Source organism: Sphingomonas sp., from assembly GCF_041661825.1.
Classification (GTDB): Bacteria; Pseudomonadota; Alphaproteobacteria; order Sphingomonadales; family Sphingomonadaceae; genus Sphingomonas.
The window spans coordinates 112482-341552 of the sequence record NZ_JBAZTU010000004.1 but is presented as its reverse complement, the minus strand read 5'-3'; the positions used below and the strand labels follow the sequence as shown (position 1 = coordinate 341552).

Here is a 229071-nt window from a genome sequence, read left to right as displayed (position 1 = left end):
GTCAGCGACGCGTACCAGCTCTGGTCGTGCACCTCCTCCAGCCCACGCGCAGCGACCGGGTAGGATTCGGCGGCGAAGGCGGCATAGGCCGAGGTCAGTTCGAGCAGCGACATGCTCGACGTGCCGAGCGCGATCGTCGCTTCGTTCGGGATCGGCGTGGTGATGCCGAGATCGCGCGCGGCCTTGATGACGTTCGCCACGCCAACCTTCTGGATCAGCCGCGCCGCTGCGACATTGCTCGACCTGGCAAAGGCCTGGCGCAGGGTGATCTCGCCGAGATAGCGGCCGTCCGAATTCTTGGGCGACCAGTCGGCGATGGTGATCGGCGAATCGTCGACCATCGAATCCGGGGTCATGCCGCTGCGCAGCGCCGCCAGATAGACGAACAGCTTGAAGGCCGAACCGGGCTGGCGCCTTGCCTGGGTGGCGCGGTTGAACGGGCTGTCGCGATAGGATTTGCCGCCGACCATGGCGACCACGCGGCCGTCGGGGCGCATTGCGATCAGCGCGATCTGGGCCTGGCGCAGGCCCGCGCGCTTGATCGAGCGTTCCGCCGCTTGCTGCAGGCGGCGATCGAGGGTCGTTTTCACCGTCGTCTCGGTGACGATCTCGCCGGCGCGGTCGCGTGCCTCGGGCAGGACCCAGTCGGCAAAATAGGTGCCGTCGGGCAGCGGCCTGATCCGGTCGACGGCGAGGCGCGCGGGGCGGACATCCTCGGCCGTCGCCTTGTCGATGAAGCCCGCCGCGGCCATGGCGCCGACCACCAGCTTCTGCCGGTCGCGCGCGCCCTTGAGGTTGACGGTCGGGGCAAGCTTCGACGGCGCCTTGACCAGCCCGGCGAGCATCGCCGCCTGGCCGATCGACAGTTCGTTCGGATCGCGGTTGAAATAATGCTTTGCCGCGGCGCTCAGGCCGTAGACATTGTCGCCGAAATAGACATTCGAGAGATAGCGCGAGAGAATCTCGTCCTTCGACAGCCATGCCTCGAGCCAGAAGGCGATCATCACTTCGCGGACCTTGCGCGCTGCCGTCCGGTCCGAATCGAGAAAGGCGTTCTTGGCGAGCTGCTGGGTGATGGTGCTGCCGCCCTCGCGCACCCGGCCCCGGCTCATATTGTGGACGAAGGCGCGGATGATGCCCTTGGGGTCGATGCCCCAATGCGAGCGGAAGCGCCGGTCCTCGATCGCGAGAAAGGCGTTGGTGACGTTCTTGGGCAGTTTCGCCGCATCGACCGGCGGCCCGATGATCGCCCCGCGCCGCGCGATCGGCGATCCGTCGTCGGCGAGCAGGGTGATGCTCGGTGGGGTCAGCGGCTTCAGCGACTGCGACAGCGGCGCGGTGATCGCGAGCCAGCCGACCGCCAGCACGAACAACAGGATCAGCACGCCGAGCCCGCGCATGATCCAGCGCCAGTAATTGCGCCGCTGCACCACGGGCAGGTTGGTCGTGTAGGGCTGCTGGGGCGCGTCCGGATAGTCGAAGCGGCCGGAATAGGCCGGTGGGGGCAAGCCCTCGGTCAGGTCCAGAGGGGATCTTCCCTGCGACGATGCGGGCTCGAATGGATAAGGACGCATGGCTCCTGTCAGTCCGTCCCCGGTTACGCCGCCCGGAGGTGTATTAGCGTGATATGACAGTTGCCGCAAGCGTTTGACATGGACGTCATCCTAGCAGGCGCCGCCCGGCCATGCGAGCGCCGACCATGAGGCATTGAGGCCGTACCATGCAGCGGCTATCTGCATATCGTGCAGCACCGCACCAGCAAGGATGCCGAATGACCGATATCGCCCCCGCCGCTACGCCCCTCGTCGTGGGGATCGGCGGCACGATCGGCGGCATCTCCTCGACCGAGCGGGCGCTACGCATCGCGCTCGACGCGGCGTGCAAGGAGGGCTTCCGCACGCGCATGTTCGGCGGCGCCGATATGGCGCGGCTGCCGCTCTACGACCCGCGTGCGACCGAACGCACCGAGCATGAGCGCGAGTTCGTCGACACCATCCGCCAGGCCTCGGCGCTGATCATCGCCAGCCCCGGCTATCACGGGAGCATCTCGGGCGTGGTCAAGAACGCGCTCGACCTGCTCGAGGAGACGGCGAAGGACGAACGGCCCTATCTGGCGGACATGCCGGTCGGGCTGATCGCGACCGCTTATGGCTGGCAGGCGACGGGCAGCACGATCGCGGCACTGCGGTCGATCGTCCATGCGCTGCGCGGCTGGCCGACGCCGTTCGCGGCGGCGATCAACACGCAGCTGACCAAGTTCGACGATGACGGCGGGAGCAGCGACCCCGCCGTGCATGAGCAGATTTGCCTGGTTGGCCGTCAGGTCGCGCGCTTCGCGCCGATTTCCCAAAGTGGGTGAAGGGATCCGCTGGCCGAAAGGCTTCGCGCCCGACGCGGCGCCGATCCATGTCGTCAACCGCATCGAGACCGGGACCGCGCCGGAGATCGTGTGGCGGCGGCTGATTCATGCGGCCGGCTGGCCGGCGATCTATGCCAATGCGAGCGATGTGGCGATCGAGGGCGGTGGTGCGGATCTGTTCGCTGAGGCGCGGTTCAGCTGGAAGACCTTCGGTGTCGCGCTCCGCAGCGAGGTGAAGGAGTTCGAGCCGGAGACGCGCATCGCGTGGGAGGCAGTGGGGATCGGGGTCACCGCCTATCATGCCTGGCTGATCGCCCCGACCGGGACGGGCTGCACGATCCTGACCGAGGAGACTCAATACGGGCTGGTCTCCCGGGTGGGGCGGCTGTTGTTCCCGACGCGGATGGAGCGCTGGCACCAGAAATGGCTGGAGGCGCTGGCCGCCTGAGCGGCGCTACTTCTTCTTCGGCCCGTAGCCGGCCTTGATCGCTTCGGCCGCCAGATCGTCGCTCGAGTCGACGATCTGGTCGACCCAGGCGCGGAAGGTCGCGCGCGGCATGCCGTCGACCAATCCACCCGCGGAATAGGCCAGGCGCTTGTCGTCGCGCGTCCAGACTTTGATCAGGTCATAGAGCGCGTTCATCTTGGCGACCCACTCGGCCGGGAGATCGGTAAGGTCCGAGAAAGAGCCGACCAGCACGATATAATGGCAATCCTTGCCGTCAGTGCAGCCGGCAAGGACCACGCCGAGCGTCTCGTTGGGGAGATGCAGCAGGCCCTCCACCGTGGTGGTGCCGGTGCCGAAGGCATCAGGCGCATAGCCCATCTCGCGCAACTGCTGCTCGAACTGTTTGGGATCCTTGACGCTGATCGCCGACTGCGCGGTCGCGATGCCGGGCAGGAAAAACAACGACATGGCAATCAAGGTGGCAGGCAAGGCGGCAGACAGGCGCATCATATTCCCCCCGGTAGGACGAGCCCGATCCTACCGCGTCGGAACGGGCTCGTCCCCCGAATAATCGTAGAAACCCCGGCCGGTCTTGCGGCCGAACCAGCCGGCTTCGACATATTTCACCAACAGCGGGGCCGGGCGGAATTTGGGGTCGCCGGTACCCTGGAACAGCACCCGGGTGATCTCCAGGCAGGTGTCGAGCCCGATGAAGTCGGCGAGGGTCAGGGGTCCCATCGGGTGGTTGAGACCGAGCTGGCAGGCGAGATCGATGTCGGGGATGGTCGCGACGCCCTCGCCGAGCGCGAAGCAGGCTTCGTTGAGCATCGGCATCAGCACGCGGTTGACGATGAAGCCGGGCGCGTCGTTGGCGCGCACCACTTTCTTGCCCAGCGCCTTCGCATAGTCCTCGACCAGTTTCACCGTCTCGTCCGAGGTGGCGAGACCGCGGATCAGCTCGATCAGGCCCATCACCGGCACGGGGTTGAAGAAATGCACGCCGACGAAGCGCTTCGGATCGGGCGAAGCCTGGGCCAGGCGGGTGATCGGGATCGACGAGGTGTTGGACGCAAGCACTGCCTGATGGCCGAGCACCTTGCCGACCTCGGCGAAGATCGAGCGCTTGATCTCCTCGCGCTCGGTCGCGGCCTCGATCACCAGACCGCAGGAGGACATGCCGTGCACGCCGTCGATCGGCTCGATCCGGGCCAGCGCCTGGTCGCGCGCGGCGGCGTCGATCTTCTCCTTGGTCACCAGCCGGTCGAGCGCCTTGGCGATGCCCGCCTTGCCGGCTTCGGCGCGCTCCTTCGAGACGTCGGTGAGCAGGACGTGGAAGCCCGCCTGCGCCGAGACCTGCGCGATGCCCGCGCCCATCTGCCCCGCTCCGATCACGCCTACCGTCTGCATTACCTGCTCTCCGAAAATCGATACCGCGCTGCTCCTATCGACTCGGACGCAGCTGGGCTAGGATGGTGGGATGATCGGATTGCTCTTTCTGTTTGCCGCGGCCGATGCCGTGACACCGCGCCCGACCCCCGGACCCAGCAAGACCTTCGGCGACTGGGCTGTCGCTTGCGACAATGTTCAGGTGTGCGAGATGACATCGCTGATCGCCGAGGACGAGGCGGCTGACGGCAGCGATTCGGGTGCTTCCTTCTCGATCGCGCGCGCAGCGGGCCCCGGCGGCGGATTCTTCTTCGAACTATCCACCAATGGCGGCGTCGCCGGGCCGGTATCGGTGCGGATCGACGGTAAGAGGATCGTCGACGGCATTGTCGCGAACGATGGCATGACGCTGGCCGGCGATGCCGCGGACCGGATCGTCGCGGCGATGGCCAATGGCAAAAGACTGACCTTGAACAAGAAGGCGGGGAAGGAGGTGGCGCACGCCTCTCTGTCGGGCTCTGCCGCCGCATTGCGTTTCATCGATGCCGAGCAGCATCGCGCGGGAACGGTAACGGCCGCTGTCGCCAAGGGCCCGAAGCCGGCAAGCGCGGTGCCGCCCGTCGCGGCATTGCCCAAAGTGTCTTCGATCGCGGCGTCGGGCGTCGCGGCGAAGGTCACGCCAGCCTTGATCAAGACGATGCGCACCTTGTCGGGGTGCGAAACCGAGGACGTGCAGAGCAGCGGTCCGGTCACCGGCAATGCGATCGGCGGGGGCAAGACGCTGGTGCTGCTGCCGTGCGGGGCGGGCGCTTATAATTTCTCGACCGTGCCGTTCGTCGTCACTGCGGGCAAGCCAGTCATCGCCCGCTTCGATTCGCCGCCCGGATGGACGGTGGCCGAGGGCACGCCGACTCTGGTCAATGCCGATTGGGACGCGAAGCTCGGGCGGCTCGGCAGCTACGAGAAAGCGCGTGGCCTAGGCGATTGCGGATCGAGCGAAACCTATGTCTGGGACGGGTCGATGTTCCGGCTGATCGAGGCGACGCAGATGGGCGAGTGCCGCGGGTCGATCAACTGGCTGACGATCTGGCGGGCGACGCCGGTTCGCTGACCTGTTCCGCCTGTTTTATCAGGCGGATTTTTTTCTTCACCTGTTATGTTGGATTTGGCGTTCGAATTTTTTCCGCTGTTTCAACGCGATAACCTGCTCCACCTGTTATTGGCAGAACAGGTGAATAACAGGTCGATAACAGGTGCCGGAACAGGTTCTGTTACGCATGCCGACGATGAGAAAGATCCAATACCGGTCGGCTGGGGCCGGCCGGTTGGACCAGGACATTAGCGTGTTTTCGGGGCAGTTGAATCGATGCGAGAACGACTCCACATGCGAACCCCTCCCGCTTGCGGGAGGGGCTAGGGGAGGGCCTGTCCTCCCCACCAGGCTTATCGATCGGGGACACGCCCTCCCCCAACCCCTCCCACAAGTGGGAGGGGAGCAGGTTACGGCGCGAACCGGGCCGGCTGCGCTTCGGCGAGGATCACCGCGAACAGGCCATCCGGGTCGGTCCATTCGGCGATCGGCGTCCAGCCGCCCGCGCGGAGCAGGATGCGGCCGTCGCGCTGGCCGTATTTGTGGCTGTTCTCGGTGTGGATCGTCTCGCCCGCCGCCATAGAGAAGGGACGGCCTTCGATGGTGAAGGCCATGTCCCGGGTCGCTTCGAGATGCATCTCGATCCGGGCGCGATCGTCGTTCCAGATCGCGCGATGGCGGAAAGCCTTGATCGGCAAGGTGCCGCCCACCTCGCGGTTGATCCGCTCGAGCAGGTTCATGTTGAAGGCGGCGGTCACGCCCTGCGCGTCGTCATAGGCGGAGACGAGGACCTGCTCGTCCTTGATCCGGTCCATGCCGATCAGCAGCATCGATCCCGTGCCGAGCGACGCCTTCATCGCGCGAAGCAGATCGACCGAGCTGTGCGGGATCATGTTGCCAATGGTCGATCCGGGAAAGAAGCCGAGCTTGGGCAGGTCGGCGACCGAGGCGGGCAGGGCGATCGGGCGGAGGAAGTCAGCCTCGACCGGCAGCACGGGCAGGCCGGGAAAGGCGGCGGCCAGGCCGGCCGAGGATTCGCGCAGGAAATCGCCGGAGATGTCGATCGGCACATAGGCGGCGGGGTTCACGCTGCGCAGCAGGATCGGCGTCTTGGTCGAAGAGCCCGAGCCGAACTCGACCACGGCGCGGCCTTCGCCAGCGAGTGTCGCGACTTCGGAACAGGCGCGGCGCAGGATCTCGGTCTCGGTGCGGGTCGGGTAATATTCGGGAAGCTCGGTGATCGCCTCGAACAGCTCCGAGCCGCGCCGGTCGTAGAACCAGCGCGCCGGGATGGCGCGGGGCCGGGTTTCGAAGCCGCGCAGCACGTCGGCGCGAAAGGCGGGGTCGGCCAACGTGAACTCGCCGTCCTCGATTTCCTGTTTCAGCATGTCAGAGATCCTTGGCCAGGCGCACGCCGGTGAACTGCCAGCGCTGGTGGGGATAGAAGAAATTGCGGTAGCTAGGGCGCGCATGGCCGCGCGGCGTGGCGCAGGAGCTGCCGCGCAGGACGAACTGCCCGCTCATGAACTTGCCATTATATTCGCCGACGGCGCCCTCGGCGGGTTTGAAGCCGGGATAGGGGCGATAGGCGCTGCCGGTCCATTCCCACACATCGCCGAAAAAGGCCGGGCCTTCGGTGGCCGGGCGCGGCTCGACCGGGCCTGCGCTATCGAGCTGGTTGCCGCCGGCGGCATCAAACGTAGCGGCAGCGGCCTCCCATTCGAACTCGGTCGGCAAGCGGGCACCGGCCCAGCTTGCATAGGCATCCGCCTCGTAGAAGCTCACATGCGTGACGGGCGCCGCGGGGTCGATCGGGCGGCGGCCGTCGAGGCCGAAACGCGTCCAGACGCCGTCCTGCTGTTCCCAGTAGAGCGGCGCCACGATCCCTTGCGCCTTCACCCAGGCCCAGCCGTCGGACAGCCAGTGGTGCGGATCGGCATAGCCGCCATCGGCGATGAACTGGCCCCATTCGCCATTAGTGACGGTGCGGTCGGCAATGGCGTGCGGGGTGAGCAGGCTTTTATGGCGTGGCCCTTCGCAATCGAAGGAGAAGCCGTCGCCGCCATGACCGATCTCGACGATCCCGGCCTTGCCCTCGATCCAGTTGATCGGGCCGGGCATCGCGACCGGGACCTTGCGCTCGGCCGGCCAGATCGCCGGTTCGAGCGGGTTCTGCGCCATGAGGTGGAGCATGTCGGTGACCAGCAGCTCCTGATGCTGCTCCTCATGATGGCAGCCGAGCATCAGCAGCGCGAGCGCCGCCTCGGGCAGATCGGGCAGCGCGGCGCTGATCGCGGTGTCGACATGGGTGCGATAGGCCAGCACCTCGGTGAGGCTGGGCCGGGTGATCATGCCGCGGCGCGCGCGGCTGTGGCGCTGGCCTTCGGCCTCGTAATAGCTGTTGAACAGGAAGGGGAAGCGTTCGTCATGGAGCGCATAGCCGGCGACGAAATCGCGCAGGATGAAGGTTTCAAGGAACCAGGTGGTGTGCGCCAGATGCCATTTGGCGGGCGACGCATCGTCCATCGACTGGACCGAGGCATCGGCGTCTGACAGTGGGGCAACCAGGGCCTCGGTCAACGCCCGCACCTTCGCGAAGCGCGTCGCAAGCGCGTCCGTCCTGGGTCGAGGCTTAGTCTTTGTTCGCATTCTGTTCCCTTTTTCCAGAACGCGCCGGCCAAAGTCAAGCCAGGCTACGGCCCTGTCGGGTCTCGGGACGCACCGGGAATCCACAGAACGTCGCCACCGGCATCTTTGTTCACCCGCCTCGCGGCGACGAACAAATAGTCGGACAGGCGGTTGAGATAGGAAAGCGCGAGCGGATTCAAAGGGACAATCTGCCCGGCGGCGACGGCAGTGCGCTCGGCGCGCCGGGTGATGGCCCGGGCGAGGTGAAGCGCGGCGGCGCCCGCGGTGCCCGCCGGCAGGATGAAACTCGTCAGTGGGGCAAGATCGGCGTTCATCGCGTCGATCTCCTCCTCGAGCCGCGCGACCTGTGCCGCCACGATCCTCAAGCTCATGTCGGAAGGGCTGAAATCCTCGCCCGGGGTGGCGAGATCGGCGCCGAGATCGAACAAATCATTCTGGATTCGCGTCAGCGCGGTCGCGTATCGGCCCGGCCCGAGCGCCGAGATCGCTACGCCGATCGCGCTGTTCGCCTCGTCGACATCGCCGATCGCGGCCATGCGCGGGTCGTTCTTGGGCACGCGCGATCCGTCGACCAGGCCGGTGGTGCCGCCGTCCCCGGTGCGGGTGTAGATCTTGTTGAGCTTGACCAGGGGGTCAGTTCTTCTGGGCGAGGAGCAGAATGATCGCCACCAGGGCGATCGCGATCGCCTGGAAGAAGATGCGGTACTGCATTGCCTTGTTCGACTTGAGGGCCGAGCTGCTCGGCCCCTTCTCTCCCTTCGCCTCGGCGCTCGCGCTCATCAGGAAGATCACGAGGCCGCGGACAAGCATCGCAACGGTCGCGAGCATCGCCGCAATCAGCAGGATGATGAGGAAGGTATTCATGGCCCTTATCTAGGCTTCCGAGGTACGAAAGCCAATGGGCAGGCGCCCGGCGCGCAGGTCGTCGGCCAGGGCGCGCCCATCGATGCCGGCACCACGCATCGCCTGCAGGGTCGGTGCCTTGTTGCGCTTGGCGAGGCGCGCGCCGCTATCGTCCGCGAGCAGGACATGGTGGCGGTAGATTGGGGTGGGCAGGCCAAGCAGCGCCTGGAGCAGTCGGTGGACATGCGTGGCGGCAAACAGATCGCCGCCGCGCACCACGTGAGTCACACCCTGCGCTGCATCGTCGATGGTGACGGCGAGATGATAGCTGGCCGGTGCATCCTTGCGGGCGAGGATCACGTCGCCGTGCATCTCGGGCCGGGCAACCACGTCGCCGGCAAGCTCGTCATGCCATATCAGCGGGCCATCGTGCCGGGCCTGATCCGGCATCTCCTCGGCTGCGGGATCGAGCATATCGAGCGCGCGGGCCAGGTCGAGCCGCCACGCATGTTCTTCGCCCGCGGTCCTCCGGGCGCGCTCGCTGTCCGCGATATGGCGGCAGGTGCCGGGATAGAGCGGCCCGGCATCGCCATGCGGGGCGGAGAGGCTCGCGGCGATTTCGGCGCGCGTGCAGAAACAGGGATAGAGCAGCCCCATCGCCTTCAGCCGCTCGATCGCCTCGCCATAGAGATCGAGCCGTTCCGACTGGAGCAGCACCGGCCCGTCCCAGTCGAGCCCGAGCCAGGCCAGGTCGCGCTCGATCGCGTCGATATAGTCGGACCGGCTGCGGGTGCCGTCGATATCCTCGATACGCAGCAGGAAGCGCCCACCTGCCCCTTTTGCGCGGTCGTGCGAAAGGATTGCCGACCAGGCGTGGCCGATGTGCAACAGCCCTGTAGGGCTGGGCGCGAATCGGGCGACGACGGAAGTCACCTGGGCATCAAACCGGCTCTTGACCGCGAGTCGCGGGCTGTGCTGTCATCACGGCGTCATCCTGATCGGCAATGGCCGCGCCCAGGAAGCAAAGGGGGTCGTTCGCGTGTACCATCCCGATCTGATCCGCCATCCGGACAGTTGCCCTGCGCTTGTGTTGAATGCCGATTATACGCCGCTCAGCTATTATCCGCTCAGCGTATGGCCGTGGCAGACCGCAATCAAGGCAGTGTTCCTCGACCGGGTCGACATCGTCGCCGAATATGAGCGCGAGGTGCGCAGCCCCAACCACAGGATCAAGCTGCCCTCGGTCATCGCGCTGAAATCCTATGTCCGGCCGAGCGCCTTTCCGGCGTTCACCCGGTTCAACCTGTTCCTGCGCGACAAGTTCGAATGCCAATATTGCGGGGCGGGCCATGACCTGACCTTCGACCATGTCGTGCCGCGCGCCCAGGGCGGGCGGACGACCTGGGAGAATGTCGTCACGGCCTGCGCGCCGTGCAATCTGAAGAAGGGCGGGCGGACGCCGAAACAGGCGGGCATGCCGCTGCACATCGGCGCGATCCGGCCGACCAGCTGGCATCTGCAGGAACATGGCCGGCGTTTCCCGCCCAATTATCTGCACGATACCTGGCATGACTGGCTGTACTGGGATGTCGAGCTGGAGGCTTGATTATTTCCCTCTCCCGGCGGGAGAGGGAGGGGCCCGCGCGAAGCGTGGGAGGGTGAGGGCGACCGGTTGCGCTCCTTACTCACCCTCACCCTCCCGCGCCTTCGGCGCTCCTTCCCTCTCCCGCTGGGAGAGGGACTTGGGATTCGGCTCGATCGTCGGTTGACCCCAGCTCTACCGCAATGCAGCATCGCGTCATGGCCGAACTCCCTTCCATCGCGAACAATCCCGACATCCGTTTCCTGGGCAAGCTGCTCGGCGACGTGATCCGCGCCTATGGTGGCGAGACCTTGTTCAAACGCACCGAATATATCCGCGCCGCCTCGGTCGACCGGCACCGCGGCATCACTGCGAAGGATGCGATCGATCTCGGGCTCGACCGGCTGAACCTGGACGAGACGCTCGATTTCGTGCGCGGGTTCATGCTGTTCTCGATGCTCGCCAATCTCGCCGAGGACCGGCAGGGCGTCGCTGCGGAAAAGGGGGCGGATGTCGAATCCGCGCTGAAGCGGCTGGCGGACGAGGGGATCGATCACGATGCCGTGATGGCGCTGCTCGACCATGCGCTGATCGCGCCGGTGCTGACCGCGCACCCGACCGAGGTGCGGCGCAAGAGCATGATCGACCATCGCAATCGCATCTCCGAGCTGATGACGCTCAAGGATGCCGGACTGGCCGAAACGCCGGAGGGCGATGCCGTCGACGAAGCGATCCTGCGGCAGATCGCGCTGCTCTGGCAGACGCGCGTGCTGCGCAAGGAGCGGCTGTTTGTCGCCGATGAGGTGGAGACTGCGCTCAGCTATCTGCGCGACGTGTTCCTGCCGGCGCTGCCGGCGCTCTACCAGCGCTGGGACCGGGCGCTGGGCGCACGCGCGCCGAGCTTTCTGCGGCCGGGCAGCTGGATCGGCGGGGATCGCGACGGCAATCCCTTCGTCACGGCGGAGTCGCTCAAGATCGCGCTGGCCAAGGCGTGCGAGGCAGTGCTCGGCCATTATCTCGACGCCGTGAATGCGCTGGGCGCGGAGCTGTCGATCTCGACCGGCATCACCGAGGCCGATGAAGGCGTGCAGGCGCTGGCCGAGGCAAGCGGCGACGCCGCGGCGAGCCGGGCGGACGAGCCCTATCGCCGCGCTCTGTCGGGCATTTATGCGCGGCTCGCGGCGACGCATCTCGCTCTGACCGGCAAGCCGGCGCCGCGCCCCGGTCCGCTGCACGGTGAGCCCTATGCCGATCCGCAGGCATTCCGCGCCGATCTGGTCACCATCGCGCGGGCCTTGCGCGGCGGCGGTGGGGCCCTGTCCTCCGGCGGGGCGCTGGGGCGGCTGATCCGGGCGGTCGAAACCTTCGGCTTCCATCTCGCCACACTCGACCTGCGGCAGAACAGCGCGGTGCTGGAGCGCGTGGTGGCGGAATTGCTCAAGGTATCGGGGGTCGAGGCGGACTATCTCGCGCTCGACGAGTCCCGGCGCGTGTCGCTGCTGCGGCACGAACTGTCCAATGCTCGACCATTGTCGAGCCCGTTCGCGACCTATTCGGACGAGACGGCGTCGGAGCTGGCGATCGTCCGGGCGGCGGCCGACGCGCATGCCAAATATGGCCCGGCCTGCATCACCCAGCATATCGTCTCGATGGCGCAGTCGGTGTCGGACCTGCTCGAGGTCAATGTGATGCTCAAGGAGGTCGGGCTCTACCGGCCGGGCGAAACGCCGAGCGCGGCGATCATGGCGGTGCCCCTGTTCGAGACGATCGGCGATCTGGAGGCGGCGCCGGGCATCATGACCGAGTGGTTCGCCCTGCCCGAGGCAGGGACGATCACGCGCGCGCGGGGCTTCCAGGAAGTGATGATCGGCTATTCGGATTCGAACAAGGACGGGGGCTATATCACCTCGACCTGGTCGCTCTCGAAGGCGTCGACAGCGCTCAAACCCGTGTTCGACGAGGCGGGCGTGGGCATGCAGCTCTTCCACGGCCGCGGCGGCGCGGTCGGGCGTGGCGGCGGGTCGGCCTTTGCCGCGATTCGGGCACAGCCGACGGGGACGGTGCAGGGCCGCATCCGCATCACCGAGCAGGGCGAAGTGATCGCCGGCAAATATGGCACGCGCGAGAGCGCGATGACCAATCTCGAGGCGATGGCGTCGGCCACCCTGCTCGCGAGTCTGGAGCCGGATGCGCTGTCACCGGCGGAGGCGGCGCGGTTCGGCGCGGCGATGGATGCGCTGTCGGGGAGTGCCTTCAAGGCCTATCGCGATCTGGTCTATGGCACCGAAGGCTTCCGCACCTTCTTCCGCCAGATGACGCCGATCGCAGAGATCTCGGGCCTGAAGATCGGATCGCGCCCGGCGAGCCGCACCAAATCCGACCGGATCGAGGACCTGCGCGCCATTCCCTGGGTGTTCAGTTGGGCGCAGGCACGGGTGATGCTGCCGGGCTGGTACGGCGTCGGCCAGGCGATCGCCGGGTTCGCGGACAAGGGTCTGCTGGCGGAGATGGCGCAGGGCTGGCCGTTCTTCGCCGCGACGCTCGACAATATGGAGCAGGTTATCGCCAAGTCCGATATGGACATTGCGGAACGCTATGCGGCGTTGGTCGAGGACCGGACGCTGGCGGACAAGGTATTCGGGGCGATCCGGGGCGGCTGGCAGCAGACGCATGACGGGCTGCTGGAGATCACCGGCCAGTCGCGATTGCTGGAGAAGCATCCGGCGCTCGACGCATCGATCCGGTTGCGCCTGCCCTATATCGAGCCGCTCAACCTGTTGCAGATCGAGCTGATGAAACGCCACCGCGCGGGAGAGACCGACGAACGGATCGGCGAGGGGATATTGCTGTCGATCAACGCGATCGCGACGGCGCTGCGGAATTCGGGCTGATAATTCCTCCCCCGGGAACCGGGGGAGGGGGACCAGCGAAGCTGGTGGAGGGGCTTGGAGCGCGGAACGCCTGCCCCGCGCTCCAAGCCCCTCCACCACCCGCTGAAGAAGCGGGCGGTCCCCCTCCCCGAGCAAGCTCGGGGAGGAATTAAGAAAGGAACGGCGCCGCCAGCTCCGGCCTCACTCGCAGCAACCGGCCCGTCGCCCGGTCGAGCAGCGCCCAGGTCGACACTGCCTCCACCTTCACCTTGCCGTCGGCGCCGGTGAATCGCACATGGCGATCGAAGCGGGCGCCCCGGGGCGGTTCGGGCACCCAGGTTTCACCCGTCACCGTCTCGCCCGGACCGACATTGCCGCGGTAATCGATCTCGTGTCGGGTCACGACCCAGATAAGGGTATCCTGTTGCTCGGCGGTCGCGATCGCTGCCCAATGCGCGACCGCGATGTCCTGGATCCACTTCACCCACACCGCATTGTTGACGTGGCCGAGCTCGTCGATATCGGCGTCGGTCGCGGTTTTGGTGAGCTTGAAGGGCATTACCCCTCCACGCCCATCTGCCACAGCACGAAGGCATGTTCTTCGGCTGCTTCGCGCAAGCTCTCGAACCGGCCCGATTTGCCGCCATGCCCTGCGCCCATATTGGTCTTGAGCAGCAGCAGATTGTCGTCGGTCTTGGTCGCGCGGAGCTTCGCCGCCCATTTGGCGGGCTCCCAATAGGTCACGCGCGGATCGTTCAGGCCGCCCGAGATGAACATCGGCGGATAGGCGTGCGCGGCGACCTGGTCATAGGGCGAATAGGAGCGGATCAGCTCGAACGCGGCCTTGTCCTCGATCGGGTTGCCCCATTCGGGCCATTCGCCCGGCGTCAGCGGCAGCTCCGCGTCGAGCATGGTGTTGAGCACATCGACGAACGGCACGTCGGCGATCACCGCGCCCCACAGCGCGGGGTCGCTATTGACCACCGCCCCCATCAGCTCACCGCCGGCGGAGCGGCCGGCGATGGCGATCTTGCCGGCGTTGGTCCAGCCGCCGGCGATCAGGCCCTTCGCCACATCGACGAAATCGTTGAAGGTGTTTTCGCGCTTCTCCAGCTTCCCATCGAGATACCATTGCTGGCCGAGATCGTCGCCGCCGCGGATATGCGCGATGGCATAGGCAAAACCGCGATCGAGCAGGCTCAGCCGCCCGGTCGAGAAGCCTGGCGGAATGGCATAGCCATAGGCGCCGTACGCATAGAGGAAGAGCGGGGCTGAGCCGTCCCTGGGGAAATCCTTCGGGTAGACGATCGACACCGGCACCTCGGTGCCGTCGCGGGCCGTGATCTTCAGCCGTTCGGTGCGGTATTTGTCGGCGTCGTAACCCGAGGGGATTTCCTGCACCTTGAGCGTGGTCAGGGTGCCGGTCGCGACGTCGTAATCATATTCGGTGCCCGGGGTGACCATGGATTCATAGCCGACGCGCAGCACGTCCATCGCATATTCGGGGTTGTTGCCGAGCCCGGCGTCATAGCTCGCCTCGGGGAAGACGATGCGTTGCGGCGGGAGCGACGAATCGTAGCGGTGGATCTCGATCTGATCGAGCCCGTCCTCGCGCCCGTCGACGATGAAGAAGTCGCGGAAACAGTCGACGCCAGTCATGTAGAAATGCGTCGACGGGCCGATCAGCTCGGACCATTCGCCTGGATTGTCGATCGACGCGGTGCAGAGGCGGAAGTTCGGATCCACGTCGTTGGTGTGGATGAAGAGCGTGCCGTCATGCTCGTCGACATCATATTCGCGGCCGACTTTCCGCGGCGAGACGCAGATCGGCGTGGCGAGGACATTGTCCGCGGGAAGCAGATAGACCTCGCTGGTCACATGATCGCCGCTGGCGATGACGATCCATTGGCGCGAGCTGGTCTCGCTGACGCCGACGCGGAAACCCTCGTCCGCTTCCTTGAACAGCTCGATATCGTCCGAGATCGGCGTGCCCAGCCTGTGTAGCCGGGCATTGTCGGTGCGCCATTGCTCGTTGGCGAGGCCGTAAAGGAAGCCGCTGTCGTCAGCGGTCCAGACGATCTCGGAGAGCATGCCGGGGATGACGTCGGGCAGATGCTCGCCGGTCTCGAGATTCTTGACGCGGACTTCGAACCGCTCCGAGCCATTGTCGTCGATCGCATAGGCGAGCAGCTTCGCATCGTTGCTGACCGAAAAGGCGCCGAGGCGGAAATATTCCTTGCCCTCGGCCAGCGCAGGCTCGTCGAGGATCAGCTGATCCGGCCCGCCGGCAACGGGCTTGCGCCACCATTTGCGATACTGGCCGCCGGTTTCGAACGCCGTCCAGTAGAGCCAGTCGCCATCCTTCTGCGGGACGGAGGAATCGTCTTCCTTGATCCGGCCCTTCATCTCTTCATACAGTCGGTCGGTCAGCGGCTTGTGCGGCGCCATCACTGCTTCGAAATAGGCATTCTCCGCCTCGAGATAGGCGAGCACTTGCTTGTCGGTGACCTCGGGATAGCCCGGGTCCTTGATCCAGGCATAGGGGTCTTCGATCGTGATGCCGTGCGTGGTGAAGCTGTGCGGACGGGTCTCGGCGACGGGAGGCTTTGGATCGGTCATGGCCCCCCATAGCGTCGGGGCCGAGCTTGTCGAAGCCCTGTTGTTTCCCGTACGCCTGCGCCCAGGAAACGGAGTCCCTCATGTCCAGCTACCAAGACCGCCTCGCCGCCCTTCGCGACCAACTGAAGCGCGACCGCCTCGACGGGTTCGTCGTGCCGCTGACCGACGAGCATATGAGCGAATATGTCGGCGCCTATGCGCAGCGCCTGGCCTGGCTGACCGGTTTCCAGGGATCGGCCGGCAGTGCGGTGGTGTTGCCCGAGGAAGCGGCGATCTTCACTGACGGGCGCTACACCCTGCAGGTGCGCGAGCAGGTCGACGGCAGGAACTGGGAATATGTCTCGGTGCCCGCGACGAGCATTTCGATGTGGCTGGGCGCGCATGCCGCGGCCGGCGCGCGGGTGGGTTACGATCCGTGGCTGCACACGCGCGGCTGGGTCGAGGAAGCGCGCAAGGCGCTGGCCGAGCGCGGGGCGGAGCTGGTCGCGGTCGACACCAATCCGGTCGACGCGGTGTGGCCCGACCGGCCGCAGCCATCCGACGCGAAGCTGGCAGTACAGGACGACGACCGCGCCGGGAAATCCTCGGCGGCAAAGCGCGCGGCGATCGCCGACTGGCTGGCCGAGCGCAAGGCGGACGCCGTGGTGCTCTCGGCGCTCGATTCGATTGCCTGGACCCTGAACGTGCGCGGGCAGGATGTGGCACATACGCCGGTCGCGTTGGCCTATGCGATTGTCGATGCCGACGGCACCGCCGACCTGTTCGTCGCGCCTGAGAAAGTGGGCGACGAGGTGCTGCAGCATCTCGGCAATGCCGTGCGTGTGCGGGACCGGTCCGAATTCGCCTCGGCGCTCGGTGCCTATGCCGGCAAGCGCGTCGCCGCCGATCCGGAGCGCGCGGTGTCGGCGATCTTCTCGCGGCTCGAGGCGGGCGGCGCGACGGTGCTGAGCTTCCGCGACCCGGTGGTGCTGGCCAAGGCGATGAAGAATCCGGTCGAGATCGCCGGGCACCGCGCCGCTTCGGTGCGCGACGGGGCGGCGCTGGCGCGGTTCCTGAAATGGGTCGAGGAGGAAGCGCCCAAGGGCGGGCAGACCGAACTCTCCTGCGTGGCGAAGCTGCAGGCATATCGCGAGGCGACCGGCGTGCTGCGCGACACCTCGTTCGACACCATCTCGGCGACCGGCGCGCACGGGGCGAGCCCGCATTACCATTCGACCCCCGAATCGAACGCGGCGCTCGAGCCTGGCCAGCTCTATCTGGTCGATTCGGGCGGGCAATATGCCGACGGCACCACCGATGTGACGCGCGTCCTGCCGATCGGCACGCCGAGCGAGGAGATGCGCGACCGCTTCACCCGGGTGCTCAAGGGGCATATCGGCCTTGCCACCGCGATCTTCCCGCAGGGTACCAATGGCGGCCAGCTCGATTCGTTCGCGCGCCGGCCGCTGTGGGAGGCGGGCCTTGATTTCGCGCATGGTACCGGCCACGGCGTCGGCGCCTATCTGGCAGTGCATGAAGGGCCGCAGCGCATCGCCAAGCCCAATTATCCGGGCGGCGGCCCGTCCGAGCCCCTGCGTGCCGGCATGATCATCTCGAACGAGCCGGGTTACTACAAGGCGGGCGAATACGGCATCCGTATCGAGAACCTCATCCTGGTCGAGGAGCGGCTCATCCCCGGCGGCGACGAGCCGATGCTGGGGTTCGAGACGCTGACCTTCTGCCCGATCGAGCGCTCGCTGATCGTGGCGGATCTGCTGACGGCGGCCGAGCGCGACTGGCTGAACGCCTATCACGCGAAGGTGCTGGAGATCCTCGGCCCGGCGATGAAGGGCGAGGAACTGGCGTGGCTCGAGGCGAAATGCGCGCCTATCGGCTAGGCCCTATCGGCCCGGATCGTCCTCGATCGATCCGGGACCGGGCGTGGGCGGCGTGTCGCTTGCCCGCGCCCGTGCCTTGCGCTTCCGCAGATTCTCGCGCAGCGCGGCGGCGAGGCGCGCCGCTTTCTCGTCCTTATCGGCCATAGCGCCTTATCCTGCGGCGGGTTCGCCTTGACAATCCCGCCGCCCTCGTCTCTTAGGCGCGCTCCGCCGATGGCCGTAAGGGCTCCCGGACCGGTAATGCTGCCGTAGCTCAGTGGTAGAGCGCATCCTTGGTAAGGCTGAGGTCGTGAGTTCAATCCTCACCGGCAGCACCATTTTCCCCTTTGATCTGTCGACCGCCCCTCAAGGGACCCCGCATATCGCACGCTTTGTTGCGAATGAATCGCAAGTCGCATAGCGTAGCGGCTCTATGAATTGGCGGACATGTGGTGTGAGTGAGCAGGAACCATCGCGACAGACCTCCGGCGCCTTGCGCATCGGATGGCTGCTGCTGGGATTCCTGTTCGTCGCGCTCGGCATCATCGGCGCGCTGCTGCCGCTGATGCCGACCACCATCTTCCTGATCCTGGCCGCGGGCTGTTTTGCACACTCGTCGCCGCGGCTCGAGGCAAAGCTGCTCGACCATCCCCGCTTCGGCCCGGGCCTGCGTGCGTGGCGCGCCGAGCGGGCAATTCCACGGCGGGGCAAGATCGCGGCGTGCATCGGCATGGCCGTCGGGCTCGCGCTGTTCGTGATCGGCGTTCATCCCGGTCTGCTCGTGCTGAGCCTGGTCTCGGCCGCGCTTCTGCTGTGTGCTGCCTGGATCCTGTCCCGCCCGACCGCGCGACATTCTTCATGATCGAACATTGGAGGACCTGTGATGACCCTTCGTTTCTTCGCGCTCTTGCTCGCCTGGGGGCTGATCGCCGCGCCGCCGGCTGCGGCCGGCCTGGCAATCCAGCAGGACGAGACCGCGCAGGCCGGGATCAGCAAGGCGATCGGTTTCTATTTCCAGGGCCATGCGACGGGCGACCCCGCGCATTTCCGCAAGGCCTTCCTGTCGACCGCGCATATCGAAGGCATCCGGAACGGGGTCTTCACCTCCTGGACGGTCGACGCCTATTGCGCCTTGTTCAAGGGAACGCCGGCGAGCGACGAAGCGACGCGGAAACGCACCATCGACGTCATCGATGTGTCGGGGAATTCAGCGATGGCCAAGGCGACGCTCGATCACGGCGCGACGATCTTCACTGACTATTTCGTGCTGCTGAAGGTCGATGGCGCATGGCGGATCGCAAACAAGGTCTATTTCGGCCAGCCGCGAGGCGCCAGGGGCTGAGGGTCAGTTGCTGACTAGGTAATAATGCGAGGGCCGGTCGCCCTGATTGACCAGCCGGATTTCGACCCGACGCGTGAACACCGGGAGCCAGCTGCACACCCCGCGCGGCGCCGCGACGTCCTGCGCGCAGATCGCCTCGCCCGGCGCGGTGACGCGCATCGCCAGCGTGCGGCCCGCCTCGGGGACGACCGAGACCATCGCCTTCTTGCCGGCGAGGAAAATCTGCTCGGTCGCGAGCGTCGCGCGCGGGGCGAGCACGCCCTGGCGATAGGCCGGGCCGAGCGCGCGGCCACGATAGGTTTCGGTCGCGTCCGATACGCCGCCCGCCCTGGCCAGGTCGCGCCAGCGGCTGGCGGCATTCTCCTCGCCCTCGGCCGGTTTGGCGCCAAGCAGGTCGAGCGTGCGCGCTGCCTCGGCCATGGCTTTCGGGTCGCCTGACTGTTCGGCGAGCGCGCCCTGGTGAAGCGCGTCCGCCACCCGCTGGACCGGGTCCGCGGACTCCTGCGCTGAGGCGACCACCGGCAACAGGATCAAAGCGAGCCAGCGGACGATCATTGGCCGCGCCCCTGCGGTACGAGCACGAATTCGGCACCGGGATCCGCGTCGTTGCAGCGGATCGACAGTCCGTGCCGCCCGGCGATGGCGCGAACCAGCGACAGGCCGAGGCCATGGCCATTGCCATAGCCGCCGCCGCGCTGGAATCGCTCGAAGATCCTCTCGCGCATCCCCTCAGGCACCCCCGGACCATTGTCGCGGACCAGGATACGCGGACCCTGCTCGATGATCAGGTCGATCCTGCCACCGTTGCCGACATATTTGAAGGCGTTGTCGAGCAGGTTGGAGAGCAAGCGCGTTAGCTGCATCGCATCGCCCATGATCGTCACATCGGGTGCGATCGCGGTCCGCAAATCGAGGCCGAATTCCTGCGCGCTGTCGGCGTAGAGATCGGCGACATCCTCGGCGAGTGCCGACAGGTCGATCCGCTCGAAGCCGGTGCGGTCGCCGATGCGCGCCTCGCTCGCCGCGATGTCGAGCAGCGAATCGAGCAGCTCGGCAATGCCGCGCGTCTCGCGCCGCGCGTTGCCCAGGGCCTCCACCAGCACTGGATCGACGCTGTGGTCGATCAGGCGGAGCAGCCGGCCGTCGAGATGCGCGAGCGGGGTGCGGATCTCATGCGCGACCTGGTCGGTCACCTCGCGTTGCGCCTCGATCAGCGCGGCGAGCCTCGCGACGAGATGATTGGCATGCTCGGCCAGCTCGCCCAGTTCGTCCGGGCGCTCGGCATCGGGAATGCTCCGGTGCAGTTCACCCTGCTCGATCGCGCGGAACGCATCGTTCACTGCATCGACTCGGCGGCGCAGGCGTGTTGCGGCGATCCAGGCCAGGCCGATCGCGGCGAGCAGGATCATCACGCCCGCCGCGGCGAAGGCGAGGCGGATGCGCGCGATCAGCGCCGTGCGGCCGCCATAGGGGCGCGCCGCGACGATGCGGAGTGCGGGAGACAATTGCGTGGCGCGGGCGAAGACGGGGGTGCCGTCGTCGAGCTCGATGAAGCGCGCCTCGCTATTCTCGGCGGAGAGCGTCGGCCAGTGCGCGATGTCGCCGGCGATCCGGTTGCCGCTCGCATCGGCGACGAGATAGCGGGCGCGGTCGCCGCCTTCGGTCCGCAGCGCCAGGCGGTCGCCGATGCGCGCAACCAGCTCGCGCTGCCCGCCGGTCGCATGGATATCGGCAAGCGCGGCGATCTCGACATCGACGCTGCGGCGGAGCGCGGCATCGCTCTCGCTCTCCACCACCCAGATCGTCACCAGGTACAGCAGCAGGATCGCCGCCAGCGCAAGCGCCGCGACGGCGAGCGCCCAGCGCGTGACGAGCGAGGTGCGGGCGCTCTGGACCTCGCCGATCAAGCCGCCACCAGTCGATAGCCGGTGCCCCAGATCGTCTCGAGCGCGGGCGTTTCGAACCCTTCCTCCAGCTTGCGTCGCAACCGCCCGACGCTGACGTCGATCACATTGGTCTGCGGATCGAAGGACAGGTTCCAGACATTGCGCAGCAGCATCTCGCGGGTCACGACTTCGCCGGCATTTTCCATGAAATAGCGGAAGAGCTTGAATTCCTTGGGGCTGAGCGGGATGTGCCGGCCTTGGCGGTGCGCGGTGCGCGCCTTCACATGGCACTCGAAATCCCCGAACAGGATCACCGCGCTATGCGCCATGCCGGCCGCGCGGCGATGCAGCGCACGGACGCGGGCGATCAGCTCGGGCGGATCGAACGGCTTGGCCATATAATCGTCGACTCCGGCATCGAGCCCCTCGATCCGGTTCTCGGCGCGGCCGAGCGCGGAGAGCATCAGCACCGGCGCTGCGACCCCGCTGTCACGGAGCCGTGCGACGATCTCGATTCCGCTCAGATCGGGCAGCATGCGATCGAGGATGACCACGTCGAACGGTTCGGCGGCAGCGCGCTTCAGCCCCTCCTCGCCACTGGCGGTCCAGGACAGGCGATTCCCTTCGGCCGCCATCATCCGGCTCACCTCCTCGGCGAGACGCACATCGTCTTCGACATACAGGATATTGAGACCTGTCATCACACTCGTTCCGCGCAACCCATCCCCCCTTCTAGCCCGGCGTGCCTTTCCTGCGCAGTGACAATGGCTGTTAGGAGTCGTTGTGCGCCCGCCGACCGGGGAATTGCAATCGCCCGCTCCGGACCTAAACTCGCTGTTGCGGAGGCGGCGGCCTTCCCGGGGGTCGCATCCTGTCAGCCGCCGACGACGGAGGGGGATGATGATTCGTTTCGGATCGGGGCGCGGGGCCGCGCTCGCTCTCGTCATGCTCGCCACGCCGCTCGCCGCGCAGACGGTGGCGCCCGACAAGGTCGCCAGGCTGGAGACGATGAAGAAGGCGGCCGACGCGCTCGACGAAGGGGCCGATCCGGCCGCCTATCGCAAGGCATGGGATGCGGTGGTCGCCTATGCCGCCTCGATCTATCCCGCCGGCCATCCCGAAATCGCGGCGGCTGAGGGCGAACTCGTCACTGCCGACTATCTCCAGGGCGATATCAAGGGCGCGCTCACACGCTCGCGGGACCTGATCGCACGGCTGAAGCTGGGCGGCCCCGCCTATGCGACGCGCGTGACCGATCTCATGAACGGCGAGTTCGTCATCCTGATGACGCTCGGCCGGCATGACGAGGCGCGTATCGTCGGCGCCGAGGTGCTGGAACGGCGCACAGCCCAATATGCGGGCAGGGCGCATGTCGAAGTGGGCGCCGCTTATTCGAACTATGCCAATGCCGAGTTCGAGTTCGGCAACTACGACCGCGCGATCGAGCTGTCGCGCCGCGCCGTCGCGGAGGCGAAAAGGCTTCAGCCGATCCCGCCCAACGCCGCTTTGTGGATGTCGAACCTGCCGATCTATCTCGGCGCGGCCGGGCGCATCGAGGAAGCGATCGAGGCGGCGCGGACCACCGCGACCGACATGGAGGCGATCCTGCCGCCGGGCCACCCGTTCCTGTCGGCCGATCTCAACACCCTGGCGCGGCTTCAGCTCCAGCTCGGTCGGGCATCGGAGGCCGAGACGACGGCGCGCCGCGCGGTCGACATGGCGGTCGCCCGTTTCGGCGAGAAGCAGCAGACCGCCAATTACATGAGCACGCTCGCCACGGCCCTGCTCAACCAGGGCAAGGTCGAGGAGGGACGTACCGTCGCGGAAGCAGCGGTGCGTATCCTGGCAAAGGATCTTGGTGCCGAGGCGGACCGGACCCTGATCGCGCGCGAGACGGTCGCCGCAGCGCAGGCCGCATCGGGCGACCGGGCCGGCGCGCTCGCCACCCAGCGCGAAGTCGCCGAGATCCGCGCGCGGAAATTCCCGCCGCATCACCGCGACCGGATCGGCGGCGGGGACCGGATGGCGGTGCAGGCACTGAAGCTGGGCGCGATCGCGGATGCGCGCACGGCCCAGGCCGAGGCGCAGCGACTGCGCCACCTGATCCTGCCGCCCGAGGATATCTCGACCCTGGTCGGCGAGGCGCGGCTGGGCGCGATCGAGGTGCGCGGCGGCGACGCGGCGGGCGGTCTTGCCCGGGCGCGGGCGGCGGCCCTTGCGGTGGACGGGCGCCTGCGCCAGCTGCTCGCCACCGGCAGCTATCGCACCGGGCAGGACCTCGACGCGCGGTCGGCCTATGGCTGGGCGCTCGATGCGGCGCTTGGCGCGAACGATCCGGACCTCGCCTTTCGCCTTGCCCAGCGCGTCACGATGAACTCGGCCGGGCGCGCGGCGAGCGAGGCGGCAGCGCGGTCCGGCGCGACTGATCCCGCATTCGCCACGCTGTTGCGCGACCGCCAGGACAGCGCGATCGAGCTGGAACGGCTGCTCGACCGGCAGGTCCGCCTCGCCGGACGCGGTGCCGACGCCGCCGCGGTCGAGCAGATGGCGGTGGAGCGGCGCACGCTGGCGGCGCGGCTCGAGCAGCGCACCGCTGCGCTTCGGGCGCGGGCGCCCGATTTCGTCGCGAGCGAACTGGCCGATCCCTTGTCGCTTGCGGCGGTGCAGGCCGGGCTCGGCAAGGACGAGGCGCTGTTCGTCGCGGCGGTAGGTGAGCAGCGTACCGGCCTGTTTCTCGTGACGCGGGACCGGGTAACCATGGCCTCGGGCGAACAGGGTGGGGAAGCGATCAACCGCGAGGTCGCCCGGTTGCGCGCCAGCCTTGCCCCCGATGCGACCGCCCCGTTCGATTTCGCCTCGTCGGGCAGACTGCATGCGATCCTGTTCCCCAAGGCGATCGGGGCAGCGATGGCTGGCAAGCGCCGCGTGCTGATCGCGGCCAATGCCGGGCTCGGGGCGTTGCCCTTCGCCGCGCTCGCCCCGGCGCGCGCCGGTCAATCGCTGCGCACGACGCGCTGGCTGGTCCGCGACCATGCGCTGGTCACGCTGCCGTCGATCGCGGCGGTGACGGCAAAGCGCGAGACGGCACCGCAGGGCCGGCCGGCGCAGTTCGTCGCGATCGGCGCACCCCTGCTTGCGGCCCCCGCGACGGGCGGTGCCCCGGCCTTCCGGTCGGCCGGTATGGCCCGGGAGGTTCAGGAACTGCCTGCCCTGCCGGCGACCGAGCCGGAGTTACGCGCGCTCGGTATCGCGCTCGATGCGCGGGAGCAACGCGTCCTGACCGGCGCCGGCGCGACCGAGGCGGCGATCCGGGCGCTTGATTTCGGCCATGCCGGCGTGGTGGCCTTCGCGACGCACGGGCTGGTAGCGGGCGAGCTGGACGGGCTGGAGGAACCGGCGCTGGTGGTGACGCCGGGCGGTGACGATGACGGACTGCTGACCGCCAGCGAGATCATGAAGCTGCGTATCGACGCCGCCTGGGTGGTGCTCTCCGCCTGCAATACCGCGGCCGGCGGCAGCGCGGACGATGGCGGGCTGACCGGCCTGGCCCGTGCCTTCCTGCATGCCGGCGGGCGCAATTTGCTGGTGTCGCATTGGGCCGTCCGCGACGATGCGGCGGCCTATCTCTCGGTCGAGACGGTCAAGCGTTACGGTGCCGGGGCGGACCCGGCCGAGGCGTTGCGCCGGGCGATGCTCGGCATGATCGACGGGAAGCCGGTCGCCGGGTCGGACCAGCCGGTCAACTGGGCGCCGTTCGTCTTCGTGGGGCGCTGACGCCAAAAGTGGAGCGCCGCCCGATGTTCTGGGCGGCGCTCCCGAACGGGGTCTGCATGGGGTCGCGTCACGCAGATCCCGGCCGAACCGGTGGCGCGACCGGGTTTCCCCTTGCGCCGATGCAAAGGGTTATGCCGGGAAGGGGCGGTTCAGCCCAATGACATGACCTGTCGGGTGCGTGACAAAGCCCGACAGGAATGGCGTAAATTTCCTATTCGGCCTTTGCAGGCAATCGCTCGACCCGGAACCAGTCGGCATCGATCCAGCCGCGCGCGCTTCCCGGCGCAGCGCGGCTGAAGCTGAACAGGGCCGGGCGCGATCCCTTCCACCAGGAGAAGCGCGCGAGCTGAATGGCACTGCCCATCGGGGTAAAGGTCTTGCCGTCGAGGCTGTAGCTGTAGCGGACCGTCTGCTCGATCCCGACCTCGGCGCGCAACTCGATCGCCTTTGCTGCAATGGCTGGACCCGGCGTCTCATCGCCTTCGGTGGCGAGCGTGACGTGCGCCGCACCCTTGTCGCGCACCACCCCGATCCAGCTCGGGCGGACGCCGAACAGGGCGAGACCGGCGCGCTGGCCGTCCTTCATCCCCGTAATGTCGATCCTGGTGGTCATGCGGCTAGGGCCCTGCAGGATCTGGGTCAGCGTGTTGCGCGCCGTGACGAGATGCTCGGCAGGGCCGGCGCTCAGGCGGAGATAGCCCGGGCGTTTGGTCAGGCTCCAGGCGCTGTCGTCGGGATTGTGGTTCCACTCCCATTGCACACCGAGCTTCGCGTCCGAGAACTCGTCCGAATCCTGCAGCCGGTCGCGGGTCGGCGGGCTCCCCGTGTCGGGCATGGCATGAGAGGCGACCGGCTGGCCGCTGGTCTTGCCGGGGATCGGATCGCCCATCACCGGCCAGTCATCGACCCATTTGACCGGTTCGAGATGCACGATGCGCCCGAACGCACCGGTCGAGTTGAAATGCGCGAACCAGCCCTGGCCCGAGGGGGTCTCGACCCAACCGCCCTGGTGCGGCCCTTCGAGTTTGGTCGAGCCCTGTTCGAGCACGACGCGCTGTTCATAGGGTCCCCGGATATTGCGTGATCGCAGTGCGACCTGAGCGCCTTTCTCCACGCCCCCGAAGGGTGCGAAGATATAATAATAGCCGTTGCGCTTGTAGAATTTGGGCCCTTCGAGGATCGGCAGATTGACCTTGTCCTCAACGATCACTTCGCCCGCATCGAGCACGCGCGTCCCGTCCGCGCTCATCCGGTGAAGGATCAGCGGCCCGGCGCCATGGCGCGAATGGACCAGCCACGCCTGGCCGTCATCGTCCCAGAAAGGGCAGGGATCCTCCAGCATCTTCTGGTCGATCACCTTGACCGGCGCGCTCCACGGCCCTTCCGCGCGCGTCGCGGTCGCCATGAACACGCCTTCGTCGATCGTCGCCCAATAGACGTAGAATTTGCCCGCATGATGCCGGATCGACGGCGCCCAGACGCCGCCGGCATAACGCGTGCCGCCGACCGGCTTGGAGATCTTGTCGGTCAGCATGTGCGGGCCGGGCATGTCATATTCGGGCGCGAAGGGCAGTTTCGGCAGGACATGGCCGATGATCGTCCAGTGGACGAGATCGCGCGACTTCAGGATCGGAATGCCCGGCGAGAAATGGAAGCTCGAGGCAATCAGATAATAGTCGCGGCCGACCCGGATCATGTCCGGATCCGAATAATCCGCGAACAGGATCGGGTTGGTATAGCTCGCCTGCGGGGCCGCAGCGCCGGCCAGCGACGCGATCAGCCCGGCGGCCGCGAAGGAAAGAACAAGCCTCATAACGCGAGGCTGTTGCCGTACCCGATGACGATCGTGGCGAGCACCAGCAGCCCGACGCCACCCCATACCGTCGCCCGGACGCGCGGTGCGGCATCCTTCCACTCGCGAAAGGCAAAGCCCCAGAGCGTGCCGAAGATGATGATCGACGCCATGTGCAAGGTCCAGGACGAGAAGCCGAAGCGCCCCATCTGGCTCTCGCCCATGGTGTAGAAGAAGAACTGGAAATACCATGCCGTGCCCGCGACCGCGCAGAGCAGGAAATTGACCAGCAACGGTGCGCCGACCGCTTCGCCGCCACCGACCCATTGGCTGGCGCTGCGGTTCTTCACGATCAGATACGTACACCAGATTGCGTTGGTGATGAGTCCACCGAACATGACGAGGCACAGGATCGGCAGGCCGGTCCAGAGCGGTCCGGTGCCGGCCGCGGCCGACAGCGCCTTGATCGGCTCGCCCGCGGCGAGGCCGAAGGCGAAGCAGGAGGACATGATGCCGGAAAAGACCGCGACCGCGATGCCCTTGCGGAAATCGAACTCGGCGACCGCGGCCGCCTTCTGCTCGGGCGAGAGCGCGGCGTCCTTGCGCGCGCCGGCCATGGCGACGACGATGATGCCGGCCATGGTGATGAGGAGGCCGAGCAGGACGATGTTGCCGCTCGGCGTGTCGAGCAGCTTGGCGGCGAAATCGCCCTGGAACAGCGGCGGGATCAACGTGCCGAACACGGTGCAAAGCCCCAGCACCACCGCCATGCCGAGCGACAGGCCGAGATAGCGCATGGTGAGGCCGTAGGTCAGGCCGCCAAAGCCCCAGAGCATGCCGAAGACGATCGGCCAGACGATCACCGGGGTCGGCGCGGCGCCGAGCACGCCGAGCAGGTCGTTGGTCTGGATGCTCGCGAAGAACCACGGCGCGAGCAGCCAGGAGAAGATGCCGCCGGTCAGCCAGTAAATCTCCCACGACCAGCGCTTCACCGCGCGATAGGGGACATAGAAGCTGGCCGAGGACAGCCCGCCCAGCCAGTGGAACAGGACGCCGAGCAGCGGATTCGCGTTCATGTGGTTCTCCCGGTGGCCTGGCTGGCCGATCCATAAATCATCGTTGTGCCAACCTCCGTGCTTCCCCGGCGAAGGCCGGGGTCCAGTCGGGAGACAGAAGGGAACGGGCGGCGCACGTCGCCGCCAACGTCCCTCAACTGGGCCCCGGCCTTCGCCGGGGAAAGAAGGGTGGGGGTGCTAAACATCCAGCCCAAGCCGATAAATCCGGTTGGCATTGCGCGCGAACAGCGCGCGCTGTTCGTCCTCGCTGAAATCCGCGATCGCGTCCGCCAGCGCGTCCAGGGTCGTGTCGAAATCGGCGAACAACCGGTCGGTCGGAAAATTGCTCGCGATCATCGCCCGGTCGGTGCCGAAAATGTCGATCGCCTCGCGCACCCGGTCGCGCACCGCGCCCGCGGCGAAAGGCCGATAGACGAAGCCGAGGCCGGAGATCTTGATCGACACATGCGGCAGCGCCGCGATCGTCTTCATCGCCGCGCGCCAGCTCTTATCGCCATCGACGCCCATGCCGGTGTGGTTGACGATCACCGGCGTCCCGGGATGCCGCTCGATCAGCCGGGCAAGGCCGGCGAACTGGTCGGGATAGGCCTGGAGGTCGAACGACAGGCCATATTTCGCCAGCAGCCCGAACCCGCGCGCCCAGGCTTCGTCGCCGGTCACGTCCCGCGCGGTGTAGGTGCGGTTCGGGTCGCTGTGCCAGTTCACGATATGCCGGATGCCGCGCACGTTGCGCCGGCGCGCATGGTCCGCCAGCAGCGCCTCGACGCTCGGATCGTCCAGCGCGGCATTGGCGACGATGCCGTTCGGCATGCCGCGTTCGTCCGCCAGGTCCTGCAGCCAGTCGGTCTCGCCGAGCGGATTTGCGGCGCCGGCATCGAGATGCACCATCCCGACGACATTCCAGCTAGCGGCCTCGGCCAGATAATCGTCGAGCAGCTGGTTGCGCGCGATCCCTTGCGTATTCCCGTTGGGCCCGCTGTCCGCGAAGGGCGGCGACAGCCACGCATAACGATCCCGGGACAGGTCCCAGAGATGCACATGCGGGTCGATGAACGGCAGGTCGCGCACTATATTCCTCTCCCGTGGCCGCGCGGGCTCTTGCCGGTCGCGGGGCTGGCCGAAAACGATCAGAAAGTGGTCCGCCCCCCGGAGGTGTCGAAGGTCGACGCGGTGGTGAAGCTGCATTCCTCGGAGGCCATGAAGCAGACCATTGCCGCGGTCTCCCGCACTTCGCCGAGCCGGCCCATCGGGATCTTCGACAGCATATACTCGACCTGACTCTTGGGGAGCTGTTCGAGGATCGGGCTTTCGAAGGTCGCCGGGGTCACCGCATTGGCGATCACGCCGCGCGTCGCGAGTTCCTTGCCGAGCGACTTGGTCAGCCCGATCACCGCGGCCTTGGACGCCGAATAGGCCGAGGCATTGGGATTGCCTTCCTTGCCCGCGACCGAGGAGACGTTGACGATCCGGCCATAGCCGTTCGCCACCATGTGCGGCACCACGGCACGGCAGCAATAGAACAGGCCGTTGAGATTGACGTCGATCACGCTCAGCCAGCTGTCGATCGGATAGGTATCGACCGGTGCGGTCGCGCCGGTGATGCCGGCCGAGTTCACCAGGATGTCGATATGGCCGAGCAGGCTCATGGTCTCTTCGGTCGCGCGCTCCACGGCGGCATTGTCGGCGACGTTGAAGGGGATGGCGGCGACCGCGCCGACATCCTCCTTCGCTTCGGCCGCCCAGTCGGCGTGGAGATCCCACAATATCACGCGACCGCCCTCGGCGACGATGCGGCGCGCGACCTCGCGGCCGAGCCCCGATGCGCCGCCGGTGACGACCGCAGTCCTTCCGTCGAATCGTCCGGAATAAAAGGTCACGCAGCGGCTCCGTTCGGGTTCCATGCCACCACGTCCTGGCGCTGCCGGCCGAGCTTCTCGATGCCGAGCTCGATCACGTCGCCCGCCTTGAGGTACCAGGGAGCCGGCTTCTGCCCCATGCCGACGCCCTTGGGCGTGCCGGTGGTGATGATGTCGCCGGGCTCCAAGGTCAGGAACTCGCTGACATAGGAAACCAGCTTCGCCACGCCGAAGATCATCGTGCTGCTGCTGCCGTCCTGGACGCGCTTGCCGTTGACCTCCAGCCACATGCCGAGCGACTGCACGTCGCCGACCTCGTCCTTCGTTACCAGCCAGGGGCCGACCGGACCGAAGGTGTCGCAACCCTTGCCCTTGTCCCAGGTGCCGCCGCGTTCGAGCTGATAGGCGCGCTCCGACACGTCGTTGATCGTGCAATATCCCGCGACATGGTCGAGCGCCTTGTCCTCGGTGACATAGGAAGCGCGCGTGCCGATCACGACGCCCAGCTCGACTTCCCAGTCGGTCTTTTCGGAGCCGCGCGGGATCATCACCGGATCGTTCGGGCCCTGCAGGCAGGAGATCGCCTTGGTGAAGAAGATCGGCTCGGGCGGCTCGGGCAGGTTGGATTCCGCGGCATGCTCGGCGAAATTCAGGCCGATCGCGATGAATTTTCGCGTGCCGGCAACGGGCACGCCATAACGCGGCGATCCATCGACCAGCGGCAGCGAGGCCGGGTCGATCGCAGCGAGCCTGGCGAGGCCGGCGGACGAAATTTCGGCGGCGCCGATGTCGGTCACATGGGCGGAAAGGTCGCGGATATTCCCGTCGCTATCGATCAGACCGGGCTTTTCCTGGCCGACGGGGCCGTAACGCAGCAATTTCATGGGGAGGATTCCTCAGTGAGTATAAGGGCGGTGGAGCGGGATATCGCGGTTGAGCTCCACACCAAAGCCCGGTTTGTCGAGCGCGGACGCGCGGATTCGGCCCTTTTCGGGGATGGGTTCGCCGAGCAGTTGCGGCGCGAACATCGGCACCAGCTCGGTCGGCCCCGGATGCATCATCAGGAACTCGGCGAACGGGCTGTTATGCCGGGTGATGACGAAGTGATAGGAATAGACCGAAGATCCGTGCGGCACGACCATCTTGCCCGCCGCATCGGCCAGCGCGGAGATCTTGAGCAGCTCGGTCACCCCACCGCACCAGCCGACATCGGGCTGGATGATGTCGCAGCAATCCATTTCGAGCAGCATGCGGAAGCCCCAGCGCGTCGCCTCATGCTCGCCGGTGGTGACCAGCATGCCCTTGGGCACGTTGCGCTTCAGTTCGGCATAGCCCCAATAATCGTCGGGGCTGATCGCTTCCTCGATCCATTTCAGGCCGTGTTCGTGTGCACGAATGGCGAGCCGGGTGGCGTAGTTGACGTCGAGCGCCATCCAGCAATCGAGCATCAGCCAGAAATCGGGCCCGCATTTCGCGCGCATGTCGGCGAGCGCGGCGATGTTCTTGTCGAGCCCTTCCTCCCCCTCGGCCGGGCCGTGGTGGAGGGGCAGCTTGCCGCCGATGAATCCCATCTCCTTTGCCAGATCGGGCCGCGCACCGGTAGCGTAGAATTGCAGCTCGTCGCGCACCGCGCCGCCGAGCAGATGATAGACCGGCTCCTGACGCAGCCGCCCGAGCAGGTCCCACAAGGCGAGATCGACGCCGGAGATGGCGTTCACCACCAGCCCCTTGCGGCCATAATATTGAGTCGAGAAGTACATCTGGTCCCAGATCTTCTCGTACTCGGTGGGCGAGCGGCCTTCGAGGAAGCGGGCGAGATGCTTCTCCACGATGAAGGCCGCGGGCTCGCCGCCGGTCGTGACCGCGAAACCGATCGTGCCGTCGTCCGCTTCGATCTCGACCACCAGGGTGCCGAGCACGTTGATGCCGAAACTGCGCCGCGACTGGCGATATTCGGGATAGCGGCTCATCGGCGTGGCGATGTGATCGTCGATCCAGTGGCCGTCGCCCTGGTCGTGATAATCGGCGCCGCCGCCGCGCAGCACGAAGGCGCGGACATGCTTGATGCGGGGCAGGGTCATGCGGGCTCCACCGACAAACAAGCGCGCACCGTGTCGAGGATAGCTATAGGCACGGCGTACCAGCATTTGGTACGCAGCAATGCCGCCGAAAGCGGATCAGATAACACGCCCCTCGCCTTCCTCTCTCGCGTTTTACCGCTTGATAAATTCCAGAATATGGGAAAGAATATTATTAGATGAGAAACGCCCCGTCAAATGCTGATTTGGCCGAAAAATCGGCTGACGCGACCGGCGATGCCAAATCCCAGCCCGGCAGCCAGACGCTGTTGCGCGGCCTGGACGTGATCGACGCGGTCATCGATGGCCCGATCACGCTGGCCGATCTCGCCGCCAGGCTCGGCCTCACCCGCTCGACCACGCACCGGCTGGCGACTGCGCTGATCGACCGGCGCTACCTCACCTTCGTGCCGCGGCTCGGCTATCATTTCGGGCCCAAGCTGCTCGAACTCGGTTTCCATGCGCAGCAGCAAACCGATCTCGTCCAGGTCGCCCGGCCGCATCTCGAGGATCTCGCCGCCGCGACCGAGGATACCGTCCATCTCGGCGTGCTCGACAGCGAACGCGCGCTCTATCTCGACAAAATCCCCGGCCGTCGCCGCGTCGAGATCAGCAGCCGTGTGGGCGATCGCCAGCCGCTTACGTCGACCGGCCTCGGCAAGGCGCTGCTGCTCGACGACAATGACCGGCACTGGCGCAAGCTGTTCGAGGAGGATCAGGCCGCGGGCTCCCCGCCCGCTGATTATGCGGTCTGGGAGGAACGGATGCGCGATTATGTCACCGTCGGCCGCGCCTTCGATCTGGAAGAGAATGAGGATCTGATCCGCTGTGTCGCGGCGCCGATCCGCGGCGTCAGCGGGCAGATCGTCGCAGCGATCAGCGTGTCGAGCGCCGCGCAATATATGGCGGACGATCGCATGCAGGCGCTGTCGGACGATGTCCGCGCTACGGCGATGGCGGTCAGCCGGGATCTCGGCTGGTCCGAAGGCGCCATCCGCCGCCCCCCGCCGCGGTCGCGTCGATAGAGCGATAGGAGAGGTTCGTGCTGCTTCAGGGCAAGACAATGCTCGTCACCGGCGGGTCGGCGGGGATCGGGCGCGCCGCCGCGGTCGGCGCCGCGCGGCACGGCGCCGATGTGGCGATCAACTATCTGCACGACGATGAAGGCGCGGCGAGCTGCGTCGCCGAGATCGAGGCGCTGGGCCGCCGGGCCTTCGCGCTGCACGGCGACGTGGCCGATCCGGAGACGGCGAACTCTTTTGTCGACAGCGCGGTGGCCGCGCTCGGCAAGGTCGATATCTTCGTCAACAATGCCGGCATCTGCCCGTTCCACGCCTTTCTCGACATGCCGGTCGAGACGTTCGAGCGGACGATGAGGGTCAATCTCCACGGCGCCTATTTCATGGTGCAGGCAGCGGCGAACCGCATGGTCGCGCAAGGCCATGGCGGGTCGATCGTCGCGGTCTCGTCGATCTCGGCGCTGGTCGGCGGCGAGTATCAGACGCACTACACGCCGACCAAGGCGGGGGTGCATTCGCTGATGCAGTCCGCCGCGATCGCGCTCGGCCGCCACGGCATCCGCTGCAATTCGGTGCTGCCCGGCACGATCCTCACTGACATCAACAAGGACGATCTCGCCGATCCGGCCAAGCGCGCCTATATGGAAGGGCGCATCCCGCTGGGCCGGCTCGGCCAGCCCGACGATCTTGCCGGGCCGATCGTCTTCCTCGCTTCCGATCTCGCGCACTATGTGACCGGGGCGGCTTTGCTGGTCGACGGCGGCGCGTTCGTGAACCTGCAATAAGGCGTGATTGAATGACCCTGTCGCTGTTCCGTATCGATCCCCGGGACGGGGTTGCCACCGCGCTCCACGATCTGGACGCCGGCACCGTTGCGACGGTCGGCGATGTCGAGGTGACCTTGCCGCAGGCGATCGGGCGCGGCCACAAGGTCGCGCTGCAGGCGCTTCATGCCGGCGATCCGGTGTTGAAGTTCGGTTTCCCGATCGGCGTCGCCACGGCCGAGATCGCGCCGGGCGAACATGTCCATGTCCATAATGTCTCGACCGCGCTCGCGACGAGCGACGACTATGTCTGGCGCCCGCATGTGCGTCAGGCGGAGATCGTGGTGCCCGCGACGGGTTTCGCCGGCTATCGCCGCGCCGATGGTCGGGTCGGCACGCGCAACGAGATCTGGATCATCCCGACGGTCGGCTGTGTCGGCCGCACCGCGCAGAAGATCGCCGAGATCGCCGGGCGCCGCCATGCCGATCGCATCGACGGCGTGCTCGCGCTGGCGCACCCGTTCGGCTGCTCGCAGCTCGGCGACGATCTGGACGGCACCCGCTCGATCCTCGCCGCGCTCGCCGCGCATCCCAATGCCGGCGGCGTGCTGCTGGTCGGGCTCGGCTGCGAATCCAACCAGCTCGACCGGTTGCTGAAGGAGATCGATCCGGCGCTGCACGGCAAGATCCGCAGCGTCGCCGCGCAGTTCGCCGGCGACGAGATCGAGGAAGGCCTGACGCTGGTCGACGAACTGGTCGAGGAAGCGGCCAAGATCCAACGGACGCAGGTGCCCTTGTCGGATCTCGTGCTCGGCGTGAAATGCGGCGGCTCGGACGGCTTTTCGGGCCTCACCGCCAACCCGCTGGTCGGCCGGATGAGCGACGCGGTGACGCGCGCGGGCGGCACCGCGATCCTGACCGAGATCCCCGAGATCTTCGGTGCCGAGCAATTGCTGATGGACCGCGCCGCGGACGAGCAGGTGTTCGACGGCATCGGGGCGCTGGTCAACGATTTCAAACGCTATTTCACCGAGCATGGCGAGCCCGTCTCGGAGAACCCGTCGCCCGGCAACATCGCCGGCGGCATCACCACGCTCGAAGAGAAGTCGCTCGGCGCGGTCCAGAAGGCCGGGCACGCGACCGTCACCGACGTCCGCCATTATGGCGAGCAGGTGCGCCGTACAGGGCTGACCCTGCTCGAAGCGCCCGGCAATGACGCGGTGTCCTCGACCGCGTTGACCGCGGCGGGCGCGACGATCATCCTGTTCACCACCGGGCGCGGCACCCCGCTCGGTTTCCCCGCGCCGACGATCAAGATCGCCTCCAACACGCCGCTCGCCGAGCGCAAACCCAACTGGATCGATTTCGACGCCGGGCAAGTGCTCGAAAAGGGCATGGACCAGGCCGCCGACGCGCTACTCGACACGGTCCGCGCCATCGCTTCGGGCAGGCAGACCGCGTCCGAACGAAACGGCGAGCGCGAGATCGCGATCTGGAAGCGGGGTGTCACCCTTTGAAGGGTTTCTGGCTGGCCGCGTTGGCGCTGCTCGCGGGCGCGCCGGCCACCGCGCAACCGATCGACCGGCTGGCGCTGGTCAAGCGTCACGACGTGACGCTGACCAAGGTCGATCCGCATGCCCCGCTGATGCTCGGCAATGGCAGCATCGGCTTCACCGCCGACATCACCGGGCTGCAGACCTTCCCCGACCAATATGCGAAGACCGCGCCGCTGCTGACCATGGCGCAATGGGCGTGGCACAGCTTCCCCAACCCGCATGGCTATACCGAGGCGAACGGGCTGGTGCAGGTGCCCGTGCCCGGCGGCGGCACCCAGCCCTATTCGTACATGCGGGATTTCGACCTGCTGAAGACCAATCCGTCTCTGGTCTGGCTGCGCGAGAATCCGCATCGCTTCTCGCTCGGCCGCATCGCGCTGGCGCTGAAGGGCAGGGACGGCAAGCCCGCCCGGTTCGAGGCGCTGTCCGCCACCCGCCAGCATCTCGACCTTTGGACCGGGGCGCTCTCGAGCAGCTTCCGTTTCGAAGGCCAGCCGGTGGCGGTGACGACGCGTGTCCATCCCGATCGCGATATGGTGGTGGTCGAGATCCGCTCGCCGCTGGTCGCGAGCGGCCGGATCGGCGTGGACGTCCGCTATCCCGGCGTGTCGCGGAACCTCAATCCCGATCCGTCGGATTATGGCGACGCGGCGGACCGCAAGACATTGGTCCTCGCCCGCGGTCCCGGCTCGCTCATGCTGAGCAACCGGATCGACGACACTGTCTATTATTCAACCATCGCCGCGACCGGCGCGACGGTCTCCCAGGCCGGGCAGCAAGAAGTCCATGTCGCCGCCCGGCGCGGCGACCGGCTGGTGGTGTTCGTCAGCTTCGACCGGACCCGCAAACCCGCGCCCCGCACCGATTATGCCGCCGCCACCGCCGCCGTCTCGAAGCATTGGCGCGACTACTGGTCGACAGGCGGCATGATCGACTTCAGCGGCAGCACCGATCCGCGCGCGCCGGAACTCGAACGCCGCATCTTGCTCTCGCAATATCTCGCGGCGATCAACCAGGCGGGCGATGTGCCGCCGCAGGAGGAGGGGCTGTTCTCCAACAGCTGGAACGGCAAGTTCCACCTCGAGGTGCATCCCTGGCACGCCGGGCATTTCGCGCTCTGGGGACGGCCGGCGCTGCTCGAACGCTCCATGGCCTGGTATCTCGATCGCCTGCCCCAGGCGAAAGCGGAGGCAGCGCGCCACGGCGTGCTGGGCGCGTGGTGGACCAAGATGTCGGGGCCGGAAGGGCGCAACAGCCCCAGCCCGATCAACCCCTTCATCATGTGGCAGCAGCCGCACCCGATCTACATGGCGGAACTGCTTTATCGCGCGCATCCCGATGCCACGACGCTCGCCCGCTATGGCGAACTGGTCGACCAGACCGCGCGGCTGCTCGCCACCTGGCCGCGCTGGGATGCGGCGGGCAAGCGCTTCGTGCTCGGCCCGCCGATCATCCCGGTGCAGGAAAATCACGATCCGATGACGACGATGAACCCGGCGTACGAAGTCGAATATTTCCGCTGGGGGCTGAAGACCGCCCAGGCCTGGCGCGAGCGGCGTGGCCTGAAGCGCGTCGCCGACTGGGACAAAGTGATCGACCTGCTCGGCCCGGTGCCGCAGCGCGACGGCCTCTATCTCCCGGTCGAGAGCGAACCCGATTTCTGGAAGAAAGTGTCCTCGCCCGAATGCCGGCGCAACGCGATCGGGCATGATTGCCTCAACCGCGACCACCCCTCCTTCCTGATGGCCTATGGCGCGATCGGCGGCGACCATGTCGATCCCGAGACGATGCGCCGCACGCTCCGCGCGGTCGAGTCCGATTGGGATCTGCGCCAGACCTGGGGCTGGGACTTTCCGATGATCGCGATGACCGCGGCGCGGCTCGGCGAGCCGGAAAAGGCGATCGACTGGCTGTTCCGCGATACCGCGAACAACCAATGGGGCGTCAGCGGCATGACTCCGCGCGCCGGCTTCGATCCGGCCGTGAAGAGCGGCCCCGACGGCCCCGGCTATGCCCGCGTCGCCGACACCTATTTCCCCTCCAATGGCGGCTTGTTGCTGGTCACCGGCATGATGGCGGCCGGCTGGGACGGTTCGACCGGCCCGGCGCCGGGCTTCCCGAAGCAGGGATGGCGCGTGCGTGTCGAGGGCATCCGTCCGCTTCCCTGATCCCCGGCACCCGATCCGCGCACCTGTGTCCCGCGGGACACGCAATTCCATCTTTTGAACACGCGTCCCAAAGCGTCGCGAATCGCGATTGACGCCTTACTTCTCATTCTGTAATATGCAGTCCCACAATATGAGAAATACTGACGTTCCAAAATGGTAGCGCTACCTCGGAACTGACTTCGAGGGTCGAAATACACAGGAACGGCATCGCGGATCGAACGGACGAACAAGACCGGTAATCGGCGAACGACAGGGCCGCGCAAGCGGCCGGGATAAACGGAGCGCCTCCTGCGGGGAGGCCGCAAGAGGGGATGGAACCTATGAAAGACACCCAGATCATCAGCCGCCGCGCGCGTTTTCTGTGCGGATCGGCGCTCGTCGCCGCCGGCCTGAGCTTCGCCTCGGTCGCTTCGGCCCAGACGGTTGCACCCGTCATCGACCAGAGTGCGATACCGGCTGTCCCGTCGGACGAAGCGACGGTTGGGCAGGAGCAGGAAATCACCGTCACCGGCTCGCGCATCAAGCGCGCCGAGTTCGACGCCTCGACCCCGGTCAGCGTGCTCAGCCAGGAGGATGTGAAGCTCGCCGGCACGGTGAATATCGAGAAGCTGCTGAGCGATTCGCCGCAGTTCGTCGCCTCGCAAAATGGTGGCGCTACCTCGAACACCGTTCCCGGTGGTACGGCCGACATCAACCTTCGCGGCTTCGGCGCCACGCGCAACCTGGTGCTGGTCAATGGCCGCCGCTTCGCGATCTATGGTCCGGATCAGGTCACCGATCTCAACACCATCCCGACCGCGCTGATCGCCCGGACCGAGATCGTCACCGGCGGCTCGTCGGCGGTGTACGGCTCGGACGCCATCACCGGCGTCGTCAATTTCATCATGCGCGACGATTTCGAGGGCGTGGAGGCCAAGGCCCAGCTCAACTACGCTACGCCCACCGGCACCCCGACCTACACCTTCGACGTCACGCTCGGCGGCAATTTCTCGGAAGGCCGCGGCAATTTGGTCGTGTCGGGCAACTACCTGAAGCGCGGCGCGATCACCCGCGGCGAGCGCGGCGACTTCGCCTATGATTCGCTGTCGGACGGCTGCATCGTGCCCGGCAGCGGCAACGCCAACCATGCCGGCACGCCCTTCGCCATCCCGGGCGGCCAGACCTGCACTTCGGCCGGCGGCCAGCTCGGCTTCATCGCCGGCGGCAGCGGCGACATTCCCAATGGCCGTTTCTCGGGCCTCCCGACCTTCGGCTCCGCCAGCCCGGCGCTTCAGGCGGCCTACACCGCCGCCGGTCTCGGCAGCCTCGGCTCGCGCGGCTTCACCTTCAACAATGAAGGGACGACCGCGCGACCGGCGCTCACCCCGCAGGACGATTTCAACCTCGGCCCCGACAACTACCTGATCGTCCCGCAGGAGCGCTGGATGATCAACAGCTTCGGTCACTACGACTTCAGCGACAACATCACCGGGTACATGGAGCTGCACTACTCCAACAATCTGGTGAGCGCGCAGCTGGCGCCGAGCAATGTCGGCGTGCCGACCCTGTTCAACACCAACAATCCCTATCTCACGCCGCAGCTGCGCGAAGTGTTCCGCCAGCTCGATCTGGCCGAGGTCGGTACCACGACGGTGACCAGCGGGTCTGCCTCGCGCACCACGGTCGCGGGTGATGGACTCGCAGTGGTCACCGCCGGTCGTCGTTACCTCGAGGTCGGACGCCGCCAGGCCGATGCCCGCCGCAACACCTTCCGCGGCGCCTGGGGCTTCCGCGGCGATCTGGGCAGCGTATCGGACAGCTTCCTGACCGACCTGTCGTATGACGTCTATTACACCTATGCCCGCACTGAAGAGACGACGCTGCTGCGCAACGCCATCTCGCGCAGCCGTCTTCAGGCGTCCCTGCTCTCGGCGGGCGGCGCGGCCCCGGTCTGCAACATCTTCGGCCAGAACATCACCGCTGCCTGCGCCTCGGCGATCTCGATCAGCGCGACCAACTCGACCACGGCCGAGCTGCAGGTCGCGTCGGGCAACGTCACCGGCAACTTGTTCTCGCTCCCGGCCGGCCCGGTCGGCTTCTCGACCGGCGTCGAATGGCGCAAGTCGAGCGCGAAGTTCAATCCGGACTCGTTCCTGTCCTCGGGCGACGTCGCCGGCTTCAACCCGGGCCTGCCAACCAGCGGCGAGGTCTCGGCCAAGGAAGTGTTCGGCGAAATCCGCGTGCCGCTGATCCACAACACGCCGTTCATCGAAAGCCTGACCGCCAACGCCGCCTTCCGCTATTCGGATTACAGCCTGAACGGCATCGGCGGGGTGTGGACCTATCTCGGCGGGCTCGATTGGCGCGTCAGCAAGGATATCGCCTTCCGCGGCCAATATCAGCGCGCGATCCGCGCACCGAACGTCAACGAGCTGTTCGGCGGCACCAGCCGTTCGGTCGGCGCCGCGACGGATCCGTGCTCGGCTTCGACGCCCGTCGCGCAGCAGACGCCCACCCTCAAGGCATTGTGCGCCGCGACCGGCGTGCCGACCAACGCCTTGTTTGGTGGCCCCAACATCGGCGGCGTTCAGCCGAACAACATCATCCCGGCGGATTTCGGCGGCAACACCAATCTCGGTGCGGAGAAGTCGGATACCTTCACCGCGGGCGTGGTGCTGACCCCGACCTTCGCCAAGGGCCTCTATATCAGCGTCGACTATTTCAACATCACGCTGGACGGCGCGGTCTCGGCGCTGGGCGGCGGCCTGCAGAACACGTTGAATCTGTGCTATAACGTGATCCAGGACGCCAACAGCGAATATTGCCGGGCGATCAAGCGCGATCCGAACTCGGGCGCGATCAACGATCCCTATGTCGCGCAGATCCGCAACGCCAATACCGGGTCGCTCAAGACCTCGGGCATCGACTTCGCGGCGCGCTATCATCTCGAAACCGGCTTCGGCTTCCCGGGCCTGGGCGACACGAGCTCGTTCGACTTCAGCACCAACTTCACCTGGCTCGACGAGTTCACCTCGACTCCGGTCGCGGCGTTCCCGAACATCAAGAACTACTGCGCCGGTGCATTCGGCACGACCTGCGGCCAGCCGCTGCCGAAATGGCGGGGCAATTCGCGCATCACCTGGAACCTTGGCGATCTGAGCCTCAGCGTCCGGCATCGTTATATCGGTTCGGTCACTACCGACCGCTATCTGCTGCCGCTGCGTGCCGGTGCGACCAACGCGCCGCCGATCACCAACTTCGCTTATCCGAAGCTGGGCGCGCAGAATTATTTCGACCTCTCCTTCACCCTGGACGTGATGAAGAGCCTGCAATTCTACGGCGGCGCGAACAATGTGTTCGGCAAGCAGCCTCCGGTCTCGACCCAGGGTCCCGGCGCGAATACCTTCGCCGCGACCTATGACGTGATCGGCACCGAGCTCTTCATCGGCGCCCGCGTGAAGTTCTAAAAACGGATCGGGGAAGCGGCGGGACCGCCGCTTCCCCTTTCGATTGCAGGGAGGCTCAATGACGCTCGATCGCCGTTCGATGATCCTGGGCGGATCGGCCGCCCTGACCGCGGCAGCGGGCGCCAGCCCCGCGCTGGCCGCCGAGCGCCAGGGGCCGCTGCCTATCGCCGGCGCAAGCGGCTGGGTCGATGTCCGCCAGTTCGGTGCGAAGGGCGACGGTACGACGATCGACTCGATCGCGATCAACAAGGCGATCGATTTTGCCGCGGCGCGCGGCGGCGGCACGGTGTTTTTCCCGGCCGGTACCTATGCCAGTTACACCATCCGCCTGAAGAGCCGGATCACGCTGCATCTCGATCAGGGCGCGACGATCCTCGCGGCGCCCGCGCCGACCACCGGCAGCGGCGGCTATGACCATGCCGAGCCGATCGGCGATCACGGCGCCTATCAGGATTTCGGCCATGGCCATTGGCGCAACAGCCTGATCTGGGGCGAAGGCCTGCACGATATCGCGATCGTCGGATCGGGCCTGATCTGGGGCAAGGGCCTCGGTCGCGGCGACGGCAAGGACAATTATCTCAGCGACCCGAACGGCCCGGGCACCGGCAACAAGGCGATCGCGCTGAAGCTGTGCCGCAACGTGCTGCTGCGCGATTTCCAGGTGCTCGAAGGCGGCTGGTTCGCCCTGCTCGCGACCGGTGTCGACAATCTGACGATCGACAATCTGCTGGTCGACACCAACCGCGACGGCTTCGATATCGATTGTTGCCGCGGCGTGCGCATCACCAATTGCACGATCAACTCGCCCTGGGACGATGCGATCTGCCCCAAGAGCAGCTTCGCGCTCGGCTATCCGCGCGACACCGAGGATCTGATGATCGCCAATTGCCTGGTCACCGGCAATTACGTGATCGGATCGGTGATCGACGGCACCTGGAAGAAGATGCCGGCCTCCTTCGCCAATACCGTCCACGGCCGGATCAAGTTCGGCACGGAATCGAATGGCGGCTTCAAGAAGATCACCATCAGCAATTGCGTGTTCGACGACAGCCAGGGCCTCGCGCTGGAAACGGTCGACGGCGCGAATTTCGAGGATGTGACGGTCACCAACGTCACGATGCGCGGCAGCTTCAGCTCGCCGATCTTCATGCGGCTAGGGCGGCGCATGCGCGGGCCGAAGGACACGCCGATCGGCACATTGAAGCGGGTGCTGATCACCAATATCGTCAGCTCGGGCGCCGGCTGGCTGCCCTCGATCCTGGCCGGCATTCCCGGCCATCCGATCGAGGATGTGAAGATCAGCGACGTCTTCCTCCACCAGATCGGCGGCGCCCCCCAGGCGATGGCGGCACTCCGCCCGCCGCTCAACGAGCTGGCCTATCCCGAGCCCAACATGTTCGGCGACGTGCCCGCCACGGGATTCTTCATCCGCGACGTGCGCAATATCGAGATGAGCAATGTCGAGATCGCGGTGGAGAAGGCCGATCCGCGCGCGGCCTTCTATCTCAACGATGTGACGGAAGCGGATTTCTTCCGCCTGCGCGTGCCAAGGGGCGAAAGCTTCGTGCTCGACCGGGTCACCAATTTCCGCAGCTTCGGCAGCCGCTGGCTGAAGGACCGGACCGTCGACGGGCTGGTATCGGATCGATTCTAACCTTCTAAGCCCCTCCCCTTCAGGGGAGGGGAAGGGGGTGGGGCAGCGTCGAACGGGGCTCGATGCCCCGTTCGACGTTTCGAGCTAGGCGAAACGAGTCTTTTTGAGCGCGCAGACGCGCGCACCCACTCCCCAACCCCTCCCTTGAGAGGGAGGGGTGAAGAGAGAGGTCAGGCGGCAACCGCTTCCTTGATCGCCTCACGATAACGCGGCGCAACCTCGCGGTTGGAAAGCTTGCCGTCCATCGCCAGGCGCGCGGCCTCATAGGCATCCCACTGGCCCTCATCGGCAAGCGGCGGAATGGTGATCGTCTCGCCGCGATCGAAGCCGAGCAGCGAGGCGTCGACCAGATGGTCCGCTTCCATCACCCAATCGACCGGGAAAGAATCGACATCCTTGCCCGACCGCGCCCAGATCTCGGTGCGGGTCGCGCCGGGCAGTACCGCCTGGACGCGCACGCCCTGCGGTTCGAGCTGCTTGGCCAGCGACTTGCTGAGATTGAGCAGATAGGCCTTGGAGCCGCTATAGACGCCGTCGAACATCTCCGGCAGCAGCGCCAGCACCGAAGCGATGTTGATGATCCCACCGCTCTTGCGCGCGGCGAACGCCTTGCCTGCAGCAGCGGCCAGCAGGGTCGGCGCGGTGATGTTGAGCGCGATCAGCTTCTCGACCTGGCTCACCTCGCTGTCGAGCAGGCCGCCGTTGAGTGACATGCCGGCATTGTTGACCAGCAAGGTGATCGCGGCATCGGAGGCGAGGCGATCCTCGACCTTCGCCACATCGGCGCGGTCGGTCAGATCGGCGGGCAGCACCTCGATCGAACGGCCGGTCTCGGCGCTCAGCGTCGCGGACAGCGCTTCCATCCGTCCGGCGTCTCGGGCGACGAGGATCAAATCATAGCCGCGGCGGGCGAGGCGGTCGGCATAAACGGCACCGAGTCCAGTCGATGCGCCGGTGATGAGGGCAGTGCCCAGAGTCGAAGTCGTCATGGTGTGTCTCCTTGCTCAACCCGGCGCCTACAGGAAGGAGCGGTGCCGGTGACTTGCATAATGATAGGAACATGACTATCATTGTGCAATGGACACCGAAAAATATTCGAACGGGCCTTGCCCCGTCGCCCGCGGCCTCTGCCATGTCGGCGATGCGTGGAGCATGCTGATCCTGCGCGATGCGGGCGGCGGTGCGACGCGTTTCGACCAGTTCCAGAAGAATCTGGGCATCGCGCCGAACATCCTGACGCGCCGCCTGACCGCGCTGGTCGAGGGCGGCCTGCTCGAACGCCACCGCTACAGCGAGCATCCGCCGCGCGACGAATATCTGCTGACTGATAGCGGCCGCGATTTCCTGCCCGTGCTGTTCGCCTTCGGTGCCTGGGGCGCCCGGCATTTCGGCGATGCCCCGGTCTCGTATCTGGTCGACAATGGCAGCGGGGCGTCGGTCGACGCGGTCGTGGTCGATCGGGCGACTGGCACGCCATTGTCCGATCTCGACCTTCGCGTGGCGCAGCCCGAGGCCTGACGGCGGGCTGGTCAGGCTCGACACGATCCGCCATCAATCGGCCGGATGACGATCAACTCCCTCATCGCCGACTATGGCCTGGCCGCGATCTTCCTCGGCGCGGGGATCGAGGGTGAGACTTGCGTGGTCGCCGGCGGCGTGCTCGCGCACCGGCATTTGCTGCCGTTATGGGCGGTATGGCTCGCCGCGGCGTCGGGCTCGTTCGTCGCCGACCAGCTGTTTTTCGCCTCGGGCCGCTATTTCCGCGATCATCCCCGCGTCAAACGCATCGCCGCGAAGCCCGGTTTCGCCAAGGCGCTGGTCACCTTGGAGCGGCATCCCGTGCTGTTCGTGATGGGTTTCCGCTTCCTCTACGGCCTGCGCACCGTCAGCCCGATCGCGATCGGCACCTCGCATATCCGCACACGCACCTTCATGCCCCTCAACGCGCTCGCCGCGGCGATCTGGGCGGCGCTGTTCACCGGCATCGGTTACGGCTTTGGCGACGGGATCGAGCGGCTGTTCGGGGGCGTGCTGTCGGCTGATCGCCTCGTTCCGATCGCGGCGGTCGGGCTCGTCGCGCTGATCGCCATCGCGCAAGCCGTGCGCTGGTCGCATCACCGTTATGCCGACCGGTGCGAACGCACTGCCAGCGCGGTCCGGCAGGTCAGCTGATCAGCATCCCCGCGAGCGCCGCGCTCATCAGGTTCGCCAGGCTGCCCGCGATCAGCGCGCGGATGCCCAGCTTGGCGATCATCGGGCGCTGGTTGGGTGCGAGGCTGCCGGTCACCGCCATCTGGATCGCGATCGACGAGAAATTGGCGAAGCCGCACAGTGCGAAAGTGATCACCGCGATGGTCCGCGGGCTCAGGCCCTGCTGAGCCCCGAGCGAGATATAGGCGACGAATTCGTTGAGCACGATCTTCTGCCCGAACAGCCCGCCGGCGATCTGCGCCTCGTCCCATGGCACGTTGAGCAGGAACATGACGGGCGCGAAGACATAGCCGAGCAGCCCCTGGAAGCTGAGCGTCGGATAGCCGAACCAGGCGCCGACCCCACCAAGGATGCCGTTGGCCAGCGCGACCAGCGCGACGAACGCCAGCACCATCGCGCCGACGGCGACGGCCAGCTTCACGCCGGTCTGGGCGCCCTGCGCCGCCGCCATGATGATGTTGGCGGGCTTTTCCTCATCATGGCTCGCCTCGGCGATATGGATCACCTCTGCCTCGGGATCGTCGCCCAGCGGAAGCTGGTCGAACGGCGCTTCCTTCACGTCGGGCATCATGATCTTGGCCATCAGGATGCCGCCGGGCGCGGCCATGAAGCTCGCCGCGAGCAGATATTCAATGCGGATGCCCATCGAGGCATAAGCGGCGAGGATCGTGCCCGCCACGCCGGCCATGCCGCTGGTCATCACGGTGAACAGCTGGGCCGGGGTCAGGCTTGCGAGATAGGGGCGGATGACGAGCGGGGATTCGCTCTGCCCGACAAAGATGTTCGCTGCCGCGCAGAGCGATTCGACCTTGGACACGCCGATCACCCATTCGATCGCGCCGCCGAGCCAGCGCACGACCAGCTGCATGATGCCGAGATAATAGAGGATCGAGACGAGCGCTGCGAAGAAGATGATCACCGGCAGCGCCTGGATCGCGAAATTCTTGCCGAGCGGGTCGGCGGCAAGGCTGCCGAACAGGAAGCTGGTGCCGGCATTGGCATAGCCGAGCAGATTGGCGACGCCGGTCGACATGAACTCCAGTGTCCGCACGCCGGCCGGCACCTTGAGCACCAGGATCGCGATGCCGGCCTGGAGCAGGAACGCCGCGCCGACGACGCGCAGGCGGATCGCGCGGCGGTTGCTCGACAGCACAAAGGCGATGCCGAGGATGACCGCGATGCCCGCGATGCCGATGAGGAAATGGTTCATAAGTGGCGCCCCGCCCTGCCAAAACTAACGACGCTACCCAATGGGCACGCGGGGACCCACCATACAGACAGGGCGCGATTGGGCTAGTGGCGGTTTGACGTGCGCGTAAAAGGCGGTAGCGTCACCGCGATGAACCAGACCGCCCCCGCGATCCCGCGCTCGCTCTTCGTCTATTCGATCTTCTATGGCGGCATGGTCTGCATCGCGGGCGTGCTCGGGGTGAAACAGGTCCAGCTCGGCCCGCTTGCGGTCGAGGCCGGGATCTTCGGCTTCCTGCTGCTCGTCGTGATGGGCAGCGCGGTGACCGAGCTGCACGGCCGCAAGGCGGGCGACATGCTGGTTCGGTACGGGTTCGTGCCGCTGATCGTCGCTGCCTTGCTGATTCAGCTGGTGCTCGCCCTGCCGACCGATCCCGACATGTACCCGCCCGCCATCGACGCTTTTCCGATCGTGGTCGGGCAGAGCGCGCGGATGATGATCGCCGGACTGATCTCCTACGGCACGTCGCAGACGCTCAACATCTTCATCTTCTCGAAGCTGCGGCGGGACACCGGTAAAATGCTCTGGCTGCGTGGCATGATCGCCAGCATCGTCAGCCAGGTGGTCGACACCGTGCTGTTCATCTCGATCTCCTTCCTTGGCGAACGCCCCATCCTGACGCTGATGGGCGGCCAGATGCTCGCCAAGGTCGTGCTGTCGATCGTGCTGGTGCCGTTCCTGATCACCTTCTTCGTCTGGCTCGGCCGCCGCCTGGACGCGCGCTGAGAATCGCGCGCCGCAGGGGAAGCATCTAGGGCGCAGCGACACCAAGTCGTTGCGCCGCGCCGTGGAGACGCTTGTCACGAGTCCAGAAGGTGCTGGCACTTAGCAGCGTCGACGCCAGCAAATGAGCATCGACATAGCCGATGCCGAGTCCCGACAAGGCATGTCGATCGATGAAGTCCAGTACCTCCTTGTCTTCAGCGACGACTGCTTGGGGCAGACCCTGCAGCGCGCCCAGCACTGTGTGGCGCTGACGGAGGTTTCCGAGGGCGATCTCGCCGATCACGAAAGGATGGACGAGAACCTGCCCCGCTGTGAGGAGATCGGTGAGGAGCGGATCACCGCTGCGCAGGTGATCGACCCACACCGAACTGTCGACCAGGATCATGCAGGCTCGGCTCGGCGACGTGGCGTTACCGAGAGATCGGGTTCGCTGCCGCCGAGCCGGGCGAGACGTAGGGCGCTTTCGCGTTCGATGAGAGCTTTCAACGCCTCTCGGACCAGCAAGGACTTCTCCTTCAGGCCGGTAAAGGCCTGAGCCTTGGCCACGAGATCGTCGTCGAGGGCGAGGGTAGTGCGCATGGGAGTCTCCAGTGTCAGGCACGGATAATAGCATCATTTGATGTCGAACTCCATGTCTGCATCGATGGGGCGGGGTATAGCTTTCGCTCCGGGCCCTGAATCAGTAAGGGGCCCGCATGACCGATCACTTCCCCGAACCGGCCCTGCTCGCCAAGGCCGAGACGCTTGTCGAGGCGCTGCCCTATATGCAGCGTTATGCCGGCGCGACCTTTGTCGTGAAATATGGCGGCCACGCCATGGGCGATCCCGAGGCGGCGCGCGATTTCGCCGAGGATGTGGTGCTGATGAAGGCAGTCGGCATCAACCCGGTCGTCGTCCATGGCGGCGGGCCGCAGATCGGCGCGATGCTCAAGCGGCTCGGAGTCGAATCGCGCTTCGTCGATGGCCTGCGCGTCACCGATGCGGAGACCGCCCAGATCGCCGAGATGGTCCTGGCCGGATCGATCAACAAGGAGATCGTCGGCTGGATCGGCCAGGCCGGCGGCCGTGCCGTCGGCATCTCGGGCAAGGATGGCGGTTTCGTCACCGCTGAGAAGGTCGGCCGCAACACGCCCGATCGGCTCCAGGGCATCGAACGCCATGTCGATCTCGGTTTCGTCGGCGAACCGGTCGGGGTCGACCGGCGGATCATCGATACGCTGTCGTCCGCCGGGATCATCCCGGTCGTCGCGCCTATCGCACAAGGGGTCGATGGCCAGACCTACAACATCAACGCCGATACGATGGCCGGCGCGATCGCTGCCGCGCTCGGCGCGCAACGCCTGTTCATGCTGACGGACGTGGTCGGCGTGCTCGACAAGCAGGGCGAGCTGCTGACGGATCTCGATCCGGCGGCGATCGCCGAATTGCGCGCCGACGGCACGATCAGCGGGGGCATGATCCCCAAGCTCGAGACCTGCGTCGCGGCGGTCGAGGGCGGAGTCGACGCCGCCGTCATCCTCGACGGGCGGGTGCCGCATGCGATGCTGCTGGAAATCTTCACCCGGCGCGGCGCGGGAACGCTCGTTCGGCGCTGAACGGGTCTGTTCGAAACGGACGCGTTTCGCTACGCTTGCCTTCCACTCGACCCGGAGATCCCCCTTGACCTTTTTGCTGGTCCTTCTTCAGATCGTACAGGTGCTGCTCAACGTCGTCTGGTGGATCATCGTGATCCAGGCGATCCTGTCGTGGCTGATCGCCTTCAACGTGATCAACACCTATAATGATACGGTGCGCCTGATCTGGGAGGCGCTCAAGAAGATGACGGAGCCGCTCTACCGCCCGATCCGCCGCGTCATGCCGGATTTCGGCGCGCTCGACCTGTCGCCGCTGGTGGTGCTGCTGATCCTCTTCATCCTGTCGAACATCATCCTGCCGGCCATCTACAACCAGATCGTCGCCGCGCCCGTCGTCTGATCTTGCCCGCCTGGGCGCTCCGGCCGGACGGGATCGCGATAGCGGTTCGTGTCACGCCCAGATCCTCCCGCGACATTCTCGCGGCGGGCACGGACGATCATTTCGCGGCGCGACTGGCCGCACCGCCGGTCGAGGGTGCGGCCAATGCGGCGCTGATCGCCGTTGTCGCGAAGGCATTCGGTGTGCCGAAACGCGCTGTGACGCTGATCGCCGGCGAGACCGCGCGATTGAAGCGGCTCCAGATATCGGGCGATGCCGCGCTGCTGGCGAAAATCGCCGCCAGTCTTTATGAGGCGGCGCCATGAGCGCTGATATCATCGACGGAAAAGCCTTTGCCCTGGCCCTGCGCGGCCGCATCGCCGAGCAGGTGACGGCGTTTGTCGCCGCCGCCGGCCGCCCGCCCGGGCTGGCCGTGGTGCTGGTCGGCGACGACACCGCCTCCGCCGTCTATGTCCGCTCCAAGGGCAAGGCCGTGAAGGCCGCCGGCATGGAGGGGTTCGAGTTCCGCTTCCCGGCCGAGGTATCGCAGGAAGAGCTGCTAGCGCTGGTCGACCGGCTGAACGCGGACGTGAATGTCGACGGCATTCTCGTCCAGCTTCCCCTGCCGGCGCATATCGACGAGCGGGTCGTCACCACCCGGATCGACCCGGACAAGGATGTCGACGGTTTCCACCCGGTCAATGCGGGCCGGCTCGCGACCGGGCTCAACGGCTTCGTGCCCTGCACCCCGCTCGGCTGCATCATGCTGCTCAAGGACCGGCTGGGCGACCTGGCCGGGCTCGACGCCGTGGTGATTGGCCGCTCGAACATCGTCGGCAAGCCGATGGCGCAGCTCCTGATCAAGGAAAGCTGCACCGTCACCGTCGCGCATTCGAAGACGAAGGATCTGTCGAGCGTCGTCCGCCGTGCCGATATCGTCGTGGCGGCGGTCGGCCGGCCCGAGATGATCCGCGGCGAATGGATCAAGCCCGGCGCGACCGTCATCGATGTCGGCATCAACCGCACCGAGGACGGGCTGGTCGGCGACGTCGATTTCGCCGGCGCGGCCAGCGTCGCGGGCGCGATCACCCCGGTCCCGGGCGGGGTCGGGCCGATGACCATCGCGGTGCTGCTGCGTAACACTCTCGTCTCGGCGCATCGTCGCATGAAGGTCCCGTACGACAAGGAAGCGCTGTGATCCTCCTGCTCCTCGCCGCCGCCGTGCCGCAGACCGCTGCCCAGGCCGAGAAGGCCTTTGCCGGCGCTGCGCAGGCCGAAGGGCAATGGACGTCGTTCCGCCGCTTCGCGACCGAGGATTCGGTGATGTTCGCGCCCCAGCCGGTGAAGACGCAGGACTTCCTCAAGGACCGCAAGGACCCGCCGGCTGCGTTGATGTGGTGGGCGGCGGACAGCTATGTCTCGTGCGACGGCGCGCTGGCGGTCAATACCGGCCCATGGATCAGGCCGAAGGGCGATGCCTTCGGTTATTTCTCGACCATATGGCAGCGCCAGGGCGACGGCAGCTGGAAATGGACGATGGACGGCGGCGACGGCCTCGCCACACCGCGCCCGGCCGGCGACGCGCCGACAATCCGCCGCGGCTCGTGCAAGGGCAGCCCCTCCACCGTCGCCGCGGTGCGCTACCGCGACGGCGAGACCGCCGAGGGCCAGTCGGAGGACCGCACGCTCGCCTGGCGCTGGCACGTCGCGCCGGACGGCGCGCGCAGCTTCGACGTCTGGCTGTGGGACGGGCGGGTGATGAAACCGGTCATGGCCGACCGGATCGCCGCGCAATGAATGCGTCGGGCCTGATCGCGCTCTACGTCTCCTCGCTGATCACCTTCTTCGTGGTGATCGATCCGCCGGGCTGCGCGCCGATCTATGCCGGCCTGACCAAGGGCGCCTCGCCGACGCACCGCCGCGCGATGGCGATCCGCTCGGTACTGGTCGCCTCGGCGATCCTGTTCGTCTTTGCCTTGTTCGGCGAGGATTTGCTCCGCGCGCTCGGCATCAGCCTGGCGAGCTTCCGCATCGCCGGCGGCATCATGCTGTTCCTGATCGCGCTCGAAATGGTGTTCGAGAAACGCACCCAGCGGCGCGAGGACCGCGCGGCCAAGGTCGCCGAGACGCCCGAGGTCGAGGACGTCTCCATCTTCCCCATGGCGATGCCGATGATCGCAGGCCCCGGCTCGATCGCTTCGGTCATGCTGCTGATGAGCCGCAACGACGGCCTCGAACGCTCGCTCGTCGTGCTCGCCGCGCTGGCGACGATCCTTGCGCTGACCTTGCTCGCGCTGCTCGCGGCAGGGCCGATCATGCGCGTGCTCGGCGTCAAGATCGAAGCGGTGATCACCCGCCTGCTCGGCGTGCTCCTCGCGGCGCTCGCCGTTCAGTTCGTGATCGACGGGGTGCGGATCAGTCTGCTGTAGCTGCCGGCTCGTAGCGAATCTTCCACAGCCGCAGCGGCGATTTCTTCGGCAACGGGACTGGCTCGAGCCAGGCCGGTACCTTGTTGTGCGCCAGCTCGTCGTAAAAGCCCCCCGGCGCCCGCGCGCGATAGATCGTCGATTCCGCCATGTTCGGGCAGATCAGCAGCAAGGTCGCGCCGTGGCGCTTCGCGATCGCGCGGAAATTCTCCGGCGTGCCCTTGAAGGCGTGCTGCACGTCGAGGATCGCATCGCCATTGCGGTGATAGGGGCCGGCAACGGCATTGTGATGCGTCACGGTGATCAGCCGTGGGCCGAGATCGACAAAGGTGAAGATGGTCTGTGCGGGCAGCTTGTCGAGCGGGGCGAGCGCCGGGATGGTCGGGCAGCGGCCGCTGGCATTGTTGACGATCTGCACCCGGTTGCTCGGCGGATCGATCCTGAAATATTTGATCGCGATGCCGGAAAACAGCCCGGACACCGCCATGAAGGCCGTCACCGTGCCGAGCACCCGCACGAAGATCGAGCGGTGGCCCAGGCACCAGGGCAGGACGATGCAGGCGAGCGCGGTCGCGCCGGGCACTGCCAGCAATTGCGCTGCCGGCGCGGCGCGCGCCTGCCACAACAGCATCGCGGCGGCGAAGCTGCAGAACAGCAGCACCGGCATCCAGCCGTTGAATTTGTCGGAGCCGCGCGCGCGCCACGTCGCGATGCACGCGCCGATGATGCCGATCACCGGCAAGGTCACGATCGGGAAGGCCGTGCGGAAGGGGTGCTTGTAGATCGGCCGCGCCTCGCGGACATTGTCAAGCCAGTTGCGCGCCAGCTCGGGCGAGACCTGCTCGGGCCGCCCCAGGCATTGCGGGAACACCAGCGCAAAGCCGATCGCGATGACCAGGCCCGCCACCACGGCCAGCGCCAGGCGAACCGCACGCCGTTCCGGGTTGAGCCGCCCGAGGATGAACAGGAACGCCCCCGCCGCGACCATCGCGCTCAGCCACACGGGCGTCAGTGCGTCGCAGCGCAGCACCTGGTTGGCGTTCGAGGCGAACAGCGCATAGCCGAGCGCCGATCCGCCCCCGAGCGTCAGCGCATAGACGCTCATGCGCTGCACGTCGCCACGGTCCCAGATCCAGCGCAGCGCGATGATCGCCCCGGCCATTGCCGCATAGGGCAGCAGCTCGAGCCCGATCGTCAGCGATACCGCGCTGGCGACGCCCACGATCGCGCCGCCGCGCGCGCCCTTCGGGTCGGCAAGACCGGCGACCGTCAGGCTCAGCATGGCGAGCTGCCAGCCATGGTGATCGATCCGGTCGGGCATGAACATCAGGATGGTCGAGGTGCAGCCCGCGACCAGGAAGATCAGCGCGAGCGGCCAGGCCAGCCCCCCGACCAGCCGGCGCACGGTGGCGGCGATGCCGATCATCGCGATGGAGAGCGGCAGGATCGGCGCGATGCCGCACGCCAGCCGTTCGGCCTGGGCCGTGCCGACGAACGGCTGGAGCAGCAGGATCAGGCCCGCGATCGGCAGGTCGACGATTCGGCTCCAATGGATATCGAACCCGCCCGGTGGATTGAGCTTGTACTGGCGCAGATCGTACCAGCCCTGCCCGTTCAGCAGCGCGCGCACCTGGGCAAGCCGCATATTGTCGTCGGTATCGCCCAGCGACAGCCACTGGATCGCGTTCCACCGGTCGAACAGGAACCAGATGCCGACCGCCAGCCAGGCAAGCAGGGTCAGCCGCAGCCAGTATCTGTCCAGCTCGCGGACAAGGGAGCGATCGGTCGTGTTTTGCAAAGGGCTTCCCTCGGTCACGTTCGCGCTCTAGTGCGGCGCGCGTAAAGGGCAAGGCACGCGTGACGGCGATTATCAGACAGATCGAGACCTGGCGGTCGAGCGGCATGCTCGCGCAGCTGATCCGCTTCGGCATTGCCGGAGCGATTTCGAGCGTGATCTACTTCGCGGTCTATATGCCGCTCACGCTCTACGTGTTCGGCGCGCGGCTTGCCGTGCTCGCCGTGCCGCCGGCATTTCTGGTGGCGGTGGTGGCGGGCTTCTTCTTGCACAGCGCATGGAGCTTCAAGGGCCATGGCACGCGCGACCAGAGCGGACGCCAGCACGCGAAGTTCTTCATCGTGCAGAGCTTTGGCCTGTTGCTCAACGCTGCTTTCACCTGGATCATCACCGGGCCGCTGTTCCACGGCTCGCCCTGGTTGCCGATGATCCCGGTGCTGACGATAACCCCGGTCGCGACCTTCGCGCTCAACCGTCAATGGGTGTTCGGCGAGGGCCATGATTGATGGATAGAATCGTTTACGATCGCATGGCGGCGCATGATTCCACCCATTGGTGGTATCGCGCGCGGCGCGACATCCTCGCCGATTATCTCGTGCGCGAGGGCAATCTGCCCGCCAATGCCCGCATCCTGGAGATTGGCTGCGGCACCGGCCACAACCTGCCGATGCTCGCCGCCTTCGGCACCATCGAGGCGATCGAGATCGACCCCGCCGCGCGCGAGATCGCAAGCGCGCGGCTCGGCCGCGAGGTCGGCGCGGCACCTTTGCCGGCGCTGACCGGCGTCGAGCGCGGCGCCTATGACCTGATCGCGGTGCTCGACGTGGTCGAGCATATCGAGGACGATGTGGCGGCGCTGAAGGCGATGGCCGAATGCCTGAAGCCGGGCGGCAAGATCCTGATCACCGTGCCCGCGCATCAATGGATGTGGAGCGCGCACGACGTGGTGAATCACCATCATCGCCGCTATTCCAAGGCGGGGCTGATCAAGGTCATCCGCGCCGCGGGGCTCGAGCCGAACAAGCTCGGCTATTTCAATTCGCTGCTCTTCCCGCTCGCCGCCGCCTCGCGCCTGGTCGGCCGGCTGACCGGCAAGGACGACAGCGACGATTCGCCGCCGCCGAAGATCGTCAACACCCTGTTCGAGAAGATCTTCCGCTTCGAACGCCATCTGGTCGGCCGCGTGCCGCTGTCGCCCGGCGTCTCGATCATCACCCTGGCATCGCCGGTGCGATAGGCCGGGGCGACCGCCCCTCCACCGTCACCCCGGACTTGTTCCGGGGCCCATGGTGCCGCACACCGCCGGTCGCGGCTCTTGCGGGGTGCGTTTCGAACCCGGGCTCACTCGCCCTTCGGCGCACCCTCGGCGGGAATGGGCGTGATCGACATCCCCTCGACGAAATCCGCCCGCGAGGCTGGCGCAGCCATCTCCGCCCGATACCCCAGCATCGCCTTGCCCTGAACCGGGCCCGCGATATCCGCGACCAGATACAGCGGCCGCCGCTTCGATTCGACATAGAGCCGGCCGAGATACTCCCCGATCATGCCGAGCACGAACATCTGCACCGCGCCGAGCAGCACCACGACCAGCATGGTCGACGTCCAGCCCTGCACCGCGCTCCCGGTGAGGAAGCCGACCGCGATATAGACGAACAGCAGCAGCGAGGCGCCGGTCAGCGCCAGCCCGACATGGCTGGCGAAACGCAAGGGCGCCGTCGAGAAACCCGTCACCGCGTCGAGCGCGAAACGCACCATCTTGCCCAGCGGATATTTGGTCTCGCCGGCCAGCCGCTCGGCCCGGTCATAGACGAACGGTACCTGGCGAAAGCCGATCCAGGCGACCATGCCGCGGATGAAGCGCGCCTGTTCGGGCAGCGACAGGAAGGCATCGAGCGCACGCCGGCTCATCAGCCGGAAATCGCCGGTGTCGAGCGGGATCGGCGTATCGGTGATCCGGTCGAGCATGCGGTAGAAGATCGCGGCGGTCGCCTTTTTGAAGATGCTCTCGCCCTCGCGCTTGCGGCGCACGGCATAGACGACGTCGGCCTGCTGCTCGGCCATCGCCGTGCGCATGTCGGTCAGCAGTTCGGGCGGATCCTGCAGGTCGGCATCGATGATCAGGATCTGCTCGCCCGCGCAAAGATCGAGCCCGGCGGTCAGCGCGAGCTGATGGCCATGGTTGCGCGACAGGTTGATCGCGACGAGATGCGGATCGGTCGCGGCAATCCGCTGCATTGCCGGCCAGCTCTCGTCGCGCGATCCGTCATTGACGAACAATATCTCGAAATCCTCGCCCACCGCCGCGCGCGCCGCCGCGGAGACGCGGGCATGCAGGATGTCGAGACAGGCTGCCTCATTATAGCAGGGGACGACGATGGAGAGGGCGGGACGGTGCATGGGCGCGCTGTTTAGCGGCAAGTCATGCCCCCGTCATCGGAAGATTGCGCTGGATCAACCGGTGCCCCGCGACCGCACGAAGAGCGTCGCGAGAGGTAGAGTTGAATTCGGTCGAGCTTGCACGCGCAATTAAGCCCCTCCCCTTCAGGGGAGGGGGGAAGGGGTGGGGCAGCGTTGAGCGGGGCTCGAGGCCCCGATCAACGCTTCGGTGCTTGGTGAGACGAGCCTTTTTAAGCGCGCAGATGCGCCAGCCTCCACCCTCTTTTCCCATCCCTAGCGGGGAAAAGCCTCAGGGGCTGCTCGAAACCGGCCACACCCGCCCACCCAGCAGCGCGGACACATAATTGATCGGCGCATGGTCGGCGAGGGCGCGCCAGGGAACATTGCCGGTCCGCCACATCAGCGCCGCATAGGCCAGGTGCGCGGCCCGCTGGTCCTTCGCCACGGAGATCGCCGGCGTATCGCCGACATGGATCGCCCCGTCCCGGTCGATATAATGCAGCCCGCGCGCATGGCTGTAGATCAACGGCGGCGGCAGCAATGCGACGGTATCGGTGCAGTTCACATACCGCCGGATCACCACCGGCGCGAGCGAGGCAACCAGCGCCTCGTCCCCGACCCGCGGCGACCCGAAGGTGACGAGCTCGATCGGCCGCCCGCCATCCGAGAGCCGCGCGGCAAGCAGGGTCGCCAGCGCGGCGCCAAGGCTATGCCCGGTCAGCAGCAGGCGCGTTGGGTTGGTGTCGTGCAGCCAGCCCAGGATCGGCTCCAGGACGGAGGAGAGCGACGCCGAGAAACCGCTATGCACCCGCCCCGGCCTGTCCCAATTCTCCAGGATGAAGCTCGCATCGGTCATCACATCGCGAAGCGAATCCGCCTGCGTGCCGCGAAAGGCGATGATCGCCCGGCCATCGTCATGGACCGCGGCAAATCCCGTCGCGCTGAATTTCGCCGTGCCGGTCGCTTCCCGGAACCAGCCGGGCCGGCGATAGCCGACCGCCCCGATCGCCTCGGCGATCAGCCCCTTGTCGGCGTCATCCTGCTCGAACCGGCGATAGGCGAGGCGGGAGAATTCGGCGGCGACGGCGTCGATGCTCCAGTCGTCCCCCATCGCCAGCGGCGGCTGCGCTTCGGGGCGGTAGAGCGCCTGGTTGGATGGGTCATAGGGGATCGGCGTGGGCATGACGGGTTTACCCGCTTAGCCGGGTGCGGCGATGCTTGCGAATCCGATCGGCTGCCGCTCCACGAGGACGACGGTGAGCCCGGGGATCCCGAGCTGGGCTCCGAGGCGTTTGATTCACTCGACCATGCTGCCTGCGTCCGATGCAGGTGGCACCGCGATGGGCGCGTCGCGCTGGCATAGGATAAGGGCAGCTTCGCGCCCCAATTGTCGTCGTTCCACGTGCGCGTTGGGTGTCCCGGAAGCTGCCATCCGGTAATCGAGCTTCGCCACCGAATATAACTTGCCACCGAGTCTCATCCTCCATCGCGGACTGCACTTCGATCGAAGAAGGAAGCGGTGCAGGGGCGGGTCAAAGCTCAACCAAAACAGCATTCTTTGAGCGATGCGCTAGGCATAGAAGTAGCATCCCATGCCACACACTGCCCTATCGAGTGCCACAGTTGAGCTGTCCGGCCCCAAGCCCGCGCTAGCGATATCGTCACCTGTATGGGCGGAGCCATGGGCTCCGGCCGCGCAGCGGCTGGAGCGCGGGCCAAAGCGAGTTTCCCCACACCGGCGGCACTGCTTCAGGCGGGGATTCCAACCAACAGCGACGCGTTCAGGGTGCCGACGCAGTGAATCAAAACAAACGTATTGTAAGGTGTTTTGAAGCCTTCACCCACGAACTCGTGTCGCTCCCCATTGCGATCAATCAGTTCAAAGCTTTGTGGACTAGACATCTTGCGATACCCAATCGGAACGCATGCCATCAGATCGTGTCCCGGGACTATCGCTTCGGGTAAGACGAGCGATCCAAAGCGGGTACGGTAATCCTGTGAAAACTCCATCCGGCGCACCGGAGCCTTCATGCCGTGAACGTCGCAGGTTTCGGTCGGATCGAATACCACGACAACGCACGCCTTGGTGCTGCGCCGAACATACTCGCGGATTCCGGCGTAAACCGATGCCCCAAATTTCCGCGCATGGGTCATGGGCACCTTGATCCCGAACTCGAAATCGGCGGTCATTTTCGCAAAGCCGTCATTCTGAAAGAGGACGACGGAAGCAAATGTGTTGGCTTCCCGCTCGAACAAATCCGCCACCTCTGGCCGCAGATGCTTGGTGCAATCCTGGATGAATTTATAAAGTCCGCTCTGATGCGGAATGACTTTGTGCCCGGCTTCATGAAACTTGAGAAAGGTTTGCTGTTCCTTGCCAAGAGCGGGGTCGATGTGAACGATATCGGCGTGGACATCAAAAATGCCGCGAACCTTGTCCAGCGCCGCCCGAACGAATTGGCCCGCCTTGTCGCCGGCCTGTTTGATAAAATGCTGGAGGGCATCGAGATCGAAGGCACTGATGGGCGCGACCTTGAGTTGCGCCGCATCCATCAGGTCAGACACAGGTGTTGGATACCGCCCGAGAGCGTCAGCCTTGTTTAGCAGCGCAACTGCTGATTCATGCACTGTCCGATATTGATTCGGATCCAACGAACTGTCGTCAGCTTTCACCCGCTTATCCCTTTAGCCCGCGCCGAAATTTCAGATATTCCAGAAGCTCTCGCTCCTCATCTTCACTCAAATTCAGCTCCGCGAAGGTCGCCGCGCGCCCGTGGGACACATCGCCCTTCTCACGGTTTCCAACAATGAACCCCGCCATTTCCATCAACTGCTCGTAGCTTATTCGATACACGTTCGCGAGCGCATGCAAAATATTCGGGGACGGTTGCTGTATCTTCCCACTCTCAATTTGGCTCAAATACGCGTTTGAGATGATGTTATTGGTCAAGCCTTCGACTTGGCGCAGCGAATAGCCGCGATCATTTCTTATTGCCGCTAGGTGACTTCCTAACGACGACCCCGGTTTGGGGGGGGGCGGATTTTCGTCTGTCATGATTGGCTCCAGTCTCCCAGCCTGTCGGCCCGAATCTTACATGGTTTGCTAGATTCATCAAGCGCGCCGTCTTGCCGCTATGTCTTGCAAGCATGCATACTTGCCGCTTGACATTCTTAGCGCGCTAGGCGATCCAACAGGCCACGGAGCCGACAAGGCGCGACTCCACAACGGAAAGGTAAGTGAAGATGAAACCCACGGACGCGCCGGAACAGGCCGGCATCCACGATCGCGATACGTTCAAGCTCGTCGCGATCGACGAGAACTTCGCAGAACGGCACATCACCCTGCCCGATGCGAAACCGACGGGCCGCCAGATCGCGGAGGCCGCGGGCTTCCGCCCGGCGGACGATGCGATCGTGCTCCAGCAGCTCGCCGATGGCGCGCTCGAAGAGCTCCGTCTTGAGGAACTGGTCGATCTCCGCGAAAGCGGCGTTGAGCGGTTCTTCGTGATAGCCGGGGACCGGACCTATCGCCTGATGATCGACGGGCTCCGCATGGAATGGCCGCGGGTCGATGTGTCGGGCGACACGATCCGCAACTTGGTGCGCAAGAGCGAGGAGTTCGAGGTCTTCCAGGATTTCGACGACGCGCCCAACGCCTTGATCGAAGATGATCAGGTGGTCAGCCTGGGTGGCGACGGCTTGGAGCGCTTCATCACGAAGCGCGGCGAGAAGCTGGTCTCGGTCACCTACAACGGCGAGACGTTCAAGCTGGAGCGCCGGACCTACACAACCGAGGAACTGCGGCAGGTCTTCGGTGTCGAAGAAGGCTATATCCTCCAGCTTGTCACCAAGGCCGGCGAGTTCGTCGAGTTGAAGCCCGGTCGCACGCTGCCGATCAAGAAGGACATGACGTTCGTGTCGCACGCTCCGTGCGGGCATTCGTCCTAGTGTCTGCCGCGTCGGAGTTCGAGAAGCTTCGGGTTCTGTTCCCGGACGCGCAACTGTTGCAGGAAGGCGGGGTCGATCTCGCCTTCCTGCCCCGGTTGGTGATCGACAATCAGGGCAACGCGGTGACGATGCCTGCACTGCTGTGGCCCAAGGCGCGCGACAGCTATCCCACCCGCCTCTTCCTTGAACGGCAGCTTACCGCGCCGCAGGCAAAGAACTGGAACAGCTTCGGTATCTGCACGCGCACGTGGTGGGCCTGTTCATGGCACGGCGTCCCGGAGAGCCTGTCTTGGCCGGAAATGATCGCCAATCACCTGAGGGCCTTCAAATGAAAGCGCAGATGAAAATCCCGCGTAAGCTGCTTGCCGGAATTCGTCAGGATCTTCGGCGGCCACATAGCTTCGCATATGAGCGGATCGGGTTCCTCACCGCTGGCGCGGTGCGAATGGACAATGGCGACGTTGTCCTTTTGGCACGCGAGTACCAGCCGGTGGCGGACGAAGACTATGTTCCGAACCCGCGCGTGGGCGCGATGATCGGGCCAGATGCGATGCGCAAGGGTTTGCAGCTCGCCTATAAGAGCCGGAGCGCGTTAGTCCATCTGCACACGCATGGCGGAACCGGGCGGCCTGAGTTCAGCGGCGTCGATCTGGACGACGGCAAGAAATTCGTCCCGAGCTTTTTCAACGTCGTTTCGCATATGCCGCACGCCCTTCTGGTGCTGAGCGACGATTCCGCGCGCGGCCTGCTTTGGATGGGGAAGACACAGCCGCCCGTCTACTTCGAGGGCTTTACCCAAATCGGCGCACCGCTTCTCAAGTTCGGAGGCCCGCAATGAACGATTACAGTCGACAGAGTTTCTTGGGGCCGGATAGCGACCAAGTGCTCGCAGCCGCGAGTATCGGTTTTTGCGGGCTAGGCGGAGGCGGCTCGCATGCCGTCCAGCAAGCCGCTCATCTCGGCATCGGCAATTTCGTACTGGTCGATCCCGACGAGATCGAAGATTCTAATTTAAACCGGCTCGTCGGCGGCACCGCGCTCGACGTCACAAAGGCATCGCCAAAAGTCGAAATTGCAAAGCGACTGATCCTCGCCATCAACCCCCGCGCCAATATCGTTCTTCGTCGCTCGAACTGGCAGGAGGCAATCGAGCCGCTGAAACGGTGTGACCTTTTGATCGGCGGGATTGATACCGTTCGCGGCAAGGATGAGCTTGAGCGCTTTTGCCGTGGCATGCTCATTCCCTACATCGATATGGGCATGGATGTGCATGAGATGGGCGCTCGCTACCTAGTCTCCGGGCAGGTCGTGTTATCGGCACCGGGCGAACCGTGCTTGCGCTGCTTCGGCCTAATCACTGAGGAGGCGCTGGAGGCCGAGGGCGCCCGTTATGGTGCTGCTGGCGGTCGGCCGCAGGTGGTGTGGCCGAATGGCGTCCTAGCCTCCACGGCCATAGGCCTGATGGTGCAGACGTTGACGCCTTGGCATAGCAAGCCGCTGGAGAGCGCGTGCTTGGAATATGACGGCAACAAGCACACCGTCACTATGAGCGCAAAAATGAGTGTGCTTCAGGGGCGCGCTTGTCCGCATTACCCAGCCAATCAGGCAGGCGATCCGCTTTTCGATGTGCGCACGCCGTGGTCTCCGCCGACGCCAGAACGGTCCCCATCGATCTGGGGAAAGATCGTGCGACTTATCCAACGGCTCACCAACAGTTCGGTCCGGCGGGGCAGGTTTCGGACATAGTTCGCCCAAAACCTGCCAGTCCGCAAACGGCCCAATAGAAGGCACGGCCCCCTGGCTGGGCGATAATCTCTTTAGTCAGCTGCTCCAATTCCCTGCGACGTTCGTCGCCGAAGATCGCCGATCCGTTGAGGTTGAATTTAATCAAGATATTGATTTGTAAAGATAAACTATCTAATCCCTACTCCGAAAAATGTCAGCAAACTCCCTGACATTTTGCCCGCGCCTCCCTTGATTCAAACCTCATCCCACCGCCGCTATCCCGGCACCATGATCTACAAACCAGAATTCGCCGATCAGGCCCGCGCGATGTGCCGCCTCGGCGCCACCGACGAGGAACTCGCCGAGCATTTCGGCGCCTGCGTCCGCACCATCTATCGCTGGCGCAACACGCACGAAGAATTCGCCGAGGCCGTCGTCGCTGGCAAGGACCATGCCGACGCCCGCGTCGAGCGAGCGCTCTATTCCCGCGCTATCGGCTGCACTGTCGAGCGCACCAGGGTGTTCAAGCACGCCGGCGATCCCGATCCGGTCTATGCGACCTACAAGCACCAGCTCCCGCCCGATGCCACCGCCGCGCTGCACTGGCTCCGCGTCCGCCAGCCGCAGAAATGGCGCATCCGCGATGAGGAAGAGGACGGTAGCGATTTGGCGAGGGACATCGAAGAAGCATGGGCCCGTGTCGAAGCCGGCCAAATGCGCGCTGAGGAGGACGCCCAGCTAGCCGGGCGGACGTCGCCACACCCGGAGCAATCGCCGCCGCCACCACCGGAAGCCGCAGGTCCGAACGCCGATCCGGTGCCGGACCCCGACCTCGACCCGCGCACGGATGACGGTCCGGCGCCGGAGCCTCGCTTATACCCGCCGGACGAGCCAAATCCCGCCCCGGATTCAGGCCTGGCACCACCGCAGGCTCTGGTCTCCCCCGACCCGAAGCCAAAGCCGCAGCGGAAGCCAAAGCCGAAGCCGCTACAGCCCCCGCCCCCGCCACCCCCGTTCCTCCCGGCACCGTCACCGCCCGCGGCCCCGAAACCGGTCTTCATGCCGGTACCCCGCTTCGAGCGCGGAGGCTATCGTTGAGCCCGCCGTCCGCCAGCGGCTGATCGGCCGCCCGATGAAGAGCCCGCAGCGCCCCCGCGCGTCAGATCCGCTCCACCATGTTCACCGCATCGGCCGCGCGCAGCGCCGCGATCAGGCGAGTCAAATGAAGCAGGTCGTGCACTTCCACATCGATCGTGTTGGTGTGGAAACCCGTGTCGCGGTTGTCGAGCCGCATGTTGACGATATTGGCCTTTTGCGCGCCGATGATCGTCGCGATCACGCCCAGCGCACCGGGCTCGTTCTTGACCTCGACCGAGATGCGCGCGGTCGCGCCCTCGGTCTTGTCGCCCCAGGCGAGATCGACCCAGTCGGCATCGTCGCTCTCGGCCAGCCGCGGGCAGTTGATCGTATGGACCTCGATCCCTTCGTTCGGTCGGCGCAGGCCGACGATGCGGTCACCCGGCACCGGATGGCAGCATTCGGCCAGGTCGAACGCCACGCCCGGGGTCAGCCCCTTGATCGAGATCGCGCTGGTCTGGATCGGCGCCGCGCGCGTCGTGGCGGTGCCGCCCGATCCCGGCATCAAGGCCTCCATCACCTCGGAATCGGTGATGCGGCGCCGCGCGATCGCTTCCATCAGCGCGGCCTCGTCGGTCAGCTTCAGCCGCTTGAGCGCCGCGCCGATCGCGCCCGCGGCCAGCGGGGCGGGCAAATGCGACAGGATCTCGTCATAGATCTTGCGCCCCAGCGCCTGGGTTTCCTCGCGCTCCTTGTGGCGCAGATGCCGGCGGATCGCCGCGCGCGCCTTGCCCGTGATCGCGAAGCTCAGCCAGTTCGCCTGCGGCTCCTGCGCCTTGGAGCGCAATATCTGCACCTGGTCGCCATTCTCGATGCTGGTCTTCAGCGGCACGACGCGCCCGTTGATCTTCGCACCCACTGCCTGGTCGCCCAGGTCGGTATGCACGGCATAGGCGAAATCGATCGGCGTCGCGCCCTTGGGCAGCTGGTGCAGCTCGCCCTTGGGGGTGAAGGCGAAGATCCGGTCCTGGTACATCGCCATGCGCGTATGCTCGAGCAGCTCTTCCGGGCTCTCGGCATTGTCGAGGATCTCGACCAGGTCGCGGATCCAGCTCACCTGGGTCTCGGGGCGCACCTTGTCCTGCTTGTACGCCCAGTGCGCGGCCAGGCCGAGCTCGGCCTCCTCATGCATCTCCTCGGTGCGGATCTGCACTTCGACGCGCGTATTGTCGGCATGGATGACCGAGCTGTGCAACGAGCGGTACCCGTTGCGCTTGGGCGTCGAGATATAGTCCTTGAACCGCCCCGGTACCATCGGCCAGCGCCGGTGGATCACGCCCAGCGCTTGGTAACAGGCTTCCTCGCTCGGCACGATCGCGCGGAATGCCATGATGTCGGAGAGCTGCTCGAAGCTGATGTGCCGCTCGGCCATCTTCTTCCAGATCGAATAGGGGTGTTTCTCGCGGCCCGAGATATCGGCGTCGATGCCGTGGCGCGAGAGCAGCAGCTTCAGCCCGGAGCCGATCTTGGCGATCCGGTCCCCGCCGCCTTCCTTCAGCTGCGTCAGGCGCTTGTCGATCGAGGCATAGGCCTCGGGCTCGAGCTCCTTGAAGGCGAGCGTCTGCATCTCCTTCATGAACTCGTACATGCCGATCCGCTCGGCGAGCGGGGCATAGATGTCCATCGTCTCGCGCGCGATGCGGCGGCGCTTGTCGGGGTTGGGGATGTAGTGGAGCGTCCGCATATTGTGCAGCCGGTCGGCCAGCTTGACCAGCAGCACGCGGATATCGTCCGACATGGCGAGCAGGAATTTGCGCAGATTCTCCGCGGCGCGCTCATTCTCGGTCTGCGCTTCGATCTTGGAGAGCTTGGTGACGCCGTCGACCAGCCGCGCGACCGCGGGGCCGAACAGGCGCTCGATCTCCTCGATCGTCGCGACGGTGTCCTCCACCGTATCGTGCAGGATCGCGGTGGCGATCGTCTCGTCGTCGAGATGCAGCTCGGTCAGGATGCCCGCCACCTCGATCGGATGGCTGAAATAGGGGTCGCCCGAGGCGCGTTTCTGCGTGCCGTGCGCGTTGACCGAGAAGACATAGGCGCGGTTGAGCAGCGCCTCATCGGCTTGCGGATCGTAATCGAGGACCCGGTCTACAAGTTCATATTGGCGCAGCACGCCTTAAGATGGGGCCGCGATGTGTTGCTTTGCAACAAAAAGCTGGCCGCGGTCCTGAAACCGCGGCCAGTCAGGGGATCTTATTTCGCGCGGGCGTTGCACTTGGCGAGCGCGTCGGCGTCGAAGGCGGTGCCGCCGGCGGTGAACTCGCTCAGCGCACCGGCGCGCTGCACGATCATCTGGCACACGATGCCGTCGCGCGAGTTGGTCTTGTTGGCGGTGAACGCCGTGTCGCGCCACTTCCACATCAGGTTGCTGGTGATGAAGCTGGTCTTGGTCGGCTGCGCGACCGGGGTCGCGGTGTAATAGCCGCCCGGGCCCTGTGCGTGGCTGCCGACCGGCGACAGCAGCATGATGGAACCGGCGAGCGCGGCAGCGATTGAAAGAATGCGGGTCATTGTTAGTCCTCCTTGAAACCAGTTGCGAATCACTACCTAGTGGATTAAGTAGTAAGTTGCAACTAAAAACTTATATGTCATTTCCATGACGAGCGATTTGGGATAGGCTCCATGGGTCGAGAGGAATGAGATGAGCGGTAAAATCCGTGAAATACTGAGCGAGTGCAGCCTGCCTGCGGCGCTCGAGGCCATGGGCGAACGCTGGAGCTTCATGATCCTGCGGGCTGCTTTCAACGGCCTCCATCATTTCGAGGAGTTCCAGTCGGAACTCGGCATTGCGCGCAACATCCTGGCCAACCGGCTCGCCCGCCTGGTCGAGCACGGCATCCTGACGCGCGAGGCGATGCCCGAGGATCGCCGCAAGATCGAATATCGCCTGACCGAAAAGGGCGCGGCCCTGCTGCCGACGATGATCGCGCTGCGGCAATGGGGCGAACGCTGGGAAACCGGCATGCCCGCCACCCCGGTGCTGGTCGATGCGCGCGACATGCGCCCGATCGGCCCGATCGAAGTGCGCGCCTGGGACGGCCGCGTGCTGACCAAGCACGACCTGCTCTGGGCGCTCGCCGAGGACGTGGTGCACGAGCCCGAGATGCGCGCGGCCGAATAGGCCTAGGTCGGCAGCGTCTCGAGAAACGCGCGGATCGGCGCTTCGATCGGGATCGGCTTGCCGGTCGGCAAGTGCACGTTGACGATGACCATGTCGATCACGGTGTGCAGATCGCCCGTCACCGCATGGCAAAGCTCGAAGCGCTGAGTCATGCTCGAATTGCCGATCCGCTCGATCCGCACAAAGGCGTCGAGCGCATCGCCGAACACGAACGGCTTCAGGTAATCGATCTCGGTGCGGCGAACATGGAACTCGGTCTCGGTCCAGACCGCGCCCAGCGCCTCGCCGATCCCGGTCCACTCCCAGAATTCGGTCGCCGCGACATCGGCATATTCCAGGTAGCGCGAGTTGAAGACCACCTTCTGCCCGTCGATCTCGGCATAGCGGACCTTGAGGCTGGTGGAGAAGGCGAAGCCGGGGCGGATCATGCCGCGGCGATGGCCTGCGCCGCCCGCCCCGTCAATGCGGCGTCGATCCGGCGCTCAGGCGGCGAGCTCGATCCGGTTCCGCCCGCCCGCCTTGGCGGCATAGAGCGCGGTGTCGGCGGCGCGGAAAATGTCGTCGATGCCGGTCCCCGGGGTCAGCGCCTCCAGCCCCATGCTCGCGGTGATGCACAGCTGGGGCTCGACGCCCGGCACCGGCCGTTCGGCGAGCGTCCGGCGGAGGCGCTCGCAGACCGTGCGCGCTTCGACGATCGCCAATCCGGTGAGCAGGATGGCGAACTCCTCGCCGCCGATCCGCCCGATCGCGTCGCCGGGGCGGAGATTCTCGCGCAGCAGGTCGGCCAGCATCAGCAATGCCGCGTCGCCCGCGGCATGGCCGTGATTGTCGTTGACCGCCTTGAAATGGTCGAGGTCGAGCAGCGCCAGCGTCGATGGGCGCTCCGGCCGCAAATGGTTCATCGCGTCCTTCACCTGCCGGCGGAACGCGCCGCGGTTGAGCAGGCCGGTCAGCGGATCGGTGTTGGCGGCACGCAGCAGCTCGTCTTCGCGCATCTTGCGGCCGTCGAGGTCGCGGATCACGCTGAACACCGCGGTGATCCGGCCCGAATTGTCGCGGACGGACCGCATGTTGGATTCGAACCAGGCGACTTCGCCATTGGCCTTGGTCGCCCGGTACTCGACCGTGAACACCCGCTCGGGCGCGCCGAGCGCCTCGACATGCACCGCGCTGACCTTCTCGCGATCCTCCGGGTGGACCAGGATCGCCGCGTTCAGCCCGATGATCTCCTCCGGCTCGAAATAGCCCAGCTCGCGCACCGCGGGCGAGATGAAGCGGATCGTGCCGTCGGGCTCGAGCGTCATCATGATGTCGGTCGCATTCTCCGCCATCAGCCGATAGCGCGCCTCGTTCTCGCTGAGCGCGGCGAGCAGCTTGTCGCGCTGCACCAGGGTGGCGGCGACGGGCAGCGCAGTGACGAACAGCACGACCATGTAGAATTGGAAGAATTGCAGCCGTCCGGCCTGGTCGGCATGCATCAGCGCCATCGGACCATGGCCATTGGTGGTCAGGATGCCGCCGATCACCGCGACGATCAGGATGCCGACAGCCGCCCCGAACCGCTGAAAGGCGAAGGTGCCGATCAACAGCGGGACGATCGGCAGGAACAGCAGCGGCAGGCCGTTCTGGTAGAAGACCAGGAAGGTGACCGTGCTGAGCAGGCCGATCGCGCCGATGGCCTTGATCGTGCCGCGCCGCGCATGGAACAGCGGCCAGTCGATGTCCCGGCGAGTCATCTGCATCGCCAGCGGTGCGGCGATCATGCTGCCGATGCCGTGCCCGACGATCCAGTCGAACAGCGCCGGCAGGAACCCGATCGGCAGCAACCCGCTCGCCATCCACGCGCCGAGCAGGCCGCCGGCCGTCGGTGCCAGTACCGCCACGGCGAGCACGAACAGGCCGATCGATCGGGAATCGTCCAGCTGGCTCCGGTCGACGCCCCAGCGCTTGAGCAGCAATGCCGCCAGTGCGCCCTCGCCGACATTGACGAGCGCGAAGGGCAGGGCGACGACCGGGATCGGCGAGAAGCACAGCGACGCGCTCCACGTGCCGATGATCGCGGCGATGAGGACCGGCACCCAGCGCCGCAGCGGCGCCGCGCTCAGCACGGCGATCAGCGGCGCGTTGGCGAGCCACAGCAAGGCGATCCCGCCGCTCAGGCGCGTGAGCAGGATCGCGCCCGACGCGAGCGCGAAATAGCTCAGCCCTACGCCGATGATCATGACCGGTGAAAGGGCGGTGGAGGAAGCGCGGCCCATCCTCCTGCAATAGGATCAAAGCCTTAAGCGCAGGTTTAACAGATGTTGGGTCGGTCCCGGGCCGCGTCGCCGCCGGCCCGGGAAAGGGGGATCAGCCAGTGCGCGCCGGCGTGTTCACGCCCATGCTCTGGAGATAGCGCTTCACGTTGCGCGCCGCCTGGCGCAGCCGCTGCTCGTTCTCGACCATCGCAATGCGCACATAGCCTTCGCCATTCTCGCCGTATCCGACGCCCGGCGCGACCGCGACCTTGGCATGGGTGAGCAGCTGCTTGGAGAATTCGAGGCTGCCGAGATGCGCGAGCGCCGGGGGCAGCGGCGCCCAGGCGAACATCGACGCACGGGGCGGCGGAATATCCCAGCCGGCCCGGCCGAAGCTCTCGATCAGCACGTCGCGGCGGCGCTGATAGAGCTGGCGGTTCTGCTCGACGATGTCCTGCGGCCCATTGATCGCGGCGACCGCGGCCGCCTGGATCGGGGTGAAGGCGCCGTAATCGAGATAGGACTTCACCCGGGTCAGCGCCGAAATGAGCTGCGGATTGCCCACCGCGAAACCGATCCGCCAGCCCGCCATCGAATAGGTCTTGGACAGCGAGGTGAACTCGACCGCGACGTCCTTCGCGCCGGGCACCTGCAGGATCGAAGGCGTCGGGCAGCCGTCATAATACAGCTCGGAATAGGCCAGGTCGGACAGCACCCAGAGCTTGTGCTCCTTCGCGAACGCCACGACCCGCTCGTAGAAAGCGAGATCGACCACCTCGGCGGTCGGGTTGGACGGATAGCCCATCACCAGCACGCTCGGGCGCGGCACGGTGAAGGCCATGGCCCGCTCCAGCGCTTCCCAATAACGCTCGTCGGGCGTGGTCGGCACGCTGCGGATCGTCGCGCCGGCAATGATGAAGCCGAAAGTGTGGATCGGGTAGCTCGGGTTCGGCGCGAGCACCACGTCGCCCGGCGCAGTGATCGCCTGGGCAAGGTTGGCCAGGCCTTCCTTCGATCCAAGCGTTACGACCACTTCGGTATCGGGGTTGAGATCGACGCCGAAGCGGCGCTGATAATAATTGGCCTGGGCCTTGCGCAGTCCGGGAATCCCCTTCGACGCCGAATAGCCGTGCGCGCCGGGGTTGCGCGCGACTTCGCACAGCTTGTCGATGACGTGCTGCGGCGGCGGCAGGTCCGGATTGCCCATGCCGAGATCGATGATGTCCTCGCCCGTCGCGCGCGCTTCCGCCCGCATCGCATTGACTTCAGCGATGACATAAGGGGGCAGGCGCTTGATGCGATAGAAATCGTCGGACATGGCTTCTTCCGGTTTGAGGAGTTTCAACCTTTAGTTGATTCTTCCCCGCTCTGGAATGACGGACATGCGCTCGTGCGTTAGGGTGACATGAAAATCCGTTATCGAGGTTGCCATGGCCGAGTCCGATGCCCCCGAACTGCCCAGCCTCGAAGAGCTCCAGCACTGGACCTGGGTGATGGGTCGTGCGCAGCAGATGATGCTGGAGAGCGGTCTCTCCACCACGGCGGCAGAGCAGCGCGATCTCGGTGTGCCGGAGATCCCCGGCCTCAACGATCCCGCGACGATCGAGCGCGCCGAGGCCTTCTGGACCGACAGCCTGAACCTCTGGCAGCGTTTCCTCGACCCGAAGGCCGCGCCCGCGGATGACGGCAAGCACGCCCGCGACAAGCGCTTTGCGGCGCCGCAATGGCGCGACAATCCGTTGTTCGACTGGATCCGCCAGAGCTATTTCCTGATCTCCGACCATATGCTCGCGAACATCGACGCGCTGGCCGGCGTCGACGATCGGCAGAAGGAGCAGCTCCGCTTCGCCGCCAAGGGATTCCTCGAAGCGATGAGCCCGAGCAACTTCCCGGCCACCAATCCGGTGGTGCTCGAAAAGACGATCGAGACGGGTGGCGAGAATCTGCTGAAAGGCCTGCAGAACATGCTGGCCGATATCGCCAAGGGCCAGCTCACCCATACCGATCCCAACGCGTTCGAGCTTGGCCGCAACCTCGCGACCACCCCGGGCAAGGTGGTCAAGCGCACCCCGCTGTACGAGCTGATTCAATATTCCCCGACGACCGACAAGGTGCTGGCCGTGCCGCTGGTCATCTTCCCGCCCTGGATCAACCGATTCTACATCCTCGATCTGACGCCCGAGAAAAGCTTCATCCGCTGGGCGGTGGAGCAGGGCATCACCGTCTTCATGGTCTCGTGGAAATCCGCCGACGCCAGCATGAGCGAGGTGGTGTGGGACGATTATGTCGAGGCGCAGATCGACGCGATCGATACGGTGCGCGAAGGGCTGAAGGCGGATGCGGTCCACACCATCGGCTATTGCGTGGCGGGTACCACGCTCGCTGCGACCTTGGCGGTGCTGGCGGCGCGGGGCGAAGCGGACAAGGTGAAGAGCGCGACCTTCTTCACCGCGCAGGTCGATTTCTCGCGCGCCGGCGAATTGCTCAATTTCGTCGATGACGAACAATTGAAGACGATCGCCACGCTCTCGCCCGAGGGTTTTCTCGACGGCCGCTATCTCGCGCTGACCTTCAACCTGCTGCGGGGCCGCGACCTGATCTGGAACTACGTCACCAACAATTATCTGCTCGGTCAGGATTATACGCCGTTCGATCTGCTCCACTGGAACGGCGACACCACCAACCTGCCCGCCAAATGGCATATGAGCTATCTGACCGATCTCTACCGCGACAATCTGCTGGTGAAGCCGGGGACCTTGTCGGTGGGCGGTACGCCGGTCGACCTGACACGGGTAAAGACGCCCTCCTATATCCAGGCCGGGCGCGAGGACCATATCGCCCCGGCCGAGAGCGTGTGGAACATCACGCATATCTTCACTGGGCCCGTGAAGTTCGTGCTGGCGGGCTCCGGCCATATCGCCGGCGTGGTGAACCCGCCGTCGCTCGGCAAATACCAATATTGGCTCAATCCGAAGCCGGCCGGGACGCTCGCCGAATTCGTCGCCGGCGCAGCCGAGACCAAGGGCAGCTGGTGGCCCGACTGGATCGGCTGGCTGCGTGATCAGGACGACTCGGCGGTGCCCGCCAAGGGCGCGCGCAAGCCGGGCAAAGGGCCGCTCGAGGTACTTGAAGATGCCCCCGGGAGCTATGTCAGGACGCGCTAAGCCTCTGTAATGACGGTTCTATGTCCGCCCCGTGACGTTTATGTTGCGGTGCAACAAAAACTCTTGCGAAACGTGCAGCATTCGCTATATTGCAGTGCAGCAAGTAACGTGAGGAGGCCTTATGGCCAGCAAGGGTCCCAAGCCCGGAACGCCGGTCAAGGCAGCGGCAACGCCGAAGCCCAAGGCCGCAGCTCCCAAGGCTGTAACCACCGCGCCCGCCAAGACTGAAGCGGCCGCAAAGACCGTGGCGAAGCCCGCCACCAAGCCAGTCGCCGCTCCGGTTGCCCCCAAGGCAGTCGTGGCGCCGGCCCCTGTCGCGGCAAAGCCGGTTCCACCGGTCGCCGCGAAGGTCGAGCTGCCCGCGCCTGTCGCCCCCGTGCCCGCCGCTATCGTCGAGACCGTGGTCGAGCAGGTGATCGAAAAGGCAGCCGACACCGCAGTGAAGACCACCGAACCAGTCGTTGAAGCAATCGAAGCAATCAAGCCGGCCATCGTCGAAACGCCGGTCGCCCTCATCCAGAAGGAAGTGAAGACCATGGAAGCCAATCTGAAGAATGCCGCCGAGAAGGCGCAGACCCTGTTCGCTGAAGCCAATGAGCGCGCCAAGGCCGCCGTCGAGAAGGGCACCAAGCTGTTCGAGGAGGCCAATGAGTTCTCGAAGGGCAACATCGAAGCGATCGTCGAGTCCGGCAAGATTGCCGCCAAGGGCTTCGAGAGCTTCGGCCAGGATGCAGCCGATTACAGCCGCAAGCAGTTCGAAGGCGCGACCGCAGCGCTGAAGAGCCTGTCGACGATCAAGTCGCCGACCGACTTCTTCAAGCTGCAGAGCGACTATGTCCGCTCGTCGTTCGACTCGATCGTCGCGCAGACCTCGAAGAACACCGAAGCGATGCTGAAGCTCGCCGGCGAGGTCGCTCAGCCGATCTCGAACCGCGTCGCGCTCGCCGCCGAGAAGGCGAAGATCGCCGCGTAATTCTCGCGCACGATCAAGCAATAGGGAAAGGGCGGTCCTTAGGGGCCGCCCTTTTTCGTTTGATCCACAATCGAGGTTGATCGTTCGCTACCTCTTGCCCTTGGGGCGCGGCATGCCATATTTTCGCTTCTCATGATCAACCAGCTTTCCATCACGGCCATGGCCGAGCGCCGCGACGGCGAAGGTGGCGATGAAGACGGCACCGGCCTCGGCATCGCGACCCGCACCCGCACGCGGACCAAGCAGCCGACGCCGTACCGGGTGCTGCTGCTCAACGACGATTACACGCCGATGGAATTCGTCGTGCTGGTGCTCCAGCGCTTCTTCCGCATGGACATGGAAGCCGCGACGCGCGTGATGCTCCACGTCCACCAGAAGGGCGTCGGCGTGTGCGGCGTGTTCAGCTACGAAGTCGCGGAAACCAAGGTCGCCCAGGTGATCGAATTCGCCCGGCAGAACCAGCACCCCCTGCAGTGCACGCTGGAAAAAGCGTGATTTCTTCCTAATTCCTCCCCGGAACGGGGAGGAATTAGGAGCAAAGCTCACCGCGCCGCCGGCAGCCACCCCAGATCCAGCCCCGCATAGCGATCCACGAAATTCGCGGCCCGTTGCAAGGCCCGCTCGTCGGTCAAGGTCACGCGCCCGGCCTCGCGGGCGATGATGCCCTCCTCCTCCAGCTGTCGCAGCATCCGGTTGACATGCACCGCGGTCAGCCCGGTCGCGTCGCCGATCTCCTCCTGGGTCAGGCCGAGGGTGAAGGTGGCATTGGTCGCCTTGTCCAGCATCCGCATCCGGTTGCGCATCTCGAGCAATATCCCCGCTACCCGCGCCTTGGCCGAGGTGCGGCCCAGCGCCGCCAGCCGGTCGGTCAGCGCCGCGCGCTCGATCTGGTTATAGACCATGATCAACGCGGCCAGCCGGGGATGGTCGGTGATCAGCTTGCTCATCGCGGTCCGCTCGAACGGGCAGACCACGGCGTCGGTCAGCGCCGTGATCGTTTCCGGCGCCTCGCTATAGACCAGCGACGAGACCCCCATCATGTCGCCGGGGAACAGGAAGCGCAGGATCTGGCGGCTGCCGTCGTCGAGCAGCACCGAACTCATCATCGTGCCCTTGCGCAGGATGAACAGCTCGCTGCAGCGATCATTCTCGCGTTGCAACGTCGCGCCGCGGCGCAGGCTGCGCTCGCGCTCCTCCAACTGCTCCAGCGCACGATGTTCGCCGGGAGTCAGGGCGACCATGTCGCTTAATCTTTCAGCGAAACAACTGCCCGGCACGCCAACATTCCCCCCAACCCGGACCAGCCAGAGCATTGCAGGAGAATCAGTGCATTAAAGTCGATCAAGCGCTGTCACCGGGACGCAACATCTTCCGCTTACGCAAAGGGGCTACTTGCGTGGGCACGCGCACACGATAGAAGCCGCCAATGGACCGTATCCTCATCCGCGGCGGCAACCGACTTTCGGGCCGCCTCCCCATCTCCGGTGCGAAGAACGCAGCGCTCACCCTCATGCCATGCGCGCTCCTTACCGAGGAGCCGGTGACGCTGCGGAATCTGCCGCGTCTGGCCGATGTGGACAGCTTCGGGCATCTCCTCAACCAGCTCGGCTGCTCCACCCAGATCGAGGGCGCACGGCCCGAGGATTTCGGCCGGGTGATGACGATTCGCGCCGGCAAGCTGACCGCGACCGAGGCACCCTATGACATCGTGCGCAAGATGCGCGCCTCGATCCTGGTGCTCGGTCCGCTGATCGGCCGCGCCGGCGAGGCGACCGTGTCGCTGCCCGGCGGCTGCGCCATCGGCAACCGGCCGATCGATCTTCACCTGAAGGCAATGGAAGCGCTGGGCGCCGAGATCGAGCTGGCCGCCGGCTATGTGAAGGCGACCGCGCCGGGCGGCCGGCTCCCCGGCGGCCGGGTGACCTTCCCGATCGTGTCGGTCGGCGCGACCGAGAATGCGGTGATGGCGGCGGTGACGGCGAAAGGCGGCTCGATCATCGAGAATGCCGCGCGCGAGCCGGAGATCGTCGATCTGTGCAACCTGCTCGTCGCAATGGGCGCGTCGATCTCGGGCATCGGCACCGAGACGCTGGAGATCGAGGGGCGCGACCGGCTGCACGGCGCCACCTATCGCGTCATGCCGGACCGGATCGAGGCCGGCAGCTATGCCTGTGCCGCCGCGATCACCGGCGGCGCGCTGGAACTGGTCGGCGTCGCGATGGACGACATGCGCGCTACCGTCGCCGCCCTGATTGAGGCAGGCGTCACGGTCGAGGAACGCGCCGACAGCCTGTTCGTCGAGGCGACCGGGCGGCTCGGGCCGCTGACCCTGTCGACCGCGCCTTTCCCGGGCTTCGCGACCGACATGCAGGCGCAATTCATGGCGATGCTGACCCTGGCCGACGGCGCCAGCGTGCTGACCGAGACGATCTTCGAGAATCGCTACATGCACGTGCCCGAACTGGCGCGCATGGGCGCCGACATCCAGGTACGCGGCCGGACCGCGGTGGTGCGCGGCGTGGAGAAGCTGGTCGGCGCGCCGGTGATGGCGACCGACCTGCGCGCCTCGATGAGCCTGATCCTCGCCGGCCTCGCCGCCGAGGGCGAGACCCAGGTCCAGCGCGTCTATCACCTCGATCGCGGCTATGAGCGGCTCGAAGAGAAACTGAGCGCCGTGGGTGCCGATATCGAGCGCGTCAGCGACGGCTGACTCAGTCCTGACCGCCAAAGTCGAACCGGCCCGTATGCGGGTCGAGCGTACCGGATTGCGTGGAGTTGTACGACAGGAACACCGTGGCACTTTCCCCGGCCTGGCATGCGCTCGAACCTGGCTGCGGCGATGACCCAAGGCGCGAGATGGTCGGCCTGAAGAACCGATAGGGCTTAAGATGCGCCCGTTTGAACGGGTCTGCCCGCCACAGGCGCCGGCCCGATCCATTCGTCGCCGATACGGTCCTGCCGTCGGCGTCGACATGGATCACGATGTCGGAGCACGGAACCGGAAAGTCGAACGCCTTGTAATCCCGCATCGAGGGACCGTCGGACAGAAACTCGGTGTTCAGCGCGTCGATGAACCGCAGCTTGGCTTTTCTCAGGTCCAGCTTGCAGGCGAGATTGCGGCGCGCACTGGCCAGTCCGTTGCCGCCGCACCGGGTCGGCCTGATGGCGCCGTCGCCGCGAACGTCCACCACCAGCAGATCGCCGGTACTGTAGGTGAAAACATAAAAGTGATCAGCCTCGCGATGCGGAAAATCCGCCATTTCCGATGGGGTGGCGAGGCGTATCGCGACGATCTTGCCCGCACGGCCCCGGTCGGCGTTGAACAGGGGATCGAAGACGCCGGCATAGACGCCAGTGCCTCTGGTCGCGACGAGAGTCCTGCGGTCGTCCCGAGTCTGGATCGCGATGTTCAGGTCAGCGTCAGCGAAAAAGGGGCGAGGAGCCTCGACTTTGTCCGCCCCAGTGGCTGATGCCTGCCCGGACACGATGATCAGAATGGATAGAGCCAGAAGGCCGCGAAGTCGCATGACTGCTTGTCTCATCGAAGGTGTCGCGCCGCAACAGGCGCTGACGGTCAGGCCCACCAGCCCTCGGCGCGCGGCGTCCACCACGGCGCGGCGGCGACGATGCGATCGCCATAATCGGGCCAGTCGGGGCAGACCAGCGGCACACCAGTGCCCTCGATCAGCCGCGCGATCTCGCCCCGATCCAGCCCGTCCGGCACACCGCCCGATTCCCGACAGGCCAGCCGCCACAGCTCCATCTCCTGCCCCCAGAAATAGAAGCTTGCCGCGCCGATATTGTCCTGCATGCGGCGGACATCGTCCCATTTCTGCGGCTCGACGAACTTCGCCCAGATATCCGCCTGCACGCTGTCGACCGGCGCATCGGGGCGCCATTCGAGCGCATCGGCCTGCACGATGCTGATCTTCGCCCGGGCCTCTTCGGGCAACTGGCCGACAATGCCCAGCGCCTCGATCAGCGCGATCACCTGCGGGTCGCGCTCCACCACGGTCACCCGGTCGACCGCCGGATTGAGCGCGACATTGGCCGCGCACCAGCCCATGCCCAGCCCCAGCACCACGGTATGCCCCCGCGCCGCAGCGATGCCGATCTCCTGGCTCTCGACCTCCATCGGCACGATCGACATCCAGCTCGCCTCGCCATGCTCGACCGGCCCGGACAGGATCACGGTGCCCGCCATGCGATAGACCTGGCCCCAATAGCCCCGCGCCGAGGGCATCGCGATGATCCGCACTGACCAGGGACCCCAGACACCCTGGGCATAATGCGGGAACCACAGGTCGCTGGCGAACTCGCCAAGCAACGGACGCGGGTCGATGCCCGGCTGATCGGCTGGTGTCATTCTGCTCCCCCGGCGTCGTTGCCGAACGCTGGCTGGCTTTCCGGCGAAGTTCAAGGGCGGGTTTCCCGAGCCAAATCTTCCTCGCCAGCCGCGGACCGGATGCTATCGTACGGCTTCGGCCAGACATCCGGGGGACAGGAATGACCGAGCGCAAGATCCAGATCGTGATTGTCGGGGGCGGCGCCGGCGGGCTTGAGCTCGCGCGGCGGCTCGGCGCGAAATATGGCCGCAAGCGTCACGACATCATCCTGGTCGAGCGCAACCGCACCCATATCTGGAAGCCGCTGCTGCACGAGGTCGCGGCCGGGTCGCTCGACGCGAATCTCGACGAGGTTGGGTATCGCAGCCATTGCTATCGCTGGGGCTATCGCTTCTTCCTCGGCACGCTGGAGAGCATCGACCGGGACAAGCGCGAGCTATGGATCGCGCCGCTGCTCGACGAGGACGGCAGCGAGCTGATCGCGCGCCATCCGATCCGCTATGATTGCCTCGTGCTGGCGGTGGGGTCGGTCACCAATGATTTCGGCACGCCGGGCGTGCGCGAGAATTGCATGGTGCTCGACGATCGCGCCCAGGCCGACCGCTTCCGCAACCGCCTGCTCAACCATTGCCTGCGCGTGTCGCGCGCGATGAGCGTCGATCCGGCATCCGACGAACATGTCCGCGTCGCGGTGGTCGGCGGCGGTGCAACCGGCGTCGAACTGACCGCCGAATTGTTCAACTCCGCGGCGGCACTGCGCTTCTACGGGTTGGAGACGTTCGACGAGAAAAGGCTCGAAGTGACGCTGATCGAGGCCGGCCCGCGCATCCTGCCCGCGCTCCCCGAAAAGCTCGCCGCCGCGGCGCAGTCCGAACTGGAGACGCTTGGCGTGCGCGTGCTGACCAATACGCGCGTGACCGAGGTGACCGACGAAGCGATCGTCACCGCGAGCGGCGAGCGGGTGGTCAGCGAGCTGCGCGTCTGGGCGGCCGGCGTGAAGGGCGCAGCGACGCTCGATCATATCGGCGGGCTGGAGACCAACCCCAACAACCAGCTGCTGGTGAAGCCGACGCTGCAGACCACACTCGACGACCGCATCTTCGCGCTGGGCGATTGCTGCTCCTGCATCGATCCCGCAACGGGCCGGCCGGTGCCGCCGCGCGCCCAGGCGGCGCACCAGATGGCGACCAGCGTCTTCCACAATCTCGTGCGGCTGATGAACAGCCGACCGCTCAAGCCCTTCGTCTATCACGACCATGGCTCGCTGGTGTCGATCAGCCGCTTCTCGACCGTCGGCAGCCTGATGGGCAATCTCGTCGGCGGGCGCATGGCGATCGAGGGGCGGCTGGCGCGTTTCGTCTATGTCTCGCTCTACCGCATGCACCTGATCGCGATCCATGGCTGGCTGCGCGGGATCGGGCTGATCGTGATCGGGCGGGTGAACACGATCATCCGGCCGAGGCTGAAGCTGCACTGAGCCGGGACCTCGGCCCCAACCATCACCGTCACCCCGGACTTGTTCCGGGGTCCACCGCTCCGCAAATCCAACGAGCGTAATGTGTGCGGAGCAGTGGATGCCGGAACAAGTCCGGCATGACGAAATAGGAGCGGGCGGCCCTAGATCGAATCCAGCGCCTGCCGGAAATCGGCAATCAAATCGTCCGCATCTTCGACCCCGATCGAAATGCGCACCAGATTGTCCGTAATCCCCAGCGCCTGCTTCCGCGCATCGGGCACCGACAAATGCGTCATCGCCGCAGGATGGCTCGCCAGCGTCTCGGTGCCGCCAAGGCTCACCGCCAGCTTGGCGATCTTCAACGCGTCGAGGAACGCGAAGGCCTCCTTTTCGCCGCCCTTCACGATCAGCGAGAAGGTCGATCCGGCGCCGGTGCAGTGGCGGCGATAGATATCGGCCTGGCGCTCCATGCCCGGCGTGCTGTCGAGGAAGCCGAGATAGCCGACCCGCTCGACCTTGGCGTGGCTGCGCAGGAATTCGCAGACCTTCACCGCATTCTCGCCGGCGCGGCTCATGCGCAGTTCCAGCGTCTCGAGGCTACGCATCAGCATCCAGGCGGTATGCGGATCGCAGATCGTGCCGATCGTGTTGCGCATCAGCCGGATGGTGTTGATGTGCTCCTTCGAGCCGAGCACGCCGCCCGCGACCAGATCGCTGTGCCCGCCGGCATATTTGGTCAAGGAATAGACGACGATGTCGGCGCCGTGTTCCAGCGGCTTGAGCCAGAGCGGGCCGAGAAAGGTGTTGTCGATCGCGATCGGCGGCTTTTCCGCGGCGTTCTTGAAGATCGCGTCGCGGCTGGCGGCGACAGCCTGGATATCGACCAGCGCGTTGGTCGGGTTGGCCGGGCTTTCGAGATAGATCAGCGCGACTCGGCCGGTTGCTGCCTTGGACAGGACCGCATCGATCTCCTCGCGGGTCGCGCCTGCCGGGAAATCGAGCCAATGCACCCCGAAACGGCCGAGGATGCGCGCGATCAAGGTCTCGGTCGCGGCGTAGAGCGGGCCCGAATGGACGATCGTGTCGCCGGGCTTGACCATCGACAGGAACAGCGTGGCGATTGCCGACATGCCCGAGGAGAAGGCAAGCGCGTCCTCGGCATCTTCCCAGATGCCGAGCCGGTCCTCGAGGATTTCCTGGTTCGGCCCGTTGAAGCGCGAATAGACCAGGCCCTCGGCGCCGCCCGGGCGCTTGCCGGTCACGCCCTCGAAATGGCGCTTGCCCGCGGCGGCATTGGGGAAGACGAAGGTCGAGGTGAGGAAGATCGGCGGCTTCAGCGATCCTTCCGACAGCATCGGGTCATAGCCATGGCCCATCATCAGGGTCGACGGCTTGAGCTTGCGGTCGCCGATCTTTTCGACGGAGGGTTTGGGCTTGGTGCGGGGTGCGACGCCGGTCAGGTCGGCTTCGTCTTCGTTCTTGATCGCCATGAATGCGTCCTGGGTAAGAGAGGATGCGCTGTCCTAGCGCGAGATAGTCGCATTTGATACCGGTTTGCGCGTGCGCAGCAGGCCGTCGTTCCGGTAACGGATCGATCCCGCGCGCGTTCCGTCGCCGCCAGGGAGAATTTCGCCGATTCAAGATTCGCGGCGATCACGGCATCAGGCGGCTGGAGGGTGTCTGCAGCGCCGTCCCGCTCTTTCCCATTGTGATTAAAATGTTGGACGGTTTTCGCCGTCGATCAGGGGAAAATCGTGGCCAGAACAGCGGAAAGGCGCGCCTTTTTTCCGCTGTTATGCGTAACAGGGAAAACGGTCCGCAACGCACTGAACTACCGGGAGAAAATGACCCCGAAAATCCAACATAACAGCGGAAGAAAAAACATTGTCGAAAAATGGCGTCCATGTTGGACAAAATGCGCCGGTCAGCCGGCGATCCCGATGATCGAGATCTGCCGGCCATAGCCCGGCTCGCCGCGATGAGTCGCGCGGCGGAAGCTGAAGAAGCGGGCCTCATCGGCATAGGTGTCGAGGCCGAGCATCTCGATCCGGGCGAGCCCGGCTTTGGCGAGGCGCTGGGCGACATAGGCTTCGAGGTCGAACTGGTGATGGCCGGGCTTGCCGGGTGCGAAGAAGCGTTCGTTGGCGGGATCGTCGGCCTCGAAGCGCCGCGCGAAACCGTCATCGACCTCATAGCTCGACCGGGCGATGCACGGGCCGACCGCGGCGGCGATGCGGTCGCGTCGCGCGCCGAGCTTTTCCATCGCGGCGATCGCCGCATCGGTGACGCCGCCGATCGCGCCCTTCCACCCGGCATGCGCCGCGCCGACCACCCCGGCCTCGCGGTCGGCGAGCAGCACCGGGGTACAATCGGCGGTGAGGATGCCGAGCGCGAGGCCCGGCCGGTCGGTGACCAGGGCGTCGCCCGGCGGGCGGTCGTCGAACGCAGTCAGCGCGCGCACGACATCCGCGGAATGCGTCTGATAGAGCGTCAGGAGCCGCGCGCCCGGCAGCACTGCCTCGGTCGCGAGCCGGCGGTTCTCCGCGACGGCGTCGGTATCGTCATCCGATCCTATGCCGACATTGAGCCCGGCGTACAGCCCGGTCGAGACGCCGCCGCGCCGGCCGAGAAAACCATGGGCGACACCGTCGAGCGCCCTGGCCCGGACGACCTCGACACTCACAGCGTGCGCCGCCAGATGCGGTCGTCATGGACTTGCGGTCCGGTGACGAAATCGCAGCGCCCGACCTCCGCGAAACCGTGCCGGGCATAGAATCGCTTGGCGCGCTGGTTGTGGTCGAACACGGCAAGGTAGAGTTCCGGGGCGCCGCGCTCGAGGGCGGTATCGATCAGCCACTCGGTCAGCGCATCGGCCACGCCCTGGCCCTTGCAGGCTTCGACGACATAGAGCTGGCGCAGCTCCATCGCTTGCGGATGTGCCGCCTCGAAGGGCAGGGTCATCGCCGAAAGCTTGATGTACCCGGCCGGCACCCCGTCGAGATACGCGGCGCGCCAGTCGATCGCCGGGTCGCCGAGATCGCGCTGCATCTGGCCGGCGGGACCATAGGCCTGTTCGAGATAGACGGCGAGCGGCTCGGGATCGATCACCCCGGTGAAGCTGTCGACGAACGCCTGCCGCGCCATCGCCGACAGCGCGGGGCCGTCCGCTTCGCCGGGGGTGCGATAGGTGACGGTCACAGCACCAGCCGCATGATTCGGTCGTCGTCGATCGTCTCGCCGACCCGGAAGGCGTAGCGACCGATCTCCTGGAAGCCGTAGCGTTCGTAGAAGCGCCGGGCGCGGTGATTGTCGACATAGACGCTGAGGATGATCTCCTTCGCGCCGTGATCGCGCGAATGCTGGAGCGCCCAGTCCATCAGCGCCGGCGCGACGCCCTGGCCCTGCCACGGCCCGAGCACATAGAATTGGTAGAGCTCGATCGCGTCGGGCCGCCATTCGCCCGGGAACGTCACCGGGCCCATCTTGGCGAAGCCGATGATCTCCCCGTCGTCCAGCGCCAGGCGCACGGTGAAATCGGGATCGGACAGCTGCGAGGGCAGGCCGTTCGCGCCGAACGCCTCATCGAGGAATGCGGCGAGATCGGACTGGCGATAGAGATTGCCGAACGTCTCGGTGAAGGAGCGCCGCGCCATGGCCGAGAGCGCGGGGCCGTCGATCGTGCGGGCGTCGCGATAGGTGATCATGAGAAACCCGCCGGTACCGGCCAGCCCGGCGCGGTGACCGCCAGCGCCTTGAACAAATTGCCCATCGCGCCGGTCAGCCGCTCGCGATCCGCGGCGATCGAGTCGGCGCGGTCGGGCGCTGCATTGGCGAGCGCGGCGGCGCGGGCGTCCACGCCGAGCGCGGTCAGCAGCGCGCCCTGGCCGATGGGGCCATAGGCGTGCGCGCCCTCCATCCGGGCGGCGGCGGCGAGCGTCGCGAAGTCGACATGGGCGGTCAGGTCCTGCTCTCCCGGCTGGTCGAAGGGGTTGGCGAAGCGGTGACCGCGCACCGCCTGGAGCGTGTCGCCGATCGCCGGCCCCTCATAGCCATAGTCGATCGCGAGTACAGCGCCGCCCTGCCGCGCGACGGCACCGGCCAGCGCGCGCATCACCGCGACGCTGGCGGGTGAGGTCTCGATCACTGACCCGGGCGGCGCGTCGCGCAAGGCTTCGGGGATGATCTCGGCCGGCACCTGCTTGCCCGCGATCGGGAGGAACAGCACGTCCTGGCAGGCGACGAAGCGCTCGTGCCAGAGGTCGAGCGCGCGGACGAGCTGGCGGATCGGCAGCGCGTCGAAAAACTCGTTGGCGACGACGATCAGCGGGCGATCGTCCGGCAGGGTCGAGACGTCGTTATGCCAGGTTGCGCCGGGTGCGCGCTCGGCCTGGGCGGCACGGAGCGTCGGGCTGGTCTCAACGAAATGAACCGGCGGGGTAAGCCCGGCCGTCGCCATCGCGCGCAACGCATCGGCCGCGAGCGTGCCGCGGCCCGGGCCGAGTTCGACCCAGGCACTGTCGGGGCGCCCGGCACGATCCCACAGGTCGGCGCACCACAGGCCGATCAGCTCGCCGAACATCTGGCTGATCTCGGGCGCCGTGGTGAAGTCGCCCGCGGCGCCGAGCGGATCGCGCGTCGCATAATAATGCGCGTTGGCGGCCGACATGAACTGGGCGATCGAAATCGGCCCCGCCAGCGTTATCGCGCGGGCGAGCCGATCGGCGAGCGGCGCATCTATCCCCCTCCCGCTTGCGGGAGGGGTTAGGGGAGGGCTTGTGGGTTCCATCGGTTCGGTGGCGACATGCCCTCCCCCGGCTCCTCCCGCAAGCGGGAGGAGAGGAAGATCAGGCGACGCTCTCGCTCCCGGCGATGGGCTCCACGCGCTCGCGGCGCTTCTTCGAGGTCGCGATCAGGTAGATGCCCCCGGCGATCATCGGCACGGTCAGCCACTGGCCCATATGCAGGCCGGTCGCCTGGGCGAACGCCACGAGCTGCGAATCGGGCTCGCGGAAGAATTCCACCGTGAAGCGGGCGAGGCCGTAGAACAGCAGGAACAGGCCGACCAGCTTGCCCGGATCGTAGCGTGCCTTGGTGCGCCAGAAGGCGAACCACAGGATCGCGAACAGCACCAGCCCCTCGAGCCCCGCCTCGTAGAGCTGGCTCGGATGGCGCGCCGGATCGAGGCCGCCGACGACGGTGCGCGGAAAGACGATCGCCCAGGCGACGTCGGTCGGCTTGCCCCAGAGCTCGCCGTTCACGAAGTTGGCGAGGCGGCCGAAGAACAGGCCGAAGGGCACGCAGCAGGCGAGATAATCATGGATGCGCAGCCAGTCGAGCTGATGCCGCCGCGCGAACAGGATGAGCCCGAGCGAGGTGCCGATCATCCCGCCATGGAAGGACATGCCGCCGTCCCACAGCTTCAGGATCTGCAGCGGATTGAGGAACATGCCGGGGGCGTAGAAGATCGCATACCCGATCCGCCCGCCCAGGATGATGCCGAGCGTCGCGTAGAACACCAGGTCGTCGGCATGGCGCCGCGCCATCGGGCTGCCGGGCTGGGAGATCAGCTTCAGCAGATACCACCAGCCGAGCAGGATGCCCGAGATATAGGCGAGCGAATACCATTTGATGTCGAAGAATCCGAGCCTCAGCGCCACCGGATGCAGGCCGAGGCTCTCGAAATGGATATGGTTCTGGGCGCTGGCGAGCGTGGTCAGGATCAAGGCTTTTCCCCAAGGGTTCGCGCCTCCATAAAGGCCGACAACGACAAACCCAAGGGGAGAGAGCATGCGCACCGAGCTTGACCGCCGAATGGACGAAGGGCTGGCCGCGCTCACGGGGGAAGGTGCGCCGCTGGCGCTTGGCTCGATCGCGCTGAACGGGGCCGATCTGCCGCTGATCGCAACCGTCCCGCCCGCGCTGCCGCAGTATTTCGCGCACTATGCCGCCGAGCATAAGGACAAGGTCTTCCTCGTCGCCGGCGAGGAACGCCTGACCTTCGCCGAAGTCTATACCGAGGCCGAAAAGGTCGCGCGGACCCTGGTCGACGAGGGGCTGCAGCCGGGCGAGCGAGTCGGGATCGCGATGCGCAACTCGCCGTCCTGGATTGCGCTCTATATGGGCATCACCATGGCGGGTGGGGTCGCGACCCTGCTCAACGGCTGGTGGCAATCGGCCGAGCTGGCCGAGGCGATCGCCGATGTGGACTGCACCCTGGTGTTTGCCGATCCGCCGCGGGCGAAGCGGCTCGCAGCGATCGAGGGGCCGGCCGTGCCGGTGGTCGAGATCGACGACTCGCTGCCGCTGGCCAGGGCAATGCACGTCATCACGCATAGCTGGCCCAGGGTCCCGCTGCCCGCGCTGACTGGGGACGACAATGCGACGATCCTGTTCACCTCGGGATCGACCGGCCAGTCCAAGGGTGCGCTCAGCGATCACCGCGCGGTGTTGCAGGCCGTGTTCAACTATCTGGCGCAGGCGCTGGTGATGCTGGGCATCGCGACCAGGGACGGCAATCCGCCCGAGGGGCAGCCGGCGACGTTGCTCAACGTGCCGCTGTTCCATGTGACCGCGGAAGTGCCGGTGTTCCTGCAGAGCTTCGCCATGGGCCGCAAGCTGGTGTTGATGCCGAAATGGGATGCCGAGGAAGCGATGCGGCTGATCGAGGCCGAAGCGATCACCTATTTCGTCGGCGTGCCGCTGATGAGCTTCGAGATCCTGACTCACCCGAACCGGCCGAACTATAATCTCTCCACCGTCACCGATTTCGCCGCGGGCGGCGCGCCGCGCCCGGTCGAGCATGTCCGGCGGATCAAGGAGGAGATGGGCGGCGGCGCGCCGTTGCTCGGCTATGGCCTGACCGAGACCAACGGCATCGGCTGCGGCAACTGGCGTGACAATTATCTCGCCAAGCCCAATTCGACCGGCCGCGCCTCGGCGCCGCTGGTCGATCTCGCCATCCTCGACGCGATGGGCCGGCCGGTTGCGCCGGGTGCGCGGGGCGAAGTCGCGATCCGCTCGGTCGCCAACTTCAAGGAATATTGGAACCGGCCCGAAGCGACCGCGGCCGCCTTCACCGCCGACCGTTATTTCCTGAGCGGCGACATCGGCTATCTCGACGAGGACGGGTATCTGTTCATCGTCGACCGCAAGAAGGACATCATCATCCGCGGCGGCGAGAACATCTCCTGCCAGGAAGTCGAAGCCGCGATCTACGAACACCCCGCCGTCGCCGAGGTCGCCGTGTTCGGCCTGCCCGACGAGCGGCTGGGCGAAGTGCCGGGGGCGGTGGTGAAATATCGCGACGGCGAGGACCTGACCCCGGAGCAGCTCTGCGCCTATCTCTATGCGCATATCGCGGCGTTCAAGGTGCCCCAGCGCATCTGGACCTCGGCGGACCCACTGCCGCGGCTCGGCACGGAGAAGATCGACAAGGTCGGGCTTCGCGCGAAATACCAGGCGATCGCGGCGGCCGAGGCGGAAGAGAAGTAGGTCAAACTGGCGCGCCACCGCTCGCCACGATAGAGCAGCATGATGGCGGTCCGCGACGCACTCCCGAATATCGACCGGCGCAAGCTGCTGATCGGCGGTGGCGTCGGGATCGGCCTCTTCGTCGCCTGGGGTGTCTGGCCGCGCAGCTATGCGCCCAACCTCACCGCGGCGAAGGGCGAGACGATTTTCGGCGCCTGGCTGAAGATCGGCACCGACGGACATGTCACCGTGGCGGTGTCGCAGGCCGAACATGGCCAGGGTGTCTATACCACCCTGCCGCAGATCCTGGCCGACGAGCTCGGCGCCGACTGGCGCGCCATCGCGGTCGAGCCCGCGCCGCTCAACCCACTCTATGCCAATCCGATGGCGGCGGACGTGCTGTTCGAGGGCGTGTTCGACACGCTGCCGGCGCCGCTCCGCTCGGGCCATGCCTCGCGCACCGCGCTGGTGCTGACCGGTGGATCGACTTCAGTGCGCGCGTTCGAGGCGGACCTGCGCAGCGCGGGCGCGGCGGCTCGGGTATTGTTGTGCAAGGCGGCCGCGAAGCGCTGGAAGGTCGACTGGCAGGCATGCGGCACGGCCGGCGGCTTCGTCATTCACGGCACTGACCGGCTGCGCTTCGGCGAGCTGGCGGCGGAGGCGGTCGGCGGGTCGCTGCCCAACCCTTTGCCGCTGCGCACCGGCGACGCCAATCGCCTGCTCGGCCAGTCGCTGCCCCGGCTCGACGTGCCGTCCAAGGTCGACGGCTCGGCCAATTTCGCGGGCGATGTCCGCCTGCCCGACATGGTCTTCGCCGCGATCCGCCAGGGGCCGGTGGGCGAGTCGAAGCTGATCAGCGTCGATCGCGCGGCCGCGGACCGGATTCGCGGCGTGCTGTCGGTCGCGACCAACGACAATTGGGTCGCGGCGATCGGCAACAATTGGTGGGCGGCGAACCAGGCGCTCGCGGCGATGCGCCCGCGCTTCGAGACGCGGGGCGCGATCATCAGCTCGAGCAGCATCGACGACGCGCTGACCGCGGCGCTCGACGGCCCGGGCGAGCGCATGGCGGCGGAAGGCGATCTGTCCGCCGCCTTCAAGGGCGCCCGGCTGGTTACCGCCGAATATCGCGCGGGCCTTGCCGTCCATGCCGCGGTCGAGACGATGACCGCCACCGCGCATTATGTCGACGGCCGGCTCCAGCTGTGGCTGCCGACTCAGGCGCCGGGGCTTGCGCGGGCGGCCGCCGCGGCAGTGCTCGGCATCTCGGAGAGCAATGTCGTCGTCCATCCGATGCTGATCGGGGGGTCCTTCGGCGCCAATCTCGAGCATCTCGCCGCTGAGCAGGCAGCGATCCTCGCCGAGAAGCTCAAGCGCCCGGTCCAGCTCGTCTGGTCGCGCAGCGAGGACATGATGCACGACCGTTACCGCCCGCCCGCCGCGGCGCGCATGTCGGCGCGGCTCGGGCCCAATGGGCAGATCCTCGGCTGGCTCGCCAAGATCGCCGCGCCGACTACCGGTCGCGAGCTGGCCGGGCGGTTGATGGGCACCGACAAGGCAGCGCAGGCCGCGCTGGCGCTGCCGCATGTGGGCGATGCCTATGCGGTCGCCGGGGCCAAGCCCTTCTACCGTATCCCGTCCTATGCGATCGATCATCACCCGGCGGAGATCGGCGTGCCGACCGGCCATTGGCGGTCGGGCGCGCACAGCTACACCAGCTTCTTCACGGAATGCTTCCTCGACGAGCTGGCGCATGTCGCCGGGACCGAGCCCCTGTCGTTCCGCATCGGCATGCTCGGCGGCGATGCGCGGCTGGCGCGGTGCCTGTCGACGGCGGCGTCGCTTGGGGGCTGGGAAGGCGGCATCCAGGGCAGCGGCCAGGGCATTGCCTGTCACAGCTTTCGCGGCAGCCATATCGCGGTGCTGGCCGAGGCGCATATGGACGAAGGCCAGCGGCCGGTGGTCGACCGGATCGTCGCAGCGGTCGATTGCGGGCGCCAGGTCAATCCGGATGTGGTCCGCCAGCAGATCGAGGGCGGGCTGATCTTCGGTATGGCCGCGGCGCTCGGCGGCGCCACGACCTTTACCGAAAATGTCGCCGATGCGCGCACCTTCGGCGATATCGGCCTGCCGCGGCTCGCCGACACGCCCGACATCACGATCGAGATGATCCGCAGCGAGGCCGATCCGGGCGGCGTCGGCGAGCTGGGCGTGCCGCCGATCGCGCCCGCCATTGCCAATGCGCTTCAGGCCTCTACGGGCTTCCGCATGCGCACCCTTCCCCTGACGCCCGGCGAGGCATGACTCTTCCGGCGGGCCATCCGGCCATTCCCCGGCGCAGGATCGGCGTGCTGCTGATCAATCTCGGTACGCCCGATGCGCCCGACGCGGGGGCAGTGAAGCGCTATCTGGCCGAGTTCCTGTCCGATCGCCGCGTGGTCGAGATAGCGCCGATCCTGTGGCAACCGATATTGCGCGGTATCATCCTCAATACGCGGCCGAAAAAGTCGGCCCATGCCTATGGGCTGGTGTGGCGCGAGGACGGATCGCCGCTTGCCGCGATCACGCGGGCCCAGGCGATCGCGCTTCAGGGCGCCTTCGGGCCGAATGTGATGGTCGACTGGGCGATGCGCTACGGCAATCCGGCGATCGGGGCCAAGCTGGCCGCGATGAAACAGGCGGGGTGCGAGCGGATCCTGCTGGCACCGCTCTATCCGCAATATTGCGCAGCAACGACCGCGACGGCGAACGACAAGGCGTTCGCCGCGCTGGCCGGCATGCGCTGGCAGCCGGCAGTACGCACCTTGCCACCCTATCATGACGATCCGGCGTATATCGCCGCCTTGAAAGCCGCGGTGGAGGCGTCGCTCGCCACGCTCGAGTTCGAGCCGCAGGCGATCGTCGCGAGCTTCCACGGCATGCCGCAGCGCACGCTGGAACTGGGCGATCCCTATCATTGCCATTGCCGGAAGACGGCGCGGTTGCTCGGTGACGCGCTCGGGCGCGAGCTGATCGTTGCGTTCCAGTCGCGTTTCGGCCGGGCGAAATGGCTCGAACCCGCCACCGACAGGACGCTCGAGGCATTGCCCGGCAAGGGCGTGACCAGGGTCGCGATCGTCGCGCCGGGCTTCTCCGCCGATTGCCTGGAGACGCTGGAAGAGCTGAACATCCGCGGGCGGGAGAGTTTCCTCGCCGCTGGCGGAACCGATTTCGCCTATCTGCCCTGCCTCAACGACCGTCCGGTCGGCATGGAAATGTTGCGCACATTGCTGCAACGGGAGCTTGAAGGCTGGAACCTCCCCGCCTAGCGTCTGGTTGAACGCTCAGAGGAGAGACACATGGCACGCGTCGCGATCGTCACCGGCGGTACCCGCGGAATCGGCGAGGCGATCAGCCTTGCGCTCAAGGACATGGGGATGACCGTCGCGGCGAACTATGCCGGCAACGACGAGCGCGCCCGTGAGTTCTCCGATCGAACCGGCATCGCGGCGTATAAATGGGACGTGGGCGATTACGATGCCTGCCAGGCCGGCTGCGGGAAGGTCGCCGAGGAACTCGGCGCGGTGGACGTGGTGGTCAACAATGCCGGCATCACCCGCGACGGCACGATCCTGAAGATGACCTACCAGATGTGGAAGGAGGTCATGGACACCAATCTCGGCGGTTGCTTCAACATGGCCAAGGCCGTGTTCCCCGGCATGCGCGAGCGCAAATGGGGGCGGATCGTCAATATCGGGTCGATCAACGGCCAGGCCGGCCAGTACGGCCAGGTCAATTACGCCGCCGCCAAATCGGGCATCCACGGCTTCACCAAGGCGCTGGCGCAGGAAGGCGCACGCGCCGGGGTGACGGTCAACGCGATCGCGCCGGGTTATATCGACACCGACATGGTCGCGGCGGTGCCGGCCGATGTGCTGGAGAAGATCGTGGCGAAGATACCGGTCGGGCGGCTCGGCCAGGCGCATGAGATTGCGCGGGGCGTTGCGTTCCTGTGTTCGGAGGAGGGCGGGTTCGTGACAGGCTCGACGCTGTCGATCAATGGCGGGCAGCATATGTACTGACGGTTGCAGGCGGCACTGTGTGCCGCCGGTGCGCACAGCGCAGCAACCGGCACGGCCGGCGGGTGGGCTTGCCCAATCCGGCCGACGGCGGCTTTGCCGCCGGCGCGCCGATTGGGTGACTTGGGAGAACCCCACAACGGTTGAGGGCCGGCGCCTTGCGGCACCGGCCCTCGCCCTCGTTACACCACGCGAGGGTTTTCGTTAGCGGCGGCAGCGGCGCGGATCGTCCGAACGATCGATCGCGCGACCGGCCAGCGCGCCGGCGCCAGCGCCGAGCACAGTGCCCAGCAGGCGGTCGCCACGGCCAGCAACGGTGTTGCCGAGCAGGCCGCCGGCAATCGCGCCGACCACCGTGCCGGTGTCGTTGTTGCAGCGCGCGCGGTAGCTGCGGTTATAGCCGCGATAGTTCCGGCGGTTGTCGTATCCGCGATCGTCGCGATAGCCGCGGTCGTAATCGCGATAGCCCCCGTCGTACCGGTTGTCGTAGCGGTCGCCACGATAATGGCGGTCGTAATTCTGGGCGGCGGCGGGCGTCGCGGGGATCAGGGCGGTGGCACTCATCGCGAGGGCCGCACCGGCCAGGGAAAGTTTCTTGAACATGGCTCGTCTCCTCTGAATGCCGTGTCGTTGGAGACCTTATGGGTGAGTCGGCTTGAGCCCGTCCTGAATGGAGTCGTTAGCCAGGGTTCATGAAGCGGATGACGGTTGCGCCCGCGCGCCGGGTCGATCAGGGCGGTGACGATGCGCATCCTGTATTCCGTCCTGCTGCTGCTGTTCTTCACGCCGCCATGGATGGGGGAGAAGAGGCTGGCGCTGCTTGGCCCGGACCCAGCGTTCGAGGCGAAGCGGAACCAGCTCGACGACGCGAATCCCGCGCTGACGCGGGTGGGACAGCTCACCTGGCTCGGCGGTGTGGAATTGACGAGCCCGGATCCGGCCTTTGGCGGCTTTTCCGCGATGGCCGTCCTGGGCGACCGCTTCACCCTGCTCAGCGATGGCGGCAATGTGGTGCGCTTTCGCATGGATTCGCGGGGGCGCCTGAGCGAACGTTCCTTCAGCGATCTGCCCGCCGGGCCCGGCACTGGCTGGCTGAAACAGGACCGCGACAGCGAATCACTGACCGCCGACCCGAAGACCGGGCAGATATGGGTCGGGTTCGAGCGGGCCAACGAAATCTGGCGCTTCTCACCCGCCCTGAAGCGCAGCGAGGCGCATGCCGCCCCGCCCGCCATGGCCGACTGGCCCGTGAATTCGGGGGCGGAGGCGATGGCGCGCCTGCCCGATGGCGGATTCGTCGTGATGGGGGAGCGGGAGCCCTGGCCGGGCCGCAAGGGCAGGGCGGCGATTCGTTTTTCCGGCGATCCGGCCGAACATCCCAACAAGGGCTTCCGCTTCAGCTATATCCCGCCGGCACATTATGATCCGAGCGATCTCGCGGTGCTGCCCGACGGCAGGCTGCTGGTGCTCAATCGTCGATTCGCGCTGCCGTTTGACTTCTCGACCAAGCTGATCCTGATCGATCCGCGCACCCTTCGTCCGGGCGCGGTGGTGCGCGGGCGCGAGATCGCGACGCTGGCCAAGCCGCTGATCCACGACAATTTCGAAGGACTGGCGGTGACCCGGGAAGGCAAGGCGATCATCGTCTGGATCGTGTCCGACGACAATCAGCTGTTCCTGCAGCGCAGCCTGTTGCTGAAGTTCAGGCTCGAGCCCGATTCGCCGGCCCCGGTTTCACCAGCAAAGCGGCGCTGACACGCAAAATGGCCCGCTTCCCAGGGGAAGCAGGCCATTTGCTCTTTCGAACCCGTCGAAAAGGTTAGGCGGCCACCGCGACGGTGCCGAGCTTCTTGCGGACGTCGCGCTTCAGGCGGCGTGCACGAAGCGACAGCTTGTCGTCCGCCGTCTTCACCAGCCAGTTGTCGAGGCCGCCGACATGCTCGACCGAACGCAGGCCGTGCGTCGAGACGCGCAGCTTGACGCTGGTGCCCAGTGCTTCGGACATCAACGTGACGTTCTGCAGATTCGGCAGAAAGGTACGCTTGGTCTTGTTGTTGGCGTGGGAGACGTTGTTTCCCACCAGCCGGCCCTTGCCGGTCAGCTCGCAAATGCGCGACATGTGTCGTATCCTGAGTTTCGGCCAGACCGTGCTGGCTGGTCCCGTAAAGGCGGCGCGGATAGCCGGAACGGGACAATGCGTCAACCGATTCAGGCTTTACCCATGCAACCTAGTGCGCCGATGTAGGTTAATTACGGTAACGATTCGATTACCTCGATTGGAGAATGCCCATGCGCGCCCTGCTAGCCCTGGTTGGAATCGCCGCCGTCGTTGTCGCCATATTGGTGTCGCTCGGCCTGTTGACGCTCAAGACCACGCCGGGCTCGCTGCCCAGCATCAGCGTCAATGGCGGTGCCGCCCCATCGGTCGACGCCAATCTCGCCACGGTGAGCGTCGGCACGACGAACAAGACGATCGAAGTGCCGACCGTCACCACCACCGAAAAGACCATCACCGTGCCGACGGTGACGATGAACAAGCCCGCCGAAGCCGCGAGCAACACCGCTCAGTAAGCATGTGCCGTCGCCGCCCGGACTGGTCCGGGCGGCGATGCTGGGGCAAAGGGGCACGTATGTTCCCCATTCCCGCCCCGATGCGCGCAGCGCTCGATGCTGCCTCCCAGGCCGCAGCCGCGGGGGAAGTGCCCGTCGGCGCGGCAATCGTCCTCGACGGGAAGATCCTGGCGGTTGCTGCCAACGCGCCGCGCGCGCTTCATGATCCGACCGCTCATGCCGAGATGCTGGCGATTCGCGCCGCCGCCGAGGCGATCGGCGACGACCGGCTGTCCGATTGCGACCTGTGGGTGACCCTGGAGCCGTGCGCGATGTGCGCGGGCGCGATTGCCCATGCCCGGATCGCGCGGCTCTATTACGGTGCGAGCGACCCCAAGGGCGGCGCGGTGGAGCATGGCCCGCGGTTGTTCGCCCAACCGACCGTGCACCACCGGCCCGAGGTCTATGCCGGGATCGGCGAAGGCGAGGCGGCGGCGCTGCTCAAAGATTTCTTCGCGGCGAGGCGGTAATTCCCTCTCCCCGAAGGGAGAGGCCTTTGTATCACCGCACATCGCTCTCCGGGATCGGCACGATCTTGATCTCCACGCGCCGATTCACCGCACGGCCCTGTTCGGTGTCGTTCGAGGCGATCGGCTGCAGCTCGCCGAAACCGCGCGTCCCGATTCGCGCCCCGCGCACGCCGCGCGTCTCGAGATAGTCGGCGACCGATCCGGCGCGCCGTTCCGACAGGTCCTGGTTGTACGCTTCGCTGCCGGTCGAATCGGTATGGCCGTAGATGTCGATATAGGTGCGGTCATACTGGCCGAGCACCTGCCCGACCTGGTCGAGCGTGTGCCGGAACTGCGGCTCCACCGCCGCGCTGTTATAGGCGAAGTTGATGCCTGACGGGATGTTGAGGATCAAATCGTCGCCCTGGCGGATCACCTGCACGTCAGTGCCCGCGGTGCGGGTGCGCAGGTCGCGTTCCTGCTTGTCCATATAGGCGCCGATGCCGGCACCCGCGATGCCGCCAATGCCCGCGCCGACGATCTTCGCGGTACGGTCGTTGCGGCCGCCGACGATATCGCCGAGCAGATAGCCGCCCAGCGCGCCGCCGATTCCGCCGATCGCGGCCTTCGATACACGACGTTCGCCGGTGACGGGGTCAGTGGTGCAGGCGCTCGTTATGACCAGCGCGGCAAGGGCCGCGGCGGCGAGCAGCCGATTCGACAGCGTCATCTCTCTCTCCCCTTTGCGGCGCGTGGAAGCGCCGCCCAACCCTGGTTCAACCCGTCTTGGCGCCTGCTTGTTCCGCATCCGATTCGAACTTTGCGCGTCTCAGGCGGTTGTGCAGGCGCGAGAAACCGGTCAAAGACTTGCCGAGCGCCATGGCACCGCTTCCCCCCTTCCCCTGGATCGACGTTGCGATCATCTTTGCGCTGATCCTGCTCAACGGCGTTTTCGCGATGTCGGAGCTGGCGATCGTCTCGTCGCGCAAGGCGCGGCTTGAGGCGATGGCGCGCGCGAAGAAACGCGGCGCGCGCACGGCGCTGGCGCTCGCGGCGGACCCCGGCAAGATCCTGTCGACCACCCAGATCGGCATCACGCTGATCGGCATCCTCGCCGGCGCCTATTCGGGCGCGAGCCTGGGCGGGCCGGTCGCGGCGCGGCTGATGTTCCTCGGCCTGTCGCCGGAGGCGACCCAGACGATCGGCTTCGGCATCGTCATCGCCCTCACCACCTATGCCTCGCTCGTCGTCGGCGAGCTGGTGCCCAAGCAGATCGCACTGCGGGCGCCCGAGCCGATCGCCGCGATGATGGCGGGCCCGGTCAGCATTCTCGCCTGGTGCACCGCCCCGGTGGTCTGGCTGCTCGATTCGTCGAGCGGCGCGCTGTTCCGCCTGATGGGACTGAAGCGCGAGACTGAGGATCATGTGACGGCGGAGGAGCTTCACCTGATCGTCGCCGAGGCAAGCAAGTCGGGCGTGATCGAGGAGCATGAGCGCTCCATCATCTCCGGCGTGGTCCGCCTGGCCGACCGGCCGGTGCGCGAAGTGATGACGCCGCGCACCGATGTCGAATGGATCGACGTGACGCTCGACGATGCCGGCATCCGTTCCGCGCTGATGGCGGCGTCGCATAGCCGCATGCCGGTCGCCGACGGCTCGGTCGATTCAGTGATCGGCGTGGTCCAGGCGCGCGACATCGCGGTGGCCTTGTTCAAGGGCGAGCCGCTCGACCTGCGCGTGCTGATGCGCCAGGCGCCAGTGGTGATCGACCAGATCGACGCGATGGACGCGCTCGACGCGCTGCGCCAGGCCGAGGTGCCGATGGCGCTGATCCATGACGAGTACGGCCATTTCGAAGGCATCGTGACGCCGGCCGACCTGCTTGCGGCGATCGCGGGTGAGTTCGCGTCGGATACTGATCCGGATGAAGCGCCCTCGGTGGTCGAGCGCGACGACGGATCGCTGCTCGTCGCGGGGCAGATGGCGGTCGACGCGCTGGCCGAGCGGCTCGGCATCGATCTACCCGAGGACCGCGACTATGCGACGGTCGCTGGCCTTGCGCTCGCGGTGTTCCGCCATTTGCCCGGCGAGGGCGAAAGCTTCGTCGAGCAGGGCTGGAAATTCGAAGTGGTCGATCTCGATGGCCGGCGCATCGACAAGTTACTGGTCAGCGAGGCGAAGAAGAAGCGCTAGGATGGAGCCCGCCTTCACCGCTTATGTCTCCCGTTGGCGGATCGGCCTGGTGGTGGTCGGTGCGCTGGGTTTCGTGGCAGCCGGGATCTTCATGCTTCGCGCGAAGGACCTGTTTACCGTGACGATCGGCTGGGCGGCGATCCTGTTTTTCGGCCTTTGCGCGATCGTCGGTATACGCCAGCTCTTCCGCTTCGGGCCGGTCATGGAGGTCGATGCGCGCGGCGTGCGCTGGCGCCGTTGGTCGAATGACCTGATCCCGTGGAGCGCGATGTCGCGGATCGAGGTCCAGGGGGCGGGGCTGGGCAGCTTCGTGTGCCTGTGGCTGCACGAACCCGAGCTTTATCGTTCCCGCCATCTGATGGGCTGGCTGGCCGGGGCCAACAAGGGGATGGGGTTCGGCGACATCCCGCTCAACATGATGGGCACCGATCGCCGCTTCGACGATCTGGTCGAAGCGTTCGACCGGTTCGCGCCCCGGCGACGGGGGCGCGGCAGAGGCCGCCCGGCGCGGCCCGCCTGAACTCCTCAGTTTAGCCCAGCTTCCCGAATTCCGCCTCATAGGCGGCACGGTCGCCCGCGGCGAGCAAGCGGGCCTGCTCGATCCAGCGGTCTCGCGCCAGCCGGCCGCGGAAACTGCCCAATCGCGCATCGAGATCCTGCGCCTGGTCGGGGGTCAACGCGGCGATCTGGTCGATCCGCGTGATGCCGAGTTCTGCCAGGGTGGCGACCAGCTTGGGGCCGAGGCCCTTGAGCTGAGTCAGGTCCGCGGAGGCAGGCGCGGGCGTGGGAACCGGCGCTGGAGCCGGGGCAGGCTCGGCTACGGGCTCGGGTTCCGGTTCGGCCATTTCCACGGCGATCGAGGCGGGCGTCGCGTCGAACGCGGCGGCGGCCGCGATCGGTTCGTCGGCGAGCGGCGGCGGGCTCGGCGCGACGGGAGGTGCCATGGTCGATCCGGGCGCGCCCTGCTCGGCTGCGGTGCGGTTCGCGGTGACGATATGGTCGGCAGCGCTGCGGTCTCGCCTGAGCTTGATGCCCCAGAGGATGCCGGCGATCACGACGACCGCGAGCAGCGCGATCAGGATCAGGGGGGCGGTCGTTTCCATGTTCTGGCTCCGTGGGTTGCCGGCCATCCCTATCGCAGGACGGGCCGGCAGCGCCACCGGGTCGTCAGTCGCCCGTGCATCTTTTGTCGGCGAGGCGGGTCAGCCTGACGAATTCCTCTCGCCAGATGCCCTGCTGGTTGCCCGCCAGCGCGCGGGCATCGGCAAGGCTGAAGCTGCCGAGAAATGTGTCGCCGCGCAGTCTCTGGCCGAACGCGGCGACCGCCGCGACAAAGGCCATGTCGCCGCTCGGTGCCGCTGCGCTCGTCATGAGGCTGGCGGGCACCGGTCGCGTGATCAGCCGCGATTGCTGCCCGTCTGGCAGCTTGTAGCGAAGCTTGACGAAGCCAAGCTCGGTGCCGCCCCCACGGGGTGAGGTCAGCTTGGGGGCATAGCGCCGCTCGTCGGCCCAGCCCTTCGCATCGGCCGGCATCACCTCATAGAGCGCAGTGACCTGATGCCCGGCGCCGATATCGCCGGCATCGACCGAATCATTGTTGAAATCCTCTTCGGCCAGGGCGCGGTTCTCATAGCCGATCAGACGATATTGCTTCACCTCGGCCGGATTGAACTCGACCTGGACCTTCACGTCCTTCGCGACGGTGACGAGGGTCGCGGACAATTGCTCGTCGAGCACTTTCCCCGCCTCCATCGCGCTGTCGATATAGGCATAATTGCCGTTCCCGAGATCGGCGATGTGCTCCATCATCGCTTCGTTGTAATTGCCTTCGCCGAAGCCGAGCGTGGTGAGCGTGATGCCGTCGTCGCGATTGGACTTGACCAGTGCCTCGAGCGCCTTGGTGTCGCTGATCCCGACATTGAAATCGCCATCGGTCGCCAGGAAGATGCGGTTGACGCCCCCCTTCATGAAAGTCGACCGGGCCGTGTCGTAAGCGAGCTGGATGCCCTCGCCCCCGGCGGTCGATCCACCGGCGGAGAGGCGACCGAGCGCTGCCTTGACCGCATCCTTGTCCGCGGTCGGTTTCAGCACCATGCCCGCATTGCCGGCATAGACGACGATCGAGACGCGGTCGTCGGGGCGGAGCCGGTCGGCCAGGCGGGACAGCGCCGTCTTGACCAAAGGCAGCTTGTCGGGGTCGTCCATCGATCCCGAGACATCGACCAGGAAAACGAGGTTCGCGCGGGGCCGTGCGGCAGTCGTCACGTCATAGGCGCGCAGGCCGATGCGGAGCAGCCGCGATTCCGGATTCCACGGTGTCGTCGATATACTGGTCGTCACGCTGAACGGCTGGGAGCGATCGGTCGGGCGCGGATAGTCATAGCGGAAATAATTGATCATCTCTTCGGTGCGCACGGCCTCGGGCGGCGGCGTCTCGCCATGGTTCAGGAAGCGCCGGACATTGGCATAGGAACCGGTGTCGACATCGACCGAGAAGGTGGAGGCGGGATTGGTCGCGACCCACTGGATCGGGGCGACCGGCCGCCCGTCATAACGTTCGGTGTTTTCGGGCGCGCCATAGGGAGCGATCGAGTATTCCGCGAGGGCGGGCGATGACGGTGCCATGGCAGGCGACGGGGGCTCCATCACATCCATCAGACGCAGAGACTCGGATACTGGCGCATATGACGGTCGCGGCGCCGAGCTGACCAGCAAGGCGATCAGCCCCGACGTGAGCAACAGGCTGATCGATCCGGAAGCGACTGCAGGACGGAACCTCATCGACTCTCTCCCTATATTCTCTCCATTGATGTAATGGTATAACATAATATCAATATTGCCAAGTCAGACGAGAGGGCCAAGTCAGACGAGAGGGCCAAGTCAGACGAGAGGATTGTGCGGCGCGTCGATTCAACGTCGCTGCGGATCATGGCAGGGTGGAATCGGACGACGCCTTTGTCAGGCACGCCCCGCTCTTTCTCAGCTTGAAGATTACAGGAGAGTCGCTCGAACCAATTGCCGGCCACGCCACCTGTTATCGACCTGTTATTCACCTGTTCCTGACCTGTTATCCGATAACAGGTGGCTGGGCGGTAACAGTCTGAGACATCGCTATTAAAGCGGGATCGGAATCCAACATAACAGGTGAGAAAAAAATTTCGCTCAAATAACAGGTGGAACAGGTGGTGCTTCTCATCGCTTGCGCTCTGCGCCACCGAATCAACGGGTTCGGGCGACCTCGCGCCAGCCGATGTCCCGGCGACTGAAGCCGGTGGGAAAGTCGATCGCGTCGACCGCGCGATAGGCGTCGGCCTGGGCCGAAGCGATATCGGGGCCGGTCGCGGTGACCGCCAGAACACGTCCGCCGGAGGCGACCAGCTTGCCGTCATCCAGGCGCGTGCCCGCCTGGAAGACGCGCGCGCCGAGCGCTTCGGCGGCATCGATCCCGGCGATGGCGCCGCCGGTCTCGGGCGTGCCGGGATAGCCCTTCGCGGCCATCACCACGGTCAGCGCGGTATCGGGCGAGAAGCGTAAAGGTGCCCGGTCGGCCAGCCGCCCTTCGGCGGTATCCAGCATGACCTCGAGCAGGTCGTCCTCCAGCCGCGTCATCAGCACCTGGCATTCGGGGTCGCCGAAACGGGCATTATATTCGATCAGCTTGGGGCCGTCGGCGGTGAGCATCAGGCCCGCGAACAGGACGCCCGAAAAGGGCGTGCCCGCCGCCTTCATCGCCGCCACGGTAGGCAGGACGATCTCATCGATCGCCTGCTGCTCGAGGTCGGGCGTCAGCACGCGCGCCGGGCTGTATGCGCCCATGCCGCCGGTATTGGGGCCGGTATCGCCGTCGCCGACGCGCTTATGGTCCTGAGCCGAGCCGAAAAGCAGGATCGCCTCGCCGTCAGTGAGCACGAACAGGCTGGCTTCCTCCCCGTCGAGGAATTCCTCGATCACTGCCTCGGCGCCGCGCACCGCGAACAGATCGTCCAGCGCCGCTTCGGCTTCGTCGCGCGTCATCGCGACCGTCACGCCCTTGCCCGCGGCGAGCCCGTCCGCCTTCACCACCACGGGCAGGCCGAAGTCCCCGAGCGCGGCCTGGGCGCCATCGCGCGAGGTGACGCGGGCATAGCCCGCGGTCGGGATATCGGCGCGCGCGCACAGATCCTTGGTGAAGCCCTTCGACCCTTCGAGCTGGGCCGCTGCCTTGTTCGGTCCGAACACCGGAATGCCCATCATCCGGATATTGTCGCCCAGCCCGTCGACCAGCGGCGCCTCGGGCCCGATCACGACCAGGCCGATCGAATGGCGATGGCAGAAATCGATCACTGCGCGGTGATCCGCAGGGTCCAGCGGGGCCAGTTCGGCATGCTCGGCGATCCCCGGATTGCCGGGCGCCGCAAAGAGCTTGCCGAGGCGCGGCGATTGCGCAAGGCGCCACGCGAGCGCATGTTCGCGGCCACCGGAGCCGATCAGCAGGACATTCATGACCGACCCCTTTAACGACGATATCGACGACAAGACCGGGCGGCTCGTAGCCGAGCAGATGCCGGGGGACAACGCCGCGCCGCTCGGCGTGGGCGAACTGGCGCTGAAGCTCAAGCGCCTCGTCGAGGGCGAGTTCGGCCATGTCCGGCTGCGCGGCGAGATTTCCGGCTACAAGCGCGTCGCGTCGGGCCATGCCTATCTCAGCCTGAAGGACGATAGCGCGGTGATCGACGGCGTGATCTGGAAGGGCCAGGTCGCGCTGATCCCGTTCCAGCCGCAGGACGGGATCGAAGTGATCGTGACCGGCAAGGTCACCACCTATCCCGGCCGCTCCAAATACCAGATCGTGATCGAGCGCATGGAACTGGCGGGCGAGGGCGCGCTGATGGCGCTGCTCGAGAAGCTCAAGGCCGGGCTCGCCGCCGAGGGGCTGTTCGACAATGGCCGCAAGAAGGTCCTGCCTTATCTGCCCCAAGTGATTGGCGTGATCACCTCGCCGACCGGCGCCGTGATCCGCGACATCCTGCACCGGCTGGAGGATCGCTGCCCGACTCATGTCCTGGTCTGGCCGGTCAAGGTGCAGGGCGACGGCGCCGCGGCCGAGGTCGCCGCCGCATTGCGCGGGTTCGACGCGATCCAGCCGGGCGGCCCGGTGCCGCGGCCCGACCTGATCATCGTCGCGCGCGGCGGCGGCTCGATCGAGGATCTCTGGGCGTTCAACGAGGAAGTGGTGGTCCGCGCCATCGCCGCCTGCTCGATCCCGATCATCTCCGCCGTCGGGCACGAGACCGACACGACGCTTGCCGATTTCGCTGCCGACCTGCGCGCGCCGACGCCGACCGCCGCGGCGGAGATGGCGGTGCCGGTGCTCGCCGATCTGCGCCTGACGCTGGAGGCGATGGGCCAGCGGACCGAGCGGTGCGCGCGGCGCTATCACGAGCGCGGCCGCGAACGGCTCGAGGCACTGGTCCGGGTGATCCCGAAGCGCGATGCGCTGCTCGGCCCGCAGCGCCAGCGTGCCGACGATCTGGGCGCGAGGCTCGATCGCGGGCTGGAGCGGCGCGTGACCCTGGCGCGCGGCGTGCTCGATCGATCCGCAGGGGCGCTCCGCCTGTCGGTGCTGGAACGGCGGCTGGAGGATGCGCGGACCCGGCTCGACCGGACCTGGCGGCTTGCCGAATCGCTCAATCCCGACAAATTGCTCGAGCGCGGCTATGTCCGCGTCTCGGCGCGGCCCTCGGGTGCCGTCGTCACCACCAGCGCCGCCGCGCGCACCGCCGGCGCCATCACGCTCCACTTCCGGGACGGTCCCGTCGACGCGCGGGTTGAGCGCGCGGGCGGCAAGGCATATGACAAGACCAGCCCGGAACAGCCGAGCCTCTTGTGAGCAGAAATACGATGTTGATGTCGAACAGCGATCGCCCGGCGCGGCTTCATTATATGGCCAATGGTTTCCGCGTGCTCGCGACGGGCGACCATGTCGTCTGCGCGATCTCCGGCGAGCGGATCGCGCTTGAGGATCTGCGCTACTGGAGCGTCGCGCGGCAGGAGCCCTATGCCACGCCGCAATTCGCGATGCAGGCGATGGCGCCGCAATGAAGCGACTTCGGCGCTGGGCGGTGGGGGTCACCGCGCTGATGATCGCCGGAAGCTGCACCACCCCGTCGGTCTCGCGGCAGACGGTCCAGCGGGTCCCGCCCAGCCAGCATGTGGCGCCGCCGACCGCCCAGCCGCAGCGCGCGCCGGTACGGGTGAGCTTCAGCTATTCGGGCAGCATGATCCAGGGCGGCCTGGTGATCGGCATCGCGCCGGCGGGCACCAGCATGCTCTCCTTCGACGGCGCGGCGATCCCGGTCGCGCCCGACGGCCGTTTCCTGATCGCGTTCGACCGCGATGCGAAGCCGACCGCGACGCTGATCGCGACCCTGGGCGACGGACGCGAGGTGCGCGACACGCTCACCGTCGCGCCGCGCGCCTGGGACATCTCGAAGCTCGATACCGTCCCCAAATATCCGGTGCCCCAGCCTGAATTCGAGAAGCTGCGTCCGGCGGAGCTGGCCCAGATCAATGCCGCACGCCGCATCGTGACGGACGCGAGCGGCTGGCGGGAGCCGTTCATGTGGCCGGTGCTCGGCCGCATCTCGACCCTGTTCGGCTCGCAGCGCATCTACAAGAATGGCGAGGCGGGCAGCTATCATTCCGGCCTCGACATCGCCCGCCCGACCGGCACGACCGTGCTTGCACCGGCCGACGGCGTGGTCATCCTCGCGGCCGATCATCCCTTCACGCTGGAGGGCAATCTGCTGATGATCGACCACGGCATGGGCCTGAACACGGCCTTCCTCCATCTGTCGAAGATCACCGTGCGGGTCGGCGAGCGGGTGCGGCGCGGACAGCCCGTCGGGCTGGTCGGGATGACGGGCCGCGCATCCGGGCCGCATCTCCATTGGGGCATGAAGTGGCGCGATTCCCGTATCGACCCGCTGCTCGTCGCTGGCCCGATGCCGGTTACTCAATAGCAATCAAGGCCTTCGCAGGCGCAGCACGGTATCGCGCGATACCGGCTATTTGCTGCCGAAACGCGTCGTTTCTGTGTCTTTTTGGATACAGATAAGGCGAAAGCGGTGCAGCGAAGATGAATGGCACCTTTACAGAAACTGACGGCTTGCCCCATCACACCGTCATGTCTCTGGGGGCCGTATTGCGTGCGGTCGATGGGGGCTTGGCAATCACCTTGCCGGACCGCGCAAAGCGGCCGGAGGGGTCAAGCGAGGGAAAAATTCGTGATCAATCCAGACAATTTCGCGCGTAAGGCGCGTCTGCTCGCCACCGCCGCGCCATTCGCGCTGGTGCTGGCAGCCAGCCCTGCGTTCGCGCAGGAAGCCACAACCCCGGCACCGGCTGCGACTATCCAGGACGACCAGAGCGCTGCCGCCGATGAGGGCAACGACGTCGTCGTGACCGGAACGCTGTTCCGCCGTACCGACACCGAGACCCCGTCGCCGGTGACCGTGCTGTCGTCGGAAGCGCTGCAGCAGCGCGGCATCAACACCGTCGCAGAGGCCGTTCAGCGCCTTTCGGCCAACGGTGCTGGCGCGATCACCCAGGGCTGGAACAACGGCAACAACTTCGCGACCGGCGCGAACGCGGTCTCGCTGCGCGGCCTGACCGTGCAGTCGACGCTGACGATCTTCGACGGCATGCGCATGGCGCCGTATCCGCTGGCCGATGACGGTCACCGCAACTTCGTCGATCTGAACACCATCCCGAACGCGATCATCGAGCGCATCGAAGTCCTGAAGGACGGCGCATCGTCGACCTATGGCGCAGACGCCATCGCGGGCGTGGTCAACGTCATCACCAAGAAGCAGGTCACCGGCCTCCACCTCAACGGCTCGGCCGGCATCTCGGATCGCGGCGACGCGGGCGAGCAGCGCATCGACGCCACCTGGGGCTATGGCGATCTCGCCGAGCAGGGCTTCAACTTCTACGTCAACGGCGAATATCAGCGTTCCGACGCACTGTACGCGCGTGACCGCGATTTCCCGTTCAATACTGCCGACCTCAGCAGCATGTGCGCCCCGAGCGTCGGTCGTGGCGTCGTCGGCGCCGCGAACTACATTGCGCCAGGCCAGACGGTCTGCCGCCTGAACGGCATCCAGAACTCGATCATGGCGCCTTCGCCCGGTTTCCCGAACGGTGCGTTCAACGGCCTGTTCGCGAACCAGGTCGCAACCGTGCGCCCGGTCACTGACGCCGGTGGCGCCCTCGGTCTGTTCAACATCCTGAACACTGCCGCCGGCTGCCGCGAGCTCACCCCGGTTTCGGTGAACAACCCGCTGCTGTCGGGCACTGCGGGCAATGTCTGCGCACGCGACAATCGCAATATGTATGCGACCGTACTGCCGGAGCAGGAGCGTCTGGGTGGCGCGTTCCGCCTGACCGCGAACGTCGGCGATAATGCGCAGTTCTACGCTGCGGCGAACTACTACCAAGTCTCGACCAGCACGCAGACCGCGCCGGTCAACTTTGCCGGCACCACGCCGCCGCCGACCCAGTTCGCCTATACCTCGGTGTTCCTGCCGGTCTATGTCTGCGCCGGTGGCGTTGGCTCGAACACCATGCTCAACACGGGCTGCACCGCGGCCAACGGCACGCTCAACCCGAACAACCCGTTCGCGGCAGCTGGCCAGCGCGCGCAGATCCTGGTGAGCTATGATCGTCCGCGTGAACTCGAGTCGAAGTCGCGCAGCCTGCGCGGTGCGATGGGCATCTCGGGTTCGTTCGGTGACGACTGGAACTATGCGGCCGATGCGACCGTGTCGAACGTCCAGCTCGACATCACCAACCGCAACGTGCTGATCCCGGGCCGCATCCAGGACGTGATCGCGAAGGGCACCTGGAATTTCCGGGATCCCGCGTCGAACTCGCAGGCAATGCGCGACTATATCGCCCCGACGCAGACGATCCGTTCGACCTCGGATCTCTGGCAGGTGTCGGCGAACCTCTCCAAGGCTCTGTTCGAGCTGCCGGGCGGCCCGCTGCAGACGGCGGTCGGCGTCGCTTACCGTCATGAGTCGATCAACAACCCGAGCGGCAACCCTGCCAACGAGACCAACCCGGCGTCGCGCTATTATGTGCTCAACGCCGTGGGCGCGATCGGCAGCCGCAACGTGAAGTCGGCTTTCTTCGAAATCAACGCGCCGATCATCGAGCAGCTCGAGATCAACGGCTCGGGCCGCTATGACGATTATTCGTCGGGCCAGAGCAACTTCTCGCCGAAGATCGGCGCCAAGTTCACGCCGATCAAGCAGTTCGCGATCCGCGGTACCTATTCGAAGGGCTTCCGCATCCCGAGCTTCAATGAAGCCTTTGGTCTGCCGACCACCGGTTACGTAACTCGCCAGCTCTCCACGGCGGCCCCGTATTATGCAGGGTTCGTTGCGGCTCACGGCGGCAACCTCTACGCGACCCAGCAGTTCGCGCTTGGCCAGACGACGATCGGCAACGCCTCGCTCGATTCGGAGAAGTCGACCAACTGGACCGTCGGCGGCATCTTCGAGCCGATCCGGAACGTCAGCTTCACGATCGATTACTTCAACATCACGATCAAGGACCTGATCGCCAACGCGACCTATGACGTCGATGACGTATTCAATCAGTATTACTCCAACAACGGCGTCGTGAACGTTCCGGGCATCGTGGTCCGTCCGGGCCAGCCCGATCTCGCCTTCCCGAACGCGCTGCCGCACATCGGCTTCATCGAGGCATCGTTCGAGAACACCGACTCCGAGAAGGTCTCGGGCATCGATTTCGCTGCCAATGTGAAGCTGCCGATCACCAACGATCTCAAGCTGACCAGCAACTTCGAAGCGACTCTCCTGCTCAACTTCGATCGTGTGTTCCCGGGCCGTGTGGAAAGCTATGAGGGCACGCTCTCGCCGTGCGACGTCACGTCCTGCTCGGGTGCTCCGAAGTGGCGCGGCAGCTGGCAGAACACGCTGCAGTATCACGACACGACCCTGTCGGTCACCGCTTACTACACCAGCGGCTATGACCTGGCGTCGATCGATTACGGCGGCGTCGAGGGTGACTGCGCCGGCAGCATCGGTGGCTCGGTCGTCACGTACCGCGACAACGTGACGCCCGTGCTCTGCAAGGCCGGCGCCCAGTGGAACGCCGACCTGTATGTCAGCCAGAAGATCAGCGACAAGTTCACGATCTATGCGAACATCCTGAACTTCCTCGACATCAAGCCCACGTTCGATCCGAGCGGTGGCTACAGCGTTGGCCAGTACAACCCGGCATGGGCCGGCGGCAACATTCTGGGCCGCTACTTCCGCGTCGGTGCGAAGGTCGACTTCTAAACCTGACCTTCAAGACCAAAAGAATTGGGGCGGTCTCGCAAGAGACCGCCCCTTTTCTTTGTCTTGCGAAGTGGGAACCGCCCGGCAGGGCTGGGCCGGTCAGGAGACGGCGAGCTCCAGCTTCCCGTCGCCGTCAGTGACCTTCACCGTCGATCCGTCCTTCACGTCCCCGCGCAGGATCAGGTCGGCCAGCGGGTCCTGCAGATAGCGCTGCACCGCACGCTTGAGCGGTCGCGCACCATAGACCGGATCATAGCCGACCCGCCCCAGCCAAGCCCGCGCGCCGTCGGTCAGCTCCAGCACCACCTTGCGATCGGCCAGCAGCTTCTGCACCCGCGAGACCTGGATATCGACGATCGGCGCCATCTCGCTTTGCCCGAGCCGGTGGAACAGGATGATCTCGTCGAGCCGGTTGAGGAATTCGGGGCGGAAATGCCCGCGCACGATCTCCATCACCTGCGGCTCGACTGAGGACACGTCCTCGCCGTCGCCCAGGCTCGACAGATACTGGCTGCCCAGGTTCGAGGTCAGGATGATCAGCGTGTTGGAGAAGTCGACCGTGCGGCCCTGCCCGTCGGTCAGCCGCCCGTCGTCGAGCACCTGGAGCAGTATGTTGAACACGTCGCCATGCGCTTTCTCGACTTCGTCGAACAGCACGACCTGATAAGGCCGCCGCCGCACTGCCTCGGTCAGCACGCCGCCTTCCTCATAGCCGACATAGCCGGGAGGCGCGCCGATCAGCCGGGCGACCGCGTGCTTCTCCATGAACTCGCTCATGTCGATGCGGACCATTGCCGATGGATCGTCGAACAGGAATTCGGCAAGCGCCTTGGTCAGCTCGGTCTTGCCGACGCCGGTCGGGCCGAGAAACAGGAAGGAGCCGAGCGGGCGATTGGGTTCCTGCAGTCCGGCACGGGCGCGGCGCACCGCGGTCGAGACGGCACGGACTGCCTGGGCCTGGCCGATCACGCGCTTGCCCAGCGCCTCTTCCATGCCGAGCAGCTTGGCGCGCTCGCCCTCCAGCATCCGGTCGACCGGGATGCCGGTCCAGCGGCTGACCACCGCGGCGATATCGTCGGCAGTCACTTCCTCGCGCAGCATCGCGCCCTTGGTCGTCGCCTGCGCTTCGTCGAGCTGCCGGGTCAGTTGCGGGATCGTGCCGTAGGATAGCTCGCCGGCTTTCGCGAGGTCGCCCGCACGCTGCGCCTGCTCGAGTTCGAGCCGCGCCGCATCGAGCTGTTCCTTCAGCTTCGCCTCGGCGTTGATCTTGTCCTTCTCGCCCTGCCAGCGCGTGGTAAGCTCGGCCGATTGCTGCTCGAGATTGGCGAGTTCGCCCTCCAGATTGGCCAACCGGTCGCGTGAGGCCGCGTCGGTCTCCTTCTTCAGCGCTTCACGCTCGATCTTGAGCTGGATGATCCGCCGGTCGAGCGTCTCGATCTCCTCAGGCTTCGATTCAACCTCCATGCGGATTCGGCTAGCCGCTTCGTCCATCAGGTCGATCGCTTTGTCGGGCAGGAAACGGTCAGTGATGTATCGGTTTGAAAGGGTAGAGGCAGCGACGATCGCGGCGTCAGTGATGCGCACGCCGTGATGCAGCTCGTATTTCTCCTTCAGCCCGCGCAGAATCGAGATAGTGTCCTCGACCGTCGGCTCGCCGACGAACACGGGCTGGAAGCGCCGCTGCAGCGCTGCGTCCTTCTCGACATATTTGCGATACTCGTCGAGCGTGGTCGCGCCGACGCAGTGCAGCTCGCCACGTGCGAGCGCAGGCTTGATCATGTTGGACGCGTCCATCGCGCCATCGGTCTTGCCGGCCCCGATCAGCGTGTGCATCTCGTCGATGAACAGGATGATGTCGCCCTCGCCGGCGCGCACTTCGTCGAGCACGCCCTTGAGGCGCTCCTCGAATTCGCCGCGATACTTCGCGCCCGCGATCATGCTGCCGATGTCGAGCGACATCAGCTTCCGGTCTTTCAAGGTATCGGGCACGTCGCCATTGGCGATGCGCAAGGCGAGGCCCTCGGCGATCGCCGTCTTGCCGACGCCGGGCTCGCCGATCAGCACCGGGTTGTTCTTGGTGCGCCGGGCGAGGATCTGGATGGTGCGGCGGATCTCCTCGTCGCGGCCGATGACGGGATCGAGCTTGCCGTCGCGCGCTGCCTGGGTCAGGTCGCGGGCGAATTTGTTGAGCGCGTCGAACCGGTCCTCGGCACCCGCGCTGTCGGCGGTGCGGCCGGCGCGGACCTTGTTGATCGCGGCGTTGAGCCCGTCCGCCGTCACCCCGGCCGTAGCGAGTGCCTTGCCGGCGGTCGTGGTGGTCGAAAGCGCGAGCGCGAGCAGCAGCCGCTCGACCGTGACGAAGCTGTCGCCGGCCTTGGTCGCGATCTGCTCGGCCTGGTCGAGCACGCGCACCGCATCATTGTCGAGGCCGGGCGTCTGCTGCGCGCCGCCGCCGGAAACGGCGGGAACCTTCGCCAGTGCAGCGTCGGTTTCCGTCACCGCGCGCTTCGCGTCGCCGCCCGCTGCGGTGATCAGGCCCGCGGCCATGCCCTGCTCGTCCTCGAGCAGCGCCTTCAAAATGTGCTCGGGCGAAATGCGTTGATGGCTCATCCGGATCGCGACAGTCTGCGCCGATTGCAGAAAGCCCTTTGCGCGGTCGGTGAATTTTTCCAGGTTCATTGATGTCCCTCCAGGTCCAGTCGCGATATGGTGTTGTATATATGCAACACAAGCCTTGCTGGCCGGACTTTTTCACCCTCGCTGTCGACAGATAGATAGGCGTCACGAACCTGTCCCACCAGTCACACGCAAACGACTTGTTCTTCCCATAATTGTGCAACGCACAACGCCTAGGCGGCTCGGGGGCGCCGGGAGTGGGTCGCCCAGAAACGAACACCCATTCACGCCCAAGGGGACAATCGACATGCGCCATCTTCACGCCTGGCTGCTGGCTGGCACCGCCCTGTGCTCGCCCTTCGCCGCGAACGCTGCGGTCATCGAAGACAAGCCCGCCGCCGCGACCGACGCGACGACGGCCGATCCCGCGGACGCTCCGGCGGCCGACGAAGCCCCCACCGCTGACATCATCGTGGTCGGGCGCGGCGAGACGCGCCAGGTCCAGCGCATCAGCCAGGTCGATATCGAGCGGCTGCCGGCCGGCACCAGCCCCTTGAAGGCGATCGAGAAGCTGCCCAGCGTCAACTTCCAGGCAGCCGATGCCTTCGGCGCCTATGAATGGTCGGAACGCGTCTCGATCCGCAGCTTCAACCAGAACCAGATCGGCTTCACCCTCGACGGCATCCCGCTCGGCGACGGCAGCTATGGCAACACCAACGGCCTGCACATCAGCCGCGCGATCTCGTCGGAGAATATCGCGCAGACCACCGTGTCTCAGGGTGCCGGTTCGATCGGGACTCAGGCGACCAACAATCTCGGCGGCACGATCGAGTTCGTATCGAGCGATCCGAAATCCGTTTTCGGCATGACCTTGAACGGCACCTTCGGCAGCGAGAACACGGTGCGCGCGTTCGGCCGGCTCGACACCGGCGTGCTCGGCGATAACGGGCCGAGCGCCTATGTCTCCTACGGCTTCCTCGACACCGACAAATGGAAGGGCTTCGGCTCGCAGCGCCAGCATCAGATCAACGCGAAGTTCGTCGCGCCGATCGCGGATTTCCGCCTGGTCGGCACGTTCGATTTCTCGGACCGACGTGAGAACGACTATCAGGATCTGTCGCTCGACATGATCCGCCGCCTCGGCCTGCGCAACGACAATATCTCGAACAACTATCCGCTCGCCGTCGTGATCGCCGACACCCTGGCCTATAACGGCGCTCATCCGCTCGCGCCGATCCCTTATCCTGCGCCGTACACTACCGCCGACGACGTCTATTTCGATGCCGCGGGCTTGCGTGTCGATTATCTCGCTTCGTTCGGTGTCGAGACGGCGAAGGACGCACCGGTTCATGGCATGCTCAAGGCCTATTATCATTCCAACCACGGCCAGGGCATCTGGTACACGCCGTACCAAGCCACGCCGGGCGGCGCGCCGCTCTCGGTGCGCACGACGGAATATGACATCCGTCGCAAGGGCGTGTTCGGTTCGATCGGCGGCAAGCTCGCCTTCAACGACATCACCATCGGCGGCTGGTACGAAAAGAATGATTTCCGTCAGGCGCGGCGCTTCTACGGGCTTGGCAGCCGCACTGTCTCGACGCGCAATTCGCTCGAATTCATGATCAACCCGTTCGCAACGCAATGGGATCTCAATTACGATACCGAGACGCTGCAATATTATGTGCAGGACAAGATCGCGCTCGGTGCCCTGACCCTGGATTTCGGCTGGAAGGGCTTCGACGTCCGCAACGGCGCGACCCCGATCGTGGGTGGCGGCCTTGCCGCCGGCAAGATCAAGACGACCGACTGGTTCCAGCCGCATGCCGGCCTCAACTACAAGCTTAGCGAAACGGCCGAGCTGTTCGGGGATTTCACCCAGGCGAAGCGCGCTTTCGTATCGTCCGCCACCAGCGGGCCGTTCGCGACCACCCAGGCCGGGTTCAACGCGCTGTTGACGACGAACAAGCTCAAGCCCGAGGAATCGAACACCTTCGAGATTGGCGGCCGCTATCGCAACGGCGGCTTCAATGCGCTGCTCGCTGCCTATTATGTCGATTTCAGCAACCGCATCATCGCGACCACGGTCGGCGCAGGTATCATCGGCAACCTCGCGACCCTGTCGAACGTCGGCTCGGTCCGTTCCTACGGCATCGAGGCCGCGGTCGAGGCGCGCATCGGTCATGGTTTCGGGGTGTTCGCTTCGTACAGCTATAACGACTCGACCTATCGCGACGACGTGCCCCAGGCACCTGACATCAGCACCACGCCGCCGATACCGCGTCCCGCCATCGCAACGGCCGGCAAGACCACTGTCGACAGCCCAAAGCATCTCGCCAAGGGCGAGATCACCTATGACAAGGGCATGTTCTTCGGCCGCATCGGCGCGAACTACATGAGCAAACGCTACTTTACCTATACCAACGACCAGTCGGTGCCGGGGCAATTGCTGTTCGATGCAAGCCTCGGCGTCCGCTTCTCGCTGCCCGACGAGCGCAAGGTCGAGGTGCAGCTCAACGCGACCAATTTGTTCGACAAGAAGTACGTCTCGACCATCGGGTCGAACGGCTTCGGCAACAGCGGCGACAACCAGACGCTGCTCGCGGGCGCACCGCAGCAGTTCTTCGTCACGGTGAAGACCGCTTTCTGATCGTCGCGCGGTCGCCGCTCCTGCGTTCGTGCGGGGGCGGCGGCAATCGTGCTCGCCCCTGCCGCCGCACGCCGCTACACCACCCGCAAAATAGAGTGGATGAGGGTGGATGCGGCGGATATTCTTACGGGCAGCGGCTGGACTTGCTGTTCTTCTGATCGTTGTCGCCATTGGCCTGGCGGTGTGGGAGCCGCTGACCGCCGTTGCGCCCGCCGCTCCGCCGGCGCGCGTGTATGACGTGAAGATCGCGCGCGACACGTTCGGCGTGCCGCATATCTTCGGCAAGACCGATCCCGACGTCGCGTACGGCATCGCCTATGCCCATGCCGAGGACGATTTCTCGACCCTGCAGGAAGTGCTTGCGATGACGCGCGGGCGGCTCGGCGCGATGACTGGCGGGGACGGCGCGAAGACCGACTATGTGCTGCACCTGCTCGGCGCGCGCGAGACGGTGGCGCGCGATTACATGAAGCAGCCCGCCGATGTGCGCGCGTTGCTCGACGGCTATGCCTCCGGGCTGAACCGTTATGCCGAGAAGCACCCGGGCGAAGTGCGGCTGTCGAAGCTCTTCCCGGTCGACGGCCGGGATGTCGCGACTGGCTTCGTGCTGCGTTCGCCTTTCTTTTTCGGGCTGGATTCAGTGCTCGGCGCGCTCGCTGGCGATACGCCGCTGCCGAAGGAGAATGCGGGCTCGGTGCCGGACGCGCCCGACATCACGCCGCTCGGCCCGAACGGCAATGAGAATGGCTCCAACGCCTTTGTCGTCGCGCCGAAGCGGTCGGCGGATGGCTTTACGAGGCTCGTCTCCAACTCGCACCAGCCCTGGCGCGGCGGCGTCGCCTGGTATGAGCTGGTGGTCCATTCGCAGACCGGCTGGAACTTCGCCGGCGCGACCTTCCCCGGCGCACCCTATCCGCTGCTCGGTCATAATCGCACGCTGGGTTGGACCAACACAGTCAACCGGCCCGATCTGATCGACGTGTACAAACTCGTGCTCAACCCGGCGGGCGACGCCTATCGCTTCGACGGCAAATGGCGCCCGCTCGAAAAGACACGGGTATGGCTGCACGTGAAGCTCTGGGGGCCGTTCGTGCTGCCGGTGCCCAAGACGGTGCTGCGCGCAGTGCAGGGGCCGGTGGTCGAGAATGCCAAGGGCGCCTTCGCGCTGCGTTATGGCGGGGCCGACCAGTTGAAGATGGTCGAGGAATATTACCGGCTCAATCGGGCCCGCGACTTCGCCGAATGGCAAAAGGCGCTGGCGATCCAGGGCGTGCCGGCGACCAATTTCCTCTATGGCGATGCGGCAGGGAACATCGCCTATTTCTACAATGCGAGCTTCCTCAACCGGAAGCCGGGCTATGATTATGCCGTGGTGCTGCCAGGCGACACCTCGCGCGATCTGGCGGCGGGCACGGTGCCCTGGGCGCGGGTGCCGCGTAACGTGAACCCGGCTTCGGGCTTCCTGATCAACGCCAACAACACGCCCTTCCAGGCGGCCGGGACGGGCTCGGAAATGAACCCGGCGGACTATTCCCCGCTGCTCGGCATCGAGACCGACACGACCAACCGCGCGACCCGGGCGCTCGAACTGATGGGCGCCGATCCGTCGATCAGTGACGAGGACCTTCATCGCATCAAGTTCGACACCGGCGTCAGCCGGGTGAGCTGGGCAGCGAAATGGTTCGCCGATATCGTCGCGGTCGATCCGAAGGGGGACAAGTCGCTGATCGACGCCAAGGCGCTGCTCGCGAAATGGGACTGGAATTATGACGGCAAGGGCCCGGCCGACGCGATCGCCGCGCTGCTCCTCCGCGCCGGCAACAAATGGCATTATCAGCGCCGGCCCGAGGCCGATCCACGCGAGGAACTCGCCACTGCCGCCGCTTATCTGACGAAGCATTTCGGCCGGCTCGATCCGCCGCTCGGCACAGTGCTGCGCGTGCGGCAGGGCAAGGTCGACCTGCCGATGGATGGCGGCCCCGACGTGCTCCGCGCGGCGGCGCTGTGGGACGAGGCGCCCGATGGCCGGCTCGCGGTGCGGCACGGTGACAGCTTCATCATGTTCATCGCCTGGGACCGGCAGGGCCGGGTCAGCTCGCAATCGATCCAGCCCTTCGGCGCCGCGACGACTCGGCCCGAGTCGCCGCATTATGCCGATCAGGCACCCCTGTTCGTGCGGCATCAGATGAAGCCTGTGTGGTTCGATCCCGCCCAGCTCAAGGGCCATGTCGAACGTGTCTATCACCCTTGATCGACCGATTTGCGCGGCGCAAACGCTGCGCTATACCTGCGCAATATAGTTTCATATTCGAGGACATATCTTCCATGACCATCAAGATGTTCGCGCTTGCGGGCGTGGCGCTCGGCGCGCTCGCGACTCCAGTCGTGGCGGCGCCGCCCCAGGCGGCGACCAGGCCGGCTGCTGCCAAGCCGGCTCCGGTCTCCGTCCTCGCGAAGAGCGTCGACATTCCCTATCAGGAATTCACCCTCGCCAATGGTCTGCGCGTGCTGGTCCATACCGACCGCAAGGCGCCGATCGTCGCAGTCTCCGTCTGGTACAATGTCGGCTCCAAGTTCGAACCCGCGGGCAAAACCGGTTTCGCGCATCTGTTCGAGCATCTGATGTTCAACGGCAGCGAGAATGCGCCAGGCGACTATTTCGGGCCGATGAAGGAAGTCGGGGCGACCGACCTGAACGGCACCACCTGGTTCGACCGCACCAATTATTACGAGACGGTGCCGACGCCCGCGCTCGACCGCGCACTGTTCCTCGAGAGCGATCGCATGGGCTATCTCACCGGCGCAGTGACTCAGGGCGTGCTCGACGAGCAGCGCGGCGTCGTCCAGAACGAGAAGCGCCAGGGCGACAACCAGCCCTTCGGCCTGGTCGAATACAGCCAGCTCGATGCGCTCTTCCCCGAAGGCCATCCTTATCGCCACTCGACGATCGGCTCGATGGCCGATCTCGACGCCGCCAGCCTCGCCACGGTGAAGGACTGGTTCCACGATCATTATGCGCCCAACAACGCGATCCTGTCGCTCGCCGGCGACATCGACCTCGCCACGGCGAAGCCGCTGGTCGAGAAATATTTCGGCGCGATCAAGCGCGGCCCGGTGAGCGTGGTGCCGGAGGCCAATGTCCCGGACCTTGCCGCCGCGAAAGCGGAGGTGATGAAGGATCGGGTCTCGACCACCCGTATCTATCGTATGTGGGCGGTGCCCGGCGTCAACGACAAGGATTCGGTCCTGCTCGATGTGACCGCCGGTGTGCTCGGCGGCCTGTCCAGCTCGCGGCTCGACAATGCGCTGGTGCGCAAGGAGAAGATCGCGGTCCGCGTTTCGGCAAGCAACCAGACCTTCGCGCAGATCGGCCTGTTCGAGGTCTATGCCGATGTGAAGCAGGGCGTCGATCCGGCGCTGGTCGCCAAGCGCCTCGACGAGGTGATGGCCGATCTGCTCGCCAAGGGCCCGACCGCCGACGAAGTGCAACGAGTCGCTACCGGCAGCGTGACCAGCACGATCCAGGGCCTGGAATCGGTCGGCGGGGGCAACGGCAAGGCCGCGACCCTGGCCGAGGGCGCGCTCTATTCGAACGATCCGGCCTTCTACAAGAAGCGGCTGGCGACCATGGCGGGCGCGACGCCCGCGACCGTCAAGGCGGCGACCAGCAAATGGCTGACCCGTCCGGTCTATGCGCTCACCGTCGAGCCCGGCGCGCGCGCGGCCTATACCGAAGCGGCGGCGGTCGAGCCCAAGCCGGCGACCGATACGCCGGTCAAGGGCACGCGCGGCGAGATGCCGGGGGTGGCCAACATCTCCGACATCGATTTCCCGCCGGCGGTGCACACCAGCCTGAAGAACGGCATCGAGCTGATCTATGCGCAGCGCGGCGCGGTGCCGATCACCCAGGCAGTGATCAGCTTCGACGCCGGCGTGGCGGCGGATCCGGCGACCAGGCTCGGCACCCAGCAGCTCACGCTCGGCATGATGGACGAAGGCACGACCACGCTCGATTCGATCCAGATCGCCGAAGCGAAGGAGCGGCTCGGCGCGGCGATCGGATCGGGCGCAAGCTCCGACCGCACCAGTCTGACCCTGTCGGCGCCCAGCCCGAACCTGGTGCCGGCGCTCGACCTGTTCGCCGATATCGTCCGCAACCCGGCCTTCGCGCCGGCCGAGGTCGACCGGGTCAAGAACCAGCAGCTCGCCCAGATCCAGGCCGAGCTGACCAGCCCGGGCGGCCTCGCCTCGCGCGTGATGCCGCGGCTCGTCTATGGCGCGGCCTCGCCCTATGCCAAGTCGTTCGGCAGCGGCGATCCCAAGGCCGTGGCGGCGCTGACCCGCGACGATCTGATCGCATTCCAGCACGCCTGGATCCGGCCCGACAAGGCGCGGATCTTCGTGGTCAGCGATCGGCCGCTCGCTGAAGTGAAGGCAGCGCTCGACGCCGAGTTCGGCGACTGGACCCCGACGGGTGCGGCAGGCGTGAAGGACTTTTCGGCGCCCTCGACCCCGTCGGCACCGAAGATCGTGCTGATCGACCGGCCCGATTCGCCCCAGTCGCTGATCTATGCCGCGACCCCGACCAACCTGAAGGGCACCGACGATTTCGTGCCTTTGCTCGCCGCCAACGACACGCTCGGCGGCGGCTTCCTCTCGCGGATCAACATGGATCTGCGCGAGGACAAGCATTGGTCCTATGGCGCCGGCGGCGGCTTCCAGCGCGCCGAGTTCGCCGCGCCCTATGTCATCCAGGCACCCGTCCAGGCCGACAGGACCGGCGCGTCGATCGCGGCGGTGCGTACCGACGTCCAGGACTTCCTGACGACCAAGGGCATCACCCCGCTCGAATTCGACCGGACGATCACCGGCACGATTCGCTCGCTGCCCGGAAACTTCGAAACGGCGGGCGCCGTGCTGTCCGGCATGCAGTCGAACAGCCTCTACAAACGGCCCGACGATTATTATGCGAAACTTCCCCAGGTCTATCGCGGGCTGAAGGTCGCCCAGCTTGACGCTGCGGCACGCGCGGTAATCGATCCGTCGAAGCTGATCTGGGTCGTGGTGGGCGATGCGAAGACGGTTCGACCTCAGCTTGACAGCCTCGGACTGCCGGTTGAGGTGGTGCCCGCGGCGTCCGTCGCGGACGTGCGCTAGGAATTCAGATCAGGAGAGACGATATGGCTGGAATCGACGGCACCTGGGATACGACGGTCAAGTCGCCGCTCGGCGATCAGAAGATGACGCTGACGGTCAAGGCCGATGGCGGCACCTTCACCGGCACGAACACCGGCGCGATGGGCTCGACCGACATCAACGGCACCGTGGACGGCGACACCATCCACTGGAGCATGAACATCACCGTGCCGATGCCGATGACGCTCGATTGCACCGCGACCGCGGACGGCGACACGCTGACCGGATCGGTCGGCGCCGGCGCGTTCGGCAGCTTCCCGCTGACGGGCACGCGCACCGGCTGATCTGCCGGCTCTGATGACATGAAGAGGCCCGCTTTCCGCAAGGAAGGCGGGCTTTTCTGTCAGCGCGCCAGCCGGGTCACATGGCCCATCTTGCGGCCCGGCCGCACCGTCTTGCCGTAGAGGTGCAGATGCGCGCCCGGCTCGGCGAGGATCTCCGCCCAGCGATTGGCGTCCTCGCCGATCAGATTCTCCATCTCGACGCGCGGGGCCATCAGGCCGGTGTCGCCGAGCGGCAGGCCGCAGATCGCCCGGATATGGTTCTCGAACTGCGAAGTGACCGCGCCCTCGATCGTCCAGTGGCCCGAATTGTGGACGCGGGGCGCCATCTCGTTGAACACCGGGCCCTGCTCGGTCGCAAAGAACTCAAGCGTCAGCACGCCGACATAGCCGAGCGTGTCAGCGACGCGCCCGGCAAGCGCCGCCGCCTCGGTCCAGTGCCGCGCGATCTCGGCAGGGGCGGGCAGCGAGGAGCGGTCGAGAATGCCGTCGACATGCTGGTTCCAGGGCGGCGGATAGCTGACTATCGCGCCGTCCGCGCCGCGCGCCAGGATGATCGAGAATTCGTGGCTGAAGGTGACGAAGCCTTCGAGGATCGCGGGGCGCTGGCCGATCTCGGCCCAGGCGCTTTCCGCGTCGTCCACGATGTGGAGGCGGACCTGGCCCTTGCCGTCATAGCCGAGCCGCAAGGTCTTCAGGATCGCCGGCGCCCCGATCTCGGCCAGTGCCTGTTTCAGCTCGGCGAGCGTCGTGACCTTGCGCCACGGGGCGGTGCGGCCGCCCAACCCGTCGACGAAGCTCTTCTCGGTCGCGCGGTCCTGCGCGACTTCGAGTGCGGCAGGGGCAGGGTGCACCGGCAGCTTCGTCGCGAGGTACTGGATCGGCTCGATCGCGATATTCTCGAACTCGTAAGTGACGACATCGGCCGAAGCGGCGAGCTCGTCGAGGATGATGCGGCTGTGATAATCGGCGCGGGTGAAGCTGGAGGCGGTCTGTGCCGCGACGCTCTCGGCGTCAGGGGCGAGGATCTGGGTACGATAGCCGAGCTGCGCCGCTGCGACCGCGAGCATCCGTCCGAGCTGGCCGCCGCCGAGGATACCGATCGTCGAGCCGGGAGGGAGCGCACTCATTCGGGGTCGGTAACCACGCTGTCCGTCTGTGCGGCGCGCCACTTCTTCAGCCGCTCGGCGAGCAGCGCATCGCTGGTGGCGAGGATCGCGGCGGCGAGCAGGCCGGCATTCTTCGCGCCGGGCTTGCCGATCGCGAGCGTGCCGACGGGCACGCCGCCGGGCATCTGGACGATCGAGAGCAGGCTATCCATGCCCTTCATCGCCTTGGATTCGACCGGCACGCCGAGCACGGGAAGATGCGTCATCGCGGCTGCCATACCGGGCAGATGCGCCGCGCCGCCCGCGCCGGCGATGATCACCTTCAGCCCGCGATGCTCGGCCTGGGCGGCATAATCGTAGAGCCGCTGCGGGGTGCGGTGCGCGGACACGACCTTGGTCTCGTGCGGCACGCCGAGTGCCGCGAGCGCATCCGCGGCATGGCGCATCGTGTCCCAATCGGACGCGCTGCCCATGATGATGCCGACAAGGGGATGATCCGTCATGAGCTACCCCGGTGAAAGGAGCGGTTTCCTAACCGTGGGACGCGGTCAGGGCAACTTACTTACGTTTCGAGTCAGCGCTCGCTCAGATAATAGCGATCGGTCGCGTTCAGCGCGTCGTCCAGCTCGTAGACGATCGGCTGGCCGGTCGGGATCTCCAGGCTGGTGATCTCGTCGTCCGGAATGTTCGACAGATGCTTGACCAGCGCGCGCAGCGAATTGCCGTGCGCCGAGATCAGTACGCGCTGCCCGGCCTTGAGCGCGGGGGCGATGCGGCCGTCCCAATAAGGCAGCACGCGCGCAATCGTGTCCTTCAGGCTCTCGGTGTCGGGAATGGCGATCCCTGCGTAGCGGCGGTCCTGCGACAGGTCGAACGGTCCGCCCGCTTCCATCGGCGGGGGCGGGATGTCGAAGCTGCGGCGCCAGATATGGACCTGCGCGTCGCCATGCTTGGCGGCGGTCTCCGCCTTGTCGAGCCCGGTCAGGCCGCCATAATGCCGCTCGTTGAGGTGCCAGTCCTTCTCGACCGGCAGCCACAGCCGCCCCATTTCCTCGAGCGCGAGGTTGAGCGTCTTGATCGCGCGGGTCTGAAGCGAGGTGAAGGTCTGGTCGAAGTCCAGGCCCTTCTCCTTCATCAGCCGGCCTGCCGCACGCGCTTCCTCGGCGCCCTTCTCGGTCACATCGACGTCCCACCAGCCGGTGAAGCGGTTCTCCAGGTTCCAGGCGGACTGGCCGTGGCGGATCAGGACGAGGGTGGGCATGGTTTCTCCCGAGGCGAGGATGACGCGCCCGTCTCTAGCGATTGATGCGTGCGAGGCAACTTGCGGCGCACCTTCGCGGCATGGCATCTGGCCGCCAAAGGAGAATCTCCATGGCGATCGTACGGCAGACACTCGTGTATAACGGGCCGGGCGGGCCGTTCGAGGGCGTGATCGCCTATGAGGACGAGATCACCACGATGCGGCCGGGCGTGCTCGTCGTGCCCAATATCCGCGGACAGAAGGAAGCCGACAATCTCAAGGCTGAGGCGCTGGCGAAGCTCGGCTATGTCGGGTTCGCCTGCGACGTGTTCGGGCAGGGCAAGCGCACCACGCATGAGTCGCCCGACATGGCGGTTTATATGAACGAAATGAACGCTGATCGTCCGCTGCTGCGTGACCGGTTGCAGGCCTCGCTCGATGCGCTGAAGGGGTTCGACCGGGTCGACCCGGCAAAGACCGCCGCGATCGGTTTCTGCTTCGGCGGCAAATGCGTGCTCGACATCGCGCGCGCAGGGCTCGACACGCTTGGCTGTGTCAGCTTCCACGGTGTCTACGACCGGCCCGACTATGCCAGCACGACCCCGATCAAGCCGAAGCTGCTGGTCTGCCATGGCTGGGACGATCCGCTGGCGCCGCCCGACGCCGTGGTGGCGCTTGGCCGCGAGCTGACCGAGGGTGGGGCCGACTGGCAGATCCATGCCTATGGCAATGCTGGCCATGCCTTTACCGATCACTCGGCAAAGGGCTCCACCCGGCCCGGCGTCGCTTATGAGGAACGCGCGGACCGGCGGAGCTGGGAAGCGATGAAGGACTTCCTGGCGGAGCTCTTCTGACGCCTCAGATCGAGTCGATCACCTCGGCCAGCACTTCGAGGCAGCTATGCCCGAGCTGCTTGCTCCGTTCCGGCGACCAGCCGAACTCGGGGTCCGCGTTCGGATCATGGTCCTTGAACGGCATTTCCAGCGTCATCGCCACCGCGCCGAAGCGTTCGGCGAGCTGGTTGGTCGACATGGTGAGGTTGGCCTTGCCCGGGCTCGATTTCTCATAGCCCTTCTCGATCTGGAAATCGGGGGTGTGGGCGGCGAGGCGGCGGGCATAGTCGTAGTATTTCTCGCCAAGGGCGTCGGTCCAGCCCGGAATGCCCTCGAAGCCGGCGAGGAAATTGGCGGGGATCGCCTCGTCGCCATGCACGTCCATCGCAAAGGCCACGCCGGTCTCGTCCATCGCATTGCGCACGCACAACACTTCCGGACTCTTCTCCGCGGTCGGCTCGTGCCATTCGCGGTTGAGATTCACGCCGGCGGCATTGGTGCGCAGATGGCCGCGGAACGACCCGTCCGGGTTCATGTTCGGCACGACATGGAAGGTCGCCTTGGCGAGCAGTGCCGCGGTGACCGCGTCCTCACTATCGGTCAGCCGCTCGAGCGCGCCCTCCATCCACCATTCGGCCATGGATTCGCCGGGATGCTGGCGCGCGTAGAGCCAGACCTGCTTCGGCCCCTCGCCGATGCGGAAATAGTCGATCGCGCGGCCGTCGAGCGACTGGCCGAGCTGGCGGTGGGTGACGCCCGGCTGGAGCGCGGTCGCGGCGACCAGCGCGTCGTGGCGCTCCATCGTATAGGGCGCGAAATAGGCGAACCAGACGAGTTCGCCGTCACCTTCCCAGTCGAATTCCAGCACGCCATCGGCATAGCGCGTCTCGGCCATGCGCCAGTCGATCCGATCGGTCGAGACGCGTGCCTTGTAGCCCGGCCAGCCGAACGGATAGGCCGACGACCCCGCATTGACGATGCGATAGGTCAGCTTGCGACCTTTCGCGCCGGCAACGCGGAAATAGAACCATTGGAAAAAGTCCGACTGGTGATCGTGGACGATCTCCAGGTCGATTCGGTCTCCGGCGATGGCGACCAGGCGGATATTGCCGCCATCGAAGGCGGCGTTGATCTGAATGCTCATTTGACCGTGATAGAACGACCCGATTCGCCGGGGAACCCCAGGAACAGGGCATGGGCCAATTTGCCCGCCGCCACATTCGCCTGGGCCTCGGGCGCCTTGTCGTCGGCCTGGGTCTGGGCGCGGCCCTCCCAGATGACGGTGCCGTCGCTGCGCCGGCGGATCTGCACCGAAAGCTCGGTCGCGACGACATAGCGGGACTTGCTCTTGCCGATCGGGATGGAGACGCCGCCGCCGATCCCGACACCGCCGCCGCGGCCGCCGCTATAGGTGCCGCCGCCCAGGCCGATGCTGAACGGCGGGGGCTTGGGCGGTCCCTCCAGCGTGGTGCGAGTGAAGCCGACTACCGCGAGATACTGGCCGCGCACATCGGCAGGCGCCGCGGTATAGCCCGACTGGATCAGCTCAGCTTCGACCGCCGAGGCATAAGTCGAGAATTCGAGGCTCGCCGGCCCGCCGCCAGGCAGCGGTTCGACCGTAACGGTGCCCCGCTCGAGCGGGGCACCGAGATGGAAACGCGTCACCTGCACCGGGCCACTGACGGTGGTGGCGCATCCTGCGAGACTCCCTGCCAGACCGGTTGCTGCGAGTGCGATGAGCAATGTCCGTGCCGCCGTCATCCTGCCATATCCTTCGAACCGATCGTTGCGTCACTGTAACGCTGTAAGCCGATAACGCACGATAGACACATCCGGGTTCCGTGTCGCGCGGGTTGACTTGGGACCCTCTCGTCCATATGCGGGCGCCTCTTTCCAAAACCCGAGAATCAAAGAAGCGAATCGATCATGAAGATCCGCAATTCCCTGAAGTCGCTCAAGGGCCGTCACCGCGACAACCGCGTGATCCGCCGTCGTGGCCGCACCTATGTCATCAACAAGACGAACCGCCGCTTCAAGGCCCGCCAGGGTTAAGTGAGCCGGCCGGCTGCCGTCGTCTTCGACGTCGGCAACGTCCTGTATGACTGGAACCCGAGGTTCCTTTACGAGCGCCTGATCGAGGACGATCGGGCGCTCGATGCGTTCCTGCGCGACGTCGCGACGAAGGAATGGCATTTCCAGCACGACGAAGGTCGCCCCTTCGCCGAGACCTCGGCTGAGCTGAGCGCAGAACATCCCGAGCATGCCGAGATGATCGCGCTCTGGGGTCCGCGCTTCAGCGAGACGATCCCGGGCATGATCCCGGGCATGGCCGATCTGGTCGCGGAGATCGATTCGGCCGGCGTGCCGCTCTACGCCATCACCAATTTCTCGGGCGAGTTCTGGAAGCCGTTCCGCGACCGCGAGGCCGCGATCTTCGACCGGTTCCGCGACGTGGTCGTCTCGGGCGACGAGCGGCTGGTGAAGCCCGACCCCGCCATCTACCACCTCGCGCTCGACCGCTTCGGCCTCCAGCCGGGCGAGGCGGTGTTTATCGACGACCGTGAGGACAATGTCGCGGCGGCGAACGGCGTCGGCATGAACGGCCTGGTCTTCACCGATGCCGAAGCGCTGCGCGCCGATCTGGTCCGGCTGGGCGTGCTGTCGCGCTAACGCGCCGTCTGTGTCACCGCGAAATCGAACGCCTCGCGTAGCGCGGCGCGCGACCAGTCGGTGTCGTCGAGCAGGTCGAAGGCATGGACCGCGTCGGGCAGGTTGATCAGCCGCAGATCGTAATTCGCCGCCAATGCCGCGCCGACGAAATCGCCCAGCCGCCGGTTCAGCCCCTCGCTGTCCTTGCCGGCCCGCACCAACAGCATCGGCATGCGGCGCGTCGCGGCGTGCGCGCGAAAGGCGTCGAGCGGCTGATAGGTGCGCGCCCATGCCTCCGCCGGCGTCCCGTCCGGGCCGCCGAAATAGGGATAGAAGCCGATCGTGCAGGCAAGCTGCTGCGCCGCCGGATCGAAGACCGCCGCCAGTTGCACGCCGCCGCCCGAAAAGAGCCACGCGCAGGTCCGGTCGGCGCCGATGCCGATCTCGCCGCCCGTGCCCAGCGCCTTCAACAACGCAATCGTATCGGCATGCGAGGTCTCGAACGCCGCGCTACCGCCACCGCGCGGCCAGCGCTTGTCGGGGATGATGCCGATCAGCCCATGCTCGGCGGCGAGCTTCGCCAGGTCGATATAATTGCCCCAGGCGCGGGCATTGTCGGTGCCGCTGATAAAGACAATCGCGCCGCGCGGCGTGCCCGCGGGGGCATAGACATCGGCCTGGAAGCTCGTGCCCTTCTCACCCGGGATGGTGACCGTGCGCTTGCCGATGGCAATATTGGGAGAGGGCGCCAGGACAGTGTGCCACTGCTCGGGCGGCGTCTGCTGCGCGGCTGCCGGCGCGGCCAGCGATGCGACGAGCCCGGCCAGCCAGAATATCCTCATCCCGCTATCCTCCCGATAGTACGAAACATACTATAGCCGGGCGGCACGCGCTGCAAATTCTAGTGCGAATAGCCCTTCAACTCGTCGCCGATCACTCGAACCACATGCAGTACATTGGTCGAACCCGGCGTGCGGAACGGCACGCCGGCGATGAGGATCACCCGGTCGCCGGCCTTGGCGATATTGTGTCGCAGCGCCATGCGCTTGGCCTTGGCGACCATGTCCTCGAAGGATTCGACGTCGCGGGTATGCACCGCGTGCGTGCCCCATAGCAGGCCGAGCCGGCGTGCGGTCTCGATCTTCGGGGTGAGTACCAGCAGCGGTACGGAGGGCCGTTCGCGTGCGACGCGGCGGGCGGTCGAGCCCGAGGAGGTGAAGCAGATGATCGCCGCCGCGGTGACGGTCGCGGCGATGTTCTTCGCGGCCTCGGCCAGGGCATCGGCGGTGGTGGGGTCGGGGCGGGTGACGGTGAAATGGATGCGGTCGCCGTGCATCGGGTCGCGCTCGACCGCTTCGCCGATCGAATTCATCATCGCGACCGATTCGATCGGCCAGGCACCCGCGGCGCTCTCCGCCGAGAGCATGATCGCGTCCGCCCCGTCATAGACCGCGGTGGCGACGTCGGAGACTTCGGCCCGGGTCGGAGTCGGTGCGGTGATCATCGATTCGAGCATCTGGGTCGCCACGATCACCGGCCGGCCGAGGCGGCGCGCGGTCTCGACGATGCGTTTCTGCAGCGGCGGCACCGATTCGGGCGGCAGCTCGACGCCGAGATCGCCGCGCGCGACCATCACCCCGTCGCACTGCTCGACGATCTCCTCGAGCCGGTCGATCGCCGAGGGCTTCTCGATCTTGGCCATCAGCGCGGCCTTGCCTTGGATCAGCTTGCGCGCCTCCGCCAGATCTTCGGGGCGCTGGACGAAGCTGAGCGCGATCCAGTCGACGCCCTGGTCGATCGCGAAGGCCAGGTCGCTGCGGTCCTTCTCGGTCAGCGCCGCCATCGGCACCACCACATCGGGCACGTTCAGCCCCTTGTTGTTGGACAGCGCGCCGCCGACCACCACGGTGGTGACGATCTTCTTCTCCTCGTGGCTCTCGACGCGCAGCACCAGCTTGCCGTCGTCGAGCAGCAGCCGCGCACCGACCTCGATCGCCTCGAAGATCTCGCGGTGGGGCAGCTCGACCCGGGTCGCGTCGCCCGGCGTCTTGTCGCGGTCGAGGATGAAGGTCGATCCGGTGACCAGTTCGGTCCGCCCGCCCTCGAATTTGCCGACGCGCAGCTTCGGGCCCTGCAGATCGGCGAGGATCGTGGTGGGGCGGCCATATTTCTTTTCGAGGCTGCGGATCGCCTGGATCACCGCCACCTTCGACGCCTGGTCGCCATGGCTCATATTGACGCGGAAAGCGTCGGCGCCTGCCTCGAACAGCTTGCCGATCATCTCGGCGGTGCTGCTTGCGGGGCCCAGCGTCGCGAGGATGCGCACCTTTCGCGATCGGGGGCTGATGGCCTTGGTCATGTCACGGCGTTCCTCGGCTTGTGCGCGCTTGGCTCTAACCCCTATCTCGGGGGGATCAACCGTGGAGCGTGTAAAATGGCCGAATTGGAGACGATCGACGATGCCGTGGCGGCGACCGCCTTCCGCCGGCTCGTCCTGCACCTGCGCCATCGCGGCGATGCGCAGAATGTCGATCTGATGGGACTCGCCGGATTCTGCCGCAACTGCCTGTCGGACTGGGTGCAGGAGGCATCCGACGGCGCCCTCGACAAGGAGGGCGCGCGGGAAGCGATCTACGGCATGCCCTATGCGCAGTGGAAGGCGCAGCATCAGGGCGAAGCGACGCCCGAGCAACTCGCACGCATGGCGGAGAGCGTCGCGAAGAATGCGTGACGGGGCCGCCGCGCTGTCCTAAAGCCGCCCACCTTTCCAACGAATCAACTCCGGGGACTATTTCATGAGCGACGTGATCGCCGCCGACCAGCTTCGCCTTTTTATCGAGCGCATCGAGCGGCTCGAGGAAGAGAAAAAGGGCATCGCGGACGACATCAAGGACGTCTACGCCGAATGCAAATCGAACGGCTTCGACACCAAGACGATCCGCACGATCGTCAAGCTGCGCAAGATGGAGAAGCATCACCGCGACGAAGCCGAGATGCTGCTCGATACCTACAAGGCGGCGCTCGGACTCGACTAAGCCACCCTTTTCCGTTCGTCCTGAGCTTGTCGAAGGACTGTTCTTTCTTCTACCTCAGGTGCAGCAAGGGCAGGGCTTCGACAAGCTCAGCTCGAACGGTTAGTTTTCAGGACGTCCCATGGCAGGCCATTCCAAATACAAGAACATCATGTACCGCAAGGGCGCGCAGGACAAGAAACGGTCCGCCGCCTTCTCCAAGCTCAGCCGCGAAATCACCGTGGCGGCGAAGATGGGCACGCCCGATCCGGACATGAACCCGCGGCTGCGCGCGGCGGTCAACGCCGCCAAGGCGCAGTCGATGCCCAAGGACAATATCCAGCGCGCGATCGACAAGGCCGAGCGGGGCGACGGGGAGAATTACGAGGAGATCCGCTATGAGGGCTTTGGCCCTGGCGGCGTCTCGCTGATCATCGAGGCGCTGACCGACAACCGCAACCGCACCGCGACCAACGTACGTGTCGCCGTTTCCAAGAATGGCGGCAATCTGGGCGCGAGCGGATCGGTGAGCCATGGCTTCGACCGGATGGGTCTGATCTCCTATCCGGCGAGCGCGGGCGACGCCGACACAGTGTTCGAGGCCGCACTCGAAGCGGGTGCCGAGGATGTCGAATCGGGCGATGACGGCCATGAGATCTGGACCTCGAACGAAGCGCTGCACGAAGTCGTGAAGGCGCTGACCCCGGTGCTCGGCGAGCCCGAGGGCGCGAAGCTCGCCTGGAAGCCGCAGACCATGGTCGAAGTCGGCGAGGACGATGCCGGGCTGCTGTTCAAGCTGATCGACGTCCTCGACGAGGATGACGACGTGCAGCAGGTGTGGGGCAATTACGACGTGTCCGACGCCGTGCTGGAGAAGCTGGGTTGATCTCAATCCTCCCCGCGCCGGGGAGGATATGATCATCCTCGGCCTCGACCCTGGCCTTGGCACGACCGGCTGGGGGCTGATCCGTGCCGAGGGCAACCGGTTGTCGCACCTCGCCAATGGCCGGCTGAAGACCGACAGCGCCGCGACCCTGCCGCGCCGGCTCGCGCATCTCGATGCGATGCTGGGGGCGCTGATCGTCGATCATGCGCCCGACGCGGCGGCGGTCGAGGAAGTGTTCGTCAACGCCAACCCGCAATCGACGCTGAAGCTCGGTCAGGCGCGCGGCGTCGTCCTGTGCGCCGTGGCGCGCACGGGGATCGAGGTCGGCGAATATGCCGCGCGGCTGGTCAAGAAGGCCGTCGTCGGTACCGGTGCTGCCGAGAAGGCGCAGGTCCATGCGATGGTCGCGCGCCTGCTGCCGGGCGTGAAGATCGACGGCCCCGACGCGGCTGACGCGCTGGCGGTGGCGATCTGCCACGCGCATCATCTGGCGTCGGCGCGGCGCATCCCCTAGTCCGTCATCATGATCGCCCATCTCAAAGGCCGCCTCGACTCCCTCGGCATCGACCATGCGGTGATCGATGTCGGGGGCGTCGGTTATCTCGTCGGGGCTTCGTCGCGGACCCTGGCCGCGATCGGCCCGGTGGGCGAAGCGGCGATGCTGCACACCGAGATGCTGGTGGCGGAGGATTTCATCCGCCTGGTCGGCTTCGCCACCGCCAGCGAGCGTGACTGGTTTCGGCTGCTGACGGGCGTGCAGGGGGTGGGCGCCCGCGTCGCGCTGGCCATCCTGTCGGCGCTCGATCCTGCCGATCTCAGCCGCGCCATCGCCGCGCAGGACAAGGCGATGGTCGCGCGGGCCAACGGCGTCGGGCCGAAACTCGCCGAACGCATCGTGCGCGAACTGAAGGACAAGATCGGCGCGGTCGCGATCGGCGGCGCGACTCCGATCGCGGCGAGCGGTGCGGGGGCGGATGCGATCTCGGCAATGCTCAACCTCGGCTTTCGCCCCGCGGAGGCGAGCGCGGCGGTTGCCGCTGCGGAGGAGGAGCTCGGCTCGGGCGCCACGCTCGATGCGCTGGTTCGGCTGGCATTGCGCAAGGCGTCCAGGGCCTGAGGATCGCTTGCGCGGTCCGGGAAAAGCGATAGCCTGACGTGATAATCGACAGGGGATGGACGATGGGCAACGTTGCAGTCGTGCAAGGCATCTATGACGCGTTCAGGACCGGCGACCTGCCCGGCATCTTCGGCGCGATGCATCCGGACATCGAGTGGAACGAGGCGGAGAATTATCCCTACGCCGTCACCAATCCCCATATCGGGCCGGAGGCGATCCTGGCCGGGGTGTTCGGGCAGATCGCCGGCGACTGGGACGGATTCGCGGCAAAGCCCGACCAGATCCTCGATGCCGGCGATCATGTCGTGGCGCTCGGCCGCTACAGCGGCGTGGCAAAGGCCACCGGCACGGCGATGGACGCACAGTTCGCACATGTCTGGCGCCTGGTCGACGGCAAGGTGGCCAGCTTCCAGCAATATGCCGATACGCTGCAGACGGCGCGCGCGCTGGGTAGATGACGGCGCCGCTGCGGCGGGCCGATGGGAAAAGAGAAGGTCCGCCTGCTCAGACGATCGGCGTGAGCAGCGGCTTTCCGGCGAAATGAGCATCGAGATTGGCCACGACCAGCGCCGCCATTTCCGTGCGGCTTTCGACCGTGGCGCTGCCCTGGTGCGGGATCAGCACGACCTGATCCATTTCCCTCAGCGCCTCCGGGACATGCGGCTCGTCGGCGAACACGTCGAGGCCTGCGCCGGCGATGGTGCCATCGGCCAGCGCTGCGATCAGCGCCGGCTCGTCGACCAGGCTGCCGCGCGCGACGTTGATCAGCACGCCGTTCCTGCCCAGCTTCGCCAGCACCTCGGCATTGACGATGTTGCGCGTCGCGTCGCCGCCGGGCGCGATCAGGATCAGCGTGTCGCAGGCTTCGGCCAGCGCACCGATCTCCGGCACGAAGCGATAGCCCGAATCTGCCCGCTCGTGCCGGGCGGTGTAGAGCACTTCGCTGGCGAACACCGCGGCGCGTCTGGCGATCGCCTGGCCGATCGTGCCGAAACCGAAAATGCCGATGCGTCGCCCGCTGGAGCGCCGGCCGAGCGGCACGTTCCAGCCGCCGGCCCGCACCGTGCGGTCGTTGAAGGCGAGCCGCCGGTCGACCGCCAGCATCAGCCCGATGGCGAGATCGGCGACATCGTCGGTCAATATATCGAGCGTGGTCGTCACCCGCACGCCACGGGCACGCACTGCGTCGAGATCGATCCGTTCGTACCCGACGCCGTTGATCGAGACGATCTCCAGCGCGGGGAGCCGGTCGAGCAGCGCCTGGTCGACCATAACCGATCCGCCGCCGACGATGGCGCGGGTGCTGGGTGGCGGATTGTCGCGGTGTACGACGAAGCGCTTTTCCAGCGCGTCCATCAGGGGGCCGGCCATCGCGGCAGGGAGATACAGGTCGGGAAGCTCGCTCATCGCGCCCTCATAGTGCGCGCGCCTTGCCCCCGCCAGCATCCGCGCGCTATCGCCGCTCAGTGACTGAAAGCGACCGCATCCTGACGCCCGCGCGCAAGCCCGAGGATATCGACGCGGCGTTGCGCCCGAAGACGCTCGACGAATTCGTCGGGCAGAAGGCGGCGCGGGAGAATCTGCGTGTGTTCATCGCGGCGGCGAAGTCGCGCGGCGATGCGCTCGACCATGTGCTGTTCTTCGGCCCGCCCGGCCTGGGCAAGACCACGCTGGCGCAGATCATCGCACGCGAAATGGGCGTCGGCTTTCGCGCCACCTCCGGACCGGTCATCGCCAAGTCGGGCGATCTGGCGGCGCTGCTGACCAATCTCGAGGATGGCGACGTGCTGTTCATCGACGAGATCCACCGGCTCGCGCCGGCGGTCGAGGAAGTGCTCTATCCGGCGATGGAGGACCGGGCGCTCGACCTGATGATCGGCGAAGGGCCATCGGCGCGCTCGGTCAGGATCGACCTGCCGCGCTTTACCCTGGTCGGGGCGACGACGCGGCAGGGGCTGCTGACGACGCCGTTGCGCGACCGGTTCGGCATTCCGGTGCGGCTTCATTTCTACACCGTCGACGAACTGGAGAAGGTCGTCACCCGAGCAGCGTCGCTGCTCGATCTGCATGTCTCGCCCGATGGCGCGCACGAGATCGCGCGCCGGTCGCGGGGCACGCCGCGCATCGCCGGGCGGCTGCTCCGGCGCGTACGCGATTTCGCCAATGTCGCGGGCCGCGAGACGGTCGACGCAGTGGCAGCGGATGCGGCGCTCAACCGGCTCGAAGTCGACAAGCTCGGCCTTGATGCGATGGACCGGCGCTATCTGATGATGATCGCCGACGTCTATCGCGGCGGCCCGGTCGGGGTGGAGACGCTGGCGGCCGGGCTGAGCGAACCGCGCGACACGGTCGAGGAAGTGATCGAGCCCTATCTCATCCAGCTCGGCCTGATCGCGCGCACCGCCCGGGGGCGGATGCTCAATGCGGGCGGCTGGAAGCATCTCGGGCTCAACCCGCCAGCCAGTTCGCAGGACGGGCTGTTCGACTAGTTTCAACTTCTTGCTGCACGAGCCTTTCTTGTTGCGCAGCATTATGGCCCAGCCCCTCACAATCTGATAGCGCCAGACCATGCCCAGCGCCGCCGCCTCTGCCCGTGAGATCCTCGTCCGCCTCCACGACCTGATGGCGTCGCGCACCACGGCGCAGGCGAAGCTCAATTCAGTGGTGCAGATCGTCGGAGAAGCGATGTCGAGCGAGGTCTGCTCGATCTACCTGCTGCGCGACGGCGTGCTCGAGCTCTACGCCACGCGCGGGCTGGCGCAGGAGGCAGTCCACGTCACCAAGCTCGCCATGGGCGAGGGGCTGGTCGGCACGATCGCGCAGGAAGTCGAGACGTTGAACCTCGACGAGGCGGCGTCGCATCCCGATTTCGCCTACAAGCCCGAAACCGGCGAGGAGAAATTCCACAGCTTTGCCGGCGTTCCGATCATCCGACGCGAACGTGCGGTGGGCGTGCTGTGCGTTCAGCACGCCGATCCCCATAAATATGACGATGTCGAGATCGAAGCCCTGCAGACCGTCGCCATGGTGCTGAGCGAACTGATCGCCAATGCCGACCTGGCCGATGCGAGCGGGGCTGCCTCGGCGCGCCCGCAATCGACCGCCGCGATGCGCGTGCCGGGGCTGAAGCTCGTCGACGGCATGGGCAGCGGCTATGCCGTTTATCACCAGCCGCGCATCACCATCGAGCATACCGTCGCCGAAGATACCGAGGCGGAGCGCCACCGCGTCTATGCCGCGTTCGACAAGATGCGCGAGCAGATCGAGCGCATGGCGGCGCAGGCCGAGTTCGGCGTCGGCGGTGAGCATGACGAGGTGCTGCAGACCTACAAGATGTTCGCGTACGATGAAGGCTGGAGCCGCCGGATCAACGAGGCGATCGATTCAGGCCTGACCGCCGAGGCCGCCATCGAGCGCGTCCAGCAGCGCACCCGCATGCGCATGCGCCAGATCGACGATCCGCTGCTCGCTGACCGGATGCACGATCTCGAGGACCTGTCCAACCGGCTGCTCCGCATCGTTTCCGGCCAGATGGGCACCGCGGCGCAAATGGGCTTGCGTCAGGACACGATCCTGATCGCGCGCAACCTCGGGCCAGCCGAGCTGCTCGAATATGATCGCCGCCGGCTGAAGGGCGTGGTGCTGGAGGAAGGCTCGCTCACCGCGCACGTCACCATCGTCGCGCGGGCGATGGGCGTGCCCGTGCTGGGCCGGGTGAAGAGCGTGCGCCGGCTGATCGGCGAGGGCGACCTGCTGCTGCTCGACGTGACCGAGGGCAATGTCTTCGCGCGGCCCTCCGCCGCGATGGAGGAAGCGTTCGAGACCAAGCTGCAGCTGCGCCAGAAGCGCCGCGCCGCCTTTGCCGCGCTGAAAACCGAGGCGCCGATCACCCTGGACGATCACCGGGTGACGGTGATGGTCAATGCGGGTCTCCGCGACGATGTCGCCGCGCTCGACGTGACCGGGGCCGACGGCATCGGGCTGTTCCGCACCGAGTTCCAGTTCCTGATCTCGGCGACGCTCCCGGCGCGCGAACGTCAGCAGCGGCTGTACCGCGACGTGCTCGAGGCGGCAGGCGACCGGCCGGTGATCTTCCGCACCGTCGATATCGGCGGCGACAAGGCCTTGCCCTATCTCAACAAGGAAGACGCCGACGAGGAGAATCCGGCGATGGGCTGGCGCGCGCTTCGGCTCGCGCTCGATCGCGGGGGCCTGATGAAGGTGCAGGCGCGCGCGCTGCTCGAGGCGGCGGCGGGGCGGACGCTCAACGTGATGTTCCCGATGGTGTCCGAGCCCTGGGAGTTCGACGAGGCCCGCGCCCTGTTCGAAACGCAGCGCGAGTGGATGAACGCGCGCGGCCGCAAGCTGCCCGCCGAGATCCGCTACGGTGCGATGCTCGAAGTGCCGGCGCTGGCCGAGCAGCTCGACCTGTTGCTGCCCAATGTGGATTTCCTGTCGGTCGGCACCAACGATCTCACCCAGTTCCTGTTCGCCGCCGATCGGGCCAATCCGCGGCTTGCCGAGCGCTACGACTGGCTGAGTCCGGCGATCCTGCGATTCCTGCGCCGCCTCGTCGCGCCGACGCGGGCCTCGAACGTGCAGCTTGCCGTATGCGGCGAGATGGGCGGGCGGCCGCTCGAGGCGATGGCGTTGATCGGGCTCGGCATCGACCGGCTGTCGATCACGCCGGCCGCGGTCGGGCCGATCAAGGCGATGGTGCGCTCGCTCGATCGGGCCGCGCTGATTGCGTTCATGGACGAACTGCTCGCGAAGCCGCCGCGCGACATGCGCGGGGCGCTGACGGCCTGGGCGGCCAAAAGCGGCGTCGAACTGGCATGATAGTGTGACGGGCGGAACTGCAGGCCGTTGACTCAGCGCGGTCCCTTTGTGAGACACGCGGCGGCGCGGGAAAATCATATAGGCCGCAACCTGCCTCGCCGGAGACAAGCATGACCGACACCGATCCCGGCGAAGAAGCGACCTTGTTCCCCAAAACCGCGGGCGAACGCCTGCGTGAGGCGCGCGAGGCGCAGGGTCTGTCGCTGGCCGAGATCGCGGCGCGCACCCGGATTCCGATCCGTCAGCTCGAGGCGATCGAGACCAGCAATTTCGCGGCGCTGCCGTCGATCACGTATTCGGTCGGCTTCGCCAAGGCCTATGCCCGGGCGGTCGGTGCCGACGAAGTCGCGATCGCACGCGACGTGCGCGCCCAGAACGACCAGGGCGTGCGCCGTACGGAATATGAAGCCTATGAGGTGACTGAGGCATCGAAGGTGCCGACGGGCGGAATCGCGCTGATCACGGCGATCGTTGCGGTGCTGCTGCTGATCGGCGCGGGCCTGTGGTACGGCACCACCCTGTTTCGTACCGAAGAGGTGATCCCGGCGCCGATCGAGAATGTCGAGGAACCCGCGCCCGTTGCGACGCCGACCCCGGCCGCGAGCGGACAGGTGACGCTGACCGCGACCGACGATGTCTGGATGCGGGTCTATGACGCGACCGGCACGACGCTGTACGAAAACACGCTGAAGCCTGGCGACCGCTACGACGTGCCCGCCAATGCCAATAACCCGATGATCAATATCGGCCGACCGGACAAGCTGCAGGTGATGCTCAACGGATCGCTGGTCGCGCCGCTGGGCGACGGCAAGGTCGCGATCAAGGACGTGCCGATCGGCGCTGCGGCGCTGCAGGCCCGGGCGAACGGCATCCCGCTCCCGACCGCTTCGGCAACGCCGGCGACTGCCACCGGCACGCCCGCGACGACGACCCGTACGCCCGTGACGCGGTCGACGCCGCGTGCGCAACGCACGCCGGCGGCCACCGCGCCGAGCCCGACGCCGACCGCGCCGCCGGTGCCGCCGGCTTTCGCGCCGGCGCCTGCCCCAACCACGGCACCTTAAGGGTGGCGACAGGATGATGGTGTCAGCTATACCCGGACGTTCACCGCACCGGGGGGTGTATATGCGTAAGTTTGTGATGACGACGATGACGGCGATGATGGTGGCGGGCTTCGGCCTGGTGCCGGTCGCCGCCCAGGCGCAAAGCGCGATCGAGGGCCGCGTCGGCCGGCTCGAAAGCGAGATGCGCGCGGTGCAGCGCAAGGTGTTCCCGGGCGGGCGCGACCAATATGTCCAGCCGGACATCACCGCGCCTCAGCAGAACCCGGATATTCCCGGCAGCCCCTCGGGCAGCCCGGTCGCGGATCTCGACGCCCGCGTGAGCTCGCTCGAATCGCAGATCACCAGCCTGACCGGCCAGATCGAGACCAACCAGCACAAGATTCGGCAGATCGAGGATGCCTTCAACACCTACAAGCGCACGATCGATGCGCGGTTGCGGGTGCTCGAAGAGAATGCGTCGTCGACCGGTGGTAGCCTGACACCCGGTGCCGGCCCGATCGCGGCGCCGGTCGGCGGCACGACCGCGCCGGTAACGGCGACACCCAGGCCACCCGTCACGACACCGGCCAAGCCGACGACGCCGCCACCCGCAACCGGCGCCAAGGATCCGGCGCGCGCGCAGAAGCTGGCCGCAGTCGAGAAGCCGGTCAGCGACGATCCGGCCGAGGACGCCTATCTCTATGGTTATCGGCTGTGGCAGGGCCAGTTCTACCCCGAGGCCGAGGTGCAGCTGAAAAAGGTCGTCACCACCTATCCCAAGCACAAGCGCGCCAGCTATGCGCAGAACCTGCTCGGCCGTTCCTATCTCGACGAGGGCAAGCCCTCGCTCGCCTCGATCGCCTTCTACGACAATTACAAGAAGATGCCTGATGGCGAGCGGGCGCCGGACAGCCTTTATTACCTCGCTCAAGCGCTGATGAAGCTCGGCAAACCGGCCGATGCCTGCAAGGTCTATGGCGAGCTGAGCGACGTCTATGAGGCGAAGATCAGCGCGACGATGAAGGCGGACATAGCCCGCGGCCGTACCGAGGCGAAGTGCAAGTGAGGTGAGCGGCCCCGATCCGGCACTCGTCGCGCGATTCCAGCGCGATTTCGAGCAGCTGGGGGAAGGAGCGCCTGGGCCGGGCCGCAAGCTTGGTGTGGCCGTGTCGGGCGGCGCTGACAGCCTCGCGTTGCTGCTGCTCGCCGCAGCGGCCTACCCGGGATTGGTCGAAGCGGCGACGGTCGATCACGGCCTAAGGCCCGAGGCGGCCGATGAGGCAGCGTTCGTCGCCGGTATCTGCGACGGGCTCGGCGTGCCGCACGCCGTGCTGACGGCGCCGGCCCATCTGATCGTCAGCGGCAATCTGCAGGATCAGGCACGCGGTGCGCGCTACGGCCTGCTCGGGCTCTGGGCCGGGTCCGGCACGGTGCGCGGGGATCGCCCCTGGCGCGTCGAGTTCTTCGCCACCGCGCACCACCGCGACGATGTGGCCGAGGGGTTCCTGATGCGCGCGCGCCGGGGCGCCGGCGTGGGTGGGCTGGCGGCGATGGCGGCGGCTCAGGCTTTCCCGGGCGGCTTTCCCGGCCCGCGCCTGCTCCGGCCGCTGCTCGGCTGGTCGCATGGCGAACTCGCCGGGATCGTCACGGCGGCGGGCATCGTCCCGGTCGCCGATCCGTCCAACGTGCATCCGCGCTTCGACCGCAGCCGAATCCGTCAGCTGATCGCTGCGTCGCGCGATCTGCCGTCGGAACGGCTGGCGATGGCCGCGCAGAATCTGCGCCATGCCGAGGACGCGCTCGAATGGGTCGCGGCACGCGAATGGCGCGCCCGCGCCGATATCGACCATCACGAGACGGTGTGGCTCGACGTTGACGGCGTCCCCTATGAACTGCGCCGCCGTCTTGTCCTCAGGGCGATCGACTATCTCCGATTCGAATTCGACCTGCAGGGCGACTGGAGCGGTACGGGGCTCGACCGGCTGGTGGCGGGGCTCGATGCCGGCGAGCATGGCACCCTGGCCGGGGTGGCGGCGCGTGCAGGCCCACGCTGGCGCTTCGAACTGGCCCCGCCGCGCCGATCACACTGATCAACGAAAGCGTTGCGTTGTTCCATTGCCATTAACCTCGCACGGCTTATCTTGTAGCGTGAAAGGTACTGGATACCCATGAACGACAATGACAAGCAGCAGACCCCGGACAACGGGGGCGGCAACCCCTGGATGAAGAGCCTGCTGATCTGGGTCGGCATCCTCGTCGCGCTTGCGCTGTTCGTGACGCTGATCGACGGTCGCACTCAGCCGGCGGCGAACAGCACGATCTCCTATTCGTCCTTCCTCGACCGCGTCCAGGCAGGCAGCGTCCAGGAGGTCAATATCGCAGGCGAGGTGATCACCGGTACGCTGAAGGATTCCAGCAAGTTCCGCACCTATGCGCCGTCCGATCCGCGCCTGACCGATCGCCTGCGCGAGAACAAGGTGGCCATCACGGCCAAGCCCGAGGAAGGTCCGCCGATCTGGCAGTATCTGCTGGTCCAGTCGCTCCCGTTCCTGCTGTTCCTCGGCATCGCCTTTTTCGTGCTGCGCCAGATGCAGAAGAATTCGGGCTCCGGCGCGATGGGCTTCGGCAAGAGCCGCGCGAAGATGCTGACTCAACGCGAGGGCAAGGTGACCTTCGACGACGTCGCCGGCATCGACGAGGCGCGCGAGGAATTGCAGGAGATCGTCGAGTTCCTGAAGGACCCGACCAAGTTCGCGCGTCTCGGCGGGAAGATCCCCAAGGGCGCGCTGCTGGTCGGCTCGCCCGGTACCGGCAAGACGCTGCTGGCCCGCGCCATCGCGGGTGAGGCGGGCGTGCCTTTCTTCACCATCTCGGGCTCGGATTTCGTCGAGATGTTCGTCGGCGTCGGCGCGTCCCGGGTGAGGGACATGTTCGAACAGGCCAAGAAGTCCGCGCCGTGCATCGTCTTCATCGACGAAATCGACGCAGTCGGCCGTCATCGCGGTGCCGGGCTGGGCAATGGAAACGACGAGCGCGAGCAGACGCTGAACCAGCTGCTGGTCGAGATGGACGGCTTCGAGGCGAACGAAGGTATCATCATCATCGCCGCGACCAACCGTCCCGACGTGCTCGATCCCGCACTGTTGCGTCCGGGCCGCTTCGATCGCCAGGTCGTGGTGCCGCGCCCGGACATCGAAGGCCGGGTGAAGATCCTGCAGGTCCATATGAAGAAGGTGCCGCTGGCGCCCGACGTCGATCCGCGCGTCATCGCGCGCGGCACGCCGGGCTTTTCGGGCGCCGATCTTGCCAACCTCGTCAACGAGGCGGCGCTGACCGCGGCACGCAAGGGCAAGCGGCTGGTCGCCATGGCCGAGTTCGAGGAAGCCAAGGACAAGGTCATGATGGGCGCCGAGCGGCGTTCCATGGTGATGACCGAGGACGAGAAACGCATGACTGCCTATCATGAGGCCGGTCACGCTATCGTTGCGCTGCACGAGCCGGCCTCGGACCCGATCCACAAGGCGACGATCATCCCGCGCGGCCGTGCCCTCGGCATGGTCATGCGGCTGCCGGAACGCGATTCGTACAGCTATCACCGCGACAAGATGTACGCGAACCTGGCCGTCTCGATGGGCGGGCGCGTCGCCGAGGAAGTGATCTTCGGCTACGACAAGGTCTCGTCGGGCGCGTCGAGCGACATCCAGTACGCCACGGGCCTGGCCCGCGACATGGTCACGCGCTGGGGCATGTCCGACAAGCTCGGCCCGCTCGAATATGCCGAGCCGGAGGGCGAGAGCTTCCTGGGTTATTCGTCGAGCCGTCCGATGCGCATGTCGAACCAGACTGCGCAGCTGATCGACGACGAGATCAAGACGATCGTCGAAGGCGGCCTCAATCGCGCCAAGGAACTGCTCGCCAAGCATATCGACCAGCTCCATCTGCTGGCCGGCGCGCTGCTTGAGTACGAGACGCTGTCGGGCGACGAGATCAAGAAGCTGATCGCCGGCGAGGAAATCGGCCGGATCGACAGCGGCCCGAAGGGGCCTCCGGTCCCGGCCGGCGGCACCTCGATCCCGCGCACGCGGCGCCCCAAGGGTCCGTTCGGAACCCCGGCACCGCAAGGCGCCTGAACCGCCGGGCACCTCGCCCGGACAACCAGTATCAAGCCGGCGGCTGCACCTTGCGGCCGCCGGTTTTTTCTTGGGGCCGCACCGGCTTCGCGTCCCGCGCACGGCGGAATTCCGCGCGCAAGGTTGCCGCGATATCATCCGTCCGTTCGCTGTCGAGCAGCGCCTGGGTCAGCGCGATCTTCGCGTCGCAGGTGCGGGCGTCGCCACGCTTTCCGTCCAGCCGGTCGATCAACGCCTGCTGGTCGATGCGCAGCGCGGTCGAGGCCCTGCGGACGAGCACGCCGCCGCCGATCACCCGACCCTCGGCCAATTCCTCCGCTGTCGCGGACGGGCTGGAGATGATGTCATAGGTCTGCGCGCTGGCGCGTCGACGGATCCGCTCGGGCACTGCGGCATCGTCCATCGCGGTCCTGTCGGACGCGCACAGGGCTGGGTTGGTCTTTCGCAGCGCCTCAAGCCGATCCATCCGGATGCGCAGCCATTCGACAAGCGGACCGGTCTGCGCCTCGGGCAGCCTCTTGTGGAGCTCCGCCGTAACGAGCGCCGCGATCTGCACATTGGCCTGACCCCGTGTGATCGCGTTGTTGCGATATCGGATCATCACGGCGCGGATGGCGGCGTAGAGTTCGGGATTGCCCCGCCGGACCTGGGAGAAGCCGGTGACGTTGGCCTCCATCCCCATCATGTCCGAATCAGCGGTTCCCAACCCGCCATTCACGACGAGGGGCACGCCGTTCGAGCGGTTGGCGTGTTTGGACGGCGGCACCGAAACGGCAAACGCCCAGAAAAAGGCGAGGATCAGCAGGACGCGCGCGATCCAGCGCGGTGGCCCGCCGAAACCGCGATCCGGCGCGCCGACCAGTGGCACCAGGGCGATCGCGGCCAGCGCCACCGGATAGAACGGCACGACCGGCTGCCACAGGCTGCGCAGCCACCAGATACCGGCCGCCGCGCCGACGCCGGCAGCGACACTGCCGAGGATGATCCATTCGCGATGCCGCCAGAGCATGTCCTCGAGCAGGATCCGCACCGCAGGCCAGGCCGCGATCCGGAGATAGACCAGCAACGCCGCCATCGTGCCGATCGCGAAAGCCTCGGCCGGTGCGAGCTGGTCGAACATCACCAGGCTGAAGAAAGCCGCCACGGCAAAGGTCGCCGCACCGCCGCCGATCCGCAAGGGGCCCGGTTCGGTGCGCTGGGCCGCGACATAGGTCCAGCCCGCGACGATCATCGCGGGAAGCAGGGTCAGCGCCGGCCACCAGGGACGCGGCAGTGCCGCCGCGACGAAACCAAGCACGGCATAGGCAGCGAGCCAGCCCTCGCGTTGCCAGCGCGGGTGCTCGTCCGCCGCCCGCCAGCGTTTGCGCCACGGCGCCAGGATGAACAGGATGGAGGCCGGGGTCGCGAAGCCGATCGCCGCGACGCCGCCGATCAGCCAGGCCTGGCTCACCGCGCCGGTTCCAGCCACGACATAGCTGAGCCACAAGGTCGCAAGGAACGCGATCGGCATCATCGCGAGGATGCCCAGGGTCAGGCGCGGTTTGGCGAGGAAGGTCCGCCAGCGATCGACCGACTCGCCCTTGAACGAATAATGGAGACCCGGCGAAACTTCGCCATGCTCGCCCAGCAGCGTCTCCACGCCGTCGATCATGCCGGGGCGGAACGCGTCGAGCCGCCACGACCACCAGGCGCCGGGCGGCCGGGTCAGCGATCGCCAGGCGGCGTGATAGGCATGGCTGTGATGGTTGAGTCCCTCGATGATCCGCCATTCGTCGAGCCGGCCGAGCACTGTCGAGATCGACCAGCTCGTGCCGCGCAGATGATGGTCGTCGCTGCCCCAGCCGAATGCCTGGATCGATTGCATCAGCACCGCGTCGCTGAGCGGGATGGTCGAGGCGAGCAGGTCGGCGAGCCAGGGCTCGACATCGTCGCGGATGCGGATTTCGCCCATGGCGGGCGATGCGAGGATCGCTTTCAGCCGCTCCTCGAGCACTGCGTCGCCAGGGCGCCAGGGGCCGCGCAGACCGGCCTCGAGATCGGCCATCGCGGCGCGCAGGGCAGCCAGTTCTGCCTCACGCTCGGCGAGCATCGTGTCGAGCTCGGGTGTCGCGGCGACAGGGATCGGATCAAGGGGTTCTGCCGGCCGGGCCGGGGCGCTCCAGTCGAGGGGCGCTGGCTCGACGGGGTCGCTGTCGACCTCTTCGTCCGAATCCTCGTCATAATCGGCCCAGCGCACGGCATAGTCATGCTGCTCGAGCGCTGCCTCATAGGCTTCGCGCAACTGCTTGAAGCCTTCGGGATCGTCCTCCGGATGCGTGACGCGCAGCTTCTTCGCATAAGCGCGGCGGATGGCGTCGCGGTCGCTGCCCCGGGGAATCTCCAGGACGTCCCAGATAGTGCTCATGGCCACGCGCTTTTCACAGGAAGCGCTCGCCTTCGATCCGATCGAGCGCCTCATGGAACTCCTGCCGGGCATGCTCCGCGGCGCGGGGATCCTGTCCGTCGAGCACGAGCTGGAACTGCGTGATCAGATAGTCGATCGCCGCGCGTTCCTCGCCGAGGAAATTCTCGAAGCATTTTTCACCGCGCGCCAGCGCCGCCCGGTTGAGTTCGTCCTCGCGCGGATGAGTCTTGAGTGCGGCGAGCGCGGCGCGGCGCTCGGCGATCGCCTTCTCGTCACCGCTCGGATCATCATTGATCAGCAATTGCGTGCGCAGCCCCGATTTCTCGACCAGGATGTCGACCTCGAGCAGGCCGCTGACGTCGTAGGAGAAACGTACGTCGATCCGCTCCCCGGCGGGACCGCGCGGTACCTTCACCTTGGTCTCGCCGATCTTGACGTTGTCGCGGACCAGCCGGCCTTCGCCCTGGTAGATGCCGAACACGACATCGGTCTGGTTGGCCTGCAGGGTCGAGAAGCTGTGGATGCGGCTGGCTGGAATGACGGTGTTGCGCTCCAGGATCGGCGCGAACAGGCCGTGCTCATAGCCGCCCCCCGGAAGCTGGCGGCTGACCTCGACGCCGAGCGAATAGGGGCAGACGTCAGTGACGACGACCTCCTTCAGCGCCGAATCGCGCGCCTTCAGCCCGGCCTGGACCGCGGCGCCCAGCGCGACCGCCTCGTCGGGATTGACCGTCGCGTTGGGGAAGCGGCCGAACATGCGCGCGACCGCGCGGCGCACCACCGGCATGCGCGTCGCGCCGCCGATCAGGATGATGTCGGACAGCGCCTCGGGCCGCAGGTTGCTGTCGCGCAGCGCGCGGAGCACCGGCTCGCGCAGCCGATCGATCAGTGTCGCGGCCTGAGTCTCGAACTCGGCGGTCTCGATCTCCAGCTCATAGGGAATGTCCTGCCACGCCAGCCGCATCGTCGCCGAGGATGTCGACGACATGTCGCGGCGTGCGCGCTCGGCCGTCTCGCGCAATTTCTGGTAGAGTGCATCGTCGCGCTCGAAGCGCTGCCAGCTTTCCGCGAACTTCGCCCGCATCAGGCCGATCAGTATCTCGTTGAAATCCTCGCCGCCGAGCTGGTTGTCGCCGGTCGAGGCGCGGACCTCGATGATGCCTTCGAAGATCTCGACGATCGACACGTCGAAGGTGCCGCCGCCCAGGTCGAACACGAAGAAGCGCGCTTCGCGGTCGAGATTGTGGATGCCATAGGCGAGCGCGGCAGCGGTCGGCTCGTTGATCAGCCGTTCGACGCGCAGGCCCGCGATTTCGCCCGCACGGTGAGTCGCCTTGCGCTGCTGGTCGTTGAAATAGGCGGGCACGGTGATCACCGCCTCGGTGACCGGTTCGCCCAGATACGCCTCGGCATCCTCCTTCAGGCTGCGCAGCACCAGCGCGGAGAGTTCCTCGGCGCTATAGTCGCGCCCGCCGAGCAGGGTGGTGCGCTTCGTGCCCATATAGCGTTTGAAGGCCGTCGCGGTGGCTTTGGGGTGGCTCGCCTGGCGGTCGCGCGCGGCGAGGCCGACCATCACATTGCCCGTGTCGTCGATGCTGACCGCAGAGGGCGTCAGCGTCTGGCCGAGGCGATTGGGAATCAGCGTCGCCGCGCCGTCTTTCCACACCGCCGCGGCACTGTTGGTCGTGCCGAGATCGATTCCGATGATCATCTTGCCTGTAGTCCCCGCCCGTATTTCAACCGCATAACCGCACGGCTCGCGGCGGTGAAGCACCGGATTGCCTGTACGTCCTGTTTCAGTTCATTTTCGGTTCACGGCGCGAACGCTCATCAATGCGCGGCATGCGGATGGAGGGGATGGGGATGCGTCGATTGATGGTGGCTGGCGCGCTGGCGCTGCTGGTGTTGCCCGTGGCGGCTCAGGCGATGACGGTGGATGAGTTCCTCGCCAAGGCGGCGGCGCTCAAGGCCAAGGGCATGGCGGCGGCGCTCTCCCCCGACCTCGGCCTGTTGCGCGGCGAGATCAAGACTGCCGCCGACGCCTATCGTGCCGATATCGATGCGGACCAGGCTGCGGGCAGGAAACCGAGAAGCTGCCCGCCCCCCAAGGGCCAGGCCAAGATCGATTCGAACACCTTGATCGGCTCGTTCCAGACGATCCCGGCGGGCAAGCGCGGGGTGAGCGTGAAGACTGCGTTCTACAGCTTCATGGACAAACGCTATCCCTGTGGCTGATTGTTTGCAGCTTCGCTGAGTCGGCGCCGGCCCGCTCCCCCACCCCGCCTCCCATTCAGGATACGCTGTGGGAGGCGGGGTGGGGGAGCGGGCCGGCGCCGACTTTGCCGACGCAAAGCCCTTGATCACTCCATCAGGCCCATCACCAGCAGCAGCACGGTGAAGGCAGTGAGCGCGATGAAGGCGAACCAGGTCAGCGCGATCGTCCGCCACAGGGCCGATCTCTTGCGCAGCGAATAGGCGCCGCGCAGCTGTGCGAACATGTGCACCGGGGGCACGACGAACACCGCGAGCGTGATCAGTCCGGCCGAGAGGCCGATCATGCCCCCCAGCGTCAACGCCACCACGAACAGCATCATGAAGGCGAGCGAATAGGTCACGAAGATCGCATGGTCGTAGAGCTGGAAGCGGCGTCGCCACAGGAACATCAGCGCCACGAACGGCACCGAGATCGGAATCAGCGCCCAGGAGAATTTATACGCGCTCGACTGCAGCTTGTAGAGCGCGAGGCCGGGATTGGCGTTTGCCTTGGCAATGCCCTTGTCGAGCGCGTGCCAGCCGGTCTTCACATCGGTCAGTTGAGAACGGACGTTCACGCCCTTGCCCGATGCCAGCGAGGTGCGCGCTGCGTTCAGCGACCTTGCCACCGCTTCGGCGGCGATCAGCTCGCCATCCGGGATATTCTGGTCGCGCTTGGCGTGGTTCGCTCGCGCTTCCTTCAGATTTGCGTTGGCCTCGACGAGCTGCTTGTCGATTTCCGCGATGCGTTCCGGGCGGGTTTGGTTGCTGGTCTCGACCGATTCGAGCTCGCCGTCAAAGGTGTGGATCGTCGCGAACAGCAGGAAGACGGAAAACAGGAACAGTGCCAGCGGCGAGACGAAGCGCGCGCGCTCGCCCGCAATGTAGCGCCGCGTCAGCGCGCCCGGGTGAGCCACCAGCATCGGCAGGGTGCGCCAGATCTTGCCCTCGAAATGAAACACGCCGTGGAGCAGATCATGTCCGATCGACGAGAGCGAGCGGTGGACATGCTCGGCCTGGCCGCAGGCGTGGCAATAGTCACCGATCAGCGCAGTGCCGCAATTGAGGCACATGCCATGTTCGGCGCCGTGCGCATGGCCGGCATGGGCATGGCCCTCCCCGGCATGCGGCTCGACCGCGCGCCCGATCAGGGCTCCTGTGGCGATGTCGCCGGCTGCTTCGATTCCCCCACTCATGTGCGTGCGAATATCATCTTGATGCGGCAAAAGGCGATAGCGCTTTCGCGTCTCTTGCCGGTCGTGGTAGCGACTCGGTCATGGCCGATGCCGAAACCGATTCCACGGCGCTGATCGCCGATCTGGGCCGCCGCGCCCGCGATGCTGCCCGCGTGCTGAGTGGGCTGTCCAGCGCGGTCAAGGCGCGCGCGCTCGATTCCGCCGCCGAGGCGATTCGCGAGGCCGCCCCGGCGATCGCCGCGGCCAATGACGAAGACATGGCCCGCGCCAGGGCTGCCGGCCTGTCGAGCGCGATGCTCGACAGGCTGCGGCTCGATGCCGGGCGGATCGAATCGACGGCGGCGGGCGTCGCCGCCGTCGCCGGGCTGCGCGATCCGGTCGGCCAGATCATCGACGAGAGCCGCCGGCCCAACGGCATGATCCTGCGCCGGGTGCGCGTGCCGATCGGGGTGATCGGCATCATCTATGAAAGTCGCCCCAATGTGACGGCGGATGCGGCGGCCTTGTGCATCAAGTCGGGCAACGCGGTGATCCTGCGCGGTGGGTCCGAGGCGATCGGCAGCAACCGCGCGATCCACGCGGCGCTGGTCGCCGGGCTCGAACGCGAGGGTGTACCGGGCGATGCGGCGCAGCTCGTGCCGATCACCGATCGCGCGGCAGTCGGCGCGATGCTCGGCGCGGAGGGCATGATCGACCTGGTCGTGCCGCGCGGCGGCAAGAGCCTGGTCGCCCGCGTCCAGGCCGAGGCGCGCGTGCCGGTGCTCGCGCATCTCGACGGGATCAATCACGTCTATGTCGACGCCTCGGCCGATCCGGCGATGGCGGCGGCGATCACGGTCAATGCCAAGATGCGCCGTACCGGTGTGTGCGGCGCGATGGAGACCCTGCTGATCGACCGCGCCTATCCGCACACCGCCGCGCTGGTGAAGGTGCTGGGCGACACCGGCTGCGAAGTACGCGGCGACGCGTCGATCCGCGCGCTGGTCCCCACCGCCAAACCCGCCGACGCGGCCGATTGGGATACCGAATATCTCGAGGCGATCGCTTCGGTCGCGATCGTCGACGGGGTCGACGGCGCGATGGCGCATATCGCAGCGCATGGATCGCACCATACCGACGCAGTGGTGGCGGAGAATGAGGGCGTGGCGGAACGCTTCCTTGCCGGCGTCGACAGCGCGATCGTGCTGTGGAACGCGTCGACTCAGTTCGCCGATGGCGGTGAGTTCGGTCTGGGCGCCGAGATCGGCATCGCCACGGGCAGGCTGCACGCCCGCGGCCCGGTCGCGCTGGAGGGGCTGACGACGTACAAGTGGATCGTCCGCGGGACGGGGCAGACGCGGCCGTAGGGGACGCGTCCCTCTTTCTTCGCCGAAGACCCCAGGGTTATTCCAACAAACCCATTGTCGCCCGTCCGCCCGATACGCATATCCGCGTCGCCGACGGGAGTGGCATCGACGAAGGGACCCCAATATGCGTTACAATCCGCTCGGCCGCACCGGCCTGTTCGTGTCCGAACTGTGCCTGGGGACCATGACCTTCGGCGGCGAGGGTTTCTTCGCCTATATGGGCCAGGTGAAGCAGGACGAGGCCGACGCGCTGCTCAAGGCCTCGGTCGATGCCGGCGTGAACTTCATCGACACCGCGAACGTCTATTCGCAGGGCCTGTCGGAGCAGATCACTGGCCAGGCGATCAAGAATCTCGGGCTTCGCCGTGAGGACGTGATCCTCGCCACCAAGGTGATGGGCCCGATGGGCGACGGGCTCAACAGCCGCGGTACGTCGCGCGGGCATATCATGGATCAGGTCAAGGCCAGCCTGACCCGGCTCGGCACCGACCATATCGATCTCTATCAGATCCACGGCTTCGACGCCGCGACGCCGATCGAGGAGACGGTGCGCGCGCTCGACGATCTCGTACGCCAGGGCCATGTCCGCTATGTCGGCGTGTCGAACTGGGCGGCGTGGCAGGTCGCCAAGGCGCTGGGCATCTCCGAGCGGCTGAACGCAGCCAGGTTCCAGAGCGTGCAATCCTATTACACCATCGTCGGCCGCGATCTGGAGCGCGAGCTGGTGCCGATGATGAATGCCGAAGGCCTCGGCCTGATGGTGTGGAGCCCGCTCGCTGCCGGCTATCTGTCGGGCAAATATCGCGACGGCGACGGCGACAGCGACGGCCGCCGCGCCACGCGTGCTTTCCCGCCGGTCGATGAGGTACGTGGCGACAAGGTGCTCGATGCGCTGGAGCCGATCGCCAAGGCGCACGGCGCGTCGGTCGCCCAGATCGCGATCGCCTGGCTGCTCCACCAGCCGCACGTCACCAGCGTGATCGTCGGGGCGAAGCGACAGGACCAGCTCGACGACAATCTCGCCGCAACGAAGGTGGTGCTGAGCGCAGACGAGCTGGCGACGCTCGACGCGGTGTCGAAGCTGCCGGCGGAATATCCCGGCTGGATGCTCGATCTGCAGGGCACCTATCGCGACAATGTCCTGAAGCAGCCGCCGCGCGGGTGATACTTGTATCTAATGTATTCGATGTATACATTAGATACATGAGCAAAACCGCCGTCATCACCACGCGCCTCGACGAAGAGACGCTGAAGTCCCTGGACGCACTCGCCGAAAGCCAGGAGCGTACGCGCGCCTGGCTCGTCGCCAAGGCGGTGAAACGTTATGTCGAAGAAGAGACGGAGTTTCGCGCTTTTGTGCAGGCCGGCGTCGACTCGGCGGATCGCGGCGCGTTGATCGACCAGGAGGAGATGGAAACCTGGTTCGAGCAGCGCAGGCAGTTGCCGGCCGCTGCTGAATGAGGCGATCGCAATGGACGGTCGACGCCAGGGGGGATCTGGCGGCGATCGATGACTATTATCACGATCTGAATCCCGACCATGCCCTGCGCGTGGGCCGCGCCGCCATTGCGGCTGCGCGGTTCCTTGCCGAGCGGCCTGAAGCGGGCCCGGTCCTGGACGATAAAGTGCGCAAGTGGCGCGTCAGAGGGACCGATTATGTCCTGATCTACCGGCCGGTCAGACAGGGCATCCAGGTGCTGCGTGTCCATCATGCAAAGCAGAATTGGCGCAAGGCCGAATGACCCGCATCGGCATCCTCGGCGGTTCGTTCAACCCGGCGCATAGCGGCCACCGCGCGATCAGCCTTGCCGCGATCCGCGCGCTGGGGCTCGACGAAGTGTGGTGGCTGGTCTCGCCCGGCAACCCGCTCAAGGAGAAAGCGGGCGACATGGCGCCCTTCGAGATCCGCTTCGCCTCGGCGCGGCGGATGGCGCGGCATGCGCCGATCCGGCCGAGCGCGATCGAGCTGCAACTGCACACGCGCTTCACCATCGACACGGTCCGCGCGATCAGGCGACGCTACCCCAACAAACGCTTCATCTGGCTGATGGGATCGGACAATCTCGCTCAATTCGACCAGTGGAAAAACTGGCGCGGCATAGCGCGCGAGGTTCCGATTGCGGTCGTCGCCCGTCCGGGCTATGATGGCGATGCCCTCGCGGCCCCCGCGATGGGTTGGTTGCGGCGCTTCACGCGGCCCGTGGACCAGGCAAAGAGCTGGACGAAGTGGAGAATGCCGGCACTCGTGCTGTTGCGATTCCGCCCCGACCCGACTTCTGCGACCCGGCTTCGTTTGGCCGATCCCGCCTGGCAGCGCCGTTTTGCGCCGTCAGTGCTCCTCACACCCTCAACATAGGAATCGTCTTGGCCTCATCTTCTCCTGCGTATCGTGCGTCCGAACCCGATGAGGTGGAGGCGCTGCACAAGCTCGTCCTGGCGTCGCTCGACGACGATCAGGCCGTCGATACCATCTCGATCCCGCTGGCAGGCAAGAGCAGCATTGCCGATCACATGGTGATCGCGAGCGGCCGCTCGACGCGTCAGGTCGCCTCGATGGCGTCGAAGCTTGCCGAAAAGATCAAGGGCGAGCTGGGCCGGTCCACACGGATCGAGGGCCTGCCGACCGCCGATTGGGTGCTGATCGATGCGGGCGACGTGATCGTTCATCTGTTCCGCCCGGAAGTGCGCAGCTTCTACAATCTCGAGCGGATGTGGGCGTTCGGCGATGCGCCGCTGCCGACCCCGGATTCGCCTGGGGTGACGCCGACGCCCGACGCGTAACCCGCGTTGCTGCTCCATATCGTCGCACGCGGCCGGATCGGGCGCGGGCCCGAGGCCGAGCTGGTCGATCGCTATGTGAAGCGGCTCGCCTGGCCGGTGAAGCTGACCGAATTGCCCGATACCGGCGGCAAGATGCCTGCGGTCGAGCCCGGCACCCGCATCGTCATGCTCGACGAGACCGGAGAGGTGCTCCCTTCGCGCGACTTCGCCAGCCGGCTGGAGAAATGGCGCGATGGCGGCGTGCGTGAGGCGCGCTTCCTGATCGGTGCGGCTGACGGCTTCGACGATGCGCAGCGCGCCGATGCCGATCTGCTCCTGTCGTTCGGCCGCGCGACCTGGCCGCATCTGCTCGCCCGCGCGATGCTCGCCGAGCAATTGTGGCGCGCGACGAGCATCCTTGCCAACCACCCCTATCACCGCGAAGGATAGGCCATGCGCCGGGCCTGGACAGCATCGATCGCCGTTGCGGCCACCCTGGCCGGCATCGGCGTCGCGTCCCTCTCCGCCCAGACGCCGGCCGCGGAGCAGCAGCAGCGCCTGATCGAGGCCAAGCAGCAATCCGCCGCCGCCGCCGCGCGATCGGCGCGGCTCGAACAGGAAGCAGCGCGCGAGCAGAACGAGGCGCGTCAGGCGCGCGCGCAGGAAGCCGCGGTCGCCGCGCGCATCCAGCAGGCCGAGGCGGATATCGCCGCTGGCCAGGCGCGGATCGCGATCATCAACCGCCTGCTCATGGCCCAACGCGCGCGCCTCGCGACGCGGCAGGGGCCGGTCACGCGGCTGATGGCAGCGCTCCAGTCGCTTGCCCGGCGCCCGGCCCTGATCAGCATCGTCCAGCCCGGCTCGGTCGCCGATATCGTCCATGTCCGCGCGGTGCTGGCGAGCACCTTGCCGGTGGTCCGCGCCCGCACCGCCGATGTCCGCGCCGATCTCGCCCGCACGCGCCAGCTCCAGGCAGGTGCCTCGCTCGCGACGCAGCGCCTGGCCGAAAGCCGGACAAGGCTGGAGGAGCAGCGGCTCGCGCTGACCCGGCTGGAGGCGGAACACCGCCTGCGCTCGCGCGCGCTGGGGCGCGACGCGCTGTTCGAATCGGATCGGGCGATCGCGCTCGGCGAACGCGCCCGCGACATCGTCGACCTGATGGACCAGCTCGGCAATCAGGCCGCGACTCGCGAGGAACTTCAGTCGCTGCCGGGCCCGCTGCCGCGCCCGCCGCGCCCCGGAGAGGTCGCCTCGCCCGTCGAAACCATATCCTGGTCGGCCAGCGCGCCGCCCTACAAGCTTCCCGTTGTGGGACGGGTGGTGACCGGGCTGGGCGAGCTTTCGGATGCCGGGGTGCGCTCGCGCGGCCTGACCATCGTCAGCGCGGCGGAGGCGACGGTGATCGCGCCGGCGGCGGGGCGGATCGCCTATGCCGGCCCGTTCCGGGGCTATGGCACGATCGTGATCATCGATCATGGTGGCGGCTGGACCTCGCTGATCGCTGGGCTGGGCAGGGTTTCCACCCGGGTCGGCGAGACGGTGGCGCAGGGCTCGCCGATCGGTCGCGCAGGCTCGGGCGACGACCCTCGCATCACCATCGAGCTGCGCCGTCGCGACCGGCCGGTCGATATGACGCCGCTGCTGGGGTGACGCCCGTGACGCTCACCGTGCGTTCAGGCGCGCCGCGCTTTGATCGTGCGATAAATGCCGCTACGATGCCCGCAAACCGGTTTCCTGGGTAAAAAGCTTATGTCACGTGCACTTCTTCAGGCCACTGCGATCGCCGCAGTCCTTGCGATCATCCCCATCGGCACCAGCGCGATGGCCACGGTCGACAGCAATACCTATCGCGAGATCGACCAGTTCATGGACGTCTTCAACCGGGTGAAGGTCGATTATGTCGACAAGGTCGACGACAAGACGCTGATCAAGGGTGCCATTTCCGGCATGCTCGCCGCGCTCGACCCGCACAGCGCGTACGAGACCGGGCTCGATTACGACAATCTGCGCATCCAGACGCTCGGCAGCTATGGCGGCCTGGGCCTGACCGTCACGATGGAGGACGGCGCGGTCAAGGTGATCTCGCCGCAGGAGGACACGCCGGGCTGGCGCGCGGGCGTCAAGTCGGGCGACTATATCACCCATATCAACGGCAAGCTGATCTATGGCGAGACGCTCGATGAAGCGATCACCGAGATGCGCGGCCCCCCCGGCAGCAAGATCCAGCTGACCCTGATCCGCCCAGGCCGCGACAAGCCGATCGAGGTGTCGATGGTGCGCGAGAAGATCGTGCAGAAGCCGGTGAAGTGGGAAGTGAAGAACGGCATCGGCATCATCAACATCAACAGCTTCTCGGAGAATACCGGCGAGGCGACCAAGGCCGCGATCCTCGGTATCGAGAAGTCGCTCGGCCGCGCGCCGCTCGGCTATATCGTCGACCTGCGCGACAATGGCGGCGGCCTGCGCGACGAGGCAGTGAACGTCGCGGACAATTTCCTCAATTATGGCGAGATCGTCTCCGAACGCGGCCGCGAGAAGAACGACATCCAGCGCTTCTATGCGCACAATGGCGATTATGCCCGCGGCCTGCCGGTGATCGTGCTGACCAATTCCGGTACCGCTTCGGCGTCGGAGATCGTCGCCGGCGCACTGCAGGACCATCACCGTGCGCTCGTCATGGGCGAACGCTCGTTCGGCAAGGGATCGGTGCAGACCGTGCTCGATCTCGGCAATTCGACCGCACTCCGCCTGACCACCTCGCGCTATTACACGCCGTCGGGCCGCTCGGTGCAGGAAGGCGGGATCGAGCCCGACATCAAGGTGCCGCAGATCTCCGATGCCGATTACAAATCGCGGCCGGTGTTCCGCGAGGCCGATCTGCGCCGCCACCTGATCAACGAGGTGAAAGCGGACAATTCGGTGCTTGAGGAGGATACCAAGACCGACCCGCGCTTCGCGGCGACGCCGGAGCAGCTCAAGGCCAAGGGCATCGAGGACTTCCAGCTCGATTATGCGCTGAAGACGATCGGCCGGCTCGGCACGACGCCGATGCCTCAGGTGGCGGCGGTCACCCGCAAGTGAGCCAGACCCGGGATCGCTTCGTCACCGCGCGGTGGATCGCGCTGCTGCTCCCCACCGCGCTGATGGCCGGTGCGCTCGGGTCGCAGTTCATCGGCGGGCTGTTCCCGTGCGAGATGTGCCATTGGCAACGCTGGCCGCATTATACCGCGATCGTGCTGGCCGCGCTGGCCTTTGTCGTGCCGGCCGCCGCCCTCAAGCGCGCGCTGGTCGCGCTGGCGGCACTCGCGATCCTGGTCAGCGGCGGGATCGGCGTGTTCCACGCCGGCGTCGAATATCATTGGTGGCAGGGCATCACGGCCTGCTCGACGACGATGCATGGCAGCGGCGGATCGGTCGAGGACATGCTGAAGCGCATCATGGACGCGCCGGTCGTGCGCTGCGACGTGCCGCAATGGTCGCTGTTCGGCATTTCGCTCGCCGGTTTCAACGCGATCATCTCGCTTGTTGGCGGCCTGGCGATCCTGTGGCTGCTGCGGCGACGCACGATATCGGCCTTCGCGAAATGAGCGGCTGGCGGCCCGGCGACGCGAAACGCGTCACCCACTCGATGATCCGGGTCGATCAGGCGGGCGAATATGGCGCCACGCGCATCTATGCCGGCCAGCTTGCGGTGATGGGCGACCGGACCCCGGCGGCGCGGAAGATCGCCGGCATGGCCGGGCAGGAGGAGCGCCACCGCGCCTTTTTCGATGCGATGATGGCGCGGCGCGGCGTGCGGCCGACCCTGCTACAGCCGTTCTGGGACGTTGCCGGTTTCGCGCTGGGCGCGGTGACGGCGGCGATCGGGCCGGAGGCGGCGATGGCCTGCACCGCTGCAGTCGAAACCGAGATCGACAAGCATTATTCGGAACAGCTCGCCGCGCTCGGCGAGAGCGATCCGGAACTATCCGAGGCGATCGCGGATTTTCAGGCGGAAGAGGTCGAGCACCGCGACACCGCGCTCGCCTCCGGGGCTGAGCGGGCTTTGGGGTATCCCCTGCTGAGCGGACTGATTCGTCTCGGCTGCAAGGCGGCGATCGCGACCGCCAAGCGGATCTAGAAACGGGAGAGTATGATGATTGTCAGGATCATGGCGTCCGCGCTGGCGCTGGCCGCGGCCGGCCCGGCTGCCGCGCAGGTCGCCGGCCCGGCGCTGCCCGGTCCCCGCGTCATCGTGCCGCAGGGTCCGGCCGAGGTATCGCGCAGCGCGCCGGTCAACGGCGTCATCACGTTGTTCGGCAACGAACGCTGCCCGACCAATGCCGACGGCGCCGAAGTGGTGGTGTGCGTGCGCGGCAATCCGAGCGAGCAGTTCCGCATTCCCAAGGACGTGCGCAACCTGCAGATCACGCCGGAGAACCAGAGCTGGGCAGTGAAGGCGCAGGGCCTCGTCAACGACCCGACCGTGGCCGGCGGCGTGGGCAGCTGCTCGACGGTCGGCGCCGGCGGCCAGAGCGGCTGCTTCCTCCAGCAGGCGCAACAGGCCAAGCGCGAGAACCAGCAGAAAAAAGCCGACCAGAAGCAGCTCGAGGATTCCCTCCCCTGATGCTTTGACCTTATGTCTGCGCTTCGGTTAGGGATTCCCCCTTTTCCGCTGAGGGGCAGGCAATGGCGACGGTGACGGCCGGAACGGTACGGGCAAAGCCCCTCGCCGCCGACGGGTATGAGAAATTCCTGGCCGTTGCCGCGATCGCCTTGCTGGCGACGGTGCTGGTCGCGCTCGCACGAGGCTTTCCGCATTGGGGCGCGGTTCCGCCGCTGGTGTGGGCGCATCTCGCGACGATCCTGCCTGCGCTCGCGCTGACACCGGTGATGCTGCTGCGCCCGCGCGGCGACAGCCTGCACCGGCTGCTCGGCAAGATCTGGGTGGCGGCGATGTTGCTGACCGCCATCGTCTCCTTCGGGGTGCGCGAGAGCGGCCATGGCCGGCTCAGCCTGATCCATCTCATCTCGGCTTACGTGATCCTCGTCGCGCCGCTGATCTGGTGGACGGCGCGCACCCACAATGTCAGGCGGCACCGCACGATGGTGCGCGGCATGGTGACGGGCGCGCTGCTCGTCGCCGGCTTCTTCACTTTCCCCTTCGGACGCATGCTCGGCGCCTGGCTATTCGGCTGACATCATGACCCTGACCTCTCCCACACCGGTCCGCGGGCCGCACAAGCTCGCGCTCGGGCTGTTCGTCCTGGTATGGATCTCGATCAGTTGGTTCGGCTCGTCGCCCTATAATGCCAACAATTCGACCCGGATGTTTGCGGCGATTTCGCTGGTCGAGCAGCACGACGCGACGATCGACGAGTTCCGCGACCTGACGATCGACAAGGCCGAGTTCGGCAAGCACACCTATCTCGACAAGGCGCCGGGCATGACGATCATGGCGATGCCTGCCATATGGCTCGGCGATGTGCTGACCGGTACCACCGCGACGCCGATGCCCAAGGAGATCGGGAACAAGGATTTCTGGGACTATATGCGGCTGCGCCTGCGGATCGCGGTGGCGATGGCGGTCGCGGTGCTCACGGCCTTTGCCACGGTATTGTTGCTCGATCTCGCGACCGGCATCACCGGCAGCACGCGGGCGGGGTTCGTCACCGCGCTTGCCTATGCGCTGGCGACGCCGGTCTGGGGCTGGTCGACCACGTTGTTCGGCCATGCGCCGGTCGGCGCGCTGTTGCTGATCGCGACCTGGGCGATCTGGCGCGGCACATCGGGCGAGCGCGAGATCGGGCGGCTGCGCTATCCGCTGATGGCAGGGCTGGCGCTGGGCTGGGCGCTGGTTGTCGAGTTTCCGGCGGTCATCGCCGCCTTTCCGATCGGGGTCTGGGTGCTCTGGCGGACGCGCGCCGTCGCCTGGCCGGTCCGGGCGCGGCTGTTCGGCATCGCGGTGGCGGCCGGCCTGGCCGCGCTGCTCCCGCTGCTCGCCTATAACGCGATCGCCTTCGGGACGCCGTTCAAGGTGGGGTATCAGGGCGTGGTCGGCTTCAACGGCATGCAACAGGGGTTTTTCGGCCTCACTTACCCCAAGGTCGAAGTGCTGTGGCAAATCCTGTTCGGCACCGAGCGGGGCCTGATCTGGCTGGCGCCGGTACTGGTGCTCGCGCCGTTCGGGCTGGTCCGGCTGATCCGCGCGCCCGAGACGCGCGACCTGGGCTGGCTCTGCGCCACGATCACCGTCGCGGTGCTGCTGTACAATGCCGCCTATGTCTATTGGGACGGCGGCCATTCCACCGGGCCGCGCCATTCGGTGCCGATGATCGGCTTCCTCTGTCTGGGCATCGCACCGCTCTGGCAGGGCTGGAATGCGACCGGCAAGGGCTGGATCGCCGGGCTGATCGCCTCGGGCATCTTCATCAATTTCGCCGTCGCCGCCTGCGAGATCGCGGCGCCGCACGGCTATCGCTTTCCGCTGATCGCGCCGGTGATGACCGATCTGTTCGAGGGCCGGGTCAATACCATCGCCGGCGAATATTGGGGCTTCAGCCCCGCACTCGGGCTGGTGCCGTATCTGCTCGTCGCGATGCCGCTGCTGGCGTGGCTGATCCGCCAGGCCAGCTTGTCGGCCGCCGAGCACCGGGATATCAAGACAGCACTCGCGTGACTGGCGAATCGTGGAGCACCACGGGGAAGCGCGAGACCTGAAAAGCCGCTCGCCTGGGCAGACCCTCGATCTGAAGGAGCGTCACCATGCCCGAGTTCTCGCCGATCCGCGTCGCCTTCCTGCTCTTCCCGAACGTCACTCAGCTCGACCTGACCGGCCCGGCGCAGGTGCTGTCGCGGCTGGGCAATGTCACGATCGATCTCGTCGCGCGCGACCTGGCGCCGGTGCCGACCGATGCCGGTTTCGCGCTGCTGCCGACCGCGACCTTCGCGGACGCGGCGCAGCCCGATATCCTCTGCATCCCCGGCGGCTTCGGGGTGAACGACGCGATGGAGGATCAGGCGACGCTTGCCTGGGTACAGCAGGCGGCGGCCGGCGTGACCTGGGTGACGAGCGTCTGCACCGGCGCGCTGCTGCTTGGTGCGGCCGGGCTGCTCAGGGGCTACCGCGCGACGACGCACTGGGCGTCGCACCACCACCTCGCCGCGTTTGGCGCGATCCCGGTCAAGGAACGCGTGGTGATCGACCGCAACCGCGCGACCGGCGGCGGGGTGACCGCGGGCATCGATTTCGGCCTGGCGATGACCGCTGCGATCCGCGGCGAGGCGCATGCCCGGCTGGTCCAGCTCAGCCTTGAATATGATCCATCACCGCCGTTCGATTCCGGATCGCCCGAGCGGGCGGATGCCGAGACTCTGGCGCGCTATCAGGCGCTGGCCGCGAAATCGGCGCCGGGGCGCGATGCGCGGACTGAGGCGGCGGCTGAGCGGATGATGTCGGAGTTGCCTCAGGCATAAGGATTGTCCTTCCCCGGCGAAGAGTTCCGGGTCGGATCGTCCCCCGGACGATCCTTGAACATGCGGGGCATGTTCAACCCGGAACTGGGCCCAGTTGGGGGACGATAATGGTGGGCGTGGCGCATCGTTACAGCAACCTTTCCAACTGGGCCCCGGCCTTCGCCGGGGAAGCGCTAGTAAAAAGGAAAGCTCACCGCGGATTCAGCAGAAACACCACATACCCCCGGAAATGCGGGTTCGCCTCAAGCCCTACGGGCGCGCGCCATTCCCCGCCCTGCAACAGCCCGACCCGAAACGGTATCTTCATCCGGTCGAGCCGCGCCAGATAACCGGCATAACCCGGAATCACGCGTCGCCCCTGATAGATCTGCAGCACCACCTCATCGACCGCGCCGGCCAGCGCATCGAGGCCCTTCGGGTCGCCATTGCTGCTCCAGTCGAGCAGGCCGGTGATGCCCAGCCTGCAATCCGCGGGCAGGCGGCGGCGCAGGTCTTTCAGGAAACCGGCATAGTTTTCGAGATCCCGGGTCCGCGCGTCGAAATCGATCTGCACGCCGACCACCCGGTTCCCCGCCGCGCGCCACTTCGCGAGTTGCGCGAGGAGCTGCGCGTAGACCGGCGGCGGCCATTTTATGGTCTCGACGCGCACGACCATCCAGACTTCCGACCCGCGCACCCTCGGCACCGCCGGGCGCTGCGCGGCAAGCCGCACCGGCTCGCGCACCGATACCTGGCCCTGGAGCAGGTATAGCGTCTTTGCCCTGGCAAGGGCGGGCTGCGGTTTGACCCCCGCCCAGAGCCAGAACGCATCGTACCGCGCAGCATCGACCCGCTCGTCGGGCAGGGCGGCGCCCGATAGGGCGAGCGCCAGCGTCAGGACAGCGAAGAGGCGGGTCAGCCTACCAATAATAACGCAGCTCCTGCGCCCAACGCGATGTCGGATAGTCCTTCTTCAACCGCGTGAACCACGCCTTGCGCTGCGCGATCACCACCTCGGTGCCGCCGCAGCTGTTGTTGCCCGAGGTCGCGTAACAATTGATCGCGCGGAACAGCGCATAGGCTTTGTCGGGCGCGGGCGTCCTGGGGTCCGCGATGATCGCCTTGTAGATCTCCAGCCGCGAGAAGGCCGCGCCGGGGAAGAGCGACGCGGTACCGCCCAGCTCGTCCGCGGGCAGCTTGTTGTCGAGCGGATAGCCGTCGAATCCCGTCACCCGCATGAAATCGCCCAGGCACAGCTGCGCCTTGGCCTCACGCGGATCGGCGGCGAGCTGCCGCGCGACCTCCTTCAGCGCCGGGCAGTCGTAATCGCCGACTCCCTTCGCCTGGCTGAAGATGCCGATCGGCGCCTGGTCCCCGCCGCGCAGGTCATAGAAATTGCCCTCGGTCGGGGCGCCCGCCGGCACCAGCGCCTGGTCGGCGAGGAACTCGCGATAGGCGCCGCGGGTCAGGTCCTTGTAGAGCAGGGTGAACAGCGCGACGTCGCGCTCGTGCTTCGGCGCCTGCGCATCCTTCGCCTGGCGCCGCAACAGCGCCGGTCCGGCGACATTGGTCAGCAATATCTCACGCAGATCGGGCGTGCGCAGCGGCGATCCCGCCGCGAACAGCGCATCGAGCGCACCGGCGCGCTCGTCATGCAGCGCCAGCGCAAGCTCGATCGCTGCGCGTTGGAAGGGCCGCTTCGCCCCCGGCAGCATTTCCATCCAGAACCCGCGCGCATTGCGGTCCTTCACGGCATCGAGCGCCGCGCCGCGCAGTATCTGGCGGCTGAACTGGAGATAGCTGAAATCCGCCTGCCGCGCCGCGTCCGGGATCAGCTTCAGCACGGCCTCGGGCTTGTCCTGCACGAAGAACGCATGAGCCGCGAGCAGATAGGAGAACAGCGCCGGATTGGCCGCGAAGCGCGGGCGCTGCACCTCCAGCTCGGCCAGGCCGATCGGTGGCTCGTCCGAAGAAGCGAGGATATTGCCGCGATTGTCGCGCATCCGGGCAAGGTCGAGCACGGCGAGCAGGGTCGGGTCGATCGTGTCGGCGATCTTCAGCCGCGGCAGCAGCTTGTTGTCGATCTCGTCGGCCAGCGCGCCGCCATCCACGCCGCCGCCCTGTGCGAACAGCGCTGCATATTCGGCGACCAGCTTGTCGTCACGGCCGCCGAGCCAATAGACTCGGCGCAGCAGCCCGCGTGCCGAGGCTGCGTAGAGCCCCTTGGGATAGTCGCGCAGATAGGCGCGCAACGCGGTCTCGCCCGCCGTGATGACCTTGGCATCGATCTGCGCGCCATCCCTGGGCGAGCCATACTCGTCGAATGCGCTCACCTGCGCCCGGTTCACCTCGACCCGGCCGATCATGTAATCGGCGGTCTCGCGCAGCCAGGCCTGGTCGGCGCCATGCAGCGCCGCGAAGCGCGCGGCGGCGCTGTCGTAATCGCCGCCGTAAAAGTCGCTCGCGCCCTGAAGGTAGCGGGCAAAGGCCTTGCCCGCGGCCGATTTGACGACGACGTCAGTGGTGGCGGCCGGGCCGGTGCAATTGGGCTGGAGCGCCCGCCGCGCCGCGATCAGCGCCGTCCGCTCCGCCTCCGGCACCTGCCGCGCCGCGGCCAGGGCTGCCGCGAAGGCCGCGGTGCCGCTGTCGTTGCTTCGGCAGCGCGATCCTTCGCCCTCGGCATAGCTGGTGTCGGTCGATGAGTCGGGCTGCGGGAAATAGGTTTTCCGGAAGGTCATCCAGTCGAACAGCGCCAGCGGCGGCGCCGGCCGCTCGGCCCGTTTGCCGGCGCGCATGTCGAGCAGCAACAGGCTGAGATTGACCCGCGTGTCGTTGCCCGGGCCGATCATCGCCATGTCGGTGCACCCGGTCATTGCCTTGTGCTTGAGTTTCCACTCCTGCGTGCACCCGAAATCGCCGCTCGCCCGGGCGGGGGCCTGCCACGCCAGCGACAGCAGCACCGCAACGAACAGCGCGCCAATCCGGTACATGCGTCTCTCCCCCGATTCCCCAACCTTCCGCGAAGGGGATGCGCCTCCTTTGCACCGGGATCGCCTGCCGGGTCGAGAGCGATGCGACGGAGATCAGGGCTTCGCAGTTCCCGACCGTTCCCGCGCGATCCGCGCGTCCAGCAAGCCTTCATACTTCGCCGCATAAGCACGGCACGCGCCCGGATCGACGAACGGGTTGGGCGTCTGGCTCGCGCGGAATTTGGCCAGCTTCACATCGCCGCCCGACGCATCCGGATGCGAGGTTACCAGGATATCGCAGGGGAGCGTGGCAAAGGCCTTGAAGGTCTTGCGGAACGCCGCGACGGTCGCCGCATGTTTCGGGTCCGAAAAGCCCCAGCTCTCGGTCGAAACGGGGTTGAGGCTCGCGCCGAACACCATGTTCCGGCAAGTACTGCCGGCGCAATTGCGCCAGGTCCAGCTCATGCTCCCTGCAGTATGCCCCGGTGTGGCCCGCGCGGTGATGACCGTATCGCCGAGCCGCAGCTTCTCGCCATCCTCCAGCGTGAGCACGCCTGCCACCGCCGGATAGGGCGCGAGCTGACCGAATTGCGGATCGTCCGCGAGGCTCTGCCCCAGACCGAGCACCTGCGCGCCCGCCCGGCTGGCGACGACTTTCGCCCCGCTGTCGCGCGCAAGGGCAGCGATGCCGCCGGCATGGTCGTAATGCGGCTCGGTGCTGAGGATGAACTTCACGTCCGTCACCTTGAACCCGAGCTGGCGGAGATGATCCTCGATTCCCGCCACTGCCTGCGGCACCGCGCCGTCGATCAGGATCAGCCCGGCGCTGGTGCGGATCAGCCCGACATTCAGCCCGCCGAACCCGACCAGGTAGAAATTGCCATGCACCCGCACCGGTTCCTGCGGCGTCAGCCAGCGCGCGGCGTAGTCGGGCTCGATCGGACGGGTGAGCGGATCGTCCGCCTGCGCCGAGGCCATCGCCGCTACCGACGCCAAAGCCACGCCGCCGAAAACCATCCATTTCATCGCTCGCTCTCCCGATTGCTCCCGCGACGATGTCGCGGCGGCGCCCGCACGACAAAACATCTTATCTCGACGCAGACCCCAATTGGATTTGGGGCTTATGACCCTTTGCGGGCCCGCCGATACGAACCAGGCGCCGAACGTCGGTCGGGAGCGGTCGATCGATCGACCTGACTGAAGTCGGTCCGGACCGTCACATCAGGATGCTGATGTGATGTGGTCGATGAAGGCGCGGAGCTTGGGGAGCATCTGGCGCTTGCCCGGATGATAGAGAAAGACGCCCGGCGTCATCACGGCGAGAGCGTCGAGCACTGACTCCAGTTTTCCGTCAGCGATCGGCGTGCGGACGAGCGGTCCGGGCACCTGTGCCAGCCCCACGCCGCGGATCGCGGCCCCGAGCAGCGTCGGGTAGTCATGCGCGATCAGCGGGCCCGAGACCGCCGCCTCGATCCGCTCGGTGCCGTTGGCAAAGGACCAATGCGCGATCGCGCCGTTCGAACGGCGCAGGCGCAGGCAGGCGTGATGGCGCAGGATTTCCACCCGCTCCGGGCGGCCGTGGCGCGCGAGATAGTCGGGGCTGGCGACGATCATGAAGGGAAAAGGCGGGGTGAGCCGCACTGCTACCATGTCGGGTGCGATGAACTGGCCGAAGCGGATTCCGGCGTCGAAACCGCCGGCCGCGAGATCGACCATCTCCTCGCTTGCGGCAATCTCCAGTTCGATCTCCGGATAGGCCTGGGCGAACGATCCGATCACCGGTTCGAGGATCAGCGGTACGACACCGCGGGGTACCGACAGGCGCAACAGTCCGGCGGGCCGTTGGCCGAGATCGCGGGCGACCTCGCCGGCAGCGACGAGTTCCGCGAAAGCCGGCCCGGCCCGGTCGAAGAATCGTTGACCCGCTTCAGTCAGGCCGACGCTGCGCGTCGTGCGCGTGAAGAGCGCGGCGCCGAGCCGGGATTCCAGGCCGCGAACTGCCTGACTCACCGCGGAGGGCGTCACGCCCAGCTCGGCGGCGGCGCGTCGAAAACTGTGGTGCCGCGCGACGGCGAGGAAGGTCTCGACGCCTTCCAGAGCGCCATGTCGGACTGTGTAGTTTTGCTTCATTATCAATGAATATTATATCGGATAGTGAAACGCCAGCGGCCGCCCTAGATGAAGCCCTGAAGCGTCGCAGGAGACTGGAATGCCGATGGGAACGCTCTTCCTCATTCAACTCATCCTTGGCTATGTCGCGTGGCTGCTCTGCTTCGGGACCTACGGCCTGCCCAGGCTCGAATCGATGGACCGGGCGCACGCCCACCGCGCGATCGCCATCCTGCACAGTTTCCGCTTCTTCGGCCTCGTCTTCCTCGTTCCCGGCGTCGTCGGTCCTGATCTGCCCGCCGGTTTCGCCCCGGCCGCCGCCTATGGCGACGTCGCCACGGGCCTGCTGGCCATGCTGGCACTGCTCACGATACGGATTCGTCCGCTCTTCTGGGCCTTCGTCGTCGCCTTCAACCTCGTGGGAGCCGGCGATCTCCTCCTCGACTATTGGCACGCCGTCCGGAGCGGGCTTCCGGAGCATGCCGGAGCCTTGGGCGCCGCCTATGCGATTCCGGTCCTTTACGTGCCTTTGCTGATGATCACGCACGGCTACGCGCTCTACGACCTGGCGCGTCACAGGATCGGCGCATCTCCCGGCCTCGCGGGTGACGCGACCGCATCCTAGGGCCTCCAGACCTTTACCCATGAGAACGCACGGGTCGGAAGCGACCGTCGATTCATTTTGCCGACCGGTGGCCGCATCATCGCAGCAAGGGCTCCTGGCGGTATCTGCACCGGGGCCTCAATGGTCAGGGGAAGACGGCATAGTGATCTCGCGATGCGATTCTCATAATTCGGGAAGTATAGCGTCAGTAAACGGGAGGAAGCATGCCCGCTTCTCTACGACAACATCTCGCGCGAATCAGGTCTCGAGCGTCACTTGCGCTGAAAAACGATCAGCCGAAATGCGGCCGAGCCCGAAAAATCGGGGTAGACGTCCGGTGGCAAAAATCCCCGAATATTTAAAGGGAAGCGACCCACCTGCCGCACCGATACTGGAGCGATCGTCTCCGATACTTGCCGGCGCGTCCCCGCACCTATTCCTTCGGCTTGGCCTTCAACCCGCGCACCCGGTGCCAGATATAGAAACCGACCAGCGCAACGAGCACCACGCCGATCAGCGCGTCCGCGCTGTGGAACGCCGCCTTCACGCGCGGATCGCTGTTCCATTTCTCGCCCAGTACCATGCCGAGCCAGGCCAGGCCGAAGCACCACGGCCAGGATCCGATGAAGGTATAGATATGGAAGGGGATCAGCTTCATCCGCGCAACGCCGGCGGGGAAGGCGATGAAGGAGCGGATCACCGGCAGCAGCCGGCCGATCAGCACCGCGTGGTTGCCCCAGCGGTCGAAGAAGCGATCGGCCATGTCGAGCTCGCCCGGGCCGATCAGGACATAGCGGCCCCAGCGCTCGGCCAGCGGACGGCCGCCGCGCTTGCCGACTTCATAGGCGACGATCGATCCGAGATTGCAGCCGATCGCCCCGGCGGTCGCCGCCAGATACAGGTCGAACCGCCCGACCGAGACGAGATAGCCGGCAAACGGCATGATGATCTCGGACGGCAGCGGGATGCACGCCGATTCGATCGCCATCAGCAGGACGATGCCGAGATACCCCCCCTTGGAGATGACGGCGATGGTGAAGGTCGCGAGTATCGCGAGGATTTTCTCGATCATGGGTTCCCCCTTTCGGCGAAGAGGGTGTCCGCCGCCAGTGGAAAATCTGTCGGCGCGGCGTGCAGGCTGCTAGGATGGCCGCTCATCCCGACAAAGGCCGCCCATGACCGATGACGACAAACGCGCCGCTGCCCTCGCCGCGGTGGAGGAGGTGAAGTCGGGCATGCTGATCGGTCTCGGCACTGGCTCCACCGCTGCCTTCGCGATCGGTCGGCTGGGGGAGCTGGTGCGTGCCGGGCTGAAGATCCGCGCCGTCGCCACGTCGCTGCGCACCGAATCGATGGCACGCATGGCGGGCATCACGCTGGTGGATTTCGCGACCGTCGATTCGGTCGACCTCACCATCGACGGCGCCGACGAGATCGACGAGCGGCTGTTCGCGATCAAGGGGGCCGGGGGCGCCATGCTCCGCGAAAAGATCGTCGCGGCCGCCTCGCGCCGGATGATCGTGATCGCCGATTCGTCGAAGCGAGTCGATCGCGTCGGCAAGGCCAAGCTGCCGGTCGAGGTCCTGCCCTTTGCCCGCGGCTTCGTCGCGACTCGGCTGGCCGATCTGGGCGCGAAGACCGCGCTGCGCGCCGAGCGGTCCGATCAGGGCAATATCATCATCGACGCTTTTTTCGCTGAAATGCCCGATCCTTGCGCCCTGGCCATGGGGCTTTCCGCGATCCCCGGCGTTCTCGGGCATGGCCTTTTCCTTGACGAGGTGGATTGCGCCTATATCGGCGGGGGCGGCCGCGTGATCCGGCTTGACAGATAGCAACCACCAGCGACGGACAGCGTTCGACTGTCCGAGTAGAAAGCGAGTTTCTCCATGTCCGATGCCGCCACGGCCAGCGCACCCGTCAAGGGCCTTCACGAGGACGGCTCGCCGGAGCGCCTGGCGATCGACACGATCCGCACGCTCTCCATGGATGCGGTGCAGAAGGCCAATTCGGGCCATCCCGGCACGCCGATGGCGCTTGCGCCCGTCGGCCACACGCTCTGGTCGCAATTCCTGCGCACTGATCCGGACAAGCCCGACTGGCCCAATCGCGATCGCTTCGTCCTCTCGGTCGGCCATGCCTCGATGCTGCTCTACGCGCTGCTGCACCTCGCCGGCGTCAAGGAGATCGACCGCGACGGCAAGCCGACCGGCAACCTCGCGGTCAGCCTGAACGACATCGAGCAGTTCCGTCAGCTCGGCTCCAAGACCCCGGGTCACCCGGAATATCGCCACACCACGGGCGTCGAGACCACGACCGGCCCGCTCGGCGCGGGCTGCGGCAATTCGGTCGGCATGGCGATCGCCGAGCGCTGGCTCGCCGCGCGCTACAACAAGCCCGGCTTCGACCTGTTCGACCATGACGTCTATACGCTGTGCGGCGACGGCGACATGATGGAAGGCGTCTCGGCCGAGGCTGCCTCGCTCGCCGGCCATCTCAAGCTCTCCAACCTGTGCTGGATCTACGACAGCAACCATATCAGCATCGAGGGCGACACGGCGCTCGCCTTCGACGAGGATGTCGGCATGCGCTTCCAGGCCTATGGCTGGAACGTCATCCATGTCGACGACGCCAATGATTGCGGCGCGCTCGCCGATGCATTCGCCAGCTTCAAGGCGACGAACGACCGCCCGACCTTCATCGTCGTGCATTCGATCATCGGCTGGGGTTCCCCGCGCGCCGGCAGCGAAAAGGCGCATGGCGAGCCGCTCGGCGCCGACAATATCAAGGCGACCAAGCTCGCCTATGGCTGGCCCGAGGATGCGCAGTTCCTGGTACCGGACGGCGTCGCCGAGGCCTTCGAGAAGTCGATCGCCGATCGCGGCCGGCCCTTGCGCGAAGCATGGGAGGCGATGTTCGCCGAGTATCGCAAGGCCAATGGCGATCTGGCGGCCGAACTCGATCTGCTGCTCAAGGGCGACCTGCCTGAGGGCTGGGACGCCGATATCCCGGTGTTCGGTGCCGATGAGAAGGGCGTTGCCTCGCGTGACGCCGGCGGCAAGGTGCTCAACGCTATCGCCAATCGCGTGCCCTTCCTGATCGGCGGTTCGGCCGATCTCGCGCCCTCGACCAAGACCGATGTGAAGGGCAAGGCATCGTTCGAAGCCGATAATTATGGCGGCTCCAACTTCCATTTCGGCGTGCGCGAACATGGCATGGGCGCGGTGGTCAACGGCATGGCGCTGTCGCACCTGCGCTCCTACGGCTCCACCTTCATGGTCTTTGCCGATTATATGCGCCCGCCGATCCGCCTCGCCGCGATCATGGAACTGCCCTCGATCTTCGTCTTCACGCATGACTCCATCGGCGTCGGCGAAGACGGCCCGACGCATCAGCCGATCGAGCATCTCGCCACCTTGCGCGCCATCCCCGGGCTCGACACGATCCGCCCCGGCGACGCGAACGAGACCGCCTGGGCCTGGCGCGCCGCGCTCGAGCACAAGCATCGTCCGACCACGTTGGTCCTGTCGCGCCAGGCACTGCCGACGCTCGACCGCACCAAATATGCATCGGCCGAGGGGCTGATGCAGGGCGCCTATATCCTCGCCGGCGATGGCGACGCCGAGCTGATCCTGATCGCCACGGGCAGCGAAGTCTCGCTCGCGGTCGCGGCGCATGAGGCGCTGACCGCACAGGGCGTGCGCTCGCGCGTCGTCTCGATGCCGAGCTGGTATCGGTACGAACTGCAGGATCAGGCCTATAAGGAATCGATCCTGCCCAGGTCGGTCACTGCCCGCATCGCAATCGAGATGGGCGGCGAGATCGGCTGGGATCGTTATGTCGGGTTCGAGGGGCGGACGATTACCATGTCGACCTTCGGCGCCTCGGCACCGCTCGCGAAGCTGCAGGACAAGTTCGGGTTCACCGTCGACAATGTCGTCAAGGTTGCCCGCGAATTGCTCGGAAAGGATTGATCATGGGCCGTCTCAACGATCTCGCCGCACTGGGCCAGGCCGTCTGGCTCGACTTTGTCGACCGCAAGTTCCTCGCCGAAGGGGGCCTGCAGAAGCTGGTCGATGAGGATGGGCTGACCGGCGTCACCTCCAACCCGTCGATCTTCGAAAAGGCGATGGGCCATGGCACCGCCTATGACGAAGCCCTGGCTGAGTTCGACCAGACGCATCCCGGCGCGCCGGCGATGCAGCGTTACGAGCATCTCGCGATCCAGGACATCCAGGCTGCGGCCGACACGCTCCGCCCGGTCTATGACCGGCTCGACGGCAAGGACGGCTATGTCAGCCTCGAGGTCTCGCCCTATCTCGCCAACGACACCGACGGCACCATCGCCGAGGCGAAGAAGCTCTGGGCGGCGGTCGACCGGCCCGACCTGATGATCAAGATCCCGGGCACGCCCGCCGGGGTCCCCGCCATCGCCGCGACGATCGCAGCGGGGATCAACGTCAACGTCACGCTGCTCTTCTCGATCGAGGCGTACAAGGCCGTCGCGCTGGCCTATGTCGCCGGCCTCGAACAGCGCGTCGGAAAGGGTGAGGCGATCGACAGGATCGCCAGCGTCGCCAGCTTCTTCGTCAGCCGCATCGACACCAAGATCGACGACGCGATCGACGCCCGTGTTAAGGACGGCGATGCCGAGTCCGAGGCGCTGAAGGCCGTGCGCGGCAAGGTCGCCATCGCCAACGCCAAGCTCGCTTATGCCTGGTACGAGGCGTTCATCGCCTCGGACCGCTGGCAGGCGCTCGCCGCCAGGGGCGCGATGCCGCAGCGGCTGCTCTGGGCGTCGACCGGCACCAAGAACCCCGATTATCCCGACACGCTTTATCTCGACACCTTGATCGGCAAGGACACGGTCAACACCGTGCCGCCCAAGACGCTCGACGCCTTCCGCGACCATGGCACCGCCGCCGAGACGCTGACCCAGGATGTCGACGGCGCGCGCCACACGCTCGCCGAGGCGGATCGGCTCGGCCTGGATTTGACCGGGGTGACGGATACCCTGGTCGAGGAAGGCGTTGCGTCCTTCTCGTCAGCGTTCGACACCCTGCTCGGGGCGATCGCGGCGAAGCATCCCGAAACGGCCAACTGACCAACCCCATCCGGAGATTGCCAATGCGTATCGGACTGATCGGCCTTGGCCGGATGGGGGGCAACATCGCGCGGCGGCTGATGCGCGCCGGGCATGAGACGGTCGCCTATGACCGCTCGCCCGAGGCGATCGCCGAACTGGTCGCGGACGGCGCGGTCGGCGCCGACTCGCTCGAGGACATGCAGGCCAAGCTCGCCAGCCCGGCGATCTTCTGGGTGATGCTGCCCGCCGGTGCGCCGACCGAGGACACGATCGCGACGATCGCCGGCTTCGCCAAGCCGGGCGACATCGTCATCGACGGCGGCAACAGCTTCTACAAGGACGATATCCGCCGCGCGAAGGCGCTGGCTGAAAAAGGCATCCGCTATGTCGATGTCGGCACCTCGGGTGGCGTCTGGGGGCTGGAACGCGGCTATTGCATGATGGTCGGTGGCGACAAGGAAGCGGTCGATCTGCTTGATCCGATCCTCGCCGCGCTGGCCCCCGGCCTCGGCACCATCCCGCGCACGCCCAATCGTGGCGACAAGAGCGAGGATCCGCGCGCCGAGCAGGGTTATATCCATGCCGGCCCTCCTGGCTCGGGCCATTTCGTGAAGATGGTGCATAACGGCATCGAGTACGGCCTGATGCAGGCCTATGCCGAAGGCTTCGATATCCTGAAGGGCAAGGCGTCCGAAAAACTTCCCGAGGACGAGCGCTTCGATCTCAACCTCACCGACATCGCCGAGGTCTGGCGGCGCGGCAGCGTGATCTCCTCCTGGCTGCTCGACCTCTCCGCCTCGGCCTTGGCCGACGATCAGCAGCTCGACAAATTTTCCGGCAAGGTCGCCGATTCGGGCGAAGGCCATTGGACGATCGAAGCGGCGATGGAGGAAGCGGTGCCGGTCAATGTGCTCAGCGCCGCGCTGTTCGCGCGCTATCGCAGCCGGGTCGACCATACGTTCGGCGACAAGCTGCTCTCTGCGATGCGCTTCGGCTTCGGCGGCCATGTCGAGATGCCCCAATAGTGAGCAACGGACCGAGTGAGGCGATCCGGCTCGTCGTCTCCGATCTCGACGGCACGCTGGTCGACCGAAAGAAGCAGCTTACTCCCGGCACGATCGCTGCAGTGGGCCGCCTGCGCGACGCCGGGGTCGGCTTCACCATCATCAGCGCCCGGCCGCGATCGGGCATGATGCCGATCGCCGATGCCTTGGCGATCGACGATGTGATGGGCGCGTTCAACGGTGGCACCATCTTCCGGCGCGACGGCACCGTGATCGAGCAGCACCGCATCGATCCGGACGTCGTGCGCGGCGTGTTCGGCCTGGTGGGTGACGCCGCGGTCGACATCTGGGTGTTCGCCGACGACCTCTGGTACGCCAGCACCGCTCAGGGCCATCATGTCGATTCGGAGCGGGTGTCGTCCAATCAGGCGCCGGTGATCGTCGCCGACTTCACGGCGCTATACGACCGCGCCGACAAGGTGACGTTCGTCAGCGATGACCCCGCGCTGCTCGGCACGCTGACGGATCGCGCCGCAGCCGCTTTCGGTACGCGGGCGACGGTGGTGCAATCCCAGACCTATTATCTCGACGTCACCGCGCTCGCCGCCAACAAGGGCGACGGCGTCACGTTGCTCGCGGAGGCGCTGGGCGCATCGCTCGCGCAGACAGCGGTGATCGGGGATCAGGGCAATGACCTCGCCATGTTCGCCCGCGCCGGGCTGTCGATCGCGATGGGGCAGGGGCCGGAAGCAGTGCGGGCGAAGGCAAATTTCGTCACCGGCGCGAACGATGCGGACGGCGTCGCGCAGGCGATCGATTCAATCATCCTGCCGCGCTGCTAGGTACCGGATCGTCCGCATAACGCCGCGCGATCACCGCGCAGGCGATCAGCTGGAGCTGGTGGAACAGCATCAGCGGCAGGATGACGAGGCCGACCTGCGCCGGGGCGAACAGCACGCCCGCCATCGGCACGCCGGAGACAAGGCTCTTCTTCGATCCGCAAAACACCAGCACGATCGCATCCTCGCGGCTGAGGCCCATCAGCCTGCCCGCGCCCCAGGTGGCGAGCAGCACCAGCGCGAGCAGCACTGCGCAGACCGCGAGGATCACGCCGAGCTCCGCCGCCGACAGCCGGTGCCAGATCCCGTCGACCACCGCCGCGCCGAATGCGGTATAGACAACCAGCAGGATCGATCCGCGATCGACGATGGTCAGCATTTTCTTCTGGCGCGTCACGAAAGCCCCGATCCACGGCCGCAGCAGATGCCCGGCGACGAAGGGAAGCAGGAGCTGGACGACGATCGATTCGACCGAGGAGAGCGACACGCCCGCGCTGCCGCTCGAATGGATCAGCACCGCGGTCAGCGCCGGCGTCAGCACGATGCCGAGGATGTTGGAGATAGACGCGCTGCACACCGCCGCCGCGACATTGCCGCGTGCGATGGCGGTGAAGGCGATCGACGACTGTACGGTCGAGGGCAGCAGGGTCAGGAACAGCATGCCCATCGCGACCGGCGGCGTAAGGAAGGGCAGGGCAGCGACGCCCAGTCCCAGCACCGGGAACAGAATGTAGGTCGCGGCGAACACCGCGAGGTGAAGACGCCAGTTGCTCATCCCCGCCAGCACTGCCTCGCGCGACAGCTTCGCGCCGTGGAGGAAGAACAGCAGCACGATCGCGATATCCGCGATGGCGCCGAACAGCGGCACGCCGGCGCCGCGCGGCGGCAGGATCGAGGCGAGCACGACCGTGCCGATCAGCATCAGGATGAACGGCTCGAAGATGACGAGGAAACGCTTCAGCATTTCCGATCCTTCGCGCGATCGGCCTCGCGCCGCAACGGGTTTGCTCCTCCCGTCGAACTTGCATCGTCATGCCGGACGTGTTCCGGCATCCACCGTTCCGCACGACTTTCGGCCGATGGGGGCCCGGAACGGTGGACCCCGGAACAAGTCCGGGGTGACGCCAGGGCGGGGGTCCGCAAAGCCTGATATCGTCCGATGGCGATTGGCCGTAAGCTGGCCCGATGGACGATACTCCCCTTACCGACGCGGCAATCGTCGAGATGGCGCGCGCGATGCTCGATCTCGATATCCCATCCGAATGCCTGCCGGGCGTCCGGGCGAACCTCGATATATTGGCCGGGCATGCGAAGCTGATCGAGCAGCCCGATGACTGAGAGCGTCCTCGCCATCGCCGAAGCCGTGCGCAACGGCCGGCGATCGGCTGTATCGGTCGCGGAAGAGGCGATCGCGCGCATCCGCGAGCGCGACGGGGCCAGCGGTGCGGTAACAAGGCTGCTCGACGACCGGGCGCTGGCCGAGGCGCGGGCGATCGACGCGATCGTCGCGGCGGGAGGCGATCCCGGGTCGCTGGCAGGCGTGCCCTACGGTGTGAAAGACCTGTTCGACGTCGCCGGCCTTCCCACCACCGCGGGCGCGGCGATGCTGCGCGATGCGCCGCCTGCGATAGCCGATGCTGAAGCCATTACGCGGCTGCGGGCGGCAGGCGCGGTGCTGGTCGCGACGCTCAACATGGACGAGTTCGCGTATGGCTTCGCGACCGTCAACGCCGCCTTCGGCACCACATGCAACCCGCACGACACGGATCGCCTCGCCGGCGGATCATCGGGCGGATCGGCGGCGGCCGTGGCGAGCGGAATGCTGCCGCTGACCTTGGGGTCGGACACCAACGGATCGATCCGCGTGCCCGCCGCCTTGTGCGGGCTGTACGGGCTCAAGCCGGCGCATGGCAGTTTGCCGATGCGGGGCGTCTATCCGTTCGTCGACAGCTTCGACGATATCGGCCCCTTCGCCACCTCGATCGCCGACCTGAAACTGGTTTGGCAGGTCGTCGGTGGCGTCAGCGGCGCGGCCGGAACGCGTATCGGCCGCCTCGGCGGCTGGTTCGAACGCAACATGGCGCCCGAGCTGACAGCGGCGATCGATGCGCTGGACACGCATCTCGGCGGGCTGGAGCGCGTCGAATTCCCCGAGGTCGACCGCGCGCGTTCTGCGGCTTTCCTGATGACCGCGGCCGAGGGCGGGGCGCGACATCTGCCCGAACTGCGCCGTCGCCCGCTCGAATTTGATCCGGCGACCCGCGACCGGCTGATCGCCGGCGCGATGCTCCCCGCGCCGCACTATCTGGCGGCACAGGCCTTCCGCGAGACCTTCCGCGCCGCCGTATCTGCCCTGTTCGAGCGCCACGACGTGCTGATCGCCCCGTGCGTCGGCGAAGTCGCGCCGCGCATCGACGATCCCTTCATCACTATCGATGGCGCGCGCGTGCCCGCCCGCGCGCATCTCGGCCGGCTGACTCAACCGCTCAGCTTCATCGGCTTGCCCGTGATCGCGGTGCCGCTGCTCCGGCCGGGCCGATTGCCGCTCGGGCTCCAGCTCGTCGGCGTGCCGGGCCGCGAGGGCGCTTTGTTCGGGCTGGCGGAGCGGCTCGAGGCGGACGGCCTGACCGGGTTCAGCGCGCCCGCCTGAACCCTCTTCCGCTCGCGTAAAGTCGCGCTATGCTCGCTGATGATCCGGCACCGACCGGAAGGACGGGAGCGGATCTGGGCAGCCGGGGGACCGCCAATGTCGACGACCGAGGAAAAGCAGAGGACGGGTCGGTTAGCCGTCTGGTTCGAGCTCGCCGAACGCGGCACGACCGTGCGCACCGAGGTGCTGGCCGGCGCCACCACGTTCCTGACCATGGCCTATATCATCGTCGTCAACCCGGCGATCCTCGGCGCGGCGGGCATGCCGATCGCGGCGGTGGCAGCGGCGACCTGTTTCGCGGCGGGTGTCGCCAGCATCCTGATGGGCTGCTTCGCCAATGTGCCGCTCGCGCTGGCGCCGGGCATGGGCCTCAACGCCTATTTCAGCTTCACCGTGGTGCAGGGCATGGGCGTGCCCTGGCCGGTCGCGCTCGGCTGCGTGCTGATCTCGGGCGTGGTCTTCCTGTTGCTGACCGCCGCAGGCATCCGCCAGATGATCCTCGCCGCGATCCCGCCGCACCTGCTCGCGGCGGTTGCCGGGGGCATCGGCCTGTTCATCGGCTTTATCGGGCTGAAGAATGCCGGCATCGTCGTCAATAATCCGGCGACGAGCGTCGCCTTGGGCGATCTTCACGCCCCCAGCGCAGCGCTCGCCTTGATCGGGCTGGTGACGATCGCGGTGCTCAGCGTCTGGCGGGTGCGCGGCGCAGTGCTGATCGGCATCGTCGCGACCACCCTGATCGGCTGGGCGTTCAGCCTCGTCACCTTCACGCCCCAGCCCTATTCCTTCGAGGCGCTGACTGAGACGGCGTTCAAGCTCGATCTGGGCGGCGTGTTCGGTGCCGATGGCAGGCACGGGCTCGGCGTGATCGAGATTCTGTTCGTCTTCCTGTTCGTCGACCTGTTCGACAATATCGGCACGCTCGTCGCCGTGACCAAGCGCGCCGGCCTTGTCGCTCCGGACGGCAGCATCCCCCGGCTCAACCGCATGTTGTTCACGGACGCGATCGCGACGATAATCGGCGCTCTGGCCGGCACCAGCACCGTCACGTCCTATGTCGAGAGCGCGGCAGGCGTCGAGGCAGGCGGACGCACCGGCCTGACCGCGGTGGTCACTGGCCTGTTGTTCCTGGCGGCGATGTTCGTCGCGCCCTATGCGCAGCTCATTCCGGCCGCCGCGACTGCACCGGCGCTGATCCTGGTCGGCGCGCTGATGATGATGCCGCTAGCCGAAGTTGCGTGGGACGATCCGGAAGTCGCGATCCCCGCCTTCCTGACCGTCGCGCTGATCCCGCTGACCTTCTCGATCGCCAACGGGCTCGCCTTCGGCATCACCGCGCATGCCGTGCTGAAGCTGCTCCGCGGCAAGATCACGAAGACCGACTGGCTGTTGCTGGTACTCGCGGCGCTGTTCGTCCTGCGCTTCGCATGGCTGGCGGCGGGATGATTAGAGGTTCATGCTCTTATTGTGATGCGTAACGAAGTGAGAAGCCTGCGCGGCATGGTGACCGCGCCCCATCATCTGGCGGCGCAGGCCGGGCTCGGCGTGCTGCAGGATGGCGGCAATGCGGTCGAGGCGACGGTCGCGGTCGCGGCGTGCCTGGCCGTAGTCTATCCGCACATGACCGGGATCGGCGGCGACGGTTTCTGGCTGATCGCCGAGCCCGACGGCCGGACTCACGCGATCGACGCATGCGGCGGCGCAGCGGCAACCGCTGATCTCGCCCTCTATGAAGAGCATGAGACGATCCCCTGGCGCGGCCCGCTCGCTGCCAACACGGTGGCAGGCACGATCTCGGGCTGGGCGGCGGCGCTTGAATCGAGCGGGGGCACGCTGCCGCTCGCGCGGCTGCTGCGCGATGCGATCCATCATGCCGAATGCGGCGTCGCGGTGGCGCGCGGCGGGGCGGAGATCGCCGCGGCCAAAGGCGCCGAGTTGCGCGATCAGCCGGGCGCCTGGGCGACGACCTTCGAACCCGAAGGCCGGCCGCTGGTCGAAGGCGAGATATTGCGCCAACCCCAGCTTGCCGTGACCCTGACGGCGCTGGCCCGCGACGGGCTGCGCAGCTTCTATGAAGGCGCGCTGGCCCGATCGATCGCCGCCGATCTCGCCCAGTTCGGCAGCCCCGTCTCGGCGGCCGATCTCGCCGCGCACCGCGCCACCCGGCCGGCGCCGCTCAGCGTGCCGATCGAGGGCGCACGGCTGTTCAACACTGCGCCGCCGACTCAGGGCGCCGCCTCGCTCCTGATCCTCGCGCTGTTCGACCGGGTCCATGCCGCCGAGGCCGAGGGCTTCGATTATGTCCATGGCCTGGTCGAGGCGACAAAGCAGGCTTTCCTGTTCCGCGACCGGCATGTCGGTGATCCCGCCTATATGAGCTTCGACCCTCAAACGTTGCTCGACGATCCGCGCGAGCTCGACGAGATGGCCATGCGCATCGATCTCAATCGCGCTTTACCCTGGCCGCAGCCGGCCTCGGCGGGCGACACCTGCTGGTTCGGCGCGGCGGATGCCGAGGGGCGCGTCGTCAGCGCGATCCAGAGCACCTATTTCGAGTTCGGATCGGGCCTGGTCCTGCCCGAAACTGGCATCACTTGGCAGAACCGGGGCAGCAGCTTCCGCCTGAGCGAGGATGGCTGGAACGCACTGCGGCCGGGCCGCAAGCCGTTCCACACGCTCAATCCCGCGTTGGCCCGTTTCGACGACGGTCGCGTCATGGCCTACGGCACGATGGGCGGCGAGGGGCAACCTCAGACCCAGGCGGCGATCTTCACCCGCTATGCCCGCTACGGCATCGGCCTGCAGGAAGCGATCAGCCGCCCGCGCTGGCTGCTCGGGCGAACCTGGGGTGACGACAGCACCACGCTCAAGATCGAGGATCGTTTCCCGCTCGATCTGTACGAGGATCTCGATACGGCAGGGCATCAGATCGAGCTGATGCCCGCCTTCACCACGACCATGGGCCATGCCGGTGCGATCGTGCGCCATGCCGATGGCATGCTGGAGGGTGCGACCGATCCGCGCAGCGATGGCCAGGTGGCGGCGTGGTGAGCAGCGGACAGCGCGCGGTCTCGCGCTGCGATACGCTGGGCGCCGCGCCGTACAGCGATATGGAGGATGGGCTGTTCCGCGCCTGGCTGACGCCGGCCTTCGCCGCGGCGCAGGAAGCGGTTGCCGGATGGATGGCGGAGGCGGGCATGGCGGTGCGCATCGATGCGGCGACCAACCTCATCGGCCGCTATGAAGGCGCGACGCCAGACGCGCCTGCACTGCTGATCGGCAGCCATCTCGACAGCGTACGCGATGCCGGCCGCTATGACGGGCCGCTCGGCGTAATGCTCGGCATCGAATGCGTCGCCGCGCTGAACGCGGCGGGCCGGCGCCTGCCCTTCGCGATCGAAGTGATCGGGTTCGGCGACGAGGAAGGCTCGCGCTTTCCCTCGCCGATGCTCGCCAGCCGGGCGGTGGCGGGCAGCTTCGATCCGGCGAGCCTGTCAGCCATCGGGCTAGACGGGGTAACGATCGAACAGGCCCTGATCGCAGGCCGCCACCCGCCCGACGGCTTCGCGGGGGCCGCTCGCTCGCCCGGCTCCGTCATCGCCTATCTCGAGGCGCATATCGAACAGGGGCCCGCGCTCGAGGCGGACGGCCTCGCAGTGGGCGTGGTCACCGGCATCGCATCACAATTGCGCTACAGCGTCGTGGTCGAGGGCACGGCAGGTCACGCTGGCACCACTTCCATGACGCTGCGCCGCGACGCGCTAACGGCGGCGGCCGAAATGATCCTCGCGGTAGAACGGCTCGCGGGCGGTGGCACCCCCGATCTCGTCGCGACGGTCGGCCGGCTCGAGGCCAGGCCCGGCGCGGTCAACGTGATTCCCGGCCGTGTCGCGTTCTCGATCGACATCCGCGCGCTCGATCCGGCCGCGCGCGATGCCGTCGCGGACGCGATCCTTGCCGAGATCGAGGCGATCGGCACCTGGCGCAAGGTCAGCGTCTCTGCCGAGCGGATCCATGATTTGCCCGCCAGCCCCTGCGACCCAAGGCTGATGGACCTGCTGTCCGACGCGATGGCGGCAGAAGGCCAGCCCGAACGCCGCCTCGCCAGCGGCGCGGGGCATGATGCGATGGTGATGGCGTCGCTCTGCCCGACCGCTATGCTGTTCGTCCGTTGCGCGGGCGGCATCAGCCACAACCCCGCCGAAAGCGTGGACCCGGCTGACGCGGAGGTCGCGCGGCGGGTGATGCTCGGCTTCATCGACCGGCTTGGAGATAGCTTTGACGCCTGACCTTTTCGGAGAGATCGATCCGCCCCAGCGGCTGCTGATGGGCCCTGGCCCGGTCAACGCGCATCCCCGTGTGCTGCGCGCGATGTCGGCTGATCTGCTCGGCCAGTTCGACCCCGAGATGACGGCCTATATGAACCAGGTCATGGCGCTCTATCGCCCGATCTTCGGGACGCAGAATCATTGGACTTTCCTCGTCGACGGCACTGCGCGCGCCGCGATCGAGGCGGCTTTGGTCAGCCTGATCGCGCCGGGCGACACCGTGCTGATCGTCAATTTCGGCCGCTTCGGGTTGTTGCTGCGCGAGATCGTCGAGCGGATCGGCGGCAGGATCGAGACGGTCGACGCGCCCTGGGGTGAGGTGGTGCCGATGGATGCCATCGCCGACGCGATCGAGCGGGCCGGGCCGAAGGTGGTCGCTGCGGTACATGGCGACACCTCCACAACGATGGCGCAGCCGCTAGCGGGCCTCGGCGCTTTGTGCCGCGCAGCGGGCGCTCTCTCCTATGTCGATGCGACCGCGACGATCGGCGGCATGGCGATCGAGGCCGATGACTGGGGCGTCGATGTCGTCACCGGCGGGTTGCAGAAATGCCTGGGCGGCCCCTCGGGATCGGCCCCGATCACCATCTCCGATCGCGCGGCGGACCATATCGCGTCGCGCCGCCATGTCGAAAAGGGCATCGTCCGGGACGATATCGCCAATGGCTCGGGCGCGCGGATCGGCTCCAATTATTTCGATCTCGCCATGGTGATGGACTATTGGAGCGAGAAGCGCCTCAATCATCATACCGAGGCGACGACCATGCTCTACGGCGCCCGTGAATGCGCGCGCGTGGTGCTGGGCGAGGGACTCGACGCGCGGTTCGCGCGGCATCGCCTGGCCGGGGCGTCGGTAGTGGCCGGCGCGAGGGCGATGGGGCTGACGGTGTTCGGCGACGACGCGTATCGCATGACCAATGTGACCGGCATCTTTGTGCCTGAAGGCGTGGACGGCGAAGCGGTCCGCCGCCGCATGCGCGAGGATTTCGAGATCGAGATCGGCGCCGCGTTCGGGCCGCTCCAGGGGAAGATCTGGCGGATCGGCGCGATGGGCTACAATGCGATGAAGCATAAGGTGGCGCTGACGCTTGGGGCGCTGGAAGCGGTGTTGCGGGCAGAAGGATTTGCGACGCCGCCAGGCGCTGGAGTCGATGCCGCGCTGGAGGCCTGGCGGTGAGGGGTTCCATCAAACTCCCTCTCCCAGCGGGAGAGGGAAGGGGCCCATGCCGAAGGCATGGGAAGGGTGAGGGCGAATGATAGCGCTCATCGCAATGATCACCCTCACCCTTCCGCCGCTTCGCGGCTCCCTCCCTCTCCCGCTGGGAGAGGGAATTAAGGGTTCCTTCGCATGACCACCCCCCGCGACCTCGTCGGCTACGGCCAGACCCCACCCAACCCACGCTGGCCGAACAATGCGCGCGTCGCCGTCCAGATCGTCCTCAACTATGAGGAAGGCGGGGAGAACAGCGTCCTCAACGGCGACAAAGGTTCCGAGGCGTTCCTATCCGAAATGGTCGGCGCCCAGAGCCATCCGGGGCGCGCGATGGCGATGGAAAGCCTCTACGAATATGGGTCGAGAGCCGGCTTCTGGCGCCTCCACCGGTTGTTCACCGAGCGCCAGATCCCGATCACGGCGTTCGGCGTCGCCTCGGCGATGGAGATGAACCCCGCCGCGGTCGAGGCGATGATGGGAGCCGAGTGGGAGATCGCCAGCCACGGGCTCAGATGGATCGACTATCAATCCATCCCCGAAGGGATCGAACGCGAGCACATCGCCAGGGCGATCGATCTCCACACCCGCCTCACCGGCACGCGCCCGCTCGGCTGGTACCAGGGCCGCACCTCGCCCAACACCGCGCGGCTGATCGTGGAGGAGGGCGGCTTCCTCTACGATGCCGACAGCTATGCCGACGACCTGCCCTATTACGATCGCCGGCACGCCAAGCCTCAGCTGATCGTCCCTTATTCGCTCGACGCCAACGACATGAAGATGGTCGCGCTCAACGGCTTCACTGAGGGCGTTCAGTTCTTCCGCTACCTCGTCGACACCTATGAACAACTCCGCGCGGAAGGCGGGCGGATGATGTCGGTCGGCCTGCACGGGCGCATCGCCGGCCGGCCAGGTCGCGCCATCGCGGTCGCGCAGTTCCTCGATCATGTGCTGGAGAGCGGCGACGCCTGGATCGCGCGCCGCATCGACATCGCCCGGCATTGGCTCGAGCTGTACCCGGCATGACCATCGACGATCCCCGCATCCTGGCCGAAGTGGCCGCCGCGTTCCACGAGTATGAGCGCGCGCTGATGGCGGACGATATTCCCGCGATGGACCGGCTCTTCGCCGATGCGCCGACCACGATCCGCTACGGCGTCGGTGAGGTGCTCTACGGCGCGGACGAGATTCGCGACTTCCGCAAAGGGCGCGGCGGCTCGCCCCAGCGCCGCCTCGGCCGCGTCGCGATCACGACCTATGGCGACAGCTTCGCTACCGCCAATGCCGAATTCTTCCGCGACGGCAGCGACAGGCGGGGCCGCCAGAGCCAGGCCTGGGTGAAGTTCTCGGATGGCTGGAAGATCGTCTCGGCGCATGTCTCGATCGAAGGCACCACCTCATGATCGACGAGACCGACCCCGACGCCTTCATCCGCCGCTATGGCGCCCTGTTCGAGCACAGCCCCTGGGTGGTCATGCGCGCCGCCGCCCGTCTGCCGCTCGGCGATGTCCATGCCGGGCTGATGGCAGTGGTGCATGAGGCGACGCCCGAGGAGCAGTTCAAGCTGATCCGCGCCCATCCCGAGCTTGCCGGCAAGGCAGCGATCGACCGGACGCTCACCGCGGAATCCGCCGCCGAACAGGCCTCGGCCGGTCTCGACCGGCTGACACAAGAGGAGTTCGATCGCTTCCACGCTCTCAACCAGGCCTATGGCGAGCGCTTCGGTTTCCCCTTCATCCTCTGCGTGCGGCTGACCGACAAGGCCGGCATCCTCGCCGCGATGGAGGAACGGCTGGACAATGACCGCGACACCGAGATCGCCACCGCCATCGCCGAGATCGGCCAGATCGTGCGCCTCCGGCTCAAGGACATGGCATGAACAGTCTTTCCACCCATGTGCTCGACACCATGCACGGCCGGCCCGCCGCCGGGCTGGGCCTGGCGCTGACCGGGCCGCACGGCGAGATCGCGCGCGGCACGACCAATGCCGATGGCCGCTGCCCGGAACTGATGCGCGACGATCTCAAGCCCGGCCGCTACGCGATCCGCTTTTCGGTGGCCGAGTATTTCCGAAGCCTCGGCGTCGTTCTGCCCGATCCGCCCTTCCTCGATGAAGTGGTGGTCGATTTCGGCATCGCGGCGGATGGCGGGCATTATCATGTGCCGCTGCTCGTCTCGCCTTATGGCTATTCCACCTATCGGGGCAGTTGAGACCATGACGATCGACCTCGCCGAATGGCTCAACCTGGCGATCAGATGGCTGCATCTGACGGCGGGCATCGCCTGGATCGGGTCGTCCTTCTACTTCGTCTGGCTCGACAATCACCTGACGCCCCCCGCGCAAGGGGAGGCCTCGGGCGAACTCTGGTCGGTCCATGGCGGCGGTTTCTATCACAACCAGAAATACCAGGTCGCGCCGAGCCAGATGCCCGATCGCCTGCACTGGTTCAAATGGGAGGCTTATTTCACCTGGATCAGCGGCTTTTCGCTGCTGGTGCTGGTCTATTATGTCGGCGCGCAGAGCTATCTGGTCGATCCGGCCAAGGCAGCGCTCAGCCCCGCCGAAGCGATCGCCATCGGCCTCGTGGCGCTGGCGGTCGGCTGGCTGTTCTACGATCTGCTGTGCCGCTCGCCGCTGGGCACGAACAACCGGCTGCTCGGAATCGTCTGGTTCGCCTTCCTGCTGGTCGCGGCCATCCTGCTCGACCGCGTGTTCAACGGCCGCGCGGCGTATATGCATATCGGGGCGATGATGGGCACGGCGATGGTTGCCAATGTGTTCTTCGTCATCATCCCCAACCAGCGCAAGGTCGTCGCCGATCTGATCGCCGGGCGCACGCCCGATCCGGCGCTGGGCAAGGCCGCCAAGCAGCGCTCGCTGCACAATAATTACATGACGCTGCCCGTTCTGTTCATCATGATGAGCCACCATTATCCCATGACTTATGGCGCGCAGCGGCCCTGGCTGGTGCTGGCATTGCTCGGCCTGACCGGCGTCGCCGTGCGCCATGTGTTCAACCTGCGGCACCGGGCGCAAGCGACCGGGCCGGCGATGGTCCTGGCAGCGGTGCTCGCTTTTGCCAGCGTGACCTATGTTTCGATGGAGAAGAGCGCCGCAGTGTCGACGCCGACTGCCGATGCGGGTGCGCAGCCGGCGCCGGCCGGCAATCCCGTGTTCGCCGATATCGAGCCGATCCTGGCGAAGCATTGTGTGGGTTGCCACAGCGTGCACCCGACCAATCCCGCTTTCACCGCGCCGCCGCTCGGCGTGGTGATGGACAGCTACGGCCATGTCCGCGCCCTGTCGGCGCGGATCCAGAAGGTAGCGGTCGATTCCGAAGTAATGCCGCTCGGCAACGCGACCGGCATGACCAGGGCCGAGCGCCAGAAGCTCGGCGCCTGGATCGCTGCCGGGGCACCAAGATGACTCGCTTCGTCCTCGACGGCGCAGTGATGGAGGTGGAGGCGACCGCCACGGCCAGCGTGCTCGACCTGCTGCGTTACACGCTCCGCCGCACCGGCACCAAGGAGGGCTGTGCCGAGGGCGATTGCGGCGCCTGCACGGTGCTGCTCGGCGAACTGGACGGTGGGGCAGTGGCCTGGCGCGCGGTCAATGCGTGCATCCTGTTCGTGCCGATGCTCGACGGCAAGGCACTCCGCACGGTCGAGAGCCTGTCGGTGGATGGCGCGCTCCACCCGGTGCAGCGCGAGATGGTCGACCGGCACGGCTCGCAATGCGGCTTCTGCACGCCGGGTTTCGTGATGTCGCTCTACGGCCGCAGCATTGGCGCAGCCGGAACATTGGACGAGCCGGTCGCGGATGTGATCGCCGGCAATCTCTGCCGCTGTACTGGCTATGGCCCGATCCTCGATGCGGGCGAAGCGGTGCCGCCAGGCAAGTCCGACGATGAAGATATCGCCGCACTGCTGCGTGGGATCGCCCGCCGGGGTTCGGGCGCGGACTGGTTCGCGCCGCGCACCGCTGGTGAATTGGCTACTTTGCTGGCCGCCCATCCCGGTGCACGGATCGTCGCCGGGGCAACCGATGTCGGGCTGTGGGTGACTAAACAATATCGCGATCTCGGCACCGTGATCTTCATCGGCGATGTCGCCGATCTGCGGGCGATCGAAGAAGATGCGGACGGCCTGACCCTCGGTGCTGGCGTGCGCTATACCGAGGCGAGGGCGGCGCTGGCGCGGCTTCACCCCGATCTGGGCGAACTGGTGCGGCGGATCGGCGGGCTGCAGGTGCGCAATTCGGGTACGATCGGCGGCAATATCGCCAACGGCTCGCCGATCGGCGACATGCCGCCCGCGCTGATCGCGCTCGGGGCGACCCTGACGCTCCGGCGCGGCGATGCGCGGCGGACCATCCCGCTGGAGAGCTTCTTCCTCCGCTACGGCGTGCAGGACCGTGCGCCCGACGAGTTCGTCGAAAGCGTGCATGTGCCGCATCCTTCGGCCGACACGATCATCCGCATCGTCAAGCTGTCGAAGCGTTTCGACAGCGACATCTCGGCAGTCTGCGGGGCATTCGCGATCACCGTCGAGCAGGACCAGGTGACCGCGGCGCGCATCGCCTTTGGCGGCATGGCCGGAACGCCTGCCCGCGCTGCCGCCTGCGAAGCGGCGCTAATCGGCCAGCCCTGGTCCGAGATGACGATCGAAGTCGCCGCCCAGGCGCTGGCGCGCGATTATGCGCCGCTGACCGATGTACGCGGCTCCAGCGCCTATCGCCTCACGGTCGCCGCGAACCTGCTGCGTCGTCTCTGGGCCGAGCGGTCGGGCGACATGACCAGCGTGCTGGCCGATGGCTGACGTCGATCTCCCCTCCGGCGCGGTCCACCGGCCGCTGCACCACGATAGTGCCGAGGCGCATGTCGCCGGCCGCGCGATTTATGTCGACGATGTCGCGGAAGCGCCCGGCACGCTCCATCTCGCCTTCGGGCTGGCAAGCGAGGGGCATGGCAGACTGGTCTCGCTCGACCTCGACGCGGTTCGCGCCGCGCCCGGCTTGGTCGCGGTGCTCACTGCCGCCGACATTCCGGGCAAGAACGATGTCAGCCCGGTCGCGGGGGACGACAAGCTCTTTGCCGAGGACGAAATCCTCTATCCCGGCCAGCCTTTGTTCGTCGTCGCGGCGACCAGCACCGGCGCCGCCCGCCGGGCCGCGCGCCTCGGCAAGGCCATCGTCGAGCCGCTTCCCGCGCTCGTCACCATCGGTCAGGCGCAAGCCGATGGATCGGTGATCGAACCCAGCCAGTGCATGTCGCGCGGCGACGCCGATGTCGCGCTCGCCGCCGCGCCGCACCGCCTGTCGGGCCGGCTCGAAATGGGCGGGCAGGAGCATTTCTATCTCGAAGGCCAGGCCGCGCTCGCCACGCCGGGCGAGGGCGGGCAGGTCCATGTCCTGTCCTCCACCCAGCACCCCAGCGAAGTGCAGCACCTCATCGCCAAGGTGCTGGCGCGCAGCCATGCCGATATCACGGTGGAAGTGCGCCGCATGGGCGGCGCATTCGGCGGCAAGGAGACCCAGGCCGCCGCCTATGCCGTCGCCTGTGCGCTGGTCGCCACGAAGACCGGCCGTCCGGCCAAGATCCGAGCCGACCGCGACGACGACATGGTCATGACCGGCAAGCGCCATGAATTCGAGGTTGGTTATGACGTGGGCTTCGACGACGAAGGCCGGATCGAAGGCATCCGCCTCGAGCTTGCCTCGCGCTGTGGCGCCACCGCCGATCTGTCGCCGGCGATCAACGACCGCGCGATGTTCCACGCCGACAATTGCTACTGGCTGCCCGCGGTGGAGATCGTCAGCCACCGCTTGAAGACGCACACCGTCTCCAACACCGCCTTTCGCGGCTTTGGCGGGCCGCAGGGCATGATGGCGATCGAGCGCGTGATGGACGCCATCGCTGCCGCGCGCGGGCTCGATCCGCTTGGCGTTCGCCGGATCAACCTCTATGCGCCGGGCCGCGACATCACGCCCTATCACTTGACGGTCGAGGACAATGTCGCGCCCGAGCTGATCGCCGAGCTGGCGGCACACACTGACTATGACGCGCGCCGCGCGGCGGTCGAGGCGTTCAACGCCAGCCACAAGGTGCTGAAAAAAGGGCTCGCGCTCACCCCGGTGAAGTTCGGCATCAGCTTCACCACCACGCATCTCAACCAGGCAGGCGCGCTGGTGCACGTCTATGCCGACGGTTCGATCCATCTGAACCATGGCGGCACCGAGATGGGGCAGGGCCTGATGGTCAAGGTGGCCCAGGTCGTCGCCGATGTCTTTGCCGTGCCGGTCGACCGGGTCCGCATCTCCGCGACCCGCACTGACAAGGTGCCCAACACCTCGGCCACCGCCGCCTCGTCCGGCGCCGACCTCAACGGCATGGCGGCGTTCAACGCGGCGGAAACGATTCGCACGCGTCTCGCCGAGTTCGCGGCGGGCAGGTTCGGCGGCTCGGTCGAGGCAGTGCGTTTCACTCGCGACGGCGTCGTCGCATGCGGCGAGACGGTGCCGTTCGATACGCTGTGCCGGCTCGCGCATCTCGGCCGCATCTCGCTGTCCTCGACCGGCTTCTACGCGACGCCCCACATCAGATACGACCGCGCCACGCATCGCGGCCGGCCCTTCCTCTACTTCGCTTATGGGGCTGCCCTGTCGGAAGTGGTGATCGATACCCTCACCGGCGAACACAAGGTGCTGGCCGTCGATATCCTCCACGATGTCGGACGCTCGCTCAATCCGGCGATCGATCTCGGCCAGGTCGAGGGCGGCTTCGTCCAGGGCATGGGTTGGCTGACCACCGAGGAACTGGTCTATGACGATCGCGGCCGCCTGCTGACGCACGCTCCCTCGACCTACAAGATCCCGACCGCCAGCGACCGGCCCCGCCGCATGGACATCCGCCTGTGGGAACGCGGCCGCAATGCCGAGCCGACCATCCACCGCTCCAAGGCCGTCGGCGAACCCCCCTTCATGTTGGCGATCTCGGTCTTTTCCGCATTGACCCAGGCGGTCGCGGCTGCGGTGCCGGGCAAGGGCCTGCCCGATCTCGACGCGCCCGCGACGCCCGAACGCATCCTCGCTGCGATCGATCGCCTGCAGGGCCGCGATGGCTGAGTGGACCGAGGCCGCGCGCGCAGCGCTGGCGCAGGGCCCGGCGGCGCTGGTGACGATCCTCGCAACCGAAGGCTCCGCCCCGCGCGGCGCCGGCACGCGCATGGTGGTGACGGTGGATGCCCTCCACGGCACGATCGGCGGCGGCGCGCTCGAATGGCGCATGACCGAACAGGCCCGCGCGATCCTGGCGCTGCCCCCGGGGAGCTGGCGGGTGCAGGATTATCCGCTGGGGCCGCTGCTCGGGCAATGTTGTGGCGGGCGGGTACGGTTGCTGGTGGAGCGGCTCGGTCCGGATTGTGGCTGGATCGGGGACCTCGAAAGTGGGAAGGAAGTCGTGGCGAGGCTCGAAACCGGCTCGATCAATCGCAGCACCTTCCCCGGCGAAGGCCGGGGCCCAGTTACGACCGGCCCGATGCTGGGCCCCGGCCTTCGCCGGGGAAGCATTGTGGCCAGGGGAGCGCTTCCCGAAGAGGGTACTGCATTCCTCGAACCCATAGAAACCCCCGGCACCCCCCTCATCCTGTTCGGCGCAGGCCATGTCGGCCGCGCCATTGCCGATCGTATGCCGGGCCTTCCCCTCCACCTCGCCTGGTTCGACAGTCGAGAGGATGCGGCCAACTATCCCGGCGTCATGCAGGCCGAAGAAGCGGAAATGGTCGACTGCGCTGGAACCGCCCCCGCCGACGCGGCGATCCTGATCGTCACCCACGATCACGCCCTCGATTACCGCCTCACCGCTGCGGCACTCGCCGGAAACGCAGGCTATGTCGGCCTGATCGGCTCCGCCACCAAGCGCGCGCGCTTCCTCTCCCGGCTCTCGAACGAGGGAATCGATGCGTCACGCCTCACCTGCCCGATCGGCCTGCCCGGCGTGACCGGCAAGGAGCCGGCGGTGATCGCCATCGCTGCGCTTGCCCAGATCCTGTCGCTCGCCAGGCACGCGGCATGACTGCCCAAGCCTACCGCGCCGAGCTGCTGAGCGTCCCCGCGGACCCGGCGCAAGGCGGCACCATTCGCCATTACGCCGACGGGCTGATGGTGGTGGAGGACGGCATCGTCGTCGCGTTCGGCGATCATGCCGATCTCGTGCCGCGCTTTCCCGGCGTGCCGGTCGAACGCCTGCCCGGACTGGTCGTCCCCGGCTTTGTCGACACGCACATCCATTATCCGCAAACCGACAGCATCGCCGCCTATGGCGGGCAGCTGCTAGAATGGCTCGAGCGCCACATCTTCCCGGCCGAAGCCGCCTTCGCCGATCGTGCCCACGCCGACGAAGTCGCCGGCTACTTCCTCGGCGAGCTGCTGAGGAACGGCACCACCAGCGCGCTGGTCTTCGCCACCGTCCATGCCCAGTCGGTCGACGCCCTGTTCGAGGCGGCGCTTGCCCGGAACATGCGCATCGTGTCGGGCAAGGTGCTGATGGATCTCGGGCCGGAGACCCTGCACGATTCGGTCGAGACCGGTCGGGCGGACAGCGAGGCGCTGATCGCGCGGTGGCGCGGGCGTGGGCGGCTCGGTTATGCGGTGACGCCGCGGTTCGCGCTCACGTCGTCGGATACGCAGCTCGCCGGCGCGGGCGATCTGGTCGCGGCGCACCCCGATGTGCTGATGCACACGCATCTCGCCGAGAATATGGGTGAGATCGCCGCCGTCGCCAATCGATTCGCCACCGCCCGGGACTATCTCGACGTTTATGATCGCTTCGGGCTGGTCGGCCCGCGATCGGTGTTCGCGCACTGCGTCCATCTGGAGGATCGCGCCCTTGCCCGGATGAGCGAAGCGGGATCGAGCATCGCCTTCTGCCCGACCAGCAACCTGTTCCTCGGCTCTGGCCTGTTCGACCTGGCGGCTGCCGATCGCCACGGCGTGAAAGTGGGGATCGGCACGGATGTCGGTGCAGGGACCAGCTTCTCGCTGCTCGCTACCTTGGGCGAGGCCTACAAGATCGGCCAGTTACGCGGCACGACCCTCGACCCGTTCCGCGCGCTGTACCTCGCAACGGCGGGCGGTGCCCACGCCCTTGGACTGGCTGACCGGATCGGCGGGTTGCAGCCCGGACAAGAGGCCGATTTCGTCCTGCTCGATCCCGCCGCCACGCCGTTGCTCACGCGGCGCACCACCAGCGCAGGCCTCGCAGAGAAACTGTTCGCGCTGCAGATATTGGGCGACGACCGGGCGATCGCCCGCACCTATATCGCCGGCCGCTGCGCCTGGATGCGCCGCTGATTATTTCCGCGGGTCGAGCAGTCCCTCGAACAGCCGGATGACCTTGCCGGTGCGGTTCTTCTCGAAATCGCGCGGATGGACGAACTGGTCGGCGAACCAGGGATAGAGGTCCGGGTCGAACGCCGTCTTCAGCCAGTCGATCGTCGCGCGCACCGCCGGCGAATGCCGCGCCTCGGCATGGAAATAATACCAGAGGTCGAAGCGGAGCGGCAGCGGCACGTCGAGCGGAATCAGGTGCTTCGACACTGCCCGGGCATAGGTCGGCAGCGCGGCGATTCCTGCGCCGTTCACCACTGCCCAATAGACCGACAGGGCGGAATTGGATCGGATCGGCATGAACCCGTCGGGCCAGTCCGAGCCCACGAGGAATTTGACCAGGCTCGAATTATAGCCCGGGCCGCTCTGCTCGATGAACTTATGCTCGCGAAACTGGTCGAGCGAGGTCATCGCCCCATGCTTGCGGATATAGGTCTCGGACGCGAACAGCATGTAATGGACGGTCGCCAGCTTGGCGCGAACCACGTCACGGTGGTGCGGCTCGCTGAAGGCCACGCCGACATCGACCGTGTCGCTCCGGTCGCGCGCCGAATCATAGTCGAGCTGCAGCGATACCGTCAGGTTCGAGAGCGACGGCGACAGCTCGTTGAGGCGCGGCGTCAGCCACAGGCTGCCCAGTCCCTCGGTGCAGCCGATCGTCAGCTCGCCGGGGTTGATCAGGACATTGGCCTCGCCGTCGCCCTCGCTTTCGGCCGACAGGGCGGCGCCCGCCATCTCGCGCGCGGCGCGCGCCATCATCAGGCCGATATCGGTAGGCACCACCCCGCTTCTCGACCTGCCAAGCAATTTGGTGCCGATTCGGTCCTCGAGCCGCTCGATTCGCCGGCGCAGAGTATTGAGGGACAGGCGAGAACTGTCTGCCGCGGCTCGAAAACTATGATGTTCGGTGACAAGCAGGAGTGCGCGAAGATCGTCCCAGTCCAGATCCCGCACGAGGGTGCGCACGTGCGTGGCGTTCCACCGGGGAACACCATGGTCTGGATTTTGGATCGCGGCCGGATGCTTGCTCGCCATTACACTCCTGTCGGGCCTTAACCTAACAGTGGGAGCAAGAAAATGCGAGCGGAGCTACAAACACCCCATCGCGACAGCTTTGGCCGCCTGCGCTTCTCCGAAAAGGTCGAGCATACGCTGGCGCGCGCCAGCAGCGCCCCCGTTTCGCGGATAGCGACAGACGCGGAAATTGTCTCAGTTCTGGACGAGGCATCGCGCCTCTTCCCGGTCGCGTCGCTGTCGGCCGTGCGGCGCATGCGCAAGCGGAATGCCGGCGTCGTCCGGATGATCGAAGGCCTGGGGGCACGAAACGAATCGGCGATGCTGGCCTATCTGCCGCTGTCGGCCGAAGGGGCGAAGCTGCTGGTCGGAGGACGCTTCGACGGCAAGAATCCGAAGCCGGAATGGATCGTCGCGGAGAACGACATCCCGACCGCCATCTATATCTGGATGGCGTGGACGCCCGGCACTCTGGCGCGGTCGCTGCCGGCGATGGCGCAGATCTTCTCGTCGCTGACCCCTGACGGCTGCCCGCTCTTCTCGCGCGCATCCACTGAGCATTCCATGCGGATTCACACCAATATGGGTTTCCAGCAGGCCGCGCAGATCTATCCCGGCGCGCCCGAATGGCTGCTGGTGGTCCTGCCCGAAGGCGAGATGGCGCCCGTCCGCAAGGCAATGGCGGTCCGCCCGCCCGCCCCGAAGATCGAAGTACGACCGGTCCGCTCGTTCGAGGACATGGCGATGATCTTCGCCGTGCGCTCCTCCACCTATATCAGCGAGCAGTTCTGCCTCTATTCGGAGGAGTTCGACGGCAATGATTTCTGCGCGACTCACCTGATCGGCTTCATCGACGGCGACCCGGCCGGGTGCATCCGGATGCGCTATTTCGGCGATTTCGTGAAGGTCGAGCGGCTGGCGGTGCGCCGCGAATATCGCCGCAGCCGGCTCGCCTTCAAGCTGGTGCGCGAGGCGCTGGCGCTGGCGCGGCTCAAGGGGTTCAAGCGCTTCTACGGTCATGCCCGGCTCGATCTGGTGCCGTTCTGGGCGATGTTCGGCTTCCGTGAAATGGCCGAGCGTCCCTTGTTCAAGTTCGCCGACGTCGAATATCGCGAGATGGAGCTGGACGGCGAAGCGGACGAGAACCCGATCGGCATCGGCGACGATCCGATGGTGACGATCCGCCCCGAGGGTGCCTGGGACGAACCCGGCCCGCTCGAATTGTCCAACCTGCGGCCGAGCCGCGCGGCCTTTTTCAGTGACATGAAAACGGTCAGCCGTGTCGCTCACTAGCCAGCAGGCGAAGATGGGGGCGGGTGACGCTGTCCCGCGCCTGTGGACGGAGGAAGAGTTCGCTGCCTTGCGCACCTCGATGGCAGCAATGCTGGTCGAGGCGCGGAAGATGGGGCTCTCGCACTGGGAGCTCCGCCGGGTCGACGACCCGGCGGCCGAAACCTCACCCGATTGAGGGGCGCCGGGGTTTGGGTGCGGGATGCTCGTCCAGGCTGGTCCCGATCCATTGGCGCAGGTCTTCGGCGGCTGGCGTTGCGGCCGGGCCGCCGAGGTGCCGCGCCAGCATCGCCTCCGTGAAATAGAGATAGGCGCGCCGGGCCATCGGATCGTCGGGCGCGTGCGGCTGCTTGCGCGCGACGATCACGTCGGCGTCGCGGCCGAGCTGCCTGAGGCGCGCGGCATAGTCGATCACGCTGCGGATCGGCACGCGCTCGTCGCGGCCGGCGGCGATGATCAGCAGCGGCGTGCGCATCGCCGCCACCCGCGCGAACGGCGATTGCGCGGTCAGGCGCCGGGCAATGGCGGGGTCGCGCGCGTCGAGGCCAAGCAGGCGCAGGGTCGTGGCGAAGGCGATGCCGCCGCTGCTGGCGATGTTCCCGCGATCGACCACCTGGCGCGACACCCAGCCGAAATCGGCCGGCGGCACGATCGCGACGCCGACGCGGAACAGGCCCGATCCGTTCGACAGCGCCTGCAGTGTCGAATAGCCGCCGAACGAGGCGCCGACGATGCCGACCCGTTTCGGATCGCCGATCCCGCGCGCGAGCAGCCAGCGCACGCCTTCCTCGATATCGCGCTGAACCCGGCCATCGCCGAAATCGCCACGCGGGCTGAGCATGTAAGCACGGCCATAGCCCGTCGATCCGCGGAATTGCGGGCGAAACACCGCATAGCCGCGATTGGCGAGAAGCTGCGTGGTCGTGCTGTAGTCGGGCTCGTCATGCGACCATGGGCCGCCATGCACGGCGGCGATCAGCGGCACCTGCGCGAGGTTGCGGCCGGCGGGCACGGTTAGCAGGCCGTGGATCATCATGCCGTCCGACGCGGGAAAACTGACCGGAAACGTCGCGGCGAGCGCCGCTTCGGGCACGCGCGGCCGCTTGCCCGGATCGTCCAGCACCAGGGTCAGCCCCCCGGTCCGTGGATCGAACAGGAACCAGCGCAGGCCCTGCAACCGCGACCCGCGCTCGCGCACCAGCCATTGTCCTGAGGCCGGGGAGATGGTGACGTCGCCGGGCAGGCGCTGCGCCAGCAACGCCAGCGCGCGCCGCGTGTCGTCGGTCAGGCCGTAGCCAGCAGGTGTGCCGCCGCGATAGCCGGCGATAAGGGGCGCGCCTGATCGCGGATCGATCGCCAGCGAATCGAGATCGCGCTCGCCCGCCGGATCGCGGTGGAGCAAAGTACGGCGCCCATCCGCATCGATCATCATCACCGCACGCAGGTCGCCGCCGAGATCGCTCGCGAGATACAGGCCGCGTCCATCGGCAGTGGTTCCGGCCAGGTCGCACCGCTCCAGCCGCACGCAACGGGTGAGGATGCGGTACCGTCCGTCGGCGCGGCGCGCGAGGATGACATGATGATCGCCCTCCACGACCTTGGCAAAGGCGGCATGGCCGTCGGGGCCGATCGCGAAATCGACGGGGTCGCGGCGGCCAAAGGCGATCAGCCGACGCTTGCCCCCGCGCTCGACCCGCCATAGCCGATAGCCGATCGGGTCGCGCTGCCCGTCGATACGCCGCTCTTCCTTCAGGATCGCGGCGGCTGGCCGCCACGGATCGACTCCGGCGAAGCTCAGTCCGGTCGACCCGCCAAGCTGCGCCACCAGCCCGGACCCGAGATCGCCCGACACCGCGATCATCCGGAGCGTGCGGTTCGACGCGAGGAACAGCCAGCGCCCGTCATGCGACCAGAAGATGTCGTCGGCATCGGCGCGCCGCAGCAGCTTGCGCGCCGCGCCGCCGGTCGGTTTCAGCCACAGGCTGGTCTCCTCGCCGACCTTGCGCAGCCAGGCGACATGGCCGCCATCGGGCGCGATCGTCGCCGCACCGATCGTCGGCTCGACCAGAAACGCGTCACGCGGGATTTGCGTGGGCACCGGCCGCGCGCGTTCGGCGGCGAGTTGAGATTTTAGCCCGTCAATATCTTCCCTTCCCCGGCGAAGGCCGGGGCCCAGTTGGGGGACAGCAGTAAATGGGCGCCTCGCGCTGTCATGAGCCTCCCCCAACTGGACCCCGGCCTTCGCCGGGGAAGAAGCAAGGAGTGTCGCTCCACCCCAAACAAGCGTCATCATCCCGGCCGCGACGAGGCGCAGCCGCCAGGTGTCAGTCATCGTCCATCTCCAGAATTCAGCGTTGCGGCTTGGGCCGGATCAGCGCGAAGGCAACCAGCATCGGCACCCCCAGGATCAAGGTCGCCGCGCTCCACACCGCCTGCGCCCGCACCGCCAGCCCTCGCCGCCGCGCCAGCAGCCAGGCGATCGTGGCCGAAAGGAAATGCAGCAGCGCCATCCCCACGATCACCCCGGCCGGCAACGCCACCGGCACGCGCACCTCCAGCGGCTCATGCTGGCCGAACAGCCCTTCGGCCTTGTCGCGCACGATCTTCAGCGGCAGCGACAGCCAGTAAGGGGCGTACCGCGACACCGCCGGGAAATCGGGGTTGAGCGTCCGTTCGGCGACCGGTGTCGGGTGCCCCGCCCCGTCGACCCGCACGATCTGCTGCCATGCCCGGCCCGGCCCGTCGATCGCGCCATGCCCATAGGTGAAGGAGATCAGATAGCCGTCGAGCAGCTCGATCGCATCGATCCGCGACATGCCGCCGATCGGCGCGGGCAGGGGGATCGTCGCCAGCGCCGGATGCAGCCGGTCGCCCTCGTCGAGCACCCGCACGTCATAAATCCGCAGCGCCTTGTCGCTCACCAGCCCGATCGCATCGCCCATCTTGGTGGGCCCGTTCGCGATCGTCTCGGTCGCGGGCAGGGTGATGCGGGTATGGAGCTGCCCGTCATCCTCGTTGAAGGCGGCAATCTGCGATGCCGCCATCAACTGCCCGCCGGCGACCGGCAAAGGCGGCGTCCTGAACGCCGCGCCGCCGTCGAGGCCGAGCACCCCGGCCCGCGCCAGCGTCGCCAACCGCACGCCGTGGAAACGCATATCGTCGTGGCTGAAGGTCCAGCGCACCCCCGCCCGCGCGTCGTCGAACTCGATCGGGACGACATTGGTCAGCCCGCCTCGCGCCGGCAGCCGTGCGGCCTGCGGCGGCAGGGTGAAGACTTCGGACAGCTTCACCTGCTCGCGCCACAGATCGGCTTCCCGGTCATGTCGCCCGGCGAGCCCTGCCTCGATCAACGGACCACCCTCTGCCCGCACTGCCTCGACCACGCCGCCCCTGGGCGGCACGCTGTTCAGCGGATGCGTGCCCGTCGCGATCCAGACGATCTGGAAGACGATGTCCCCCGCCACCACCGCCACGATATAGGCGCCCATCGCCACGCTCAGCGCCGTCCCGGCCAGCGCGCCTCCACGCGGCGTCTCCTCCAGATCGGGCTTGAACACGCTCGCGACCAAGGCCGCCAGCGCCGCCGCCACCATCGCCTGCACCGCAATCGCGCCCCATCCCGCGGCAGCGCTCATCGTCGGCAGCAAGGCGGGCACCAGCGCCAGCCAGGCGTAGCGCCGCGGGCCGAGCATCGCATAGATCCCGGCAAGATAGCCGATCAGCGCAATCAGCAACGCCGCGACCGGCAACAGCCAGTGCCGCGCATCGACGAAGCGCGCGCCGATCGCGCCGTGGCTGGCCAGCAGCACCAGCACCGGCAGCGCCGCCGCCACCGCCAGCATCGCGGCGCCAGCGCCCGCCACTGCCAGCAGGATCCGCCCCGGCGCGATCGGCCGGTGCAGCAGCATGATCCACTGGTTGGTCCGCCGATAGGTGCCCGCCTGATACAGGCCGAACAGGATGCCCGCCACGGCATAGATGCCCGCGACGAGCTGATAGACCATCAGCGGCTGCTGGATCGCATCGACCACCCGGTCGAAGAACAGTAGCACCCCGGCGTGCAGCGCGGCGGCGCCAAGCGCCAGCCAGCGGAAGCGGCGGCACTCGGCCTTGAACAGTTCGAACATGAAAGCTCCTCAGCCCGTCGGGCCGGCATGATGGCGGGTCAGGAAGGCGTCGACCGCGCGGTCGAGCGGCACCGCCTGGCTCTGGATGGTCTTCGCGCCGTGCCCGCGCAGATAGTCGGCGAACGCGTCCCCCTGGTCGATCACGGTATAATGATGCACCCCGTCGATCCGGCGATGCTGGAGCAGTCCCGGCACACCCTCGGGCTCGGGGCCCTTGAACGGGATGTCGGTTACCCACAGCCGGATGCGCTCGCAGAAATCGTCGGGCGCCGAGAAATTGCGCAGGCGCCCGCGCTCAAGCACGACGAGATTGTCGGCCAGCCGCTCGACCTCCTCGATCTGGTGCGAGCAATAAAGGATCGTGCGCCCCTCCGCCGCGACCCCGTCGATCAGCGCGTCGAGCACGCGACGCTTGGCGACGACGTCGAGCCCGAGCGTCGGCTCGTCGAGGATCAGCAGCTCGGGATTCTGCCCCAGCGCCATGGCCAGGTTGAGCCCCGCCCGCTCGCCGCGCGAGAGCTGCGACACGCGCTGCTGCGCCAGCAGGTCGAAGCTGCCGATGACGTTATGGAAAGCGCGTTCGTCCCAGCGCGTGCCGTGGTGGCGCCGCTGCATGTCGGCGATGGCGGCGACGGTCATCCAGCCGGGCAGCGTGTGCTCTTCGTTGACGAAACCGATCCGCCCGCGATCCTCCGGCGTCAGCGCGCGGCTGTCGCGACCGAGGATGAACGCCTCGCCCGAATCCGCCGTGATGAAGCCCAGCAGCAACCGGAACAGCGTCGACTTGCCCGCGCCGTTCGCCCCGACCACGGCATGGATGCCCCCGCGCGGCAGCGCGAGGTCGAGTCCATCGATCGCCACCTTCTTCCCATGCCGCCGGGTCAGTCCCCGCGTCTCGATCGCGAACTCGCTCGGCGCCGCGGTCACGCGATCTTCCTCGGCGCCAGCAGGTCGAGCGCATCCTCTACCCGGGCGATCGCCACATCATGCGGATACTGGATCGCCACCACTTCATTGACGAACCGCCCGAGCGCATCGTCGAACCGCCGCTCGCGCTCCTCGGCGCTGAACTGCTGCCGCCGCACCGCGACGAACAGCCCGAGCCCCTGGCGCGATTCGAGCCAGCCCTCGGACGTCAGCGTGGTGTACGCCTTGGCCACGGTATTGGGGTTGATGCCAAGCTGCTGCGCCAGTCCGCGCACGCTCGGCACCTGAGCGCCCTGCGCCAGGTCGCCGGTCGTGATCTGCATGCGGATCGCATCGACGATCTGGCGGCTGATCGACCGGCTGTCGCCGGTTACGATAGCGATGGCGATGGGGGAAGTTCGGGCCAAGGCAGGACTCGCTGTCTGTGTGTACTATGTAGCGTAGTACACACAGACAGCACGCCGGTCAATAGGTGCAGATCTGCCGCAACCGATCATGATCGAGCACCACCCAAGCGCCCTGCCGCTTCTCGACGATCTGCAACTGCTTGAGATGACTCACCTCGCGGTGGACGCTCTGGCGCGTCACGTCGAAGATATCGGCGATGTTGGAATGGGTGATCGGCAGCGTGATGCGCGTGCCGCCATCGCCATCCTGCTCGCCGGCATGCTCGGCCAGGTTGGCGAACATCGTCGCGATGCGCTGCCCCAGCCGCTGAGTCGCGCGCTGCTCCCGGCTCGCCATCTGCCGCGAGATCGCCTGCGCGAATTTGCGGCACAGCGCCTCGGGGATCTCGGGGAAGCGATGATACAGCTCCCAGAAATCGTCGCGCTCGATCTGGCGCAGCACCGCGGGCGTCAGTGCGATGGTCGTGTGGTTGTGATTGCGCCGGGCGATCACCGCCGTCTCGCTGAAGCAATTGCCCGCGGCGTAGATGGTGATCAGTGCCTCGCGCCCGTCGACATGCAGCCCGATCAGGCTCAGGAATCCGCTCTCCACCTGGAAGATGCGTGTCGCCGCTTCGCCGGCGCGCTTGACCGGCAGGCCCGGCGCCACGCTGATCCGCGTCATGCGCGCTTCCATCGCCTCGCGCACATGCGGCGGCAGCTCGCCGATCCAGTTCTCGCGGTTGATGACGCCCGCTCGGGGCGCGCTCGGCGGCTCGTCCATCTCTCCCTTTCCCGGACCTTTGCCCGGATGTCGTCGCTGCGCATCCTAACGCAATTAATTCCCGGCCGGTGTAACATTGGTGACACGCATGGCGGCTCGCGCCGGTGCAGATGCCCCTGATCGCGGATGGCGAAGACGCCGCCGCGCCAACAACCCGGGCACGCGTATGCCGGGGTAAGGGGAGAAGGACATGATCGATCGTCGCGCGCTTTGGCGCACCGCAACGGCCCTTGGCGCCCTCATGGCCGCGCCGGCCTATGCCCAGACCAGTGCCGATCCGGCCCGGACGGCCGAGCAGGCCCCGGACACGAACACCGAGACGGAGACCGGCATCAAGGACATCGTCGTCACTGCCCGCCGCCGCGAGGAATCGCTGCAGAGCGCGCCCGTCACGGTCACGGCCTTTTCCGGCGCGCAGCTCCAGGAAAAGGGCATCACCAACATCGACAGACTGATCCAGGCGACGCCGGGCGTGAATTTCGACGCCAATCCGCGCGCTGCGCCGCGCCCCTTTTTCCGCGGCATCGGCAGCAGCAATCAGGGCGCGGGTGGCGATCCCTCCTCGGTCGCCTTTCTCGACGGCGTCTATCTCGCGCGCGGCGCGATGCTCGGCATCGATTTCTACGACATGGAGCGGGTCGAGGTGCTCAAGGGGCCGCAGGGCACGCTCTGGGGCAAGAACGTCGTCGGCGGCGCGATCAACTTCATCACCGCGAAACCGTCGCGCGAGGCCGAGGCGAGCGCACAGATCACCATCGCCGAATACGGCCAGCTCAACGGCCATGTCATGCTCAACCTGCCGGTGACGGACGGCATCTCGACCCGGCTCGTGCTCGGCGCGGTGACCAACAACGGCTATCGCCGTACGCAGGACGGGCACCCGCTCGACGACGAGAACATGGTCAGCGCCCGTTTCCAGACCAAGGTCGATATCGGCGCGGGCACCTCGCTGCTCCTGTCGGCGGACATCGCCAATCAGGATCTCTCGGACAATTCGCGCTACAACGTCATCGTCCTGCCGTTCCGCACCACGCCGCCTTATGGCTATGACGATTACGACAAGCCGCGCATCGCCAACCCGGATCGCCTCGGCTTCATCCGTTCGCAGACCGGCGGCCTGCGCGCCGAGTTGACGACCGATGCACTCGGCTTCGCCAGCTGGACCACCACGGCCGCGTGGCGCTCGCTCGATTACAGCTTCTCCAACGATCTCGACGGCACCAATGCCGCGACCAATCTCGCCAATCATCTCGGCACGGACGGCCTCCAGATCATCGGCCTCGAAAAGGCGGATTCCTATTCGGCCGAATCACGCCTGTCGTCGCTCGGCACCGGCTCGCTGAGCTGGGTCGCCGGCCTCTATTACAATCACGACACCATCTACCGTGAGCGCGAGACTCAGCAGCAGGTCGTCGCGACCAGCGTCAACCGCTTCAACGGCGAATCGCGCAACGACAGCTATGCCGTGTTCGGGGAGGCGCAGTACAAGTTCGGTTTCGGCCTGCGCGTCTTCGCCGGCGGCCGCTTCACCCAGGAAAAGAAGGTCTACCGCGCCTCGCGCATCCGCGGCACGCCGGCGGCGCCCGTGGTCAGCTACGATATCTCGGCGACGCCTGGCGTGTTCGAGAAGGGCGTGTTCACCTACCGCGCCGGTGTCGACTTCCGCGCCAACGAGCATATCTTCGCCTTCGCGACGATCTCGACCGGCTTCAAATCGGGCGCGTTCCAGGAACAGCCCGGCACCGCGGCGCTGGCGATGGTGCCGACCGCGCCGGAAAAGGTCACCAATTACGAGATCGGGCTGAAGACCGACTGGTTCGATCGCCGCCTGCGCGCCAACATCTCGGCCTTCAGGATGGACTATCAGGATTTCCAGACGATCAAGGTCGTGCCCGACGCGAGCGGCGGGCCGCTCGCCACGCGGCTGACGGTCGACACCGCCGACGCGACGATCAAGGGCATCGAAACCGAATTCATCGCGCAGCCGGCCGAATGGTTCGATGCGACGCTGCGCTACACCTATCTCCACCCCTATTTCACGCGCTTCATCCAGACGGCGGCGTTCGACGCCTCGGGCAATCCGGTGTTCGTCGACGCGGCCGGCAACCGGCTCAGCCGCACGCCCAAACATGCCGTGGTCGCCGATGTCGGGGTGCAGACGCCAAAGGCGGACTGGGGCTGGCTCCGCGCCGGCGTGGTGATGGATTATCAGAGCGACATCTTCGACAACAACGTCAACGATTATAAGGAATATCGCCGCGCCCGGACCTTGTGGGACGCGAGCATCACCTATCATCCGAACGATCGCTGGTCGGCGCAGCTCTGGGTCAAGAACCTGACCGACAAGGAATATCGCATCTGGCAGACCAATGGCGGAAGCTATCAGTTCGTCCAGTACGGCCCCCCGCGCCAGATCGGCGTGACGCTGAACGCCGCCTTCTGATGCCGCATCCTTCCTCCGCCATGGGAGCTGTTCCGACGTGCTGATGCTGCTCGGCTATCTGATGATCGCGACCTTCATGGTCCTGATCATGACCCGGCGCCTGTCGGCGCTGGTCGCGCTGATCCTCGTGCCTTTGGTGTTCGGGGTCATTGCGGGGCACGGCGCCGATCTCGGGCCGATGGCGGTGGAGGGCCTCGCCAAGCTCGCGCCGACTGCGGCGCTGCTGCTGTTCGCGGTGCTGTTCTTCGCGATCATGATCGATGCCGGCCTGTTCGAGCCGCTGGTGACGCGTATCCTGCGCTTTGCCGGTAACGATCCGATGCGCGTCGCGATCGGCACTGCGATGATGGCGTGCGTCGTCTCGCTCGACGGTGACGGCGCGACCACCGCCCTCATCACCATCACGGCGTTCCTGCCGGTCTATCGCCGGCTCGGCATGAACCCGCTGGTGCTCGGCGTCATCCTTGCGTCCGCAAACACCGTCATCAATCTCGCCCCTTGGGGCGGCCCGACCGGTCGGGTCGCGGCCGCGCTTCGCGTCGATGTGGCCGATCTGTTCGTGCCGCTGCTCCCGGCCATGGTCGCCGGCATCCTCGCCACCTTCGGCATCGCCTGGTATCTCGGCCGGGGCGAACGCAACCGGCTGGCATCGAATACAGCCGGAGCCGAGGCGCCCGCCGGCGACCTTTCCGTCGCCGCCATTGGCCTCACCGATATCGACGAAGCACGGGAGGCGCTGCGCCGCCCCCGCCTGTTCCCGGTCAACCTGGCGCTGACCATTGCCGTCATCGGCCTCGCCGTCTCGCATGTCGTGCCGCTGGCTTTGGTGTTCATGGTCGGCCTGTCGATCGCGCTGATGCTCAACTATCCCCGCATCGAGGCCCAGCGCGATCGGCTCGCCGCGCACGCCGCGACCGCCCTGCCGATCCTGATCCTGATCCTCGCGGCCGGCGTCTTCACCGGCGTGCTGGCCGGCACCGGCATGGTCGACGCCATGGCCAAGGGCGCGATGACCGCGATCCCGCCCGCGCTCGGCCCCTGGCTCGGCCCGATCACGGCGTTCATGGCCGCGCCGCTCACCTTCGCGCTCTCCAACGATGCCTATTATTTCGGCGTCGTCCCGGTGATCGCCCAGACGGCCGCGCATTACGGCATCCCCGCGGTCGAGATCGGCCGTGCCTCGCTGCTGGCCCAGCCGATCCACGCGCTCAGCCCGCTGCTCGCCGCGCTCTATTTCTCCTCCGGCCTGCTCGGCGTCGATGTCGGCGCGCTGCAGCGCTTCTCGCTCAAATGGGCCTGCCTGCTCACCCTCGTCCTGATCGCGACTGCCTGCGCGACCGGCGCCATTCTCTGAGGTATCGATGACTGAACGACTGACTGGAACGATCAACGTCATCGTGCCGACCGGCGCAGTGGGAGCCGGCGTGCGAGAGAGCGACATGCAACACGGCCTCGCCGCCGGTGCCCATGCCATTGCCTGCGACGCCGGGTCGACCGACAGCGGCCCGGCCTATCTCGCGACCGGCCGCTCCAAATATGCGCGCGATTCGGTCAAGACCGATCTCGCGATCCTGATGCGCGCCCAGGCGTCGGCAGGCATCCCGCTGCTGATCGGATCGTGCGGCACCTCGGGCTGCGACATGGCGGTCGACTGGATGCGCGACATCGCGCTCGAGATCGCGCTGGAGGAAGGTCTCAACCCTCGCATCGCGACGCTGTATTCCGAACAACGGCCCGCCGATCTGGTTCGCGCCGCTGCGGAGGGCAGGGTGACCCCGCTCCCGCCGATGGAAGACACCGACGCAACACTCTTCGCCGAATGCGACCATATCGTCGCGCTGATGGGTCCCGAGCCCTATATCGAGGCACTGCGACTGGGCGCGGACATCGTGCTCGGCGGCCGCACCACCGACACCGCGGTGATCGCCGCCGTGCCGATCATGCTCGGCGCCGGCGTCGGGCCGGCCTGGCATGCCGGCAAGACGGCGGAGTGCGGCGGGCAATGCACCGTCACGTCGCGCGACGGCGGCGTGCTGATCCGCGTCGGCTGCGACGCGTTCGAGGTCGAGCCGCTCAGCCCGACCAACGCCTGCACGCCCGCCACGGTCTCGGCGCACATGCTGTACGAGAACAGCGATCCGTTCGAGCTGCTCGAACCCGGCGGCGTGCTCGACGTGCGCGAATCCTCCTATGCCGCGGTCGATGGCCGGGTGGTGTGTGTCTCCGGATCGCGCTTCCTGCCCAGGCCCTATACGATGAAGCTCGAAGGCGCTGCCGGCGGGCCGTTCCAGACGATCATGCTGGTCGGCATCCAGGACCGCGGCGTGCTTGCCGAGATCGACCGGTTCGTCGCGCAGATGCACACCTTCCTCACGGCGCGGGTCGAGGCGACGATGGGTCCGCATGCCGGCGCCTTCGACATCTCGCTGCGCCCCTATGGCTGGAACGCGGTCTCGGGCACCGTCATCGGCGCGCCGGAGCCGCCCCCGCGCGAGATCGGCCTGTTGTTCGTCGCGACCGCGGACACGCAGGAGATCGCGACGCAGATCGCCAAGACCTGCAACCCCGGCTTCTTCCACATGCCGCTCGACATGGACCAGGAGCTGCCGAGCTACGCCTTCCCGTTTTCGCCCGCCGAGACCGAACGTGGGCAGGTCTATGATTTCAAGCTCAACCACGTGATCGCCGTCGATGACCCGCTTCAGCGCGTCCGGATCGTCTTCAGCGAAAAGGACGCCCTGCTCGATGCCTAAGCTCAGCGATGTGTGCCACGTCCGGTCGAAAAATGCCGGCCCCTTCTGGATCACGCTCGATCTGTTCTTCGCCGACCGCACGGCGTTCGATCTGTATGCGGACGCCCCCCAACTCGGCACCCAGGCGATCGGTCAGGTCTTCGAGGTCGACGCTGCCCTGATCAAGCGTTTCACCGTGCCCGATCTCTGCGTGGTGAAGCTCTCCTACCCCCGCCCGGCCCCCCAGGGCGGACGGCTGGAGCGCGATATGCACGGCGGCCAGCAATATGTCCGTCTGCTCGACATCGAGCTGTGAAAAAAGGGTCGGCGTGATTTTTCCCGTCCGCAGTTTCGCTGGAACCCGGCTATAATCGCAGCGATATCGGCGCCGCTTTCTCGTGCCGACAAGCTTGCTCACCTTCGCCGGGAAAACGAATGTCGAAAGAGGACGGCATCAGGATCATTCCGCGCAGAACGCCTGAATCGGCGGCCATGGTTGCCAGCGTCAGGCGCGCGATGGCGATCACCCCGGTCCTGAACCGCCTGACGTTCGACGATGCCGACCAGATCCGGGCGATGTTCAGCGACCTGATCGGCACCAGGGTGGACGACAGCTTTTCGCTGATCCCGCCCTTCTTCACCACCGGCGGCGAGAATATCCGCGTCGGGCGCAACGTGTTCATCAACCAGAATTGCACCATGTACGACCTTGGCGGGATCGACATTGCCGATGAGGTGATGATCGGGCCGAATGTGAGCCTCATCACTTCGGGCCATCCCGTCGATCCTGCGCAGCGGCGTGAGGCCGTGATCGCAAAGCCGATCGCCATCGAAAGAAACGTCTGGATCGCAGCCAATGTGACGATCATCGGGGGCGTAACGATCGGCGAAAATTCCGTCGTTGCGGCAGGCTCCGTCGTCACCAGGGATGTCCCGCCCGACACGCTGGTCGGCGGCAATCCGGCAAGGGTCATCCGGTCGATCGGCGACTGAGGGAGCGTCCCACCCTGCCTCGCGGATATCGACCGTGCGGATCAGCGGGCCGCGAGGCGATCCTTCAGGAACCTGGCCATCAGCGCGTTCGCCTGACCGGTCTCGGGCACGTCCGGCATGTACGTCCAGAACGCATGGGGAAGCCCGTCGAACACGACCAGGCGGGCGTCCACGCCCTGCTCGTACAGCGCCCGGCCGAAGATCGACGTGGCGCTCAGCACCAGGTCGCGGGTGCTGCTCACCAGCAGCGCCGGGGGGGAAAGCGCGACAGGTCGCCATATAGTGGCGACAGGATCGGATCGGTGAGCGGTGCCTTGTACCCGGGATCCAGGGTCCCGCCGCCGAACGGCATCGGCATCCAGGATTCCGAATCCCCTTTCTTGCCGACATCGGCACCGCCGGAGAAGAAGCCCAATCTTCCACTGGTCCGATCGATGCGGTAACCGGTGTCAATCAATCTCCGCTCGTGGGTATCGGAACAATGATCATGTCGACCTGCATTGGAACCGCTCCGGCCAGCCCGGTGCATCGAGCCGGAGCCGCCCGGCTCGCTTGCGCGCTCATTGCCGGCCTGGCGCTCGCCGCCCCAACTCAAGCCCGGACCGCAACCCCTCGACCGCCCGCCGATCCGCCGGTGGAGAAAATCCGCCCTTCCAAGATCATCCTGGTCGGCGATTCCACCATCCAGCCCCAGAGCGGCTGGGGCTCCAGCTTCTGCGGGTATCGCATCGTCTCCACCGCCGCCTGCCTCAATCTCGCGCGGGGCGGGCGCAGCACGAAGAGCTATCGCGCTGAAGGCTCCTGGGATGTCGCGCTCGGTGAAATGAAGACGCCGGGCTATGTGGATATCTGGGTGCTGATCCAGTTCGGCCATAACGACCAGCCGGGCAAGCCGGGCCGCTCGACCGATCTCGCCACGGAATTCCCCGCCAATCTGCGCCGCTATGTCGCCGAAACACGCGCTGCCGGCGCGAAGCCGATCCTCGTCACGCCGCTCACCCGGCGCCAGTTCAGGGACGGCAGCCTGATCCGCGAGCTCGATCCGTGGAACGCGGCGATCCGCAAGGTCGCCGCCGAGCTCGATGTGCCGCTGGTCGAGCTGAACGCGCGCAGCGCCGCGGTGATCGAGGCGATGGGCCCCGCCATGGCGACTCATTATGCGCAAAGTGCGCCGACCCCCGACATCGTCGCCGCTGCCCTCACCGGCACGACCAGCGCGTCCGACCCGTCCGTCCCCGTGCCGCCTGCACCGCCGCTGCCGCCGCTCGCGGCCGGCGCGCCGCCCTATACCGCCCGCGTGCGTCCGCTGTTCGATTACACGCATCTCAATCGCGACGGCGCCGATCTGTTTGCCGGCATCGTCGCGGACGAGCTGGCGATCAAGGTGCCGGCGATGCGCCCGTTGCTGGTCCCCTGAGGCGCGGCCGTCGCCGGCCCTTCCTACAAAGCATAAAGCGCCCAGACGCTCGCCAGATCCTGCACCACATGGCCGAGCGACTTGTACGCCGTAACCTCCTCCGCTGATCGTCGCCCATCAGCCCTGCCGCTTTCGCGTTCCGGAACTCCGCGCCCTGGGCCTGCACGCCTTCGCGGCTGTCGACGATGAAGCGGGATCGCACGACCAGGTCATGGTCGACCTCGACCGGCCCGGCATGGCTTGATCCGACCAGGTTGACGTGAGTCCCCGGCCGCACCCAGGCGCCGTGCAGGATCGGCTTGGCAGCGCTGGAGACGGTGCAGACGATATCCGCTTCGGCCACCGCCTCGCGCACATCGTCCACTGCCGCGATCTCGATTCCGGTCTCCGCACCCATTGCCCGCGCCAGCTCCGCCGCGCGATAGGGCGAGCGACCCCACACCAGCACTCGCTCCAGCGGGCGCACCGTGGCGATCGCACGGATATGCGTCGCCGCCTGCTCGCCGGTGCCGAGGATCGCCAGGACGCGCGCGTCGGCGCGGGCCAGCGCGTCGGTCGCCACCGCGCTCGCGGCGGCGGTGCGGATCGCGGTGACTTCGCCGGCATGGGCGATGCAGATCGGCGCGCCCGTCTCGGGATCGAAGATCGCCACCACGCCCTGATGCGACTGGCGCCCCTTTGCCGCATTGCCGGCGAACACGCTGATCAGCTTGGCGCCGAACGGCCCGTCCATGGCGAGCGCGCCCGGCATGATCCCGAACAGCCGGCCCTCGCTCAGCGGAATGATCGATCGCAGCAACTGCCGCGTCTCGCCGGTCGAAAAGGCGATCATCGCCTCGCGCACGATCGGGATGCAGAGGTCATAGGTCAGGCGCTCGCGCACTTCCTCGCGGTCGATCAGGCGCATGGAAACTCCGCAAAAAGCCAGGGGCACGGGATCCCGTCCGGCCCATCCTGTCTGCCAACGCCGCCGCACGCAACCGCAGCTCGATTCAAGTCAGCGCCGCCCGGGCCTAGGGTCGCGCGCCGTCATTCCCGGCTGCGGCGAGGAGAAAGCGCGATGGTGCAGCGATTTTTCGAACGCGCAAGTAAAGCTCAGGCTATATCCGATAGGGGTCGCATAATTCGCCAAATAAAGGCCCAGTCATGGCGCACTGTCGATTCAGGTGCGGTAGGCTCGTGCCGTTGGATATTTCCAACGCATGAAATCGAATTTTCCAACAGGCTGCGCAACCGGCAAGAAGCCGACGAAAATTTCGGGGGGTACGTTGGGTCGCATAAATCCGCGAATATTTGCCCATCGCTCGGTAAAACGACCAGGCTATACTGTGCCGGCGCAGCCGGTCGCGTACCGATACAGCGCCGTGGCAGCACTCTTCTCGCGCTTTACTGTGCACCCCGAACCGAGCGACGCAACGCCGTTTCGTAAAATCAAGGTGTTGAAAACAAAGAAAAATCACGCAAACCGGTGCCAAATGCCGCTCGAACCGCCGCTAAAACCGCCTCAAGAGTCGCATTAATGGAAGAACGTACCCTCGATCACCGTCACGCAGGTCCCGCCCAAAATCACCCGGTCCCCGTCAAGCCGGCACGCCAGCCGTCCGCCCCGCGGACTCGCCTGGAACGCCGTGAAGCTGTCGCAGCCCAGCCGTTTCGCCCAATAGGGTACCGACACGGCATGCGCGGAGCCCGTCACCGGGTCCTCGTCGATCCCGGCGCCGGGCGCGAACACGCGGCTGACCACATCGGTGTCGTCGCCGGGCGCGGTGACGATGGTCAGCACATCGCCCTCGGCCGCGAGCCTGCGGAAATCGGGCTTCAGCGCCCGCACCTGCGCTTCGTTCTCCAGCACGACCAGGCCGTAGCGCCCCTTCTGCCACAAGGTCTCGACCGCGCTGTCCAGCCCGAGTGCCGCGACGATCTCGGGCAGCGGCTTCGGGTCGGGCGCCAGTGCCGGCAGCGCGAGTTCATAGCCGTCGCCGGCCCGCGCCACGTCGAGCACCCCGGCCTTGCGCGTGCGGAAACGGACTTTTTCCATCGTCGAATCGCTCGACAACACAAAATGCCCGCTCGCCAGCGTCGCATGACCGCACAAGGCTACCTCGACGGTGGGCGTGAACCAGCGCAGCTCGAAATCGGCTTCCCCGCTTTCGTCGGGCAGGATGAAGGCGGTCTCGGCCAGATTGTTCTCCGCCGCGATCCGCAACAGCGTCGCATCGTCCAGCCAGCTGCTCAGCGGCATCACCGCCGCGGGATTGCCCTCGAACGGCGCGGTCGCGAACGCGTCGATCTGGACGAACGGAATCCTCATATGCGCTTCCCGAACCAATGGGGGGTGACGTCCGCCTCGATCAGCGGATTGTCGGTATCGACATGCCCCTCGGGATCGAGATGGATCAGCACCTCGACCTTGGGGAATTGCTTGCGGATCTTCGCCTCGACGGCGTCCATCACGACATGCGCGTCGGCCACCGTCATCCCGGGCGCGACGTACATGTGGAACTGCGCGAAATCATGGCTGCCCGACCGGCGGGTGCGGAAATCATGGATGCCGCGCAGCTCGGGATGCTGCGCTGCCGCCTCGATGAAGCGCTTGCGCTCCTCCTCGGGCCATTCCTTGTCCATCAGCTGGTCGATCGCGTTGCTCGACGCGCGAAACGCGCCGAACGCGAGCCAGGCAGCGATGACGATGCCGAACAGCGGATCGGCACCGCTCCAGCCGACATACTGGTCGAGCACCAGGGCGACGATCACCGATCCGTTGAGCAGGACGTCGGACTGGTAATGCATGTTGTCGGCCATGATCGCGACCGATCCGGTGCGCCGGATGATGCTGCGCTGATAGATCAGCAGCACCACGGTCGCCATGATCGCGATGATCGACACGCCGATGCCGAATTCGGCGTCGTGCGTCGGATCGGTCTCGCCGAACGCCATGATCGCGCGCCAGGCGATGCCCGCGGCCGAGGCCGTGATCAGCATGACCTGGAACAACGCCGCCAGCGCCTCCGCCTTGCCGTGCCCGAACCGGTGATCATGATCGGCCGGCGTCGCGGCGAGGCGCACGCCATACAGGGTGACGAGCGAGGCAAGCAGGTCGAGCCCCGTATCGGCGAGCGACCCGAGCATCGCGACCGATCCGGTATGCCAGGCGGCAAAACCCTTCAGCCCGAGCAGAAACAGTGCCATCGCCACGCTGGCGATGGCGGCCCGCACGACATAGGGAATGGCGCGGCGCTGGTCTTCGGTCATGGGAACAGCAGCCCTTCGTTCCAGCCCTTACCGGCCCGCACGAACAGGCGGCGCTCGTGAAGCCGGTGCTCGCGGTCCTGCCAGAACTCGATCCGGTCCGGGGTCAGCCGGTATCCGCCCCAATGCGGCGGGCGCGGCACCGGGCCGCCCTCGAACCGCGCCTGCACCTCGGCGAACCGCGCCTCGAACGTCGAGCGGGAAGCGAGCGGCCGCGACTGGTCCGACGCCCAGGCGCCGAGCTGCGAATCGCGGTTGCGGCTCGCGAAATAGGCATCCGATTCGGCATCGGTCGCCCAGGTCAGCGGACCCTCGATGCGGATCTGCCGGCGCAGCGACTTCCAGTGAAACAGCAAAGCGGCGTGCGGGTTGGCCGCCATCTCACCCGCCTTGCGGCTCTCGCGGTTGGTGTAGAACACGAAGCCGTCCGGCCCATGCCCCTTGAGCAGCACCATCCGCACCGAGGGGCGGCCCTCCGCATCCGCGGTGGCGAGCGCCATCGCGTTCGAATCATTCGGCTCGGTCTCGCGCGCTTCGGCGTACCAGATGTCGAACAGCGTGAAGGGATCCTGTACCATGGTCGCGCTTTACGGCTGCCATGGTCGAGTGTCGAGGAACGGAACCGCCCGCCAGGGATTGAATCGCCCCCAAGGCAATCGGGGCAACAAAGGAACCGGGTAATGGCCGCACGCGCCTATTGGCAGGGACAGATCAGGCTCGCGCTCGTCTCGATTCCGGTCGAGATCTACACCGCGACGAAATCGGGCGCGCAGGTCAGCTTCAAGCAGATCCACGAACCGACCGGCAAGCCGATCCATTACGAGAAGGTCGTGACCGGCATCGGCCCGGTCGACACCGACGAGATCATGAAGGGCTTCGAGTACGAGAAGGGCGAGTTCGTCCTGCTGGAGCAGGACGAGATCGACGCCGTGAAGCTCGAATCGAAGAAGACGCTCGAGCTCACCCAGTTCGTCGATGCGAGCGAGATCGACGTGCTCTATTACGAAAAGCCCTATTTCGTGGTGCCGGCCGACGACCTGGCCGAGGAAGCCTTTATCGTACTGCGCGAGGCGCTGCGGCGGACGAAGAAGGTCGGGCTGGGCCAGCTCGCCATGCGTGGCCGCGAATATGTGGTGAGCCTGAAGCCGTGCGGCCGCGGCATGGTGCTCGAGACGCTGCGTTATGCCGATGAGGTCAACAAGGCGCAGGGCTATTTCCGCGACATCCCGGATTCGAAGCCCGACGAGGACCTGCTCGAACTGGCCGAGGCGCTGATCGAGAAGAAGACCGGCGCGTTCGATCCGAAGAACTTCCACGACCATTATGTCGAGGCGCTCAAGGGCCTGATCGAGCGCAAGCGCAAGGCCAAGGGCCGCAAGATCATCGAAGACACCAGCGACGAGCCGACCGGCCGGTCGGGCTCGAACGTGGTCGACCTGATGGCTGCGCTCAAGAAGTCGATGGAGAAGCCGGGCGCATCGCCTGCCAAGGCGACCCCTGCGGCGAAGAAGCCGGCTGCCAAAAAGGCACCCGCAGCGCCCGCGAAGAAACCGGCGGCGAAAAAGCGTGCCTGATCGCGACCCACTCGCGCTCTACAACGCCAAGCGCGATTTCGCGAAGACCGCGGAACCGGCGGGCACGCTCGCGCCGGGGCATGGCAACAGCTTCATGGTGCAGAAGCACGATGCGTCGCGGCTCCACTGGGATTTCCGGCTCGAGATCGACGGCGTGCTGAAAAGCTGGGCGGTCACCCGCGGGCCCAGCCTCGACCCTGGCGAAAAGCGCCTCGCCGTCCGCACCGAGGATCATCCTTTGTCCTACGCCACCTTCGAGGGCACCATCCCCAAGGGCCAATATGGCGGCGGCACGGTGATGCTGTGGGATCGCGGCACCTGGTCCCCGATCAAGGGCAAGAGCGCGAAGGACCTGGAGAAGGGCCATCTCCATTTCGTGCTCGATGGCGAGCGCATGAAGGGCGAATGGCTGCTGATCCGCCTGAAACCGCGCGGCAAGGAGAAAAGCGAGAACTGGCTGCTGCGCAAGATTGACGATGCGGAGGCAGGCGGCACCGACACGTTGGTGGAAACCGCCCTCACCAGCGTCGCGACCGGCCGCACGATGGTCGAGATAGCCGAAGGAAAATCCTCCCCGGCACGGGGAGGGGGACCGCCGAAGGCGGTGGAGGGGGGCGTCCCCAAACGCACCGCCCGCCGCAAGCCAGCCACCAAGGGCGCCCTGCCCAAATTCCGCGACTTCCAGCTCGCCACCCTGGTCGACAGCGTGCCCACCGGCAGCCGTTGGCTGCACGAAGTGAAATATGACGGCTACCGCGTGCTGATCGCGATCGCGGGTACGAAGGTGAAGATCTACAGCCGCTCCGGCCTCGACTGGACCGGGAAATTCCCCGGCATCGCCGAGGCCGCCGCGACCCTGAACCTCGGCAACGCCCTGATCGACGGCGAAGTGGTCGCCTTCAAGGACGGCAAGCCCCATTTTTCCGCCTTGCAGGACGCGATCGCCAATGGCGGCGACATGACCCTGTTCGCCTTCGACCTGCTCGAAGTGGATGGCGAGGACATCGCCGATCTGCCCAATATCCAGCGCAAGGAGCGCCTGCGCCCGCTGATCGACGGCGTCGACGCCCGGCTGCAATTCGCCGAACACATCCTCGGCTCGGGTGAGCAATTGTTCGAGACGATGTGCCGCGAAGGCTATGAAGGCATCGTCTCGAAGCTCGCCGATGCGCCCTATCGCGGCCAGCGGAGCAAGGGCTGGCTCAAGGTCAAATGCATCCGGCGCCAGGAATTCGTCATTGTCGGCTGGACGCCGTCCGACAAGTCGCGCGGCTTCCGCGCGCTGCTGCTCGGCCTGAACGGTCCGGACGGCTTCACCTATGCCGGCAAGGTCGGCACCGGCTTCGATACCGACACGATGCTCGATCTGAGCGCGAAGCTCGCTAAGCTTGAACGCAAGGAGCCGACGGTAAGGGCACCGCGCGCGGCCGTCCGCGGCGCACACTGGGTCGAGCCGAAGCTGGTCGCCGAAATCGCCTTTGCCGAGACCACCCCCGACGGCGTGCTGCGCCACTCGAGCTTTCTCGGCCTCCGCGAGGACAAGAAGGCGGCCGACGTCGTCGCCGAGAAGCCTGTCCCCGTTGAGACTACCCCGGTTCCGGAGGTGCATGTGAAAGTCAGCAGCCGCGATCGCCTGATCTTCCCCGATTCGGACGTCACCAAGGGCGATCTGGCCGATTATTATGCGCAGCTTGCGCCCGCCATGCTGCCCTGGGCGGCCAATCGTCCCATCAGCCTGGTCCGCTGCCCCCAGGGCCGCGCCAAGCGCTGCTTCTTCCAGAAGCACGATGCCGGCACCTTTGGCGACTATGTCCATCAGGTGCCGATCCGCGAGAAGGACGGGTCGACCGAGAATTACATCTATATCGACGACGTCGATGGCCTCGTGACCTGCGTGCAGATGGGCACGATCGAATTCCATGGCTGGGGATCGTCGGTCGCGACGCTGGAGCAGCCCGACCGCATGGTGTTCGATCTCGATCCCGACGAGGATCTCGGCTTCGACGTGGTCAAGAAGGCGGCCGAGGACATCAAGAACCAGCTCGCCGAAATCGGGCTGGTCAGCTTCGCGATGCTGTCGGGCGGCAAGGGCGTGCATGTCGTGGTGCCGCTGAAGCCCCAGGCCGAATGGCCGGCGGTGAAGGACTTCGCCGACCGCTTCGCCCGCGCGCTCGCCGAGGCCGAGCCGGAACGCTATGTCGCGAACATGGCCAAGGCCAAGCGCAAGGGCCGCATCTTCATCGATTATCTGCGCAACCAGCGCGGCTCGACCGCAGTCCTGCCTTATGTCGCGCGGGCCCGCTCGGGCGCCCCGGTCGCGGCACCCGTAACCTGGACTGAGCTGCGCGACATCGAGAATGCGCATCGCTGGGGCGTCCGCGACGGCGCCGAACTGCTCGAACGCGCCAATTCCCGCGAGCTTGCGGGATGGGGATTCGCCGATCAGGTGCTGCCCGACCTCTGATCCTTGTTGCACGCGCGAAGGGATTGTGGTCGAGTCGCCACGTTCGTAGGGGAACGCCTCAATCACCATGGCCACGCTCGCAGCCCCCTCTCTGCTCGACCCGTCGATCCACGCCGCGCGCTGGATTGCGGACTATTGCGCGCGGGAGAAAAAGGGCGACGTGCTCTGCGCCGGCCGCGACGATCCCGCCTGGACCGCGATGTTCGAGGAGCTCGCGGCCGTGGCCGGCGACGACCTCAGCCATGCGCGCGACCGGGTTCAGCGCCACGCCGCCGATATCGGCACCGGCTTCCGCATCATCGGCGAAAGCGAGGAGCGCGCCTGGCCCTTGTCTCCCGTCCCGCTGCTGATCGAGGCGGACGAATGGGCGGGCATCGAGGCCGGCGTTGCGCAGCGCGCCGAGCTGCTCGAGACGATCCTCGCCGATCTCTACGGCGATGCGAAGCTGGTCGAGCGTGGGCTGATCCCCGCCGCGCTGGTCGCGGGCAGCCCCTTCTTCCTCCGGCCGATGGCGGGGCTGGTGCCGCCGGGCGGCCATCACCTTCACTTCATCGCGATCGATCTCGGCCGCGGTCCGACCGGCGAATGGCGCGTGCTCACCGACCATCTCCGCGCCCCTGCCGGCGCCGGCTATGCGCTGGAGAACCGCCTGGCGATCTCGCGCACGCTTGGCGGGCTGCAGGGCCGTCTGAACGTCAAGCGCCACGCGCCCTTCTTCGCTGCCTATCGCGACGGCCTCGCCGCGGCCTGCCGCCGCGCCGAGCCGCGCATCGGGCTGCTGACGCCCGGCCGTTACAACCCCAGCTATGCCGAGCAGGCGCATCTCGCGCGCTATCTCGGGCTGCTGCTGGTCGAGGGCGCCGATCTCGCCGCGCTCGAGGACAAGCTCTATGTCCGCACCATCGGCGGACTGAAGCGAGTCGATGCGATCTGGAATCGGCTCGATCCGCGGTTGCTCGATCCGCTCGCCTTCGATTCGCATTCGAGCATCGGCGTGCCCGGCCTCATTGACGCGATGGCGGCGGGCAATGTCGTCATCTCCAACGTGCCGGGCGCCGGCGTGCTCGAATCGCCCGCCTTTGCCGCCTTCCTGCCGATGCTCGCGACCCGGCTGACCGGCAAGGACCTGCTCCTCCCCAATATCGCCACCTGGTGGTGCGGGCAGGACAAGGAACGCGCCCGCGTGATCGAGGATCTCGACCAGCTGCTGGTCGGCCCTGCCTTCGGCGTCCAGCCGCTCGGCCTCGAGGGGCTCATGCCCCGGCCGGGGGCGGAGATCACCGGCACCGCACGTGCGGCGTTGCTCGACGATATGACCCGCCGGCCGCAGGATTATGTCGGGCAGGAGATCATCCGGCTGTCGACCATGCCGGTCGTCACCGACACGGGCCTGGCTGCGCGGCCCTTCACGCTCCGCGTCTTCGCCGCGCGCGGGGCCGATGGCAGCTGGGCGATCATGCCGGGCGGCTTTGCGCGGATCGGCGAGCACAGCGATCCCCGCGCTTCGGTAATGGGCGAAGGCAACTGGTCGGCCGACGTCGCAGTGCACGGGCCCGAACCGGTCGCCCCGGTCTCGCTGCTGCCGCCGAGCGATTCGATCCATGTCCGCCGCAACCCCGGCACCTTGCCGAGCCGCGTCGCCGACAATTTCTTCTGGCTCGGCCGCTATCTCGAACGCGGCGAGGCACTGCTGAGCATCATCCGCGTGATGCTGGGCAATTCGATCGATGCCGATGCCGGCGCCGCGCTCGGGCCGGATACGGTCGGGCGGCTGGTCGGCATGGCGGTCAATATCGGCGCGGCACCGCACCCAGCGAGCCTGCGCCGCGCCGACCTGACCCAGTTCGCCCGCACGGCGATGGAATCGGGCGAGGGCGGCTGGCACAGCGTCCGCGCGATCAACCGGCTCGCGCGCGGCATCGGGCGCGGCTCGCGCGACCGGCTGGCGGCCGACATGGTCAGGCTGCTCGATGCGCCGTTCCCGACCAAGGGCGGCATGCTCGACAAGGCCGGCTCGCTCCAACGCCGCTATGCCGCTTTGTCCGGCCTGTCGGCGGAGCATATGGGCCGGACGGCGGCGTGGCGCTTCCATGATCTCGGTCGCCGGCTCGAACGCGCGCTGACCGTAACCCGGGCGGTGCGGGTGTTCGGCATGCCCAATGGTACGATCGACGACCTGTCGACCCTGCTCGACCTTGCCGACAGCCAGATCAGCTATCGCCAGCGCTATTTGACCGGCATCGCCCGGGTGCCGGTGGTCGATCTGGTCGCGCTCGACCCGGGCAATCCACGCTCGCTGGCGTTCCAGGTCGACCGCATCTGCGAACATATGCGCGCGCTGCCGGTGCTCGGCGATGACGGCATGGACGAGCCGCAACAGGCGGTGGCGACGTTGCTGGTATCGATTGTCTCGACCGCGACTGCGGCGACCCTCGACGAGGGCGTGTTGGGTGATCTGGAGCGGCGGCTGTTCGCTTTGTCGGATGCGGTCGCGCGGCGCTACTTCCTGCAGGGCGCGGAGCCGCTTCGCGCGGGTGGGCTGACGCTGGCGTGAGGCAAGCGCTCGCTTTCTTTTCCACCCCTCCCCTCGAGGGGAGGGGCAAGGGGTGGGGCAGCGAAGCGGCGGGCTCGATGCCCGTCGCGGCGCTTTGGGCCAGGCGCAATGAGTCTTTTGAGCGTGCAGACGCACGCCCCCACCCCCTAACCCCTCCCCTGAAGGGGAGGGGAGTGAAGTCATGATCTACGATATCCGTCACGTCACGCGCTTCGATTACGGCGCTTCGGTCAAGTTCGCGCGTTGCAACCTGCGGCTGAAGCCGATCCACTGGTCCGGCCAGGAACTGCGCGACTATCGCCTGTCGATCAGCCCCTCGGGTCGCACTGCGCCGGCGCGTGCCGAGGCCGGGCTCGCCAATGTCATGCGGCTGGTGGTCGAGGAGCCGGTGCGGCATCTCGTCATCGAAAGCGTGTCGCGTATCCTGGTCGACCGGCCGGTGCCGATGCCGTCGGACAGCGACCCGACCCTCGCCGAGGTCGCGATCGCGGCGCGCGCCAGCCGCGATGCCTCGCCGGCCGGCCCCGCCAATTATCTCTTCCCCTCGCCGCTGATCCCGCTCGACCGCGACATCGCCGACTGGTGCGCACAGGACCTCGATCCCGACCGCCCGTCGCTCGAGGCAGCGATCGCGCTCGCCCATCGCATCCAGAACGAATTCGATTTCGATCCCGAAGCGACCCTGGTCGACACCGTCCCGCACGAGGCCTTCGCCAAGCGCGGTGGCGTCTGCCAGGATTTCGCGCAGATCATGATCACCGGCCTGCGTGCCGCGGGCCTGCCCGCTGCTTATGCCTCGGGCTATATCCGCACCATCCCGCCGCCCGGCCAGCCCCGCCTGGTCGGCGCCGATGCGACTCATGCCTGGGTGTTGCTGTGGTGCGGGCCCGATCTCGGCTGGGTCGGGGTCGATCCGACCAACGGCATCTGGATGGCGGGCGACCATATCATCATGGCGATCGGCCGCGATTACGGCGAGATCGCGCCGATCGACGGCGTCGTGCTCGGCTCGGGCGCGCAGAAGATGAACGTCTCGGTCGATGTCGCGCCTGTGCTGGAAGCAGTCACCTGAAATCCCTCTCCCAGCGGGAGAGGGAGGGAGCGCGTAGCGCGGAAGGGTGAGGGCGAATGGTGATGGTACACGTCACCCTCACCCTCCCATTGCTTCGCAATGCGCCCCTCCCTCTCCCGTTGGGAGAGGGGTTCGCGTTGCACTCGCGGACCTTATCCCCCAAATAGGCGCCAGAATAGAAACAGAGGGCAAAAGTGGCCGATCCATATGCAACGCTTGGCGTGCCGCGTACCGCCAGCGAGGCCGACATCAAGAAGGCGTATCGGAAGCTCGCAAAGGAGCTGCACCCCGATCGCAACAAGGACAACAAACAGGCGACCGAGCGGTTCAGCCAGGTCACCAACGCTTATGATCTGCTGACCGACAAGGACAAGCGCGCCCGGTTCGACCGTGGCGAGATCGACGGCGAGGGCAACCCGGCATCGCCCTTCGGCTTCGGCGGCGCCGGCCAGGGCGGGTTCCGCCCGGGCCCTGGTGGCGGCGGATCGCCGTTCGAGGCGGACGGGCCGGATATCAGCGATATCTTCGAGGGCATGTTCGGCGGACGCGCTGGTGGCGGCGGTTTCTCCAGCGGGTTCGGCGGCTTCGGGCGCAAGCCCCAGCCCAAGGGCGCCAATGTCGGCTACAAGCTCAACGTCCCCTTCACGGATGCGGCGACGCTCAGCCCGCAGCGCATCACGCTGGCCGACGGCAAGACGATCGACCTCAAGCTGCCCGCTGGCCTCGAAAGCGGTTTCCAGATGCGCCTCGCCGGCAAGGGCCAGCCCGGCCCGGGCGGCGTGGGCGACGGCATGGTGACGATCAGCGTCCAGCCGCACCGCTTCTTCACCCGCGACGGCGATGACGTGCGGCTCGACCTGCCGATCACTTTGTCCGAAGCGGTGCTTGGCGCGTCGGTGCGTGTCCCGACGGTCGAGGGCGCGGTGATGCTGACGGTTCCGGCCGGCTCGACCTCGGGCAAGGTGCTTCGTCTGCGCGGGCGCGGCTTCCACAAGAAGGGCGGCACGCGCGGCGACCAGCTGGTGACGCTGATGGTCGATCTTCCCGCCGGCGACGCGGCCCTGACCGAGTTCGTCGAGGGCTGGAAGGATCGCGACAAGAGCAACCCACGCGCGGCCATGGGCGTTTAATCGCTCGATGCAGGAAGTTTCGCCCCAATCGCCCGAGGAACGCCGCAAGAGGCCGGGTGAGGGGCAGACCAGGCTCAGCCGGCGCATGGCCTTCATGCAGCCCGGCAGCTACGCCCGCGAAGTGCTCAAGCGCGTCTTTGTCGGCGTCTATAGCGACGGCTTCGTCCATGCCGGCAACCTCGCCTATCTCTCGCTGCTGACACTCTTTCCCTTCTTCATCGTCGCGGCCGCCGTCGCGCGGCTGTTCGGACAGACGGGGGAGGGGCTCCACGCGGTCGAGGCGTTCCTGCGCACCGTGCCGCCCAGCGTCGCGCAGGTGCTCCAGACGCCGATCACCGATGTGCTCACGGCGCGCTCCGGCTCGCTGCTCTGGTTCGGCGCGATCGTCGGGCTGTGGACCACGGCGAGCTTCATCGAGACGATCCGGGACATATTGCGCCGCGCTTATGGCGTGAAGTCGATCCGGCCCTTCTGGCAATATCGGCTCTGGTCGATCGGGCTGATCCTGACCGCGATGATCCTGATTCTGGTCGCCTTCGCCTTCCAGATCATGCTGCTCGCGGTCGAACAGTTCATCTTGCGCGTGCTGCCCTTCGCGGCGAACGCGGCGACGATCGTGTCGTTCAGCCGGCTCGCCCCGGCGCTTGCGCTGTTCGCGGCGCTCTACATGGTGTTCTACGCGCTCACCCCGCGCAAATATCGCGAGAGCAAATGTCCGAAATGGCCGGGCGCATTGTTCACGGCGGGCTGGTGGCTGCTGGTCACCGCACTCCTGCCGGTCATCCTCGGATTGCTCGGCAGCTATGATCTTACCTATGGCAGCCTGGCAGGCGTGATGATCGCGCTTATCTTCTTCTTCTTCGTCGGGCTCGGCCTGGTCGTTGGCGCCGAATTGAACGCGGCACTGGCGGAATCCGATGATGAGGGAGTAGAGGACCTCGGCGGCAGCAACAAACAGGAGGCGGCAGCAGCGTGACGGGATTGATGCAGGGCAAACGCGGATTGATCATGGGCCTGGCCAATGATCGGTCGCTCGCCTGGGGAATCGCCAAGAAGCTCAGCGAAGCAGGCGCTGAGCTCGCCTTCTCCTATCAGGGTGAAGCACTCGAAAAGCGCGTAAGGCCGCTTGCCGAGCAGCTCGGCTCGACCTTGCTGATCGATTGCGACGTCTCCGACATGACAGCGCTCGACAAGGCGTTCGAGGATCTGGGAAAGGATTGGCCGACGATCGACTTTGTCGTCCATGCGATCGGTTTCTCCGACAAGAACGAGCTGCGCGGCCGCTTCATGGACACCAGCCTCGACAATTTCCTGACGACCATGAACATCTCGGTGTACAGCTTCGTCGCGGTGGCGCAGCGCGCGGCGGCGATGATGCCCGATGGCGGCTCGCTTCTGACGCTCAGCTATTACGGGGCCGAAAAAGTCATTCCGCACTATAACGTCATGGGCGTGGCCAAGGCGGCGCTCGAGACGAGCGTGCAATATCTCGCGGTCGATCTCGGTCGCGACAATATCCGCGTCAACGCGATTTCGGCCGGCCCGATCAAGACGCTCGCTGCCTCGGGCATCGGCGATTTCCGCCTGATCCTGAAGTGGAACGAGCTGAACTCGCCGCTCAAGCGCAACGTGACGATCGAGGACGTCGGCGGCGCCGGCCTGTATCTGCTCAGCGATCTCGCCAGCGGCGTGACCGGCGAAGTGCATCATGTCGACGCCGGTTATCATGCGATCGGCATGAAGGCTGAAGACGCGCCGGACATCGCTTTGGTGTGAATGGTCTCCCTCTCCCTGCGGGAGAGGGAAGGGGCCCGCCGCGCAGCGGTGGGAAGGGTGAGGGCGACCGGTCCATGGTCGAGCATGTCGGGTCGAGCGGGTCACCCTCACCCTCCCATGCTTCGCATGGGCCGCTCCCTCTCCCGCCGGGAGAGGGTTTGGAATGAGTCTCAACAGCTTCGGTCACGTCTTCCGCTTCACCACCTGGGGCGAGTCGCACGGCCCCGCCATTGGCGCTGTCGTCGATGGTTGCCCGCCCGGGCTGACCATCTCCGAGGCGGACATCCAGCCCTTCCTCGACAAGCGCCGCCCCGGCACCTCGCGCTTCACGACGCAGCGCCAGGAGCCCGACCAGATCCGCATCCTGTCCGGCGTGTTCGAGGGGAAGACGACCGGTACGCCGATCAGCCTGATGATCGAGAATGTCGACCAACGCTCCAAGGATTATTCGGAGGTCGCCCAAGCCTATCGCCCGGGTCATGCCGATTATGCCTATGACGCCAAATACGGCTTTCGCGACTATCGCGGCGGCGGGCGTTCGTCCGCCCGCGAGACGGCATCGCGGGTCGCGGCGGGTGCCGTCGCGCGACTGGTCATCCCTGAGGTGCGCATCCGCGCCTGGGTCGAGGCGATCGGCGGCGACCGGATCGATCCGGCCAATTTCGATCTCGACCAGATCGATGCGAATCCTTTCTTCTGCCCCGATGCGGAAGCGGCTGCGCGCTGGGAAGCGCTGGTCGACGGCGCGCGCAAGGCAGGCTCGTCGCTCGGCGCAGTCATCGCGTGCGAGGCGACCGGCGTGCCCGCCGGCTGGGGTGCCCCGCTCTACGCCAAGCTCGACGCGGAACTCGCTTCGGCCTGTATGAGCATCAACGCCGTGAAGGGTATCGAGATCGGTGACGGCTTCGAAGCGGCAACGCTGCGCGGCGAAGAGAATGCCGATGCGATGCGGCCGGGTGTCGACGGACCGGAATTCCTCGCCAACCATGCCGGCGGCATCGCCGGCGGTATCGCCACGGGTCAGCCGATCCGCGTCCGCGTCGCGTTCAAGCCGACCAGCTCAATCCTGACGCCGGTCGAAACCATCACCCGTGGCGGCGAAGCGACCGAGATTATGACCAAGGGCCGCCATGATCCCTGTGTCGGCATCCGCGGCGCGCCGGTAGTCGAGGCGATGGTCGCGCTCGTCCTGGCCGACCAGAAACTGCTGCACCGGGCCCAGACCGGGCGCTGAGCGCCCGGCCCTTGCCGATCAGTCCGCGAAGGGATCCCGCACGAGGATGGTGTCCTCGCGCTCCGGGCTGGTCGAGACCAGTGCAACCGGGCAATGGATAAGCTCTTCGATGCGGCGGATATATTTGATTGCCTGAGCGGGCAGATCGGCCCAGCTCCGCGCGCCGGCGGTCGATTCCTGCCAGCCGGGCATCGTCTCGTAGATCGGCTCGACCGCTGCCTGATCGGCGGCGTGCGAGGGGAAATAATCGAGCGTCTCGCCGCGCAGTTTGTAGCCGACGCAGATCTTCACTTCGTCGAAGCCGTCGAGCACGTCGATCTTGGTGAGTGCGATGCCGGTGATGCCGCCGACCGCGGCCGATTGCCGCACTAGCACCGAATCGAACCAGCCGCAGCGCCGCTTGCGCCCGGTGACGGTGCCGAATTCATGCCCACGCTCGCCCAGCCGTTCGCCGGTGGCGTCCTCCAGCTCGGTCGGGAACGGGCCGGAGCCGACGCGCGTCGTATAGGCCTTGGCGATGCCCAGGACGAAACCGACCGCGCTCGGCCCGAGGCCCGACCCGCCAGCAGCGGTGCCGGCGATGGTGTTGGACGAGGTGACGAAGGGATAGGTGCCGTGATCGACGTCGAGCAGCACGCCCTGCGCACCTTCGAACAGGATGCGCCGGCCGCGCGCGCGGGCCTCGTTGAGGTCGCGCCAGGCGGGGCGGGCGAAGGACAGCACGAAATCGGCGATCGCGCGCAGTTCCTCGACCAGCGCCGCGCGGTCGATCGGCGGCTCGCCGAAACCGGCGCGGAGCGCGTCATGGTGCGCGGTCAACCGGTCGAGCTGCGAATCGAGCGCGTCGAGATGCGCGAGGTCGCAGACCCGGATTGCGCGACGCCCGACCTTGTCCTCGTAAGCCGGGCCGATGCCGCGCCGCGTGGTGCCGATCTTGCCGGCGCCGCTGGCGTCCTCGCGAAGCGAATCCAGATCGCGGTGGAACGGCAGGATCAACGCGCAATTGTCGGCGATCATCAACGTCTCGGGGGTGATCGTCACGCCCTGGCCCGTCAGCTTCTCGACCTCGGCCTTGAGCGCCCAGGGATCGAGCACCACGCCGTTGCCGATCACGGACGGCGTGCCGCGCACGATACCCGAGGGCAGCAGCGACAGCTTGTAGACCTTCTCGCCCACGACCAGCGTGTGGCCGGCATTATGGCCGCCCTGGAACCGCACGACCATGTCGGCGCGCTCCGCGAGCCAGTCCACGATCTTGCCCTTGCCCTCATCGCCCCATTGGGCGCCGATTACTGCGACATTTGCCAAAACTGAGTTCCTTCGATCGGGACGGTGCGGCGCCTAGAGCGCGCGCGCCGCGCCTTCCACCAAAATATGCGTGCAGAGCTGCGCCTCGGGCGTGTCGCCCGCTTCGAGCGCGGCGACGGTGACCCAGCCTTGCGCCCGCATCGCGGCCGGGACGGCAGGGTCGGTATCCAGCGGCACGAACAGGCGGCGCCGGTCGACATCGGCGAGGCCCGCCGCCACGATCGCGTCGGCATAGAGCGAGAAGCCGGTCGCGGCTTCCTCCGCGCCGTCCTCATGAACGATGGTGTAGCTGCCGCCACGCCCGATCTCGCCGCGCACCCCGTCAGCGAAGATCGAGAAGCCGAGCCAGGTTTGATATTCGAAGCCGTGCCGCTCGGTCGGGTCGAGCGTCAGTGCGGTGCGGCCCTTGAGGCCCGAGGCGATCTGCCACAGCCCGTCGAGCCGCGAGCGCAGCGCGCCGCCCACATCGAAGGCGCAGAGCCGATCATGCGCCGTTTCAAACGGGCCGGCTGCCTCGATCAACGGGAGATAGGCCGGCGCGATCTCGGCAACACCGCCGGCATCCTTGGCGTCGAGCCGGTCGCGGAGCTGTTCGATCAGCCATGGTTCGACGGGCAGCGGACCGTCCGCCAGGATCGTCACCAGGTCGGGCAGGGTGAAATCGATCGAGATACCGCGCACGCCGGCGGCTTCGAGCGCTTCGACCGCGACGCCAACGATCTCCTTCGCCGCGGCAACGGTGTCGAGGCCGATCAGTTCGCAGCCGATCTGGCGCAGCTCGCGCTCCGGGCTGAGCTGCGAGGCGCGGAGCTTCAGCACCGGGCCGGCATAGGACAGGCGCACCGGGCGCGGGTGATGGCCCATGCGCGTCGCCGCGATCCGGCCGATCTGTGCGGTCATGTCGGGCCGGATGGCGAGCGTCGCCTGCGACACCGGATCGACGAAGCGCACCGCATCCTGCGCGCGCGCCGCCTTCAGTCGGCCGGCCAGACCCGCCTCGAACTCGGCCAAAGCGGGATCGGCACGCTCATAGCCATGCGCGTAGGCTGCCCCCAGCACTGCCGCTTCGAGGCGCGCGGCGGCGTCGCCGAACGGGGGCAACCGGTCGCGGAAACCTTCGGGGAGCAGGGCATGAGTCATAGGCAGAAGAGTCGCGTCCAAAACGCCCGTTCGGGCCGAACCTGTCGAAGCCCTGTACCTCTTCCTGCGCGAAAGAGAACGGTCTTCGACAGGCCCGCTCGAATAGGCTTTTAGAAGCTGAGCCCCATCACGGTCTTCACGCCGGCCAGCGCGCGGACCTTGGCGATCAGCTCGGGCGTCACCGGCTCGTCGACCGAGAGCAGCAGCACCGCTTCGCCACCGGCCGAACGACGGCCGAGATGGAAGGTGCCGATGTTCACGCCTTCCTCGCCGAGCAGCGAGCCGAGCCGGCCGATAAAGCCCGGCGCGTCCTCGTTCACGACATAGAGCATGTGCCCGACCAGATCGGCCTCGACCTTGATGCCGAACAGCTCGACCAGGCGCGGGGCCGCGTCGCCGAACAGCGTGCCCGCAACCGAACGGTCGCCGGCATCGGTCTTCACCGTCACGCGCAGCAGCGTGTGGTAATCGCCCTCCCGGTCATGGCGGACTTCACGGACGTCGATGCCCCGCTCCTTCGCCAGGAATGGCGCATTGACCATGTTCACCGTGTCCGAATGCACCCGCATCAGGCCGGCGAGCACCGCGCTGGTGATCGGCTTCTGGTTGAGCGCGGCAGCCGCACCTTCGACCTCGATGTTGATGCCCGAGAGCGCGCCGTGGGCGAGCTGGCCGATCAGCGAGCCGAGCTTCTCGGCCAGCGCCATATACGGCTTCAGCTTCGGCGCTTCCTCGGCCGACAGGCTCGGCACGTTGAGCGCGTTGGTCACGCCGCCCGAGACGAGATAATCGGCCATCTGCTCGGCGACCTGGATCGCGACATTGACCTGCGCTTCCGAGGTGGACGCGCCGAGATGTGGCGTGGACACGAAGTTGGGCGTGCCGAACAGCGGCGAATCGGTCGCCGGCTCCGTCACGAACACGTCGAGCGCGGCGCCCGCGATATGGCCCGAATCGAGCCCGGCCTTCAGCGCGACCTCGTCGATCAGCCCGCCGCGCGCGCAGTTGATGATGCGCACGCCCTTCTTGGTCTTGGCGAGGTTCTCGGCCGACAGGATGTTGCGTGTCTGGTCGGTCAGCGGGGTGTGCAGCGTGATGAAGTCCGCACGCGCCAGCAGGTCCTCGAGCGTGACCTTCTCGACGCCGGTCTCGATCGCGCGCTCGGGGGTGAGGAAGGGATCGTACGCGATCACCTTCATCTTCAGGCCGCGGGCACGGTCGGCGACGATCGAGCCGATATTGCCGGCGCCGATCAGGCCGAGCGTCTTCGAGGTCAGCTCGACGCCCATGAAGCGGTTCTTCTCCCACTTGCCGGCCTGGGTCGAGGCATCGGCCTCGGGCAGTTGGCGGGCGAGCGCGAACATCAGCGCGATGGCATGCTCGGCGGTGGTGATCGAGTTGCCGAACGGGGTGTTCATGACGACCACGCCCTGCGCGGAGGCGGCCGGGATATCGACATTGTCGACGCCGATGCCGGCGCGACCGATGACCTTCAGATTGGTCGCATGCGCCAGGATGTCCTTGGTTACCTTGGTCGAGCTGCGGATGGCGAGGCCATCATAATTGCCGATGATCGCCTTGAGCTCGTCGACGGTCTTGCCGGTGATCTCGTCGACCTCGACCCCGCGCTCGCGGAAGATCTGGGCGGCCTTGGGATCCATTTTGTCGGAAATGAGGACTTTGGGCATGGGATTGCCTTTCAATGAGCGCGCTCCGGTTCGGGAGCGGGAGTCTGGGAAGAGTGCGCCCCCGCCGCGGCGGGAACGCAAAGGGGTCAGGCCGAGACGGTGACCGAGGCGTAGGCCCAGTCGAGCCAGGGGCCGAGCGCCTCGATATCGGCGGCGTCGACGGTCGCGCCGCACCAGATGCGCAGGCCCGCCGGGGCATCGCGGTAACCCGCAATGTCATAGGCGGCATGCTCGGCTTCGAGCAGGCCGGCGAGCTTCTTGATCAGCGCTTCGTCGGCGCCCTCGACCGTCAGGCACACGCTGGTCTTCGAGCGCGAGGCCTCGTCGAGCGCGAGATGGCCGAGCCACGGGCGATCCGCGACGATCTTGTCGAGTGCTGCCGCATTGGCGTCCGAGCGCGCAATCAGGCCCTGCAGCCCGCCGAGACCCTTGGCCCATTCGAGCGCGAAGATCGCATCCTCGACGGCGAGCATCGACGGGGTGTTGATCGTCTCGCCCTTGAACACGCCTTCGGTCAGCTTGCCCTTGGAGACGAGGCGGAACACCTTCGGCAGCGGCCATGTCGGCGTGTAGCTTTCGAGCCGCTCCACCGCACGCGGGCCGAGGATCAGCACGCCGTGGCCGCCTTCGCCGCCCAGCACCTTCTGCCAGGAGAAGGTTGCGACATCGATCTTGTCCCACGGGATATCGTACGCGAACACCGCGCTGGTCGCGTCGGCGAAGCTCAGGCCCTCGCGGTCGTCCGGGATCCAGTCGCCGTTCGGCACGCGCACGCCCGAGGTGGTGCCGTTCCAGGTGAACAGCACGTCGTTCGACCAGTCGACCTGGTTGAGGTCGGGAAGCTGGCCGTAATCGGCGCGCAGGATGGTCGGATCGAGCCCGAGCTGCTTGACCGCATCGGTGACCCAGCCTTCGCCGAAGCTCTCCCAGGCGAGCGCGGTGACGGGCTTGGCGCCCAGCATCGTCCACATCGCCATCTCGAACGCGCCGGTGTCGGAGCCGGGGACGATGCCGATGCGGTGGGTGTCGGGCAGCTGCAGCATCTCGCGCATCAGGTCGATCGCGTATTGCAGGCGCGTCTTGCCGATCTTCGAACGGTGCGACCGGCCGAGGACTTCAGTCTGGAGCTTTTCGGGGGTCCAGCCTGGCGGCTTGGCGCAGGGACCGGAAGAGAAATAAGGACGCGTCGGCTTCGTCGCCGGAGGCGCAGGGTAATCAGTCATATAGTCTCTCCTTACAGAGAGCACGCGCGGCGTTGGGACCGCGTGGCCCGTCGACGGCCCTAGCGATCTGCGACGCTACGTCAATCGGCTTTCTGCTGCGATGCGGCGAAGCGAGCAGCTTATTTCGGCACGAACTTGGGCGCCGGTTTTCCGAGCAGCCCGCGGTCGGACATCCAGTCGGGGATGCGATCGGGCCAGTGCTGCAGGCTCACCAGCGGGGTATCCTCGCCCATGTTGAAGGCGTGCCCGCCGGCCGCATACATGTGCAGCTCGACCGAGGCGCCGGCCGCGCGATAGGATTGCAGCAGGTCGACCAGCGGCGCCGAGCAACAGGCATCGTCGTTCGCCGCGGTCAGCAGCATCGGCGGCGAGTCCTTCGTCACTTTCTCCTCGGCCTTGAGTGGCCCCGGGAATTCGAGGATCGCGAAATCGGGGCGGGCGGAGAGTTTGTCGATCGCATCTTCCTTACCGCGCAGGGCGACAGGCGCGCTCAGCGCGGCCATGCGCGCCAGCTCTCCGCCGGCCGAGAAGCCCATGATGCCGATGCGCTTCGGGTCCACGCCGAATTCCGCGGCGCGCGATCGGACCAGGCGCATCGCGCGTTCGGTGTCGGCGCGGGCGTCGTCCAGCGCATAGGGCGAGCCGTCCTCGCGGAACAATCGGTAGCGCACCACGAACGCCGCGACGCCTCTGGCGGCATACCAGCGCGCCACGTCATTGCCTTCGGTCGTGATCACGATAATCCTGTGTCCGCCGCCGGGGACGATCACCACCGCGGCGCCGTTCGCCTTGCCTTTCTCGGGCAGGAAGGCGGTGATGCTGGGGTTGTTGATATGCTTGGTCCAATATTCCGCCGATTCCTCGGGGATGGCGGCGCGGCTCTCGAAGCCTGGGGCGCCGTTCGGCCAGAGCGGGTAGCGGGTGCCGTCCTGCGCCAGGGCGGGCAGGGCGAGGCACCCGAACACGGGGCCAATGACTATGGCGAGCAGATGGGCCAGGCGCATCGGGCTTTCCTCTCCTTTTTTCCAACAGAGATAAGCATGGGCCGGGCCGGCCTGGCCAGCGGAATGTTTGCGGTAACATTGCTGCTCGCCGGGTGCGGGCGCGGGGACGAGCGGCCGCGGCCCCGGCCGGTGGGCGCGCGGCCGGTGACGCTCAACCTGCCGACCTCGCGCGAGACCCAGGCGTGTTTTGCCGACCTGTCGCGTGAGCAGGTGCGCTTCAGCCCCTTGCCCGACCGCGATTATGGCGGCGGATGCTCGGTGATCGGATCGGTGCAGCTGATCGACATCGGGGTGCCGGTGACCAATGTGAAGGGCATGCGCTGCGGCCTTGCGCGGTCGTTCATCGCCTGGACGCGCCACGCGGTCGCCCCCGCGGCGCGGCAGATCCTGGGGAGCGACCTGGTGCGGGTCGAAAGCTTCGGCTCCTATGCGTGCCGCAACGTGGTGGGATCGGCGACGGCGGGGAACAGGCTGTCGGGGCATGCCATCGCCAACGCGGTCGACGTCTCGGCGTTCGTGCTGGCCGATGGACGGCGGGTGACGGTGCTGAACGGCTGGCGATCGAACGACCCGGACGAGCGGGAATTCCTCCAGGTGATCCACAGCTCCGCCTGCAAGCGCTTCGGCACGGTGCTGAGCCCGGATTACAACGCGGCGCACGCCAACCATCTGCACCTGGAAGACGACCGCGCGCGGTTCTGTCGCTGAGCTTCATATCCGGGCGTTTTTCGGCTAGAGCCTGCTCCAATGACAGAGACACATGTACCGTCGCGGGTCTTTCCGCGCGCTCGCCAGGATGCCGAAACCGCCAATGCCGGGATCAGCACCCCCCAGACCGAAAACCCGGCCTATCGCCTCGCCTTCCAGGACATGGATTTCCTGCTGCGCGAGGATCTCCGCCCGGTGCGCTTCCAGCTCGAACTGCTCAAGCCCGAGCTGATCCTGGCCGAGGCGAACATCGCCTCCACCTTCGTGATGTACGGATCGGCGCGCATCCCCGAACCCGCCAAGGCCAAGGCACTGCTCGAGCTGGCCGAGGGCGAGGAAGCGATCCGCATCGCGAAGAGCCTGGTCGCCAAGTCGAAATATTACGACGTCGCCTATGAACTGGCCCAGCTCGCCAGCGCCTGCCCGCGCGACGAGGAAGGCAAGCGCCACTTCGTGGTCTGCTCGGGCGGCGGCCCCTCGATCATGGAAGCGGCGAATCGCGGCGCGGCGGAATCGGGCCACGAATCGATCGGGCTCAACATCGTGCTGCCGCACGAACAGGCGCCGAATCCCTATGTGACGCCGTCGCTGAGCATGCAGTTCCACTATTTCGCGCTCAGGAAGATGCATTTCCTGCTCCACGCGCGCGCGCTCGCGGCGTTCCCGGGCGGCTTCGGCACGTTCGACGAACTGTTCGAGCTGCTGACCCTGATCCAGACCGGCAAGATCAAGCCGATCCCCGTGCTGCTGTTCGGCCGCGAGTTCTGGAACCGCGTGGTCGATTTCGAGGCGCTGGTCGAGGAAGGCGTGATTTCCGCGCGCGACCTGAACATCTTCACCTTCGTCGAGACGGCGGAAGAGGCGTGGAAGGTTGTGCAGGATTTCTACCAGGAACCCGCGGGCGAGGCGGAGTGAGGCGGGGCTGATCTTCCGTTTCGCCTGATTGAATCGTCACCCCGGACTTGTTCGGTGCTTGAACCCTTGAGACATGTAATTTCTTCTTCCCCGGCGGAGGCCGGGGCCCAGTAGGGAGACAGAAGGAAACAGCCGGTGCGACCAGTTCAAAAGTCCCCCAACTGGACCCCGGCCTCCGCCGGGGAAGCATACATGTTGAAAGGGAGTAATCACCGACCTGTTCCGGGGGGCACGGCTCAGCGTACCAGGTGCTTCCGCTCTTGCGGGCCAGTGGATGCCGGAACGAGTCCGGCATGACGGCAGTGGGTGAGGTGCCCGTCCGGCCGAAACTGACTTCCGGCAAAACAAAAAAGGCCGCGCCCCCCGGCGCGGCCTTTTTCGCAACCGACCTCCCGGCTTTCGCCGGAGAGGCGATTACTTCTTCTTTTCAGCCTGAACCGCGGCGGCCGGATCGACCGACGGCGCGCCCGGTGCCGGCGCGGCGCCTTCCGAGAGATTCGCGGCTGCCGGGGCGGCGGCGTTGGCGTCCGCACCCTCGGCCGGCGCCGCTGCTGCGCCCGCGGCGGGTGCCGCCGGGAGCGGCAGGTTCGAGCCCTGCTGGTTGAGATAGGCGATCACGTTCGCGCGGTCCTGCGGGTTGCCGAGGCCGGCAAAGGTCATCTTCGTGCCCGAGGCGAAGGCGCGCGGGCTGGTCAGCCACGCACTCATATTGTCGAAATCCCACTTGCCGCCCTTGCCCTTGAGCGCGTCGGAGAAAGCGAAACCGCCCTTGCCCTCGGCAATGCCCTCACCGAGCGTGGCGTAGAGATTCGGGCCGACGCCGTTCGGGCCGCCCTGGTTGACCGTGTGGCAGGCGGCGCACTTCTTGAACACCTCGGCGCCCTTCGCCGGATCGGCGGTCGCCATCAGCGTCGCGATCGGCACGGCGGCCGCGCCGCCCTCCGCGCCCGTTTCGGCCACACCCTCGATCGGGTAGCCCATCTTCTCGAGATGATGCGGCTGGAACACCATGCCGCCCACGATCGAAAGCCCCAGCGCCACGCCGCATGCGCCGAGCACCCAGCCCGCGATCGTGTTCGTGCGATTGTCCATTGCCAAGTTGCCCCTGTCGGAAAGTCGGCTCCCTTTAGATTCGGTGGAGCGTGACCGCAAGCCGCGCTTGTGCAAGAACAAACGCGCCGGTAAGCGCGCCGCTCCATGGACAATTTCGCAGCCCCCGCGCGGCCCATCGTTGCGCGCATGATCGAGGAAGCCGCGGCGCACCCCGAACGCGCCGTCGCTTTCCAGGGCGCCCCCGGCGCCAATTCGCATATCGCGGCCCTGCAGGCCTTCCCGGACGGGCTGCCCTTGCCCTGTTTCGACTTCGCCGATGCGATCGACGCGGTGCGTGACGGTCGCGCCGATTGCGCGATCATCCCGATCGAAAATTCGCTGCACGGCCGCGTCGCCGACATGCATTTCCTGCTGCCCGAATCGGGCCTGGTCATCACCGGCGAGCATTTCCTGCCGATTCATTATGCGCTGATGGGATCGGGCAGGCTGGAGGATGTGCGCGAGGCGACGAGCCATCCCCAGGCGCTCGGCCAGTGCCGCCACTGGCTGCGCGAGCGGAACATCGTGCCGATCGCCTATCCCGATACCGCGGGCGCCGCGGCGCTGGTCGCGGAGAAGGGCGACCCAACGCTCGCCGCGCTCGCCCCGCCAATGGCCGCGCCGATCTATGGCCTGGACATATTGTGCGACGGCATTGCCGATGCCGATCACAACACGACGCGCTTCCTGGTGCTGGCGCGCGCCGGCCATGCGCCGATCGGCGACGGGCCGTTCATGACGACGCTGATCTTCGAAGTGAAGAACGTGCCGGCCGCGCTCTACAAGGCGATGGGCGGCTTTGCGACCAACGGTGTCAACATGACCAAGCTGGAAAGCTATCAGCGCGGCGGCACCTTCGCGGCGACCGAATTCTATGCCGATGTCGAGGGCAAGCCGGGCGACCCGGGGCTGGACAATGCGCTGGCCGAGCTGGGTTTCCATGCGAAATGGGTGCGGGTGCTGGGGACGTACCGGCAGGCTCGGGCGCGGGGGTAGGTTCGGCCGGCTTGTTGTCGGTGGGATGGGCGGCTTAAGGTAAGGGCACCCGAAGCGTCGTTCTTCACATTCTTTTTGCCGGGCGACTTCGACTGGCAGCTATTTCACCAGCTGCCGAACTCAGAGTCGCGACTCTGATCAGCAATGCTTGTTGGCTCACACAGTAACGCTCGGCCAGCGCGCTGATCTGGCTGTCGTCACCTGGGTCGATCAGATGTTGATCAAGCTCGGCCCAGATCCACTCCGCCGGCATAAGCAAATTGGCGGCGAATGCATTCGCTTCAACTTCTTCTACGTTTTCTGCGGTGGCGGATCGAGGGTCACGCAAATTCACTCTGAACTCGTGATCGACATGAACCTTGTCGCCGCGGTGAAGTGCAAGATGACCAAGTTCATGAGCGATCGTAAATCTGCGACGCACTTCGGAGTGCGTCCGATTGACCACGATGATCCGCCGACCAAGGTCTCGATAAAGCACCCCGGAGATATCATCGGCCAATTCGAGCGCGCGGATTTCCGCCCCAAGCGTAAGCGCTACACGCTGCAAATCGATCGGTGGGCTGGATTGGTCGGCAATGAGCTCGCGGACGCGCCTTCGAATAAGGGCGTAATTTATACGCGGCCGCATCAAGTCAATCGCTTTTCAGCCTCAAGTGACTCGATCAACAAGGCGACGTCGTCGCGCAATTCAAGCGCCTTTTCTGCCGATGCCTTGGGAAGAAGTTCGGCCGGTTTGGCATCCAAAGCGTCCGCGATTTCGACCACTTGGTGAAGCAAGACGCGCTGGCGGCCCTTCTCGATATTCACGATCGAAGTGCGCGAAAGGTCAATCCGACGACCCAGCTCCTCTTGCGTCACATTCTTTCGTTCGCGCAGCGCACGCACGCGACTGCCGAACATCTGGTATAGCGGATCTATCATCAAGCCCTGGCGGTTAGTGTGGTGCGGGAGGCTAACACGGCTCCTGCGCAGCATCAACCAAAATGTGGATATTACTAACGGTTTGCAATACGAACCCGGTTTCAACGTTTGCAATATTGACAATGCGGGCGAATCATGGTGAATCGGCGTCGAGGCGATTCACGCCCGGAGAAATGCCATGACCCTGCTGGAAACCCAGCGCGAGACTCGACTCGCTTACGCCGTTGAAGGCCTGCCTGATCACCAGGAACTGGCGGTGCATACCGACCAGACCGCTCTTGAAATCCTCGACCTGATTAAGGCCAAGCACCCTGAGCTGGCGGTTTCGGAGCTGATCGTCGAAGACGAGGAAGAAAGCCTCGACGGTGACTTTCGCATCGTCGAGCAGCTGGAGATTGAGTTCAAGCTCGTTCACGCCGGCCGCGGCGGTCGCATCGATGTTCTCATCCACTACGACGGTGATGAGAGGAAGCATTCATTCCGCGCCAGCGCGACGGTCAGGAAGATTATCAAATGGGCGATTTCCGGGGACGGGTTCGATCTGGTCGATCCGGCCTCGAAATTCGTCCTCAAGCTTGGCGAGAAGGAGCTCAATCCCGAGTTGCACCTCGGCCAGATCAATGACGGCAAGCGCAAGGTCGAGCTCACGCTCGTTCACACGCGCAAGATCCAGGGGTGACGATCATGATGCCGGATGAGGCAGCTGTCGCAGCGGATCTTGGTTCCTTCTGGTTCCGGAAGGGTGAGCACGCGGGAAAGTGGCGATTGATCGGTCACCACCACCCTGAGTTGTTCATCGCCGTGGCGGCGGCGCCTCGTCCGGCTTCACCGGAATGGTTTCTCTTCCGTCTCGATGTCATGGGATTCAGAGTCATGGGCCCGACGGGTCAGCTTTGGCACGGCGGCGAGGACCGGCCGTATATGACCGATGAACGCCCAAAGAGCGGGCCGAACCCGATGATCTATTTTTCCGAATTCGGGCCGTGCCTTTATCACCCCTTGGATCGCCTCGCCTTCGCCGGGGGGCATTGGGCCAATGAGTATCTCGATGTGCGCTGGCAGCCGACCGACCATCTCACCCGCTATTTGGAGACGCTTCATGGCCTTCTTCACGACTCTGAATACACTGGGTCTCGGATCCTCGACGGCACCATTTCGTTGCCGCCGCGGCTTGTGGCGCGCGCTGCTGCGTGACCTAGCGCGACGAGGCTGTGGCGAGCGGGAAAGCGGCGCGTTCCTGCTTGGCACCGATGTTAGTGGCGTACGACGGGTGAAGGCCTATTTGCCGTTCGACGAAATCGATCCGAAATGCCTGACCGGCTATATCGATTTTGACGGGACCAAGATGGACCTTGTTTGGGCCGAATGCCGACGGCTTCGTCTCAAGGTGGTCGCCGATGTACATACGCATCCGGGCGGTTATGGCCAGAGTGGTATCGACCGCGACAACCCAATGATGCCGCGCCGCGGGCATCTCGCTTTGATTGTACCTGACTATGCCTGCCGGACCGTCGGGCCGGGTGAAGTGGGAATCTACGAACTGCGCGGCCCGGCGAGTTGGGCTGATCATTCTTTCAAGGGTCGCGATTTCTTTGCTTTGGAGTGGTTCTGATGACGCTCAGTTTCAAGGATGACCGTCTGACGCAATTGCTGTTCGCCAATGATGAACGCGCCGACGTTGCGGACGAACGGTTCCGCCTCGACTCGATTGCGTTGGTCGTAACGATCGACGATGCTGCGGTGCGCACGGATTGGGGGCAGGCGGCGGCAATGGCGCTCGCGGTATGCGGTTCGCGCATGTTTCGCGGTGGCGTCTTTCTACGCCAAATCCCAGAGGTACCTGCGCAGTTCGGAACGCGCGTCGGTCAACCACTCCGGCGCGCGCTTGAAGACCTCGGCTGTCGCGCGTCCGGAGAGGCGCCAAAGTCCGCGCTTCGTCTTCACATTGGTCACGCCGGAAACGGCCAAGATCTCCATATCACCGCGCGGGGGTGGACTGCATCGGTCACCCCAAAGGCCAGTGCCTTGCAACCGGCTTCCTCAAATGTAGTCGTGGGTGTGTTGGCAGCGGCAATCGCCGTCGGCGAGGCGTTTCGCCGTCTGGCCCTTCGCGCGCCGGATGCGTGTCGAGTCCCACAAATCGTAAACGCATGGCAGCCAGGATTCATTGAGGAACCTGAGGGCGCTATCGCGCGACTTCCCACGGCGCTTTGGTTACTCGGTGCGGGCAACCTTGGACAGGCGATCCTGTTCTTGTTGTCGATGCTGCCCTTTGCCGACCGGAGGGCCGTTACGTTGTTCGTCCAGGACAACGATCGCAGTGGTCCCGAGAACCTGTCGACCCAGGTGCTGACTAGCCATAGCTGGCTGGGTCGAAAGAAGGCGGCGGCCGCAAGCGCGCACATGGAGGCTCTTGGATTCACCGCTTACGCGATTGAGCGCAGATTCACCAACCGACAGGGCCCAAGCGCGGGCGAACCGAGGATCGCGTTAGTGGGGGTCGACAACGAAGAAGCTCGCTTGGCTGCCGCCACGGCCGGGTTCGACCTTGTGCTCGATAGTGGGCTCGGCGGAACGCCGGCGCAGATCTTCGACTTAGAATTCCACGCATTTCCGGGTGCAACGCCGGCGGAAAAAATCTGGATCGGGGACAAGCGTCAAAATTCCGAGAAATTGGTCCCAGAGCGGTATCGACGGCTTGTTGAGCTGGGCGTGATCGATGCCTGTGGGATGACAACCGTCGCAGGGCAGGCTGTCGGTGTGCCCGCCACCGCGCTCGCTGCTGCCGCACTGCAGGTGGCGCAACTGTGCCGAGCGCTTGCCACTAATAGCTATTGTGATGCTATCGATTTGCGGCTTGCGCGCTGTTCCGATTCCGCTGCGAGCTTGTATGAGAATGCCGGCCTGTCGCTCGAAATGCTGGCTCCGGCCTGCAGCTAGGTCCGCAATCTTTGGGCATAGGGCACATGCTCGCGTACCAAGGTAATCATTTGATCGGGATCGGCGGCACAGCCTGAAGCAGCGTTGATATTGCGTTCAAAAGCGAGGTGCGGAATGTGGGCGAACAGTAGGTCTGCGTTCGGATCAGTGCTGCTGGTCGCGTTGAAAACCAGATGTCCGATGATCGGGCGGGCGCCATTTTGGTCAGGCCGCGCATCCTCGTTGATCAATTCAGTGACGTAGATGAAGTGCGGCAACGTACGCGATATCGCCTTGACCTTTAGATCGTCTGGCACCGCCGTGCGCGCCAGATAATGTCGGTAGCGGCCTGCGGTCGTCAGATATGTCCTGCGAATAACCCTCCCAGCACAAAAGTCGTCACAAAAGGCGTTCAATGTGTCGCCCGCGTCCGGAACCTGGGCGACGATATCAGCGATCAGCTGCGCTCGCAGATCCTCAACCTGCCGCTCCAGGAAATCCCAGGCAATGATGTTGGCATAATCGGCAATCAAGAAGACGCGTTGCGAGAGCGGAACAAAAATGTGCGACACAACTTTCTCGACCGTCAGCACTTCTTCGTCTTGGGCACGCAACAATCGATCCTCGGGCAAATGTCCGATATCGTCTTCGGTCACTGGCAACAGCCGGTAAGGGCCGCGCTGGTCGTCGTGGACAAGAATTGCCCGGACAAAT

General features: G+C 66.5%; 218 protein-coding genes, 1 tRNA gene and 1 riboswitch (2 of these 220 running past the window's edge). Of the genes, 130 read left to right on the top strand and 89 right to left on the bottom strand.

What is annotated here, in order from left to right; translation table 11 throughout:
* Window positions 1-1574 carry the 5' portion of a transglycosylase domain-containing protein gene (locus WC729_RS20185; RefSeq protein ID WP_372856133.1) on the bottom strand. Its footprint begins 526 nt before the window's first position, so only the first 1574 of its 2100 coding nucleotides appear in the window; it begins with the start codon at window positions 1572-1574; its stop codon lies off the left edge, out of view.
* Window positions 1575-1771: 197 nt separating this feature from the next.
* Here WC729_RS20185 and WC729_RS20180 point away from each other — a divergent pair, with 197 nt between their 5' ends.
* Together WC729_RS20180 and WC729_RS20175 are read left to right on the top strand one after the other, a co-directional pair.
* Complete coding sequence (locus WC729_RS20180; protein ID WP_372856131.1) at window positions 1772-2359, top strand: NADPH-dependent FMN reductase; 588 nt, start codon at window positions 1772-1774, stop codon at window positions 2357-2359.
* A complete protein-coding gene (locus tag WC729_RS20175) occupies window positions 2352-2807 on the top strand; it encodes an SRPBCC family protein (RefSeq protein ID WP_372856129.1) in 456 nt (151 codons plus the stop codon). The genes WC729_RS20180 and WC729_RS20175 overlap by 8 nt, the downstream gene beginning before the upstream one ends.
* Window positions 2808-2813: 6 nt before the next feature.
* On the opposite strand, the gene WC729_RS20170 is transcribed toward WC729_RS20175, so the two are convergent.
* Window positions 2814-3314, bottom strand: coding sequence for a hypothetical protein (locus tag WC729_RS20170; protein WP_372856127.1), 501 nt, complete (start codon window positions 3312-3314; stop codon window positions 2814-2816).
* Window positions 3315-3344: 30 nt separating this feature from the next.
* Window positions 3345-4214, bottom strand: coding sequence for a 3-hydroxybutyryl-CoA dehydrogenase (locus WC729_RS20165; protein ID WP_372856125.1), 870 nt, complete (start codon window positions 4212-4214; stop codon window positions 3345-3347).
* Between the two features lie 70 nt (window positions 4215-4284).
* Here WC729_RS20165 and WC729_RS20160 point away from each other — a divergent pair, with 70 nt between their 5' ends.
* Entirely contained in the window at window positions 4285-5304 is a 1020-nt protein-coding gene (locus tag WC729_RS20160; protein ID WP_372856123.1) for a DUF1176 domain-containing protein, read from the top strand.
* A 389-nt stretch (window positions 5305-5693) separates the two neighbouring features.
* Here the strand turns inward: WC729_RS20160 and egtD are convergent, their stop codons facing one another.
* Genes egtD through gluQRS form a run of 5 tightly spaced genes read right to left on the bottom strand, consistent with a single transcriptional unit; the run spans window position 5694 to window position 9708 of the window.
* Window positions 5694-6671 (bottom strand): L-histidine N(alpha)-methyltransferase, encoded by a 978-nt coding sequence (gene egtD, locus WC729_RS20155; RefSeq protein WP_372856121.1) that lies wholly within the window; start codon window positions 6669-6671, stop codon window positions 5694-5696.
* A gap of 1 nt (window position 6672) precedes the next feature.
* Window positions 6673-7932: an ergothioneine biosynthesis protein EgtB gene (gene egtB / locus WC729_RS20150; RefSeq protein WP_372856119.1), complete on the bottom strand. Its 1260-nt coding sequence runs from the start codon at window positions 7930-7932 to the stop codon at window positions 6673-6675.
* 44 nt (window positions 7933-7976) lie between these two features.
* The gene (locus WC729_RS20145; protein ID WP_372856639.1) at window positions 7977-8561 is read right to left on the bottom strand and encodes a cob(I)yrinic acid a,c-diamide adenosyltransferase; all 585 of its coding nucleotides are present in this window, start codon (window positions 8559-8561) and stop codon (window positions 7977-7979) included.
* Window positions 8562-8565: 4 nt separating this feature from the next.
* Entirely contained in the window at window positions 8566-8796 is a 231-nt protein-coding gene (locus WC729_RS20140) for a twin transmembrane helix small protein (protein WP_372856117.1), read from the bottom strand.
* 9 nt (window positions 8797-8805) lie between these two features.
* On the bottom strand, window positions 8806-9708 hold the full coding sequence (gene gluQRS / locus WC729_RS20135; RefSeq protein ID WP_372856115.1) for a tRNA glutamyl-Q(34) synthetase GluQRS: 903 nt from the start codon (window positions 9706-9708) through the stop codon (window positions 8806-8808).
* A gap of 106 nt (window positions 9709-9814) precedes the next feature.
* On the opposite strand from gluQRS, the gene WC729_RS20130 reads away from it, so the two are divergent.
* Window positions 9815-10381, top strand: coding sequence for an HNH endonuclease (locus WC729_RS20130; protein WP_372856638.1), 567 nt, complete (start codon window positions 9815-9817; stop codon window positions 10379-10381).
* Between the two features lie 194 nt (window positions 10382-10575).
* Window positions 10576-13248, top strand: a complete 2673-nt coding sequence (gene ppc / locus WC729_RS20125; RefSeq protein WP_372856113.1) for a phosphoenolpyruvate carboxylase — start codon at window positions 10576-10578, stop codon at window positions 13246-13248.
* 148 nt (window positions 13249-13396) lie between these two features.
* Here ppc and WC729_RS20120 read toward each other — a convergent pair whose 3' ends face one another.
* Together WC729_RS20120 and WC729_RS20115 are read right to left on the bottom strand one after the other, a co-directional pair.
* Entirely contained in the window at window positions 13397-13786 is a 390-nt protein-coding gene (locus WC729_RS20120) for an acyl-CoA thioesterase (RefSeq protein ID WP_372856111.1), read from the bottom strand.
* Window positions 13786-15846 (bottom strand): S9 family peptidase, encoded by a 2061-nt coding sequence (locus WC729_RS20115; protein ID WP_372856109.1) that lies wholly within the window; start codon window positions 15844-15846, stop codon window positions 13786-13788. Before WC729_RS20115 ends, WC729_RS20120 begins: the two co-directional genes overlap by 1 nt.
* An 80-nt stretch (window positions 15847-15926) precedes the next feature.
* Between WC729_RS20115 and WC729_RS20110 the strand changes: the two genes are divergently transcribed.
* The gene (locus WC729_RS20110) at window positions 15927-17723 is read left to right on the top strand and encodes an aminopeptidase P family protein (RefSeq protein WP_372856107.1); all 1797 of its coding nucleotides are present in this window, start codon (window positions 15927-15929) and stop codon (window positions 17721-17723) included.
* Between the two features lie 3 nt (window positions 17724-17726).
* On the opposite strand, the gene WC729_RS20105 is transcribed toward WC729_RS20110, so the two are convergent.
* Window positions 17727-17867 (bottom strand): hypothetical protein, encoded by a 141-nt coding sequence (locus WC729_RS20105; protein WP_372856105.1) that lies wholly within the window; start codon window positions 17865-17867, stop codon window positions 17727-17729.
* Between the two features lie 98 nt (window positions 17868-17965).
* Here WC729_RS20105 and WC729_RS20100 point away from each other — a divergent pair.
* The 3 genes from WC729_RS20100 (at window position 17966) to WC729_RS20090 (ending at window position 19044) form a co-directional block, all read left to right on the top strand.
* Window positions 17966-18040 (top strand) — tRNA-Thr (locus WC729_RS20100).
* A gap of 95 nt (window positions 18041-18135) precedes the next feature.
* A complete protein-coding gene (locus tag WC729_RS20095; RefSeq protein WP_372856103.1) occupies window positions 18136-18564 on the top strand; it encodes a YbaN family protein in 429 nt (142 codons plus the stop codon).
* Between the two features lie 21 nt (window positions 18565-18585).
* Window positions 18586-19044, top strand: coding sequence for a nuclear transport factor 2 family protein (locus tag WC729_RS20090; RefSeq protein WP_372856101.1), 459 nt, complete (start codon window positions 18586-18588; stop codon window positions 19042-19044).
* A 3-nt stretch (window positions 19045-19047) separates the two neighbouring features.
* Here WC729_RS20090 and WC729_RS20085 read toward each other — a convergent pair whose 3' ends face one another.
* Genes WC729_RS20085 through WC729_RS20075 form a run of 3 tightly spaced genes read right to left on the bottom strand, consistent with a single transcriptional unit; the run spans window position 19048 to window position 21631 of the window.
* Window positions 19048-19599, bottom strand: coding sequence for a hypothetical protein (locus WC729_RS20085; RefSeq protein WP_372856099.1), 552 nt, complete (start codon window positions 19597-19599; stop codon window positions 19048-19050).
* Window positions 19596-20951, bottom strand: a complete 1356-nt coding sequence (locus WC729_RS20080) for a sensor histidine kinase (RefSeq protein ID WP_372856097.1) — start codon at window positions 20949-20951, stop codon at window positions 19596-19598. Before WC729_RS20080 ends, WC729_RS20085 begins: the two co-directional genes overlap by 4 nt.
* Window positions 20948-21631 carry a response regulator transcription factor gene (locus tag WC729_RS20075; RefSeq protein WP_372856095.1) on the bottom strand — a complete coding sequence of 228 codons (684 nt, stop codon included), beginning with the start codon at window positions 21629-21631 and terminating at the stop codon, window positions 20948-20950. The genes WC729_RS20080 and WC729_RS20075 overlap by 4 nt, the downstream gene beginning before the upstream one ends.
* A 199-nt stretch (window positions 21632-21830) precedes the next feature.
* On the opposite strand from WC729_RS20075, the gene WC729_RS20070 reads away from it, so the two are divergent.
* Complete coding sequence (locus tag WC729_RS20070) at window positions 21831-24704, top strand: CHAT domain-containing protein (protein ID WP_372856093.1); 2874 nt, start codon at window positions 21831-21833, stop codon at window positions 24702-24704.
* 211 nt (window positions 24705-24915) lie between these two features.
* Here WC729_RS20070 and WC729_RS20065 read toward each other — a convergent pair whose 3' ends face one another.
* From WC729_RS20065 to rhmD, 6 genes are all read right to left on the bottom strand, one after another.
* Window positions 24916-26517 carry a glycoside hydrolase 43 family protein gene (locus tag WC729_RS20065; protein WP_372856091.1) on the bottom strand — a complete coding sequence of 534 codons (1602 nt, stop codon included), beginning with the start codon at window positions 26515-26517 and terminating at the stop codon, window positions 24916-24918.
* Entirely contained in the window at window positions 26514-27572 is a 1059-nt protein-coding gene (gene rhaT, locus WC729_RS20060) for an L-rhamnose/proton symporter RhaT (protein ID WP_372856089.1), read from the bottom strand. Before rhaT ends, WC729_RS20065 begins: the two co-directional genes overlap by 4 nt.
* 177 nt (window positions 27573-27749) lie before the next feature.
* Window positions 27750-28640, bottom strand: coding sequence for an amidohydrolase (locus WC729_RS20055; protein WP_372856087.1), 891 nt, complete (start codon window positions 28638-28640; stop codon window positions 27750-27752).
* Between the two features lie 59 nt (window positions 28641-28699).
* Window positions 28700-29449 (bottom strand): SDR family NAD(P)-dependent oxidoreductase, encoded by a 750-nt coding sequence (locus tag WC729_RS20050; RefSeq protein WP_372856085.1) that lies wholly within the window; start codon window positions 29447-29449, stop codon window positions 28700-28702.
* A complete protein-coding gene (locus WC729_RS20045) occupies window positions 29446-30312 on the bottom strand; it encodes a fumarylacetoacetate hydrolase family protein (RefSeq protein WP_372856083.1) in 867 nt (288 codons plus the stop codon). The genes WC729_RS20050 and WC729_RS20045 overlap by 4 nt, the downstream gene beginning before the upstream one ends.
* Before the next feature lie 12 nt (window positions 30313-30324).
* Window positions 30325-31509: an L-rhamnonate dehydratase gene (gene rhmD / locus WC729_RS20040; RefSeq protein ID WP_372856081.1), complete on the bottom strand. Its 1185-nt coding sequence runs from the start codon at window positions 31507-31509 to the stop codon at window positions 30325-30327.
* Between the two features lie 176 nt (window positions 31510-31685).
* On the opposite strand from rhmD, the gene WC729_RS20035 reads away from it, so the two are divergent.
* From WC729_RS20035 to WC729_RS20010, 6 genes are all read left to right on the top strand, one after another.
* Entirely contained in the window at window positions 31686-32531 is an 846-nt protein-coding gene (locus tag WC729_RS20035; protein WP_372856079.1) for an IclR family transcriptional regulator, read from the top strand.
* A gap of 17 nt (window positions 32532-32548) precedes the next feature.
* A complete protein-coding gene (locus WC729_RS20030) occupies window positions 32549-33310 on the top strand; it encodes an SDR family NAD(P)-dependent oxidoreductase (protein WP_372856077.1) in 762 nt (253 codons plus the stop codon).
* 11 nt (window positions 33311-33321) lie between these two features.
* Window positions 33322-34806 carry a UxaA family hydrolase gene (locus WC729_RS20025; RefSeq protein ID WP_372856075.1) on the top strand — a complete coding sequence of 495 codons (1485 nt, stop codon included), beginning with the start codon at window positions 33322-33324 and terminating at the stop codon, window positions 34804-34806.
* Complete coding sequence (locus WC729_RS20020; RefSeq protein WP_372856073.1) at window positions 34803-37013, top strand: hypothetical protein; 2211 nt, start codon at window positions 34803-34805, stop codon at window positions 37011-37013. Before WC729_RS20025 ends, WC729_RS20020 begins: the two co-directional genes overlap by 4 nt.
* A 320-nt stretch (window positions 37014-37333) precedes the next feature.
* Window positions 37334-40459, top strand: a complete 3126-nt coding sequence (locus tag WC729_RS20015) for a TonB-dependent receptor domain-containing protein (protein WP_372856071.1) — start codon at window positions 37334-37336, stop codon at window positions 40457-40459.
* Window positions 40460-40517: 58 nt separating this feature from the next.
* The gene (locus WC729_RS20010) at window positions 40518-42113 is read left to right on the top strand and encodes a glycoside hydrolase family 28 protein (RefSeq protein WP_372856069.1); all 1596 of its coding nucleotides are present in this window, start codon (window positions 40518-40520) and stop codon (window positions 42111-42113) included.
* A 170-nt stretch (window positions 42114-42283) separates the two neighbouring features.
* On the opposite strand, the gene WC729_RS20005 is transcribed toward WC729_RS20010, so the two are convergent.
* Window positions 42284-43102, bottom strand: a complete 819-nt coding sequence (locus tag WC729_RS20005; RefSeq protein WP_372856067.1) for an SDR family NAD(P)-dependent oxidoreductase — start codon at window positions 43100-43102, stop codon at window positions 42284-42286.
* Window positions 43103-43190: 88 nt separating this feature from the next.
* On the opposite strand from WC729_RS20005, the gene WC729_RS20000 reads away from it, so the two are divergent.
* Window positions 43191-43631, top strand: a complete 441-nt coding sequence (locus WC729_RS20000; RefSeq protein WP_372856065.1) for a winged helix-turn-helix transcriptional regulator — start codon at window positions 43191-43193, stop codon at window positions 43629-43631.
* 45 nt (window positions 43632-43676) lie between these two features.
* Window positions 43677-44285 carry a DedA family protein gene (locus WC729_RS19995; protein WP_372856063.1) on the top strand — a complete coding sequence of 203 codons (609 nt, stop codon included), beginning with the start codon at window positions 43677-43679 and terminating at the stop codon, window positions 44283-44285.
* Here the strand turns inward: WC729_RS19995 and WC729_RS19990 are convergent.
* Window positions 44278-45534, bottom strand: a complete 1257-nt coding sequence (locus WC729_RS19990; RefSeq protein WP_372856061.1) for a NupC/NupG family nucleoside CNT transporter — start codon at window positions 45532-45534, stop codon at window positions 44278-44280. The two genes, WC729_RS19995 and WC729_RS19990, sit on opposite strands and share 8 nt — an antisense overlap.
* A 129-nt stretch (window positions 45535-45663) precedes the next feature.
* Between WC729_RS19990 and WC729_RS19985 the strand changes: the two genes are divergently transcribed.
* Window positions 45664-46299, top strand: coding sequence for a queuosine precursor transporter (locus tag WC729_RS19985; RefSeq protein WP_372856059.1), 636 nt, complete (start codon window positions 45664-45666; stop codon window positions 46297-46299).
* 25 nt (window positions 46300-46324) lie between these two features.
* Here the strand turns inward: WC729_RS19985 and WC729_RS19980 are convergent, their stop codons facing one another.
* A complete protein-coding gene (locus WC729_RS19980; RefSeq protein ID WP_372856057.1) occupies window positions 46325-46684 on the bottom strand; it encodes a type II toxin-antitoxin system VapC family toxin in 360 nt (119 codons plus the stop codon).
* Entirely contained in the window at window positions 46681-46878 is a 198-nt protein-coding gene (locus WC729_RS19975; RefSeq protein ID WP_372856055.1) for a type II toxin-antitoxin system VapB family antitoxin, read from the bottom strand. Before WC729_RS19975 ends, WC729_RS19980 begins: the two co-directional genes overlap by 4 nt.
* 116 nt (window positions 46879-46994) lie before the next feature.
* Here WC729_RS19975 and argB point away from each other — a divergent pair, with 116 nt between their 5' ends.
* From argB to WC729_RS19945, 6 genes are all read left to right on the top strand, one after another.
* On the top strand, window positions 46995-47894 hold the full coding sequence (gene argB, locus WC729_RS19970) for an acetylglutamate kinase (protein WP_372856053.1): 900 nt from the start codon (window positions 46995-46997) through the stop codon (window positions 47892-47894).
* A gap of 73 nt (window positions 47895-47967) precedes the next feature.
* Window positions 47968-48273, top strand: a complete 306-nt coding sequence (locus WC729_RS19965) for a YggT family protein (RefSeq protein WP_372856637.1) — start codon at window positions 47968-47970, stop codon at window positions 48271-48273.
* Between the two features lie 2 nt (window positions 48274-48275).
* Window positions 48276-48578 carry a DUF167 domain-containing protein gene (locus WC729_RS19960; RefSeq protein ID WP_372856051.1) on the top strand — a complete coding sequence of 101 codons (303 nt, stop codon included), beginning with the start codon at window positions 48276-48278 and terminating at the stop codon, window positions 48576-48578.
* Window positions 48575-49450 carry a bifunctional methylenetetrahydrofolate dehydrogenase/methenyltetrahydrofolate cyclohydrolase FolD gene (gene folD / locus WC729_RS19955; RefSeq protein ID WP_372856049.1) on the top strand — a complete coding sequence of 292 codons (876 nt, stop codon included), beginning with the start codon at window positions 48575-48577 and terminating at the stop codon, window positions 49448-49450. Before WC729_RS19960 ends, folD begins: the two co-directional genes overlap by 4 nt.
* Window positions 49447-50049 (top strand): hypothetical protein, encoded by a 603-nt coding sequence (locus WC729_RS19950; RefSeq protein WP_372856047.1) that lies wholly within the window; start codon window positions 49447-49449, stop codon window positions 50047-50049. The genes folD and WC729_RS19950 overlap by 4 nt, the downstream gene beginning before the upstream one ends.
* Before the next feature lie 11 nt (window positions 50050-50060).
* Entirely contained in the window at window positions 50061-50681 is a 621-nt protein-coding gene (locus WC729_RS19945; RefSeq protein ID WP_372856636.1) for a MarC family protein, read from the top strand.
* On the opposite strand, the gene WC729_RS19940 is transcribed toward WC729_RS19945, so the two are convergent.
* Window positions 50668-52476: an AcrB/AcrD/AcrF family protein gene (locus WC729_RS19940; RefSeq protein ID WP_372856045.1), complete on the bottom strand. Its 1809-nt coding sequence runs from the start codon at window positions 52474-52476 to the stop codon at window positions 50668-50670. The genes WC729_RS19945 and WC729_RS19940 overlap by 14 nt on opposite strands.
* Window positions 52477-52535: 59 nt before the next feature.
* Here WC729_RS19940 and WC729_RS19935 point away from each other — a divergent pair, with 59 nt between their 5' ends.
* Together WC729_RS19935 and WC729_RS19930 are read left to right on the top strand one after the other, a co-directional pair.
* Window positions 52536-52979 (top strand): GtrA family protein, encoded by a 444-nt coding sequence (locus WC729_RS19935; RefSeq protein ID WP_372856043.1) that lies wholly within the window; start codon window positions 52536-52538, stop codon window positions 52977-52979.
* Window positions 52979-53710 carry a class I SAM-dependent methyltransferase gene (locus tag WC729_RS19930; protein ID WP_372856041.1) on the top strand — a complete coding sequence of 244 codons (732 nt, stop codon included), beginning with the start codon at window positions 52979-52981 and terminating at the stop codon, window positions 53708-53710. The genes WC729_RS19935 and WC729_RS19930 overlap by 1 nt, the downstream gene beginning before the upstream one ends.
* 104 nt (window positions 53711-53814) lie before the next feature.
* Here WC729_RS19930 and WC729_RS19925 read toward each other — a convergent pair whose 3' ends face one another.
* The 4 genes from WC729_RS19925 to WC729_RS19910 all read right to left on the bottom strand — a co-directional run bounded on the left by WC729_RS19925 (window position 53815) and on the right by WC729_RS19910 (window position 57925).
* A complete protein-coding gene (locus WC729_RS19925; protein WP_372856039.1) occupies window positions 53815-54870 on the bottom strand; it encodes a glycosyltransferase family 2 protein in 1056 nt (351 codons plus the stop codon).
* A gap of 289 nt (window positions 54871-55159) precedes the next feature.
* Window positions 55160-56053, bottom strand: a complete 894-nt coding sequence (locus WC729_RS19920; protein WP_372856037.1) for a lipase family protein — start codon at window positions 56051-56053, stop codon at window positions 55160-55162.
* 566 nt (window positions 56054-56619) lie between these two features.
* Entirely contained in the window at window positions 56620-57543 is a 924-nt protein-coding gene (locus WC729_RS19915) for an ImmA/IrrE family metallo-endopeptidase (protein ID WP_372856035.1), read from the bottom strand.
* A gap of 4 nt (window positions 57544-57547) precedes the next feature.
* On the bottom strand, window positions 57548-57925 hold the full coding sequence (locus tag WC729_RS19910) for a helix-turn-helix domain-containing protein (RefSeq protein WP_372856034.1): 378 nt from the start codon (window positions 57923-57925) through the stop codon (window positions 57548-57550).
* Between the two features lie 188 nt (window positions 57926-58113).
* Between WC729_RS19910 and WC729_RS19905 the strand changes: the two genes are divergently transcribed.
* The 5 genes from WC729_RS19905 to WC729_RS19885 all read left to right on the top strand — a co-directional run bounded on the left by WC729_RS19905 (window position 58114) and on the right by WC729_RS19885 (window position 61641).
* Window positions 58114-58818, top strand: a complete 705-nt coding sequence (locus tag WC729_RS19905) for a multiubiquitin domain-containing protein (protein WP_372856635.1) — start codon at window positions 58114-58116, stop codon at window positions 58816-58818.
* Window positions 58800-59150 (top strand): hypothetical protein, encoded by a 351-nt coding sequence (locus WC729_RS19900; protein WP_372856032.1) that lies wholly within the window; start codon window positions 58800-58802, stop codon window positions 59148-59150. Before WC729_RS19905 ends, WC729_RS19900 begins: the two co-directional genes overlap by 19 nt.
* On the top strand, window positions 59147-59656 hold the full coding sequence (locus tag WC729_RS19895; RefSeq protein ID WP_372856030.1) for a hypothetical protein: 510 nt from the start codon (window positions 59147-59149) through the stop codon (window positions 59654-59656). The genes WC729_RS19900 and WC729_RS19895 overlap by 4 nt, the downstream gene beginning before the upstream one ends.
* On the top strand, window positions 59653-60564 hold the full coding sequence (locus WC729_RS19890) for a ThiF family adenylyltransferase (RefSeq protein ID WP_372856028.1): 912 nt from the start codon (window positions 59653-59655) through the stop codon (window positions 60562-60564). Before WC729_RS19895 ends, WC729_RS19890 begins: the two co-directional genes overlap by 4 nt.
* Before the next feature lie 267 nt (window positions 60565-60831).
* Window positions 60832-61641, top strand: a complete 810-nt coding sequence (locus WC729_RS19885) for a hypothetical protein (RefSeq protein WP_372856026.1) — start codon at window positions 60832-60834, stop codon at window positions 61639-61641.
* A gap of 61 nt (window positions 61642-61702) precedes the next feature.
* Here WC729_RS19885 and WC729_RS19880 read toward each other — a convergent pair whose 3' ends face one another.
* Both WC729_RS19880 and WC729_RS19875 read right to left on the bottom strand, forming a co-directional pair.
* Complete coding sequence (locus tag WC729_RS19880) at window positions 61703-63793, bottom strand: bifunctional (p)ppGpp synthetase/guanosine-3',5'-bis(diphosphate) 3'-pyrophosphohydrolase (protein WP_372856024.1); 2091 nt, start codon at window positions 63791-63793, stop codon at window positions 61703-61705.
* 80 nt (window positions 63794-63873) lie between these two features.
* Window positions 63874-64191 (bottom strand): hypothetical protein, encoded by a 318-nt coding sequence (locus WC729_RS19875; RefSeq protein WP_372856022.1) that lies wholly within the window; start codon window positions 64189-64191, stop codon window positions 63874-63876.
* 130 nt (window positions 64192-64321) lie between these two features.
* On the opposite strand from WC729_RS19875, the gene WC729_RS19870 reads away from it, so the two are divergent.
* Complete coding sequence (locus WC729_RS19870; RefSeq protein ID WP_372856020.1) at window positions 64322-64801, top strand: winged helix-turn-helix transcriptional regulator; 480 nt, start codon at window positions 64322-64324, stop codon at window positions 64799-64801.
* 2 nt (window positions 64802-64803) lie between these two features.
* On the opposite strand, the gene WC729_RS19865 is transcribed toward WC729_RS19870, so the two are convergent.
* The 3 genes from WC729_RS19865 to WC729_RS19855 form a co-directional block, all read right to left on the bottom strand.
* On the bottom strand, window positions 64804-65229 hold the full coding sequence (locus WC729_RS19865) for an acyl-CoA thioesterase (RefSeq protein ID WP_372856018.1): 426 nt from the start codon (window positions 65227-65229) through the stop codon (window positions 64804-64806).
* Between the two features lie 54 nt (window positions 65230-65283).
* Complete coding sequence (locus tag WC729_RS19860; protein WP_372856016.1) at window positions 65284-67023, bottom strand: diguanylate cyclase; 1740 nt, start codon at window positions 67021-67023, stop codon at window positions 65284-65286.
* Window positions 67024-67150: 127 nt separating this feature from the next.
* Window positions 67151-68356 (bottom strand): LL-diaminopimelate aminotransferase, encoded by a 1206-nt coding sequence (locus WC729_RS19855; protein WP_372856014.1) that lies wholly within the window; start codon window positions 68354-68356, stop codon window positions 67151-67153.
* 112 nt (window positions 68357-68468) lie between these two features.
* Here WC729_RS19855 and WC729_RS19850 point away from each other — a divergent pair, with 112 nt between their 5' ends.
* The 3 genes from WC729_RS19850 to clpS all read left to right on the top strand — a co-directional run bounded on the left by WC729_RS19850 (window position 68469) and on the right by clpS (window position 71670).
* Entirely contained in the window at window positions 68469-70202 is a 1734-nt protein-coding gene (locus WC729_RS19850; RefSeq protein ID WP_372856012.1) for a PHA/PHB synthase family protein, read from the top strand.
* 121 nt (window positions 70203-70323) lie between these two features.
* Window positions 70324-71175: a phasin family protein gene (locus WC729_RS19845; RefSeq protein WP_372856010.1), complete on the top strand. Its 852-nt coding sequence runs from the start codon at window positions 70324-70326 to the stop codon at window positions 71173-71175.
* A 159-nt stretch (window positions 71176-71334) separates the two neighbouring features.
* Window positions 71335-71670, top strand: coding sequence for an ATP-dependent Clp protease adapter ClpS (gene clpS, locus WC729_RS19840; RefSeq protein WP_372856634.1), 336 nt, complete (start codon window positions 71335-71337; stop codon window positions 71668-71670).
* 47 nt (window positions 71671-71717) lie between these two features.
* Here clpS and WC729_RS19835 read toward each other — a convergent pair whose 3' ends face one another.
* Window positions 71718-72416 carry a Crp/Fnr family transcriptional regulator gene (locus WC729_RS19835; protein WP_372856008.1) on the bottom strand — a complete coding sequence of 233 codons (699 nt, stop codon included), beginning with the start codon at window positions 72414-72416 and terminating at the stop codon, window positions 71718-71720.
* A gap of 185 nt (window positions 72417-72601) precedes the next feature.
* On the opposite strand from WC729_RS19835, the gene murA reads away from it, so the two are divergent.
* On the top strand, window positions 72602-73885 hold the full coding sequence (gene murA / locus WC729_RS19830) for a UDP-N-acetylglucosamine 1-carboxyvinyltransferase (RefSeq protein ID WP_372856006.1): 1284 nt from the start codon (window positions 72602-72604) through the stop codon (window positions 73883-73885).
* A 1-nt stretch (window position 73886) separates the two neighbouring features.
* Here the strand turns inward: murA and WC729_RS19825 are convergent, their stop codons facing one another.
* Together WC729_RS19825 and WC729_RS19820 are read right to left on the bottom strand one after the other, a co-directional pair.
* Window positions 73887-74786: a hypothetical protein gene (locus tag WC729_RS19825; protein ID WP_372856004.1), complete on the bottom strand. Its 900-nt coding sequence runs from the start codon at window positions 74784-74786 to the stop codon at window positions 73887-73889.
* On the bottom strand, window positions 74750-75541 hold the full coding sequence (locus WC729_RS19820) for a hypothetical protein (protein ID WP_372856002.1): 792 nt from the start codon (window positions 75539-75541) through the stop codon (window positions 74750-74752). The genes WC729_RS19825 and WC729_RS19820 overlap by 37 nt, the downstream gene beginning before the upstream one ends.
* Window positions 75542-75681: 140 nt before the next feature.
* On the opposite strand from WC729_RS19820, the gene WC729_RS19815 reads away from it, so the two are divergent.
* The gene (locus WC729_RS19815; RefSeq protein WP_372856000.1) at window positions 75682-76998 is read left to right on the top strand and encodes an NAD(P)/FAD-dependent oxidoreductase; all 1317 of its coding nucleotides are present in this window, start codon (window positions 75682-75684) and stop codon (window positions 76996-76998) included.
* 140 nt (window positions 76999-77138) lie between these two features.
* On the opposite strand, the gene WC729_RS19810 is transcribed toward WC729_RS19815, so the two are convergent.
* From WC729_RS19810 to lgt, 6 genes are all read right to left on the bottom strand, one after another.
* The gene (locus tag WC729_RS19810; RefSeq protein ID WP_372855997.1) at window positions 77139-78467 is read right to left on the bottom strand and encodes a cystathionine gamma-synthase family protein; all 1329 of its coding nucleotides are present in this window, start codon (window positions 78465-78467) and stop codon (window positions 77139-77141) included.
* Window positions 78468-78901: 434 nt separating this feature from the next.
* Window positions 78902-79660 carry a peptidoglycan editing factor PgeF gene (pgeF, locus tag WC729_RS19805; protein ID WP_372855995.1) on the bottom strand — a complete coding sequence of 253 codons (759 nt, stop codon included), beginning with the start codon at window positions 79658-79660 and terminating at the stop codon, window positions 78902-78904.
* Window positions 79657-80175 (bottom strand): N-acetyltransferase family protein, encoded by a 519-nt coding sequence (locus WC729_RS19800; protein ID WP_372855993.1) that lies wholly within the window; start codon window positions 80173-80175, stop codon window positions 79657-79659. Before WC729_RS19800 ends, pgeF begins: the two co-directional genes overlap by 4 nt.
* Window positions 80172-80681 (bottom strand): N-acetyltransferase family protein, encoded by a 510-nt coding sequence (locus WC729_RS19795; RefSeq protein ID WP_372855991.1) that lies wholly within the window; start codon window positions 80679-80681, stop codon window positions 80172-80174. The genes WC729_RS19800 and WC729_RS19795 overlap by 4 nt, the downstream gene beginning before the upstream one ends.
* A complete protein-coding gene (locus tag WC729_RS19790; RefSeq protein ID WP_372855989.1) occupies window positions 80678-81763 on the bottom strand; it encodes a class I SAM-dependent methyltransferase in 1086 nt (361 codons plus the stop codon). Before WC729_RS19790 ends, WC729_RS19795 begins: the two co-directional genes overlap by 4 nt.
* 58 nt (window positions 81764-81821) lie before the next feature.
* Window positions 81822-82700, bottom strand: a complete 879-nt coding sequence (gene lgt / locus WC729_RS19785) for a prolipoprotein diacylglyceryl transferase (protein ID WP_372855987.1) — start codon at window positions 82698-82700, stop codon at window positions 81822-81824.
* A 64-nt stretch (window positions 82701-82764) separates the two neighbouring features.
* Here lgt and WC729_RS19780 point away from each other — a divergent pair, with 64 nt between their 5' ends.
* Genes WC729_RS19780 through phbB form a run of 4 tightly spaced genes read left to right on the top strand, consistent with a single transcriptional unit; the run spans window position 82765 to window position 88508 of the window.
* Complete coding sequence (locus WC729_RS19780) at window positions 82765-84468, top strand: class I adenylate-forming enzyme family protein (protein ID WP_372855985.1); 1704 nt, start codon at window positions 82765-82767, stop codon at window positions 84466-84468.
* Between the two features lie 42 nt (window positions 84469-84510).
* Entirely contained in the window at window positions 84511-86751 is a 2241-nt protein-coding gene (locus WC729_RS19775; RefSeq protein ID WP_372855983.1) for a molybdopterin cofactor-binding domain-containing protein, read from the top strand.
* Entirely contained in the window at window positions 86748-87755 is a 1008-nt protein-coding gene (gene hemH / locus WC729_RS19770) for a ferrochelatase (protein WP_372855981.1), read from the top strand. Before WC729_RS19775 ends, hemH begins: the two co-directional genes overlap by 4 nt.
* Window positions 87756-87785: 30 nt before the next feature.
* Window positions 87786-88508, top strand: coding sequence for an acetoacetyl-CoA reductase (phbB, locus tag WC729_RS19765; RefSeq protein WP_372855979.1), 723 nt, complete (start codon window positions 87786-87788; stop codon window positions 88506-88508).
* Window positions 88509-88709: 201 nt separating this feature from the next.
* Here the strand turns inward: phbB and WC729_RS19760 are convergent, their stop codons facing one another.
* Window positions 88710-89108, bottom strand: a complete 399-nt coding sequence (locus tag WC729_RS19760; RefSeq protein WP_372855977.1) for a glycine zipper 2TM domain-containing protein — start codon at window positions 89106-89108, stop codon at window positions 88710-88712.
* A 141-nt stretch (window positions 89109-89249) separates the two neighbouring features.
* On the opposite strand from WC729_RS19760, the gene WC729_RS19755 reads away from it, so the two are divergent.
* The gene (locus WC729_RS19755) at window positions 89250-90260 is read left to right on the top strand and encodes an esterase-like activity of phytase family protein (protein WP_372855975.1); all 1011 of its coding nucleotides are present in this window, start codon (window positions 89250-89252) and stop codon (window positions 90258-90260) included.
* Window positions 90261-90324: 64 nt separating this feature from the next.
* Here WC729_RS19755 and rpmB read toward each other — a convergent pair whose 3' ends face one another.
* Window positions 90325-90624 carry a 50S ribosomal protein L28 gene (gene rpmB, locus WC729_RS19750; RefSeq protein ID WP_372855973.1) on the bottom strand — a complete coding sequence of 100 codons (300 nt, stop codon included), beginning with the start codon at window positions 90622-90624 and terminating at the stop codon, window positions 90325-90327.
* 170 nt (window positions 90625-90794) lie between these two features.
* Here rpmB and WC729_RS19745 point away from each other — a divergent pair, with 170 nt between their 5' ends.
* Both WC729_RS19745 and WC729_RS19740 read left to right on the top strand, forming a co-directional pair.
* Window positions 90795-91076 carry a hypothetical protein gene (locus WC729_RS19745; protein WP_372855971.1) on the top strand — a complete coding sequence of 94 codons (282 nt, stop codon included), beginning with the start codon at window positions 90795-90797 and terminating at the stop codon, window positions 91074-91076.
* Window positions 91077-91156: 80 nt separating this feature from the next.
* Window positions 91157-91585: a nucleoside deaminase gene (locus tag WC729_RS19740; RefSeq protein ID WP_372856633.1), complete on the top strand. Its 429-nt coding sequence runs from the start codon at window positions 91157-91159 to the stop codon at window positions 91583-91585.
* Window positions 91586-91616: 31 nt separating this feature from the next.
* Here the strand turns inward: WC729_RS19740 and WC729_RS19735 are convergent, their stop codons facing one another.
* Window positions 91617-92294, bottom strand: a complete 678-nt coding sequence (locus WC729_RS19735) for an OmpA family protein (protein ID WP_372855969.1) — start codon at window positions 92292-92294, stop codon at window positions 91617-91619.
* Between the two features lie 149 nt (window positions 92295-92443).
* Between WC729_RS19735 and WC729_RS19730 the strand changes: the two genes are divergently transcribed.
* Both WC729_RS19730 and WC729_RS19725 read left to right on the top strand, forming a co-directional pair.
* Window positions 92444-93757, top strand: coding sequence for a hemolysin family protein (locus WC729_RS19730; protein ID WP_372855967.1), 1314 nt, complete (start codon window positions 92444-92446; stop codon window positions 93755-93757).
* A gap of 1 nt (window position 93758) precedes the next feature.
* Window positions 93759-94277 (top strand): STM3941 family protein, encoded by a 519-nt coding sequence (locus tag WC729_RS19725; protein ID WP_372855966.1) that lies wholly within the window; start codon window positions 93759-93761, stop codon window positions 94275-94277.
* A gap of 10 nt (window positions 94278-94287) precedes the next feature.
* Here the strand turns inward: WC729_RS19725 and WC729_RS19720 are convergent, their stop codons facing one another.
* The 3 genes from WC729_RS19720 to purD form a co-directional block, all read right to left on the bottom strand.
* Window positions 94288-94860 (bottom strand): hypothetical protein, encoded by a 573-nt coding sequence (locus tag WC729_RS19720; RefSeq protein ID WP_372855964.1) that lies wholly within the window; start codon window positions 94858-94860, stop codon window positions 94288-94290.
* A 64-nt stretch (window positions 94861-94924) separates the two neighbouring features.
* On the bottom strand, window positions 94925-96538 hold the full coding sequence (locus tag WC729_RS19715) for a von Willebrand factor type A domain-containing protein (RefSeq protein ID WP_372855962.1): 1614 nt from the start codon (window positions 96536-96538) through the stop codon (window positions 94925-94927).
* A 438-nt stretch (window positions 96539-96976) separates the two neighbouring features.
* Window positions 96977-98239 (bottom strand): phosphoribosylamine--glycine ligase, encoded by a 1263-nt coding sequence (gene purD / locus WC729_RS19710; RefSeq protein WP_372855960.1) that lies wholly within the window; start codon window positions 98237-98239, stop codon window positions 96977-96979.
* Between purD and xseA the strand changes: the two genes are divergently transcribed.
* The 4 genes from xseA (at window position 98238) to WC729_RS19690 (ending at window position 104106) form a co-directional block, all read left to right on the top strand.
* Window positions 98238-99626, top strand: a complete 1389-nt coding sequence (xseA, locus tag WC729_RS19705) for an exodeoxyribonuclease VII large subunit (RefSeq protein ID WP_372855958.1) — start codon at window positions 98238-98240, stop codon at window positions 99624-99626. The genes purD and xseA overlap by 2 nt on opposite strands.
* A gap of 11 nt (window positions 99627-99637) precedes the next feature.
* Window positions 99638-99838, top strand: coding sequence for a DUF2093 domain-containing protein (locus WC729_RS19700; RefSeq protein WP_372855956.1), 201 nt, complete (start codon window positions 99638-99640; stop codon window positions 99836-99838).
* Window positions 99835-100758 (top strand): M23 family metallopeptidase, encoded by a 924-nt coding sequence (locus tag WC729_RS19695; protein WP_372855954.1) that lies wholly within the window; start codon window positions 99835-99837, stop codon window positions 100756-100758. Before WC729_RS19700 ends, WC729_RS19695 begins: the two co-directional genes overlap by 4 nt.
* Window positions 100759-101022: 264 nt before the next feature.
* A complete protein-coding gene (locus WC729_RS19690) occupies window positions 101023-104106 on the top strand; it encodes a TonB-dependent receptor domain-containing protein (protein WP_372855952.1) in 3084 nt (1027 codons plus the stop codon).
* Window positions 104107-104205: 99 nt separating this feature from the next.
* On the opposite strand, the gene clpB is transcribed toward WC729_RS19690, so the two are convergent.
* Window positions 104206-106785 carry an ATP-dependent chaperone ClpB gene (gene clpB / locus WC729_RS19685; protein WP_372855950.1) on the bottom strand — a complete coding sequence of 860 codons (2580 nt, stop codon included), beginning with the start codon at window positions 106783-106785 and terminating at the stop codon, window positions 104206-104208.
* Window positions 106786-107029: 244 nt separating this feature from the next.
* Here clpB and WC729_RS19680 point away from each other — a divergent pair, with 244 nt between their 5' ends.
* The 4 genes from WC729_RS19680 to WC729_RS19665 all read left to right on the top strand — a co-directional run bounded on the left by WC729_RS19680 (window position 107030) and on the right by WC729_RS19665 (window position 114849).
* A complete protein-coding gene (locus tag WC729_RS19680; protein WP_372855948.1) occupies window positions 107030-109369 on the top strand; it encodes a TonB-dependent receptor in 2340 nt (779 codons plus the stop codon).
* Between the two features lie 109 nt (window positions 109370-109478).
* A complete protein-coding gene (locus tag WC729_RS19675) occupies window positions 109479-111620 on the top strand; it encodes a penicillin acylase family protein (RefSeq protein ID WP_372855946.1) in 2142 nt (713 codons plus the stop codon).
* Between the two features lie 74 nt (window positions 111621-111694).
* Window positions 111695-114526, top strand: a complete 2832-nt coding sequence (locus tag WC729_RS19670; RefSeq protein ID WP_372855944.1) for a M16 family metallopeptidase — start codon at window positions 111695-111697, stop codon at window positions 114524-114526.
* Window positions 114527-114549: 23 nt separating this feature from the next.
* On the top strand, window positions 114550-114849 hold the full coding sequence (locus WC729_RS19665) for a hypothetical protein (protein WP_372855942.1): 300 nt from the start codon (window positions 114550-114552) through the stop codon (window positions 114847-114849).
* A gap of 59 nt (window positions 114850-114908) precedes the next feature.
* Here the strand turns inward: WC729_RS19665 and WC729_RS19660 are convergent, their stop codons facing one another.
* The 3 genes from WC729_RS19660 to gpmA form a co-directional block, all read right to left on the bottom strand.
* The gene (locus tag WC729_RS19660) at window positions 114909-115976 is read right to left on the bottom strand and encodes a 5-(carboxyamino)imidazole ribonucleotide synthase (RefSeq protein ID WP_372855940.1); all 1068 of its coding nucleotides are present in this window, start codon (window positions 115974-115976) and stop codon (window positions 114909-114911) included.
* Window positions 115973-116458 carry a 5-(carboxyamino)imidazole ribonucleotide mutase gene (gene purE / locus WC729_RS19655; RefSeq protein WP_372855938.1) on the bottom strand — a complete coding sequence of 162 codons (486 nt, stop codon included), beginning with the start codon at window positions 116456-116458 and terminating at the stop codon, window positions 115973-115975. Before purE ends, WC729_RS19660 begins: the two co-directional genes overlap by 4 nt.
* A 71-nt stretch (window positions 116459-116529) precedes the next feature.
* Window positions 116530-117216 (bottom strand): 2,3-diphosphoglycerate-dependent phosphoglycerate mutase, encoded by a 687-nt coding sequence (gene gpmA / locus WC729_RS19650; RefSeq protein WP_372855936.1) that lies wholly within the window; start codon window positions 117214-117216, stop codon window positions 116530-116532.
* 110 nt (window positions 117217-117326) lie between these two features.
* Between gpmA and WC729_RS19645 the strand changes: the two genes are divergently transcribed.
* On the top strand, window positions 117327-118049 hold the full coding sequence (locus WC729_RS19645; RefSeq protein WP_372855934.1) for a dienelactone hydrolase family protein: 723 nt from the start codon (window positions 117327-117329) through the stop codon (window positions 118047-118049).
* 4 nt (window positions 118050-118053) lie between these two features.
* Here WC729_RS19645 and WC729_RS19640 read toward each other — a convergent pair whose 3' ends face one another.
* Entirely contained in the window at window positions 118054-119172 is a 1119-nt protein-coding gene (locus WC729_RS19640) for a M14-type cytosolic carboxypeptidase (protein WP_372855932.1), read from the bottom strand.
* Window positions 119169-119789 carry a DUF4136 domain-containing protein gene (locus WC729_RS19635; protein ID WP_372855930.1) on the bottom strand — a complete coding sequence of 207 codons (621 nt, stop codon included), beginning with the start codon at window positions 119787-119789 and terminating at the stop codon, window positions 119169-119171. The genes WC729_RS19640 and WC729_RS19635 overlap by 4 nt, the downstream gene beginning before the upstream one ends.
* A 165-nt stretch (window positions 119790-119954) precedes the next feature.
* Here WC729_RS19635 and ykgO point away from each other — a divergent pair, with 165 nt between their 5' ends.
* Window positions 119955-120080 carry a type B 50S ribosomal protein L36 gene (ykgO, locus tag WC729_RS19630; protein WP_004210176.1) on the top strand — a complete coding sequence of 42 codons (126 nt, stop codon included), beginning with the start codon at window positions 119955-119957 and terminating at the stop codon, window positions 120078-120080.
* A complete protein-coding gene (locus WC729_RS19625; protein ID WP_372855925.1) occupies window positions 120081-120698 on the top strand; it encodes an HAD family hydrolase in 618 nt (205 codons plus the stop codon).
* On the opposite strand, the gene WC729_RS19620 is transcribed toward WC729_RS19625, so the two are convergent.
* Both WC729_RS19620 and pyk read right to left on the bottom strand, forming a co-directional pair.
* Complete coding sequence (locus WC729_RS19620) at window positions 120695-121519, bottom strand: dienelactone hydrolase family protein (RefSeq protein ID WP_372855923.1); 825 nt, start codon at window positions 121517-121519, stop codon at window positions 120695-120697. The two genes, WC729_RS19625 and WC729_RS19620, sit on opposite strands and share 4 nt — an antisense overlap.
* A 59-nt stretch (window positions 121520-121578) precedes the next feature.
* Entirely contained in the window at window positions 121579-123036 is a 1458-nt protein-coding gene (pyk, locus tag WC729_RS19615) for a pyruvate kinase (protein WP_372855921.1), read from the bottom strand.
* Between the two features lie 75 nt (window positions 123037-123111).
* On the opposite strand from pyk, the gene WC729_RS19610 reads away from it, so the two are divergent.
* From WC729_RS19610 to WC729_RS19585, 6 genes are all read left to right on the top strand, one after another.
* Complete coding sequence (locus WC729_RS19610) at window positions 123112-123408, top strand: DUF1244 domain-containing protein (RefSeq protein WP_372855919.1); 297 nt, start codon at window positions 123112-123114, stop codon at window positions 123406-123408.
* Window positions 123409-123472: 64 nt separating this feature from the next.
* Window positions 123473-123712 carry a DUF2312 domain-containing protein gene (locus WC729_RS19605; RefSeq protein WP_372855917.1) on the top strand — a complete coding sequence of 80 codons (240 nt, stop codon included), beginning with the start codon at window positions 123473-123475 and terminating at the stop codon, window positions 123710-123712.
* 118 nt (window positions 123713-123830) lie between these two features.
* On the top strand, window positions 123831-124574 hold the full coding sequence (locus tag WC729_RS19600; protein WP_372855915.1) for a YebC/PmpR family DNA-binding transcriptional regulator: 744 nt from the start codon (window positions 123831-123833) through the stop codon (window positions 124572-124574).
* Between the two features lie 28 nt (window positions 124575-124602).
* The gene (gene ruvC / locus WC729_RS19595) at window positions 124603-125088 is read left to right on the top strand and encodes a crossover junction endodeoxyribonuclease RuvC (protein WP_372855913.1); all 486 of its coding nucleotides are present in this window, start codon (window positions 124603-124605) and stop codon (window positions 125086-125088) included.
* 9 nt (window positions 125089-125097) lie between these two features.
* Window positions 125098-125691, top strand: a complete 594-nt coding sequence (gene ruvA / locus WC729_RS19590; protein WP_372855911.1) for a Holliday junction branch migration protein RuvA — start codon at window positions 125098-125100, stop codon at window positions 125689-125691.
* Between the two features lie 62 nt (window positions 125692-125753).
* Entirely contained in the window at window positions 125754-126149 is a 396-nt protein-coding gene (locus WC729_RS19585) for a nuclear transport factor 2 family protein (protein ID WP_372855909.1), read from the top strand.
* Between the two features lie 46 nt (window positions 126150-126195).
* Here the strand turns inward: WC729_RS19585 and WC729_RS19580 are convergent, their stop codons facing one another.
* Window positions 126196-127098, bottom strand: a complete 903-nt coding sequence (locus tag WC729_RS19580; protein ID WP_372855907.1) for a 2-hydroxyacid dehydrogenase — start codon at window positions 127096-127098, stop codon at window positions 126196-126198.
* 59 nt (window positions 127099-127157) lie between these two features.
* On the opposite strand from WC729_RS19580, the gene ruvB reads away from it, so the two are divergent.
* The 6 genes from ruvB to ftsH all read left to right on the top strand — a co-directional run bounded on the left by ruvB (window position 127158) and on the right by ftsH (window position 135703).
* Window positions 127158-128180: a Holliday junction branch migration DNA helicase RuvB gene (ruvB, locus tag WC729_RS19575; RefSeq protein WP_372855905.1), complete on the top strand. Its 1023-nt coding sequence runs from the start codon at window positions 127158-127160 to the stop codon at window positions 128178-128180.
* A 79-nt stretch (window positions 128181-128259) separates the two neighbouring features.
* The gene (ptsP, locus tag WC729_RS19570) at window positions 128260-130530 is read left to right on the top strand and encodes a phosphoenolpyruvate--protein phosphotransferase (RefSeq protein WP_372855903.1); all 2271 of its coding nucleotides are present in this window, start codon (window positions 128260-128262) and stop codon (window positions 130528-130530) included.
* Between the two features lie 110 nt (window positions 130531-130640).
* Window positions 130641-131594, top strand: a complete 954-nt coding sequence (locus tag WC729_RS19565) for a helix-turn-helix domain-containing protein (RefSeq protein ID WP_372855901.1) — start codon at window positions 130641-130643, stop codon at window positions 131592-131594.
* Between the two features lie 61 nt (window positions 131595-131655).
* Window positions 131656-132639 (top strand): hypothetical protein, encoded by a 984-nt coding sequence (locus tag WC729_RS19560; RefSeq protein ID WP_372855899.1) that lies wholly within the window; start codon window positions 131656-131658, stop codon window positions 132637-132639.
* Between the two features lies 1 nt (window position 132640).
* Window positions 132641-133663, top strand: a complete 1023-nt coding sequence (tilS, locus tag WC729_RS19555) for a tRNA lysidine(34) synthetase TilS (RefSeq protein WP_372855897.1) — start codon at window positions 132641-132643, stop codon at window positions 133661-133663.
* A 78-nt stretch (window positions 133664-133741) separates the two neighbouring features.
* A complete protein-coding gene (ftsH, locus tag WC729_RS19550; protein ID WP_372855895.1) occupies window positions 133742-135703 on the top strand; it encodes an ATP-dependent zinc metalloprotease FtsH in 1962 nt (653 codons plus the stop codon).
* 31 nt (window positions 135704-135734) lie between these two features.
* On the opposite strand, the gene WC729_RS19545 is transcribed toward ftsH, so the two are convergent.
* Entirely contained in the window at window positions 135735-138107 is a 2373-nt protein-coding gene (locus WC729_RS19545; RefSeq protein WP_372855893.1) for a J domain-containing protein, read from the bottom strand.
* 13 nt (window positions 138108-138120) lie between these two features.
* On the bottom strand, window positions 138121-139818 hold the full coding sequence (locus tag WC729_RS19540) for an Hsp70 family protein (protein ID WP_372855891.1): 1698 nt from the start codon (window positions 139816-139818) through the stop codon (window positions 138121-138123).
* A 152-nt stretch (window positions 139819-139970) separates the two neighbouring features.
* On the opposite strand from WC729_RS19540, the gene WC729_RS19535 reads away from it, so the two are divergent.
* Window positions 139971-140342 (top strand): hypothetical protein, encoded by a 372-nt coding sequence (locus WC729_RS19535; RefSeq protein WP_372855890.1) that lies wholly within the window; start codon window positions 139971-139973, stop codon window positions 140340-140342.
* Window positions 140343-140467: 125 nt separating this feature from the next.
* On the opposite strand, the gene WC729_RS19530 is transcribed toward WC729_RS19535, so the two are convergent.
* Window positions 140468-141556, bottom strand: a complete 1089-nt coding sequence (locus WC729_RS19530; protein WP_372855888.1) for a DUF3667 domain-containing protein — start codon at window positions 141554-141556, stop codon at window positions 140468-140470.
* A gap of 80 nt (window positions 141557-141636) precedes the next feature.
* Here WC729_RS19530 and WC729_RS19525 point away from each other — a divergent pair, with 80 nt between their 5' ends.
* The 15 genes from WC729_RS19525 to WC729_RS19455 all read left to right on the top strand — a co-directional run bounded on the left by WC729_RS19525 (window position 141637) and on the right by WC729_RS19455 (window position 153117).
* On the top strand, window positions 141637-142902 hold the full coding sequence (locus tag WC729_RS19525) for a glutamate-5-semialdehyde dehydrogenase (RefSeq protein ID WP_372855886.1): 1266 nt from the start codon (window positions 141637-141639) through the stop codon (window positions 142900-142902).
* 124 nt (window positions 142903-143026) lie between these two features.
* Complete coding sequence (locus WC729_RS19520; protein WP_372855884.1) at window positions 143027-144067, top strand: aldo/keto reductase; 1041 nt, start codon at window positions 143027-143029, stop codon at window positions 144065-144067.
* A 38-nt stretch (window positions 144068-144105) separates the two neighbouring features.
* Window positions 144106-144363 (top strand): CopG family ribbon-helix-helix protein, encoded by a 258-nt coding sequence (locus WC729_RS19515; RefSeq protein ID WP_372855882.1) that lies wholly within the window; start codon window positions 144106-144108, stop codon window positions 144361-144363.
* Window positions 144360-144644, top strand: a complete 285-nt coding sequence (locus WC729_RS19510; RefSeq protein ID WP_372855880.1) for a type II toxin-antitoxin system RelE/ParE family toxin — start codon at window positions 144360-144362, stop codon at window positions 144642-144644. Before WC729_RS19515 ends, WC729_RS19510 begins: the two co-directional genes overlap by 4 nt.
* Entirely contained in the window at window positions 144641-145258 is a 618-nt protein-coding gene (locus tag WC729_RS19505; RefSeq protein WP_372855878.1) for a nicotinate-nucleotide adenylyltransferase, read from the top strand. The genes WC729_RS19510 and WC729_RS19505 overlap by 4 nt, the downstream gene beginning before the upstream one ends.
* Window positions 145259-145266: 8 nt before the next feature.
* Window positions 145267-145683: a ribosome silencing factor gene (rsfS, locus tag WC729_RS19500; protein ID WP_372855877.1), complete on the top strand. Its 417-nt coding sequence runs from the start codon at window positions 145267-145269 to the stop codon at window positions 145681-145683.
* A gap of 6 nt (window positions 145684-145689) precedes the next feature.
* Window positions 145690-146112, top strand: a complete 423-nt coding sequence (locus tag WC729_RS19495; protein WP_372855875.1) for a 23S rRNA (pseudouridine(1915)-N(3))-methyltransferase RlmH — start codon at window positions 145690-145692, stop codon at window positions 146110-146112.
* A 3-nt stretch (window positions 146113-146115) separates the two neighbouring features.
* A complete protein-coding gene (locus tag WC729_RS19490) occupies window positions 146116-147312 on the top strand; it encodes a murein hydrolase activator EnvC (RefSeq protein ID WP_372855873.1) in 1197 nt (398 codons plus the stop codon).
* A 99-nt stretch (window positions 147313-147411) separates the two neighbouring features.
* Complete coding sequence (locus WC729_RS19485) at window positions 147412-148743, top strand: S41 family peptidase (RefSeq protein WP_372855871.1); 1332 nt, start codon at window positions 147412-147414, stop codon at window positions 148741-148743.
* On the top strand, window positions 148740-149249 hold the full coding sequence (locus WC729_RS19480; RefSeq protein ID WP_372855869.1) for a disulfide bond formation protein B: 510 nt from the start codon (window positions 148740-148742) through the stop codon (window positions 149247-149249). The genes WC729_RS19485 and WC729_RS19480 overlap by 4 nt, the downstream gene beginning before the upstream one ends.
* Entirely contained in the window at window positions 149246-149782 is a 537-nt protein-coding gene (locus WC729_RS19475) for a demethoxyubiquinone hydroxylase family protein (protein WP_372855867.1), read from the top strand. Before WC729_RS19480 ends, WC729_RS19475 begins: the two co-directional genes overlap by 4 nt.
* Before the next feature lie 15 nt (window positions 149783-149797).
* Window positions 149798-150268 (top strand): hypothetical protein, encoded by a 471-nt coding sequence (locus WC729_RS19470; RefSeq protein WP_372855865.1) that lies wholly within the window; start codon window positions 149798-149800, stop codon window positions 150266-150268.
* A 62-nt stretch (window positions 150269-150330) separates the two neighbouring features.
* Window positions 150331-150840: a DUF2306 domain-containing protein gene (locus WC729_RS19465; protein ID WP_372855863.1), complete on the top strand. Its 510-nt coding sequence runs from the start codon at window positions 150331-150333 to the stop codon at window positions 150838-150840.
* A gap of 4 nt (window positions 150841-150844) precedes the next feature.
* Window positions 150845-152320, top strand: a complete 1476-nt coding sequence (locus WC729_RS19460) for a hypothetical protein (RefSeq protein ID WP_372855861.1) — start codon at window positions 150845-150847, stop codon at window positions 152318-152320.
* Window positions 152307-152386: riboswitch (ZMP/ZTP riboswitch) on the top strand. It overlaps the preceding gene by 14 nt.
* A gap of 20 nt (window positions 152387-152406) precedes the next feature.
* Complete coding sequence (locus WC729_RS19455) at window positions 152407-153117, top strand: DJ-1/PfpI family protein (RefSeq protein ID WP_372855859.1); 711 nt, start codon at window positions 152407-152409, stop codon at window positions 153115-153117.
* 190 nt (window positions 153118-153307) lie between these two features.
* On the opposite strand, the gene WC729_RS19450 is transcribed toward WC729_RS19455, so the two are convergent.
* From WC729_RS19450 to WC729_RS19435, 4 genes are all read right to left on the bottom strand, one after another.
* Window positions 153308-153841 carry a DUF3142 domain-containing protein gene (locus WC729_RS19450; protein ID WP_372855857.1) on the bottom strand — a complete coding sequence of 178 codons (534 nt, stop codon included), beginning with the start codon at window positions 153839-153841 and terminating at the stop codon, window positions 153308-153310.
* A 175-nt stretch (window positions 153842-154016) separates the two neighbouring features.
* Window positions 154017-156086 carry a hypothetical protein gene (locus WC729_RS19445; RefSeq protein WP_372855855.1) on the bottom strand — a complete coding sequence of 690 codons (2070 nt, stop codon included), beginning with the start codon at window positions 156084-156086 and terminating at the stop codon, window positions 154017-154019.
* A gap of 93 nt (window positions 156087-156179) precedes the next feature.
* A complete protein-coding gene (gene bla, locus WC729_RS19440) occupies window positions 156180-157091 on the bottom strand; it encodes a subclass B3 metallo-beta-lactamase (RefSeq protein WP_372855853.1) in 912 nt (303 codons plus the stop codon).
* A gap of 195 nt (window positions 157092-157286) precedes the next feature.
* Window positions 157287-158195, bottom strand: a complete 909-nt coding sequence (locus tag WC729_RS19435) for a LysR family transcriptional regulator (RefSeq protein ID WP_372855851.1) — start codon at window positions 158193-158195, stop codon at window positions 157287-157289.
* A 79-nt stretch (window positions 158196-158274) separates the two neighbouring features.
* Between WC729_RS19435 and WC729_RS19430 the strand changes: the two genes are divergently transcribed.
* On the top strand, window positions 158275-158799 hold the full coding sequence (locus tag WC729_RS19430) for a hypothetical protein (protein WP_372855849.1): 525 nt from the start codon (window positions 158275-158277) through the stop codon (window positions 158797-158799).
* Window positions 158800-159211: 412 nt separating this feature from the next.
* Here WC729_RS19430 and WC729_RS19425 read toward each other — a convergent pair whose 3' ends face one another.
* A complete protein-coding gene (locus tag WC729_RS19425; RefSeq protein WP_372855847.1) occupies window positions 159212-159850 on the bottom strand; it encodes a DedA family protein in 639 nt (212 codons plus the stop codon).
* A gap of 103 nt (window positions 159851-159953) precedes the next feature.
* Here WC729_RS19425 and rpiA point away from each other — a divergent pair, with 103 nt between their 5' ends.
* From rpiA to WC729_RS19400, 5 genes are read left to right on the top strand one after another with little or no spacing between them, the layout of a single operon-like run.
* Window positions 159954-160610, top strand: a complete 657-nt coding sequence (rpiA, locus tag WC729_RS19420) for a ribose-5-phosphate isomerase RpiA (protein WP_372855845.1) — start codon at window positions 159954-159956, stop codon at window positions 160608-160610.
* Between the two features lie 54 nt (window positions 160611-160664).
* Complete coding sequence (gene tkt / locus WC729_RS19415; RefSeq protein ID WP_372855843.1) at window positions 160665-162749, top strand: transketolase; 2085 nt, start codon at window positions 160665-160667, stop codon at window positions 162747-162749.
* 2 nt (window positions 162750-162751) lie between these two features.
* Window positions 162752-163879, top strand: coding sequence for a transaldolase (tal, locus tag WC729_RS19410; protein WP_372855841.1), 1128 nt, complete (start codon window positions 162752-162754; stop codon window positions 163877-163879).
* A gap of 23 nt (window positions 163880-163902) precedes the next feature.
* Complete coding sequence (gnd, locus tag WC729_RS19405) at window positions 163903-164886, top strand: phosphogluconate dehydrogenase (NAD(+)-dependent, decarboxylating) (protein ID WP_372855839.1); 984 nt, start codon at window positions 163903-163905, stop codon at window positions 164884-164886.
* Window positions 164886-165707, top strand: a complete 822-nt coding sequence (locus WC729_RS19400) for a Cof-type HAD-IIB family hydrolase (RefSeq protein WP_372855837.1) — start codon at window positions 164886-164888, stop codon at window positions 165705-165707. The genes gnd and WC729_RS19400 overlap by 1 nt, the downstream gene beginning before the upstream one ends.
* On the opposite strand, the gene WC729_RS19395 is transcribed toward WC729_RS19400, so the two are convergent.
* A complete protein-coding gene (locus WC729_RS19395; RefSeq protein WP_372855835.1) occupies window positions 165688-166668 on the bottom strand; it encodes a bile acid:sodium symporter family protein in 981 nt (326 codons plus the stop codon). The two genes, WC729_RS19400 and WC729_RS19395, sit on opposite strands and share 20 nt — an antisense overlap.
* Before the next feature lie 221 nt (window positions 166669-166889).
* Between WC729_RS19395 and WC729_RS19390 the strand changes: the two genes are divergently transcribed.
* The 15 genes from WC729_RS19390 (at window position 166890) to guaD (ending at window position 183241) form a co-directional block, all read left to right on the top strand.
* Complete coding sequence (locus WC729_RS19390) at window positions 166890-167042, top strand: AtzG-like protein (RefSeq protein ID WP_372855833.1); 153 nt, start codon at window positions 166890-166892, stop codon at window positions 167040-167042.
* Window positions 167035-168354 (top strand): AtzE family amidohydrolase, encoded by a 1320-nt coding sequence (locus WC729_RS19385; protein ID WP_372855831.1) that lies wholly within the window; start codon window positions 167035-167037, stop codon window positions 168352-168354. The genes WC729_RS19390 and WC729_RS19385 overlap by 8 nt, the downstream gene beginning before the upstream one ends.
* Window positions 168355-168450: 96 nt before the next feature.
* Complete coding sequence (locus WC729_RS19380) at window positions 168451-169800, top strand: NCS2 family permease (RefSeq protein ID WP_372855829.1); 1350 nt, start codon at window positions 168451-168453, stop codon at window positions 169798-169800.
* 24 nt (window positions 169801-169824) lie between these two features.
* Window positions 169825-171405, top strand: a complete 1581-nt coding sequence (locus WC729_RS19375; protein WP_372855827.1) for a gamma-glutamyltransferase family protein — start codon at window positions 169825-169827, stop codon at window positions 171403-171405.
* On the top strand, window positions 171399-172643 hold the full coding sequence (locus tag WC729_RS19370; RefSeq protein ID WP_372855825.1) for an allantoate amidohydrolase: 1245 nt from the start codon (window positions 171399-171401) through the stop codon (window positions 172641-172643). Before WC729_RS19375 ends, WC729_RS19370 begins: the two co-directional genes overlap by 7 nt.
* A 37-nt stretch (window positions 172644-172680) precedes the next feature.
* Complete coding sequence (locus WC729_RS19365; RefSeq protein ID WP_372856632.1) at window positions 172681-173859, top strand: alanine--glyoxylate aminotransferase family protein; 1179 nt, start codon at window positions 172681-172683, stop codon at window positions 173857-173859.
* Between the two features lie 171 nt (window positions 173860-174030).
* Window positions 174031-174918, top strand: coding sequence for an allantoinase PuuE (gene puuE / locus WC729_RS19360; protein ID WP_372855823.1), 888 nt, complete (start codon window positions 174031-174033; stop codon window positions 174916-174918).
* The gene (gene hpxZ, locus WC729_RS19355; RefSeq protein ID WP_372855821.1) at window positions 174915-175295 is read left to right on the top strand and encodes an oxalurate catabolism protein HpxZ; all 381 of its coding nucleotides are present in this window, start codon (window positions 174915-174917) and stop codon (window positions 175293-175295) included. The genes puuE and hpxZ overlap by 4 nt, the downstream gene beginning before the upstream one ends.
* A complete protein-coding gene (uraD, locus tag WC729_RS19350; RefSeq protein ID WP_372855819.1) occupies window positions 175292-175771 on the top strand; it encodes a 2-oxo-4-hydroxy-4-carboxy-5-ureidoimidazoline decarboxylase in 480 nt (159 codons plus the stop codon). Before hpxZ ends, uraD begins: the two co-directional genes overlap by 4 nt.
* Window positions 175768-176103, top strand: coding sequence for a hydroxyisourate hydrolase (gene uraH, locus WC729_RS19345; protein ID WP_372855817.1), 336 nt, complete (start codon window positions 175768-175770; stop codon window positions 176101-176103). The genes uraD and uraH overlap by 4 nt, the downstream gene beginning before the upstream one ends.
* A gap of 4 nt (window positions 176104-176107) precedes the next feature.
* Window positions 176108-177319 (top strand): urate hydroxylase PuuD, encoded by a 1212-nt coding sequence (locus tag WC729_RS19340; protein ID WP_372855815.1) that lies wholly within the window; start codon window positions 176108-176110, stop codon window positions 177317-177319.
* Entirely contained in the window at window positions 177316-178710 is a 1395-nt protein-coding gene (gene xdhA, locus WC729_RS19335; RefSeq protein ID WP_372855813.1) for a xanthine dehydrogenase small subunit, read from the top strand. The genes WC729_RS19340 and xdhA overlap by 4 nt, the downstream gene beginning before the upstream one ends.
* The gene (gene xdhB / locus WC729_RS19330) at window positions 178703-181015 is read left to right on the top strand and encodes a xanthine dehydrogenase molybdopterin binding subunit (RefSeq protein ID WP_372855811.1); all 2313 of its coding nucleotides are present in this window, start codon (window positions 178703-178705) and stop codon (window positions 181013-181015) included. The genes xdhA and xdhB overlap by 8 nt, the downstream gene beginning before the upstream one ends.
* Window positions 181008-181964: a xanthine dehydrogenase accessory protein XdhC gene (gene xdhC / locus WC729_RS19325; protein ID WP_372855809.1), complete on the top strand. Its 957-nt coding sequence runs from the start codon at window positions 181008-181010 to the stop codon at window positions 181962-181964. Before xdhB ends, xdhC begins: the two co-directional genes overlap by 8 nt.
* Window positions 181961-183241 (top strand): guanine deaminase, encoded by a 1281-nt coding sequence (guaD, locus tag WC729_RS19320; protein WP_372855807.1) that lies wholly within the window; start codon window positions 181961-181963, stop codon window positions 183239-183241. The genes xdhC and guaD overlap by 4 nt, the downstream gene beginning before the upstream one ends.
* Here guaD and WC729_RS19315 read toward each other — a convergent pair whose 3' ends face one another.
* Entirely contained in the window at window positions 183242-184312 is a 1071-nt protein-coding gene (locus WC729_RS19315) for a LysR family transcriptional regulator (protein WP_372855805.1), read from the bottom strand.
* A 42-nt stretch (window positions 184313-184354) separates the two neighbouring features.
* Between WC729_RS19315 and WC729_RS19310 the strand changes: the two genes are divergently transcribed.
* Both WC729_RS19310 and WC729_RS19305 read left to right on the top strand, forming a co-directional pair.
* Window positions 184355-185584 (top strand): GNAT family N-acetyltransferase, encoded by a 1230-nt coding sequence (locus WC729_RS19310; protein WP_372855803.1) that lies wholly within the window; start codon window positions 184355-184357, stop codon window positions 185582-185584.
* Complete coding sequence (locus tag WC729_RS19305; protein WP_372855801.1) at window positions 185571-185759, top strand: hypothetical protein; 189 nt, start codon at window positions 185571-185573, stop codon at window positions 185757-185759. The genes WC729_RS19310 and WC729_RS19305 overlap by 14 nt, the downstream gene beginning before the upstream one ends.
* On the opposite strand, the gene WC729_RS19300 is transcribed toward WC729_RS19305, so the two are convergent.
* The 5 genes from WC729_RS19300 to WC729_RS19280 form a co-directional block, all read right to left on the bottom strand.
* Window positions 185748-187679, bottom strand: coding sequence for a prolyl oligopeptidase family serine peptidase (locus WC729_RS19300; protein ID WP_372855799.1), 1932 nt, complete (start codon window positions 187677-187679; stop codon window positions 185748-185750). The genes WC729_RS19305 and WC729_RS19300 overlap by 12 nt on opposite strands.
* 250 nt (window positions 187680-187929) lie before the next feature.
* Window positions 187930-189708: a TMEM254 family protein gene (locus WC729_RS19295; RefSeq protein WP_372855797.1), complete on the bottom strand. Its 1779-nt coding sequence runs from the start codon at window positions 189706-189708 to the stop codon at window positions 187930-187932.
* Window positions 189709-189717: 9 nt separating this feature from the next.
* Window positions 189718-190635, bottom strand: coding sequence for an ABC transporter ATP-binding protein (locus WC729_RS19290; protein WP_372855795.1), 918 nt, complete (start codon window positions 190633-190635; stop codon window positions 189718-189720).
* Entirely contained in the window at window positions 190632-191042 is a 411-nt protein-coding gene (locus WC729_RS19285; RefSeq protein WP_372855793.1) for a GntR family transcriptional regulator, read from the bottom strand. Before WC729_RS19285 ends, WC729_RS19290 begins: the two co-directional genes overlap by 4 nt.
* Window positions 191043-191100: 58 nt before the next feature.
* Window positions 191101-191805 carry a Crp/Fnr family transcriptional regulator gene (locus WC729_RS19280; RefSeq protein WP_372855791.1) on the bottom strand — a complete coding sequence of 235 codons (705 nt, stop codon included), beginning with the start codon at window positions 191803-191805 and terminating at the stop codon, window positions 191101-191103.
* Between the two features lie 190 nt (window positions 191806-191995).
* Here WC729_RS19280 and WC729_RS19275 point away from each other — a divergent pair, with 190 nt between their 5' ends.
* The 4 genes from WC729_RS19275 to WC729_RS19260 are packed head-to-tail and all read left to right on the top strand — an operon-like array spanning window position 191996 to window position 197296.
* The gene (locus WC729_RS19275; protein WP_372855789.1) at window positions 191996-194248 is read left to right on the top strand and encodes a TonB-dependent receptor; all 2253 of its coding nucleotides are present in this window, start codon (window positions 191996-191998) and stop codon (window positions 194246-194248) included.
* A 43-nt stretch (window positions 194249-194291) separates the two neighbouring features.
* The gene (locus WC729_RS19270; RefSeq protein ID WP_372856631.1) at window positions 194292-195602 is read left to right on the top strand and encodes a CitMHS family transporter; all 1311 of its coding nucleotides are present in this window, start codon (window positions 194292-194294) and stop codon (window positions 195600-195602) included.
* Between the two features lie 7 nt (window positions 195603-195609).
* Window positions 195610-197001: an acyclic terpene utilization AtuA family protein gene (locus tag WC729_RS19265; protein ID WP_372855787.1), complete on the top strand. Its 1392-nt coding sequence runs from the start codon at window positions 195610-195612 to the stop codon at window positions 196999-197001.
* Window positions 196994-197296 (top strand): DUF4387 domain-containing protein, encoded by a 303-nt coding sequence (locus tag WC729_RS19260; RefSeq protein WP_372855785.1) that lies wholly within the window; start codon window positions 196994-196996, stop codon window positions 197294-197296. The genes WC729_RS19265 and WC729_RS19260 overlap by 8 nt, the downstream gene beginning before the upstream one ends.
* A gap of 49 nt (window positions 197297-197345) precedes the next feature.
* Here the strand turns inward: WC729_RS19260 and WC729_RS19255 are convergent, their stop codons facing one another.
* On the bottom strand, window positions 197346-197507 hold the full coding sequence (locus tag WC729_RS19255; protein ID WP_372855783.1) for a hypothetical protein: 162 nt from the start codon (window positions 197505-197507) through the stop codon (window positions 197346-197348).
* Between WC729_RS19255 and WC729_RS19250 the strand changes: the two genes are divergently transcribed.
* A complete protein-coding gene (locus WC729_RS19250) occupies window positions 197497-197973 on the top strand; it encodes a sugar O-acetyltransferase (RefSeq protein WP_372855781.1) in 477 nt (158 codons plus the stop codon). The two genes, WC729_RS19255 and WC729_RS19250, sit on opposite strands and share 11 nt — an antisense overlap.
* Before the next feature lie 41 nt (window positions 197974-198014).
* On the opposite strand, the gene WC729_RS19245 is transcribed toward WC729_RS19250, so the two are convergent.
* Window positions 198015-198215 carry a hypothetical protein gene (locus tag WC729_RS19245; RefSeq protein ID WP_372855779.1) on the bottom strand — a complete coding sequence of 67 codons (201 nt, stop codon included), beginning with the start codon at window positions 198213-198215 and terminating at the stop codon, window positions 198015-198017.
* Complete coding sequence (locus WC729_RS19240) at window positions 198212-198430, bottom strand: hypothetical protein (protein WP_372855777.1); 219 nt, start codon at window positions 198428-198430, stop codon at window positions 198212-198214. The genes WC729_RS19245 and WC729_RS19240 overlap by 4 nt, the downstream gene beginning before the upstream one ends.
* A 9-nt stretch (window positions 198431-198439) precedes the next feature.
* Here WC729_RS19240 and WC729_RS19235 point away from each other — a divergent pair, with 9 nt between their 5' ends.
* On the top strand, window positions 198440-199390 hold the full coding sequence (locus tag WC729_RS19235) for a rhamnogalacturonan acetylesterase (protein ID WP_372855775.1): 951 nt from the start codon (window positions 198440-198442) through the stop codon (window positions 199388-199390).
* On the opposite strand, the gene WC729_RS19230 is transcribed toward WC729_RS19235, so the two are convergent.
* The 4 genes from WC729_RS19230 to pdxH all read right to left on the bottom strand — a co-directional run bounded on the left by WC729_RS19230 (window position 199353) and on the right by pdxH (window position 203217).
* Window positions 199353-200297, bottom strand: a complete 945-nt coding sequence (locus tag WC729_RS19230) for an ornithine cyclodeaminase family protein (RefSeq protein ID WP_372855773.1) — start codon at window positions 200295-200297, stop codon at window positions 199353-199355. The two genes, WC729_RS19235 and WC729_RS19230, sit on opposite strands and share 38 nt — an antisense overlap.
* A gap of 609 nt (window positions 200298-200906) precedes the next feature.
* On the bottom strand, window positions 200907-201701 hold the full coding sequence (locus tag WC729_RS19225) for a PhzF family phenazine biosynthesis protein (protein WP_372855771.1): 795 nt from the start codon (window positions 201699-201701) through the stop codon (window positions 200907-200909).
* Entirely contained in the window at window positions 201698-202642 is a 945-nt protein-coding gene (locus tag WC729_RS19220) for a cation diffusion facilitator family transporter (protein ID WP_372855769.1), read from the bottom strand. The genes WC729_RS19225 and WC729_RS19220 overlap by 4 nt, the downstream gene beginning before the upstream one ends.
* A complete protein-coding gene (pdxH, locus tag WC729_RS19215) occupies window positions 202639-203217 on the bottom strand; it encodes a pyridoxamine 5'-phosphate oxidase (RefSeq protein WP_372855767.1) in 579 nt (192 codons plus the stop codon). The genes WC729_RS19220 and pdxH overlap by 4 nt, the downstream gene beginning before the upstream one ends.
* A 102-nt stretch (window positions 203218-203319) precedes the next feature.
* On the opposite strand from pdxH, the gene WC729_RS19210 reads away from it, so the two are divergent.
* The 8 genes from WC729_RS19210 (at window position 203320) to aroC (ending at window position 214443) form a co-directional block, all read left to right on the top strand.
* Window positions 203320-204213, top strand: coding sequence for a Ku protein (locus WC729_RS19210; protein WP_372855765.1), 894 nt, complete (start codon window positions 203320-203322; stop codon window positions 204211-204213).
* Window positions 204206-206677 (top strand): DNA ligase D, encoded by a 2472-nt coding sequence (ligD, locus tag WC729_RS19205; RefSeq protein ID WP_372855763.1) that lies wholly within the window; start codon window positions 204206-204208, stop codon window positions 206675-206677. The genes WC729_RS19210 and ligD overlap by 8 nt, the downstream gene beginning before the upstream one ends.
* Before the next feature lie 67 nt (window positions 206678-206744).
* Window positions 206745-209231, top strand: a complete 2487-nt coding sequence (locus WC729_RS19200; RefSeq protein ID WP_372855761.1) for a circularly permuted type 2 ATP-grasp protein — start codon at window positions 206745-206747, stop codon at window positions 209229-209231.
* Between the two features lie 181 nt (window positions 209232-209412).
* Window positions 209413-210303, top strand: coding sequence for a transglutaminase domain-containing protein (locus WC729_RS19195; RefSeq protein ID WP_372855759.1), 891 nt, complete (start codon window positions 209413-209415; stop codon window positions 210301-210303).
* 194 nt (window positions 210304-210497) lie between these two features.
* Window positions 210498-211433 carry a DnaJ C-terminal domain-containing protein gene (locus tag WC729_RS19190; RefSeq protein WP_372855757.1) on the top strand — a complete coding sequence of 312 codons (936 nt, stop codon included), beginning with the start codon at window positions 210498-210500 and terminating at the stop codon, window positions 211431-211433.
* A gap of 7 nt (window positions 211434-211440) precedes the next feature.
* Entirely contained in the window at window positions 211441-212409 is a 969-nt protein-coding gene (locus WC729_RS19185) for a YihY/virulence factor BrkB family protein (protein WP_372855755.1), read from the top strand.
* A complete protein-coding gene (fabI, locus tag WC729_RS19180; RefSeq protein ID WP_372855753.1) occupies window positions 212406-213209 on the top strand; it encodes an enoyl-ACP reductase FabI in 804 nt (267 codons plus the stop codon). The genes WC729_RS19185 and fabI overlap by 4 nt, the downstream gene beginning before the upstream one ends.
* Before the next feature lie 163 nt (window positions 213210-213372).
* Window positions 213373-214443, top strand: coding sequence for a chorismate synthase (aroC, locus tag WC729_RS19175; protein WP_372855751.1), 1071 nt, complete (start codon window positions 213373-213375; stop codon window positions 214441-214443).
* A gap of 18 nt (window positions 214444-214461) precedes the next feature.
* Here the strand turns inward: aroC and WC729_RS19170 are convergent, their stop codons facing one another.
* From WC729_RS19170 to WC729_RS19150, 5 genes are all read right to left on the bottom strand, one after another.
* Window positions 214462-215751: an adenylosuccinate synthase gene (locus tag WC729_RS19170; RefSeq protein WP_372855749.1), complete on the bottom strand. Its 1290-nt coding sequence runs from the start codon at window positions 215749-215751 to the stop codon at window positions 214462-214464.
* Window positions 215752-215784: 33 nt separating this feature from the next.
* On the bottom strand, window positions 215785-216891 hold the full coding sequence (locus WC729_RS19165) for an ATP phosphoribosyltransferase regulatory subunit (protein ID WP_372855747.1): 1107 nt from the start codon (window positions 216889-216891) through the stop codon (window positions 215785-215787).
* Window positions 216892-217001: 110 nt separating this feature from the next.
* On the bottom strand, window positions 217002-218579 hold the full coding sequence (serA, locus tag WC729_RS19160) for a phosphoglycerate dehydrogenase (RefSeq protein ID WP_372855745.1): 1578 nt from the start codon (window positions 218577-218579) through the stop codon (window positions 217002-217004).
* A gap of 86 nt (window positions 218580-218665) precedes the next feature.
* Window positions 218666-219802, bottom strand: coding sequence for a phosphoserine transaminase (locus WC729_RS19155; protein WP_372855743.1), 1137 nt, complete (start codon window positions 219800-219802; stop codon window positions 218666-218668).
* 119 nt (window positions 219803-219921) lie between these two features.
* A complete protein-coding gene (locus tag WC729_RS19150) occupies window positions 219922-220806 on the bottom strand; it encodes an alpha/beta hydrolase (RefSeq protein WP_372855741.1) in 885 nt (294 codons plus the stop codon).
* A 36-nt stretch (window positions 220807-220842) separates the two neighbouring features.
* On the opposite strand from WC729_RS19150, the gene WC729_RS19145 reads away from it, so the two are divergent.
* Together WC729_RS19145 and WC729_RS19140 are read left to right on the top strand one after the other, a co-directional pair.
* Window positions 220843-221514 carry an extensin family protein gene (locus WC729_RS19145; RefSeq protein ID WP_372855739.1) on the top strand — a complete coding sequence of 224 codons (672 nt, stop codon included), beginning with the start codon at window positions 220843-220845 and terminating at the stop codon, window positions 221512-221514.
* Window positions 221515-221553: 39 nt separating this feature from the next.
* A complete protein-coding gene (locus WC729_RS19140; RefSeq protein ID WP_372855737.1) occupies window positions 221554-222429 on the top strand; it encodes an LOG family protein in 876 nt (291 codons plus the stop codon).
* 414 nt (window positions 222430-222843) lie between these two features.
* Here WC729_RS19140 and WC729_RS19135 read toward each other — a convergent pair whose 3' ends face one another.
* The gene (locus WC729_RS19135; RefSeq protein WP_372855735.1) at window positions 222844-223521 is read right to left on the bottom strand and encodes a cytochrome c family protein; all 678 of its coding nucleotides are present in this window, start codon (window positions 223519-223521) and stop codon (window positions 222844-222846) included.
* Window positions 223522-223626: 105 nt separating this feature from the next.
* Between WC729_RS19135 and WC729_RS19130 the strand changes: the two genes are divergently transcribed.
* Window positions 223627-224517: a prephenate dehydratase gene (locus WC729_RS19130; protein WP_372855733.1), complete on the top strand. Its 891-nt coding sequence runs from the start codon at window positions 223627-223629 to the stop codon at window positions 224515-224517.
* Between the two features lie 64 nt (window positions 224518-224581).
* Here the strand turns inward: WC729_RS19130 and WC729_RS19125 are convergent, their stop codons facing one another.
* Entirely contained in the window at window positions 224582-225145 is a 564-nt protein-coding gene (locus WC729_RS19125) for an ImmA/IrrE family metallo-endopeptidase (protein WP_372856630.1), read from the bottom strand.
* The gene (locus WC729_RS19120) at window positions 225145-225402 is read right to left on the bottom strand and encodes a helix-turn-helix domain-containing protein (RefSeq protein WP_372855731.1); all 258 of its coding nucleotides are present in this window, start codon (window positions 225400-225402) and stop codon (window positions 225145-225147) included. The genes WC729_RS19125 and WC729_RS19120 overlap by 1 nt, the downstream gene beginning before the upstream one ends.
* A gap of 214 nt (window positions 225403-225616) precedes the next feature.
* On the opposite strand from WC729_RS19120, the gene WC729_RS19115 reads away from it, so the two are divergent.
* Genes WC729_RS19115 through WC729_RS19100 form a run of 4 tightly spaced genes read left to right on the top strand, consistent with a single transcriptional unit; the run spans window position 225617 to window position 228378 of the window.
* Window positions 225617-226117: a hypothetical protein gene (locus tag WC729_RS19115; RefSeq protein WP_372855729.1), complete on the top strand. Its 501-nt coding sequence runs from the start codon at window positions 225617-225619 to the stop codon at window positions 226115-226117.
* Window positions 226114-226632 (top strand): hypothetical protein, encoded by a 519-nt coding sequence (locus tag WC729_RS19110; protein ID WP_372855727.1) that lies wholly within the window; start codon window positions 226114-226116, stop codon window positions 226630-226632. Before WC729_RS19115 ends, WC729_RS19110 begins: the two co-directional genes overlap by 4 nt.
* The gene (locus WC729_RS19105) at window positions 226610-227050 is read left to right on the top strand and encodes a hypothetical protein (RefSeq protein ID WP_372855725.1); all 441 of its coding nucleotides are present in this window, start codon (window positions 226610-226612) and stop codon (window positions 227048-227050) included. The genes WC729_RS19110 and WC729_RS19105 overlap by 23 nt, the downstream gene beginning before the upstream one ends.
* Window positions 227050-228378: a hypothetical protein gene (locus tag WC729_RS19100; RefSeq protein ID WP_372855723.1), complete on the top strand. Its 1329-nt coding sequence runs from the start codon at window positions 227050-227052 to the stop codon at window positions 228376-228378. The genes WC729_RS19105 and WC729_RS19100 overlap by 1 nt, the downstream gene beginning before the upstream one ends.
* On the opposite strand, the gene WC729_RS19095 is transcribed toward WC729_RS19100, so the two are convergent.
* A protein-coding gene (locus WC729_RS19095) for a hypothetical protein (RefSeq protein WP_372855721.1) crosses the window boundary here: on the bottom strand, window positions 228375-229071 show its end. 971 nt of this gene lie beyond the right edge of the window; 697 of the gene's 1668 nt are visible here — the last part of the coding sequence; its start codon lies off the right edge, out of view; the stop codon is at window positions 228375-228377. The two genes, WC729_RS19100 and WC729_RS19095, sit on opposite strands and share 4 nt — an antisense overlap.

Coding starts and splice junctions, on each gene's coding strand:
- WC729_RS20180 (WP_372856131.1), top strand. CDS start 1,772: ATGACCGATATCGCCCCCGCCGCTACGCCCCTCGTCGTGGGGATCGGC.
- WC729_RS20170 (WP_372856127.1), bottom strand. CDS start 3,314: ATGCGCCTGTCTGCCGCCTTGCCTGCCACCTTGATTGCCATGTCGTTG.
- WC729_RS20165 (WP_372856125.1), bottom strand. CDS start 4,214: ATGCAGACGGTAGGCGTGATCGGAGCGGGGCAGATGGGCGCGGGCATC.
- WC729_RS20160 (WP_372856123.1), top strand. CDS start 4,285: ATGATCGGATTGCTCTTTCTGTTTGCCGCGGCCGATGCCGTGACACCG.
- egtD (WP_372856121.1), bottom strand. CDS start 6,671: ATGCTGAAACAGGAAATCGAGGACGGCGAGTTCACGTTGGCCGACCCC.
- egtB (WP_372856119.1), bottom strand. CDS start 7,932: ATGCGAACAAAGACTAAGCCTCGACCCAGGACGGACGCGCTTGCGACG.
- WC729_RS20140 (WP_372856117.1), bottom strand. CDS start 8,796: ATGAATACCTTCCTCATCATCCTGCTGATTGCGGCGATGCTCGCGACC.
- ppc (WP_372856113.1), top strand. CDS start 10,576: ATGGCCGAACTCCCTTCCATCGCGAACAATCCCGACATCCGTTTCCTG.
- WC729_RS20120 (WP_372856111.1), bottom strand. CDS start 13,786: ATGCCCTTCAAGCTCACCAAAACCGCGACCGACGCCGATATCGACGAG.
- WC729_RS20115 (WP_372856109.1), bottom strand. CDS start 15,846: ATGACCGATCCAAAGCCTCCCGTCGCCGAGACCCGTCCGCACAGCTTC.
- WC729_RS20110 (WP_372856107.1), top strand. CDS start 15,927: ATGTCCAGCTACCAAGACCGCCTCGCCGCCCTTCGCGACCAACTGAAG.
- WC729_RS20105 (WP_372856105.1), bottom strand. CDS start 17,867: ATGGCCGATAAGGACGAGAAAGCGGCGCGCCTCGCCGCCGCGCTGCGC.
- WC729_RS20095 (WP_372856103.1), top strand. CDS start 18,136: ATGAATTGGCGGACATGTGGTGTGAGTGAGCAGGAACCATCGCGACAG.
- WC729_RS20090 (WP_372856101.1), top strand. CDS start 18,586: ATGACCCTTCGTTTCTTCGCGCTCTTGCTCGCCTGGGGGCTGATCGCC.
- WC729_RS20085 (WP_372856099.1), bottom strand. CDS start 19,599: ATGATCGTCCGCTGGCTCGCTTTGATCCTGTTGCCGGTGGTCGCCTCA.
- WC729_RS20075 (WP_372856095.1), bottom strand. CDS start 21,631: ATGACAGGTCTCAATATCCTGTATGTCGAAGACGATGTGCGTCTCGCC.
- WC729_RS20070 (WP_372856093.1), top strand. CDS start 21,831: ATGATTCGTTTCGGATCGGGGCGCGGGGCCGCGCTCGCTCTCGTCATG.
- WC729_RS20065 (WP_372856091.1), bottom strand. CDS start 26,517: ATGAGGCTTGTTCTTTCCTTCGCGGCCGCCGGGCTGATCGCGTCGCTG.
- rhaT (WP_372856089.1), bottom strand. CDS start 27,572: ATGAACGCGAATCCGCTGCTCGGCGTCCTGTTCCACTGGCTGGGCGGG.
- WC729_RS20045 (WP_372856083.1), bottom strand. CDS start 30,312: ATGAAATTGCTGCGTTACGGCCCCGTCGGCCAGGAAAAGCCCGGTCTG.
- rhmD (WP_372856081.1), bottom strand. CDS start 31,509: ATGACCCTGCCCCGCATCAAGCATGTCCGCGCCTTCGTGCTGCGCGGC.
- WC729_RS20035 (WP_372856079.1), top strand. CDS start 31,686: ATGAGAAACGCCCCGTCAAATGCTGATTTGGCCGAAAAATCGGCTGAC.
- WC729_RS20025 (WP_372856075.1), top strand. CDS start 33,322: ATGACCCTGTCGCTGTTCCGTATCGATCCCCGGGACGGGGTTGCCACC.
- WC729_RS20015 (WP_372856071.1), top strand. CDS start 37,334: ATGAAAGACACCCAGATCATCAGCCGCCGCGCGCGTTTTCTGTGCGGA.
- WC729_RS20010 (WP_372856069.1), top strand. CDS start 40,518: ATGACGCTCGATCGCCGTTCGATGATCCTGGGCGGATCGGCCGCCCTG.
- WC729_RS20005 (WP_372856067.1), bottom strand. CDS start 43,102: ATGACGACTTCGACTCTGGGCACTGCCCTCATCACCGGCGCATCGACT.
- WC729_RS20000 (WP_372856065.1), top strand. CDS start 43,191: ATGGACACCGAAAAATATTCGAACGGGCCTTGCCCCGTCGCCCGCGGC.
- WC729_RS19995 (WP_372856063.1), top strand. CDS start 43,677: ATGACGATCAACTCCCTCATCGCCGACTATGGCCTGGCCGCGATCTTC.
- WC729_RS19990 (WP_372856061.1), bottom strand. CDS start 45,534: ATGAACCATTTCCTCATCGGCATCGCGGGCATCGCGGTCATCCTCGGC.
- WC729_RS19985 (WP_372856059.1), top strand. CDS start 45,664: ATGAACCAGACCGCCCCCGCGATCCCGCGCTCGCTCTTCGTCTATTCG.
- WC729_RS19980 (WP_372856057.1), bottom strand. CDS start 46,684: ATGATCCTGGTCGACAGTTCGGTGTGGGTCGATCACCTGCGCAGCGGT.
- WC729_RS19975 (WP_372856055.1), bottom strand. CDS start 46,878: ATGCGCACTACCCTCGCCCTCGACGACGATCTCGTGGCCAAGGCTCAG.
- argB (WP_372856053.1), top strand. CDS start 46,995: ATGACCGATCACTTCCCCGAACCGGCCCTGCTCGCCAAGGCCGAGACG.
- folD (WP_372856049.1), top strand. CDS start 48,575: ATGAGCGCTGATATCATCGACGGAAAAGCCTTTGCCCTGGCCCTGCGC.
- WC729_RS19930 (WP_372856041.1), top strand. CDS start 52,979: ATGGATAGAATCGTTTACGATCGCATGGCGGCGCATGATTCCACCCAT.
- WC729_RS19925 (WP_372856039.1), bottom strand. CDS start 54,870: ATGCACCGTCCCGCCCTCTCCATCGTCGTCCCCTGCTATAATGAGGCA.
- WC729_RS19920 (WP_372856037.1), bottom strand. CDS start 56,053: ATGCCCACGCCGATCCCCTATGACCCATCCAACCAGGCGCTCTACCGC.
- WC729_RS19910 (WP_372856034.1), bottom strand. CDS start 57,925: ATGACAGACGAAAATCCGCCCCCCCCCAAACCGGGGTCGTCGTTAGGA.
- WC729_RS19905 (WP_372856635.1), top strand. CDS start 58,114: ATGAAACCCACGGACGCGCCGGAACAGGCCGGCATCCACGATCGCGAT.
- WC729_RS19895 (WP_372856030.1), top strand. CDS start 59,147: ATGAAAGCGCAGATGAAAATCCCGCGTAAGCTGCTTGCCGGAATTCGT.
- WC729_RS19890 (WP_372856028.1), top strand. CDS start 59,653: ATGAACGATTACAGTCGACAGAGTTTCTTGGGGCCGGATAGCGACCAA.
- WC729_RS19885 (WP_372856026.1), top strand. CDS start 60,832: ATGATCTACAAACCAGAATTCGCCGATCAGGCCCGCGCGATGTGCCGC.
- WC729_RS19875 (WP_372856022.1), bottom strand. CDS start 64,191: ATGACCCGCATTCTTTCAATCGCTGCCGCGCTCGCCGGTTCCATCATG.
- WC729_RS19870 (WP_372856020.1), top strand. CDS start 64,322: ATGAGCGGTAAAATCCGTGAAATACTGAGCGAGTGCAGCCTGCCTGCG.
- WC729_RS19865 (WP_372856018.1), bottom strand. CDS start 65,229: ATGATCCGCCCCGGCTTCGCCTTCTCCACCAGCCTCAAGGTCCGCTAT.
- WC729_RS19860 (WP_372856016.1), bottom strand. CDS start 67,023: ATGATCATCGGCGTAGGGCTGAGCTATTTCGCGCTCGCGTCGGGCGCG.
- WC729_RS19855 (WP_372856014.1), bottom strand. CDS start 68,356: ATGTCCGACGATTTCTATCGCATCAAGCGCCTGCCCCCTTATGTCATC.
- WC729_RS19850 (WP_372856012.1), top strand. CDS start 68,469: ATGGCCGAGTCCGATGCCCCCGAACTGCCCAGCCTCGAAGAGCTCCAG.
- WC729_RS19845 (WP_372856010.1), top strand. CDS start 70,324: ATGGCCAGCAAGGGTCCCAAGCCCGGAACGCCGGTCAAGGCAGCGGCA.
- clpS (WP_372856634.1), top strand. CDS start 71,335: ATGGCCGAGCGCCGCGACGGCGAAGGTGGCGATGAAGACGGCACCGGC.
- WC729_RS19835 (WP_372856008.1), bottom strand. CDS start 72,416: ATGGTCGCCCTGACTCCCGGCGAACATCGTGCGCTGGAGCAGTTGGAG.
- murA (WP_372856006.1), top strand. CDS start 72,602: ATGGACCGTATCCTCATCCGCGGCGGCAACCGACTTTCGGGCCGCCTC.
- WC729_RS19820 (WP_372856002.1), bottom strand. CDS start 75,541: ATGACACCAGCCGATCAGCCGGGCATCGACCCGCGTCCGTTGCTTGGC.
- WC729_RS19815 (WP_372856000.1), top strand. CDS start 75,682: ATGACCGAGCGCAAGATCCAGATCGTGATTGTCGGGGGCGGCGCCGGC.
- WC729_RS19810 (WP_372855997.1), bottom strand. CDS start 78,467: ATGGCGATCAAGAACGAAGACGAAGCCGACCTGACCGGCGTCGCACCC.
- WC729_RS19795 (WP_372855991.1), bottom strand. CDS start 80,681: ATGATCACCTATCGCGACGCCCGCACGATCGACGGCCCCGCGCTCTCG.
- WC729_RS19790 (WP_372855989.1), bottom strand. CDS start 81,763: ATGGAACCCACAAGCCCTCCCCTAACCCCTCCCGCAAGCGGGAGGGGG.
- WC729_RS19780 (WP_372855985.1), top strand. CDS start 82,765: ATGCGCACCGAGCTTGACCGCCGAATGGACGAAGGGCTGGCCGCGCTC.
- WC729_RS19775 (WP_372855983.1), top strand. CDS start 84,511: ATGGCGGTCCGCGACGCACTCCCGAATATCGACCGGCGCAAGCTGCTG.
- hemH (WP_372855981.1), top strand. CDS start 86,748: ATGACTCTTCCGGCGGGCCATCCGGCCATTCCCCGGCGCAGGATCGGC.
- phbB (WP_372855979.1), top strand. CDS start 87,786: ATGGCACGCGTCGCGATCGTCACCGGCGGTACCCGCGGAATCGGCGAG.
- WC729_RS19760 (WP_372855977.1), bottom strand. CDS start 89,108: ATGTTCAAGAAACTTTCCCTGGCCGGTGCGGCCCTCGCGATGAGTGCC.
- WC729_RS19755 (WP_372855975.1), top strand. CDS start 89,250: ATGCGCATCCTGTATTCCGTCCTGCTGCTGCTGTTCTTCACGCCGCCA.
- rpmB (WP_372855973.1), bottom strand. CDS start 90,624: ATGTCGCGCATTTGCGAGCTGACCGGCAAGGGCCGGCTGGTGGGAAAC.
- WC729_RS19745 (WP_372855971.1), top strand. CDS start 90,795: ATGCGCGCCCTGCTAGCCCTGGTTGGAATCGCCGCCGTCGTTGTCGCC.
- WC729_RS19740 (WP_372856633.1), top strand. CDS start 91,157: ATGCGCGCAGCGCTCGATGCTGCCTCCCAGGCCGCAGCCGCGGGGGAA.
- WC729_RS19735 (WP_372855969.1), bottom strand. CDS start 92,294: ATGACGCTGTCGAATCGGCTGCTCGCCGCCGCGGCCCTTGCCGCGCTG.
- WC729_RS19730 (WP_372855967.1), top strand. CDS start 92,444: ATGGCACCGCTTCCCCCCTTCCCCTGGATCGACGTTGCGATCATCTTT.
- WC729_RS19725 (WP_372855966.1), top strand. CDS start 93,759: ATGGAGCCCGCCTTCACCGCTTATGTCTCCCGTTGGCGGATCGGCCTG.
- WC729_RS19720 (WP_372855964.1), bottom strand. CDS start 94,860: ATGGAAACGACCGCCCCCCTGATCCTGATCGCGCTGCTCGCGGTCGTC.
- WC729_RS19715 (WP_372855962.1), bottom strand. CDS start 96,538: ATGAGGTTCCGTCCTGCAGTCGCTTCCGGATCGATCAGCCTGTTGCTC.
- xseA (WP_372855958.1), top strand. CDS start 98,238: ATGACCGACCCCTTTAACGACGATATCGACGACAAGACCGGGCGGCTC.
- purD (WP_372855960.1), bottom strand. CDS start 98,239: ATGAATGTCCTGCTGATCGGCTCCGGTGGCCGCGAACATGCGCTCGCG.
- WC729_RS19700 (WP_372855956.1), top strand. CDS start 99,638: ATGTTGATGTCGAACAGCGATCGCCCGGCGCGGCTTCATTATATGGCC.
- WC729_RS19695 (WP_372855954.1), top strand. CDS start 99,835: ATGAAGCGACTTCGGCGCTGGGCGGTGGGGGTCACCGCGCTGATGATC.
- clpB (WP_372855950.1), bottom strand. CDS start 106,785: ATGAACCTGGAAAAATTCACCGACCGCGCAAAGGGCTTTCTGCAATCG.
- WC729_RS19680 (WP_372855948.1), top strand. CDS start 107,030: ATGCGCCATCTTCACGCCTGGCTGCTGGCTGGCACCGCCCTGTGCTCG.
- WC729_RS19675 (WP_372855946.1), top strand. CDS start 109,479: ATGCGGCGGATATTCTTACGGGCAGCGGCTGGACTTGCTGTTCTTCTG.
- WC729_RS19670 (WP_372855944.1), top strand. CDS start 111,695: ATGACCATCAAGATGTTCGCGCTTGCGGGCGTGGCGCTCGGCGCGCTC.
- WC729_RS19665 (WP_372855942.1), top strand. CDS start 114,550: ATGGCTGGAATCGACGGCACCTGGGATACGACGGTCAAGTCGCCGCTC.
- WC729_RS19660 (WP_372855940.1), bottom strand. CDS start 115,976: ATGAGTGCGCTCCCTCCCGGCTCGACGATCGGTATCCTCGGCGGCGGC.
- purE (WP_372855938.1), bottom strand. CDS start 116,458: ATGACGGATCATCCCCTTGTCGGCATCATCATGGGCAGCGCGTCCGAT.
- gpmA (WP_372855936.1), bottom strand. CDS start 117,216: ATGCCCACCCTCGTCCTGATCCGCCACGGCCAGTCCGCCTGGAACCTG.
- WC729_RS19645 (WP_372855934.1), top strand. CDS start 117,327: ATGGCGATCGTACGGCAGACACTCGTGTATAACGGGCCGGGCGGGCCG.
- WC729_RS19640 (WP_372855932.1), bottom strand. CDS start 119,172: ATGAGCATTCAGATCAACGCCGCCTTCGATGGCGGCAATATCCGCCTG.
- WC729_RS19635 (WP_372855930.1), bottom strand. CDS start 119,789: ATGACGGCGGCACGGACATTGCTCATCGCACTCGCAGCAACCGGTCTG.
- ykgO (WP_004210176.1), top strand. CDS start 119,955: ATGAAGATCCGCAATTCCCTGAAGTCGCTCAAGGGCCGTCACCGCGAC.
- WC729_RS19620 (WP_372855923.1), bottom strand. CDS start 121,519: ATGAGGATATTCTGGCTGGCCGGGCTCGTCGCATCGCTGGCCGCGCCG.
- pyk (WP_372855921.1), bottom strand. CDS start 123,036: ATGACCAAGGCCATCAGCCCCCGATCGCGAAAGGTGCGCATCCTCGCG.
- WC729_RS19610 (WP_372855919.1), top strand. CDS start 123,112: ATGGCCGAATTGGAGACGATCGACGATGCCGTGGCGGCGACCGCCTTC.
- WC729_RS19605 (WP_372855917.1), top strand. CDS start 123,473: ATGAGCGACGTGATCGCCGCCGACCAGCTTCGCCTTTTTATCGAGCGC.
- WC729_RS19600 (WP_372855915.1), top strand. CDS start 123,831: ATGGCAGGCCATTCCAAATACAAGAACATCATGTACCGCAAGGGCGCG.
- ruvC (WP_372855913.1), top strand. CDS start 124,603: ATGATCATCCTCGGCCTCGACCCTGGCCTTGGCACGACCGGCTGGGGG.
- ruvA (WP_372855911.1), top strand. CDS start 125,098: ATGATCGCCCATCTCAAAGGCCGCCTCGACTCCCTCGGCATCGACCAT.
- WC729_RS19585 (WP_372855909.1), top strand. CDS start 125,754: ATGGGCAACGTTGCAGTCGTGCAAGGCATCTATGACGCGTTCAGGACC.
- WC729_RS19580 (WP_372855907.1), bottom strand. CDS start 127,098: ATGAGCGAGCTTCCCGACCTGTATCTCCCTGCCGCGATGGCCGGCCCC.
- ptsP (WP_372855903.1), top strand. CDS start 128,260: ATGCCCAGCGCCGCCGCCTCTGCCCGTGAGATCCTCGTCCGCCTCCAC.
- WC729_RS19565 (WP_372855901.1), top strand. CDS start 130,641: ATGACCGACACCGATCCCGGCGAAGAAGCGACCTTGTTCCCCAAAACC.
- WC729_RS19560 (WP_372855899.1), top strand. CDS start 131,656: ATGCGTAAGTTTGTGATGACGACGATGACGGCGATGATGGTGGCGGGC.
- ftsH (WP_372855895.1), top strand. CDS start 133,742: ATGAACGACAATGACAAGCAGCAGACCCCGGACAACGGGGGCGGCAAC.
- WC729_RS19545 (WP_372855893.1), bottom strand. CDS start 138,107: ATGAGCACTATCTGGGACGTCCTGGAGATTCCCCGGGGCAGCGACCGC.
- WC729_RS19540 (WP_372855891.1), bottom strand. CDS start 139,818: ATGATCATCGGAATCGATCTCGGCACGACCAACAGTGCCGCGGCGGTG.
- WC729_RS19535 (WP_372855890.1), top strand. CDS start 139,971: ATGCGTCGATTGATGGTGGCTGGCGCGCTGGCGCTGCTGGTGTTGCCC.
- WC729_RS19530 (WP_372855888.1), bottom strand. CDS start 141,556: ATGAGTGGGGGAATCGAAGCAGCCGGCGACATCGCCACAGGAGCCCTG.
- WC729_RS19525 (WP_372855886.1), top strand. CDS start 141,637: ATGGCCGATGCCGAAACCGATTCCACGGCGCTGATCGCCGATCTGGGC.
- WC729_RS19520 (WP_372855884.1), top strand. CDS start 143,027: ATGCGTTACAATCCGCTCGGCCGCACCGGCCTGTTCGTGTCCGAACTG.
- WC729_RS19515 (WP_372855882.1), top strand. CDS start 144,106: ATGAGCAAAACCGCCGTCATCACCACGCGCCTCGACGAAGAGACGCTG.
- WC729_RS19510 (WP_372855880.1), top strand. CDS start 144,360: ATGAGGCGATCGCAATGGACGGTCGACGCCAGGGGGGATCTGGCGGCG.
- WC729_RS19505 (WP_372855878.1), top strand. CDS start 144,641: ATGACCCGCATCGGCATCCTCGGCGGTTCGTTCAACCCGGCGCATAGC.
- WC729_RS19490 (WP_372855873.1), top strand. CDS start 146,116: ATGCGCCGGGCCTGGACAGCATCGATCGCCGTTGCGGCCACCCTGGCC.
- WC729_RS19485 (WP_372855871.1), top strand. CDS start 147,412: ATGTCACGTGCACTTCTTCAGGCCACTGCGATCGCCGCAGTCCTTGCG.
- WC729_RS19475 (WP_372855867.1), top strand. CDS start 149,246: ATGAGCGGCTGGCGGCCCGGCGACGCGAAACGCGTCACCCACTCGATG.
- WC729_RS19470 (WP_372855865.1), top strand. CDS start 149,798: ATGATTGTCAGGATCATGGCGTCCGCGCTGGCGCTGGCCGCGGCCGGC.
- WC729_RS19465 (WP_372855863.1), top strand. CDS start 150,331: ATGGCGACGGTGACGGCCGGAACGGTACGGGCAAAGCCCCTCGCCGCC.
- WC729_RS19460 (WP_372855861.1), top strand. CDS start 150,845: ATGACCCTGACCTCTCCCACACCGGTCCGCGGGCCGCACAAGCTCGCG.
- WC729_RS19455 (WP_372855859.1), top strand. CDS start 152,407: ATGCCCGAGTTCTCGCCGATCCGCGTCGCCTTCCTGCTCTTCCCGAAC.
- WC729_RS19445 (WP_372855855.1), bottom strand. CDS start 156,086: ATGTACCGGATTGGCGCGCTGTTCGTTGCGGTGCTGCTGTCGCTGGCG.
- bla (WP_372855853.1), bottom strand. CDS start 157,091: ATGAAATGGATGGTTTTCGGCGGCGTGGCTTTGGCGTCGGTAGCGGCG.
- WC729_RS19435 (WP_372855851.1), bottom strand. CDS start 158,195: ATGAAGCAAAACTACACAGTCCGACATGGCGCTCTGGAAGGCGTCGAG.
- WC729_RS19430 (WP_372855849.1), top strand. CDS start 158,275: ATGCCGATGGGAACGCTCTTCCTCATTCAACTCATCCTTGGCTATGTC.
- WC729_RS19425 (WP_372855847.1), bottom strand. CDS start 159,850: ATGATCGAGAAAATCCTCGCGATACTCGCGACCTTCACCATCGCCGTC.
- rpiA (WP_372855845.1), top strand. CDS start 159,954: ATGACCGATGACGACAAACGCGCCGCTGCCCTCGCCGCGGTGGAGGAG.
- tkt (WP_372855843.1), top strand. CDS start 160,665: ATGTCCGATGCCGCCACGGCCAGCGCACCCGTCAAGGGCCTTCACGAG.
- tal (WP_372855841.1), top strand. CDS start 162,752: ATGGGCCGTCTCAACGATCTCGCCGCACTGGGCCAGGCCGTCTGGCTC.
- gnd (WP_372855839.1), top strand. CDS start 163,903: ATGCGTATCGGACTGATCGGCCTTGGCCGGATGGGGGGCAACATCGCG.
- WC729_RS19395 (WP_372855835.1), bottom strand. CDS start 166,668: ATGCTGAAGCGTTTCCTCGTCATCTTCGAGCCGTTCATCCTGATGCTG.
- WC729_RS19390 (WP_372855833.1), top strand. CDS start 166,890: ATGGACGATACTCCCCTTACCGACGCGGCAATCGTCGAGATGGCGCGC.
- WC729_RS19385 (WP_372855831.1), top strand. CDS start 167,035: ATGACTGAGAGCGTCCTCGCCATCGCCGAAGCCGTGCGCAACGGCCGG.
- WC729_RS19380 (WP_372855829.1), top strand. CDS start 168,451: ATGTCGACGACCGAGGAAAAGCAGAGGACGGGTCGGTTAGCCGTCTGG.
- WC729_RS19375 (WP_372855827.1), top strand. CDS start 169,825: ATGCGTAACGAAGTGAGAAGCCTGCGCGGCATGGTGACCGCGCCCCAT.
- WC729_RS19365 (WP_372856632.1), top strand. CDS start 172,681: ATGGGCCCTGGCCCGGTCAACGCGCATCCCCGTGTGCTGCGCGCGATG.
- puuE (WP_372855823.1), top strand. CDS start 174,031: ATGACCACCCCCCGCGACCTCGTCGGCTACGGCCAGACCCCACCCAAC.
- hpxZ (WP_372855821.1), top strand. CDS start 174,915: ATGACCATCGACGATCCCCGCATCCTGGCCGAAGTGGCCGCCGCGTTC.
- uraD (WP_372855819.1), top strand. CDS start 175,292: ATGATCGACGAGACCGACCCCGACGCCTTCATCCGCCGCTATGGCGCC.
- uraH (WP_372855817.1), top strand. CDS start 175,768: ATGAACAGTCTTTCCACCCATGTGCTCGACACCATGCACGGCCGGCCC.
- WC729_RS19340 (WP_372855815.1), top strand. CDS start 176,108: ATGACGATCGACCTCGCCGAATGGCTCAACCTGGCGATCAGATGGCTG.
- xdhA (WP_372855813.1), top strand. CDS start 177,316: ATGACTCGCTTCGTCCTCGACGGCGCAGTGATGGAGGTGGAGGCGACC.
- xdhB (WP_372855811.1), top strand. CDS start 178,703: ATGGCTGACGTCGATCTCCCCTCCGGCGCGGTCCACCGGCCGCTGCAC.
- xdhC (WP_372855809.1), top strand. CDS start 181,008: ATGGCTGAGTGGACCGAGGCCGCGCGCGCAGCGCTGGCGCAGGGCCCG.
- guaD (WP_372855807.1), top strand. CDS start 181,961: ATGACTGCCCAAGCCTACCGCGCCGAGCTGCTGAGCGTCCCCGCGGAC.
- WC729_RS19315 (WP_372855805.1), bottom strand. CDS start 184,312: ATGGCGAGCAAGCATCCGGCCGCGATCCAAAATCCAGACCATGGTGTT.
- WC729_RS19310 (WP_372855803.1), top strand. CDS start 184,355: ATGCGAGCGGAGCTACAAACACCCCATCGCGACAGCTTTGGCCGCCTG.
- WC729_RS19295 (WP_372855797.1), bottom strand. CDS start 189,708: ATGTTCGAACTGTTCAAGGCCGAGTGCCGCCGCTTCCGCTGGCTGGCG.
- WC729_RS19280 (WP_372855791.1), bottom strand. CDS start 191,805: ATGGACGAGCCGCCGAGCGCGCCCCGAGCGGGCGTCATCAACCGCGAG.
- WC729_RS19275 (WP_372855789.1), top strand. CDS start 191,996: ATGATCGATCGTCGCGCGCTTTGGCGCACCGCAACGGCCCTTGGCGCC.
- WC729_RS19270 (WP_372856631.1), top strand. CDS start 194,292: ATGCTGCTCGGCTATCTGATGATCGCGACCTTCATGGTCCTGATCATG.
- WC729_RS19265 (WP_372855787.1), top strand. CDS start 195,610: ATGACTGAACGACTGACTGGAACGATCAACGTCATCGTGCCGACCGGC.
- WC729_RS19260 (WP_372855785.1), top strand. CDS start 196,994: ATGCCTAAGCTCAGCGATGTGTGCCACGTCCGGTCGAAAAATGCCGGC.
- WC729_RS19250 (WP_372855781.1), top strand. CDS start 197,497: ATGGCGATCACCCCGGTCCTGAACCGCCTGACGTTCGACGATGCCGAC.
- WC729_RS19230 (WP_372855773.1), bottom strand. CDS start 200,297: ATGCGCCTGATCGACCGCGAGGAAGTGCGCGAGCGCCTGACCTATGAC.
- WC729_RS19225 (WP_372855771.1), bottom strand. CDS start 201,701: ATGAGGATTCCGTTCGTCCAGATCGACGCGTTCGCGACCGCGCCGTTC.
- WC729_RS19220 (WP_372855769.1), bottom strand. CDS start 202,642: ATGACCGAAGACCAGCGCCGCGCCATTCCCTATGTCGTGCGGGCCGCC.
- pdxH (WP_372855767.1), bottom strand. CDS start 203,217: ATGGTACAGGATCCCTTCACGCTGTTCGACATCTGGTACGCCGAAGCG.
- WC729_RS19210 (WP_372855765.1), top strand. CDS start 203,320: ATGGCCGCACGCGCCTATTGGCAGGGACAGATCAGGCTCGCGCTCGTC.
- WC729_RS19200 (WP_372855761.1), top strand. CDS start 206,745: ATGGCCACGCTCGCAGCCCCCTCTCTGCTCGACCCGTCGATCCACGCC.
- WC729_RS19195 (WP_372855759.1), top strand. CDS start 209,413: ATGATCTACGATATCCGTCACGTCACGCGCTTCGATTACGGCGCTTCG.
- WC729_RS19185 (WP_372855755.1), top strand. CDS start 211,441: ATGCAGGAAGTTTCGCCCCAATCGCCCGAGGAACGCCGCAAGAGGCCG.
- aroC (WP_372855751.1), top strand. CDS start 213,373: ATGAGTCTCAACAGCTTCGGTCACGTCTTCCGCTTCACCACCTGGGGC.
- WC729_RS19165 (WP_372855747.1), bottom strand. CDS start 216,891: ATGACTCATGCCCTGCTCCCCGAAGGTTTCCGCGACCGGTTGCCCCCG.
- serA (WP_372855745.1), bottom strand. CDS start 218,579: ATGCCCAAAGTCCTCATTTCCGACAAAATGGATCCCAAGGCCGCCCAG.
- WC729_RS19155 (WP_372855743.1), bottom strand. CDS start 219,802: ATGACTGATTACCCTGCGCCTCCGGCGACGAAGCCGACGCGTCCTTAT.
- WC729_RS19150 (WP_372855741.1), bottom strand. CDS start 220,806: ATGCGCCTGGCCCATCTGCTCGCCATAGTCATTGGCCCCGTGTTCGGG.
- WC729_RS19145 (WP_372855739.1), top strand. CDS start 220,843: ATGGGCCGGGCCGGCCTGGCCAGCGGAATGTTTGCGGTAACATTGCTG.
- WC729_RS19140 (WP_372855737.1), top strand. CDS start 221,554: ATGACAGAGACACATGTACCGTCGCGGGTCTTTCCGCGCGCTCGCCAG.
- WC729_RS19135 (WP_372855735.1), bottom strand. CDS start 223,521: ATGGACAATCGCACGAACACGATCGCGGGCTGGGTGCTCGGCGCATGC.
- WC729_RS19130 (WP_372855733.1), top strand. CDS start 223,627: ATGGACAATTTCGCAGCCCCCGCGCGGCCCATCGTTGCGCGCATGATC.
- WC729_RS19125 (WP_372856630.1), bottom strand. CDS start 225,145: ATGCGGCCGCGTATAAATTACGCCCTTATTCGAAGGCGCGTCCGCGAG.
- WC729_RS19115 (WP_372855729.1), top strand. CDS start 225,617: ATGACCCTGCTGGAAACCCAGCGCGAGACTCGACTCGCTTACGCCGTT.
- WC729_RS19100 (WP_372855723.1), top strand. CDS start 227,050: ATGACGCTCAGTTTCAAGGATGACCGTCTGACGCAATTGCTGTTCGCC.